Annotated in this window: 149 protein-coding genes, 1 tRNA gene, 2 rRNA genes and 1 pseudogene; 65 read left to right on the top strand and 88 right to left on the bottom strand. The window is 73.1% G+C overall.

Annotated elements, in window-relative coordinates; translation table 11 throughout:
• Positions 1-2,260 (bottom strand): homocysteine S-methyltransferase family protein (locus tag SRB5_RS17155; protein WP_194292947.1); only part of this gene is annotated, 2,260 nt, incomplete at its 3' end.
• Positions 2,261-2,553: 293 nt separating this feature from the next.
• On the opposite strand from SRB5_RS17155, the gene SRB5_RS17150 reads away from it, so the two are divergent.
• The 6 genes from SRB5_RS17150 (at position 2,554) to SRB5_RS17125 (ending at position 9,146) form a co-directional block, all read left to right on the top strand.
• Complete coding sequence (locus SRB5_RS17150) at positions 2,554-3,318, top strand: IclR family transcriptional regulator (protein ID WP_153452865.1); 765 nt, start codon at positions 2,554-2,556, stop codon at positions 3,316-3,318.
• A 353-nt stretch (positions 3,319-3,671) separates the two neighbouring features.
• Positions 3,672-4,451, top strand: a complete 780-nt coding sequence (locus tag SRB5_RS17145) for an MIP/aquaporin family protein (RefSeq protein WP_153452863.1) — start codon at positions 3,672-3,674, stop codon at positions 4,449-4,451.
• 62 nt (positions 4,452-4,513) lie between these two features.
• Positions 4,514-6,049 carry a glycerol kinase GlpK gene (gene glpK / locus SRB5_RS17140; protein ID WP_323378033.1) on the top strand — a complete coding sequence of 512 codons (1,536 nt, stop codon included), beginning with the start codon at positions 4,514-4,516 and terminating at the stop codon, positions 6,047-6,049.
• A 111-nt stretch (positions 6,050-6,160) separates the two neighbouring features.
• Positions 6,161-7,213 carry a glycoside hydrolase family 18 protein gene (locus SRB5_RS17135; protein WP_228390108.1) on the top strand — a complete coding sequence of 351 codons (1,053 nt, stop codon included), beginning with the start codon at positions 6,161-6,163 and terminating at the stop codon, positions 7,211-7,213.
• Between the two features lie 56 nt (positions 7,214-7,269).
• Positions 7,270-7,941 carry a FadR/GntR family transcriptional regulator gene (locus SRB5_RS17130; RefSeq protein ID WP_153452861.1) on the top strand — a complete coding sequence of 224 codons (672 nt, stop codon included), beginning with the start codon at positions 7,270-7,272 and terminating at the stop codon, positions 7,939-7,941.
• Positions 7,942-8,195: 254 nt separating this feature from the next.
• The gene (locus SRB5_RS17125) at positions 8,196-9,146 is read left to right on the top strand and encodes a PAC2 family protein (protein ID WP_407703932.1); all 951 of its coding nucleotides are present in this window, start codon (positions 8,196-8,198) and stop codon (positions 9,144-9,146) included.
• A 39-nt stretch (positions 9,147-9,185) separates the two neighbouring features.
• Here the strand turns inward: SRB5_RS17125 and SRB5_RS17120 are convergent, their stop codons facing one another.
• The 5 genes from SRB5_RS17120 to SRB5_RS17100 all read right to left on the bottom strand — a co-directional run bounded on the left by SRB5_RS17120 (position 9,186) and on the right by SRB5_RS17100 (position 13,728).
• On the bottom strand, positions 9,186-10,127 hold the full coding sequence (locus SRB5_RS17120) for an SMP-30/gluconolactonase/LRE family protein (RefSeq protein WP_153452859.1): 942 nt from the start codon (positions 10,125-10,127) through the stop codon (positions 9,186-9,188).
• Positions 10,128-10,296: 169 nt separating this feature from the next.
• On the bottom strand, positions 10,297-11,526 hold the full coding sequence (mshC, locus tag SRB5_RS17115) for a cysteine--1-D-myo-inosityl 2-amino-2-deoxy-alpha-D-glucopyranoside ligase (protein WP_153452857.1): 1,230 nt from the start codon (positions 11,524-11,526) through the stop codon (positions 10,297-10,299).
• 58 nt (positions 11,527-11,584) lie between these two features.
• Positions 11,585-12,415 (bottom strand): SCO1664 family protein, encoded by an 831-nt coding sequence (locus SRB5_RS17110; RefSeq protein WP_153452855.1) that lies wholly within the window; start codon positions 12,413-12,415, stop codon positions 11,585-11,587.
• A complete protein-coding gene (locus SRB5_RS17105) occupies positions 12,379-12,969 on the bottom strand; it encodes a DUF3090 domain-containing protein (protein ID WP_323378032.1) in 591 nt (196 codons plus the stop codon). The genes SRB5_RS17110 and SRB5_RS17105 overlap by 37 nt, the downstream gene beginning before the upstream one ends.
• Positions 12,970-13,041: 72 nt before the next feature.
• Positions 13,042-13,728: a histidine phosphatase family protein gene (locus SRB5_RS17100; protein WP_153452853.1), complete on the bottom strand. Its 687-nt coding sequence runs from the start codon at positions 13,726-13,728 to the stop codon at positions 13,042-13,044.
• 52 nt (positions 13,729-13,780) lie between these two features.
• Here SRB5_RS17100 and corA point away from each other — a divergent pair, with 52 nt between their 5' ends.
• Positions 13,781-14,764 (top strand): magnesium/cobalt transporter CorA, encoded by a 984-nt coding sequence (gene corA / locus SRB5_RS17095; RefSeq protein ID WP_323378031.1) that lies wholly within the window; start codon positions 13,781-13,783, stop codon positions 14,762-14,764.
• Between the two features lie 13 nt (positions 14,765-14,777).
• Here the strand turns inward: corA and SRB5_RS17090 are convergent, their stop codons facing one another.
• Positions 14,778-15,569: a ferritin-like domain-containing protein gene (locus SRB5_RS17090; protein WP_153452852.1), complete on the bottom strand. Its 792-nt coding sequence runs from the start codon at positions 15,567-15,569 to the stop codon at positions 14,778-14,780.
• Between the two features lie 163 nt (positions 15,570-15,732).
• Entirely contained in the window at positions 15,733-16,782 is a 1,050-nt protein-coding gene (locus SRB5_RS17085) for an LLM class F420-dependent oxidoreductase (RefSeq protein WP_153452851.1), read from the bottom strand.
• Positions 16,783-16,934: 152 nt separating this feature from the next.
• Here SRB5_RS17085 and SRB5_RS17080 point away from each other — a divergent pair, with 152 nt between their 5' ends.
• Together SRB5_RS17080 and SRB5_RS17075 are read left to right on the top strand one after the other, a co-directional pair.
• Positions 16,935-17,918 (top strand): aldo/keto reductase, encoded by a 984-nt coding sequence (locus SRB5_RS17080; RefSeq protein ID WP_153452850.1) that lies wholly within the window; start codon positions 16,935-16,937, stop codon positions 17,916-17,918.
• Positions 17,915-20,137, top strand: a complete 2,223-nt coding sequence (locus SRB5_RS17075) for a helix-hairpin-helix domain-containing protein (protein ID WP_323378030.1) — start codon at positions 17,915-17,917, stop codon at positions 20,135-20,137. Before SRB5_RS17080 ends, SRB5_RS17075 begins: the two co-directional genes overlap by 4 nt.
• A gap of 70 nt (positions 20,138-20,207) precedes the next feature.
• Here SRB5_RS17075 and SRB5_RS17070 read toward each other — a convergent pair whose 3' ends face one another.
• The gene (locus SRB5_RS17070) at positions 20,208-20,915 is read right to left on the bottom strand and encodes a hypothetical protein (protein ID WP_153452848.1); all 708 of its coding nucleotides are present in this window, start codon (positions 20,913-20,915) and stop codon (positions 20,208-20,210) included.
• 47 nt (positions 20,916-20,962) lie between these two features.
• Here SRB5_RS17070 and SRB5_RS17065 point away from each other — a divergent pair, with 47 nt between their 5' ends.
• The gene (locus tag SRB5_RS17065; protein ID WP_153452847.1) at positions 20,963-21,151 is read left to right on the top strand and encodes a DUF5703 family protein; all 189 of its coding nucleotides are present in this window, start codon (positions 20,963-20,965) and stop codon (positions 21,149-21,151) included.
• 177 nt (positions 21,152-21,328) lie between these two features.
• On the opposite strand, the gene SRB5_RS17060 is transcribed toward SRB5_RS17065, so the two are convergent.
• The 3 genes from SRB5_RS17060 to SRB5_RS17050 all read right to left on the bottom strand — a co-directional run bounded on the left by SRB5_RS17060 (position 21,329) and on the right by SRB5_RS17050 (position 23,971).
• Positions 21,329-22,063, bottom strand: coding sequence for a chaplin (locus tag SRB5_RS17060; protein WP_153452846.1), 735 nt, complete (start codon positions 22,061-22,063; stop codon positions 21,329-21,331).
• A 140-nt stretch (positions 22,064-22,203) separates the two neighbouring features.
• Complete coding sequence (locus SRB5_RS17055; RefSeq protein ID WP_153452845.1) at positions 22,204-22,437, bottom strand: chaplin; 234 nt, start codon at positions 22,435-22,437, stop codon at positions 22,204-22,206.
• A 172-nt stretch (positions 22,438-22,609) separates the two neighbouring features.
• The gene (locus SRB5_RS17050; RefSeq protein WP_153452925.1) at positions 22,610-23,971 is read right to left on the bottom strand and encodes a M20/M25/M40 family metallo-hydrolase; all 1,362 of its coding nucleotides are present in this window, start codon (positions 23,969-23,971) and stop codon (positions 22,610-22,612) included.
• A 107-nt stretch (positions 23,972-24,078) separates the two neighbouring features.
• Here SRB5_RS17050 and SRB5_RS17045 point away from each other — a divergent pair.
• Positions 24,079-24,163: transfer RNA gene (locus SRB5_RS17045), tRNA-Leu, on the top strand.
• A gap of 57 nt (positions 24,164-24,220) precedes the next feature.
• Here the strand turns inward: SRB5_RS17045 and SRB5_RS17040 are convergent.
• From SRB5_RS17040 to SRB5_RS17030, 3 genes are all read right to left on the bottom strand, one after another.
• Positions 24,221-26,056 (bottom strand): CocE/NonD family hydrolase, encoded by a 1,836-nt coding sequence (locus SRB5_RS17040; RefSeq protein ID WP_323378028.1) that lies wholly within the window; start codon positions 26,054-26,056, stop codon positions 24,221-24,223.
• A 253-nt stretch (positions 26,057-26,309) separates the two neighbouring features.
• Positions 26,310-27,197: an oxygenase MpaB family protein gene (locus SRB5_RS17035; RefSeq protein ID WP_323378027.1), complete on the bottom strand. Its 888-nt coding sequence runs from the start codon at positions 27,195-27,197 to the stop codon at positions 26,310-26,312.
• Between the two features lie 77 nt (positions 27,198-27,274).
• Positions 27,275-28,489, bottom strand: coding sequence for an outer membrane protein assembly factor BamB family protein (locus tag SRB5_RS17030; RefSeq protein WP_228390107.1), 1,215 nt, complete (start codon positions 28,487-28,489; stop codon positions 27,275-27,277).
• Between the two features lie 157 nt (positions 28,490-28,646).
• On the opposite strand from SRB5_RS17030, the gene SRB5_RS17025 reads away from it, so the two are divergent.
• A complete protein-coding gene (locus SRB5_RS17025) occupies positions 28,647-29,555 on the top strand; it encodes an MBL fold metallo-hydrolase (protein WP_323378026.1) in 909 nt (302 codons plus the stop codon).
• A 35-nt stretch (positions 29,556-29,590) separates the two neighbouring features.
• Here SRB5_RS17025 and SRB5_RS17020 read toward each other — a convergent pair whose 3' ends face one another.
• The 4 genes from SRB5_RS17020 to SRB5_RS17005 all read right to left on the bottom strand — a co-directional run bounded on the left by SRB5_RS17020 (position 29,591) and on the right by SRB5_RS17005 (position 35,514).
• On the bottom strand, positions 29,591-31,321 hold the full coding sequence (locus SRB5_RS17020) for an L-lactate permease (RefSeq protein WP_153452842.1): 1,731 nt from the start codon (positions 31,319-31,321) through the stop codon (positions 29,591-29,593).
• Positions 31,322-31,397: 76 nt separating this feature from the next.
• Positions 31,398-32,876 carry a (Fe-S)-binding protein gene (locus SRB5_RS17015; protein WP_228390106.1) on the bottom strand — a complete coding sequence of 493 codons (1,479 nt, stop codon included), beginning with the start codon at positions 32,874-32,876 and terminating at the stop codon, positions 31,398-31,400.
• On the bottom strand, positions 32,876-33,997 hold the full coding sequence (locus SRB5_RS17010; RefSeq protein WP_153452841.1) for an FAD-binding oxidoreductase: 1,122 nt from the start codon (positions 33,995-33,997) through the stop codon (positions 32,876-32,878). Before SRB5_RS17010 ends, SRB5_RS17015 begins: the two co-directional genes overlap by 1 nt.
• A gap of 2 nt (positions 33,998-33,999) precedes the next feature.
• On the bottom strand, positions 34,000-35,514 hold the full coding sequence (locus SRB5_RS17005; RefSeq protein WP_153452840.1) for an FAD-linked oxidase C-terminal domain-containing protein: 1,515 nt from the start codon (positions 35,512-35,514) through the stop codon (positions 34,000-34,002).
• Positions 35,515-35,751: 237 nt separating this feature from the next.
• On the opposite strand from SRB5_RS17005, the gene SRB5_RS17000 reads away from it, so the two are divergent.
• Entirely contained in the window at positions 35,752-37,962 is a 2,211-nt protein-coding gene (locus tag SRB5_RS17000) for a transketolase C-terminal domain-containing protein (RefSeq protein WP_323378025.1), read from the top strand.
• A gap of 3 nt (positions 37,963-37,965) precedes the next feature.
• On the opposite strand, the gene SRB5_RS16995 is transcribed toward SRB5_RS17000, so the two are convergent.
• A complete protein-coding gene (locus SRB5_RS16995) occupies positions 37,966-39,783 on the bottom strand; it encodes an ABC transporter ATP-binding protein (RefSeq protein WP_153452839.1) in 1,818 nt (605 codons plus the stop codon).
• 128 nt (positions 39,784-39,911) lie between these two features.
• Positions 39,912-40,871, bottom strand: a complete 960-nt coding sequence (locus tag SRB5_RS16990) for an EamA family transporter (protein WP_153452837.1) — start codon at positions 40,869-40,871, stop codon at positions 39,912-39,914.
• Positions 40,872-41,029: 158 nt separating this feature from the next.
• Between SRB5_RS16990 and SRB5_RS16985 the strand changes: the two genes are divergently transcribed.
• From SRB5_RS16985 to SRB5_RS16955, 7 genes are all read left to right on the top strand, one after another.
• Positions 41,030-43,804 (top strand): hypothetical protein, encoded by a 2,775-nt coding sequence (locus SRB5_RS16985; protein WP_153452836.1) that lies wholly within the window; start codon positions 41,030-41,032, stop codon positions 43,802-43,804.
• Between the two features lie 55 nt (positions 43,805-43,859).
• The gene (locus tag SRB5_RS16980; protein WP_153452834.1) at positions 43,860-44,786 is read left to right on the top strand and encodes an LLM class F420-dependent oxidoreductase; all 927 of its coding nucleotides are present in this window, start codon (positions 43,860-43,862) and stop codon (positions 44,784-44,786) included.
• A 43-nt stretch (positions 44,787-44,829) separates the two neighbouring features.
• Positions 44,830-45,519, top strand: coding sequence for a nucleotidyltransferase domain-containing protein (locus SRB5_RS16975; RefSeq protein WP_153452832.1), 690 nt, complete (start codon positions 44,830-44,832; stop codon positions 45,517-45,519).
• Positions 45,512-46,303 carry a nucleotidyltransferase domain-containing protein gene (locus tag SRB5_RS16970; RefSeq protein ID WP_153452830.1) on the top strand — a complete coding sequence of 264 codons (792 nt, stop codon included), beginning with the start codon at positions 45,512-45,514 and terminating at the stop codon, positions 46,301-46,303. The genes SRB5_RS16975 and SRB5_RS16970 overlap by 8 nt, the downstream gene beginning before the upstream one ends.
• Positions 46,304-46,370: 67 nt before the next feature.
• The gene (locus SRB5_RS16965) at positions 46,371-47,582 is read left to right on the top strand and encodes an MFS transporter (RefSeq protein WP_323378024.1); all 1,212 of its coding nucleotides are present in this window, start codon (positions 46,371-46,373) and stop codon (positions 47,580-47,582) included.
• Between the two features lie 37 nt (positions 47,583-47,619).
• A complete protein-coding gene (locus SRB5_RS16960) occupies positions 47,620-48,054 on the top strand; it encodes an ASCH domain-containing protein (protein ID WP_153452828.1) in 435 nt (144 codons plus the stop codon).
• On the top strand, positions 48,047-48,916 hold the full coding sequence (locus SRB5_RS16955) for an aminoglycoside phosphotransferase family protein (RefSeq protein ID WP_153452826.1): 870 nt from the start codon (positions 48,047-48,049) through the stop codon (positions 48,914-48,916). The genes SRB5_RS16960 and SRB5_RS16955 overlap by 8 nt, the downstream gene beginning before the upstream one ends.
• Before the next feature lie 5 nt (positions 48,917-48,921).
• Here SRB5_RS16955 and SRB5_RS16950 read toward each other — a convergent pair whose 3' ends face one another.
• The 3 genes from SRB5_RS16950 to SRB5_RS16940 all read right to left on the bottom strand — a co-directional run bounded on the left by SRB5_RS16950 (position 48,922) and on the right by SRB5_RS16940 (position 52,567).
• Positions 48,922-49,641, bottom strand: a complete 720-nt coding sequence (locus SRB5_RS16950) for a hypothetical protein (RefSeq protein WP_153452825.1) — start codon at positions 49,639-49,641, stop codon at positions 48,922-48,924.
• Positions 49,642-49,651: 10 nt separating this feature from the next.
• Positions 49,652-51,304, bottom strand: a complete 1,653-nt coding sequence (locus tag SRB5_RS16945) for an FAD-binding dehydrogenase (RefSeq protein WP_153452823.1) — start codon at positions 51,302-51,304, stop codon at positions 49,652-49,654.
• Between the two features lie 84 nt (positions 51,305-51,388).
• Positions 51,389-52,567: a thiolase family protein gene (locus SRB5_RS16940; RefSeq protein ID WP_153452821.1), complete on the bottom strand. Its 1,179-nt coding sequence runs from the start codon at positions 52,565-52,567 to the stop codon at positions 51,389-51,391.
• A gap of 35 nt (positions 52,568-52,602) precedes the next feature.
• Between SRB5_RS16940 and SRB5_RS16935 the strand changes: the two genes are divergently transcribed.
• From SRB5_RS16935 to SRB5_RS36535, 5 genes and pseudogenes are all read left to right on the top strand, one after another.
• Positions 52,603-53,139, top strand: a complete 537-nt coding sequence (locus tag SRB5_RS16935) for an NUDIX hydrolase (RefSeq protein WP_153452819.1) — start codon at positions 52,603-52,605, stop codon at positions 53,137-53,139.
• A 69-nt stretch (positions 53,140-53,208) separates the two neighbouring features.
• A complete protein-coding gene (locus tag SRB5_RS16930; RefSeq protein ID WP_153452913.1) occupies positions 53,209-53,556 on the top strand; it encodes a YidH family protein in 348 nt (115 codons plus the stop codon).
• On the top strand, positions 53,553-53,855 hold the full coding sequence (locus SRB5_RS16925) for a DUF202 domain-containing protein (protein WP_323378023.1): 303 nt from the start codon (positions 53,553-53,555) through the stop codon (positions 53,853-53,855). The genes SRB5_RS16930 and SRB5_RS16925 overlap by 4 nt, the downstream gene beginning before the upstream one ends.
• Positions 53,856-53,948: 93 nt before the next feature.
• Positions 53,949-54,377 (top strand): annotated as a pseudogene (locus tag SRB5_RS36540) (gluconokinase); the annotation flags it as partial.
• Between the two features lie 87 nt (positions 54,378-54,464).
• Complete coding sequence (locus SRB5_RS36535; protein WP_228390118.1) at positions 54,465-55,352, top strand: MBL fold metallo-hydrolase; 888 nt, start codon at positions 54,465-54,467, stop codon at positions 55,350-55,352.
• Between the two features lie 6 nt (positions 55,353-55,358).
• Here the strand turns inward: SRB5_RS36535 and SRB5_RS16915 are convergent, their stop codons facing one another.
• Complete coding sequence (locus SRB5_RS16915; RefSeq protein ID WP_153452817.1) at positions 55,359-56,657, bottom strand: enolase C-terminal domain-like protein; 1,299 nt, start codon at positions 56,655-56,657, stop codon at positions 55,359-55,361.
• 123 nt (positions 56,658-56,780) lie between these two features.
• Between SRB5_RS16915 and SRB5_RS16910 the strand changes: the two genes are divergently transcribed.
• Together SRB5_RS16910 and SRB5_RS16905 are read left to right on the top strand one after the other, a co-directional pair.
• Positions 56,781-57,803 carry a phosphotransferase family protein gene (locus SRB5_RS16910; RefSeq protein WP_153452815.1) on the top strand — a complete coding sequence of 341 codons (1,023 nt, stop codon included), beginning with the start codon at positions 56,781-56,783 and terminating at the stop codon, positions 57,801-57,803.
• Between the two features lie 5 nt (positions 57,804-57,808).
• A complete protein-coding gene (locus SRB5_RS16905) occupies positions 57,809-59,023 on the top strand; it encodes an acyl-CoA dehydrogenase family protein (protein WP_153452814.1) in 1,215 nt (404 codons plus the stop codon).
• Positions 59,024-59,044: 21 nt separating this feature from the next.
• Here the strand turns inward: SRB5_RS16905 and SRB5_RS16900 are convergent, their stop codons facing one another.
• The 3 genes from SRB5_RS16900 to SRB5_RS16890 are packed head-to-tail and all read right to left on the bottom strand — an operon-like array spanning position 59,045 to position 62,109.
• Positions 59,045-59,644, bottom strand: a complete 600-nt coding sequence (locus tag SRB5_RS16900) for a TetR/AcrR family transcriptional regulator (protein ID WP_153452813.1) — start codon at positions 59,642-59,644, stop codon at positions 59,045-59,047.
• 36 nt (positions 59,645-59,680) lie between these two features.
• Positions 59,681-61,336 carry an AMP-binding protein gene (locus SRB5_RS16895; protein ID WP_153452812.1) on the bottom strand — a complete coding sequence of 552 codons (1,656 nt, stop codon included), beginning with the start codon at positions 61,334-61,336 and terminating at the stop codon, positions 59,681-59,683.
• Complete coding sequence (locus SRB5_RS16890) at positions 61,333-62,109, bottom strand: SDR family oxidoreductase (protein WP_153452811.1); 777 nt, start codon at positions 62,107-62,109, stop codon at positions 61,333-61,335. The genes SRB5_RS16895 and SRB5_RS16890 overlap by 4 nt, the downstream gene beginning before the upstream one ends.
• A 171-nt stretch (positions 62,110-62,280) precedes the next feature.
• Here SRB5_RS16890 and SRB5_RS16885 point away from each other — a divergent pair, with 171 nt between their 5' ends.
• The 4 genes from SRB5_RS16885 to SRB5_RS16870 all read left to right on the top strand — a co-directional run bounded on the left by SRB5_RS16885 (position 62,281) and on the right by SRB5_RS16870 (position 67,017).
• A complete protein-coding gene (locus SRB5_RS16885; protein WP_153452810.1) occupies positions 62,281-63,540 on the top strand; it encodes an exo-beta-N-acetylmuramidase NamZ family protein in 1,260 nt (419 codons plus the stop codon).
• 73 nt (positions 63,541-63,613) lie between these two features.
• Positions 63,614-64,864, top strand: coding sequence for a serine-threonine protein kinase (locus SRB5_RS16880; protein ID WP_153452907.1), 1,251 nt, complete (start codon positions 63,614-63,616; stop codon positions 64,862-64,864).
• A gap of 128 nt (positions 64,865-64,992) precedes the next feature.
• Entirely contained in the window at positions 64,993-66,435 is a 1,443-nt protein-coding gene (locus tag SRB5_RS16875) for an amidase (RefSeq protein WP_153452809.1), read from the top strand.
• 120 nt (positions 66,436-66,555) lie between these two features.
• Positions 66,556-67,017, top strand: a complete 462-nt coding sequence (locus tag SRB5_RS16870) for a MaoC family dehydratase (protein WP_153452808.1) — start codon at positions 66,556-66,558, stop codon at positions 67,015-67,017.
• Between the two features lie 3 nt (positions 67,018-67,020).
• On the opposite strand, the gene SRB5_RS16865 is transcribed toward SRB5_RS16870, so the two are convergent.
• Positions 67,021-67,647 (bottom strand): TetR/AcrR family transcriptional regulator, encoded by a 627-nt coding sequence (locus tag SRB5_RS16865; protein ID WP_153452807.1) that lies wholly within the window; start codon positions 67,645-67,647, stop codon positions 67,021-67,023.
• Between the two features lie 67 nt (positions 67,648-67,714).
• Positions 67,715-68,866, bottom strand: a complete 1,152-nt coding sequence (locus SRB5_RS16860; protein ID WP_153452806.1) for an acyl-CoA dehydrogenase family protein — start codon at positions 68,864-68,866, stop codon at positions 67,715-67,717.
• Between the two features lie 94 nt (positions 68,867-68,960).
• On the opposite strand from SRB5_RS16860, the gene SRB5_RS16855 reads away from it, so the two are divergent.
• A complete protein-coding gene (locus tag SRB5_RS16855; RefSeq protein ID WP_153452805.1) occupies positions 68,961-69,596 on the top strand; it encodes a TetR/AcrR family transcriptional regulator in 636 nt (211 codons plus the stop codon).
• 9 nt (positions 69,597-69,605) lie between these two features.
• Positions 69,606-70,118 carry a DUF402 domain-containing protein gene (locus SRB5_RS16850; RefSeq protein ID WP_153452804.1) on the top strand — a complete coding sequence of 171 codons (513 nt, stop codon included), beginning with the start codon at positions 69,606-69,608 and terminating at the stop codon, positions 70,116-70,118.
• 7 nt (positions 70,119-70,125) lie between these two features.
• Here SRB5_RS16850 and SRB5_RS16845 read toward each other — a convergent pair whose 3' ends face one another.
• Positions 70,126-70,905 (bottom strand): hypothetical protein, encoded by a 780-nt coding sequence (locus SRB5_RS16845; RefSeq protein WP_323378022.1) that lies wholly within the window; start codon positions 70,903-70,905, stop codon positions 70,126-70,128.
• A gap of 126 nt (positions 70,906-71,031) precedes the next feature.
• Between SRB5_RS16845 and SRB5_RS16840 the strand changes: the two genes are divergently transcribed.
• Both SRB5_RS16840 and SRB5_RS16835 read left to right on the top strand, forming a co-directional pair.
• Positions 71,032-71,406, top strand: a complete 375-nt coding sequence (locus SRB5_RS16840; RefSeq protein WP_228390105.1) for a hypothetical protein — start codon at positions 71,032-71,034, stop codon at positions 71,404-71,406.
• Positions 71,403-72,542 carry a MalY/PatB family protein gene (locus tag SRB5_RS16835; protein ID WP_228390104.1) on the top strand — a complete coding sequence of 380 codons (1,140 nt, stop codon included), beginning with the start codon at positions 71,403-71,405 and terminating at the stop codon, positions 72,540-72,542. The genes SRB5_RS16840 and SRB5_RS16835 overlap by 4 nt, the downstream gene beginning before the upstream one ends.
• A 5-nt stretch (positions 72,543-72,547) precedes the next feature.
• Here the strand turns inward: SRB5_RS16835 and SRB5_RS16830 are convergent, their stop codons facing one another.
• The 3 genes from SRB5_RS16830 to SRB5_RS16820 all read right to left on the bottom strand — a co-directional run bounded on the left by SRB5_RS16830 (position 72,548) and on the right by SRB5_RS16820 (position 77,348).
• Positions 72,548-73,624 carry a zinc-binding dehydrogenase gene (locus SRB5_RS16830; RefSeq protein ID WP_153452803.1) on the bottom strand — a complete coding sequence of 359 codons (1,077 nt, stop codon included), beginning with the start codon at positions 73,622-73,624 and terminating at the stop codon, positions 72,548-72,550.
• A 37-nt stretch (positions 73,625-73,661) separates the two neighbouring features.
• Positions 73,662-75,062, bottom strand: coding sequence for an aldehyde dehydrogenase family protein (locus tag SRB5_RS16825; protein WP_153452802.1), 1,401 nt, complete (start codon positions 75,060-75,062; stop codon positions 73,662-73,664).
• Positions 75,063-75,152: 90 nt separating this feature from the next.
• Positions 75,153-77,348, bottom strand: coding sequence for a molybdopterin-dependent oxidoreductase (locus tag SRB5_RS16820; protein WP_153452801.1), 2,196 nt, complete (start codon positions 77,346-77,348; stop codon positions 75,153-75,155).
• Between the two features lie 167 nt (positions 77,349-77,515).
• Here SRB5_RS16820 and hmgA point away from each other — a divergent pair, with 167 nt between their 5' ends.
• From hmgA to SRB5_RS16805, 3 genes are read left to right on the top strand one after another with little or no spacing between them, the layout of a single operon-like run.
• Positions 77,516-78,835, top strand: coding sequence for a homogentisate 1,2-dioxygenase (hmgA, locus tag SRB5_RS16815; RefSeq protein WP_153452800.1), 1,320 nt, complete (start codon positions 77,516-77,518; stop codon positions 78,833-78,835).
• Entirely contained in the window at positions 78,832-79,581 is a 750-nt protein-coding gene (locus SRB5_RS16810) for a GntR family transcriptional regulator (RefSeq protein ID WP_153452799.1), read from the top strand. The genes hmgA and SRB5_RS16810 overlap by 4 nt, the downstream gene beginning before the upstream one ends.
• 29 nt (positions 79,582-79,610) lie before the next feature.
• Positions 79,611-80,819 (top strand): type ISP restriction/modification enzyme, encoded by a 1,209-nt coding sequence (locus SRB5_RS16805; RefSeq protein WP_153452798.1) that lies wholly within the window; start codon positions 79,611-79,613, stop codon positions 80,817-80,819.
• 6 nt (positions 80,820-80,825) lie between these two features.
• Here SRB5_RS16805 and SRB5_RS16800 read toward each other — a convergent pair whose 3' ends face one another.
• From SRB5_RS16800 to SRB5_RS16780, 5 genes are all read right to left on the bottom strand, one after another.
• On the bottom strand, positions 80,826-81,995 hold the full coding sequence (locus SRB5_RS16800) for a DUF5925 domain-containing protein (RefSeq protein ID WP_194292946.1): 1,170 nt from the start codon (positions 81,993-81,995) through the stop codon (positions 80,826-80,828).
• A gap of 63 nt (positions 81,996-82,058) precedes the next feature.
• Entirely contained in the window at positions 82,059-83,702 is a 1,644-nt protein-coding gene (locus SRB5_RS16795; protein WP_153452796.1) for a serine/threonine-protein kinase, read from the bottom strand.
• A gap of 133 nt (positions 83,703-83,835) precedes the next feature.
• A complete protein-coding gene (locus SRB5_RS16790; RefSeq protein ID WP_153452795.1) occupies positions 83,836-85,398 on the bottom strand; it encodes a sulfite exporter TauE/SafE family protein in 1,563 nt (520 codons plus the stop codon).
• On the bottom strand, positions 85,395-86,717 hold the full coding sequence (locus SRB5_RS16785; RefSeq protein ID WP_153452794.1) for a hypothetical protein: 1,323 nt from the start codon (positions 86,715-86,717) through the stop codon (positions 85,395-85,397). Before SRB5_RS16785 ends, SRB5_RS16790 begins: the two co-directional genes overlap by 4 nt.
• A 134-nt stretch (positions 86,718-86,851) precedes the next feature.
• Positions 86,852-88,375 (bottom strand): DUF4331 domain-containing protein, encoded by a 1,524-nt coding sequence (locus tag SRB5_RS16780; RefSeq protein ID WP_153452793.1) that lies wholly within the window; start codon positions 88,373-88,375, stop codon positions 86,852-86,854.
• A gap of 178 nt (positions 88,376-88,553) precedes the next feature.
• Here SRB5_RS16780 and sigK point away from each other — a divergent pair, with 178 nt between their 5' ends.
• The 3 genes from sigK to SRB5_RS16765 all read left to right on the top strand — a co-directional run bounded on the left by sigK (position 88,554) and on the right by SRB5_RS16765 (position 90,247).
• Positions 88,554-89,123: an ECF RNA polymerase sigma factor SigK gene (gene sigK / locus SRB5_RS16775; protein ID WP_407703933.1), complete on the top strand. Its 570-nt coding sequence runs from the start codon at positions 88,554-88,556 to the stop codon at positions 89,121-89,123.
• The gene (locus SRB5_RS16770; protein ID WP_153452791.1) at positions 89,120-89,851 is read left to right on the top strand and encodes an anti-sigma factor; all 732 of its coding nucleotides are present in this window, start codon (positions 89,120-89,122) and stop codon (positions 89,849-89,851) included. Before sigK ends, SRB5_RS16770 begins: the two co-directional genes overlap by 4 nt.
• A 126-nt stretch (positions 89,852-89,977) precedes the next feature.
• A complete protein-coding gene (locus SRB5_RS16765) occupies positions 89,978-90,247 on the top strand; it encodes a hypothetical protein (RefSeq protein WP_153452790.1) in 270 nt (89 codons plus the stop codon).
• Between the two features lie 116 nt (positions 90,248-90,363).
• On the opposite strand, the gene SRB5_RS16760 is transcribed toward SRB5_RS16765, so the two are convergent.
• The gene (locus tag SRB5_RS16760; RefSeq protein ID WP_153452789.1) at positions 90,364-91,167 is read right to left on the bottom strand and encodes an ABC transporter permease; all 804 of its coding nucleotides are present in this window, start codon (positions 91,165-91,167) and stop codon (positions 90,364-90,366) included.
• Complete coding sequence (locus SRB5_RS16755) at positions 91,164-92,111, bottom strand: ATP-binding cassette domain-containing protein (RefSeq protein WP_153452788.1); 948 nt, start codon at positions 92,109-92,111, stop codon at positions 91,164-91,166. The genes SRB5_RS16760 and SRB5_RS16755 overlap by 4 nt, the downstream gene beginning before the upstream one ends.
• A 77-nt stretch (positions 92,112-92,188) precedes the next feature.
• Here SRB5_RS16755 and SRB5_RS16750 point away from each other — a divergent pair, with 77 nt between their 5' ends.
• Positions 92,189-92,935 carry a TetR/AcrR family transcriptional regulator gene (locus SRB5_RS16750; RefSeq protein WP_153452787.1) on the top strand — a complete coding sequence of 249 codons (747 nt, stop codon included), beginning with the start codon at positions 92,189-92,191 and terminating at the stop codon, positions 92,933-92,935.
• Here the strand turns inward: SRB5_RS16750 and SRB5_RS16745 are convergent.
• On the bottom strand, positions 92,916-94,181 hold the full coding sequence (locus SRB5_RS16745) for a helix-turn-helix domain-containing protein (protein WP_323378019.1): 1,266 nt from the start codon (positions 94,179-94,181) through the stop codon (positions 92,916-92,918). The genes SRB5_RS16750 and SRB5_RS16745 overlap by 20 nt on opposite strands.
• A 163-nt stretch (positions 94,182-94,344) precedes the next feature.
• On the opposite strand from SRB5_RS16745, the gene SRB5_RS16740 reads away from it, so the two are divergent.
• The 3 genes from SRB5_RS16740 (at position 94,345) to SRB5_RS16730 (ending at position 96,452) form a co-directional block, all read left to right on the top strand.
• The gene (locus SRB5_RS16740; RefSeq protein ID WP_153452785.1) at positions 94,345-95,004 is read left to right on the top strand and encodes a hypothetical protein; all 660 of its coding nucleotides are present in this window, start codon (positions 94,345-94,347) and stop codon (positions 95,002-95,004) included.
• Positions 95,005-95,094: 90 nt separating this feature from the next.
• On the top strand, positions 95,095-95,472 hold the full coding sequence (locus tag SRB5_RS16735) for a GntR family transcriptional regulator (protein ID WP_153452784.1): 378 nt from the start codon (positions 95,095-95,097) through the stop codon (positions 95,470-95,472).
• Positions 95,473-95,537: 65 nt separating this feature from the next.
• Positions 95,538-96,452 carry a GNAT family N-acetyltransferase gene (locus SRB5_RS16730; protein ID WP_153452783.1) on the top strand — a complete coding sequence of 305 codons (915 nt, stop codon included), beginning with the start codon at positions 95,538-95,540 and terminating at the stop codon, positions 96,450-96,452.
• A 48-nt stretch (positions 96,453-96,500) separates the two neighbouring features.
• On the opposite strand, the gene SRB5_RS16725 is transcribed toward SRB5_RS16730, so the two are convergent.
• Both SRB5_RS16725 and SRB5_RS16720 read right to left on the bottom strand, forming a co-directional pair.
• Complete coding sequence (locus SRB5_RS16725) at positions 96,501-97,472, bottom strand: penicillin-insensitive murein endopeptidase (RefSeq protein ID WP_153452782.1); 972 nt, start codon at positions 97,470-97,472, stop codon at positions 96,501-96,503.
• 5 nt (positions 97,473-97,477) lie between these two features.
• Entirely contained in the window at positions 97,478-99,217 is a 1,740-nt protein-coding gene (locus tag SRB5_RS16720) for a glycoside hydrolase domain-containing protein (protein ID WP_153452781.1), read from the bottom strand.
• 220 nt (positions 99,218-99,437) lie between these two features.
• Here SRB5_RS16720 and SRB5_RS16715 point away from each other — a divergent pair, with 220 nt between their 5' ends.
• The gene (locus tag SRB5_RS16715) at positions 99,438-102,527 is read left to right on the top strand and encodes an AfsR/SARP family transcriptional regulator (protein ID WP_153452780.1); all 3,090 of its coding nucleotides are present in this window, start codon (positions 99,438-99,440) and stop codon (positions 102,525-102,527) included.
• Positions 102,528-102,558: 31 nt separating this feature from the next.
• On the opposite strand, the gene SRB5_RS16710 is transcribed toward SRB5_RS16715, so the two are convergent.
• Positions 102,559-103,506, bottom strand: coding sequence for a hypothetical protein (locus SRB5_RS16710; protein WP_153452779.1), 948 nt, complete (start codon positions 103,504-103,506; stop codon positions 102,559-102,561).
• A gap of 132 nt (positions 103,507-103,638) precedes the next feature.
• On the opposite strand from SRB5_RS16710, the gene SRB5_RS16705 reads away from it, so the two are divergent.
• Positions 103,639-104,271 (top strand): pyridoxamine 5'-phosphate oxidase family protein, encoded by a 633-nt coding sequence (locus SRB5_RS16705; RefSeq protein WP_153452778.1) that lies wholly within the window; start codon positions 103,639-103,641, stop codon positions 104,269-104,271.
• A gap of 7 nt (positions 104,272-104,278) precedes the next feature.
• Here SRB5_RS16705 and SRB5_RS16700 read toward each other — a convergent pair whose 3' ends face one another.
• Positions 104,279-104,809, bottom strand: a complete 531-nt coding sequence (locus SRB5_RS16700; protein WP_323378018.1) for a PadR family transcriptional regulator — start codon at positions 104,807-104,809, stop codon at positions 104,279-104,281.
• Between the two features lie 123 nt (positions 104,810-104,932).
• Between SRB5_RS16700 and SRB5_RS16695 the strand changes: the two genes are divergently transcribed.
• On the top strand, positions 104,933-105,709 hold the full coding sequence (locus SRB5_RS16695) for an alpha/beta fold hydrolase (RefSeq protein WP_153452776.1): 777 nt from the start codon (positions 104,933-104,935) through the stop codon (positions 105,707-105,709).
• A 104-nt stretch (positions 105,710-105,813) separates the two neighbouring features.
• On the opposite strand, the gene SRB5_RS16690 is transcribed toward SRB5_RS16695, so the two are convergent.
• The 5 genes from SRB5_RS16690 to SRB5_RS16670 all read right to left on the bottom strand — a co-directional run bounded on the left by SRB5_RS16690 (position 105,814) and on the right by SRB5_RS16670 (position 112,582).
• Positions 105,814-107,262: an MFS transporter gene (locus SRB5_RS16690; protein ID WP_153452775.1), complete on the bottom strand. Its 1,449-nt coding sequence runs from the start codon at positions 107,260-107,262 to the stop codon at positions 105,814-105,816.
• A gap of 115 nt (positions 107,263-107,377) precedes the next feature.
• Positions 107,378-107,623 carry a hypothetical protein gene (locus SRB5_RS16685; RefSeq protein WP_153452774.1) on the bottom strand — a complete coding sequence of 82 codons (246 nt, stop codon included), beginning with the start codon at positions 107,621-107,623 and terminating at the stop codon, positions 107,378-107,380.
• Between the two features lie 25 nt (positions 107,624-107,648).
• Entirely contained in the window at positions 107,649-108,071 is a 423-nt protein-coding gene (locus SRB5_RS16680; RefSeq protein WP_153452773.1) for a MarR family winged helix-turn-helix transcriptional regulator, read from the bottom strand.
• 66 nt (positions 108,072-108,137) lie between these two features.
• On the bottom strand, positions 108,138-109,145 hold the full coding sequence (locus SRB5_RS16675; RefSeq protein ID WP_153452772.1) for a DNA polymerase Y family protein: 1,008 nt from the start codon (positions 109,143-109,145) through the stop codon (positions 108,138-108,140).
• A complete protein-coding gene (locus SRB5_RS16670) occupies positions 109,142-112,582 on the bottom strand; it encodes a DNA polymerase III subunit alpha (protein ID WP_153452771.1) in 3,441 nt (1,146 codons plus the stop codon). Before SRB5_RS16670 ends, SRB5_RS16675 begins: the two co-directional genes overlap by 4 nt.
• A gap of 183 nt (positions 112,583-112,765) precedes the next feature.
• Between SRB5_RS16670 and SRB5_RS16665 the strand changes: the two genes are divergently transcribed.
• From SRB5_RS16665 to SRB5_RS16655, 3 genes are read left to right on the top strand one after another with little or no spacing between them, the layout of a single operon-like run.
• Positions 112,766-113,317 carry an ArsR/SmtB family transcription factor gene (locus SRB5_RS16665; protein WP_228390103.1) on the top strand — a complete coding sequence of 184 codons (552 nt, stop codon included), beginning with the start codon at positions 112,766-112,768 and terminating at the stop codon, positions 113,315-113,317.
• Positions 113,314-114,567, top strand: coding sequence for an MFS transporter (locus SRB5_RS16660; protein ID WP_323378017.1), 1,254 nt, complete (start codon positions 113,314-113,316; stop codon positions 114,565-114,567). Before SRB5_RS16665 ends, SRB5_RS16660 begins: the two co-directional genes overlap by 4 nt.
• A gap of 37 nt (positions 114,568-114,604) precedes the next feature.
• Entirely contained in the window at positions 114,605-115,372 is a 768-nt protein-coding gene (locus SRB5_RS16655) for a nucleotidyltransferase domain-containing protein (RefSeq protein ID WP_153452769.1), read from the top strand.
• Between the two features lie 45 nt (positions 115,373-115,417).
• Here SRB5_RS16655 and SRB5_RS16650 read toward each other — a convergent pair whose 3' ends face one another.
• Entirely contained in the window at positions 115,418-116,041 is a 624-nt protein-coding gene (locus SRB5_RS16650; RefSeq protein ID WP_153452768.1) for a mycothiol-dependent nitroreductase Rv2466c family protein, read from the bottom strand.
• Between the two features lie 88 nt (positions 116,042-116,129).
• Positions 116,130-116,867, bottom strand: a complete 738-nt coding sequence (locus SRB5_RS16645) for a metallophosphoesterase (RefSeq protein ID WP_153452767.1) — start codon at positions 116,865-116,867, stop codon at positions 116,130-116,132.
• A gap of 245 nt (positions 116,868-117,112) precedes the next feature.
• Between SRB5_RS16645 and SRB5_RS16640 the strand changes: the two genes are divergently transcribed.
• A complete protein-coding gene (locus SRB5_RS16640) occupies positions 117,113-117,850 on the top strand; it encodes a metallophosphoesterase family protein (RefSeq protein WP_153452766.1) in 738 nt (245 codons plus the stop codon).
• Here SRB5_RS16640 and SRB5_RS16635 read toward each other — a convergent pair.
• Positions 117,840-118,916, bottom strand: coding sequence for an inositol-3-phosphate synthase (locus SRB5_RS16635; RefSeq protein ID WP_153452765.1), 1,077 nt, complete (start codon positions 118,914-118,916; stop codon positions 117,840-117,842). The two genes, SRB5_RS16640 and SRB5_RS16635, sit on opposite strands and share 11 nt — an antisense overlap.
• 72 nt (positions 118,917-118,988) lie before the next feature.
• Between SRB5_RS16635 and SRB5_RS16630 the strand changes: the two genes are divergently transcribed.
• Complete coding sequence (locus SRB5_RS16630; protein ID WP_153452764.1) at positions 118,989-119,927, top strand: ornithine cyclodeaminase family protein; 939 nt, start codon at positions 118,989-118,991, stop codon at positions 119,925-119,927.
• Positions 119,928-120,064: 137 nt separating this feature from the next.
• On the opposite strand, the gene SRB5_RS16625 is transcribed toward SRB5_RS16630, so the two are convergent.
• The 4 genes from SRB5_RS16625 to SRB5_RS16610 all read right to left on the bottom strand — a co-directional run bounded on the left by SRB5_RS16625 (position 120,065) and on the right by SRB5_RS16610 (position 124,427).
• On the bottom strand, positions 120,065-120,973 hold the full coding sequence (locus SRB5_RS16625; RefSeq protein ID WP_153452763.1) for a slipin family protein: 909 nt from the start codon (positions 120,971-120,973) through the stop codon (positions 120,065-120,067).
• Positions 120,974-121,122: 149 nt separating this feature from the next.
• Positions 121,123-122,022 (bottom strand): S1 family peptidase, encoded by a 900-nt coding sequence (locus SRB5_RS16620; protein WP_323378016.1) that lies wholly within the window; start codon positions 122,020-122,022, stop codon positions 121,123-121,125.
• A gap of 228 nt (positions 122,023-122,250) precedes the next feature.
• Positions 122,251-123,090 (bottom strand): S1 family peptidase, encoded by an 840-nt coding sequence (locus SRB5_RS16615; protein WP_194292945.1) that lies wholly within the window; start codon positions 123,088-123,090, stop codon positions 122,251-122,253.
• Between the two features lie 137 nt (positions 123,091-123,227).
• Positions 123,228-124,427: a DUF5685 family protein gene (locus tag SRB5_RS16610; RefSeq protein WP_323378015.1), complete on the bottom strand. Its 1,200-nt coding sequence runs from the start codon at positions 124,425-124,427 to the stop codon at positions 123,228-123,230.
• Positions 124,428-124,683: 256 nt separating this feature from the next.
• Between SRB5_RS16610 and SRB5_RS16605 the strand changes: the two genes are divergently transcribed.
• Positions 124,684-125,130 carry a cell division protein SepF gene (locus SRB5_RS16605; protein WP_153452761.1) on the top strand — a complete coding sequence of 149 codons (447 nt, stop codon included), beginning with the start codon at positions 124,684-124,686 and terminating at the stop codon, positions 125,128-125,130.
• An 18-nt stretch (positions 125,131-125,148) separates the two neighbouring features.
• Here SRB5_RS16605 and SRB5_RS16600 read toward each other — a convergent pair whose 3' ends face one another.
• A complete protein-coding gene (locus tag SRB5_RS16600) occupies positions 125,149-126,840 on the bottom strand; it encodes an MFS transporter (protein WP_153452760.1) in 1,692 nt (563 codons plus the stop codon).
• 398 nt (positions 126,841-127,238) lie between these two features.
• Here SRB5_RS16600 and SRB5_RS16595 point away from each other — a divergent pair, with 398 nt between their 5' ends.
• Positions 127,239-128,249, top strand: a complete 1,011-nt coding sequence (locus tag SRB5_RS16595) for a phosphatase PAP2 family protein (RefSeq protein ID WP_407703931.1) — start codon at positions 127,239-127,241, stop codon at positions 128,247-128,249.
• Positions 128,250-128,270: 21 nt separating this feature from the next.
• On the opposite strand, the gene SRB5_RS16590 is transcribed toward SRB5_RS16595, so the two are convergent.
• Positions 128,271-128,486, bottom strand: a complete 216-nt coding sequence (locus SRB5_RS16590) for an I78 family peptidase inhibitor (protein ID WP_153452759.1) — start codon at positions 128,484-128,486, stop codon at positions 128,271-128,273.
• Between the two features lie 475 nt (positions 128,487-128,961).
• Here SRB5_RS16590 and ctaD point away from each other — a divergent pair, with 475 nt between their 5' ends.
• Entirely contained in the window at positions 128,962-130,665 is a 1,704-nt protein-coding gene (gene ctaD, locus SRB5_RS16585) for an aa3-type cytochrome oxidase subunit I (protein ID WP_153452758.1), read from the top strand.
• Between the two features lie 29 nt (positions 130,666-130,694).
• On the opposite strand, the gene SRB5_RS16580 is transcribed toward ctaD, so the two are convergent.
• The 4 genes from SRB5_RS16580 to SRB5_RS16565 form a co-directional block, all read right to left on the bottom strand.
• Positions 130,695-131,474, bottom strand: coding sequence for a hypothetical protein (locus SRB5_RS16580; RefSeq protein ID WP_323378013.1), 780 nt, complete (start codon positions 131,472-131,474; stop codon positions 130,695-130,697).
• Positions 131,462-132,685, bottom strand: a complete 1,224-nt coding sequence (locus tag SRB5_RS16575) for a glycosyltransferase (protein ID WP_323378012.1) — start codon at positions 132,683-132,685, stop codon at positions 131,462-131,464. The genes SRB5_RS16580 and SRB5_RS16575 overlap by 13 nt, the downstream gene beginning before the upstream one ends.
• Before the next feature lie 129 nt (positions 132,686-132,814).
• Positions 132,815-134,101 carry an ABC transporter substrate-binding protein gene (locus tag SRB5_RS16570; RefSeq protein ID WP_323378037.1) on the bottom strand — a complete coding sequence of 429 codons (1,287 nt, stop codon included), beginning with the start codon at positions 134,099-134,101 and terminating at the stop codon, positions 132,815-132,817.
• Positions 134,098-134,658 carry a hypothetical protein gene (locus tag SRB5_RS16565; RefSeq protein WP_153452757.1) on the bottom strand — a complete coding sequence of 187 codons (561 nt, stop codon included), beginning with the start codon at positions 134,656-134,658 and terminating at the stop codon, positions 134,098-134,100. Before SRB5_RS16565 ends, SRB5_RS16570 begins: the two co-directional genes overlap by 4 nt.
• Before the next feature lie 136 nt (positions 134,659-134,794).
• Here SRB5_RS16565 and SRB5_RS16560 point away from each other — a divergent pair, with 136 nt between their 5' ends.
• The 5 genes from SRB5_RS16560 to SRB5_RS16540 all read left to right on the top strand — a co-directional run bounded on the left by SRB5_RS16560 (position 134,795) and on the right by SRB5_RS16540 (position 139,994).
• Positions 134,795-135,244 (top strand): hypothetical protein, encoded by a 450-nt coding sequence (locus tag SRB5_RS16560; protein WP_228390101.1) that lies wholly within the window; start codon positions 134,795-134,797, stop codon positions 135,242-135,244.
• Between the two features lies 1 nt (position 135,245).
• Positions 135,246-137,900, top strand: a complete 2,655-nt coding sequence (locus tag SRB5_RS16555) for an ABC transporter permease subunit (RefSeq protein WP_153452756.1) — start codon at positions 135,246-135,248, stop codon at positions 137,898-137,900.
• A complete protein-coding gene (locus SRB5_RS16550) occupies positions 137,897-138,553 on the top strand; it encodes an ATP-binding cassette domain-containing protein (protein WP_153452755.1) in 657 nt (218 codons plus the stop codon). Before SRB5_RS16555 ends, SRB5_RS16550 begins: the two co-directional genes overlap by 4 nt.
• A gap of 291 nt (positions 138,554-138,844) precedes the next feature.
• Positions 138,845-139,687 carry a hypothetical protein gene (locus SRB5_RS16545; protein WP_323378011.1) on the top strand — a complete coding sequence of 281 codons (843 nt, stop codon included), beginning with the start codon at positions 138,845-138,847 and terminating at the stop codon, positions 139,685-139,687.
• Positions 139,688-139,787: 100 nt separating this feature from the next.
• On the top strand, positions 139,788-139,994 hold the full coding sequence (locus SRB5_RS16540) for a hypothetical protein (protein WP_153452754.1): 207 nt from the start codon (positions 139,788-139,790) through the stop codon (positions 139,992-139,994).
• 189 nt (positions 139,995-140,183) lie between these two features.
• Here the strand turns inward: SRB5_RS16540 and der are convergent, their stop codons facing one another.
• The 5 genes from der to SRB5_RS16515 all read right to left on the bottom strand — a co-directional run bounded on the left by der (position 140,184) and on the right by SRB5_RS16515 (position 144,865).
• Positions 140,184-141,659 (bottom strand): ribosome biogenesis GTPase Der, encoded by a 1,476-nt coding sequence (gene der / locus SRB5_RS16535; protein WP_153452753.1) that lies wholly within the window; start codon positions 141,657-141,659, stop codon positions 140,184-140,186.
• A gap of 93 nt (positions 141,660-141,752) precedes the next feature.
• Positions 141,753-142,469 carry a lysophospholipid acyltransferase family protein gene (locus tag SRB5_RS16530; protein ID WP_407703930.1) on the bottom strand — a complete coding sequence of 239 codons (717 nt, stop codon included), beginning with the start codon at positions 142,467-142,469 and terminating at the stop codon, positions 141,753-141,755.
• Positions 142,430-143,098 carry a (d)CMP kinase gene (gene cmk / locus SRB5_RS16525; RefSeq protein ID WP_153452752.1) on the bottom strand — a complete coding sequence of 223 codons (669 nt, stop codon included), beginning with the start codon at positions 143,096-143,098 and terminating at the stop codon, positions 142,430-142,432. The genes SRB5_RS16530 and cmk overlap by 40 nt, the downstream gene beginning before the upstream one ends.
• A 78-nt stretch (positions 143,099-143,176) precedes the next feature.
• Positions 143,177-144,262 (bottom strand): prephenate dehydrogenase, encoded by a 1,086-nt coding sequence (locus SRB5_RS16520; RefSeq protein ID WP_323378010.1) that lies wholly within the window; start codon positions 144,260-144,262, stop codon positions 143,177-143,179.
• A gap of 135 nt (positions 144,263-144,397) precedes the next feature.
• Positions 144,398-144,865, bottom strand: coding sequence for a YidB family protein (locus SRB5_RS16515; protein ID WP_153452751.1), 468 nt, complete (start codon positions 144,863-144,865; stop codon positions 144,398-144,400).
• Positions 144,866-145,051: 186 nt separating this feature from the next.
• On the opposite strand from SRB5_RS16515, the gene SRB5_RS16510 reads away from it, so the two are divergent.
• Entirely contained in the window at positions 145,052-145,390 is a 339-nt protein-coding gene (locus SRB5_RS16510) for a DUF952 domain-containing protein (protein ID WP_153452750.1), read from the top strand.
• An 11-nt stretch (positions 145,391-145,401) separates the two neighbouring features.
• On the opposite strand, the gene SRB5_RS16505 is transcribed toward SRB5_RS16510, so the two are convergent.
• From SRB5_RS16505 to SRB5_RS16465, 9 genes are all read right to left on the bottom strand, one after another.
• The gene (locus tag SRB5_RS16505; RefSeq protein ID WP_153452749.1) at positions 145,402-146,439 is read right to left on the bottom strand and encodes a pseudouridine synthase; all 1,038 of its coding nucleotides are present in this window, start codon (positions 146,437-146,439) and stop codon (positions 145,402-145,404) included.
• A gap of 14 nt (positions 146,440-146,453) precedes the next feature.
• A complete protein-coding gene (scpB, locus tag SRB5_RS16500) occupies positions 146,454-147,095 on the bottom strand; it encodes an SMC-Scp complex subunit ScpB (protein ID WP_323378009.1) in 642 nt (213 codons plus the stop codon).
• Positions 147,092-148,363: a segregation and condensation protein A gene (locus tag SRB5_RS16495; RefSeq protein ID WP_153452748.1), complete on the bottom strand. Its 1,272-nt coding sequence runs from the start codon at positions 148,361-148,363 to the stop codon at positions 147,092-147,094. The genes scpB and SRB5_RS16495 overlap by 4 nt, the downstream gene beginning before the upstream one ends.
• Before the next feature lie 76 nt (positions 148,364-148,439).
• Positions 148,440-149,000, bottom strand: a complete 561-nt coding sequence (locus tag SRB5_RS16490; protein WP_323378008.1) for a hypothetical protein — start codon at positions 148,998-149,000, stop codon at positions 148,440-148,442.
• On the bottom strand, positions 148,985-149,980 hold the full coding sequence (locus SRB5_RS16485) for a ParA family protein (protein ID WP_153452877.1): 996 nt from the start codon (positions 149,978-149,980) through the stop codon (positions 148,985-148,987). The genes SRB5_RS16490 and SRB5_RS16485 overlap by 16 nt, the downstream gene beginning before the upstream one ends.
• Positions 149,981-150,414: 434 nt before the next feature.
• Positions 150,415-151,530 (bottom strand): alanine dehydrogenase, encoded by a 1,116-nt coding sequence (gene ald, locus SRB5_RS16480; protein WP_323378007.1) that lies wholly within the window; start codon positions 151,528-151,530, stop codon positions 150,415-150,417.
• Between the two features lie 160 nt (positions 151,531-151,690).
• On the bottom strand, positions 151,691-153,685 hold the full coding sequence (locus SRB5_RS16475) for a tetratricopeptide repeat protein (RefSeq protein WP_323378006.1): 1,995 nt from the start codon (positions 153,683-153,685) through the stop codon (positions 151,691-151,693).
• Between the two features lie 102 nt (positions 153,686-153,787).
• Complete coding sequence (locus SRB5_RS16470) at positions 153,788-154,396, bottom strand: NUDIX domain-containing protein (RefSeq protein ID WP_153452873.1); 609 nt, start codon at positions 154,394-154,396, stop codon at positions 153,788-153,790.
• Positions 154,397-154,407: 11 nt separating this feature from the next.
• The gene (locus SRB5_RS16465; protein ID WP_153452747.1) at positions 154,408-156,078 is read right to left on the bottom strand and encodes a CTP synthase; all 1,671 of its coding nucleotides are present in this window, start codon (positions 156,076-156,078) and stop codon (positions 154,408-154,410) included.
• A 289-nt stretch (positions 156,079-156,367) separates the two neighbouring features.
• Here SRB5_RS16465 and SRB5_RS16460 point away from each other — a divergent pair, with 289 nt between their 5' ends.
• On the top strand, positions 156,368-158,173 hold the full coding sequence (locus SRB5_RS16460) for a glycoside hydrolase family 15 protein (RefSeq protein WP_153452746.1): 1,806 nt from the start codon (positions 156,368-156,370) through the stop codon (positions 158,171-158,173).
• A gap of 32 nt (positions 158,174-158,205) precedes the next feature.
• Here SRB5_RS16460 and SRB5_RS16455 read toward each other — a convergent pair whose 3' ends face one another.
• From SRB5_RS16455 to SRB5_RS16435, 5 genes are all read right to left on the bottom strand, one after another.
• Positions 158,206-159,348: a glycosyltransferase family 4 protein gene (locus SRB5_RS16455; protein WP_407703929.1), complete on the bottom strand. Its 1,143-nt coding sequence runs from the start codon at positions 159,346-159,348 to the stop codon at positions 158,206-158,208.
• A gap of 166 nt (positions 159,349-159,514) precedes the next feature.
• Positions 159,515-161,227: a DNA repair protein RecN gene (recN, locus tag SRB5_RS16450; RefSeq protein WP_194292944.1), complete on the bottom strand. Its 1,713-nt coding sequence runs from the start codon at positions 161,225-161,227 to the stop codon at positions 159,515-159,517.
• A 46-nt stretch (positions 161,228-161,273) separates the two neighbouring features.
• Positions 161,274-162,170 (bottom strand): NAD kinase, encoded by an 897-nt coding sequence (locus tag SRB5_RS16445; protein WP_153452745.1) that lies wholly within the window; start codon positions 162,168-162,170, stop codon positions 161,274-161,276.
• The gene (locus tag SRB5_RS16440) at positions 162,167-162,979 is read right to left on the bottom strand and encodes a TlyA family RNA methyltransferase (RefSeq protein ID WP_323378003.1); all 813 of its coding nucleotides are present in this window, start codon (positions 162,977-162,979) and stop codon (positions 162,167-162,169) included. Before SRB5_RS16440 ends, SRB5_RS16445 begins: the two co-directional genes overlap by 4 nt.
• A gap of 2 nt (positions 162,980-162,981) precedes the next feature.
• Positions 162,982-163,272: a hypothetical protein gene (locus tag SRB5_RS16435; RefSeq protein WP_153452743.1), complete on the bottom strand. Its 291-nt coding sequence runs from the start codon at positions 163,270-163,272 to the stop codon at positions 162,982-162,984.
• A 76-nt stretch (positions 163,273-163,348) separates the two neighbouring features.
• Between SRB5_RS16435 and SRB5_RS16430 the strand changes: the two genes are divergently transcribed.
• Complete coding sequence (locus SRB5_RS16430) at positions 163,349-163,696, top strand: SCP2 sterol-binding domain-containing protein (RefSeq protein WP_153452742.1); 348 nt, start codon at positions 163,349-163,351, stop codon at positions 163,694-163,696.
• Here the strand turns inward: SRB5_RS16430 and SRB5_RS16425 are convergent, their stop codons facing one another.
• Positions 163,697-164,716, bottom strand: coding sequence for an HAD hydrolase-like protein (locus SRB5_RS16425; protein ID WP_323378002.1), 1,020 nt, complete (start codon positions 164,714-164,716; stop codon positions 163,697-163,699). It abuts the gene before it with no gap.
• Positions 164,717-164,775: 59 nt separating this feature from the next.
• Between SRB5_RS16425 and SRB5_RS16420 the strand changes: the two genes are divergently transcribed.
• On the top strand, positions 164,776-166,023 hold the full coding sequence (locus tag SRB5_RS16420; RefSeq protein ID WP_153452740.1) for a DUF1015 family protein: 1,248 nt from the start codon (positions 164,776-164,778) through the stop codon (positions 166,021-166,023).
• Between the two features lie 70 nt (positions 166,024-166,093).
• Here the strand turns inward: SRB5_RS16420 and SRB5_RS16415 are convergent, their stop codons facing one another.
• From SRB5_RS16415 to SRB5_RS16400, 4 genes are all read right to left on the bottom strand, one after another.
• Entirely contained in the window at positions 166,094-166,951 is an 858-nt protein-coding gene (locus SRB5_RS16415) for a tetratricopeptide repeat protein (protein WP_323378034.1), read from the bottom strand.
• A gap of 50 nt (positions 166,952-167,001) precedes the next feature.
• Positions 167,002-168,039, bottom strand: a complete 1,038-nt coding sequence (locus tag SRB5_RS16410; RefSeq protein ID WP_153452739.1) for a hypothetical protein — start codon at positions 168,037-168,039, stop codon at positions 167,002-167,004.
• A gap of 137 nt (positions 168,040-168,176) precedes the next feature.
• A 5S ribosomal RNA gene (gene rrf, locus SRB5_RS16405) occupies positions 168,177-168,293 on the bottom strand.
• A gap of 112 nt (positions 168,294-168,405) precedes the next feature.
• A 23S ribosomal RNA gene (locus SRB5_RS16400) occupies positions 168,406-171,529 on the bottom strand.
• Between the last annotated feature and the right edge of the window lie 317 nt (positions 171,530-171,846).

Raw genomic sequence — 171,846 nt, 5'->3', positions numbered from 1 at the left:
CGATGTCGTGCACGTCCCCGCGCACCGTCGCCAGCACGATGGTGCCCTTGCCGGCCTCGTCGGTCTTCTCCATGTGCGGCTCCAGATAGGCCACCGCGTTCTTCATCACCTCGGCCGACTGCAGCACGAACGGCAACTGCATCTGCCCCGAACCGAACAACTCACCCACGGTCTTCATACCGTCCAGCAACGTCTCGTTGACGATGTCCAGGGCCGGACGGTCGGCGAGAGCGGCGTCGAGATCGGCCTCGAGGCCGTTCTTCTCGCCGTCGATGATGCGGGCCTTGAGCCGCTCCTCCAGCGGAAGGGCGGCGAGCTCCTCGGACTTCGAGGCGCGCAGGGATTTGGCGGTGGCGCCCTCGAAGAGTTCCAGCAGGCGCTGGAGGGGGTCGTAGCCCTCGCGGCGGCGGTCGTAGATCAGGTCGAGGGCGGTGGTGACCTGCTCCTCGTCGAGCCGGGCGATCGGGAGGATCTTCGCCGCGTGCACGATCGCCGAGTCCAGGCCGGCCTTCACGCACTCGTCGAGGAACACCGAGTTCAACACGATGCGGGCGGCCGGGTTCAGACCGAAGGAGATGTTCGACAGACCCAGGGTCGTCTGCACGTCGGGATGGCGGCGCTTGAGCTCGCGGATCGCCTCGATCGTGGCGATGCCGTCCTTGCGCGACTCCTCCTGACCCGTACAGATCGTGAAGGTCAGACAGTCGATCAGGATGTCGGACTCCTTCACCCCCCAGTTCCCCGTCAGATCCTCGATCAGCCGCTCGGCGATGGCCACCTTGTGCTCGGGCGTTCGCGCCTGGCCCTGCTCGTCGATCGTCAGCGCGATCAGGGCGGCGCCGTGCTCGACGGCCAGCTTCGTGATCTTCTGGAACCGGGACTCCGGCCCGTCACCGTCCTCGTAGTTCACCGAGTTCAGGACGGCCCGCCCGCCGAGCTTCTCCAACCCCGCCCGCAAAACGGCCGGCTCCGTGGAGTCCAGCACGATCGGCAGCGTCGAGGCGGTAGCGAAACGACCGGCCAGCTCCTCCATGTCCGCGACACCGTCACGGCCCACGTAATCCACGCACAGGTCGAGCATGTGCGCGCCCTCACGGATCTGCTCCCGCGCCAGCTCCACGCAGTCGTCCCAGCGCGCCTCCAGCATCGCCTCACGGAACTTCTTCGACCCGTTCGCGTTCGTCCGCTCACCGATCGCCAGATACGACACATCCTGCCGGAACGGAACGTGCTGGTAGAGGGACGCCGCCCCCGGTTCGGGCTGCGGGTGGCGCTCGGCGGGGGTGGTGTCGCGGACTCGCTCGACCAGCCGGCGCAGGTGCTCGGGGGTGGTGCCGCAGCAGCCGCCGACCAGGCTCAGGCCGTAGTCGCGGACGAAGGTCTCCTGGGCGTCGGCGAAGTCCTCGGGGCCGAGGGGGAAGTGCGCGCCGTCCTTCGTCAGCACCGGCAGGCCCGCGTTCGGCATGCAGGTCAGCGGGGTGGCCGAGTGGCGGGCGAGGTAGCGCAGGTGCTCGCTCATCTCCGCCGGGCCGGTGGAACAGTTCAGCCCGATCAGATCGATGCCCAGCGGCTCGAGGGCGGTCAGCGCGGCCCCGATCTCGGAGCCCAGCAGCATCGTGCCGGTCGTCTCGAACGCCAGCGAGCAGATCAGGGGCACGTCGGAGCCCAGGGCTTCCATGGCACGGCGGGCACCCAGCAGGGCGGCCTTGGTCTGCAGCAGGTCCTGCGTGGTCTCGACGATCAGCGCGTCCGCGCCGCCCTCGAGCAGGCCCTCCGCGTTCTGCTGGAAGCCGTCGCGGATCACCTCGTACGAGATGTGGCCGAGCGTCGGCAGCTTGGTGCCGGGGCCCATGGAGCCGAACACCCAGCGCTGCCGGCCGTCACCTGCGGTGTACGCGTCGGCGGCCTCGCGGGCGATCCGGGCACCGGCCGCGGACAGCTCGTGGATGCGGTCGGCGATCTCGTACTCGCCCATCGCGGAATGGTTGGCGCCAAAGGTGTTCGTCTCGACGCAGTCGACACCCGCGGCGAAGTATTCGTCGTGCACCGAGCGCACGATGTCGGGTCGGGTCACGTTCAGGACCTCGTTGCAGCCCTCGAGCTGCTCGAAGTCCTCCAGCGTCGGGTCCTGCGCCTGGAGCATGGTGCCCATCGCCCCGTCGGCGACCACCACGCGGGTGGCGAGCGCGTGCCGCAGGGCGGCGGCCCGGTCGGCGGGGGTGGCGGGGGCAGAGTTCTGCGAATGCGGCTGCGAGGCCATTGGAGGAGCTCCCTCGGATGCGACGGCTGTCGGCTATGCGTGCTCGCGTGAGCGGCGCACTCGGCCAGCCTAGCCTCCGGGGCGGCGAAGCACCCGGAGTGTCCAGGAGCCGGACGGGTGCCGCTCCCTTCGTATCACTGGCACACTCCCTGGTGACACGCATCGGACAGACCGCGCGCCCCTCCCGACGAGACACCCTCCCCGAAGGGGACGTGGCACAGCCATCGCGCGACAATGCCGGATAATGTTTGGCATCGTCGAACGACGTGGCTGTATTCCGGGAGGCCCCTTCGATGGCACGCAACATCCAGTCGCTGGAGCGCGCGGCTGCGGTGCTCCGGCTGCTCGCGGGCGGCGAGCGACGGCTCGGCCTGTCCGACATCGCCTCCGCGCTCGGGCTGGCCAAGGGCACGGCGCACGGCATTTTGCGCACGCTCCAGCTGGAGGGGTTCGTGGAGCAGGACGCCGCGTCGGGGCGCTATCAGCTGGGGGCGGAGCTGCTGCGGCTGGGCGGCAGCTATCTGGACGTGCACGAGCTGCGGGCGCGGGCGCTGCCGTGGACGGACGATCTGGCGCGGTCCAGCGGTGAGGCGGTCTATCTGGGGGTGCTGCATCAGCACGGGGTGCTGATCGTGCACCACGTGTTCCGGCCCGACGACTCGCGTCAGGTGCTGGAGATCGGGGCGATGCAGCCGCTGCACTCCTCGGCGGTGGGGAAGGTGCTGGCGGCGTTCGACCCGGTGGCTCGGGGGGAGCTGGCGGCGGCGCCCCGGGAGGCGCTGACGCCGTTCACGGTCACCTCGCTGGGGGAGCTGGACAAGGAGTTCGACGTCATCCGGGCGCGGGGGTGGGCGTCGGACGTCGAGGAGACGTGGGAGGGGGTCGCGGGGATCGCGGCCCCCGTCCACGACCGGCGGCGGATACCGGTGGGGGCGGTCGGGATAACGGGGGCGGTGGAGCGGGTGTGCGTCTCGGGGGAGCCTCGGGCGGAGCTGGTCGCCGCGGTCCGCGACTGCGCTCGCGCGGTGGCCCGCGACCTGGGGGCCCGCCCCTTCTGACCTCGCGGTCGGCCCCGGGTTCGGTGGGCCGCCGCCCCCGGCGGGGTCGGAGGACAACAGCGCGAAGGATGCAGTTCCAGCCCGCCCGGCGTTTGAGGGCGAGGCGCGCAGCGCCGAACCGCACGGCCGGCGGCCGAGAGCGCGCAAGGACGCGATTCCAGCCCGGCCGGCGTTTGAGGCCAAGCCGACGGGACCGCGTGAGCGGGGATGTGTCGGGGGCCTTGACGGTCGTGGGGGGTGCGGGAACACTACCGTTCGTCGGTCGGCATTGTCGAACACCTGACGACAAAAAGGTTAGGGTGACATCCGCGGACCGCTTCCCCACAAAGGAACACCGGACAAAGGAGTCCCCGTTGTCCAGCTCCGACATCTTCCTCGGCGAGATCATCGGGACCGCCGTACTGATCCTCCTCGGCGGCGGCGTCTGCGCCGCGGTCACGTTCAAGACCTCCAAGGCCCATCAAGCCGGCTGGGTGGCCATCGCCTTCGGCTGGGGCTTCGCGGTGATGACCGCCGTCTACATGACGAGCCACCTCTCCGGCGCCCACCTCAACCCCGCCGTCACGGTGGCCATCGCCATCACGGACGACCTCAGCGCCGCGGACCTGTTCACCTACATCGCGGGCCAGATGATCGGCGCGATACTGGGCGCCACCCTGGTCTGGCTGGCCTACTACGGCCAGTTCCACGCCCATCTGACGGACCGCGAGACCGTCGGCGGCCCGGGCACCCAGGACACGAGAACGGCCACCGGCCCGGGCCCGGTCCTCGGCATCTTCTCCACCGCGCCCGAGATCCGTCACACCTGGCAGAACCTCACCACCGAGATCATCGGCACCACGGTGCTGATCCTCGCCGTCCTCACCCAGGGCCTCAACGACGAGGGCAAGGGCCTCGGCCCCATAGGAGCCCTGATCACCGCGCTCGTCGTGGTCTCCATCGGCTTCTCGCTGGGCGGCCCCACGGGATACGCCATCAACCCGGCCCGCGACCTGGGCCCCCGGATCGCCCACTCCCTCCTGCCGATGCCGAACAAGGGCGGCTCGGACTGGTCGTACTCCTGGATCCCGGTCGTCGGCCCGCTCGTCGGCGCCGTGCTCGGCGGGGGAATCTACAACGCGGTCTTCGCCTGAGCACGCCGGAAGTCGCAGCATGAGCGCAGCATGAGCCCCAGCCACCCACCAATGGAGCGACTGTGACCGACGCACACACCGCAGGGCCGTTCATCGCGGCGATCGACCAGGGCACCACCTCCTCCCGCTGCATCGTCTTCGACACGGACGGGCGGATCGTCGCCGTCGACCAGAAGGAACACGAGCAGATCTTCCCCAGGCCCGGCTGGGTCGAGCACGACGCCACCGAGATCTGGACAAATGTCCAGGAGGTCGTGGACCGCGCCGTCGCCAAGGCGGGCATCACGTCCGCCGACGTCAAGGCCATCGGCATCACCAACCAGCGCGAGACGACCGTCCTGTGGGACAGGACCACCGGCGAGCCGGTGCACAACGCCATCGTCTGGCAGGACACCCGCACCGCCGAGCTCTGCCGCGAGCTGGGCCGCAACGTGGGCCAGGACCGCTTCCGCCGGGAGACCGGGCTGCCGCTGGCGTCGTACTTCGCCGGCCCCAAGGCCCGCTGGCTCCTCGACAACGTCGAGGGGCTGCGCGAACGGGCCGCGAACGGCGACATCCTCTTCGGCACGATGGACTCGTGGGTCATCTGGAACCTCACGGGCGGCGTGAACGGCGGCGTCCACGTCACGGACGTCACCAACGCGTCCCGCACCATGCTGATGAACCTGCACACCCTCGACTGGGACGACAAGCTCCTGCACTCCATCGGCGTCCCGCGCGCCATGCTCCCGGAGATCCGCTCCTCCGCCGAGGTGTACGGACAGGCCGCGTCCGGCGCGCTGCGGGGCATCCCCGTCGCCTCGGCGCTCGGTGACCAGCAGGCGGCGCTGTTCGGCCAGACCTGTTACGCCGAGGGGGAGGCGAAGTCGACGTACGGCACCGGCACGTTCCTGCTGATGAACACCGGTGACCAGATCGTCAACTCGTACAACGGGCTGCTGACCACCGTCGGCTACCGGATCGGCGACCAGACGCCGGTCTACGCCCTGGAGGGCTCGATCGCGGTCACCGGTTCGCTGGTGCAGTGGATGCGCGACCAGATGGGCCTGATCTCCACCGCCGCGGAGATCGAGACCCTCGCGCTGAGCGTGGAGGACAACGGCGGCGCGTACGTCGTGCCGGCCTTCTCCGGGCTGTTCGCCCCGTACTGGCGCGACGACGCCCGCGGGGTGATCGCCGGGCTGACGCGGTACGTGACGAAGGCGCATCTGGCGCGGGCCGTGCTGGAGGCCACCGCCTGGCAGACGCGGGAGATCTGCGACGCGATGACCAAGGACTCCGGGGTGGAGCTGGCCGCGCTGAAGGTGGACGGCGGGATGACGTCGAACAACCTGCTGATGCAGAGCCTCGCGGACTTCCTGGACGCGCCGGTGGTGCGTCCGCTGGTCGCCGAGACCACCTGTCTGGGCGCGGCGTACGCGGCCGGGCTCGCGGTCGGTTTCTGGCCGGACACCGACGCGCTGCGCGCCAACTGGCGGCGGGCGGCGGAGTGGACGCCGCGGATGGACGACGACAAGCGCAGGCGCGAGTACAAGAACTGGCTCAAGGCCGTGGAGCGGACCATGGGCTGGGTCGAGGAGGACGCCAAGGAGGACTGAGGTTCGCCGGCACCGGGGTGGGTGAGCCACCCCGGTGCCGCGCCCGTTTGTAGCCGGGCTGTTGCACAGGGCGCTCGCTCCGGCGCGGGCGCCCTCCGTAAGCTCCCCCGCATGGCCTTGATCTTCTCTCGGGGGGCGAGAGGCCGGCGGATCGTCGTGGCGCGCTGCGTCATCGTGCTCGCGCTCGTCGTCTCACTCCCCGGTCTCTCCGCCCTGATCGCCCTGCGCGTCGCGTACGCCGGCGAGCCCGCCGCCGACGCGGTGTCCCGGGGACGGGACGCGATCTGGCTGGGGCACGCCTGGGTCGACGGGCGGCGGGACGAGGGGGATCTGGCGCGGCTGAAGCGGCGGCTGGCGGGGACCGGGATCACCGAGCTGTACGTCCACTCCGGGCCGCTGGAGCACGACGGGACCCTGCCGGAGACCGCGTACCCGCGCGCCCGGTGGCTGCTGGACTCCGTGCGCCGGGAGCTGCCGGGGGTGCGGGTGCAGGCGTATCTCGGAGATGTCCTGGTGTACGACGCCGGCGATCGCGGCGGGCTGCGGCTGGCGGACGCCGGGACGCGGCGCGCGGTGCGGGCGAGCGCGCTGCAGGTGATGGACGCCGGGTTCGACGGGGTGCATCTGGACCTGGAGCCGATGCACTCCGGCAACGCGGACTTCCTGACGCTGCTCGACGACGTCCGCCCGGCGGTCCGGGCCCGCGGCGGGGTGCTGTCGGTCGCCGCGCACCAGATCGACCCGCTGCCGGGGCTGCACTCGGTCGCCGCGGCGCTGGCGGATCACCCCAAGTGGTGGTCGCAGGCGTTCTTCGGGCAGGTCGCCCGGCGGGTGGATCAGATCGCCGTGATGTCGTACGACACGAAGATGCCGGCGCGGAGCCTGTACGGCGGCTACGTGGCCCAGCAGACGAGGCTGGCGCTGGAGGTCACCCCGCGGGACACGGACCTCCTGATGGGGCTGCCGTTCTACCACGACGACACCTGGGGCCGTGATCCGCACTCCGAGACCGTCGCCGCGGCGGTCCGGGGCGTCCGGCTGGGGCTGACCCGGACCGATCCGGACCGGGAGCGCTTCGGCACGGCCGCGTACATCGATTTCGCGGCGACGGAGGCGGACTGGTCCGCGTACCGCAACGGTTGGGGAGCCCTCGGCAGACCATAATGGTGGGCCACCGAGAGATCGGATGTCTGGGGCACGGTGGGCAGGGAGGGTTGGACATGGCGGTCACCGACGAGGCGATCGAGAAAATCAAGGGGATGATCGTCTCCGGGGCGCTGCGGCCGGGTGACCGGCTGCCCAAGGAGAGCGAACTGGCGGCGGAGCTCGGCCTGTCGCGCAACTCGCTGCGCGAGGCGGTCCGGGCGCTGGCGCTGATCCGCATCCTGGACGTGCGCCAGGGGGACGGCACGTATGTGACGTCGCTGGACGCGCAGTTACTGCTGGAGGCGATGAGCTTCGTGGTGGACTTCCACCGCGACGACACGGTGCTGGAGCTGCTGGCGGTACGCCGGATCCTGGAGCCGGCCGCGACGGCGCTGGCCAGCGCCGCCATCGCGGAGGAGGAGCTCGACGCGCTGGACGCCGCCCTCGCGGCGCTCGGGGACTCGCCGTCGGTCGACGAACTCGTGCGGTGCGACCTGGACTTCCACCGGCGCATCGTGCGGGCGTCGGGGAACTCGGTGCTGGCGTCGCTGCTGGACGGGCTGTCCGGGCCCACCGCGCGGGCGCGGATCTGGCGGGGGCTGACGCAGCAGGACGCGGTGCGCCGCACGCTGCTCGAGCACCGGGCGATCCTCGGCGCGCTGCGGGCGCGGGACGCGGAGGCGGCGCGGTCGTGGTCGACGGTGCACATCTCGGGCGTGGAGCAGTGGCTGCGCGCGTCCGCGTGAGCCGCCCGGCAGCCCCGTCCGCGATCTTCCCGGACCCCCGCGGGCACCGCCCCGGAGAACATCGGATCTCTCTATTCGTCCGATGTATGGCGGTGCATGGTCGGTAACATCCAGGGGTAGGACGTCACTTGTTGCGACACCTCGGATGACTGTCCGGAGAATGGGCCGGGGTCCGGACGGCCGTCCGGCGCGCGCCGGGCACGACCACCCGGCGAAGGCCCTAGGCTGATCCTCGATACGGAAGGAGGCGCTGGGTGATCGAGCTGGAGGGGGTTCCCGAGCTGGTCGACCCGGTGATGATCTGTGCCTTCGAGGGCTGGAACGACGCCGGTGACGCCGCCTCGATGTCCGTGGCCCATCTGGACCGCGAGTGGAAGGGCGAGATCTTCGCCGAGCTGGACGCCGAGGAGTACTACGACTTCCAGGTGAACCGACCCACCGTGGCCCTGGACAGCGGTGTCCGCACGATCACCTGGCCGACCACCAGGCTGTCCTTCGTCCGGATCGCGGACTCGGACGGCAACGGCAGACCGCGGGACCTCGTGCTGGTCCACGGGATCGAGCCCAGCATGCGCTGGCGCTCGTACTGCAACGAGCTGCTCGGCTTCGCGCACGAGCTGGGCGTGGAGATGGTGGTGCTGCTGGGCGCGCTGCTCGGCGACACCCCGCACACCCGCCCGGTGCCGGTCAGCGGCGTCACGTCGGACCCGGACCTGGCGCAGTCGCTGGAGCTGGAGGAGTCCCGGTACGAGGGGCCCACGGGCATCGTCGGGGTGCTGCAGGAGGCCTGCACGCACGCGGGCGTGCCGACGGTCAGCCTGTGGGCGGCCGTCCCGCACTACGTCTCGCAGCCGCCGAACCCGAAGGCCGCCCTCGCCCTGCTGAACCGGCTGGAGGACCTGCTGCATCTGCGGATCCCCCTCGGCGAGCTGCCGGAGGACTCCCGGGCCTGGCAGGTGGGCGTGGACCAGCTCGCGTCGGAGGACAGCGAGGTCGCCGAGTACGTCCAGTCGCTGGAGGAGGCCCGCGACACGGCGGAGCTGCCGGAGGCCTCCGGCGAGGCGATCGCCAAGGAGTTCGAGCGCTATCTGCGCCGCCGCGACGGGCAGTCGCCGCCGCACTTCCGCGATGTCGCGGGGGGCGGCGGGAAGGACGAGGAAGAGGACGGCGACTCGGGCGAGGCGGAGGGCGACTCCGAGGAGTGACACGGGCCGGTCCGCGCGGACCGGCCCCCTCCCGGGCGGCTACAGCGGGATAGCCACGATCGTCGAGGACATCGCCGGGTCGGTCCAGTCGGAGTCGAAGCCGGCGTTCGTGACGTACAGCCGTCCGCCGGTCGCGGTAACGGTCGTCGGTTCGTCGAACCGCGGATCGGTGATCCGCCGGACGAAGTCGGCGCGGGTGCCGTCGGCGCTCAGCCGCAGGACGTCGATCGCGTACTCCCAGTTCTGCACCACGTAGAGGGTGCGGCCGCGGCGCAGCAGGCCGTCGCCGTTGTAGATGCCGTCGCTGCCGGAGAGCGCGAGGGCGGTGGCGTGCCCGGTGCGGGGGTTCACGCGGTAGAGCTTGCCGGTCCAGTGGTTGGAGAGGATGAACGCGCGGCCGTCGGGGGTGGTCTCGATGCCGTTGGCCGTCCAGCCGTTGTCCGGCGCCTGCTCCCATTCGCCGGTCAGCTCGATCCGCGTCAGGTCCGCGTCGGTGGGCGCCCAGCGGTCCAGGGACAGCCGGTAGAGGGAGCTCTGGAACGACTCGGTGATCCAGGCGGCCCCGAACGCCGGCTTCACGTCGTTGACGAAGCACGTACGGGTCTCGGCCCGCAGGGCGGCGAGTACGGTGCCGCGGCGGGCGTCAATGACCTTGACCAGTCCGCTGTCGCCGCCGGCGACGACCAGACGGCCGCCCGGTTCGTATGTGAGGCCGGCCGAGACCGTACCGCCGCCGTCACTGATGATCCGGCCGTGACCGGTGACGGGGTCGGCCCGGTAGATCGAGCCGTCGAGGAGCGAGCCGGTGTAGAGGGACGGGCCGGGGCCCAGCGCGATGCCCTCCGGCTGGAAGCCGGGCGGGGTGGCGAGGGTGTCGGGCCGGCGGGCGGGGCCGTGGGCCCGTGCCGTACCGGTGCCTAAGGCGACGGCACCGCCGAGGGCGGTGCCGAGGAATGCGCGACGTGCGAAGGACTGTGCCATGGACGTTCCTTCCGGCCGGGTGGATACGCGACCGGGTCATGCAAACATACGCTTGCCGGACTTATGTCCATGTTGACCGAACCGAGATGGAAGCTGACGACATACGGGCGGGCGTCCCTTTCGCAATGCCGAAAGGGACGCCCGCCCGCGGTGTCTCAGGAACGCGTGCTCAGAGGGCCACGCCCAGCAGCGCGTCCACGGCGCGGGAGATCACGCCGGGCGCGCCGGTGTCCGTGCCGCCCCCGGTCCGCTGCAGCGCCGCCCAGCGGTCGACCGCCGCGAGCGCCGCGGGAGCGTCGAGGTCGTCGGCGAGCGCGTCGCGGATCTCCTCGACGACGGACTCCGCCGCGGGGCCGTCGGGCCGGGAGACGGCCGCCCGCCAGTCGGCGAGGCGCCGCTGCGCCTCCTCGAGCACGGACGCGGTCCACTCCCAGTCGGCCCGGTAGTGGTGGGCCAGCAGCGCCAGCCGGATGGCGGCGGGGTCGACACCGTCGCGCCGCAGCTGCGAGACGAAGACCAGGTTGCCCTTGGACTTCGACATCTTCTCGCCGTCCAGCGCCACCATCCCGGCGTGCACGTACGCCTGGGCGAAGGGGAACTCGCCGGTGAGCACCTGGGCGTGCGAGGCGCCCATCTCGTGGTGCGGGAAGGCCAGATCGCTGCCGCCGCCCTGGACGTCGAAGCCCATGCCCAGGTGCTCCAGCGCGATGGCGACGCACTCGATGTGCCAGCCGGGCCGGCCGTCGCCGAGGGAGCCGCCGTCCCAGCTGGGCTCGCCCGGGCGGGCGGCCATCCACAGCATCGGGTCGAGGGGGTTCTTCTTGCCGGGGCGCTCGGGGTCACCGCCGCGCTCGGCGGACAGCAGCCGCATCGCCTCCGCGTCCAGGTTCGAGACCTGGCCGAAGTGGGCGTCGGACTCGACGGAGAAGTACCAGTCCCCCTCGAGCTCGTACGCGGCGCCGGCGTCACGCAGCCGCTCGATGAGGGGCACGATCCGCGGTATCGCCTCGACGGCGCCGATGTAGTGCTTCGGGGGAAGGATCCGCAGGGCGGTCATGTCCTCGCGGAAGAGGACGGTCTCGCGTTCGGCGAGCGCCACCCAGTCCTCGCCGTCGCGCACGGCGCGCTCGAGGAGGGGGTCGTCCACGTCGGTGACGTTCTGGACGTAGTGGACCTGCCGCTTGTTGTCCAGCCACACGCGCTGCACCAGGTCGAACGCGTTGTAGGTCGCCGCGTGCCCGATGTGGGTGGCGTCGTACGGGGTGATGCCGCAGACGTAGATACGGGCGGTCTCACCGGGCCGGAGCGTGAGCCGCTCTCCGGTGGCGGTGTCGTGGATCCGGAGGTCACGGCCGGTGCCGGGCAGGGCGGGGACCTCGGAAGCGGGCCAGGCATACATGCCATGAGCGTAACCGCCGCCGGTGCTGTTCACACCGGCGGGATGGCGATCACCGCGATCAGATCGGCGGCCAGGGAATGGGCGGCCAGTTCCCGCTCGGCTCCGGGTGCCGGCCGGCGGCCAGCAGGGCGGCGACCCGGTCCCGTACGGCCGCCAGCTCGGCGGGGGTGATCAGGGCCGTGAGCCGGTCCGCGAGGGGCTCGCCGGGGGCCAGGCGGGCGCCCAGGCCACGCAGGACGGTCAGCGCCTCGTCGGTGAGGGGGTCGCCGGCCCAGCCCCACAGGAGGGTGCGCAGCTTGTCGTCGGCGTTGAACGTGACGCCGTGGTCGATGGCGTACAGGCGGCCGTCCCCGGTGGGCAGCAGATGGCCGCCCTTGCGGTCGGCGTTGTTGATGACGGCGTCCAGGACCGCCAGCCGGCGCAGCCGCTCGTCGTCCGCGTGGACGAGCAGCGCCGTGCGCCCGCCGCCCACCTCCGCCCGTCCGACGGCCTTCCAGCCCGGCTCCGGCTCCTCCGCGTCGATCAGGGCGAGCAGCTCGGACCCCTCCGCGGGGTCGATCCACAGCTGGCACATCCCGGCCCCGTACGGGCCCTCCTCGCGCAGCACCGTCGGCGGGACGAGCCGCCAGCCGGTGGCCTCGGACACCTCGTACGCGGCGACCTCCCGCTGCGCGAGGGTGCCGTCGGGGAAGTCCCACAGGGGCCGCTCCCCCGCCACCGGCTTGTACACGCACCGCACACCCCCCGGGGCCTCGCACAGCAGCGCGGCGTTGGAGGACTCGCGGATGCGCCCGAGCACCGTCAGCTCGCCGTGGGCGAGCAGCCCGGGGACGTCGGCGGGGGACGGCGGGGTCACTCCCCGCGCCGGTATCCGTTCTGGCGCGGACATACGTGTCCCTCCGGGTCGAGCGGCAGGCTGCACAGCGGGCAGGGCGGACGTCCGGCGTTGACGACGTCCAGGGCGCGTTTGGCGAACGCCCGGGCCATCTGGCCGGTGAGCCGGACCCGCAGCATCGGCGGGCCGTTCTCGTCGTCCTGCAGCAGCGCCTCCTCGGCGGCCGCCAGATCGTCCTCCGAGTCGGCGTCCAGCTCGACCAGGGCCTGGGCCTCGACGACCATCCGCTCGGTGTCGCCGTCCCAGGCGAGCGCCATGGTCCCGACGCGGAACTCCTCCTCCACCGGCGCGTCCAGCGGCGCCGTGTCGGCGAGCTCGCTGGGGGCGACGGCGGGGACCGCGGTGGAGCCGCCGGTGCGGCGCACCACCTCGTCGAGGAGCTCGTCCATCCGCTGGGCCAGCGCCTCCACCTGTGTCTTCTCCAGCGCCACGCTGGTAGTCCGGCCGCCGCGGGACGCCTGCAGATAGAACGTCCGGCGCCCGGGCATACCTACCGTTCCGGCGATGAAGCGGTCCGGCGGGTCATAGAGGTACACCTCTCGAGGCACGTCCTGCTCCGATAGCTCGACTCGATTGCGGGTCAACCCTACTGCGGCGTCGCCGCCTGTCCCCGGAAAGGGTCACGACGCCCCCGCGCCGCCCCCCACGTCCGCGGCGCCCCGCGCACCGGAACCGGCGGGTGCCAGGCCCGCCAGCGTGCCGGTGTCGCCCAGCCGCAGCAGGAACGGGCGCTGCGGCGTCCAGCGGATCGCGGTGACCGAACAGGGGTCGGCGGTGATCCGCTGGAAGAGGTCCAGATGCAGGCCGAGGGCGTCCGCGACGATCGCCTTGATGATGTCGCCGTGCGAGCACATGGCGTACGCCGCGTCCTCGCCGTGCTCCCCGGCGATCCGGTCGTTCCAGTCCCGTACCGCGTCGACCGCCCGGGCCTGCATGGCGCGCATCGACTCGCCGCCCGGGAAGACCGCCGCGGAGGGGTGCGACTGGACGACGGCCATCAGCGGGTCGTCGGCGAGCTCCGCCAGCTTGCGCCCGGTCCACTGGCCGTAGTCGCACTCCGCGATCCGGTCCTCGGTGTGCACCGGCAGCTCGGGCCGGGCGGCGCGCAGCGGGCCGACGGTCTCCCGGCAGCGCTGCAGCGGACTCGTCACGACCGCGGCCAGTACGATGTCCGCCAGCCTGGCGGGCAGGCCGGCGGCCTGCTCCAGTCCGCGCTCGTCGAGGGCGACACCGGGGGTACGGCCGGCCAGGACGCCCGTGGTGTTCGCGGACGAGCGGCCGTGCCTGATCAACAGCAGGGTGGGCATACGAGCCAGCGTACGGGAGGACACCGGCTCCCCGATCGGAAAGAATGACAACGTGATCGTCGACTGCGCGCTGTACCGCGACGGGCTGCGGGAGAAGTCCCCGGCCGATTTCCCGGCCCTGCTGGCCGAGGCCCGCGAGAGCGAGCACGCCTTCGTCTGGATGGGCCTGTTCGAGCCGGACGAGGAGCAGATCGGGACGGTCACCGCGGAGCTCGGGCTGCACCCGCTGGCCGTGGAGGACGCCGTCAGCGCCCATCAGCGCCCCAAGCTCGAGATCTACCCGGGCATGCTGTTCCTGGTCCTCAAGCCGGTCCTGTACGAGGACGCCACCGACACCGTCACGCTGTCGGAGATCGCCGTGTTCGTCGGCGACTCGTTCGTGCTCACCGTCCGGCACGGCGCCGCCAATCCGCTCGGCACGGTCCGCGCCCGGCTGGAGCAGACCCCCGAGGTGCTCAAGCACGGGCCGACCGCCGTGATGTACGCCGTCTGCGACGCGGTCGTCGACCACTATCTGGAGGTCGCCGAGGAGCTGCACCTCGACCTCGAGGGCCTGGAGGCAGAGGTCTTCGACCCGCGCTCGGGCCGCTCCCGCGACACGGCGGCCCAGATCTACAACTTCAAGCGCCAGACCCTGGACTTCCGCCGGGCCACCAGCGCCCTCACCGACCCCATGCGGCGGCTGGCGGGCGCCGGCATACCCTTCGTCCACGAGGACTCCCGGCCCTTCTTCCGCGACGTCAGCGACCATCTCACCCGGGTCAACGAGCATGTGGACGGCATCGACCGGCTGCTCGGCGACATCCTCTCCGCGCAGCTCGCCCAGATGGGTGTCCAGCAGAACGACGACATGCGCCGGATCTCCGCGTACGCCGCGATGGCCGCCGTACCGACGGTGATCGGCGGCGTGTACGGGATGAACTTCGACCACATGCCGGAGCTGCACTGGATGTTCAGCTATCCGGTGGTGCTGACGGTGATGTTCACCGCGGTGTTCTCGCTGTACCGGTTCTTCAAACGGCGCGAATGGCTCTGACGCCGCGGCGGTCTCAGGCGGCGTGCACCGCCGGGGGCGGGGTGCCGCCGCCGAGGGCGTCGAGGCGTTCGGGCATCCGCAGGGTCACCATCCGGCGCCAGCCGAGGGTCCGTTCGTAGGCGTACACCCCGTTGATGCCGGCGGACAGCACCGCCGCCTTCTGCTTCGGCCACCGCAGGATGCGGCCCATGTGCTCCATCACCGCGTGGCTGACGTCCCGGTAGACGGCGATCTCGGCGAGCGCCGCCTCGCGCAGGATCTGCTGGATGGCGCGGCCGTGGCCGGCGCGGGCGAAGCGCAGCAGTTCCTCGTTGCAGTAGGCCAGATGGTTGTCCTCGTCGGCGGAGATCATCCGTGCCGCGCGGCCGACCTCGGGATGGTCGCCGAAGTACTTCAGCAGCAGCCCCATCTGCTCCGACGCCCGCTGCTCGGTGACCCGGCTGTGCGCCAGATAGACGATGACGTCCCGCTCGGCGAGCCGGTCCTCGCGGCGCAGCCGGTCGTGCGCCAGGCCGATGCCGATGCGCTCCAGGATCTTCGTGTAGTCCGTCTCCCGGGGGACGGGCACCGGCTCCAGCCCGCGCTTCCTCATCAGCGCGTTGAAGATCCGGCCGTGCTTGTCCTCGTCCGCGCCGTGCCGGGCCACCCTGGGCGCCAGCTCCTCGTACGACCGGGGCACCAGGGCGGCGATCCGGGCGTTCTCCCAGCCGCCCTGCGCCTCGCCCGCCGCGGCGATGGAGCAGAACAGCCGGAACGCGTCGTCGTCGTCCAGGATCTCCTGGTACAGGGCCTTTGCCGAGAGCATCGGGTCCACCTCCTGCGGGGCATCCACGCCCTTTCGAGTCAATTACGCGATGCGCCGGACCGCAACACATGCGTAACCGATCGGGGCGGGCGGCGTTAGGGAGATGACGGCCGTGGCGGGGAAGACCCCCGAGCCCCCACCACGGCCGCAGGGGCCGCTCCCGTTACGCCACGCCCGCCCGCTCCAGCGCCTCGATCCCGGCGCGCAGCCCGGCCAGCCGCTCCTCCAGGGTGAAGCCCGCCGGGGTGAGCGACAGCGTGGTCACGCCCGCCTCGGCGTAGGCCTGCATCCGGTCGGCGATGCGCTCGACGGGGCCGAGCAGCGAGGTGGAGTCGATCAGCTCGTGCGGGACGGCCGCCGCGGCGCCCGCCTTGTCGCCGGCCAGGTACTTCTCCTGGATCTCGGCGGCCTCCTTCTCGTAGCCCATGCGCTGCGCCAGCCGGTTGTAGAAGTTCTGCTTGCGGCTGCCCATCCCGCCCACGTACAGCGCGGTGTACGGGCGGAAGATGTCGGCGAGCGCCACCGGGTCGTCGCCGAGGGCCATCGGGACGGTGGGGACGACGTCGAAGCCGTCCAGGGTCTTGCCGCTCAGCGCCCGGCCCGTGCGCAGATGGCCGAGGGTGGTCTCCTCGGCGTGCTCGGGGGCAAAGAACAGCACCAGGGCGCCGTCGGCGATCTCGCCGGTCTGCTCGAGGTTCTTCGGGCCGATGGCCGCGATGTACAGCGGGATGCGCTCGCGCACGGGGTGCACCGTCAGCTTGAGCGGCTTGCCCGGGCCGTCGGGCAGCGGCAGCGTCCAGTGCGCGCCCTCGTGGCTGAGGCGCTCACGGGCGAGAGCCTTGTAGATGATCTCGGCGTACTCGCGGGTGCGGGCCAGCGGCTTGTCGAAGCGCACGCCGTACCAGCCCTCGGAGACCTGCGGCCCGGACACGCCGAGGCCGAGGCGGAAGCGGCCGCCGGTGAGGCTGTCGAGCGTGGCGGCGGTCATCGCCGTCATCGCCGGGGTGCGGGCGGGGATCTGGAAGATGGCGGAGCCGACGTCGATCCGCTCGGTCTGCGCGCCCACCCAGGCGAGCACCGTGGCGGCGTCGGAGCCGTACGCCTCGGCGGCCCAGCAGACGTCGTAGCCGAGCTTGTCGGCCTCGCGCGCGACGGCGAGATTGTCGGCGTCCATGCCGGCACCCCAGTAGCCGAGATTGATCCCGAGCCGCATAGCTGTCCCCTTACCGATGGGTAATGTCGTCCTGGGCGGACTCTAGCGGGCGGGCGGCGCGTACGGCAGTACGGCCTACCGGGCCCACCCCTCCCGCGCGTTGTCCACAGGGGGACGCGAACGCCCTCCCACGACCACTAATCTCACAGGCCATGGAGCTCAGGCATCTCGGCCGTACCGGCCTTCGCGTGTCCCGGATCGGTCTCGGCACCCTCATGTGGGGCCGCGACACGGGGGAGGGCGACGCCGCCGCACAGCTGAAGACGTTCTGGGAGGCGGGCGGCACGCTGATCGACACGGCCGACGTGTACGCGGACGGCGGGGCGGAGTATCTGCTGGGGCGGCTGCTGGGTGATCTGGTGCCGCGGCGGGACATGGTCGTCGCGACGAAGGCGGGCAGTGTGCCGGACCCGGACCGGCGCTTCGACGGCTCCCGGGGGCATCTGCTGGCGGCGCTGGACGCGTCCCTGGAGCGGCTGGGCACCGATCACGTCGATCTCTGGCAGGTGCACGCGTTCGATCCGGTGACGCCGCTGGAGGAGACGCTGCAGGCCCTGGACATCGCCGTGAGCAGCGGGCGGGCGCGGTATGCGGGGGTCAGCAACTTCTGCGGCTGGCAGCTGGCGAAGGCGGCCACCTGGCAGCTCGCGGGGCCGGGCGGGCGGACCCGGCTGGCCAGTACGCAGATGGAGTACTCGCTGCTCCAGCGCGGCATCGAGCGCGAGGTGCTGCCGGCGGTGCTGGACCTGGGGCTCGGGCTGCTGCCGTCGTCCCCGCTGGGGCGGGGCGTGCTCACGGGCAAGTACCGCGACGGGGCGCCGCCGGGATCGCGGGGGGCGCTGGACTACATGGTGCCGTTCGTCGCCCCGTATCTGGACGAGCCGGCGAGCCGCATCGTCGACGCCGTGACGACGGCGGCCGACGGCCTCGCGGTGACGCCGCTGGAGGTGGCGCTGGCGTGGGTACGGGACCGGCCGGGCGTGACGGCGCCGGTGGTCGGCGCGCGCACCGCCGAGCAACTGGCGGAGGCGTTGTCGGTGGAGGCGCTTACGCTTCCTGACGAGATCTGCCGGGCGCTGGACGATGTGTCGGCGCCGGTGCACCGATATCCGGATCATGACTGGAGCACGTTGTGAGTGACGCAGGCGGCCTCGCGGACAGCACGCCGGAGGCGGAGGAGGGCCTCGCTGCGGCGGCCGGGGGCGTTGAGTCGCCGGACGAGGCGGTGGTTGCGGCTTCGGACGGGGCCGGGGCGGAGCCGGCTGCCGAGGGCGTTGAGTCGCCGGAGGATGCGGCGAGCGCCGCTTCGGGCGGCGCGGAGGCGGAGGCGGTCGGTTCGGACGACGCGGTTACTCCGGACGGCGACGGCGCGGACGCGGAGACGGAACCCGTACGGCCCCCCACGGCGCCGGTCGACGCCGGGCGGGCGCTGAGCGGGGACGCCGCGCAGCTGCTCGCGGCCGTACGGGCGGTGGAGAAGGGTGAGCGGTCCGCCGCGTCCTTCTACGCCGAGCGGCCCGGGCCGGCGGCGCGCCCGGCGCCCGCCGCGCGCCCCTCCGTGCCCCAGCCCGCCGTCAGCCCCGAGTCCGGCCGGCCGCGCGAGCTCGACGGGGGTGCGCTGGCCGGGATCCGTGAGGTGCTCGCCGCGGGGGGCGCCCCCGAGGCGCTGGCGGAGCGCGTCGGGGAGGCCCTCGGCGAGGGCGCGGCCGACGTCCTGCGCGCCGACCCCTGGCAGCTGCTGGCGGTGCCCGGCGTCGCGCCCGCGCAGGCGGACGGCTTCGCCCGCGCGCTGCTCGGCGACGACTGCGGCCCCGGCGACCCGCGCCGCGCGCTGGCGCTGGTCGGGGTCCTGCTGGAGCAGGCCGCGCGCCGGGGGCACACGGCGCTGGAGAGCGGCGTCCTGGCCAAGGCCCTCGGGCAGCACGCGGTCCCGGACCCGGACGAGGCGGTGCGCACGGCGATCGCGGAGGGCGCGGTGCTGGTGTTCCACGAGCCGCTGGGCCCGCCCCCCACCGAGGAGGGCGAGGAGCAGCCGACCCGCGTCCTCCTGGGCCTGGACCGGTACGCCCTCGCGGAGGAGTCCCTGGCGGACGGCGTGGCCCGGCTCCGTACGACGTTCCGCCCCGGGGCCGACCCCACGGCCGGGGGCGCCGCGGCCTGGGAGGCCGTCGCCGTGGCCGCCCCCAGCCCCTCGGCGACCGAGCTGATCCGCGCCGCGGCGGAGCACGGCGTGGTGCTGCACACCGGCGGCGAGGCCGCCCGCGCCGAGCCGGCGGCCCTGGTCGCCGCCGCGCTGCGCCTGGGCCTGCGGGCGGGCCTCGCGGCCTGGACGGCGGCCGGCCGGCGCGCGGCGGCGGAGCAGCTGGCCGCGCTCGCCCCCGCGGCGGACGGCGGCCGGCCGCCCGCGTACACCGTCGCCGGGCTGCTCGACGGCACCGAGGGCGGCCCCGGGCGGGACGAGGAGGGGCTGCTCGCCCTCGACGTGCTCGCCGTGCTCGACGCCCCGCAGCTGGACGTGGAGGCCGCCGCGGCGCTCGTGGAGGCGCTGCCCGACGGGGCCAGGCTCGTCCTCGGCGGCGACCCGGCCGCCCTGCGGTCCACCGGCCCCGGGCAGGTGTTCGCCGACCTCGCCGCGGCGCGGATCTGCCCGCAGGTGGCGTCCCGTACGCCGGACCCGGGCCCCGTCGGCGAGCTGGTCTCCGGCGTGGGGATCGGCGAGCTGTCGCAGGTCGAGGCGCCGGGCAAGGAGGTCGTGATCGTCCCGGTGCGCGACGCCGGGGAGGCGGTGCTGCGTACGGTGCAGCTGGTCGCCGACTCCGTGCCGCGCGCCCTCGGCGTGCCGGCGGAGCAGACGCAGGTGATCGCCGTGGCCGCGGGCGGCGCGGTGGGCACCGCGGTGCTCAACAAGGCGCTGAAGGAGCGGCTCAACCCCGGCCCCGGCGCCTACGCCGGCTTCGACCCCGGCGACCGGGTGCTCTACGGCACGGGCCCCGGCCGTACGCTCCTGGCCCGCGTCCGCTCCGCCGACGCGCAGGGCCTCCTCCTCGACTGCGAGGACGGCAGCGCCCCCGTCGTCGGCCCGCGGCAGGTGCCCCGCACGATGCGCCACGCCTGGGCGCTCACGGCCGAGCAGAGCGCCGGCCGCCGCTGGCCGGCCGCCGTGGCCGTGGTCCCCGGCGACGCGGGCCGTGACCTCACCCGGGCGTGGGCGTACACGGCCTTCGGCCGGGGCGAGCGCCATCTGTCGGTGGTGCACGGCGCGGGGTCCGCCCTGGCGCAGGCCATCGCCGGCTCCCCGGCGAGGGAGCGGACGACGCGGCTGCGCACGCTGCTGGCGACGCCCTCCGACGGGTGATCCCGGACGTAAAAGGAGAGCGACCGGAGGGTGATCCCCTCCGGTCGCTGTCGGGTCGTGGATGCCCGGGTCAGGGGCGGTTGTCGATGGTCTCCAGCTCGTCGTCGTCCAGGAGATCGACCTCGTCGTCCTCGTCGTCGTCGCTGAGTTCGAGCTCCTCGTCGAACGCCGCACTCACGTCGAAGCGGCAGATCACCTGCTCCGGATCGGCCTGGTCGAAGGGCGCCGACAGCCACTCCCCCGGCTCCGAGGGCTCCTCCTCCGCCACGACCCACACCGTGGAGTCCCCCTCGGCGAGGCCGAACTCCAGATGCCGCGACGCGATCTCGTCCGGTTCGTATTCCCCGAACAGCACCCCGACCGCGGCGGTGAGACTGCTGCCCACCACCCCCGCCGGATCGTCCGTCGCGGCCCCGGTGTCCACGTCCGGGTCGAGCTCCGCGATCCGCTGGGCCTGGGCCAGCAGCCGGTGCGTGTCGACCACCGCGTAGTCGCGCCGGATGAGCACGCTCAGCCCGCGCGGTTCGTCGGGCCCGGCGTACGCCGGCAGCTGGTCGCTGCCCGGGATCTCGAAGGGCGTGACCTCGTCGTGGACGTCGTAGAGCACCTCGTCGTACGCCTCCGCTGCCGCGGCCAGAGCCTCGAAGGCGTCGGTGACCCGGGGGTCGTTCTCCCCGGACCGGCCTTCGACGGCCGTCAGATGACGGTCGATCGCGGCTTTCAGCGCCTCGGCGGCGGCGCGTACCTCGGCAGCGGCAGGCTGCACAGCATCAGACATAGTGCAGACGCTATCCGTACTCGGGCCGATTACGCACAATGGATGCGATGCCGGAATACGAGTTTCGTGATGTGTACGTGCCGCGCGGGGTTTCCCGGAACGCGGCGACCCGCCTGCTGACCGAGCACGCCGAGTACGGACACTGGGAGTTGCAGCGGCTGCGGCTGTTCCCCGACGGGAGCCGCAGGGTGCGGCTGAGACGCCGGATCATCCGCCAGGTCAGAGCGACCTGGTGAGAGCGGAACGGGGCGGTGCCGCGCTCGGCAGCCCGCCCCGTTCATCCGGTTCCATATATTCTGCACGGTTTTCGGCTGATCAGCGCTGCCTGGTCAGCGTTACGTGATCAGCCCTGCTCGGCCGGCGCCGCCCGATCGGCGCTGTCCGATCAGCTCGGCCTGCTCAGCCCGGCGTGCTCACGCTGCCGAGCGGGCGCGCCGGTAGAGAACCGTGCCGCCCAGCAGCAGTCCGCCGACGGCGGGCAGCGCCACACCGAGCGGCAGTCCGGAGCCGGTCTGCGCCAGCTGCTGCGTGGGCCCCTCGGGCACCGCCGGGGTGTCCGGGGTCCCGGGCGTCTCCGGGGTGCCCGGAGTCCCCGGCGGGGTCTCCGGGGTGCCCGGGGGGTTCTCCGGAGTGCCCGGCGGGTTCTCCGGGGTCCCCGGGGGGTTCTCGGGCGTCCCGGGAGGGTTCTCCGGGGTGCCCGGGGGCCTGCGGTGGCCGTGCGAGACGTTCTCGCAGCTGTTGCCGAGAGCCGCGTTGCCCGCGCCGACGACGTTCACCGAGTTGCCGCAGACGTTCACTGGAACGTCGACCGGCGCCTGGATGACGTTGCCGGAGCCGATGCCCGGCGAGTCCTTCGCCGAGCCCTCGGCGCTCGACCCGCCACCGGGGGCCGTCCGCGTCCCGCCGCCGCTGTTGGCGCAGTCGTTGCCGGACGCCGGATTGAGCAGCCCGATCACGTTCACGGTGTTGCCGCAGACGTTCACCGGGATGTGGATCGGCGCCTGCACGGCGTTGCCGGACACGATGCCCGGGGAGCCGTTCGCCGTACCGTCGGCGCCGGAGTCGGCGAACGCCGCTCCGCCCGTCACGGCCAGCACGCCGCCCGCGGCCGCCACCGTGAGCAGACTCTTCCTCGCGACATGTCGCATGGGTTGGTCCCTGCCTTACTTGCCTTTGCTGGACTGCGTCCGGACGACCGTCCGGACGCCGATCACCCAGCAGGCCCCGGGGCGCGACGCGCGCGCTCCGGGGCCTGCCAGGTCATACCCTCACGGGCACGGGCGCAACGTCACTTGTTGACGCAGGTGTTGCCGAAGGCGGGGTTCAGCAGCCCGATCACGTTCACGGTGTTGCCACACACGTTCACCGGGATGTGGATCGGCGCCTGCACGACATTGCCGGAGACGATGCCCGGGGAGTGCACGGCGGCACCCTGGGCTCCGGAGTCGGCGGCCGCAAGGCCCGCGCCCGCGAGCACCAGTCCACCGGTGGCGGCCACGGTAGCGACAACCTTCTTGATCATTGTTCCTCCTCGTTGACGGTGCAGTCCCAGCCGCGGACTGCACCCTGGAGCAACGAAGATGAAGCAATCAAGCTACGAGCCTATGGTGTCATTCACCCGTTCCAGCCCGTTTACGTACGAGCATCCGATTAGACGGGGCGGGAAACCGGCCACCCCGTCCCATCAGGGCCGTTCAGCAGGCGTCGATGAATCGGTCGAGCACCCGTACACCGAACTTCAGTCCATCGACCGGCACCCGCTCGTCCACCCCGTGGAACATCCCGGCGAAGTCCAGCTCCGGCGGCAGCTTCAGCGGCGCGAAGCCGAAGCAGCGGATGCCGAGGTCGTCGAAGGACTTGGCGTCGGTGCCGCCGGACAGGCAGTACGGCACGGCCCGCGCGATGGGGTCCTCCGCCCGCAGCGCCGTCTGCATGGCCTCGACGAGCGCCCCGTCGAAGCTGGTCTCGAGGGCCTTGTCGGCGTGCAGGCTCTCGCGCTTCACGCGCGGCCCCAGGACCCGGTCCAGATCCGCCAGGAACTCCTCCTCGTACCCCGGCAGGAACCGCCCGTCGATGTGCGCGGTGGCCTGCCCCGGGATGACGTTCACCTTGTAGCCGGCGCCGAGCATGGTGGGGGCGGCGGTGTTCCGGAGCGTGGCGCCGATGATCCGGGCGATGCCGCCCAGCTTGGCGAGCGTGGTGTCCATGTCCTCGGGGTCGAGCTCCACGCCGAGGGCGTCGCCGAGCTCGTCCAGGAAGCCGCGTACGGACTTGGTGAGCCGGACCGGGAACTCGTGCCGGCCGAGGCGGGCGACTGCCTCGCTGAGCTCGGTGATCGCGTTGTCGCGGTTGGTCATGGACCCGTGCCCGGCCGTCCCCTCGACGGTCAGCCGCATCCAGTTGATGCCCTTCTGGGCGGTCTCGACGAGATACAGCCGGACGTCCTCGCTGACGGTGAAGGAGAACCCGCCGACCTCGCCGATCGCCTCGCTGACGCCCTCGAAGAGATCCGGGTGGTTGTCGACGAGATACCGGGCGCCGTAGGTGCCGCCGGCCTCCTCGTCGGCCATGAAGGCGAGCACGATGTCGCGCGGCGGCTTGCGCCCGGAGCGCAGCCGGTCCCGTACGACGGCGAGGGTCATGGCGTCCATGTCCTTCATGTCGACGGCGCCGCGCCCCCACAGGCACCCGTCGGCGATCTCGCCGGAGAACGGGTCGTACGTCCAGTCGCTCGCGTTGGCGGGCACCACGTCGGTGTGCCCGTGGATGAGCAGCGCGGGCCGCGACGGGTCCTCGCCCTCGATCCGGGCCACGGTGGACGCCCGCCCCGGGTGCGACTCGAAAATCTGGGGCTCGAGCCCCACCTCGGCCAGCTTCTCGGCCACGTATTCGGCGGCGGTCCGCTCCCCCGGTCCGGAGTGATCGCCGTAGTTGCTGGTGTCGATCCTGATCAGATCGCGGCACAGGTCCACGACCTCGTCCTCGCCGCGCACGGCCGGGCCCGGCTCCGCCGACTGGCTCACACTGCCTCCTGGGATTCGCTGGTACGTCCCCATACTCCCCCGCGACCCGCGCGAGCCCAACATGCGGGTGATCGACACCCGCATTCCTTTGCTATGGTTTACCGCGTCGCACCGGGCCGCGGGCCCACGGCGACGACCCGGTCCGGGTGGCGGAATGGCAGACGCGCTAGCTTGAGGTGCTAGTGCCCTTTATCGGGCGTGGGGGTTCAAGTCCCCCCTCGGACACATCAAGGTCCCCACGGTTTTCCCGTGGGGACCTTTCCGCGTCTCCGGTCCTTCGGATCAGCCGAGACCGCCCGGGACCAGGACGAACGTCGGCGGGCCGGCGGGCAGGTCCACCGTGTTGCGGCTCAGGTAGCCGTCCAGGTACGGGGAGCGGGCGCCGGCGGTGGCGACGTCGTCGGCGGGGTCGTCCAGGGCGAGGGTCAGGTGCGCGCCCTCGACCTTGATCGGCCGGCCCGACGGGGTGTCGCGCCACGAGCCGGTCAGGATGGAGCCGATCTCCGCGGCCAGGACGTGCCCGGCGGGCAGGGTCCAGTCCGTGGCCTTGAGGTCGACGGTCAGCTGTCCCGTACGTACCAGGGAGACCTGCTCGTCGAACATCACGGCGGTGCCGTCGGGGGCGACGTCGTACAGCTTGAGCATGACATTGCCCTCGCCCTTGGCGCGGAAGGAGACCTGCGGCGTGCCGGTGAGCCGTACGGCCTGCTCCAGGGGCCTCGACCAGACGAAGAAGCTCGACGTGACCTTCCCGTCCTTCTGCAGTCCGGCCGCCTTCCCGGCCAGGCCGTTCGGGGCCGCGGGCTCGTGGCGGGGCGCGTTCTCCATGTCCCACCGGCCGTCCGGCGGTACGGGCCCGCCCGGCGCCGGCTCGCCCGTGCGGAGGGACGCGCCGCCGTCGTCCACGTACGTGCCGCTGCCGAGGGGTACGGTCACGGACCGCTCCACGACCGGCCAGGTGCTCTGGGCGCGCCAGGCGCCGGTGTTGTCCTCGACGGCGTACGCGGGGTGGTCGACGGTGGGCGGGGCGCCCTTGAGGTGGGCGTCGAAGAAGGCCCGCGTCTCGTCGTACCAGCCCTCACGGCCCATGGCCAGGCGCCCGTCCTGGACGCGGTCGCCGCCGCGGACGTGGTCCCACTGCCCGAGCCAGCCGCGTTCGACGCCCCGGTGGTTGCCGAGGTACTCCTCCATCTCCTCGGGCTTGGTGTTGGGCTCGGGGAAGCCCTGCGTGACGAACAGCGGGGTGTCGGTGCCCGCGGCCGCCTTCGCGAGGTCACGGGAGGTCCAGTACGGGTCCTGTTGGTCGGCTATTCGGAAGTCGGCCAGATTCTGTGCGAGGCACTCTGGGTTGGAGTCCTCCCACCGGGCGTTGGCCTGGTAGTGCGCGTCGTCGTCGGCCATCGGGGCGAAGGTGGAGATGTCGTTGTACGCGTCGGCGGTGCCGGTAACGTTCGGGCGCGGCACGCCGTTGGAGTAGATGTACTGGTACATGTCCCACACCGGCTCCTGGGCGACGACGGCCTTCAGGGCGTCCTGGCCGAGGTTGTTGCCGACGAGTCCGGTGACGGCGTCGTACGACTTGCCGTACAGCCCCACCGATCCGCTGGACCACGGCTGACCGGCCGCCCAGTCGACCGCGGCCTCGACGTCGGCCTGCTCACCGGGCCCGGACCAGTCGTGGCACCCGGTGGAGCCGCCGAAGCCGCGCAGATCGACCATGACGAAGGCGTACCCGGCGTCGAACACGCCGGCGCCCTCGATGAAGTCCTGGAACCGGGCGGAGGGTCCGGTGTGCGTCCAGCCCTCGGGCCCGGTCTGCCCGGCGTGCGAGAAGTACGGCCCGACGGACAGGATGACGGGCACCTTCGCGCCCTCGGCCAGCCCCTCGGGCAGCAGGACGTCGGCGTGCAGCTCGACGCCGGAGCCGTCCGCCGAGGGGAAGTAGTGCTGCGTCCACACCGAGCCCTCCGGGACCCGGTCGTTCTCGTCGTGGGTAACGGGACCGGCCGCGGCGGGCTCCGCCGGCGACGCGGCCGCGGGACCGGCCAGTGCGGCGGTCAGGGCAAGGGCGGTGACGGCTGATGACACGATCCGGGCAGCCGCGCGGGATCTCTTCACAAGCTCCTCCCAGGGGTGGCGGGTTCGGGGCTGTGCGTGTCGACACGGAGGGGGGTTCGGGCTCTGCCGTGTCAGTCAGGGATGGTAGGTGAAGCGGAGCCGCCTGAGGAGACGGCGTCCGCGTCTGCTGGATCCAACCGCCGTGGCAGGGACCGGGATCGCCGGTCAATCTGCGGGAGATCGTCCCTCTTGTTAGCGACGTGGAGAACGACCTCATGGCGAACTGACCGGGCTGGGGAACGGCCGGTGTCGGTCAGGAGCGGTGGGCCGGGCAGCCGCGGAGGCCTGGGGTGGGGAACGTGCCGAGTTCGGCGAGGTGGTAGCCGTCGGGGTAGCCCGGGTAGGACTTGATCTCGGGGTTCTGGCGGGCGTAGTGCGGGTGGCTGCGGGGTGGGAAGAGGCGTAGGGCGCGGGCTCGCAGGCGCAGGGTGGATCGGGTGAGGGCGCGGGCCACCGGTGAGGGGCGGGAGTAGCGGAAGGCTCGGCGCAGGGGGTCGTCCAGGAGGGCGAGGACGCCGGTGCGCAGGAGGGGGGCCAGGAAGCGCGGGTACCGGGACGTCATCAGGGTGATCGTGGCGTCCGAGACCCGGCGGGCGCCGGGGTCCCAGCCGAAGTGGGCGGACTCGTAGGAGTCGAGGAAGGTCTCGAACTCCGAGAAAGTCTCGGGGATCCGCTTGATGCCCATGTGGCGGCCCAGGACGCGGTAGTACGCGGCCGTGGCGCGGCGTTCGTGGTCGCTCAGCGGGCGCCAGCCGTAGGCGTCGAGCCAGCGGGCCGGCATCACGACGAACGTGCACAGCACGTAGCGCATGTCGTCGTCGGAGATGTCGTAGCTGTGGTGCATCCGGTTGATGCGGCGGATCGCGGTGCGGCCGGACTCGCTGTCGAAGCCGTGCTCGACGACCGCGTCGAGCAGGAGCGAGGTGTCGTCGTAGCGGCGCTGCGAGCGGTCGGTCAGCTCGGCGGTCTCGGCGAGGAGGCGGCCGATGGAGGGGACGGCGTAGGTGCGGTAGAGGGCCAGCTCCAGGGCTCGGGTGTAGTCCCAGGGGAATTCGTACGTCGCGCTGAGCCGGTAGATGGTGAGGAAGTCGCGTTCCGGGTCGAGCCGTCGGATCTCCGCGAGCCGGTCGTAGCGCTTCACACCCACCCACCCCCATGTGGTCCGTCCGTACATCGACTGTACGGGGCGGGAGCCGGAGCCGGCTCCCGCCCCGCCGGTCACGCCAGGGCGTGGAGCCGGTCGGCGTGCAGGGCGAAGACGTGGGTGCCGTCGCCGGCGACCCGCCAGGAGGCGGTGTCGCCCGACTTGTCGTTGAACGTCCACAGCAGCTTGCCGGTCTTGGCGTCGAAGGCGTGGACGCCGCCCTCGGGGTCCAGGTCCGTGCCGCCGTAGAGGGTGTCGCCGGCCCTGGTGAACTCGGTGGGCACCGCGCGGCTCGGCTCGACCAGGTCCTTCGACTGCCAGATCTTCTCGCCGGTGGCCGGGTCGACGGCCCACAGGACATGCGCGCTGTCCGCCACGTACAGGACGCCGTCGAGGACGGCCGGCACCTGGAAGGAGTCGAACTCCGTCGTCTTCACGGTCCACTTCACCGAGCCGTCCCCGACGGCGAACGCCTTGAGCTCGCGGCGCTGGGCGACGATGACGAGGTCCTCGTGGACGGCGAAGTTGTCGTAGTTGATCGAGTTCATCTTCTGGGTCCACACCTGCTGACCGGTCGCCGTGTCGCGGACCGTGAGGTTCTTCAGGAAGTCGGTGTAGATCAGGTGCTTGCCCTGCACGACGGCGTGCAGGCCGTTGTCCTCGGTGCCGATGTCGCGCTGCTCCTGCCACACCACGCGGCCGGAGGCGGTGTCGAGGGCGGCGACGACGTTCTTGCCGGTGCGCTCGTAGCCGTCGAGGATGACGGCGATGACGTAGAGCTGGGTGTCGTCGACGGCGATCGGCCGAGGGTCGTCGAACTTCTTGCCGAGGCGGCTGCGCCAGGTCTCCTTGCCGGTCGCGGGGTCGTAGCCGGCGACGGTGCCGTCGTACTCGTTGCTCGCCAGATAGAGGGTGTCGTTGCCGAGGAGCAGCGGGGCGCCGGGGACGGGGCCGGTGGCCATCGACCAGCGCTTGGCGCCGCTCTTGGCGTCCCAGGCGCTGGGCGGGTCGCCGATGGTGATCGCGGTGCCGTTCAGGGCGACGAGTTCGTTGGTCGACACGCCCTTCTGGACGGGGACGGTCTTGCTCCACAGCGGCTGCCCGGGTTTCGTCTTCCCCCCGGAGGTGTCGGACGACGGGCCGTCTCCCCCGCCCTTCACGTCGTCCTGCGCCGCGCCCTTGGGCTCGCAGGCGGCTGCCCCGCCGCCGAGGAGCGCCAACGCGGCGCCGCCGGAGGCGAGTCGGAGCATTCTGCGCCTGGAGGGGCTGGTGTGGGTCGCGTCGGTCATGGTCTTCCCCCAAGGAAATTCGTATCGGCGTTCGGTCAAGGGTCGTGCGACCTGCACGTTAGCGGGAGAAACCAGGGGAACGATCAGCTGAGATCCGAACCGGACAGTGTCGTGAACATCCCGAGACTTTGTTACGGGACGGCCGTAGGATCCCCGCGTGCCCTCTCCCCTCGGCCGTCCTTCCCTGGCCCCGTACGCCGCGTATCTGCAGCCCCCGTACGAGGGCGACGGGCTGCGGGTGACCTGGCTGGGGGTGTCCACGCTGCTGTTCGACGACGGTGAGGGCGCGATCCTGGTCGACGGTTTCTTCTCCCGCCCCGGGCTGCTGCGGTGTCTGGGGCGGATCGCTCCGGACGAGCGGGTCGTACGGGCCTGTCTGGCGCGCGCCGGGATCACCGGGCTCGAGGCCGTGGTCTGCGCGCACGCCCATTACGACCACGCCCTCGACGCGCCGCTGGTCTGCCGGCTCACCGGCGCCCGCCTCGTCGGGTCGGAGTCGACGGCCAACGTCGGCCGCGGCGGCGGGCTTCCGGAGGGGCGGCTGGTCACGCCGGCCACCGGGGAGCCGGTGGCGTTCGGGCCGTTCACGGTGACGCTGTACGAGTCCCCGCACAGCCCCGGCGACCGGTTCCCGGGGACCGTGGAGCGGCCGCTGGTGCCGCCGGCGCGGGTGCGGGCGTGGGCGACCGGGACCTCGTACTCGGTCCACGTCCGGCACCGGGAGCGGGGGGTGCTGGTGCACGCCAGCGCCAATCACACGCCGGGGGTGCTGGCGGGGGTCCGGGCGGAGACCGTGTATCTGGGGATCGGGGCGCTGGGGAAGCAGCGCGCCGGGTTCCGGTCGCGGTACTGGGAGGAGGTGGTCGCCGCGACGGGGGCGCGGCGGGTCGTGCCCGTGCACTGGGACGACTTCACGCGTCCGCTGGACCGGCCGCTCGTACCGCTGCCGCGGATCGCGGACGACTTCGGGGTGTCGATGGACTTCCTGCTGGACCGGGCGGAAGCCGAGGGGGTCGAGGTCGCGCTGCCGGTCGCGTGGCGGCGTACCAACCCCTTCGCCGGATAAGCCGCCGGCCCCGGAGGGGCCGACGGCCGCACCCGTTACTTCCCCACCACCATCCACTCCAGCACCGGTGTGCTCTGCAGATACACCAGCACGCACATGAAGGCCAGGAACACCACGCTCCAGCCGACGACCCGGCGGAAGAGGATGCCCTCCTTGCCCTGGAAGCCCACCGCCGACGCCGCGATGGCGAGGTTCTGCGGGGAGATCATCTTGCCCAGGACGCCGCCGGAGGAGTTGCCGGCCGCCATCAGGATCGGCGACAGGTCCGCCTTGGACGCGGCGGTGATCTGCAGCACGCCGAACAGGGAGTTCGACGAGGTGTCGGAGCCGGTGACGGCCACGCCCAGCCAGCCCAGGATCGGGGAGAGGAACGCGAACGCCGCGCCGGCGCCCGCCATCCACAGGCCGAGGGTGGTGGTCTGGCCGGACTCGTTCATGATGAAGCCCAGGGCGAGCACCAGCATGACGGTCAGGATCGCGGTCTTCAGCTGCTTGAGCGTCGCCCCGTACGCGCGGACCCCGGCGCCCGCCCCGACCTTGAGCACGGCCATGGTGATCAGGCCGGAGAGCAGCAGCAGGGTGCCCGCCGCGGAGAGGTAGTTGAGCTTGAACGTCGTCGCGACCGGGTCGCCCGCCGCGTTGAAGATGTGCAGCCCGGGCCAGTTGACGATCCGGGTGGCCGCCTCGAGGCCGGTGCCGGACTCGCCGACGCCCTTCGGGGGCTTGCCGGTGATCGCGGGGACGCGGGTGGCCAGGACGAAGACGACGATGATCGCCAGATACGGGGCGTACGCCCGGAAGACCTCGACCGGCGTGTCCCGGACCACGGGCTGCGTGTCGGTGGCGACCCGGGTGCCGCCGGTGCCTGCGGCGGGAGCCGGGCCGTCGTCGTCGGTGTCCGTCTCCACGTATCCCTCGGCCGCGTGCCAGAACCGGGTGAACACCAGGATCGCGAGCGCCGCCGCCAGCGCGCCGATGATGTCGGCGAGCGGGACGGACCAGTAGTTCGCCGACAGGTACTGGAAGGCGCCGAACACCACGCCCGCCACGACCGCCGGCGGCCAGGTCTGGCGCAGGCCGCGCTTGCCGTCGACGATGAACACCAGCGCCAGCGGCACGAACACGGACAGCACCGGCGTCTGCCGGCCCACCATGGCGCCCAGGTCGTTCACGGACTCGCCGGTGACCCCGGACAGCGTGGTGATCGGCACGGCGAGGGCGCCGAACGCCACCGGCGCGGTGTTCGCGACCAGGGCGACGGTCGCGGCCTTCAGCGGCTTGAAGCCCAGCGCGATGAGCATGACGGCGCTGATGGCCACGGGGGTGCCGAAGCCGGCCAGGGCCTCCATCAGGGCGCCGAAACAGAACGCGATGAGGATGGCCTGGACCCGCTGGTCGTCGCTGATCGAGGCGAAGGACCGGCGCAGCACGTCGAAGTGGCCGGTCTCCACGGTCAGGTTGTAGACCCAGATCGCGTTGATGACGATCCACATGATCGGGAAGAACCCGAACGCGGCGCCCAGCAGTCCGCTGTTGAGCGTGTCCGCGATCGACATGGAGTACACGCCGACGGCGATCACGACCGCCACGGCGAGGGATATCAGCGCGGCCTTCCAGGCGGTCATCCGCAGGGCGCCCAGCAGGATGAAGAGCACCACGAGCGGGAGGATCGCGACGAGGGAGGACAGGCCGAGCGAGTCGCCGAGGGGACTGTAGTCCTGGTGGTAGGTGGCGAGGGATACGTGAGGTGGTGCCGCGAGCAGCATGAAGCAGCTCCTTCGGTCAGGGCGTGACAGGGAGTGGTCGGCCGGATCCGGCCCGGGGGCGTGTGGGGGTTGTCCCTCAGGCGGGTGACCCTGGGGTGGCGCTGTTCCTCGGGCGGGCGGGGGCGGTCGAGGTCCCGGGACCGTCGAGCGCCCGCGCCAGCAGCTGGTCGGCGGGGACGCCCCGCAGGGAGGCGTCGAGGATCTGCACGGTGTGGGCGACCGCGATGCGTTCGCCCAGGCGGGCGAGGGTCGCGGACACCTGCATCCAGCAGCCGGGGTTGGCGGTGACCATCAGCTCGGCGCCGGTGGCGAGCACCGCGCGGGCCTTGCGTTCACCGAGTTCGGCGGCGGGTTCGGGGTGCAGCAGGTTGTACGTGCCGGCGCTGCCGCAGCACAGCTCCGGTTCGGCGATCTCCCGCAGCTCCACGCCGGGGACGCCGCGCAGCAGACGGCGGGGCTGGTCGCGTACGCCCTGGGCGTGGGCGAGATGGCAGGCGTCCTGGTAGGCGACGGTCACCGGCAGGGGGTGGCGTTCGGCGACCGGGCCCAGCTCGTCGAGGAGTTCGGCCACGTCGCGGACCTTGGTGGCCAGGGCCTCGGCGCGGGCGGCCCACCCGGGTTCGTCGCGCAGCTGGTGGCCGTACTCCTTGAGGTTGGAGCCGCAGCCGGCGGCGTTGACGACGATCGTGTCGACGTCCGCGGCCTCGAAGGTCTCGATGACCTGCTTGGCGAAGGCGAGGGCCTCGGGTTCGCGGCCGCCGTGCGCGGACAGGGCCCCGCAGCAGCTCTGCCGCCGCGGTACGACGACGTCGCAGCCCTCGGCCGCCAGGACGCGGACAGTGGCGGCGTTGACGTCGGGGAAGAAGGCGCCCTGGACGCAGCCGGTGAGCAGGCCGACGGTGGCGCGTTTCGTGCCGGCCGCGGGGGTGTGGGCCGGGATGTCGGGGACGGGGCCGAGTCTGGGGGCCAGGGACTCCATGGCCCGCAGGCCGGCGGGGAGTTTCCGGAGCAGTCCGGTACGGGCCAGCAGCCGGCCCAGGCGGCCCGCCTGGTAGGCGCGCAGGGGGCCGCGCAGGGCGCGCAGCCGGCGGGGGTAGGGGAAGAGGCCGTAGATCGCGGAGCGCAGGAGGCGCTGGGCGCGGGGGCGTTCGACGCGGCGCTCGAGCTGGGCGCGGGTGGCCTCGATGAGCTTGTCGTACTGGACGCCCGACGGGCAGGCCGTGACGCAGGACATGCAGCCCAGGCACTGGTCGAGGTGGCGGACGCTGGAGGCGTCGAAGGCGTCGCCCTCGAGGCCGCCCTTGATGATGTCGACGCGTCCGCGGGGGCTGTCCATCTCCTCGCCCCACAGCACGTAGGTGGGGCAGGTGGGGAGGCAGAAGCCGCAGTGGACGCAGTCGCCGACGAGGGCGGCGTCCGGCGGGTGGTGTCCGTCGAACGCGCCGTCCGCGGGCGGGCGCAGGGCGGGCATGCCGAGGCCGACGGTGGCGGCGGACGCGGTACGGGCGACGGGGCCGCCCTGGGGGGCGGGCGGGGCGGTGTTCTCTGCGGTCATCACAGCCCTCCGAGCAGTCGGCCGGGCGACAGGCGCCCGCGGGGGTCGAACTGGTCCTTGACCCGTTTCATCAGGCCGAAGGAGTCGGGTACGGGACCCCAGTGGTCCTCCGCCCGCAGCGCGCCGGGCGCCCGCAGGACCACGGCGGAGCCGTCGTACGGGGCGAGCGCGGCCCGCAGGGCGGCGAGGTCGGTGCCGGCGGGGACGGCGGCGTAGGCGACGCCCGTGCAGGCGGAGGCGGTGGTGACGGCGGGCGCGGGGAGGGCGTCGAGGACCCGCGGCAGCGCGAACGGCTCGTACGCCAGGCGCAGTACGAGGTCGCCGTCGCCCCCGGGCCGGCGGCCGAACCACTCCGGCACGTCGTCGGCGCACACGCCGCGCCCCAGCCGGGTGATCGCCGCCTGCGACTGGGCGGTCACGGAGGCCTCGATGCTCTCGAAGAGGACGACGAGTTCGCCGTGGCCCTCCGACCAGCGCAGTTCGACGGCGGTGGGCGTCAGCGTGGAGCGGGCGATACGGCTCGCCAGCTGCCCTGCCTCGGCGGCGCTCTCCACGGGAGCGACGACAGCGGTGCGGGCGGCCGGCAGCGCGTGCAGGCGCCAGCTGGTGGAGACGACGACGCCGAGCGCGCCGTGCGCCCCCGTGTAGAGCTTGCCCAGGTCGTAGCCGGCGACGTTCTTCACGACCTTCCCGCCCGCCTTCGCCACCGTGCCGTCCGCCAGCACGACGGTGACCCCGATGAGCAGGTCGCGCACCGTGCCGTAGCGCAGCCGGCGCGGGCCGGAGGCGTTGGCGCCGACGATGCCGCCCAGGGTGGCGTCCGGCTCCGGCGGGTCGAGCGCGAGCTGCTGCCCGTACGGGGCCAGCCGGCGCTGCAGTTCACCGAGCCGCACACCGGCCTCGGCGACGACGACGAGGTCGCCGGGCTCGTGCTCGGTGACCCGGTCCAGCCCGCCGGTGCGCAGCAGCACGTCGCACGAGGCGGGCGGCGCGGCCCAGCCGGTCTTCGTCCCGGAGCCCATGGGGACGACGCTGCCGGACGTGTCCCGCAGCAGCGCGGCGACCTCCCCGGCGGTGGCGGGGCTCACGGTCTCCTTGGGTTCGACGCCCGCGAAGGTCATCGTCAGAACACCTCGCCCAGCGCCGGATCGTGGGTGTCGGCGGCCGTCCGTACGCCGGGGCGCTCGCCGCACAGGCGGGGGGTGGGGAACTGCTTGCCCGGGTTGGCCAGGCCCGCCGGGTCGAAGGCGCAGCGCACGAGCTGCATGGTGTCGAGGTCGTCGGCGCTGAACTGCCGTGTCATCTTGCCCTTCTTCTCCAGGCCCACGCCGTGCTCGCCGGTGATGGAGCCGCCGGCGTCGACGCACAGGTCGAGGATCGCCATGCCGAGTTCCTCCGCGGCCTCGGCCGCGCCCGGCTGCTTGTCGTCGAAGAGGATGAGGGGGTGCAGATTGCCGTCGCCGGCGTGGAAGACGTTGGCGACGCGGACGCCCGCCTCGTCGGCGAGGCGGCCCATCTCGGTGAGGACGTCGGGCAGCCGGGTGCGCGGGATGACGCCGTCCTGCACGTAGTACGCGGGGCTGATCCGGCCCACCGCGGCGAACGCGGACTTGCGGCCGCGCCACATCAGGGCGCGCTCGGCGTCGTCGGCGGCGATGCGGATCTCGAAGGCGTGCCGCCGCCCGGCGATCTCCTCGACCTGCGTGAACAGGGCGTCCACCTCGACCCGCGGGCCGTCGAGTTCGACGACCAGCACCGCCCGGGCGCCCTCCGGGTAGCCGCACTGGACGGCGGCCTCGGCGGCCTCGACGGCGAGGGCGTCCATCATCTCGATGGCGGCGGGCAGGATGCCGGCGGCGATGATGTCGCTGACGGTCCCGGCGGCGTCCTCCACGGTGTGGAAGCCGACCAGCATGGTCCGTACGGTCTCGGGGGCCTGGATGGTGCGCACGGTGACCTCGGTGGTCACGCCCAGGGTGCCCTCGCTGCCGACGAACGCGCCGAGCAGGTCCAGCCCGGGGTGTTCGGGGGCGGTGCCGCCCAGGTGCACCACGTCGCCGTCGGGGAGGACGACCTCGGCGCCGGTGACGTGGTTGACGGTGAAGCCGTACTTGAGGCAGTGCGCGCCGCCGGCGTTCTCCGCGACGTTGCCGCCGATGGAGCACACCTGCTGCGACGACGGGTCGGGTGCGTAGGCCTGACCGTGCGGGGCGGCGTCGCGGGTGACCCAGAGGTTGATGACGCCCGGTTCGACCCGTACGCGGGCGTTGTCCGGATCGACGTCCAGGATGCGGCGCAGGCGGGACAGCACGATCAGCACCCCGTCGGCGACCGGGACGGCCCCGCCGGACAGCCCGGTCCCGGAGCCGCGGGCGACGAACGGCACGCCCTCCTCGGCGCAGATCCGCACCGTGCGCACCACGTCGTCGCGCTCCCCGGCGAGGACGGCGACGGCGGGGCGGACACGGTAGACGGCCAGCCCGTCGCACTCGTACGTACGCAACTGGGCCGGGTCGCTCAGCACTTTCCCGGGCCCCAGGGCGGCGCGCAGCCGGGCGGCGAGACGCTCGGCGCGGACCGGGTCGTGCACCGGACCGCCGGTGTCCGGCGGAACGGGGGCGTGCTGCTGCTGGTTCATCGTTGAACTGCCTCCCGGCCCCCGGGTGTGGTGTATGACGAACGTACTCCGCCAGGCGGTAGCGATCTACCGGATGGCGGAAAGGATCTAGCTACTCCGGGGTCATGTCAAGGGTTGTCGCGGACGTGTCCCCAACGCCTGCCCACGGCGGCCGCGTTCAAGACTTCGGCACGTCAGACGGCTTGCCAACGCCGCCCGCGGCAGTGATCTTGGTACCCGGAGAAAGGGGACAGCGGCGTGGGCGAGGCATGGCGGGACCTGGACGCGTACACCAGGGAGGCGCTCGGCGCGCTCCCTCCGCTTTCGGCGGACGGGGTGCTGCCGCCGGGGCTCGGCGGGACGCGGGCGCTGGAGCTGTTCGACGCCCAGGCCGGGTCGAGGCACCTGGACTTCGCCGCCCGGCAGCTGACGGCCGAGGGCGCCGGGTACTACAGCATCGGCTCGTCCGGGCACGAGGGCAACGCGGCCGTCGCGGCGGCGCTGCGGCCGACGGATCCGGCGCTGCTGCACTACCGCTCGGGCGGTTTCTTCCTGGAGCGTGCCCGGCAGGCGGGCGTGCCCCGGCCGCTGCGGGACGTACTGCTGGGGGTCGTCGCGGCGGCCGAGGACCCGATCTCGGGCGGACGGCACAAGGTCTTCGGCAACGCGGCCGCCGCGGTGCTGCCGCAGACCTCGACCATCGCCTCGCATCTGCCGCGCGCGATGGGGCTGGCGTTCGCGCTGGGCCGGGGCGCGGCGCTGGGGCGGGAGCTGCGGTGGCCGGCGGACTCGGTGGTCGTGTGCTCCTTCGGGGACGCCTCCGCCAACCACTCCACGGCCGCCGGGGCGATCGGGGCGGCGCTGCACAGCGCGTACCAGGGGCTCGACATGCCGCTGCTGCTGGTGTGCGAGGACAACGGGCTGGGGATCAGCGTGCCCACTCCCCCGGGCTGGATCGAGCAGGCGTACGGGCATCGGCCCGGGCTGCGGTACGTCGCCGCGGACGGGTGCGATCTGTTCGGCGCGTACGAGGCCGCCGTGGAGGCGGCGGAGTACGTGCGGTCGCGGCGGCGGCCGGCGTTCCTGCATCTGCGGACGGTGCGGCTGCTGGGGCACGCGGGGTCGGACGTGGAGTCCGCCTACCGGACGGCGGCGGACATCGGGGCGGATGTGGAGCGTGATCCGCTGGTCGCCACCGGACGGCTGCTCGCCGGGGCGGGGGTGGCCGGGCCCGGGGAGCTGGTGGCGCGGTACGAGCGGATCGGGCGGGAGGTCGCGGCGCTGGCCGGTGAGGTGCGGGGGGCGGCGACGCTGACGTCGGCGGTGGTCGTGACGGCGCCGATCGCGCCCCTGCGGGCCGGCGCGGTGGCGGCCGACGCGGCGCGGCCGGTCGGCGCCGGGGCACGGCGGCGGGCGTTCGGGGGGCGGCTGCCGGAGCGGGCGGGGGCGGTGACGCTGGCGCAGGCGGTGAACCGGACGCTCGCCGACCTGCTGGCGCGGGACGGTGACGTGCTGGTTTTTGGGGAGGACGTGGGGCGCAAGGGCGGGGTGTACGGGGTGACCCGGGGGCTGCGGCGGATGTTCGGGGCGCGGCGGGTGTTCGACACGCTGCTGGACGAGCAGAGCATCCTGGGCGCGGCGCTGGGGGCGGGGGTGGCGGGGTTCGTACCGGTGCCGGAGATCCAGTTCCTGGCGTATCTGCACAACGCCGCCGACCAGTTGCGCGGCGAGGCGGCGACGCTGTCGTTCTTCTCCGCCGGGCAGTACCGCAATCCCCTGGTCGTACGGATCCCCGCCTACGCGTACCAGAAGGGCTTCGGCGGCCACTTCCACAACGACAACTCCGTCGCCGCGCTGCGCGACATCCCCGGCCTGGTCATCGCCTCACCGGCGCGGGCGGACGACGCGGCGGCCATGCTGCGCACGTGTGTGTCGGCGGCGCGCACCGACGGCCGGGTCTGCGTGTTCCTCGAGCCGATCGCCCTCTACCACCGCCGTGACCTGCACCGGGCGGGGGACGACGGGTGGCTGGCGGAGTACGTGGAGCCGGCGGGGTGGGCCGGGGCGGACGTGCCGCTGGGGCGGGCGCGGGTGTACGGGGACGGGGCGGACCTGACGCTGGTCGGCTTCGCCAACGGGGTGCCCATGTGCCTGCGCGTCGCACGCCGGCTGGCGGCGGAGGGGATCCGGGCGCGGGTGCTGGACCTGCGCTGGCTGGCCCCGCTGCCGGCCGCCGACCTGCTGGCGGCGGCGCGGGCCACGGGGCGGGTGCTGGTCGCCGACGAGACGCGGCGTACCGGGGGCGTGTCGGAGGCGGTGTGCACGGCGCTGACCGACGCGGGCTTCCCGGGCCGGGTGGCCCGGGTCGCCGGCGCGGACAGCTTCGTGCCCCTCGGTCCCGCCACGGGGGCGGTGCTGCTCAGCGAGGAGCGGATCGAGGCGGCGGCGCGGGAGCTGATGGCGGGCTGACGGTCAGGAGAGGACCGCCGCCTTGGGGTCGTCGTCCAGGAAGCCCCCGGACTGGTGCTGCCAGAGCCTGGCGTACGGGCCTTCCCGCGCGAGGAGTTCCTGGTGCGTGCCCTGCTCCAGGATCCGCCCCCGGTCCAGGACGACGAGCCGGTCCATGCCGGCGACCGTGCTCAGCCGGTGCGCGACGACCAGCGCCGTACGGCCGGACATCAGCCCCCACAGCGCCTCCTGGACCAGGATCTCGCTCTCCGAGTCCAGCGCGCTCGTCGCCTCGTCGAGCAGCAGGATCGGCGCGTCGCGCAGGATCGCCCGGGCCAGGGCGACCCGCTGGCGCTGGCCGCCGGACAGCTTGATGCCCCGTTCGCCGACCATGGTGTCGAAGCCCTCCGGCAGTGTGTCGGCGAACTCCGTGACGTGCGCGGCCTCGGCCGCCCGGCGGATCTCCGCGTCGGTGGCGCCGGGGCGGGCGAACGCGATGTTCTCCCGCAGGGTGCGGTGGAACATCGCCGGGTCCTGCGGCACGTAACTGATCAGGCTCCGCAGATCCCGCTGGCGCAGCCGGTGGATCGGCTGGCCGCCGATGAGGATCCGCCCGCCGTCGATGTCCGTCATCCGCAGCAGCAGCCGGGTGAGCGTCGTCTTGCCGCCGCCCGACCTGCCGACGAGGCCGACCCTCTCGCCGTCGGCCACGTCCAGACAGAGCTCCTCAAAGAGCGGCTTCGCGCCGCCGTGCGCGAACGTCACCCGCTCGAAGCGCACATCGGCGGCGGCATCGGTCCGCAGCGGCTCCGGCTCCGGCGGGTCGAGCACGGTCGGCGGGGTCAGCAGCAGCTCGGTGAACTGCGCGGCCTCCGTCATCGAGCTCTCGAGCCGGCGGTAGATCTGGTTGAACTCGAACATGATCCGCGTCGCGTTGGTGTAGTACGTGAACGCCACGACGACCGCCTCCACCCCCAGCCCGCCGCCTCCCAGGGTGACCGCGAGCAGCAGCCCCAGGGCGTTGGTCAGGACGGACATGGGGGCGACGAGGGTGTCGATGCGCAGATTGCCGTAGTCCCACGACCGCAGCGACAGCCGCCGTGACTCCGCGACCCGGGAGCGGTGTTCGGCGGCCTCGCGCTCCTCGGCGGCGAAGGCGCGGACGGTGTCCATGTTCATCAGGCTGTCGGCGACATGGCCCGACACCCGGGCGATGGCCTCCTCGCGCCGGTCGACGAGCGCCTGCCGGCGGCGGATGAGGGGCGCCGTCCCGCACGCCGTCAGGACGATCATCGCCAGCAGGCCGACGACGAGCATCGGCTCGTACCGCCAGAGCACCACCGACCCGAACAGCAGCGGCACCAGGCTGCCCAGGACGCTGAAGGTGAGGGTGTCGACGAACTCCTCGAAGCGGGAGGCGAACGACAGCACCCGTTTGGTGAGCGAGCCGGCGAAGTTGTCGTGGAAGAAGGAGGCGTCCTTGGCGAACAGCTCGTCCATGCCGATGATGTAGAGCTGCTCGATACCGCGGGCGTCGAGACGGTTGAGGCAGTGCAGGCCCAGGCGCCACAGCAGCTCGGCGACCAGCAGGACGCCGGCGAAGCCCAGGACGTACGGCAGGGCGTCGCCGGCGGTCATCGACGCGTCGTCGGCGAGCCGGCCGATGAGCTTGGCGACGACGAGCGGGGCGACGTAGCTGATGCCCATGTTGCCGAACGCCGGGAGGAGCATTCCGGGCAGGGCGAGCAGCCGGAGACGGGCCATCTCCCGGCCGTAGTAGCGCAGGGCGAGGAGGACGGGGCCTTTTCGGGGAGGGTGTTTTCGTGCGTCGTGCGTTTTCATCCCACACCTGTTTGAGGTCATGCCACGGTGGCACAGCGCGTCGCCGTGCGCACACATGGGGTAACGGGAAAGCCCGCAGTCTCTCGCGCCCGGGGCTCCCGCGTCCAAGCCTTTTCCGGTGTCCCGGCCTATTCCGGCCGCCGTTCCGCGCTGACGACGACGCACACCCCGGACACGACCACCGCGCCCCCGAGGACGATGGGCCAGCTGACGCTCTCGCCCAGGATCAGCGCGCCGAGCAGCACCGCGACCACCGGGTTGACGTACGCGTAGGTGGCGACCAGGGACAGCGGGGCGGTGTGCAGCAGCCAGACGTACGCGGTGAAGGCGACCAGCGAGCCGAACACCACCAGATAGGCGAGGGCCACCCACGAGCGGCCGGATATCTCACCGATGTCGAGCGCCCCGTACTCGCCGCGGGCGAATCCGAGGGCGAGGCAGCCCAGTCCGCCGGCGAGCATCTCGTACGCGCTGGCCGCCAGCGGGTCCGCCGGCATGGGCAGCCGGCCGGAGGAGAAGGAGCCGACGGCCCACAGCAGCGTCCCCACCACGACCGTGAGCACCCCGCCCAGCTGCACGTCGCCGCTGAGCCCCGGCAGCGTCAGCACCACCAGGCCCGCCATCCCCAGCCCGACACCGCCGTACATGGCCGGGGCCGGCCGGTCGCCGGTCACCCGGCGCAGCAGCACGATCCACACCGGCACGCTCGCGACGAGCAGCGCGGCCAGCCCGGACGGGATGTCCGTCTCCGCGAGCACGACCAGCCCGTTGCCGCCGAGCAGCAGCAACAGGCCGACCAGCGCGGACGAGGCGAGCTGCCGCCCGGTGAGCCGCAGGACGGCCGGCCCGCGGCGCCAAGCGAGGAACGCCGCGAGCAGGAGTCCGGCGACGACGAAGCGGGCGCCGGCGGAGAGGAACGGCGGGATCGTCTCGACGGTGACGCGGATGGCCAGATAGGTCGAGCCCCAGACCACGTACACGGCGGCGAGGGCCAGCCATACGGCGGTGCCGGTGGTGCGCCGGGGCGGGGTGGCGGCGGGAGTGGCACGCGGTGTGGTGTCGCGGGTGACGGACGGCCGAGACGTCATGTGACCTTGCCTTCTGCTCGTGCTGGGGGTATTGCGCAGGCTGATCGTAGGAACAACGGGCGTCCGTGCCAAGAAATTTGCCCGGTATCGGGCACACTCCCGCCTTGTGCCGAAAATCCGTTGGCTCACCGGGGGCCGGCGGCTCATCATGCTGGGCGATGAGACGTGAACTTGCGGATGGTGTGACGGTGGCCGGCCGGCGGGCCTGGGTCGCCGGGGCGGCCGGCCCGGTGGCGCTGGCCGACGACGAGGGGGAGCCCGGGGCGGCCGTGGCGCTGGGGCCCGCGGACGCGGACGAGGTACGGGCGCGGGGGGCCGTGACCCAGCTGCGGCGGCTGGTCGCCGCCGGCGGTGTGGAGGCGGCGGGGGCCGGCGTCGATCTGGGCGGGGGGTTCCGGTCGGCGCGGCTGGCGGGGGCGCGCGGGGATCACCGGGACGCGGTGCTGGCGGCGCTGCGGGCCGTGGGGCCCGAGGACGCGGAGCGGGTGGGGGAACGGGGGGCGGTGCTGGTCGCGTTGTTCGGGCCCGAGGCCACCAAGCGGGTCGGGGCGGCGGCGACGCGGGCGGTCGGGGAGGGGCGCTGGGCGGCGGTGCGGCTGGCGTCGGCGGCCAGCGATCTGCTGGGGCCGGAGCAGCTGGAGCGGGTCCTCGCGCTGGAGGCGCCGGAGGGCGTCGATCCGGTGGGGGGCGGGGCGGCGTCGGAGCTGGCGGGGCAGCTGCGGCAGGTGCTGGAGCCGGTGCCGGGGGCGCGGCGGCTCGGGCTGGTGGTGGATCTGTGGGGGCGGGCGCTGGGGGTTCATGCGGCTGCCGCCCGGCGGCGAAGGCTGCTGGGGTCGCAGGGGAAGCAGGACCGGACGGAGGCGCTGCGGGAGCGGCGGGAGCATCACGAGGACGAGCGGTTCCTGCAGTCGTTCGAGCTGAACCGCGCCCCGGGGCAGCCCACCACCCCCGGCGCCCTGGCCCGTTGGATACCGCCGGAGCACCTCCGGCGCGACGTGCTCAACCGTCTGCTGGCCGACGCGTACGCGGCCACCGCCCTCCTGCACGCGGCCGTCGCCGTCTGCGACCACGGCGCCGTGGAGGGGCTGGCACGGGTCGAGCCGCTCCTCGCGGCGGCCGGCGAGTGGACCAGCGACGGCTGGCTGTTTCTGGCCACGCAACGGGTGCCGGGCCTCACCGGACTGCCGGCCCGCCCCGGGGTGCGGGTGCGGGAGCTCCTCCATCTGTACGCGTCCGACGGGCCCCGGGACGACGTCTTCGCGGACCGGGTACGGGAGTATCTGGCCCATGCCCGTGACTACGCCCTGGTGATCGCCGACGAGGTCGTGGCGCTGGGAGACGTCGGCTGCTCGGACCCCGATCCCCTGCTGTGCGACTGGGCCCGGCTGCCCATGGCTGCCTGGCGCGAGCGGTCGGGGCTCGCCGTGACGGACCGGCCACCGGCCCCGGAGTGGGTCCAAAGCCGCTTCGGGCTCACGGCGGACCGCCCCGACGGCGACGAGATCGTGGGCGAACTGCGGTGGTACGCCGACCTGATGGACGCCCTGGCCCGGCTGTACGGACACGACGCGGCCGGCCGGCCCTGGCACGGCGACCGGCGGTTCTTCGACCACGACCCGGAACCCGAACCCGACCCCCTCACCCCGCGCCTCGACTCCGTCGCCCTCGCCGTGTCGGGCGCCGCCCAGCTCGTCGCCCTCGGGGCCCGGCCCGCGAAGGCCGCCGACTGGCCTGCGTTCACCGCCGCGCTGCTCGCCGGGGTGGACGTCAGCGCGGCGCTGAGCGGCGAGTTCCCCGTGCCGCCGCCGCTGGCCGCGGTGGACGGGAGCGTCGTCCCGGGCACCGCCGCCCGGTTCCGGGTGGCGCGCAGCGCGCGGACCCTGGCGGTGTGGGCGGCGTACATGGGCAACTGCATCGCGGGCTCCCTCTACACGGAGGGGGCCGCCGCCGGGCGGTCCGTGCTGGGCGCCCTGTGCGACGAGCGGGGCACCGTACTGGCCAACGTCGAGCTGCTGCACCAGCGTCCCGCCCACCGTGGCTGGCGGATCAGCGAGATCGCCGGGCGCTTCAACGCCACACCCGACCCCGAGCTGGAGCGTCGCTTCCGGGCCTGGGTCACCACGCTGCCCGGCGTACGCCCCCCGGAGCCCGAACCCCGTGACGAGCGGGACGCCGCCGGGCGCCCGGCACGGCGCAAGGTGCCCCCGGTCCACGAGGCCGCCGGCCCCGCGCTCGCCGCCCTCCTCACCCCGCACCCGTACGCCGGGGTGTTCACCGCCCTGGCCGGGACCGCGCCGGACGCCGCCCTCACCCACCTCCGCCGCCTGGACCAGGACTCCCTCGTACGAGCCCGCCGCCGCGTCATGGCGGACACCGACGGCCTCCGCACCCTCTGGGCCGCCACCGCCGCCCGCCCCCTCACCGACGCCGTCGCCCGCCTCGACCCCGCCCTGCGCGAGCGGTACTCGGCGCTCGCCCTGCTCACCGAGGACACCCCCCTCCCCCGCTCCCTGCGCCACCTCGTCCGGCTCCCGGCGCTCGCCCCCGCGTACTCCGCGGAGCTCGTCTCCCGCCGGATCCGCACCGCCCTCGGCCGGCTGGTGTCCGACGACGACCCGGCGCTCGCCCGCGCCCTCTCCCGCCGTCCCACCGTCCCCCTGCTGTGCGCCCTGACGGTGACCGCGCTGCTGCGCCCGCCGGCGACGGCGCTGGTCCAGGTGGCGCCCCCGCGCAAGATCACCGTCCCCGGCTACCCGGCGTCGAGCCTCGCCGACGAGGACGGCCCCTGGCGGCGCGCCCTGCCGGTGGTGGCGGAACTCGGCGTGGACACCGGGCCCTTCTGGGACCGCGTCGCGGCGGACGGACTGCGTGTCCCCCGCTCCTGGCTGACCGCCGGCGGCTGGCCGGTGCTGTGGGGGCGCGCCCACGGGTGACGGCCCGGCGGGGCACGGTGTCCTCCGGTCCCGGTCAGGGCGCAGAATGACCCGCATGGATCTGCGTATCTTCACCGAACCCCAGCAGGGCGCCACCTACGACACCCTCCTCACCGTCGCGAAGGCCACCGAGGACCTCGGCTGCTTCAGCGCGTTCTTCCGCTCCGACCACTATCTGCACATGGGCGACGTCACCGGCGAGCCCGGCCCCACCGACGCCTGGATCACCCTGGCCGGCCTCGCGCGCGAGACGAAGCGGATCCGGCTCGGCACGCTGATGACGGCGGCCACGTTCCGGCTGCCCGGGGTGCTCGCGATCCAGGTCGCGCAGGTCGACCGGATGTCCGGGGGCCGGGTGGAGTTCGGGCTGGGCGCCGGCTGGTACGACGCCGAGCACACCGCGTACGGCATTCCCTTCCCCAAGGCCCGGTTCGGGCTGCTGGAGGAGCAGCTCGCGGTGATCACGGGGCTGTGGGAGACGCCGGAGGGCGAGACGTTCGACTTCAAGGGGACGCACTATCGGCTGACGGACTCCCCGGCCCGCCCGAAGCCCGCGCAGGCGCACATTCCCGTGCTGGTCGGCGGGCACGGCGCGAAGCGCACGCCGGCGCTGGCGGCGCGGTACGCGGACGAGTTCAACATGCCGTTCTCCTCGATGGACGACACGAAGAAGCAGTTCGCCCGGGTCCGCGAGGCCGTGGCCGAGGCCGGGCGCGATCCCGGTGACCTCGTCTACTCCAACGCGCTCGTCGCCTGTATCGGCAAGGACGACGCGGAGGTGGCGCGGCGCGCGGCGGCCATCGGGCGGGAGGTCGACGAGCTGAAGGCCAACGGCATCGCGGGAACCCCGGCGGAGGTCGTGGAGCGGATCGGGCAGTGGCGCGAGGCCGGCACGGAGCGGATCTATCTGCAGATCCTGGACCTCGGCGACCTCGACCATCTGGAGCTGGTCGCGTCGGCGGTGGCGCCGCAGCTCGGCTGAAACCGGTGGCCGGATGTCGTACCCACCCGGGAGCATGCCCCTCATGTCGTACGAACATCTGCTGGTCGAGAAGCACACGATCCTGTCCGTCGTGGCGGGCTCGCGCTCCTTCGGCCTGGCGACCGAGGCCTCGGACACCGACCGCCGGGGCGTCTTCGTGGCGCCCACGGCGGACTTCTGGCGGCTGACGAAGCCGCCGACGCATGTGGAGGGGCCGCTGCCGGAGCAGTTCAGCTGGGAGGTGGAGCGGTTCTGCGAGCTGGCGCTGGCGGGCAACCCGAACCTCCTGGAGGTGCTGCACTCCCCGGTCGTGGAGCGGTGCACCGGGTGGGGCGAGGAGCTGCGGGCGCTGGCGCCGGCGTTCCTGTCCCGCCGGGTGCACCGCACCTTCGGCCGGTACGCCGACCGGCAGCTGGCGAAGGCCGACAACCGGCGGGCGCGGGACGGGGTGCCGAGGTGGAAGCACGTGCTGCATATGCTGCGGCTGCTGATCAGCGCCGAGGGGCTGCTGCGCACCGGCCGCATGGTGATCGATGTCGGCCCGTACCGGGAGCGGCTGCTGGCGGTGGGGCGGGGCGAGACGCCGTGGGAGGAGATCCTGGCGTGGCGCGCCGAGCTGGTGGCCGGGCTCGACGCGGCGCTCGAGGGCAGTCCGCTGCCGGCGGAGCCGGACACGGGGCGGGTGGAGGCGTGGCTGGTCTCCGTACGGGAGAGAGGGCTGGGGCATGCGTGACACGCTGCGGGACGCCGGGTTGCCGCCCGGGCTGGACGAGGTCGTCGAGGAGTACGAGCATCAGGTCGTCTTCGCGACGGTCTCCGGCGCGCATCTGTACGGCTTCCCGTCCGCCGACTCCGACGTGGATCTGCGCGGGTGCCATCTGCTGCCGCTGCGGGAGGTCGTCGGGCTGCGGGCGCCGCGCGAGACGGTGAGCCGGATGTGGGACCAAGGCGGGGTGGAGATGGACCTCGTCACCCATGATCTGGCGAAGTTCGCGCGGCTGCTGCTCAAGCGCAACGGCTATGTGCTGGAGCAGCTGCTGTCGCCCCTGGTGGTCCGGTCGTCGCCGGCGCACGAGACGATGGCCGCGCTGGCCCCCCGGCTCGTCACCCGGCATCACGCGCACCACTACCGGGGGTTCGCGAACACCCAGTGGGGGCTGTTCACCCGCTCCGGGGAGCTGAAGCCGCTGCTGTACACGCTGCGGGTGCTGCTGACGGGGATCCATCTGATGCGGTCGGGCGAGGTCGTCGCCCATCTGCCGACGCTGGCGGAGCTCGTACCGGAGGCGCCGTCGTACGTGGCCGAGCTGATCGCGGCGAAGGCGTCGGCGGAACACGGGGCGTTGGGGGTACGGGACGGGCTGCCGTCGGGCGAGCGGCCGGCGGCCGACGTGGCGGCGCTGCACGCCGTGCTGGAGGCGGCGCGGGACTCCAGCGCGCTGCCGGACACGGCGGACGGGCGGGACGAACTGGACGCGGTGGTGGTGGAGACGCGGCTGGCTTTGTTCCGCGTGTGAGCAATACCCCCGTGACAGATCACCGGTCGTGGGTCAGGGTGGTGGTCCAGACCTGGGAGGAAAACACGTGAGTACGGACGACGTCGCCATACGGCGGTCCCGAGTGGCGGTCGCGGCGGTGTTCGCGCTGCACGGCGCGGTGACGGGCAGCTTCGCGACCCGGGTGCCGTGGGTGCAGGAGCACACGGGCATCAGCGCCGGACAGCTCGGGCTCGCGCTGTGCTTCCCCGCGCTCGGCGCCGCGGCGGCCATGCCGCTCGCCGGGCGGATCACGCACCGCTTCGGCGCCCGGCCGGCGCTGCGGGCGCTGATGGTGCTGTGGTGTCTGGCGCTGCTGCTGCCGGCGTTCGCCCCGAGCGGGCTCGCGCTGGGACCGGCGCTGTTCGTGTTCGGTGCGACGGCCGGTACCGCCGACGTGGCGATGAACGCCCTCGGGGTGGAGATCGAGTCCCGGCTGGGCCGGCCCATCATGTCGGGGCTGCACGGTATGTGGAGCGTCGGCACCCTCACCGGCTCCGCGGCCGGTACGGTCGCCGCCCACACGGACCTCGACGCCCGGGCGCACTTCGCCGTCGCGGCCGTCGTCCTCGCGGCGGGTGCGCTGGTCGCCTGCCACCGGGTGCTGGACCTGCGCTCCACACCGGACGAGGAGCCGCCGCCGCACTTCGCGTTCCCGCCGAAGGCGGCGCTGGTCATCGGCGCGGTGGGCTTCTGCGCGGTGTTCGCGGAGGGCGCGAGCCTGGACTGGTCGGCGGTGTATCTGCGCGACGTGATGGAGTCCTCCCCGGGTCTGGCGGCGGCGTGCACCACGGGCTTCGCGCTGACGATGGCGGTGGCCCGGCTGCTGGGTGACCGGGTGGTGGAACGCTTCGGGCCCGTACGGTCGGTGCGGGTGAGCGGGGTGGTCGGGGTGCTCGGCGGGGTGCTGGTCGTCACCGCGGGGAACGCGGCGCAGGCGATGGCCGGGTTCGGGCTGCTGGGTATCGGGATGGCGCTGGTCGTGCCGCTGGCGTTCGGCGCCGCCGCGCGGCGGGGGCCGGCGCCGGCGCAGGCGATCGCGGGGGTGGCGACCATCACGTACAGCTCGAGTCTGATCGCCCCGGCGGCGATCGGCGCGATCGCGGACGCCTCGTCGCTGACGGTGTCGTTCACGGTGGTCACCGTGCTGGCGACGGGCCTGGTGGTGGGCGCGGGCGTGCTGCGGACGGACTCCGGCTCCGGCGGGAAGGCGGTGGCGTCGGGGACGCCGGCGGCGACGGAGAACCTGTCGGGCAAATGACGTGCGGCCGGGTCCCGGCCCGGCCTACGGTGGGGCGATGATCGATGATCCCGCGCTGCCCGAGGCCGAGTTCGCCTTCCCGGGACCCCTGCGCGACCGGCTGGTCGCCGCCGTGCTGTCCGGTGCCAAGACGTCGACGACGGGACTGCGGGCGGAGTACGACCTGCCGTCCTGCGACGAGGAGCTGCCTGTGGTCGGGCAGCGCTCGGCCGTCGTCGACTCGGCCGGGCGGCGGGTCGCGGTGCTGGAGATCACGGCGGTGGAGGTGCTGCGCCTCGCGGACGTCGGCTGGGAGCACGCGCGCGACGAGGGCGAGGGCTACACCACGGTGGCCGGCTGGCGCGCGGCGCACGTGGCGTTCTGGGAGGGGCCGGAGGTCCGGGAGGCGATGGGTGACCCGGACTTCACGGTGGACGACGACACGCCGGTGGTCGCGGAGCGGTTCCGGATGGTGGAGCGGCGGGATGGCTGACGCCGCGCTGGTACGGAGGCTGCTGGCGGCGCGGTTCCCCGCGTGGGCGGGGCTGTCGCTGCGGGAGGCGCCGGACGCGGGGTCGGACCACGTGATCTTCCGGCTCGGGGACGACATGGCGGTCCGGCTGCCCCGGGACTGGGCGGCGCACCAGGCGTCGAAGGACGAGCGCTGGCTGCCGCTGCTGGCTCCTCATCTCCCCCTGCCGGTGCCCGTCCCGCTGGCGGTGGGTGAGCCGGGGTTCGGGTTCCCGCACCGCTGGTCGGTGGTGCGGTGGCTGCCCGGGACGGTGGCGACGGCTTCGGGCCTGGCCTCGCGCCCGGAGGCGGCGACGGAACTCGCGGGATTCCTGCGGGCGCTGCGCGAGGTGCCGCCGCCCGCGGCGCTGGGCGCCGGGTCGACGTCGGACCTGTCGGCGTGGGCCCTGGCCGACCGGGACGCCCGTACGCGGGAGGCGATCGCGGCGGTCGAGGGGGTCTTCGACACGGCGGCGCTGACCCGGGTCTGGGAGGACGCCCTGGCCGCGGACCCCTGGAGCGGCCCGCCGGTGTGGTTCCACGGCGACTTCCACGTGGGCAATCTGCTGACCCTGAACGGCCGCCTCTCCGCGGTGATCGACTTCGGCGGCCTGGGCCTCGGCGACCCGGCCTGCGACCTGATGGCGGCCTGGACGGCCCTGACCCCCGCGTCCCGCCGGGAGTTCCGCGCGGCCCTGGAGGTGGACGACGCGACGTGGGCCCGGGGCCTGGGGTGGGCGGCGGCGACGGGGCTGAACGCGTACGTGTCCTACGCGGCCACGCATCCCCGGGTGGCGAAGGCGACGACGTACCAGCTCACGCAGGTCCTGGCGGACGCCTCCTGACGGGTTCAGCGTCCGGCGCGGGCCCGTACCAGAGCGTGGACCTCGGCCACCTGGTCCGCGGTGAGCCGCCGCATCTCCCAGAGCAGCTCGGCGTACGCGCCGGTCATCGGCGCCCGCGCGGGCAGCGGATCGGGCACCGGAAAGCCGGTCAGGGCGGCCAGGCAGCCGGGGTCGAGGTCCACGACGGCGGCGAAGTCCGCCACCCAGCCGGGGCGCAGCTCCGCCCGGCCGGCGCCGATCATGGCGTACGTGGAGACGGACAGATAGGTCGGGGTCAGGGAGGCGAGCGTGCGGGCCATGCCGATCTGGTCCAGGTTCCGGTTGCGCAGCAGACGGACCAGCACCCCGCCGAGGGTGGGCCGGATCGGGCGGTCCGCCGGAGGGAACCCGTCCCGAGGGGTTCGCGGATGCTGCGGCAGGGACCGGGCGAAGGCAAGCGCGTCCGCCACGGACGCCTCTGTCGCGTCCCGGACCAGCTCGCGCATCGTCCGGGCCGCCCCGGCATCCAGCGGCGTCAGCTCCTCCGGGACCTCCGTCCACAACACCGCGTGCAGATCCGCCGTGTGCAGTCCCACCACCGGCGCCAGCCGGGCGACCAGCGCCGGATCGGGCTCCACGCCGTCCAGCACCGCCCGTACGTCCGCCGTGTCCGCGTCGAGTCCCCGGTACGAGAGCAGTCGCGTCAGCATCACGGCCCTGCCCGGGTACGGGCCGAACTCGTCCACCGTAAAACCCCTACAGCGCCTTCGCCGCCGCCCGCCCCGCCGTCCGCCCCGAGAAGAGGCACCCGCCGAGGAACGTGCCCTCCAGGGAGCGGTAGCCGTGGACGCCGCCGCCGCCGAAGCCCGCCGTCTCGCCGGCCGCGTAGACGCCCGGCAGCGGGTCGCCGGTCTCCGTCAGGACGCGCGAGGACAGGTCCGTCTCCAGGCCGCCCAGGGTCTTGCGCGTCATGATGTTGAGGCGGACGGCGATCAGGGGGCCCGCCTTGGGGTCGAGGATGGGGTGGGGGGCGACCGTGCGGATCAGCTTGTCGCCCAGGTAGGCGCGGGCGCCGTGGATCGCCGTGATCTGGAGGTCCTTCGTGAAGGGGTTCGCCGTTTCGCGGTCGCGGGCCTCCACCAGGCGGCGGAGGTCCGCCTCGTCGATCAGGGGCTCCTCCGTCAGCGCGTTCATGCCGCGGACCAGCGCGGACAGGTTGTTCTCGACGACGAAGTCCGCGCCCTTGTCCATGAACGCCTTCACCGGGCCGGGCACCGGCTGGCGGCCGCGCTGGAGGACGTCGCGGACCGACTTGCCCGTCAGGTCCGGGTTCTGCTCCGAGCCGGAGAGGGCGAACTCCTTGCCGATGATGCGCTGGTTCAGCACGAACCACGTGTACTCGTGGCCCGACCTCATGATGTGCTCGAGCGTCCCCAGCGTGTCGTACCCCGGCCACAGCGGCGCCGGGAGCCGCCGGCCGCGGGCGTCGAGCCAGAGGGACGAGGGGCCGGGCAGGATCCGGATGGCGTGCTTGGGCCAGATCGGGTTCCAGTTGTCGATGCCCTCGGTGTAGTGCCACATCCGGTCCCGGTTGATCAGCCGCGCGCCGGCGTCCTCCGCGACGCCCAGCATCAGGCCGTCCACATGCGCGGGGACGCCGGAGAGCATCTTCTCGGGGGCCTTGCCCAGCCGCTTCGGCCAGTTCCGGCGTACGAGGTCGTGGTTGCCGCCGATCCCCCCGGAGGTGATGATCACCGCCTGGGCGCGCAGCTCGAACTCCCCGGCGACCTCCCGGCTGCTGGGCGTACCGCGCTCGGCCTCGCTGGGGACCAGGATCTCCCCCGTCACGGTGTCCACGGACCCGGCACTGCGGCCCAGTCCGGTCACCCGGTGCCGGAAGCGCAGGTCGACCAGGCCGTTCGCGGCGGCCTGGCGCACCCGGCGCTCGAACGGGGCGACCAGGCCGGGGCCGGTGCCCCAGGTGATGTGGAAGCGCGGCACCGAGTTGCCGTGGCCCTGCGCGTCGTACCCGCCGCGCTCCGCCCAGCCGACGACGGGGAAGAACCGCACGCCCATGTCGTGCAGCCACGCCCGCTTCTCACCGGCGGCGAAGTCGACGTACGCCTCGGCCCACTTGCGCGGCCAGTGGTCCTCCTCGCGGTCGAACGCGGCGGTGCCCATCCAGTCCTGCAGCGCCAGCGCGTGGCTGTCCTTCACCCGCATCCGCCGCTGCTCGGGGGAGTCGACGAAGAACAGTCCGCCGAACGACCAGTGCGCCTGGCCGCCGAGGTTCTGCTCCGGTTCCTGGTCCAGGAGGATCACCTTGCGGCCGGCGTCGGCCAGCTCGGCGGCGGCGGCGAGGCCGGCGAGGCCCGCTCCGATCACGATGACGTCGGCGTCGTACGCCATGGGCTCCGCCCCCTCTTTGGTTACCGGTGGGTTAGATCTTGATGACCGGAGTGTCCGCCGTCAACCGCTGGGGAGGCGTAGGAATTAATCCCGTTCCAGAACCAGTGCCAGCCCCTGCCCCACCCCGATGCACAGCGACGCCAGCCCCGTCCCGGAGCCGGCCGCCGCCAGCTGATGGGCCACCGCGCCCGCCAGCCGCGCCCCCGACGCGCCCAGCGGATGCCCGAGCGCCAGCGCGCCCCCGCGCGGGTTGAGGACCGCGGGGTCCAGGTCCTTCCACTGCCGTACACACGCCAGCGCCTGCGCGGCGAACGCCTCGTTCAGCTCGACGACCCCGAGGTCACCGAACCCCCGCCCGGCCCGCTCCAGCGCCCGCTCGGCGGCCTGCACCGGCCCCAGACCGTAGAACTGCGGCTCGATCCCGGTGACCGCGCTCGCCCCGATCCGCGCCAGGGGTTCGCGGCCGAGCTCCGCCAGCCCCGCCTCGTCGCACAGCAGCAGCGCCGCCGCGCCGTCGTTCAGCGGCGAGGAGTTGCCGGCGGTGACCGTACCGCCGTCGGCGCGGAAGACCGGCTTCAGCCTGCCCAGCGCCTCCAGCGTGCTGCCGGGACGGACGCACTCGTCGCGCGTGAGGCCCGCGACCGGGACGACCTCCCCGTCGTACAGCCCCGCGTCCCAGGCCGCCGCGGCCTTCTGATGGCTGGCCAGGGCGAAGGCGTCCTGGTCGGCGCGCGAGATCCCGTACCGGTCGGCGAGCAGCTCCGCCCCCTCGCCGAGGGCGACCGTCCACTCGTCGGGCATCGCGGGGTTCACCATCCGCCAGCCGAGCGTGGTGGAGTGCATGGTCTGCGGCCCGGCGGGGAAGGCGCGTTCGGGCTTGGGCAGCACCCACGGCGCCCGCGTCATCGACTCGACGCCGCCGGCGATCGCGATGGACGCGTCGCCCGCGGCGATCGCCCGCGCGGCCTGGATGACGGCCTCGAGCCCGGAGCCGCACAGCCGGTTGACGGTCACGCCGGGGACGGTCACCGGGAGGCCCGCCAGGAGTACGGCCATCCGGGCGACGTCGCGGTTCTCCTCGCCCGCGCCGTTGGCGTTGCCGAAGTACACGTCGTCGATCCGCGCCGGGTCGAGCTCCGGGCTGCGGCCGGCGAGCTCCCGCACGACGTGCGCGGCGAGATCGTCGGGGCGGGTGCCGGCGAGGGCTCCGGCGTACTTCCCGATCGGGGTGCGGACAGCGTCGACGATGTACACAGCGGCCATGGCGGTGACTCTAGGCGACGATGTTGGATGGGGCTATGACGGAAGAGACAGCTCACAGCATCCTCTCGGCCGACGAAATCCTTGACATCGTCGACGAGAACGACTCGGTGACCGGACAGGCGCGACGCGCCGAGGTCTACGCGAAGAACCTGCGCCACCGGTGCGTGTTCGTCATGGCGCGCGACCCGCGCGGGCGGATCTTCGTCCACCGGCGCACCGCCGACAAGCTCTTGTTCCCCTCGCTGTACGACATGTTCGTCGGCGGCGTCGTCGGCGCGGGCGAGTCGTACGAGACGGCGGCGCTGCGCGAGGCGGAGGAGGAGCTGGGGGTGAGCGGACTGCCCGCGCCGCGGGAGCTGTTCGCGCTCCTGTACGAGACGGAGGACATCAAGGAGTGGGCCCGGGTGTACGAGGTCACGCTGCCCTCCGACCAGGTCGCCCCGCAGCCGGAGGAGGTCGCCTGGTGGACGTTCCTCGACGACGCGGAGCTGGGGCGGCGGCTGGCGGTGTGGCCGTGGGTGCCGGACGGGCTGGCGGCGTACACGCACCTCACGGAGTACCGCGAGGTGTAGCGGGCGGCACGTAAGGTCGGGGGCGTGGCCCGTCCCTCCTCGCTCCGTCTGTGGTTCTCCCCCGCCCGTATGCGGGCCGAGGGCACCACTCCCGACTACCGTTTCTCCCTCGCGAACGAGCGGACGTTCCTGGCCTGGATCCGCACCGCGCTGGCCCTGGTCGGCGGCGGACTGGCGGCGGACCAGTTCCTGACGGAGATGAGCAGCCCGGCCCGGACGACGATCGCGGCGGTGCTGGTGGCGGGCGGCGCGCTGTGCGCGGTGCGGGCGGTGAACCACTGGGTGCGGTGCGAGCGCGCGATGCGCCGGGGCGAGGATCTGCCGCCGTCGCGCTTCCCGGCGACGCTGGCCGTGGCCACGGTGCTGGCGGCGCTGGTGGTGCTGGGCGTGGTGGTGTTCGGCGGCCCGGTCCGGTGACGCGCGATCCCGCCGCCCAGCCCGAGCGCACCCGGATGGCGTGGCGCCGCACCACGCTGGCGTTCGCGGCCGTGGCGGTCCTCGGGGTGCGCTCCGCGCTGCACGGCCGGACGTCGGAGACGGCGTACGCGGCGGGGGCGCTGGTCGCGCTGAGCTGGGTGGCGTTCCTGGTGGTGGCGCAGCTGCGGATCCGGGCGCTGGCGCCGAGCCGGCCGCGGGAGGTGGCCCCGGCGGGGATGTGGGGGGCGGCCGGGTGTGTGGTGGGCGCGGCGGCGTGCGCCGTGGTCGTGCTGCGGTGAGCGGCGCGCCGGTGAATTCGCGTACCTCTCGAGCCGCTTCGCCGGCCGCCCCGGTAAGTTCGGGTCGTTGTGCCGTGTGTACGGGGAGGGGACATGCCGATGGCCGCGAACGGGCCGCTTGTCGTGGTGACGGGTGTCAGCGGGTCGGGGAAGAGGACCGTCGGGCAGGCGCTGGCCGAACGGCTCAACCTGCCCTTCACCGACGGCGACGGCTTCCATCCGCGTGACAACGTGGAGAAGCTGGCCGGCGGCACCCCGCTCACCGACGCGGACCGGGAGCCGTGGCTGGACGCGATCGCGCGCTGGCTGGCCGCGCGGACGGGCAGCGGGGGCATCGTGACCTGCTCGGCGCTGCGCCGCGGCTGGCGCGACCGGCTCGCGGCGGCGGTGCACGGGGTGGTGTTCCTGCAGCTGGACGCCTCGCCGGAGCTGGTCGCCGAGCGGCTGGCGGGGCGCAAGGACCACGTGATGCCCCGTGATCTGGTGCGCTCGCAGTTCGCGGAGCTGGAGCCGCTGCACCCGGACGAGAACGGCGCGGTGCTGCCCGCCGCCGGTCCGCCGCCGGGGATCGTGGACCTGGCGGTGGACGCGCTGCGCGCCCCGTACGTGATGGAGCTGACCTCGGGGGTGCACGCCTACGTCCAGCCGGACGGGGGCTGGTGCCTGAACAACGCGGGGTTCGTCAGCGACGGCCTCGCCACCCTGCTGATCGACACCGCCGCCACCGAGGCCCGCGCCCGTCAGCTGCGCGCGGCGGTGCTGGCCAGCGGGGCGCCGCTGCCGACGACCGTGGTCAACACCCACTACCACGGCGATCACACGTACGGGAACGGCGTGTTCGCGTCCGGCGCCTCGATCGTCGGCCACACCGAGTGCCGGGCGGAGATGCTGGCGACGGGCCGGCATCTGGACCTGCTGTGGCCGGACGTGGAGTACGGGGACGTCGAGATCACGCCGCCGAACATCACGTACCGCGAGCGGCTCACCGCGCATGTCGGCGGCAGCGAGGTCCAGCTGATCCACCCGGGTCCGGCGCACACCACCGGCGACACGATCGTCTGGCTGCCGCAGCAGCGCATCGTGTTCACCGGCGACCTGATCTTCCACGGCGGCACGCCGTTCGTGCCGATGGGCTCGCTGACGGGGTCGCTGCGGGCGCTGGAGACGCTGCGCTCGCTGGGCGCCCGCACGGTGGTCCCGGGCCACGGGCCGGTCACCGACCCGTCGGTGTACGACACGGTGGAGCGCTATCTGCGGTACGTCGCGGCGCTGGCGGAGACCTCGCGCGCCGCGGGACTGACGCCGCTGGAGGCGGCGCGGGGGGCGGATCCCGGCGAGTTCGCCGGGCTGCGGGAGAGCGTCCGGCTGGTCGCCAATCTGCACCGCGCGTACGCCGAGCTCGAGGGGCGGCCGCTCGGCGCGCCCCTCGACCCGTTCGCGGCGTTCGGCGACATGGCAGTGCTCAACGGCGGCGTGATGGTGCCCTGTCACGCCTGACGGGGCTCACCAGCGGGGCATGACCGGCAGCTCCCAGCCGGGGTCCGCCACCCGCATGGCGGCCACGTCGTCGCGGTCGCGCATCCGCCCGTCGTCGTCCAGCCACCGCTTGTGCAGCGTGGACAGCGCCTCGCGGTCCAGCTCGACGCCGAGTCCGGGGGCGTCGGAGACGGGCAGCGCGCCGGCCTCGAAGACGGGCGGAGCGACGACCACGTCGTCGGTCTGCCAGGGGTAGTGGGTGTCGCAGGCGTAGTCGAGGTTGGGCACCACGGACGCGACGTGGGTCATCGCGGCGAGGCTGATGCCGAGGTGGGTGTTGGAGTGCATGGACAGCCCGATGCCGAACGTCCGGCACAGGGCGGCGAGTTCGACGGTCCGGCGCAGCCCGCCCCAGTAGTGGTGGTCGGTGAGCAGCACCTGGATCGCGCCGCGTGCGACGGCCTCGGGGATCTCGGCGGCCGTCGTCACGCACATGTTGGTCGCCAGGGGCACCCCGCCGGCCTGCGCGGCGACGGCGGCCATCCGCCCGGTGCCGGTGGTGGGGTCCTCCAGGTACTCGAGGACGTCGTGCAGCTCGCGGGCCACCCGTACGGACGTCTCCACCGACCACCCCCCGTTGGGGTCCAGGCGCAGCGGCGTACCGGGGAAGGCGTCGGCGAGGGCGCGCACCGCCGCGATCTCCTCGTCGGGGTGGAAGACGCCGCCCTTCAGCTTGACCGAGCCAAAGCCGTAGCGGTCGCAAAACCGCCGCGCCTGGTCGACGATCCCGGCGGGGTCCAGGGCGGCGCCCCAGTCGTCGCGGGGGGCGGCGGGGTCGGGGTGGTGGTCCCAGCGGTAGAAGAGGTAGGCGCTGTAGTCGACGCGGTCGCGGACCCGGCCGCCCAGCAGGGCGTGCACGGGCAGCCCGGTGGCCCGGCCGAGGGCGTCGAGGCAGGCGACCTCGAACGCGGACAGGACGGAGAGCAGCAGCTTGTCGGCGCTGAGGGCGCCACGCAGCCCGCCGACGTCGGGCCCGAGCCGCTCGGGCGCGGGCGGTCCGCAGACCTCGGCGGCGAGGCGGAAGATCCCGTTCACGTCGGTGATCGAGTGGCCGGGGAGCGCGGCGGCCAGGGTGCGGGCGGGGGCGAGATAGGTGGCGTCGCCGTACGTCTCGCCCAGTCCCGTCGTACCGCCCTCGGTGACGAGCTCGACGATCAGACGGGGGGTGTACGGCTGGTGGACGCCGGTGACGTTGAGCAGCGGGGGGTCCGCGATCAGGATGGGGGTGAGCCGTACCTCGGCGATGCGGAGCTCAGCAGTATCCATACGTGAACTGTATTCACGTGACGGACCCGGACGCCAGATCCTCCGCCCCGCCCACTGGACTGCATACCGACTGGTCGGCATCATGGTCGGTGATCGACCCGGACGACTCCCGAGGGGAACCGCATGAGCGACGAGCACCCGCCAGGGCTGGCACCGCAGGCCCTGCGCCGGCATCTGGACGCCGCGCGCCCCGGACTGGCGCGGGGGCCGCTCTCCGCCACGCTGATCGAGGGCGGCAGGTCCAATCTGACGTACGTGGTGACCGACGGCACGACCCGCTGGGTGGTCCGCCGGCCGCCGCTCGGCCACGTGCTGGCCACCGCGCACGACATGGTGCGCGAGTTCCGGGTGATCAGCGCCCTGCACGAGACCTCGGTCCCGGTGCCGGAGGCGCTGCTGCTGTGCGAGGACCCGGAGGTCCTGGGGGCGCCGTTCTACGTGATGGAGCACGTCACGGGCACCTGTTTCCGTACCGCGGGGCAGCTCGGCGAGATCGGCCCCGAGCGCACCCGGGACGTGGTCGACGGCCTGGTCGACACGCTGGTGGAGCTGCACGCCGTGGACCCGGCGTCGGTGGGGCTGGCGGACTTCGGCCGGCCGGAGGGCTATCTGGAGCGTCAGCTGCGCCGCTGGAGCAAGCAGCTCGCGGCCTCCCGCAGTCGCGACCTGCCGGGGTTCGACGAGCTGCTGGACCGGCTGGCGAAGGGGCTGCCCGCCTCCCCCGCGCCGACGGTCGTACACGGCGACTACAAGCTGGACAACGTGCTGATCGGCGCCGACGACAGGATCGCGGCGGTGCTCGACTGGGAGATGTCCACCCTCGGCGATCCGCTCAGCGACCTCGGGCTGCTGGCCATGTACAGCGCCCGCGAGGCCGGTCCCGGGGCGGCGATCTCCAACACCGGGCAGGCGCCCGGGCATCCGGCGGTCGCCGACATGATCGAGCGCTACGCCGCGCGCTCCGGGCGGGACGTCTCCTCGATCGCCTGGTACTGCGCCTTCGCCTACTTCAAGCTCGCGGTGATCGCCGAGGGCATCCACTACCGCTTCACGCTCGGCCAGACCGTCGGCGCCGGCTTCGCCGGTATCGGCGCGATGGTCCCGCTGCTGATCGAGCGGGGCCTCACGACTCTCCAGGAAGGCTGACCGTCATGGATTTCGCATTCGACGCCCGGACCGAGGAGCTGCGCGAGGCCCTGCTCGCGTTCATGACGGAACGGGTGTACCCGGCCGAGGAGATCGCGCACGAGCAGCTCGCCGCCCAGGACAGCCCCTGGGTGCACCCGCCGATCGTGCACGAGCTGCGCGCGGAGGCACGGGAGCGGGGGCTGTGGAACTTCTTCCTCCCCGACGCGGAGTACGGGGCGGGGCTGACGAACCTGCAGTACGCGCCGCTGGCGGAGATCACCGGCCGCAGCCCGCATCTGGCGCCGCTGGCGCTGAACTGCAATGCGCCCGACACCGGCAACATGGAGGTGCTGTACCAGTTCGCCACGGACGAGCAGAAGAAGCGGTGGCTCGAGCCGCTGCTCGCCGGTGAGATCCACTCCGCGTTCGCGATGACGGAGCCGGCGGTGGCCTCCTCCGACGCGACGAACGTCGAGACGCGCATCCGCCGCGAGGGCGACGAGTACGTCATCAGCGGCCACAAGTGGTACATCTCCGGGGCGATGAACCCCGACTGCGCGATCTTCATCGTGATGGGCAAGACCGACCCGGACCACGAGGACATCCGCCGCCAGCAGTCGATGATCCTGGTCCCCCGCGACACCCCGGGGCTGATGGTGAAGCGGGCCATGACGGTGTACGGGTTCGAGGACCATCTGCACGGCGGGCACGCGGAGGTCTTCTTCGACGACGTGCGGGTGCCGGTGACGAACCTGATCGGCGAGGAGGGCGGCGGCTTCGCCATCGCGCAGGCACGGCTGGGGCCGGGGCGCATCCACCACTGCATGCGGCTGATCGGGATGGCGGAGAAGACGATCGAGCTGATGTGCCGCCGGGCGGTGTCCCGTACGGCCTTCGGCAAGGCGCTCGCCCAGCAGGGCGTGGTCCAGAACTGGATCGCCGACGCGCGGGTGCAGGTGGAGCAGCTGCGGCTGCTGGTCCTGAAGACGGCGTGGCTGATGGACACGGTCGGCAACCGGGGCGCGCACACGGAGATCCAGGCCATCAAGATCGCGGTGCCGCGCGCGGTGGTCGCGATCATCGACCGGGCGATCCAGCTGCACGGCGCGGCGGGCGTCAGCCAGGACACCCCGCTGACGGACCTGTACGCCTCGGCCCGCTCGCTGCAGCTCGCGGACGGACCCGACGAGGTCCACCAGCGGTCGCTGGCCCGGCGGGAGCTGAAGAAATACCTGTAGGACCCGGGTGCGGGTGCCGCGCTACGGCCGCAGCACCCGCATCAGCATCTCCGCGAAGTTCTCCGCGACCTGCTCCTTGGTCAGCGGGCCGTCCTTCTTGTACCAGCTGCTCAGATGGTGCACCGCGCCGAAGTGGTAGTCGACGACCAGCCCGGCCGGGGTCCCGGCGTCGAAGACGCCCGTCGCCTGGCCCTCCTCGATCAGCGCGCGGAAGCGGTCGTGGTAGCGGCGGCGGTCGGCGCGGACCTCCTTCTGCTTCTCGGGGCCGAGCAGATGCATGGAGCGGAAGAAGATCGACGCGTCGTCGGCGTTCTCGATGGTGGTGACGATGACGTCGGCCGCGGCCTGCCGCAGCCGCTGCTCCACCGGGGCGTCGAGGGCGGCGAAGTGGTCCAGGCGCTCCTGCTGGAGGCGCAGCAGCCGGGCGTAGATCTCGTGCAGCAGATCGTCCTTGGAGCCGAAGTAGTGGTAGAGGGCACCCTTGGTGACGCCCGCCGCCTCCACGATCTCCTGCACCGACGTACGGTCGAAGCCACGGTCGGCGAAGAGCCGGGTGGCCACGGCGAGCAGCCGTTCCGGGACCGTCATCGTGCTGTTGGACCCGCCTGCCGCTCTGGCCATGGCCACACCCTTCTCGTTCTCGTGTTCGTGCCGTCGTTACGTGCGGGAACGCAGTTCCCGCCGCAGGATCTTCCCCGTCGCCGTCTTCGGCAGCTCGGGCAGGATCTCCACCTCGCGCGGGTATTTATACGCGGCCAGCCGGTCCTTGCAGTACCCGGCCAGCTCAGCGGGTTCCACGGAGCTCCCGGGCCGCAGGGAGACGTACGCCTTCACGGTCTCCCCGCGGTAGGAGTCGGGCACCCCGACCACCGCCGCCTCACGCACCGCGCCATGCGTGTACAGGACATCCTCCACCTCCCGGGGCCAGACCTTGAAACCGGCCGCGTTGATCATGTCCTTCTTGCGGTCGACGACGTACAGCCAGCCGTCCTCGTCCATGAACCCGATGTCCCCGGTGCGCAGCTCACCGTCCGGCAGCCCCTCGGCCGTGGCCGCGGGCAGCCCCCAGTAGCCGGGGACGACCTGCGGGCCGCGGACGGCTATCTCGCCGGTCGTACGGAACGGCACCTCGGCGCCGTCCTCGTCCAGGATCCGTACGACGGACGCCGGGTCCGGCACGCCCACCGCGAGGGTCCCGGACTCGGGGTCGACGGGCGCCCGCCTGCCGGGCGGGACGGCGGCGCAGGGGGCGGCGCATTCGGTGAGGCCGTAGCCGTTGAGGATGTAGTGGCCGAAGCGCTGCTCGATGCCGTCGACGAGGGCCGGGGGCATGGGGGCGCCGCCGGTGGAGATGACGGCGAACGACGCGAAGTGTCCGGGGCTCACGTCCGGGTGGGCGCCCAGGGCCATGAACGCGGTGGCGGGGCCGACGGTGTAGGCGGGCCTGTGCTCGAGGAAGGCGTCCAGCACCACGCCGGACTCGAAGCGGTACGCCAGGGCCAGGGTGCCACCGCCGACGATGCTCGCGGCGAGCTGGCAGACCATGCCGGTGATGTGGAAGAGCGGCGCGAGGGCGAAGATCGTGGCGCCGTCGGGCAGTTCGTGGCCGGCGCGCTGGCGCTCCGCGTTGTGGCAGATGTTGCGGTGGGTGACCGTGGCGCCCTTGGGGCGGCCGCTGGTGCCGGAGGTGTAGCCGATCAGCGCGATGTCGTCCGGCGCGAACTCCCGGCCGGCCGGTGCCACCCCGCCCGCGCGGGCGACGGTGAGCAGGTCGGCGGCGTCCTCGGCCTGCGGCAGACGTTCGAAGTCCAACACACGCCGGTCGTCGCGGGTCTGCAGGTCCCGCTCGCAGGCGGTCAGCACGATCTGTACGGGCAGGTCGGCGGCCGTCTCCCGCAGGAAGCCGGCCCAGGCCCGGTCGGAGCAGACGACGGCCGTGACACCGGCGTCGGCGAGGATGTGGCCGACCTCGTACGCCTTGTACATCGGGTTCAGCGGGACGACGACCGCGCCCGCCTTCCAGGCGCCGAGCAGGGCGATCACGAAGTGCGGGGTGTTCTGCAGCATCAGGGCGAGCCGGTCGCCCTTCGCCAGCCCGCGCGCCGCGAGGTACGCGGCCACCGCGTCGGACAGCTCGTCCGCCTCGCGGTAGCCGATCCGGCCGTCGAAGTAGGCCAGCGCGGTGCGCTCCGGCACCCGGGCCACGGCGTCGCGGAAGGCGTGCGGGACGGAGACCGGCGGGTGCACCTCGGCCTTCTGCGCCTCGGTGAGCTGGCCCAGCCACGGCTTCGCGGCGTAGATGGAGCTGGTCATCGCGGTCCTGCCTCCTGGCTGTCGGTCTCATTCTCGAGGGCGCGCTGCAGCTTGTTCATGCCGCGTACCCAGCGCTCGGGTTCACCGGCGCGGGTGGCGTACATCCCGGCCACCTCCGGATGCGGGAGGATCAGGAAGCGGTCCTCGGCGATCCCGGCGAGCAGCGCGTCGGCGACGGCCTCCGGCTCGATGGCGCCGGGCCGCAGCACCAGGTCACCGGCCTTGCCGGTGGCGTCGAGCATGTCGGTGCGCACGCCCTGCGGGCAGATCGCGTGCACCTGGACGCCCCGGTGGCGGTACGTCAGCGACAGCCACTCGGCGAAGGCGTACGCCCCGTGCTTGGTGACGCTGTACGGGGCCGCGCCGATCATCGTCAGCAGCCCGGCCGCGGACACGGTGGAGACGAAGCGGCCGCTCCCGCGCTCCAGCCACTCCGGCAGCAGCGCACGGGCCGCCCGGACGTGCGCCATGACGTTCACGTCCCACGCCAGCTCCCACGCCTCGTCCGGCGCCTCGGGTCCGCCGCCGGTGCCGACGCCGGCGTTGGCGCAGTACACGTCGATCGTCCCGCCGAGCGCCTCCCGGGCGGCGGGGACGATGCCGGAGGCGTCACCCGGCACCGCGGTCGCGCCGATCTCACCGGCGACGGCCTTCGCCTTGTCCGGGTCCAGGTCGTTGACCACGACCCTGGCGCCCTCGGCGGCGAATCTGCGGGCCAGGGCGGCCCCGATACCGCCGCCGGCCCCGGTGACCACGACTGCTGCGTCCCGCATGCTGTGTCCTCCCGGATCGATGCGGGCAGACTAACCGGTCGGTATGTGATCCGGAAGGGGCGCGCCGCACGCTGTCCGTCCGCACAACGGCGACGGCGCCACTGGTCTGGTCCCATGACACCCCCGCACGCGCATTCCGCCCGGCGGGCGCGGGCACTACGTTCCTCGGTCATGAGCCTTTCGCGCAGATCCCTGCTGGCAGCGGGCGCCGTCACCGCCGCCGCGTCCGCGTCCCTCACCACCCCCGCCGCCGCCTCGTCCGGTGCCCACGGCAGGCGCGTACAGACCGGCTTCTCCCGGCTGGCCGCCGACGGCTACGCCCTGCTCGCCGGGCAGAAGGTGGGCGTCGTCACCAACCCGACGGGCATCACCGACGACGTGGAGCACATCGTCGACGTGATGCACGCCGACGCACGTATCGAGCTGACGGCCGTCTTCGGTCCGGAGCACGGCTTCCGCGGCACCGCGCAGGCGGGCGGCTCCGAGGGGTTCTACACCGACCCGGCGACCGGACTGCCGGTGTACGACACGTACTTGAGCAGCGGTCAGGCGCTGGCGGACATCTTCGTCCGGTCCGGCGTCGACACGATCGTGTTTGACATCCAGGACGCGGGCGCGCGCTTCTACACGTACATCTGGACCCTCTACGACTGCATGGCCGCCGCGGCCCTGGCCGGCAAGAGCTTCGTCGTCCTGGACCGGCCGAACCCGGCGTCGGGCCGCGCCGCCAACGGCCCCGTCATGCATCCGGAGTTCGCCACGTTCGTGGGCCGCAAGGCGATCAGCCAGCAGCACGGGATGACCGTGGCGGAGCTCGCGGGGCTGTACAACGCGGAGTTCGTGCCGGCGGACGCGGGGCGGCAGGTGGAGCTGACCGTGGTGCCGATGAAAGGCTGGAAGCGCACCCAGTTCTTCGACTCCACCGGTCTGCCCTGGGTGCTGCCGAGCCCCAACATGCCGACGCCGGACACGGCGCTCGTCTACTCGGGCACCTGTCTGTTCGAGGGTACGAACCTCTCCGAGGGCCGGGGGACGACGCGGCCGTTCGAGCTGCTCGGCGCGGAGGGCCTGGGCCGGGAGTGGGCGGCGGCGGTGCAGGAGCTCGGGCTGCCGGGGGTGCGGCTGCGGGAGGCGTACTTCTCGCCGACGTTCTCCAAGTTCCAGGGCAAGACCTGCGGTGGCGTACAGCTGCACGTGTCCGACGCGGCGGCGTTCGACCCGGTGCGGACCGGCATCGCGCTGCTGGTGACCGCCAAGCAGGCGTGGAGCGGGTTCGCCTGGCGCTCGGACAACTGGATCGACAAGCTCACCGGCTCCACCCAGGTCCGCACGATGATCGACGCCGGGGCGTCGACGGACGAGGTCGTGGCGGGCTGGCAGGAGGAGCTGGCGGCGTTCCGGGCGGTGCGCGAGCAGCACCTGCTGTACTGACACGCGCCATGAGGGTGATCCGGCCTCTTCCGTGCGGGGGGCCGGATTTGCCACGCTGGCCGGTGTGGCTGAGATGAGCGTGTCACCGTACTGGGAGCTGACCTTCGACGCCGAGGGCGACGTGAACCCGGCCCAGCGGCGCCGTCTGACGGAGCAGGCCGCCGGGCGGGGGATCACGGATCTGGTGGTCTTCGCGCACGGCTGGAACAACGACCGGTCCATCGCCTCGCGGATGTACAGCCGGTTCTTCGCGCCGTTCCCCGGGCTGGTGGGGGACGGGGTACGGCTGGGCTTCGCCGGGGTGGTGTGGCCGTCGATGCGGTTCACGGACGAGCCGGTCCCCGACTTCGAGCCGTCCGTCGCCGCCGGTCAGCCGCCGCCGTGGTTCGGCCCGGTGACCCAGCGGGTCGTCGGGGCGCAGTTCCCCGGGCGCGACCGGGCGGTGGAGCGGATCGGCGAGCTGCTGGCGGAGCGGCCGGACGACGCGGAGCATCCGGCGGAGTTCCTGCGGCTCGTACGGCATCTGATCACCCCGGCGCCCGGCAGTGCGGCGGCGGCCTTCGGCGCGGACACCGACGACGAGCGGGCGGCGGACGTCCCGCTGATGCTGGAGCAGGATCCCCGGACGCTGTTCGAGGAGTTCGCGGAGGTCCAGGACCCCCCGGGACTCCTGTGGGACGGAGGGAAGGAGATCCTCCGGCAGGCCACGTACTACGCGATGAAGCGGCGCGCCGGGGTGGTCGGCGAGCGGGGGCTGGGGCCCGCGCTGGGGCGGCTGGCGAAGGAGGCGCCGCGCACCCGGGTGCATCTGGTCGGCCACAGCTTCGGCGCCCGGCTGGTGTCCTTCGCCGTGAAGGGGCTGCCGGCGGGGGTCACGGCGGTCGGATCCGTGACGCTGCTGCAGGGGGCGTTCTCCCACTACGCGTTCAGTGACAGGCTGCCGCACGACAAGGACCGCGGCGGCGCGCTGCGCGGTGTGCAGCGCAGGGTGCGGGGGCCGGTGGTCGCCTCGTACTCCTCGCACGACGGCGCGCTGCGCACCTTCTACCCCCTGGCGTCCCGGATGGCCCGCGACTCCGCGGGGCTGCTGCCCGGCGGCGAACGCTGGGTCGCCCTGGGGTACGACGGCTTCCGGGCCGTCCCGGGGGGCCGCCGGCTGACGCTGGCGGACGCGCTGGACGGCGCCTTCCCGGCGAAGGGCTGCGTAAGCGTCGACTCGTCCGCGGTGGTGTGCCACGGCGGCGGGGCGACGGGCGCGCACAACGACGTCTGCCACCCCGAACTCGCCCGGCTGGTACTGCGGGCGGGTCGCGTCGGGGCCTGAGGGGGCGTACGGGAGCGGGCGCCGGAGCGCGGGCGGCCGGCCCGCGCAGGCGGTCTGGTCGCTACCGGAGGGTAGTGACAGGATGCGGCGTGAAGGCCGCACGGTCCGACGGGGAGAGGACACACACGATGGCCCAGCTGCACGATCTCACCGCACTGGAGCAGGCAGAGGAGATCCGGACCGGCCGGGTCTCGCCCGTCGAGCTCACCGAGCACTATCTGGAGCGGATCGACCGGCTCAACGACACGCTCGGCGCGTTCGTGACGCTCACTCCGGAGATCGCCCGCAAGCAGGCCGCCGACGCCGAGAGCGAGGCCCTGGCCGCCCGCCGCGAGGAGCGCTGGCTGTCGCCGCTGCACGGGGTGCCCGTGCCCATCAAGGACCTCACCTTCGTCGCGGGCGTGCGCTGCACGCTGGGTTCGGTGCCGTACGGGGAACACGTGCCCGACACCGACGACCACGTCGTCACCCGGCTGCGCCAGGCCGGCACGGTGATGCTGGGCAAGACCAACACCCCGGAGTTCGGGCTGCCCTGCTACACGGAGAGCCTGCTGGCGCCCCCGGCCCGCACGCCCTGGGACCTGGACCGCTCGGCCGGCGGGTCCAGCGGCGGCGCGGCGGCGGCCGTCGCGGCGGGGCTGGCGCCGGTGGCCCAGGGCAGCGACGGCGGCGGCTCGATCCGGATACCGGCCGCCGCGTGCGGACTCTTCGGCATCAAGCCGAGCCGGGGTCTGGTCGGCGGCGGCCCCGTGCAGCACGACGTGAGCGGGCTGAGCACCAACGGCCCGCTGGCCCGTACGGTGGCCGACGCGGCGGCCCTGCTGGACATCATGTCGGGCCCCGGCACGGGCGACCCGTTCGGGGCGTGGGGGCTGCCGCCCGGCTCGTATCTCTCGGACTACGTGGGCGCCGACCCGGGCCGGATGCGGATCCTGAGCCTCACCGACACGCCGGTGCCGGGCGCCGAGGTACATCCGGACTGCCGGGCGGCGGCGGAGTTCACCACCGGGCTGCTGCGGGACCTGGGCCACGAGGTGGACGAGGTGGCGCTGCCCCAGGACGGCTCGCTGCTCAAGGCGTTCACCCAGGTGTGGGCGGTGATGGCCACCGTCTGGCCGGTGCCGCCGGAGCAGGAGGAGCAGCTGATGCCGCTCACCCGCCATCTGCGCAGCCTGGGCCGCAAGGTGAGCGGGCTGGAGTTCGCGACGGGCCTGTACGCGTTCCGGGCGCTGGGCGAGATGCTGGGGTCGTCGCTGCTGACGCCGGACACGGGCTACGACATGATCCTCACTCCGACGCTGGCGCAGCCGCCGGCGCTGGTGGGCGGGCTGCGTTCGGACGGCGACCCGGCGGCGGAGTTCGCGGCGATGTCGCGGTTCACGCCGTTCACGGCGATGTACAACGCGACGGGTCAGCCGGCGGTGAGCCTGCCCCTGTGCTGGACGACGGAGGAGCTGCCGATCGGGATCATGCTGGCCGGCCGGTACGGGGCGGACGCCGAGCTGATCGCCCTGTCCGCGCAGCTGGAGGAGGCCTGCCCGTGGGCGGACCGGACGCCCGCGATGTGGTGACGCCCCGCGGTGAGCCGCCATTGACAGGGATCCGCGCCACCGAGCATGCTAAGCAGTCGCTTAGTTCAGCGTTCGGGCAGCGTCAGGGCGCCCGCGAAAGCCACTGGGAGGCGTACGGACATGGCAGAGCCCCGGATCTTCACGTCGGCGGACGAACTGAAGGCCGCGGTCGGCGAGCAGCTCGGTCACACCGACTGGCTGGAGATCGACCAGCGGCGGATCGACCTGTTCGCGGAGGCGACCGGCGACCACCAGTGGATCCACGTCGACCCGGAGAAGGCGGCGGCCGGCCCGTTCGGCACGACGATCGCGCACGGCTATCTGACGCTGTCCCTGCTGCCCCTGTTCGGGCCGCAGCTGATGTCCGTCGAGGGCGTCAGGATGGGCGTCAACTACGGCACCAACAAGGTCCGCTTCCCGGCCCCGGTGCCGGTGGGCTCGCGGCTGCGCGCGACGGCGCGGATCTCCGAGGTCACGGACGTGCCGGGCGGGGTGCAGATCGCGGTGGCGTACACCGTCGAGCGCGAGGGCGGCGAGAAGCCGGTGTGCGCGGCCGAGTCGGTGTCGCGGTTCTACTTCTGAGCGTTACGCGCGCCCCGGCGCCGTCACCATCCGCCCGACGAGATCGGCGTACAGCAGGCCGAGCTCGTCGGGCGTCCTGCTGCCCGCGGCGCTGAACCAGCGCGCCACGTCCACGCAGAGCGACAGCACCGCCAGCGCCGTGCCCGGGATGTCGTCGACGGCGAAGTCGCCGGCCCGTACGCCGTCCTCGATGATCCCCCGCAGCAGCGAGTCGATGTCCCGGCGCAGGGTGACGATCTCGGCGTAGTGCTCCTCGCCCAGCGCCTGCAGCTCGTACTGCACGACCCGCGCGGTGGTGTGCCGCTCGGCGTGCCAGCGGGAGAAGTCGCGCACCGCCCGGTCCAGCCGCTCGCGCGGGGTGCCGTCGGACCCGGCGGCACCGGCGATGATGCCGCGGGCGCGTTCGTGGCCGACCTTGCTGATCCGGAAGAGCAGCTCTTCCTTGGTCTTGAAGTGGATGTACAGCGCGGCGGGGCTCATCCCGGCCCGCCCGGCGATGTCCCGGGTGGTGGTGGCGTGGTAGCCGCGCTCGGCGAAGGCCTCCACACCGGCGGAGAGCAGCCGCCGGGCGGCCTCCGGTTCGACACCGTCCCAGGCCGATGGGCCGGGTTCCGTGTGTGCCTGCTGCATAGCGCACCCCGCTCGGTCGTTGTGTGGCGGGATCACCTTACCCCGAACCTGAGCAAGCGCTTAGCGATCAGAAGGCACTGACCCCGGTCAGGGCGCGGCCGATCAGCAGCTTGTGGATCTGGCTCGTGCCCTCGTACAGCGTCATCACCCGGGCGTCGCGCAGCAGCTTGCCCACCGGGTACTCGTCGATGTAGCCGTAGCCGCCGAAGACCTGCAGCGCGGCGTTGGCGCACCGGACGGCCGCCTCGCTCGCGTACAGCTTCGCCACCGAGCTCTCCGTGGCGAACGGCAGCCCGCGGTCGATGTGGTCGGCGACCCGCCAGGTCAGCAGCCGGGCCGCGTCGACGTCCACCGCCATGTCGGAGATCAGCTCCTGGACCAGCTGATGGCGGGCGATGGGGCCGCCGAACTGCTCCCGCTCCCCCGCGTACGCGACCGCCGCGTCCAGCGCCGCCTGCGCGATGCCCACACACCCGGCGGCGACCGACATCCGCCCCTTGGCCAGCGCGGACATGGCGACCGAGAAGCCCTTCCCCTCCGGCGCCACCATCGCCGACGCCGGCACCCGCACCCCCTCCAGCACCAGCTCCGCCGTGGCCTGGCCGCGCAGGCCGAGCTTGCCGTGCACCTCGCGGCGGGTGAGACCGGGCGCGTCGGCGGGGACCAGGAAGGCGCTGACGCCCTTGTGGCCGGGGGTGTCGTTCGTACGGGCGAAGAGCAGGACGACGTCCGCCCAGGTGCCGTTCGTGATGAACATCTTGGCGCCGTCGATGACCCAGTCGCCGCCATCGCGGACCGCGCGGGTGGTGAGGTTCGCGGCGTCCGAGCCGGTGCCGGGCTCGGTGAGGCCGAAGCAGCCGACGGCCTCGCCGGACGTCAGCCGCGGCAGCCAGTGGCGCTTCTGATCCTCGCTGCCCCAGGCGGCGATCGACTTGGCGACCAGCCCGAGGGAGACCGAGACGATGCCGCGCACCGACGAGTCGCCCCGGCCCAGCTCCTCGGTGACCAGGACGTACGTCAGATGGTCGCCGGCCGAGCCGCCGTACTCCTCGGGGACCGTCAGGCCCAGGAAGCCGGTCTCGCCGAGCTTGCGGACGATGCCGCGGTCGACGGCCTCCGCCCGGTCCCATTCCGTGGCGTACGGGGCGACCTCGCGCTCCACGAAGTCCCTGGCCAGCCGGCGGGCGGCGGACTGCTCCGGGGAGAGTTCGAGATCCATGGGACGGGCCCCTTCGCGGACGTACCGGCTCCTTGCGGAGGGCCGATAAATTAGCAGTGCTAGTTTCCTGGTGGCGGCCTCTACTATGAGCCGCATGGCCCGCCCCCGCAAGCCCCTGCTGAGCCGTGAGCGCATCGTCACGGCGGCGCTGACGCTCGTCGACGCCGACGGGCTCGCGGCGGTCTCGACCCGGCGGCTCGCGGCCGAACTCGGGGTGAGCGGGCCCTCCCTGTACAACCACTTCACGACGAAGGACGAGATCCTCGGCGCGGTCGCCGACCTCGTGGTCTCCGAGGTCGACCTGTCGATGTTCGAGGACGGCAGCGACTGGCCCGACGCGCTGCTGGCCTGGGCCCGCTCGTACCGGGCGGCGCTGCGGGCGCATCCGAAGCTGGTGCCGTACCTGGCGCAGGGGCCTGGGCGGCGGCCGGCCGGGCTGCGGATGGCCGACGCGGTGTTCGGCGGCATGGTGACGGCCGGCTGGCCGCCCGCGCAGGCCACGCACATCGGGGCGCTCATGCGGTACTTCGTCACCGGCTCGGCGCTGGGGTCCTTCGCGGGGGGTTTCGTCGCCGATCCGGAGGCCTACGATCCGGCGGACTATCCCCATCTGGGGCAGGCACATCTGCTGGCGGTCCGTCAGCGCGAGGTGGACGAAGGCGCGTTCGAGACGGGATTGCGGGCACTGGTGGCGGGATTGGTCCTGCGGTTCCGGGAGTCGCACCCCTAAGATCACGCCATGACAGACCTGGTACGGGTGATCTACCGGAAGTTCGACGGCAGTCTGCACTGGAATCTCACCATGCGCCGGCTCGGTGAGGACCGCCACGGGGTGTGGCTGGGGGCGCCGGCCTTCACGCCCCTGTCGAAGGGGCATCAGCCGATCGATCCGCTGCCGCACGCGTACGTGTGTCTGGTTCCGGCCGATCCGGAGGCGTGGTGGGCGGCGACCTTCAACGCGGAACCCAGGTCGACGGAGATCTATGTCGACGTGACGACGCCGATGCGGTGGAACTCGGCGGCCGAGGCGACCTGTGTGGACCTCGACCTCGACGTCGTGCGCAAGCGGGGCGAGACCGAGGCAAGGCTGCTGGACGAGGACGAGTTCGCCGAGCACGGGAAGCTCTTCGGCTATCCGCCGGACGTCGTCGCACGGGCGTCCGGCGCGGCGCGGTGGCTGATGACGGCGGTGGCCGCGGGGACGGAGCCGTTCGGTACGGCGTATCTGCCGTGGCTGGCGATGGTGGCCTGAGGCGCGCTCAGGACGGGCGGGCGGCCAGGCCGTCGAGGGCGGTGAGCAGCGCGGGCAGCTTCTCGCCGCGGGTCACCGGGATGACCTCGCCGGGGGCGTCGTCGAGGAGGACGAAGGCCAGGTCGTCGGTGCGGGCGACCAGGGACCAGCCGGGACCGTCGGCGCGCAGCGTGCGGGCGTCGTCGGTGGCGAAGGTGGAGCGGATACGGCCGGGGGGCGGGGGGTTGTCGACGTAGTCGCGGAGGTCTGCCAGGACGCGCCGGACCCCAGGGTCTTCCGCGTCCTTCTCCGCGTCTTTTTCGTCGCCCTCCTCGACCGCCGTCATCCGGTCCCTCCAGTCCCGCCAGTGCAGCGCGATCTCGTCCGCCCCCAGCCGGCGCTGCGCCGGGCCCCACTCCCCCGTGTCCGGCGGGGTGAGCGGCGGGCGGTCGGCGTCGGTGGGGTCGTGCGGGTCGGGGATGCCGGGCGCCGCGACGGCCAGGGCGAGGGGCCAGCCGGGGATGGTGTCGATGATGTCGCGGTCGGCGGGGCTGAGCTCGTGCTCCATGCCGACGTCCCAGGTGGCGAGGGCCACGGCGACCAGGGAGGCGTCGTCCACGACGACCGTCCAGCGGGCGCCGGTCCCGTCCTGGCCGAAGATCAGCCCGTATCCGGCCGGATGCGGCAGCAGACCGAGCGCCGCGCACACCGCGGGGTAGTCGTCGCCGAGGACCGCGGGGAACTTCGGCGGCGTCAGCAGCGCCGCGGTGAGCACGAAGAACTCGTCTTCGTCGGCTGCTCCGGCCACGTCGGATTCCCCTCGGATGTGTTGTCGGTCGGCGCAGATTAACCGGCGGGTAACCCCGCCGTCGAGGGGCTTCGCGCCGTGATTTCCTCTATGGATCGGTAGGGGCTGCCGCTTACGATGCGTCCCATGGGGATAGCCAACTCTCATTTCGTCTGTCTGCCCTGCCGGTTGTCCGTGAAGAGGGGCCACGGCGCCGGCGGCGTCTGCTCCCGGTGCGGCGGGGAACTGATCGACGCCGGGTCGGGGCTGGCCGCGCCGAAGCGCCGGGACGAGCGGGGGTGGCGGGCGCTGGCGGCCGTGCTGAACGCCGGGCTCGACTTCCGGCCCGAGTGCTGCTGCGGTTACGCCGGCCACCGGCCCCGCACCCCGCGCGAGGTCCGCGAGGGGCTGGCCCTCGCCGGGCGCACCGGGATGTCCCCGGCGCGGGCGCTGGCGGTGTCCGACCCCGCCGCGCACACCGACCGCCGGCGCCGGCCGGGCCGCGGGGCGTGGGAGCGTTGAGCGCCCCGGTGGAGAATCCGCTGGCCCGGCTCACCCTCCCGGAGCTGCGGCGCCGCACCAGCATGAAGTGGCGGGCGTACGACCCGGACGTGCTGCCCCTGTGGGTCGCCGAGATGGACGTACCTCTGGCGGAGCCCGTCGCCGAGGCGCTGCACACGGCGGTCGACCTGGGCGACACCGGGTATCCGGCGGGGCAGGAGTACGCCGAGGCGCTGGCCTGGTTCGCCAAGGAGCGGTGGGCGTGGGAGCCGGCCCCGGAGCGGACGGCGATCGTGCCGGACGTGATGCTGGGCGTCGTCGAGATGCTGAAGCTGGTGACCGCGCCCGGTGACACCGTGGTGGTGAACTCCCCGGTGTATCCGCCGTTCTACGCCTTCGTGGAGCACATGGACCGGCGGATCGCCGAGGCCCCGCTGGGGGCGGACCGCCGGATCGACTTCACGGCGCTCGCGGAGGCCTTCCGCGCCGGCGCGCGCGCCTATCTCCTCTGCAACCCGCACAACCCCACCGGGACCGTGCACACCGCCGCCGAGCTCGCGGAGGTCGCGCGGCTGGCGGAGGAGTACGGGGTACGGGTCGTGGCGGACGAGATCCACGCCCCGCTGGTGCCGGACGGCGCCGTGTTCACGCCCAATCTGTCGGTGCCGGGCGCCGAGCGGGGCCTGTCGCTGCTGTCGGCGTCCAAGGCGTGGAACCTCGCCGGGCTGAAGGCGGCGCTCGCCGTCGCCGGGCCGGGGTCGGCGGACGAGCTGGCCGCGATGCCGGAGGAGGTCGGGCACGGCCCGAGCCATCTGGGCGTCATGGCGCACACGGCGGCGCTGCGGCACGGCGGGCCGTGGCTGGACGCGCTGCTCGCGGGGCTGGCGCACAACCGTGAGCTGCTGTCCGTACTGCTCGCCGAGCATCTTCCGGCGGTCCGTTACCGGCCGCCGGAGGGCACGTATCTGGCGTGGCTGGACTGCCGGGAGCTGGGGCTGGGCGACGATCCCGCCGCCGTGTTCCTGGAGCGGGGGCGGGTCGCGCTGTCCGGCGGGCTGCCGTTCGGCTCCGGCGGGGCGGGGCACGTACGGCTGAATCTGGCCGCCTCCCCGGAGGTGCTTCGGGAGGCGGTACGGCGGATGGCAACTTCCCTCTAGAACCCTTAGAAGACGACCAGGGACCGGCCGCCCCGGCCCGCCTGCATCTGCTCGAACGCCGCCGGGATGCCGTCCAGACCGATCCGGTCGGTGACCAGCGCGCCGAGGTCGAAGCGGCCGGCGCGGACGTGTTCGGCGATGACGGGGATGTCCGCGGCCGGGTCGCTGTTGCCGTACACGCAGCCGGAGAGCGTGCGGCCGAAGTAGAAGATCTCCAGCGCGGAGAAGGCGACCTGCTGGTCCTGGCCGCCGATGCCGACGACCGTGGTGCGGCCGCCGCGCCGGGTCGAGGACCAGGCGGAGCGGATGGCGTCGGCGCGGCCCACGCACTCGACGGCGACGTCCGTGCCGATGCCGCCGGTGAGCCCGCGGATCCGCTTGGCGGTGTCGGGGCCGGCGAGGAGGAAGTCCGTCGCGCCCGCGGCCCGGGCCAGCTCCTCCTTCGCCGGGGAGACGTCCACGGCGACGATCGGGCCGGCGCCCGCGATCCGTGCGGCCTGGAGGACGGCGAGGCCCACGCCGCCGACGCCGAAGACGGCGACGGACTCGCCGGGGCGCACCCGGGCGGCGTTGTGCACGGCGCCCCAGCCGGTGAGGACGGCGCACCCGAGGAGGGCGCCGTCGGTGAGGGCGATGCCGGCGGGCAGCGGGAGCGCGGCGTGCGCGGGGACGACGGTCTCCTCGGCGAAGGCGGCGGTACCCAGGCCGGGGTAGAGGTCGGTGCCGTTACGGCGGGCGTACGGGGCGTTCGCGGCGGCGCCCGCGTTCGCGCAGAGCCACACCTCGCCGAGGCCGCAGAAGTGGCAGGCGCCGCAGGACGGCGCCCAGTTGAGGACCACCTCGTCGCCGGGCGCGACGGTGGTGACGTCGGGGCCGACGGCGGTGACCGTGCCGGCGCCCTCGTGGCCGAGGACGGCGGGGACGGGCTGCTTGAGGGTGCCGTTGGAGAGGGACAGGTCGGAGTGGCAGACGCCGGCGGCGGCGAGCCGGACGCGGATCCGCCCGGGGCCGGGGGCCGGCAGGTCGATGTCGGTGAGCTCCAGCGGGGAGCCCACGGCGGGCAGGACGGCGGCGCGGACCATCAGGGGGTGCTCGCTTTCGGGGCGTGGTCGGGGGAGGTCAGAACTGGAGCGACTTCGTCTGCAGATACTCCGCCAGCCCGTGCCTGCCCAGCTCCCGGCCGACGCCGGACTGCTTGTACCCGCCGAACGGCGCGAGGGGGTTGAAGCGCCCGCCGTTGATGTCGACCTGCCCCGTCTCCAGCTTGCGTGCGAAGGCCTCCGCCTCGGCCGGCTCGGCGGCCCAGACGGCGCCCGCGAGGCCGTAGACCGTGCCGTTGGCGATGCGCAGGGCGTCGGCCTCGTCCTCGTAGCGCAGGAGGGAGAGCACCGGGCCGAAAATCTCCTCCTGGGCGATCGTCATGTCCGGGGTGACGTCGGCGAAAACGGTCGGCTGGACGTAGTAGCCCGTTTCCGCGTACGAAGGTGCGTCCGCCCCGCCGGCGACCAATCGCGCTCCCTCCCGCACGCCCTGTTCGATATAGCCGCGGACACGCTCGCGCTGCCGGGCGTTGACCAACGGGCCCATCCGGTCGGCGGAGGCGTACTTGGCGGCGGCGGTCGCGGCGAGGGCGACAGCCTCGTCGTACTGGTCGGTGTGCACCAGCATCCGGGTCCAGGCGCTGCACGTCTGGCCGGAGTTGGACATCACGTTGCCCACGCCGACGTTGATGGCCTTCGCCAGATCGGCGCTCGGGAGGATGACGTTCGCGGACTTGCCGCCGAGTTCGAGGGCGACGCGCTTGACGGCGGCGCCGGCCGCGGCGCCGACCTGCCGGCCGACGGCGGTGGAGCCGGTGAACGACAGCAGATCGACGCCGGGGTGCTCGACGAGGGCCTGGCCGGCGACCGGTCCGAGGCCGGTGACCAGGTTGAACACGCCGTCGGGGAGGCCGGCCGCCGCGACGCACTCGGCGAACAGCTGGGCGACGAGGGGGGTGTCCTCGGCGGGCTTGAGGACGACGGTGCAGCCGGCGGCGAGCGCGGGCACGACCTTCGCGGTGATCTGGTGGAGGGGGTAGTTCCAGGGGGTGATCGCGCCGACGACGCCGACCGGCTCGTGCAGGACGGTGGAGTTGCCGATCGTCTCCTCGAAGGGGTACGAGGCGGCTAGCTCGGCGAAGGTGCCGGTGACCGCGACCGGCAGCCCGGCGTGCACCTTCTGCGCGAACACCGGCGGCGCCCCGAGCTCGGCGGTGACCGTCTCGGCGATCTCCTCGGCGCGGTCGGCGAGCCGGTCGCGCAGGGCGGCGAGGAGGGCGGAGCGCTCGGCGGGCGGGGTGGCGGCCCAGCCGGGGAAGGCGGCGCGGGCGGCGCGTACGGCGGTGTCGACGTCCGTCGCGTCGCCGGCCGGGACGGTGCCGATGACCTGTTCGTCCACGGGGTTCACGACCTCGATGGAGCCGCTGCCGGCGGCCTCCCGCCAGGCTCCCGCGATGAACAGGGCGTCATGGGCCTTCATGTCACGTCCTCCCGATCGGACTGCTGCCGTGCGCCACCCAAACTAGCGCTGATAGTTTTACGCGGACAGCCCTCCGCCCCGTGCCGTGGGTCACGCGGGCCCGATCTGCACGGGGAAGCCGTTGAGCACCGCGGTGCCGGACAGGGGATCCAGTCGCGAGCCGTCCAGCAGCTGGTTGACGTTCGCGCCGGGGGCGGCCGCCGCGACGGACAGCCGGGTGCCGGGGCGGTCGTGGCCCCAGCCGTGCGGGAGGCTGACGACGCCGGGGCGCAGGGCGTCGGCGAGCTCGACCTCGGCGGTGATCTCGCCGCCGTCGCCCTTGACGCGGGCGGTGGCGCCGTCGGTGAGGCCGAGGCGGTGGGCGTCGTCGGGGTGGACCTGGAGGGTGCAGCGGTTGCTGCCGCCGGTGAGGGCGGGGACGTTGTGCAGCCAGCTGTTGTTGGAGCGTGTCTGACGGCGGCCGATCAGCACCAGGTCGTCCGGCCGCCGGTCCAGGGCGGCGCGCAGCCGGGGGAGGTCGGCGGCGATCGGTTCGGGGCACAGCTCGATGCGGCCGGAGGGCGTCCGCAGCACCTCCGGCAGACGCGGGCGCAGGGGGCCCAGGTCGATGCCGTGGGGGTGGTCGAGGAGGCGGGCGAGGGTGAGGCCGTCGGGGTCGGCGCCGAAGCGGTCGCCGTAGGGGCCGAGGCGCAGCATCAGGTCGAGCCGCCGTTCGGGACCCGTGTCGCCGGTGAGCCCGGCCGCGAGCTCGGCGGGGTCTTGGCCCTGCAGCGGGGAGTGCGCGGCGGTGACGGCGCGGCGGAGGGTCGCGTCGATCACCTGGGCGTCGACGGCCGCGGGGTCGGTGTCGTACGGGAATCCGCCGGCGATCGCGGTGAGGCGGGCGAGGATCTCGCACTCGTCCGGGGTGCCGTCGGGGAGGGGGACGGCGGGGCGGCTGTAGCGGACGTTGTTGCGGACGGAGAGGGCGCCGAAGAGGAAGTCGAAGTGGGCGCCGTGCGCGGGCCGGGGCGGCGGCAGGATGACGTCCGCGTGCCGGGTGGTCTCGTTCAGATACGGGTCGACGCTCACCATGAACTCGCACTCCGCCAGCGCGCGTTCCAATCGCCGTCCGTCCGGCGCGGAGAGCACCGGGTTGGTGCCGACGGTGAGCACGGCGCGCAACCGCCCCTCCCCCGGGGTGTCCAGCTCCTCCGCCAGCGCGGCGAGGGGGAACTCCGCCATCACCTCCGGGTGGCCGGAGACCCGGCTCGTCCAGCGGCCGGTGCGGAAGCCCCTCCCGGGGCCCGGCGGGCGGACGGTCGCGGTGGCGGCGAGGGGGAACATCGCGCCGCCCGGGCGGTCGAGGTTGCCGGTGAGGATGTTCAGGACGTCGACCGCCCAGCTGGTGAGCGTGCCGAACTCGACGGCCGTCGTGCCGAGGCGGCCGTAGACGGCGGCGGTCGGGGCGGCGGCCAGTTCGCGGGCGAGTTCGCGTACGACGTCCGCGTCGACGTCGCAGTACGGGGCGACGGCCTCCGGCGTGAAGGGGGCGATCAGTTCACCGAGCTCCGCCACGCCGTCGGCGTGCTCGACGGGGGTGGTCAGGCCCTCCGCGTACAGGGTCTGCGCCACGGCGAGCAGCAGGGCGGCGTCCGTGCCGGGACGGGGAGCGATGTGGCGGTCGGCGACGCGGGCGGTGCGGGTGCGGGCGGGGTCGACGACGACGAGGCGACCGCCGCGGGCGCGCAGGGCCTTCAGCCTGCCGGGGAAGTCGGCGGCGGTGGCGAGGGAGCCGTTGGAGACCAGGGGGTTGGCGCCGATCAGCAGCAGGTGGTCGGTGCGGTCCAGGTCCGGGACGGGGAACGCGAGCGGATCGCCGTACAGATGGCCGCAGGCGACCTGTTTGGGCATCTGGTCGACGGTGCTGGCGGAGTAGACCTGCCGGTCCTCGAGCGCGCGGACGATCAGCGCCGGATAGAGGGCGCCGGCCATGGTGTGGACGTTGGGGTTGCCGAGCACGACGGCGACCCCGGTGCGGCCGAGCCGCTTCGCGACCTCCCGGAACGCCTCGTCCCAGGTGGCTTCGCGCAGCTCCCCGTCGCGCCGGACGAGCGGGGCGGTCAGCCGGTCGGGGTCGCCGTCCAGCTCGCCGAAGGACGCTCCCTTGGGGCAGATGAACCCGGCGCTGAACACGTCGTCGCGGTCGCCGCGGGCGCCGGTGACGCGGCCGGCGTCGTCGATGGTCAGGGTCAGTCCGCAGGTGGCTTCGCAGAGCGGGCAGATACGCAGGGCGGTACGGGTCATCGGGGCCCCCTCGGCCGTCGGCATACCGCACGGTATCCCGACGGGCGGACGGGTGACAGGTGGCGCCACCACCAGGCAGCCGGGGCGGACGCTCCATTGACGGGGTGCGCCGGCGATTCCTATGGTCTTACATAGGAATCAAACGCGAAGGGCAGGGCGACGCCGCCATGAGCACCGTCGAGACCGCACGCAAGACCGCCGGGGACCTCACCCACTCCCCCGGCTTCGGCAACGAGCACCAGAGCGAGGCCGTCCCCGGCGCGCTCCCCGCCGGACGCAACTCCCCCCAGCGCGCGCCCCTGGGCCTGTACGCGGAGCAGCTGTCGGGATCCGCCTTCACCGAGCCCCGGGCCCGTAACCGCCGCTCCTGGCTCTACCGGATCCGGCCGTCCGCCGCCCACCCGCGCTTCACCCGCGCCGGCAACGGCACGATCCGCTCCGCGCCCTTCACGGAGACCGTGCCCGACCCCAACCGGCTGCGCTGGAACCCGCTGCCGGAGCCCGCGGCGGGCACCGACTTCGTCGCCGGGCTGTGGACCCTCGGCGGCAACGGGGACGTCACGCGGCGCGCCGGCATGGCGATCCACCTGTACCACGCGAACACCCCCATGACGGACAAGGTGTTCAGCGACTCCGATGGCGAGCTGCTGATCGTCCCCGAGCGCGGCGGGCTGCTGCTGCGCACCGAGTTCGGGCTGCTCGCCGTGGAGCCGGGACACGTGGCGCTGATCCCGCGGGGAGTGCGGTTCCGGGTCGAGCTGCTCGACGAGACGGTCCGCGGTTACGTGTGCGAGAACTACGGCGCCCCGTTCGTCCTCCCGGACCTCGGCCCGATCGGGGCCAACGGGCTGGCGAACGCACGTGACTTCCTGGCCCCGGTCGCCGCGTACGAGGACGTGCGGCGGCCCACGACGGTCGTCAACAAGTTCTGCGGCAACCTCTGGACCGCGACGTACGACCACTCCCCGCTGGACGTCGTCGCCTGGCACGGCAACCACGTGCCGTACGTCTACGACCTGCGGCGGTTCAACGTCATCGGCTCCATCAGCTACGACCACCCGGACCCGTCGGTCTTCACGGTGCTGACGTCCCCGTCGGACACGCCGGGGCAGGCGGGGGTGGACTTCGTGGTGTTCGCGCCGCGGTGGCTGGTCGGAGAGGACACGTTCCGGCCGCCATACTTCCACCGCAATGTGATGAGCGAGTACATGGGGCTGCTCGAGGGGGCGTACGACGCGAAAGCCGAGGGCTTCGTGCCCGGCGGCGGGTCGCTGCACAACATGATGTCCGCCCACGGACCCGACCGGGAGACGTTCGACCGGGCGAGCGCCGCCGAGCTGGTGCCGCAGAAGATCGACGACGGGCTCGCGTTCATGTTCGAGACGCGCTGGCCGGTGACGGCGACCGCCCAGGCCGCGGGGGCCGGGCATCTGCAGGGTGGATACGACGACGTGTGGCAGGGGCTGGAGAGTAACTTCCGGGTATGAACACTTTCGCGCCCGATTCGATCGAGCTCAATCGCAAACTGCCGCTCTGGTATCAGATATCGCAGTCCCTGCGGGCCTCGATCCTCGGGCGGTCCCCCGACGCCCCGCTGCGGCTGCCCACGGAGGAGCAGCTGGCGGAGCACTACGGCGTCAGCGTGCTCACTCTGCGCCAGGCGCTGAAGGAGCTCGAGGAGGAGGGCCTGATCAGCAGGCACCGCCGGCGGGGGACGTTCATCGAGCGGACGGCGCGGCGCGGCGCGCCGGTGCGGCTGCTGGGCTCGGTCGACGCGATCGTGGCCCAGCAGTCGGGCGACGCGGCGGCCGTCCTCGGACACGGGACGGGCCCCGTACCGGCCGAGCTGGCGGAGTACTTCCCGGGGCTGACGGAGGTCGGGGTCTACCGCCGGCTGCGCAGCGACGAGGAGTCGGGGGAGCCGGTGAACTGGGCGGAGAACTTCGTCCGTCCGGAGCTCGCGGCGCGCATCGATCCGGCGGATCTGGAGCGCTGGCCGATGACGCGGGTGCTGCGGGACGCGGTGGGGGTGCGGATCTCGCGGATCACGGACACGGTCGAGGCGCGGCTGGCGGATCCGGAGACGGCGCGGCTGCTGCGGGTGCCGCTGGTGAGTCCGGTGCTGTTCTACACGGGGGTGTCGTACGACGAGGCGGGCACGGTGGTGGACGTGGCCCGGATCCGCTACCGCGGGGACCGGTTCTCGTTCTCCGTGACGGTGGAGGTGCGGTAGTACGTCCTGCGTCGGTGGGCGCCCGTACGATGCGGTGGAGGGCGGCGACGGGAGGACGGCGCGTGGCGGTGGGCGGGACGGTGACGCTCGGGGAGCTGATGCCCTGGGGCGTCGCCCCGATACGGCTGGGACGGGGCTGGGTCATGGCCCCCGATCCGGCGACCCTGCGCGCCCGCTGGGACCGGCTGATGGCCGCCGAGGGCCGGCGGCGCGCCGAGCTGTTCCACCCGACCCGCTCCCGTACGCCCGCCCGCAGCGTCGGCCAGCTCCCCGGCCAGCGGACCGGCACCGGGGCGCTCGCCCGCGAGCACGCCCCCTGCCCCGATCCGGTGCCCGTGCTGCACGGCGCGTTCGACCGGCAGTGGCTCATCCCCGACCACCGGCTCATCGACCAGGCCCGCCCGGAGCTGTGGCGGGTCGCCGACGACCGGCAGCTGTACGCCGTCGAGCTGGGCCGGGCCGGCGGCGGGCCGGCGCTCGTCGCCTCCGCCCTGCTGCCCGACGGCCGCTCCCCCGCCGGCCGCCCGGGCCGCATACGCCCGCTGTTCCGCCGTCCGGGGGGACGCGAGCCCAACCTCGCGCCGGGGCTGACGGCCCATCTGCGCCGCCGGTTGCGGGTGCCCGTCGCCGCGGAGGACGTGCTGGCGTGGGCGCTGGCCGTGGCCCGGCCCGGGGCGGACGGCTGCGAGGTGCCGCTGACCGCCGACCCCGCGGAGTGGGCGGCGGGGCTGGAGCGCGGACACCGGCTGCTGGACCTCCAGCTGCGCGGTGCCCGCAGCGGGGACCGGCCCCGGCAGCCGGGCGGACGGCGGCCGTACGTCCGGGCGCCGATCCCCGCGCGTCCGGCGGAGATCGGGTACGCGGAAGAGGACGAGACGCTGCTCGTCGGCGAGGGGCGGGTCTCCCCCGTACCGAAGGAGGCGTGGGAGTTCGAGGCCGGGGGTGTACGGGTGCTGGAGCTGTGGTTCGAGCGGCGCACGGCCGCGGCGGAGCCCGGTTCGCTGGAGGCGGTGCGGCCGCGGGAGTGGCCACAGGCGTGGACGTCGGAGCTGCTGGAGCTGGTCACCGTACTGGCGCTGAGCGCCGCCGCGCCGCCCGCGCCGGAGATCGCGGCGCCCGTCACCGCGGCCGAGCTGCGGCAGGCGGGCGTGCTGCCGGTACCCGCGGGAGCGCGGCGGCCCGCGTCCGTGTTCGACCATCACGAGGAGGGCCCGAACGGGCAATTCGCGCTGGTCTGAGCCCGTTTACAGATACATCCCGGCGCCGTCCCGGCCCGGCTGCTCCGGCAGCCCCACCGGCGCGGTGCCGCGGCGCAGCGCGAACAGCTCGGCGAGCGTGGCGCCGTCGCGGCCGATCGCGTGCTCCCGTCCGTCGGCGTCGTCGCCGAGCCAGTCGACCGCCTCGCGCCGGCTGAGCGGGCCGACCTCGATCCGGGCCAGACAGCGGCCGGGGCGCACCACGGCCGGATGCAGGCGCTCCAGGTCCTCGTTCGTCGTGACGCCGATGAGTACGTTGCGGCCCTGGCCGAGCAGGCCGTCGGTGAGGTTGAGGAGCCGGGAGAGGGCCTGGCCGGCGGCGTGCTTGGCCTCGCCGCGGATCAGCTCGTCGCAGTCCTCGAGCAGCAGCAGCCGCCACCGGCCGCCGTTCGCGCCGTCGTCCTCGCCGATGGCGATGTCCATCAGATAGCCGACGTCGTTGAAGAGCCGCTCCGGGTCCAGCACGCAGTCGACCCGGCACCAGTCCTTCCAGGACCGGGCGAGCGTCCGCAGGGCGGAGGTCTTGCCCGTACCGGGCGGCCCGTGCAGCAGAAGCAGCCGGCCCGTGACGTCGTCCGGGGTCATCCCCATCAGATCCGCCATGGAACCGGCCACCGGCGCCGTGTAGTTGCCGCGGATCTCGTCCCAGGACGGGGCGCTGATCTTCCGGGTGGTGCGGCGCGGCCCGCGCTGCGTGGACAGGTACCAGAAACCCATCGGCACCTGGTCGGGCTGGGGTTCGGGCTCGTCGGCGGCGCCGTCCGTCGCCTGGCTGAGGATCTGCTCGGCGAGCTCGTCGCTGACCGCCGTGACGGTGACGTCGGCGCCGCGCTGCCAGCGGCTGACCAGCACCGTCCAGCCGGGGCCCTCGGCGAGCACCGAGCCGCCGCGGCCGCGGTCCTTGGCCGAGCGGATCACACAGGCGTCCGGCGGCAGCAGCGTGGCACCGGACTTGACCTTGTCGATGGAGTGCGTACGCGACCACGGCTGCTCCCCGCTCGCGAACCGCCCCAGGAACAGGGCATCCACGACGTCGCCCGGTGAATCGCTGTCCTCCAGGGCGAGCCGCAACGGCAGGATGTCCTCGACCGCACCGGCCGGATCGTCGTCGACGGGCAGCAGAATCCTCCTGGGCTCGTCGGCCCGCTCAGCGCTCATGTGGTTCATCGTGCGACAACCCGCCCTCTCGCGCACACAGGTTTTCCGGCGCGGCGCGGGACGTCATCCGCCCGCCTCCGGACTCACGGTCGGCCGGTCCGTCTCGCAGGTGGTGCTGAACAGCACGTACTCCGACGTCGCGGCGGGGCTCTTCACCTGCAGGGCGATCTCGTCCTGATAGGCACCGCCCTCGGTGTACGCCGTGACGACCGCCTCGGGGTTCACCTCGTACAGGCCGCTGTCGAACGAGGCCGTCTTCCAGTCGGAGCCTCCCTTCCCGCTCTTCGTGACCCAGCGGTACGTGACCTGCGCCGGGATCCGGTTGACCTCGATGCTGCCGGTGAACGCGGGTGCCTGGTTCTCGGGCGGCGGGCAGACGCCGGAGTACTCGGCGCGCACGGCCGTCACCGAGACGTGCACGACGAGGGCCGGCGGCTTGGTCGTGGTCTGTCCGGCGGCCTCCTGCGAGACGCTCGGCGAGGGGCTGGTGCTCGGTTCCTCCGTCGGGTCGTCCGTCGGCGTGTCCTGGGTGCCGCCCGCGGAGGCGCCGGCGTCGCCGCCCGTGGTGGCGCCCTGGTAGCCGCCGTTGTCGCTGCCGTTGCCGTCGCCGTCGTGCAGCAGCGCCCAGGCGATGCCCCCGGCGCCGAGGGCGAGGGCGAGCGCGCCGACGGCGAGCACGAGGCCGGCGCGGCGGCCGCGGGCGTCGTCGGCTCCGGCGGCTCCCGCGGACAACGGGGTGGTGGCCGTCGTGCCGGGGCCGTACGGCGCGGTGGGCGGATACGCGCCGGCCGCGGGGCCGGACGACGGGGTGGCGGCGGGGCGGTCGGCGACGGTCGTCGGGCCGCGGCCCGCTCCCCGGGTGTCCGGGCGGGGCTCGCCGCCCGCGGCGACGATCCGCAGCTGCCGTTCGGCCTCCTCGGCGGTGGTCCGCCCGTCGGGGTCCTTCCGCAGCAGGCCGTCGATCACGCCGGTCAGCGCGCCGGCCCGCGCCGGGGGCCGCAACTCCTCGTCCACCACCGCCCGCAGGGTGGACAGCGCGGTGTCCCGGCGGAACGGCGAGATGCCCTCCACCGCCGCGTACAGCGTCACGCCCAGCGACCACAGGTCGGACGGCGGGCCGGGCGTGCGGCCCAGCGCGCGCTCGGGGGCGAGGAACTCCGGGGAGCCGATCACCTCGCCGGTGACGGTGAGCGCGGAGCCGCCCTCGATCATCGCGATGCCGAAGTCCGTGAGGACGACGCGGCCGTCGTTGCCGATCAGGATGTTGCCGGGCTTGACGTCCCGGTGCAGCACCCCCGCCTCGTGGGCGCTGCGCAGCGCCGCCAGCACCTCGGCGCCGATCCGCGCGGCGCGCGCGGGCGGCAACGGGCCCCCGGCCTCCAGCACATCGGCCAGCGACAGGCCCTTGACCAGCTCCATCACGATCCACGGCCGGCCGTCGTGGGTGGCCACGTCGTACACCGTCACCACGTTGCGGTGGGAGATCCGGGCGGCGGCCCAGCCCTCGCGCTCCAGCCGGGTGTAGAGGCGCTGCACCTCGCGGTCGTCGAGATGGCGCGGGGCGCGGACCTCCTTGACGGCGACCTCGCGGTTCAGCGATTCGTCGTACGCCCGCCAGACCACCCCCATGCCGCCCTGTCCGAGGGCGTTGAGGAGCCGGTATCTGCCCGCGATCAGCACCGGATCCTTGTTCGCATCTCCGCTCATTCGTGTTCCCCCAACCCCAGAGGTGCGATTCCTACCAAAGGTAGCGCTTCAGTCCGCACCACCGCTGCGCGTAGGAGGGTGCTGTTTCCGCGCGGTGACAACGCGCGGACCGGTACGCCGGGTTCGGGCCGTCTCACGCCAGGGCCGCCGCCGTTCCCTTGAGCACGAGCCCGCAGCCGAGCGCCAGGACGACCGCCGCGCTGCCGAACGGCGCCGCCCGCAGCCAGCGGGCGGCGGCACGTCTGCGGCTCGCCGCCGCCCGCGCCCGGTGGCCGAGTTTGACGACCAGGAAGCCGGCGGCCGTGAGGGTGAGCGCCAGCCCGGCGCCGTAGCCGACGACCAGGAGCGCGCCGAACCAGGGGCGGCCGAGGGCGGTCGCGCCGACGAGGACGACGACGGCGGAGGGGCTGGGGACGAGGCCGCCGGCGAAGCCGAGGAGGAGGGTGCGCGGGGGTTTTCGGGGGTGTTTCCCGGCGTGGGTGTGGGTGTGGGTGTGTCCGTGCGTGTGATCGTGCCCGTGGCTGTGGTCGTGCGCGTGCCCGTCGCTGTGGTCGTGCCCGTGGCTGTGCCCGTGCGCCTCCCCCCGCCACGCCCGCCGCAGCAGTGCCGCGCCGGCGACCAGCACCACCGCGCCGCTCACGATCCCCAGCCAGGTGACCACGGCCGGTGTCGCCGACGAGCCGGCGATGACCATCGCGCCCAGCACGAACACCCCCAGCGTGTGGGTCACCGTGACCGACGCCCCCAGGACCACGATGTCGCGCGGCGAACCGCGGCCGCTCGCCGCCGCGGCGGCCATCAGCGTCTTGCCGTGTCCCGGCGCCAGCGCGTGCAGCGCGCCGAGCGCCGTGGCGATCGCCAGCGCCAGCGCCCCGAAGCCGAGGCTCAGTTCGTGCCGGGCGACCAGTCCGCTCAGCGCCTCGGTCCAGCGGTCCGCCCCGCGCGGCAGCGCCCCGGCGCCGAACGGCGTCGGGCCGGCGGCCAGCGCGGGCCCGCCGGGGACGGCGGTGAACGCGGCGGAGGCCCGCTGGGGCGGCGACGACAGCAGATCGGCGGGGTAGCGGGTGAGCCGCCGGGACACGGACTCCTCCGGTACGTCCGTGCCGCGCGGCGTCATCCGGTCCCCCGCCACCGTGATCTCCCGCCAGCCCTTCGCGGTGGCGGCGTCGGCGGGCCGGTAGCCGACGCGGTGCCCCCCGGCCGCGACCGGCGCGCGCAGCGCGCACTCGACGCGCAGGGTGACGAGTCCCGCCTGCCCCGGGCGCACCCGCGCCCCCGCGGACGTCACCTCCACCGGGACGGCCGTCCCGTCGACGACCGCCCGCGCCCGCCCGGCGGCGGTGGCGCACCGTCCGCGCGCCCACGCGGCGAGCTCCCCGGCGGCCAGGGTGTCGTCGCCGTCGCGGTCGATCGCGCCCCGTACCTGCCGCGCGGGGATCTCCGCCAGGTCCTCCACATGGTCCACCCGCAGCGCACGGGGGGCGACGACGATCCCGTCGTACTGGTTGACGCTGAAGTTGCCCAGCGGATGCGCGGACGCCTGCGGGGCGAACGCCACACCCAGCGTGAGGAGAGCCGCGGCCACGGCGAGGACGCGTCCGCAGCGCGCGGCCGGGGTGGGGCGGCGCCCCCGCACCGGGGAGGCCGGACGGGCATCGGCCTTCCGCGACGCCGGTACGGCCGGGTGCGCCCTCATCGCAGGGCCTCCCTCGCCGCCCGGGCCCCGAGGGGCGAGAAGCCGGGGTTGAGCGCGAGCGCCGCGCGCAGGTCCGCGCGTCCGGCGGACGTCTTCCCCAGCGCCAGCAGGATCATGCCCCGGTGACAGCGGAGTTCGGCGCCGCGCAGCCCGACGCCGACGGCGAACCGCGCGTACGGCAGCGCCTCCCGTGAGCGGCCGGAGCGGTGCAGGGCCCAGGCGAGGGCGTCGGCCGTGTGCACCGTGCGCCGGCGTGCGTACTCGGCGCGTGCCGCGCGCAGTGCTTCGGCCGGTGAACCGTGGTCCGCCGCGACGAGCGCCGTGTCGAGGTCCACCGTCACGCCGTTGGCGCGGGCCAGCGCCGCCCAGGCGGTGACGAGGGCGTACTGTTCGCGGGCCTTCGCCCGTCGGCCGGTCACCTCGTACAGCTCGCCGAGGGCGGCCAGCGGTCCGGGCAGCGGCTGACGGCGGACGACGTCCTCGAGGTCGCGGATCGCGCCCCGTTCGTCACCGCGGGCGGCCCGGGTGCGCGCCCTTCCCTCGAGCGCCGGGAGGTACGAACCGTCGGCCGCCAGGGCGGCCGCGAAGTAGCGTCCGGCGGCGGTGTACTCGCCCTGCGTCCACTCCAGCCGGCCGGCCTGCGTCGCCACGTACGCCCGGTCGCCGGGGGCGACGGCGCTGTCGAGGGCCCGGCCGAGGACGCGGCGGGCGGCGCTCACTTCGCCGCGCAGTTCGAGGACGTAGGCGTACCTGGTGAACACGGGTATGCCAGGTCGCCGGGAGTCGGCCGTGCGGGCGGCGCGCAGGGCGTCGGGGTAGCGGCCGAGTTCGACGAGGGCGTCGATGCGGGAGGACAGGGCGCGTTCGCTGTACGGGTTCACCCGCAGGGCGGCGTCCGCGAGGCGGAGCGCGCCGTGGAAGTCGTGGCGGGCGGCGGCCAGGGCGGCCTGTCCGGCGAGCGCGGTGTCGTTGTCCGGCCGCAGCTCCAGCGACGTGGCCAGGGCCTTCCCGGCGAGCGGGTAGCGGGTGGGGTCGCCGCTGGTGCGGGCTTGTTCGACGTACGCGGCGCCCAGGCCCGCCCAGCCCGCGGCGTCCTTGGGCTGGGTCCGCAGATGTGTCTGCAGGGCGGTGACGCCCCGGTCGAGGTCGTCCCCCGCCAGCCGTTCGAAGGGCACCCCGGCTGCCGGGGCGGGTGGTGCGCCGGGTGGTCCGGCGGAGGTGCCGCCGGCGACGAGGGCGGCTCCGGTGAGGAGCAGCGCCAGCGCGGTGGCCGCGGCCAGGGCGCGGGGGCGCGGCAGCCGGGTCCTGGACTTCGTCATCGTGCCCACCTCGTGTCTGGGGAGTGTCGCGGGGATGCGCCCGCCGGGGGTGTCCCCCGGCGGGCGGGTGTGCGGGTGGGCGCGGCCGCCGGGGGGATCGGACGAAGCGGCCGCGCCCGGTCTCATCGCGGGCGTCAGATCGCCGCGGTCCGGCGCCGGCTCCGCATCCGCCACCAGGCGAGCCCCAGCCCGACCAGCAGCGCGCCGCCCACACCGGAGGCCGCGGAGGCGACCAGCAGCGGCGAGTCGTCGTCCCCGCCGGACGCGGCGGCCTGCGTGGCCCCGCCCTCGATCGCGGTACGGCTCTTGCCGGCCTGCGTGCCGGCGTCGGCGGGTGTGTCCGACCCGGAGGTGGGAAGGGCCACGTACGGGAAGGACGTGCCGAACGCCCGGTCGTTGGCGTCCACGGCGTCGCCGAGGTCGTTCGGGCTGCCGACCAGTTCGCCCTCGACGACCTGCAGTTCGATGTCGATGACGTCGTCGGCGAGCCGCCGCCCGTTGGGGAACCCGGCCTTGTCGCCGTCCAGCACACCGAGGCGCTTGGGCGACGCGGTGGGCGGGACGGCGGTGTTCAGGCGCAGCATCTCCGCGGGGCGGACGTTCGGCGGCTTGTTGAGGCCGTCGACGCCGGTGAGGAAGGCGGAGACCAGGTCGTTGCGCGGGGTCTTCGGCGCCTTGATGCCGTAGACCTTCTCGATGAGCTTGGGCAGTTCGGGGTTGGTGACGTAGTTCAGGAACTGGGTGTCGTTCCACGGCGCGGACGCGTTGAACCTGTCCTTGTCCTTGACGGGGACGACCACCTCGTTGACCAGCGGGCTGCCGAGGCGGGAGACCTGGGTCCAGGCGCCGGCGGCGTTGCGCCGCTGGGTCGTCGACCAGATCCCGACGACGGGCTGCTGCGCGGACTTGCGGATGGAGGCGGTGGGCACCTGGAGGGCGACGGTGTTCACGTTGTAGCCCTTGAGGGTGTCGTTGCCGACCTCCGACAGGTCGCCGCCGTACAGCAGGTCGAAGACGCGCAGGTCGAGGAAGAACGGGTCGTCGGCCTGGCCGACGTAGGACTTCCCGCCGCCGCGGACCGTCTTGACGGCCTCGTCGCGCAGCTTCCTGTAGTCCGGCATCGACGCCTTGCCGACGTTCGACGGTGCGATCGGCAGATCGTCGGCGATCTTCGTCGTCGAGACGATCCGCTGCTTGTCCAGCTTGATCAGGTCGATGTCGTACGTCTGGCGGAAGTTGAGGTCCGGGTCGTTCAGGCCGGTGACCGGGCCGGTGTTGTACAGGAACGTGTTGCCGTTGCGCGTCCTGTTCCGGAACGTCCACCGGTACAGCAGGTCGCCCTGTGAGTCGCCGTCGCTGTCGATGTGGATGTCGTACTGCGCGTCCGTCGGGAAGCGGTAGAAGTTGGGGCCGCCCGCGGGCTCCTCGAAGGGCACCCAGTTGGCGATCAGGGTCGTGGTGTCGGGCCGGTCGGGGCTGACGAACGCGTACACGTCCGTGTTGTCGTACTCGGGCTGGCCGGAGATCAGCGGTGCCTCGCGGTGACTCGAGGCGGCCGCGTCCCGGGGCCCGAGTACGGTGACGCCGCCGGCGGCGAGCCCCCCGGCCGCCAGGGCACCGCAGGTCAGTGCGGCGATTGTCTTGATCCGTGTGGACATCGCGTCCGTCCTTCGATCGGAAAAGCGGTTTGGCACGGGGTCATTCGGGGCGGAGCCGGGGGCGGATTGGTGGATGTCCGGAAGAAGTCCGGGAACCTCGCTCCCCCGCGCACCAATCCGCTCGCGCCCCCGTCGCGAAGGAGGGGTGACAGGACGGACGGCCGCGGCCGGGGACGGGGTGAGGGGAGTGGGCGTGGCCCATGATCTGGAGGGAAAGCTGCTGACGCTGGTCGCGGAGGGCGACCAGGGTGCTTTCGAGGAGCTGTACGGCCTGGTCTCCGGGCCCGTGTACGGGCTGGTGCGCCGCGTGCTGCGCGATCCCGCCCAGTCGGAGGAGGTGGCCCAGGAAGTGCTGCTGGAACTGTGGCGCGGCGCCCCCCGCTTCGACGCGGCGAAGGGCAGCGGGATGGCGTGGACGCTCACCCTGGCCCACCGGCGCGCGGTCGACCGGGTGCGCTCGGCGCGCGCCGCGCGTGAGCGTGAGGAGCGGGCCGGCCGGCGCGCGGAGGGGCCCGCCTTCGACCAGGTGGTGGAGACGGTGGAGGGCCGGCTGGAGCGCGAGTGGGTACGGCGCTGTCTGGACGCGCTGACGGAGCTGCAGCGGCAGTCGGTGACCCTCGCGTACTACGAGGGCTTCACCTACCGGGAGGTGGCGAGGCGGCTGTCGCTGCCGCTGGGCACCGTCAAGACCCGGATGCGCGACGGTCTGCTGCGGATGCGCGCCTGTCTGGACGGAGGCGCGGCATGAGCCCGGACCGGCACACGCTCGCCGCCCCGTACGCGCTGTCCGCCCTCCCCCCGCGCGAGGAGCGGCGCTTCGCGCGCCACCTCGGCCGGTGCGCTGTCTGCGCCGGGGAGGTGCGCGCGCTGCGCGAGGACGCCGTCCGGCTGGCCCGGGCGGTGGCCGTACCGGCGCCGGAGGGGATGCGCGAGCGGGTGCTGGCCGCGATCCGTACCGTCGAGCAGGACCGTCCGGCTCCCGTCCCCGGGCGGCGGACCGTCACCGTGGCCCCGCGGCGGACGTGGGGTGTGCGGCTGGCCGCCGCCGGTGCGGCGTTCGCCGTCGCGGCGGCCGTCCTCCTCGGGGTGCTGTGGACGCGGGCGGAGCGGGATCTGGACGGCCGGCGGGCGGAGGCGGCGGCGGTGACGGAGGTGCTGGCGGCGCCCGACGCCGCCGCGCTGTCCGCGCGCGGTGGGGGCGGCGGGCTGAACGCCGTGGTGTCGCGGGAGCTGGGGCGGGCCGTGGTCACGCTGTCGGGACTGCCGCGTCCGGCGCGGGGCCGCACGTATCAGCTGTGGGCGATGGACGAGCAGCCGGGAACGATCCGCTCCGCCGGTCTGCCGGAACCCGCCGAGCCGTTCGTCGCGTCCCTCGGACCGACGGTCCGCACGCTCGCCGTGACGGAGGAACCGGAGGGCGGTTCCCGGCGGCCGACGGGTGATCCGCTGCTGCAACTCCCCCTGGGCGGAACCTAATTGACCGTTGCCCGTCAACGGCCTTGATTCCGCGGTGAATCCGCTCCGGGGGATGCGCGTGTGCCGCTGGGGGACGGTAGGGTTACCCTGCCCGAGCCGGGTGCCCTCGTACGGGTGGGGAGTGACATGGATCAGATAACTATGCGAAGCAGGGCTCGTGTCCCTGCGATCGACTGCAACAACAGCGCGTCCCGCGCGCGCGTCGACCGCCATCTGGCGGTCCTGGCCGGCCCCGCCGTGCCCGCGGCGGAAGCGGAGGGCGCGACCCTGCTGATGCAGGAGCTCACGTCCCGCTCGCCGGAGCGCGGCCGGTCGACGGCCAAGGCGGAGCGCGTGTCGCTCTTCGCACCGCTGAAGCGACTGCGGCGCACGTTGTTCGGTAACAGACAGCACTGACCCCCGAAGGTCATTCGGGCGGACACGCCGAACCCGGCATCGGCGTGTCCGCCCGCTCTTTTTCCCGGCCCACAAGTCGACAAAGTGATCTTCCTCGGGCGGGTGGGTTTGTCTGTTCAGCGCGCTGTCGTCCGCGCGTAACGGCGTACGGCCAGCGGCACGAACACCGCGAGCAGCACCGCGGACCACAGCAGTGACGCGGCGACCGGATGGGTCATCGGCCAGGCGGCGCCCGCCGCGTCGTCCAGCCCTGGGACGGCGGAGCCGAACAGCTCGCGGGTGGCGGTGGTGTACGCGCTGAGCGGGTTCCATTCGACGACCGTCCGCAGCCAGCCCGGCAGTCCGGCGGCCGGCACATAGGCGTTGGAGAGCAGCTGCAGCACGAAGGTGGTGCTGGCGAGCTGTCCGGCGGCCTCCTCCGAACCGACGGCCATGCCCAGGTGGAAGCCGATCCACGCGGTGGTGAAGCGCAGGAGCAGCAGCAGCCCGGCCGCGGCGAGCGCAAAGGCGGCGCCCGCCTCGATCCGCCAGCCGACGGCGTATCCCACGGCGAGCAGCGGCACCAGGCCCACCGCCGTGAGCAGCACGTCCGCGCAGGCCTGTCCGAGCGGCACCGCCGTCCGGCTCATCGGCAGTGACCGCAGCCGCTCCAGCACCCCCCGCCGCGAGTCGGCCGCGGCGGTCAGCATGCCGGTGACCAGACCGCCGGCGGCGGTCACGGCGAACAGGCCGGGAACGATGTACGTGCGGTAGTCGGCGCCGCCGGGCAGCGCGACGGTGCTGCCGAAGACGTAGCCGAAGAACAGCAGCAGCATCAGGGGCATCGCCTGGGTGACGGCGATCAGCCCGGGGTTGCGGCGGGCGCGGCGGAGCTGGCGGCCGGCCATGGCGCGGCTGTCGAGGAGGAAGTCGGTGCTCATACGGCGGGCTCCCGGTCGGTGAGGGCGAGGAAGACCTCGTCGAGGGTGGGCGGGCGCAGGGCGGCGTCGACGACGGGCACGCCGGCCGCGTCGAGTTCGCGGACGATACGGGGCAGGGTGAGCGCCGGGTCGGCGGCCACCGCGCCGACGGCGAGCCGGGACTCGTCCAGTACGGGCTCGGCGCCGGTGAGGGGGCCGAGGACCACGGCGGCGCCCGCGAGGGCGGCACGGTCGGCGACGACGACCTCGGCGTACGAGCCGATCCTGGCCTTCAGCTCGGCGGGGGTGCCGGTGTGGGCGGCGCGGCCGTGGTCGATCAGCACGATGTCGTCGGCCAGCTGGTCGGCCTCCTCCAGATACTGGGTGGTGAGCAGCACGGTCGTGCCCTCGGCGGCCGCCTTGCGGATCGTCTCCCAGACGCGGCCGCGGGCGGCGGGGTCGAGTCCGGTGCTCGGCTCGTCGAGGAAGAGCACCTCGGGACGGGCGAGCAGACAGGCGGCGAGGTCCAGCCGGCGCCGCATGCCGCCGGAGTAGGTCCGTACGGGCCGGTCGGCGGCGTCCTCCAGGCCGAACTCCCCCAGCGCCTCGTCCGCCCGCGCCCGCCCCGCTCCCCCGCGCAGCCGCCGCAGGGCGGCGAAGAGGCGCAGATTCTCCCGTCCGGAGAGGTCCTCGTCGAGGGACGTCCGCTGGCCGGTGACGCCGATCACCCGGCGCACCTCGGCGGCCTCCCGTACGACGTCCCGCCCGGCGACCCGGGCGTGGCCGGCGTCCGGCTCCAGGAGGGTGGTCAGGACCCGGACGGCGGTGGTCTTCCCGGCGCCGTTGGGCCCGAGGACGCCGCAGACGGTGCCCCGCGGGACGGCGAGGTCGAGCCCCCGCAGGGCGTGGATGTCGCCGAAGCGTTTCTCGATCCGCTCACTAAGTACAGCGTACGTAGTATCCATGCCCCCACGGTAGCACGTACTCCGTACGGCGTACGGTGAAGCCGGGTGTCCGTAGCATGGCCCGTGGAGGTGGCCCCATGCCCGACGTCGAGCCCGGTGTGATCTGGACGCGCCCGCAGCGGACGGGACGCGGTCCGCGGCCGGCCCACTCCCGCGAGGAGATCGCCGCGGCCGCGGTACGGGTCGCCGACGCCGACGGACTGGACGCCGTCTCGATGCGCCGGATCGCGGCGGAGATCGGCGCCGGCACGATGTCGCTCTACAACTACGTGCCGCGCAAGGAGGACCTGCACGAGCTGATGGTCGACGCGGTCAGCGCCGAGTACGACCTCACCGCCGAACCGGGCGACGACTGGCGGGCGAACGTGCTGCGGCTGGCGGCGGACAGCCGGGATCTGATGCGCCGCCACCCCTGGCTGCTGCGGCTGGTGGACAGCACCGCGTACGGCTTCACCCCGAACGCGATGCGCTGGATCGACCACTTCCTGGCGGGGCTCGAGCCGCTGCGGGTGCCCCCCGGCACCAAGATGGAGCTGCTCGCGACGGTCAACGCCACGGTGACGGCGTACGTGACGAACGAACTGGCCACCGCCGAACACGCCCGCAGCCTGCCCTGGACCCCCGAGCAGGAGCAGGCGGTGCGCGCCGCGTATCTCACCGACCGGCTGGCCACCGGCGCCTACCCGCATCTGGCCGCGGTGCTGGCCGCCGCCTCCGCCGAACCGGTCGACTACGAGGCCTTCTTCGCCCGGGCGATCGGCCGCGTGCTCGACGCCTTCGCGCTGGAGGAGCCCCCGGAGCCGGCTAGTCGGACGGAGGCTTGATCCATCCCGCGTCTCCGGCGAACCGGTAGAGAGGCCGCCCCTCGTATCCGCTCGTGCGGAACGGAGTGCCGTTGTCGTCGATCCGGGTGACGCCCGTCGCGTCGCCGCGGCTCCACTCGACCTCGAGGTACCACCGCGTGTCGTAGGACTCGGTGTTCGCCTCGACGCGCAGCGCCAGCGGATCGTCGTCGGCGATGCGGTACGGCAGCTTCGCCAGCGGCAGCGTGTGCTCGCCGTCGAAGCCGTCCTGGGGGTGGGGGACGGGCCGTTCGACGTCCAGGTCCACGGTGTACGTCGCCTCGGACAGCGCGCCCCCGCAGCCGTCGGACATGTCGTACGCGTTCCAGGCCACCGGCGCCGTACGGCCGGCGATCCGTACGTGCACGTCGGTGATGACCACCGGCTGCCCGTCACGCGGGCTCAGCACCGCCTCGACGATCGTCTGGCCGCCGTGCACGGCGCCCTGGGTGCGCGCCCACGTATCGGCGTGCTGCTGCACCGGGGGCGGCGGGACGCCGGCGGGGTCCTTGCCGATCAGGTACGTGTGCCCGCAGCCCGCGTACCAGAGGTGGGAGCGGACGGTCCAGCCGACGGGGTCGGCCGCCGTCCGCCCGTCGCCCCGCTTGTCGCTCTTCGCCGCGGCCGAACGGCCGCCACCGCCGGGACTCTTGTCCGTCTTCCCGTGCGAGGGGGACGGCGACGCCGGGCGGGCGGACGCCGTCGGGGCGGGGGCGGCGGACCGGTCCGGGCGCGGGCTCTGTCCGGCCGCGAGGTTCGTGCCGTCGCCGCGGTGGCGGGCGGCGGGGGTGTCGTCCCGGTTCACCGCGGAGGCGGCGAGCAGCAGGACGAGGGAGGCGCCCAGGGCGCCGGGCAGCAGCAGCCGGCGGCGGAACCGCGCGAAACGGGAGGCCGGTTGCGGCCCGGGCTCCTCGACGGGTGCCGGTTCGGGTTCGGGGGCCGCCGGCGGCTGCGGGGGCGCGGCGGACAGCTTGCGGGTCGCGTCGGCGCGCAGCCAGCGGCGGTGGAGCTCGAGGAGTTCCTCGGGGCTCGCCCCGCAGAGCCGGGCGAGCTGCTCCACGGGGGCGTAGGCGGTGGGGACCGCGTCCCCGTTGCAGTAGCGGTGCAGGGTGGACGTGCTCACGTGCAGCCGGGCGGCGAGCGCTCCGTAGCTGCGGCCGGAGCGGGTCTTGAGTTCGCGCAACAAGGCCGCGAACTCCTCCCTGCTGGTGCCCCTCACGTGTGCCACCCCTCTTCCCCGTCCCGGGAGAGCATTCCATGGGACGGGAGTTCCCGCTGGTGGGGCAGCCGTATCCGTTCCACTTTCCCGTATCGACGCCCCGCCCTTGCGATCGGTTCCGGAGGGTCCGCAGGGTGAAGACCGGCAACACCTCGAGCGAACGGGGACGATCATGTACAGCGGTAAGCGGCTCGGCCGGGCGGTGGTGGCCGTGGTGGCCGTCGCCGCCACGGCGTTCGCCGTGGGAGTGACACAACAGGACGCCGCCGCGCAGCCCTCGGCGGCGGCGCACGGGCATCACCTCCGGACGGGCGCGCCGGTCTTCCTGGAGCCGGGCGAACTGCCGCCGCATCCGGCGTCCGCCTGGTCCGCGGGTCCGGTGACGGCGGGGCTGCCCGACTACCCGGCGTTCTGTCTGGAGGACGGCGTGCTGCCGGAGCGGGGGGCCTCGTACCGGGAGTTCTGGACGGAGCTCGACACGACGGCGCGCCAGCTCGCGTTCGAGGCGCGCGGCACCGGGGAGGCGAAGCGGCTGGCGGCGAGGCTGTCGGCGTCGGTGCGCGACTGCGCCGCGGACTTCCGGGAGCGGTTCCCCGGCGCGTGGGCCGACTGGCGGGACTACGGCACGGTGTCCGCGGCGGACGGCGCGCGGGTGTACGGCGTGGCGACGGCGCCGCCCGAGTCGGAGTACGGCATCGCGCTGTTCGGCGTCGGCCGCAGCGGGCGGACGGTCACCGTCGTGGAGTGGAGCCAGATGGGCGGCTTCGCGGACGCCCCGGTGCCGGCGTTCGAGGCGACCACCGCGACCGCGCTGGCCAAGCTCCGTCCCTGAACCGGTGGTGCCGGGCCGGGTACGGGGGTCCCGGCCCGGCAGTGCCGCGCGATGCGACGGAGCCCGTGAGACAGAGGGGACAATGGCCGTATGAGCCTGAAGATCCACGTGGACGGCACCGCCCCGGAGGCGCCGTTCGAGCAAGTACGCGCCCAGATCGCCCAGGCCGCGCTCAGCGGTGTCCTGCCCGCGGGACACAAGCTGCCGACGGTACGGGGGCTCGCGGAGCAGCTGCGGCTGGCCGCGAACACGGTCGCGAAGGCCTACCGGGCGCTGGAGGCGGACGGCGTCATCGAGACCCGCGGCCGCAACGGCACGTTCGTCGCCGCGGCCGGTGACGCGGCGGCGAAGGAGGCGGCCGCGGCCGCGCAGGCGTTCGCCCAGCGGGCCCGCCGGCTCGGCCTGGACGAGGCGGAAGCCCTGCGCACGGCCCAGGACGCGGTACGGGCGGCCTACGAGCGGCGCTGAACGGGACCGGGGCCCGCCGGTTATCCGGATGCGGCCCGGTCCCGCCGGACGTATCGTGCCGCCCCATGCCTCTGATCATCCGTGATTTCCGCCCCGGGGACGCCCCGGCCGTGATGGCGGTGCGGCGCGCCGCCGTGCCGTTCCTGGTCCAGACGCCCGAGGCCCTGGCCGAGTCCGTGGCGGGCGCGCCCGCCGCCCAGCGGCTGCGGCTGCTGGTCGCCGAGGCCGACGGCGTCGTCGTGGGTGCCGGTCAGACCGGGCTGCAGCACGACACGTCCGAGCCCGGACAGGCGTTCGCCAACCCGCAGGTGCATCCGGACCACCGCCGCGCGGGTGCGGGCGGCGCGCTGCTGGCCGAGGCCGAGCGGTACGTACGCGGCTTCGGCGTGGTGCGGATGCACAGCTGGGTCATGGACGAGGAGCCCTCCCGGTCGTTCGCCGAGCACCGCGGCTACGCCTCCTCCCGCGTCGCACACGTCCTGCGCCTCGATCTGGCGCACGCCCCGCTCCCGCCGGCCGCGCCGCCGTCCGGCACACAGCTGCGTCCGCTGGGCTCCTTCCGCGGCGATCCGCGGCCGCTGTTCGCCCTGGAGTGCCAGACGGTGGAGGACGAGCCGGGGGATGTGGCCAGTGACGCCATGGACTTCGACGACTGGTTCGCGGACACCTTCGTCCACGGCGGCATCGACCAGGAGCTGAGCACCGTCGTGGTCGTGGACGGGGTGCCGGCAGCGCACTCGTACGTCGAGACGGACGGCCGCACCCGGCTGGCCTCACGGGGCACGGGAACGGGCCGCGCGTACCGGGGGCGCGGGCTGGCGACCCTCGCCAAGATCGACTCCCTGGGCCGGGCGCGGGCCGCCGGGATCACGGACGCCTTCACGGGGAACGACGATTCGAACGCGCCGATGCTGGCGGTCAACAGGCGGCTGGGCTATCGGCGGTTCGCCGGGGAGCGGCGCTACGTCCGGGATCTGTGAGACATGCCGAGGGGGCCGGTGCGCACACCGGCCCCCTCGGTTGCCTTGTCAGCAGTCGTACAGCGAGCTGGGATGGACCTTCTCGCAGTAGCGGATGTGCAGATGGTTGTCGTGGTTCGCGTACTGCGTCGTCAGTCCCTCCGCGATCAGCTGCGGATCGTTGAAGAAAACGAGCTTCACGTGCCCGGGGGCCGCCGCCCGGATCGCCTGCAGCAGCTGCCGGGTTCCCGCCCGGTCGTACGTGGACGACTGCCACGTGATCCGTCCGGCGGTGCACTGCGCGGAGTCCGTACGGACCGGCCACACGTCGAAGTCCATCCCGACGTCGTGGCTGGCGTGCCCGGGTATGGTCCCGCCGTGCTCGAACCCGCTGTCGCCCGCGGGGACAGCGCCGTTGCCCGTCCCCGCGAAGGCCGCCGCGGCGGCCTCCAGCTGGGCGACCCCGGCCGCCGTCCCCCAGTGGGCACCGGCGTTGCCGTCGGGGCTCTGGGCGCACAGGGCGCCGCCGGCGAAGGAGACGTTCTCGTAGTGCCAGAGGAGGTTCTTCCACGTCGTCGGGCCGACGATCCCGTCGGCGCCGATCCCGGCGTGCGACTGGAAGGTCCGTACCGCCGACTCGGTCGCCGGACCGAACGCCCCGTCGACCGCGAGACCGGAGCCCCGTTTGGCGTTGAGGAGCGACTGCACGGCCTTCACCGCGGAGCCGTTGTCACCCTGGCGGACGGTGACCGCCAGCGCGCCCCAGGTCGCCGGGCCGACGATGCCGTCGACCCCGAGCCCCCGCGCCGTCTGGAAGGCCCGCACCGCCGTCGTCGTACCGGAGCCGAAGACGCCGTCCGTCCCGACGGACTGCCCGGCCTGGTTGAGGAGGTGCTGCAGGGCCACGACGTCCGAACCGCGGTTACCACCGCTCTGCGTGGGGAAGAACGCCTGCCCGTACGCGCTCGCCGTGCTCCCCTGGCCGAAGAGCAGCAGCACGGCGGCCGCCAGCAGCGCCCCGAGCCGCAGCAGACGCTTCATCCCGGTCACCGTCCGGCCTGCAGCGCGCCCCAGGAGGCCGCACCGACGACACCGTCGACGGCGAGCCCGCGGGACGACTGGTAGTCGCGCACCGCCGCGTCCGTGGCCGGGCCGAAGGAGCCGTCGATCGCGATCGTCCGGCCGAGCGCCGCCGTCAGCGCCCGCTGCAGCCGCTGGACGGGCTCACCGGTTGCGCCGCTCTTGATGACCGGGGTGGTGCCGCGCGACAGCAGCGCCGTCCACGACTTCGGACCGATGACCCCGTCCGCGGTCAGGCCCCGGCTGGCCTGGAAACTGACGGTGGCGGCGGTGGTGTTGGGGCCGAAGCTCCCGTCCGGCGTGCCCGGGTCGTAGCCGGCGGCCTTCAGCAGGCACTGGGCGGCCGTGACGAGGCTGCCGGACGATCCGCTCTTGATGGTGCCGTACGCGGTGAAGTCGATGTTCACGCCGGTGCAGGTGGGTGTGGGCGGGGTGGTGCCGGTGCCCAGGTCCAGCTGGTCGCGGTCGATGTTGATCGAGTAGCCGCCGTACGACTCGGTGACCTCACCCGCGTACTGGTGGATCCGCTGGTGGTTCGCCCAGTAGGTGGAGGGCACGTACGAGCCGGTGTTGGTGTCGGCGACACCGTTCCACCAGGCGTAGTAGAGGTGGTCGACGCGGGTGTAGGCGGTGTTGTTGTACTCGGCGGCGGCGTCGCGGATGCCGGAGGAGGCGCTGGAGTAGAAGCCCGACAGATAGCCGCTCTGGTGCAGCCGCTGCGTCCAGCCGCTGAGGTACGACAGGACGGACGCCTTGCAGGAGGCCGTCGAGGCGTAGCCCTCGATGTCGCTGTAGATCGCGCTGCCGGCCGGGATGCCGAGGTTCGCCGCGGCGGTGATGGCGGCGGCCGCGGCGGTGACGCCCTGCGACTTGGCGGTGGCCGGGTCGGTGGACATCTTCAGCGAGAAGGACGTGCAGGGCGCCTGGCGGCCGACGTCGATGGGGAACAGCCGCCAGCCGTTGTTGGTCTGGCTGGTCACCCAGCTCGCCGTCAGGTTGGGCTGCGAGCAGCCGCGGAAGGAGCCGCTGATGTAGACGCCGACGGCGCTGTACGGGGAGCTCGCCTGCCAGGCGTTCATGGCGGCGGTGGACGGCGCGGCGCAGGCGTCGAAGCCCCTGCCGTTGTAGGCGCCCGGCTGCGGACCGGCCGCCGCCAGCGTGCTCGTCTCCGGGGCGGGGGCGGGCAGTGCGGTCCGCACGGCGCCCTTGTCGAGCTTCGCGGTGGTCAGGACGCCGCGTACCAGGCCCTCGGACTGCGGGGTGTGGGCGGCGGTCACCAGGACGCCGGCGTCCTCGACGGCGACCTGGATGGTGTCGTTGCTGGAGGCGGCCCCCGGCGCGTGTGCCTTGCCGCGCGCGGCGTGGGCGGTGGCCCGGCCGGCGTGGCGGGCGGAGCGGGCGTCGATCGGCTCGACGACGACTCCGGCGGTACGGCCGACGAGGTGTGCCGGGCAGTCGTTGTCCTCGCCCGGCGCGCCGAGGTAGACGGCGGGCCGGTCGAACCGTACGCAGGCGCGCGGGTTCGCGGTCAGATCGACCACCCGCCAGTCGTCCGGGACGGTGATCCGGTAACCGTGGTAGGCCACGGTCCGGGTGCCGTCGGACGCGGGCGCCGCGGCGGCCGCGGGCGGGCCGGCGAGGGCCGCCAGGCCGGCCAGGGCGGCCGCCCAGGCGGCACCGCGGCGCAGTGGGGTGCGCAGTCGCATCGGGGTGGGCTCCTACTCGTCATTCGTCAGGAGAAAAGACAGCGGGTGAGGCCCTGTGTACGGCAGTCGCGAAGCGGTTCGGTTGCGTACCGGTTGCGCGGCTGGTGAGTCGGGCGCCGTGTGAGGTTCTTGACATGTACGGCGGGGCGCCAGATGGTTGCTCTCAATGGACCGGGCAGGGTCCGGAGTTCGTGACGACCGTGACCCCCCTGGCGGTGTGATGCGCTTTCGGATCCTTGGACGCCTCGACGTCTTCGACGGCACGCGGTGGCTGCAGCTCAGCGCCGCCAAACAACGGGCCCTGCTGGCCCGGCTGATCGTGAACAACGGCCGGTTCGTCTCCAGCGACGCGCTGATCTCCGAGCTGTGGGGCGAGCAGGTCCCCGACTCGGCGGCCAAGTCGCTGCAGGTGTACGTGCACCGGCTGCGCCGCGGTCTGGGCGACGCGGGCGTGGGCCTGCGCACCCGGCCCGGCGGTTACGAACTGGACGTGGCGCCCGGCGACACGGACGCCGACCGGTTCCGCACGCTGGCCGAGAGCGGCCGCGCCGCGCTGGAGGAGGGACGGGCGGAACGGGCCGTCGGGCTGCTCGCCCAGGCGCTGTCGCTGTGGCGCGGCCCGGCGCTGTGCGACGTACCGCCGGGGCCGGTGATCCGCACCGAGGCGGCCCGGCTCGCGGAGTGCCGGCTGACGGTGTGGGAGGGCCTGGCGGACGCGAAGCTGGCCGCCGGGCGCAGCGCCGAACTGGCCACCGAACTGGGCGCGCTGGTCGCCGAACATCCGCTGCGCGAACCGCTGTGGGCCCGGCTGATGCTGGCGCTGCACCGGTCGGGACGGCGCTCGGACGCGCTGCAGGCGTATGTGCGCGCCCGGCGGGTCCTGGTGACGGAGCTGGGCGTCGAGCCCGGCGAGGAGCTGCAGCGGGTGCACGCGCAGGTGCTGGGCACCTCGCGGACGGCCCGCCGGGCGGCGCCCTGTCAGCTGCCCGCCGGGGTACCGGACTTCGTGGGCCGGCGCGAGCCGCTGGCCGCGGTGCAGCAGGCGCTGACGGCGGAGACCCGGGTGCCGCGTGTCGTCGTGGTGACGGGTGTCGCGGGCGCGGGCAAGTCCGCGTTCGCCGTCCACGCGGCGCATCTGCTGCGCGCGGCGTTCCCCGACGGACAGCTGCACACGGATCTGCGCACCGGCGACAACCGGGCGGCCGATCCCTGCGACGCGCTGGCGTCCCTGCTGAAGTCCCTGGGGACGACGGCCACGGCGATCCCGGACGGGCTGCACGAACGCGCCCGCCGCTACCGCGCCGAACTCGCCGACCGCCGCACCCTCGTCCTGCTCGACAACGCGCGGGGCGAACGGCAGGTGCGCCCCCTGCTCCCCGGCACGGGCGGCAGCGCGGTCATCGTCACCAGCCGCGCGGGGCTGGCCGGCCTGGAGGGCGCCGTCCGCATCGACCTGGGGCTGCTGGGCGACGGCGAGGCGCTGGAGCTGCTGGCGCGGGCCGTCGGCGACGACCGGCCGCGGCGCGATCCGGCGGCCGCCGCACGGATCGCCGCGCGGTGCGGCAACCTGCCGCTGGCGCTGCGGATCGCTGGCGCCCGGCTCGCCACCCGCCGCCATCTGTCCCTGCCGCGGCTGGCGGACGCCCTGGACGACGAACACCGGCGGCTGGACGAACTGGTGGCCGGTGACCTCGAGGTGCGCGCCAGCGTGTCGCAGAGCTACGAGACGCTGGACGACGGCGCCCGGCGCGCCCTGCGGCTGCTCGGGCTGCTGGACACCCCGGCGGTGCCCGGATGGGTCGCGGGCGCGCTGCTGGACCGGCCGTCGCCGCGGGCGGAGCGGGCCCTGGACACGCTGGTGGACGCCCATCTGGTGGAGGTCACCGGGCCCGGCTCACCGGACGGCGAGCCGCGCTACCGGCTGCACGACCTCGTCCGGCTGTTCGCGCGCGAACGGGCGGCCGCCGAGGAGTCCGCGGAGGAACGCCGGGCCGCCGTGGGCCGGGTGTACGCGGCGTATCTGGACCTGGCCCGGTCGGCGGAGGCGGCGCTGGGCTCCGGCCTCGGTTCGCCCGCGCACCTGCCGCAGCCCCGCCCGTGGCGCGCGGGGGACGACCGCTTCGCCTCGCCGACGGGTCCGCTGCAGTGGCTGGAGGCCGAGCGTGCGACCCTCTGCGCACTGGTGCGGCAGGCGTCCGCCGCGGGCGACGGGCAGGACGCGGCGGTCGCCTGGCGGCTGGCGTCGTCCCTCGCGGGATACTTCGAGACCGCCGCGCACTTCGACGACTGGCGCGACACCCACGAGACGGCGCTGGCGGCCGCCCGTTCGGCGAAGGACACCCTGGGCACGGCGGTGCTCCACCGGACGCTGGGTGAACTCAACACCGTGCAGGACCGGTACGCCGACGCGGTGACGTCCTTCCGGCAGTCCCTCGCCGCGTACGGACGGCTCCCGTCGCCCCGCGGCGGGCGGCGGCCGGATCCCGGCGAGGCGGCCGCGGCGGCAGGTCTGGGCATGCTGCTGCGGGTACGCGGGCAGTACGGGGCGGCGGTGTCGTGTCTGCGGCGCGCGGTCGGGACCGCGACGGCGGCGGGGCACACCCGGGCGGAGGCGTACGCCCGGTGCGGGCTCGGCAGCCTCCAGCTGGAGCGGGGTGAGCCGGAGGCCGCGCGCAAGGAGTTCGAGCGGGCGCTGGCGCTCTCCCGCAAGGACGGGCATCCGCGCGGCGTCGCCACCGCCGAGCGCTATCTGGGCCTCGTCGCGCTCGCCGAGGGGCGGCTCGACACGGCCCGGGAGCGGGTGGTGCGCAGCCGTGAGCTGTGCGCGGAGTACGGCAACCGGATCGGCGAGGTCCACGCGCTGCACTGGCTCGGCCACATCCTCGACGCGCAGGGCGAGTCGGCCGCCGGGGAGCGGATGATCGACGAATCGCTCGCCGCCTACCGCCGGTTCGGCGAGCACTTCGGGGAGGCCCTGGCGCTGCGTTCGCGGGCGGATCTGCTGCTGCACACGGGACGGGCGGACGCCGCGCTGGAGGCGGTACGGCAGGCGCTGGCCGTGTGGAGCCGGCTGGCGAGCCCGTACTGGACGTCGCGGACCTTCGACCTGCTGGCCCAGGTGCAGGCCGCCTCCGGCGATCTGCGGGGCAAGCACGCCGCCGCGCGGGCCCAGCGCCGTGCGGTCGCGCTACGCGCGTCCGCCGGGCTGTCCCCGGGGCTGGCGGCGTCGCGGACGCCGGAGGGGCGGTCGCTGGGCGGGCATCTGACGCTGGCGGCGGCGGAGGTCAGGCGGGTGCCGGTGCGGACGTAGGCCCCTTTCGGGGTTTGGGGGTTTCAGCGTTTCAGTGGGAGTGGCCGGCGTCGTCGTGGCTGTCGCCGGCCTGCGGCGCCGTGCCCGTACGGACCGTGAAGGCCGCCGTGCGGACCTCGCCCTCGTGCTTGAAGTCGAGGTACAGCCGGTACGTTCCGTCGCTCGGCGCGGTCGCCGCGAAGGAGACCTCCGGGCCGGGCTTCGTGGCGCCGTCGCCGGGCTCGCCGTTCGGGTGGACGTGCAGATAGGCGAGGTCGCCGGTGCGCAGGGCGACGAGATGGCCGTACGCCCCGAGGTAGGGCTGCAGGTCCGTGACGGGCCGGCCGCTCTTCTCGACGTGGAACTTCAGGTCCCGGCCGGCGCCCGCGGCCAGACCGCCGTCGAGGGTGACGGTGTAGCCGTCGACGGTCGCGGTCGTGTCCGGCTCCGGCAGCTTTGCCGGGTTGTACGCGCCCGCCACCGCGAGGTCCGCGCCCAGCGTGAGCGCCTTCGCGCCTTTCGCGGCGGGCTTGAAGTCGGCGAAGACCCGGTAGTCGCCGGCCGTCGGCAGGTTCACGTCGATGCTCCAGGTGCCGTCGGCCGCGCGGACCGGGTGCACATGGCGGAACGTCGACAGGTCGCGGGCGGCGAGGATGAGGTGGAGCTCCTTCTCGTGCTCCTCCTCGTACGCCGTGACGGGCTTGCCGTGCGCGTCGAGGATCGTGAAGGCCAGCTCGCTCTCGCGGTCGGCCCGCAGCCGGCTGGTCCGCAGGTCGAGGGTGTAACCGCCCTCGGACACCTGGAGCCCGCCGGGCACCTCGCCGGCCTCCGCGTGCCCGCCGTGGCCGGTCGCGGTCTCCTCCTCCCCCGCGTGCTCCCCGTGGGCGGCCGGCTCCGCCCCGGCGTCCTCCGGGCCGATCACCCCGCCCACCCCGTACGCCCCGCCGAAGACGACGGCGAGACCGCCGGCGAAGATCCCCGCCTTGACCGCTGTGTTCATGACTCTCTCCCTCTCTCAACAGGACACAGCATACCCCCAGGGGGTATGAAGTCAAGCACTCTCGCCGCCTACGGGGGCCGATCCGTATGATGAACGGGAATCGATCAAGTCATCGAGGTCAGGGGGCCGTACATGGACACCGCCGCATTCGTCGAGGTCACGAGCGAGGACGAACTCCGTTCGCTGCTGGGCGCCCCCATGCCGCAGGCCCTGGCCAAGGAGCGCGACCACCTCACGGAATTCGACCGCGCCTGGCTCGCCCACTCGCCCCTGGCGTTCGTGGCCACGGCGGACGCCGACGGCGCGTGCGACGCCTCCCCGAAGGGGGACCCCGCCGGCTTCACGGTGGTCCTGGACGACCGCACCATCGCCCTCCCGGAACGGCCCGGCAACCGGCGCGCCGACGGCTACCGGAACATCCTGGCCAACCCGCACGTGGGCCTGCTCTTCGTACTCCCCGGCCGGCCGGACACCCTGCGCGTCAACGGACGCGCACGGATCGTGCGGGACGCGCCGTTCTTCGACGACATGACCGTCAAGGGGCACCGGCCCCGACTCGCCCTGGTCGTGGAGATCGAGCAGGTCTTCCACCACTGCCCGAAGGCATTCCTGCGTTCGGGCGCCTGGAAGCCGGAGACCTGGAACCCGGAGGCGGTGCCGAGCCGCGCGCGGCTCGTCAAGGCGCTCGAGGCGGCGGAGCGGTCGCTGGAGGAGCTCGAGGAGTACTACGGCGACTCCTACGCGGAGCGCCTGTACCAGCAGTGACCGGGCGTCAACCGCCCTCCTCCAGTTGCCCGATGACCTCGCGCAGCCACGCCCTCTCCTCCCGCCCGGCGGCCCGGGCCACCCGCAGCATGCCCTGCCGGAACGGGTCGCCGGCGTCCTCCATCCGTACGGGCACGCCGTCCTCGTAGAAGAAGCTGGTCGGCTCCTCGAGGAGTGCCAGCCGCCGCTTCAGCACCGCGGCCTGCGCGGCGGGGTCCTCGAGATGGCGCAGGAACGCCAGCACCACGGTGAAGCGCTGGGTGTCGCTGATCTCGACCGGCTTGGGTGAGCGCAGCCGCTCGCGGAGTCTGGCCCTGCCCTTGTCCATGAGCGACAGCATCCGCCGGGGCGCCGCGCCCGCGCCCGGCTCGGAGTACTCGGCCACCAGACCGGCGCCGACCAGGCGGTTGATCGCCGGGTAGAGCGAGCCGTCGCTGACCGGGCGGACGTGGCCGCTCAGGCCCCTGATCCGTTCCTTGAGCTCATAGCCGTGCAGCGGTCCTTCGTGGAGGAATCCGAGGATCGAGAGCTCCAGCACGTTTTCCACACCCTCTTGCGTCCGGTTGCTCGGGCATGCCATGGTACCTCGTATCGAGATACCTCGAATCGATGTATGAATGTTCCGCGACACGGGATCGCGGACCAGGAGGGGAGCGATCTCATGCGTGACGCCGTGGTGACCGAGGCCGGGGACCGGATCCGGTGGGCGGAGCTGGCCGGGGAGGGGCCCGCCCGGGTCTATCTCTCGGGGCTCGGGGCGACGGCCCCGGCGTACTGGGCGGGGTCGGCGGCGCATCCGCTGCTCGCCGGGCGGCGTTCGCTGCTCGTCGACATGCTGGGATTCGGGGTGAGCGACCGGCCGGCGGACTTCGACTACAGCCTGGAGTCCCACGCGGACGCGGTGGCCGCGGCGCTGCGGTCCGCGGGGGTGTCCGGCGCGGAGGTGATCGGGCACAGCATGGGCGGCGCGGTGGCGATCGTACTGGCCGCGCGGCATCCGGAGCTGGTCGCCCGGCTGCTGGTGGTGGACGGCAACCTCGACGCGCTGGTCCCGACGCGGTCGTCGGCGGGGAGCCGGGGGATCGCCTCGTACGCGGAGGAGGAGTTCGTGCACGGGGGCGGCTGGGAGGCGTTCGGCCGGCTGGCGGGGGCGCACTGGTGGGCGACGATACGGCTGTGCGGGCGGCGGGCGCTGTATCGCAGCGCGGTGGGGCTGACCCGGGGCAGCGCTCCGGTGATGCGCGAGCTGCTGCTCGGGCTGGAAATCCCGCGGACGTTCCTGTGGCCGGAGGAGAACGGCCCGTTCCAGGGGGCCGCCGAACTGGAGGCGGCGGGAGTGCGGATGGTGCCGGTGGCGGACTGCGGGCACAACATCATGCTGGACAACCCCGACGGGTTCGCCCGGGCGGCCCGCGACGCCCTGGGGGTGGCGCCATGAACCGGAGCGGGTTCAGGACATCCGGGGTATCCCGGACCGACACCGACGGCGGCGGCCACCGTCCGCCGGTGGCCGCCGCCGTCTCCCGGTGGCGTGGAGGCGGTTCAGCCGATCGTCTCCCGCCGCCGCTCCTCCGCGGACTCCGCGGACTCCGCAGCCTGCTCGCCGCCGCGCTGTCCGCGCCCCATCAGCAGCGCCGTGAGGACCGCGCCGACGGCGGCCACCCCGGCCGCGCCCAGGAACGCCGCGCTGAAGCCGGAGGTCAGCTCCGGCAGGTTGCCCGGCGAGCCCGCGCCCTGCGAGGTGGCCACGGCGGTCAGGGCTGCCAGCCCCAGCGCCGAGCCGACCTGGTAGGTGGTGTTGACGATGCCCGAGGCCAGACCCACCTGCTCCGGCGGGGCGCCGGCCATCGCCGACATCAGACCGGGGATGTACGCGAGGCTCATCCCGGCCGCCGCGACGAGCGACGCCGGCAGCACGTCCACCACGAAGGTGCCCGTGGACTCCACCGCCGAGAGCCACACCAGTCCGGCCGCCAGGACCAGCAGCCCGCCGACGATCATCTTCTTCGGTCCGAAGCGGCCCATCAGCCGGGCGGTGAGAGTGGTCATGAAGACCATCAGCAGCACGGTCATCGGCAGCAGCGCGGCGCCGCTGGCGAAGGCCCCGTAGCCGAGCACCTGCTGGAGGTAGAGGTTGAGGAAGTACCACATCGGGATCCAGGCGGCGCCCAGCAGCATCATCGCCGCGTTCGCCGGGGCCAGACCCGGGGTGCGCCAGATGCCCAGCGGCATCAGCGGCGCGCGGACGACACGCTGGAGGACCACGAAGGCTCCCAGCAGCGCGGCCGCCCCGGCCAGTTGCACGACGGTGGACGTCGCGCCCCAGCCGGCCTCGGGCGCCCGCACCACGGCGAACACGGCCAGCGCCAGACCCGCGGTGACGGCGACGGCGCCGAGCACGTCCACTCCGCCGCGCCGGGACCCGACGGCGGGGAGCACCTTGGTCGCGGCGAGGGTCGCCAGACCGATCGGCACATAGATGACGAAGACCCAGGGCCAGCTCAGCCATTCGGTGAAGACTCCCCCGAGGAACACCCCCGCGGTGCCTCCGGCCGGAGCGGCGGCCCCGTACAGGGCGAGGGCCTTGCCGAGTTCCTTCGGGTCGTGACTGAAGAGGATCATCAGCAGGGTCATCGCGGCCGGCGCGATCAGCGCCCCGCCGACGCCCTGCACCGCACGGCCGACGATCTCCGCCCAGGCGGTCGTCGCCGCCGCGGCGACGACCGAGCCGGCGATCAGCACGGCCCACCCCGCGGTGAACACCCGCCGGGCGCCGAGCAGATCGGAGAGCCGGCCGCCGAGGAGCAGCAGCCCGCCGAAGGCGACGACGTACGCGTTGAAGACCCACTGCAGGTCGCCCTGCGAGAAGCCCAGATCCCGCTGCATCTCGGGGAGCGCGACCCCGATGATCGAGGTGTCCATGATGACCATGAACTGTGCGGCGGCGAGGACGACCAGCGCCCACCAACGCCGCGGATTGACAGCCGACATGACGGTTTCCCTTCCCGTGAGAGATACCCCCAGGGGGTATCTACGAGAGAAGGTATAACATACCTCCGGGGGGTAGGCAAGAACGATGGAGCGAAGCCGGGCGGACACACGGCGGTCAGCACGTCGGCCAACTGCTCCTCCTCGCGGTCGAGATGCGCCTCCGCCGGGCCAGGGATTCGGCCGGTTCCGGATGGCGGGCCTCGACGGCCGGAAAGACGCCGCGGTCCTCACCGGTGTGGTGGAACTCCAGACCGTGGCAGAACGCGAGGCAGTCGACCCGCAGCAGAACCATCAGGGTGGCTGCCCCGCCGGCGGCGGCCGCGGCCACCTCCGCGCGCAGCAGCGCCGGCTCCTGCCGCATGGCCCCGTGGATCGCCTTGAGCGCCTCAGCGGGGCATGAGCGCCTTCGCGAGCATCGCCGTCAGCCGGCGCCGTTCGTCCTCGTCGAGCACCGCGAACGGGGACCGTGCGGCCACCAGGGCCAGCAGCCGGCGGCGGGCGTCGGCGCCGCGTTCGGTGAGGACGAGGGTCCGTACCCGGCCGTCGCCCGGATACGGCCGCCGCTCCGCCAGGCCCTTCTCCTCCAGCTGGGCGCAGAGCAGCGTGACGTTCGACGGGTCGCAGTGCAGCCGCGCGGCAAGCCTGCCCAGCGGGACGGCGGCGGTGGCGGGGTCGACGACCCACAGCAGGTTGGCCTGCGGCACGGTGAGGCCGAACCCCTCCAGGGCCTCCTGCATGACGCCGGCCACCCATCCGGCCAGGCGCGTCAACTGATCCAGCAGGACCGCCTCTAACTCGTTCGCCGCCACGTGCGCAGCCTACGTCGGTCCCTTACACAAAAGGAGACAGTTATTCGAATAATTCAAGCGAACCCGTCACGCGGCACCAGGCCGCGCGGCCCCCGCCGGATGCGCCGCCCCCGCCCCGAAACGGTCCCGGGCGCGATCGGTGGCGGCCTCGATCCGGCGGGCCCGGGCGTCGGCGGGGTCGAAGGTGAGCTGGTGGGCGGCGAGTTCGGCGGCCGTCAGCTCCTCCGCGCGCAGGGCCACCGACCGGACCCGGGCGCGCTGCAGGCCGAGGCGGTCGTGCAGGTCGTAGGCCAGGGCGGTCAGGGCCTGGGTGTGGGCGGTGGGTTCGGGGAGCTTACGGGTGCGGGTGGTCGTCGAGCGGTCGGCGTAGCGGACGGTGAGGGTCAGGGCGCGGGCCACCTGCCGCTCCGCCCGCAGCCGCAGCCCGAGCCGGTCGGTGAGCGCGAGCAGGGCGGCGCGCCGGCGGTCGTGGTCCAGCTCGTCGTGGCCGAAGCGGTGTTCGGCGCCCAGTGAGCGGGGCGGGGCGGCGGGGGTCACCGGGGTCGGGTCGACGCCGTGGGCGGCGTCGTACAGCCGGCGGCCCGCCGCGGCGCCGAGGATGCGCTGCAGGGTGCCGAGCGGGGTGCCGGCGATCCGGCCGACACTGTCCAGCCCGTACGAGGCCAGGGTGCGGGCCGTCTTGGGGCCGACGCCGTGCAGTGCGGCGGCGGGCTTCGCCGCGAGGAAGGCGGTGACGGCGTCCATGTCGTCGGGGAGGACGCGTACCGCCGAGGGCGGGCCGTCGGCGGCGACCATCCGGGCCAGCAGCGGGTTCGCCGCGATGCCGGCCGTCGAGCGCAGCCCGTACAGCCCCCCGGTGCGCGCCCGGATCCGCTCGGCCAGGGCGACGGCGTCCACCCCGAAGTAGCGCAGGCTCCCGGTGACGTCGGCCAGCGCGGCGTCCGGCGGCAGCGCCTGCACCACCGGGGTGAACTCGGCGAGCAGGGCGAGCAGCCGGTCGTACAGCTCCTGGCCGATAGCGGAGCCGCCGGAGCCGGCGGACGAGCCGTGGAAGTGGATGTACAGCACGCTCATCCCGCGCTCCCCGGGCTCTGGTGCCACAGCTTGCGGCTGTTGCGCACGGACTCGCCGGGGGGCCGGAGATCCGCCCAGGGATGCAGCTCGTACCCCGTCTCCAGCTCGATGCTGCGCCCGTCCGCCACGGTGGCCGAGGGCGCGGGGCCGAGCTCCGTCAGCCGTTCGGTGACCGCGGGCAGTCCGCCGGTGCGGCGCAGTTCGGCGAGCTCTGCCAGGTCCCAGGCGGCGGAGCCGACGACGGAGAGCGCCTTGCCGTTGCCGCCGCCGCGGCGCTGCACGACGCCCCGTACGAGCAGCAGCCAGGAATGGAAGACGGTGTGCGCGCAGGCGTCGTGGCTGTCCTCAAAGAACGCGCAGTCCACCAGCCCGGCCGTGTCGTCGAGGGTGGTGAAGATGACGCGCTTGCCGGAGCGGACCGGCGGCGTCTGCGTCGCCCCCTTGGCCCCCGCCACCAGCACGATCTGCCCGTGCTTCGCCTCCCGCAGCTGCTTCGCGGAGACCACGCCGAGCTCCTGGAGCAGCTCCCGGTGATCGCTCATCAGATGCCGGGAGGCGTCCATGCCGAGCACGCCCAGCTCGGCGCCGAGCCGCTCCGCGTCGTTCAGGTCGGGCAGCTGCGCGGGCGCCACCGTGTCCGGTTCCCCCGCGCCCAGCGTCAGCTGCTCGGGCGAGGTCTTCCCCCGGCCGCGCTGCAGTTCGGCGATGTGCAGCAGCAGGTCACGCCGGTTTTGGCCGAAGCGGTCCAGCGCGCCGACCCGCGCGAGGCGTTCGGCGACGGGACGCGACGGGCGGGCGCGGGCGACGAAGTCCTGCAGCGAGGCGTACGGCCGCCCGGCCACGATCCGCGCCGCCTCCGCCTCGCTCATCCCGTGCACGTCGCACAGGGCGAGCCGGATGCCGTATATACCAGACACCAGTTCGATTCTATAGGCGGAATCCGACACGTTCACGTCCAGCGGAAGGATCGGCACCCCCCACCGCCGCGCGTCCGCGAGCAGCAGCCGCTTCGGGTACATCCCCGGGTCGTGCGTGAACAGCCCGGCGTAGAAGGCCGCCGGATGGTGCGCCTTGAGCCACGCCGACTGGTACGACGGCACGGCGAACGCCACCGCGTGCGCCTTGCAGAACCCGTACGCGCCGAACGCCTCGACGATCTCCCAGGTCCGCGCGATCACCTCGGGCTCGTAGCCGCGCCGCAGCGCCCGCTCCTCGAACCACGCCTTCACCCGCGGCACCTGGTCGGCGCTCGACAGCGCCCGCCGGGCGTAGTCGCCGAAGGCGTAACCGCAGCCGGTCAGTTCGTCGAAGATCCGGATGAGCTGCTCGTGGAAGACCACCACCCCGTACGTCTCCCGCAGCGCGCCCTCCAGCCTCGGATGCGGATAGCGGGGCGCCTGCCGGCCGTGACGCGCCTTGATGAACGGGTCGACCATGTTCGCGGCGACCGGCCCCGGGCGGAAGAGGGAGATGTCGACGACCAGGTCGTGGAAGGTCTCGGGCTGCAGCCGGGCGATCAGATCGCGCTGGCCGGGGGACTCGGTCTGGAAGAGGCCGAGGGTCTGGGACGCCTTGATCAGCTGGTACGCGGCCGGGTCGTCCACCGGCATCGCGTCCAGGTCCAGCCGCTCGCCGGTGGTCCGCTCGATCTCGGTCACGGCGTGCGCGATGGCGGACTGCATCCGCACCCCCAGCACGTCGAGCTTGAGCAGGCCCATGTCCTCGACGTCCTCCTTGTCGAACTGCGACATCGGGAAGCCCTCGCCGCTCGTCGGTACGACGGGGGTGCGGCGCAGCAGGGTGTCGTCGGAGAGCAGGACGCCGCAGGGGTGCATGGCGATCCCGCGCGGCAGCGCGTCCAGGGCCTCGACCAGGTCCCACATCCGCGGGCCGTACGCCTGGGGGTCGATGCCGCGCAGCTCGGGAAGCTCGGTCAGGGCCGCGCGGGCGTCGCGGGCGCGGATGTGCGGGAAGGACTTGGCGAGCCGGTCCACCTCGTCCGGGTCCAGGCCGAGCGCCAGCCCGACGTCCCGGACGGCGTGCCGGACGCGGTAGGTCTCGGGCATGGAGACGGTCGCCACCCGTTCGGGGCCGAAGCGGTCCAGGATCGCGCGGTAGACCTCCAGCCGGCGGGCGGACTCCACGTCGATGTCGATGTCGGGCAGCTCGGCGCGCTGGTCGGAGAGGAACCGCTCCATCAGCAGGTCGTGCTCCACCGGGTCGGCGGTGGCGATGCCCAGGAGGTGGTTGACCAGGGAACCGGCGCCGGAGCCGCGGGCGGACACCCGGATGCCCAGCGCCCGGGTGTCCTCGACGACCTGCGCGACGGTGAGGAAGTACGAGGCGAAGCCCTTGCGCTCGATCAGCCGCAGCTCGTCCTCCAGCCGCAGCCGGCGCCGGCGGTCGTCGTAACGCCGCAGGACCATCGCGGCGTCGCACTTGGAGCGCAGCACCCGCTCCGGGGTCCGGCGCCCGGCGCCGACCAGCCGCGGCTCGGGGAAGTGGACGTGGCCCAGCCGCAGGTCGTCCTCCGGGTCCACCACGCAGGCGGCGGCGGTCTCGGCGGTGACCTCCAGCAGCCGGCGGGCGGCGGCGCGGTCGTAGCCGGCGGCCTCGGCGACCCGTTCGGCGACCTCGGCCATCGCGGCGGCGGGTTTGAGCCAGCGTTCGCCGTTGTCGCGTTCGCCGTGGGCGTCGATGGGGACCAGCCGGCGCGCGGAGTCCAGGACGTCCGCGACCGCGCCCATGCCGGGGTCGGCGTAGCGGACGGCGTTGGTCAGTACGGGCCCGACGCCCTGGTCGGCGGCGAAGCCGAGGGTACGGGCGGCCAGCCGCAGCGACCCGGGACCGGTGCCGGTGCGGCCGTGGCCGACGACCTCCAGGCGCAGGGCGTCGCCGTACCGCTCCCGCCAGGGCGCGAGCAGCCGGGCGGCACGGTCCGGGCGTCCGGCGGCCAGCGCCCGGCCGACGTCGGAGGCGGGGCCGAGCAGCACGGTGACACCCTCGCCGCCGAGGGCCTCCCAGGGCAGCAGGGGCTTGGCGCCGGGGGCCTGGCCGGCGCCGGTCGACGCGTGCGCGACGGTGACCAGCCGGCACAGCTCCGCCCAGCCGCGGGCCCCGTCCCGGGCGAGGATGACGACACGCTGCGCCGATTCGTCGACAAAGGCACCGCCGCGCACGGGGGTGCGCCGGCGCTCGGTACGGCCGGCCGCCTCGGGCCGCTCCGCCACCGCCAGGTCCACGCCGAACAGCGGCCGCACGCCCGCCCCGCCGGCGGCCTTGGCGAAGCGGACGGCGCCGCCCAGAGTGTCCCGGTCGGTCAGCGCCACGGCGTCCATGCCCCGCTCGGCGGCACGCTCGGCGAGCGCCCGGGGGTGGGAGGCGCCATAGCGGGTCGAGTAGCCGGAGGCGGCGTGCAGATGCGTAAATCCGCGCATCCGCACCGCCTCGCCATCGCGCCCGCACCTCCGGGTTTCCGCTGCTCACCCGATGTTTTCGGGGAGCGTGGGACCCACGATAAACCAATTCGCACTGCTGTGCGATTTGCCGCGCCGGGGGCATGTTGATTGGACTGCAAACAGCTCTTTGCAAACAACTCTTTGTGGTCTATGGTGGGCCGTATGACCGATGACGTGGTTCTAGACGCCAAGGGCCTGCGGGCCCTCGCGCACCCGGTGCGCGTCAAGATGCTCTCCCTGCTGCGCAAGCACGGACCGTCCACCGCCACCCGGATCGGCGAGCGGCTCGGCATCAACTCCGGTGCCGCCAGCTATCACCTCCGCCAGCTCGCCGCCGCCGGTTTCGTCGCCGAGGACACCGGCCGCGGCAACGCGCGCGAGCGGTGGTGGCGCGCGATGCACGAGCGGACCCGGTTCGACTACGTGGAGCTGGCCCAGCGGGAGCCCGAGGCGGCGCTCGGCTATCTGCAGTCGGTGGTCTCCGGGTACAACCTGCGCGTCCAGCAGACCCTGGGCGAGGTCCCGACGATGCCCGTGGCCTGGCAGGAGGTCGTGGACATGAGCAACTGGGAGCTGCGGCTGACCCCGGAGCAGGCGGAGCGGATGAAGGGGGAGATGGCCGGCGTCATCGCCCGCTATCAGCGGGAGGGCGGCGACGGCGGGGAGCCGGTCACGCTCATCTCGTACGTGCTGCCCTCCCCGGAGCAGTCGTGATACGCCGCCGGCCGCTGACGGGGTTACTCGCCGCCGTCACGGTCTCCCTCACCGGCTCCACGGTCGCCGCGCTCGCCCTGCCGTGGTTCGTCTGGTCCACGACCGGCAGCGCGACCCGGATGGGCGTCGTCGCCTTCGCCGAGGCGACGCCCTATGTCCTGGTGAAGGCCCTGGGCGGGCCGTTCGTGGACCGGTACGGGCCGCGCCGGATCTCCTGGGTCAGTGATCTGGCGAGCGCCGCGGCCATGGCGGCGGTGCCCGTGCTGCACGCACTGGGGGTGCTGTCGTTCGGCGTGCTGCTCGGTCTCGTCGCCCTGATCGGGGCGGCGCGCGGGCCGGGGGACACGGCGAAGGAGGTGATGGTGCCGGAGGCCGCGCGGCGCGGCGCGGTGCCGCTGGAGCGGGCGACGGGGCTGCTGGGCGGGGTGGAGCGGCTGTCCGGCACGCTGGGGCCGGTGGCGGGCGGTGCGCTGGTGGCGCTGGCCGGGGAGATGGCGGCGCTGGGGGTGAACGCGGCGCTGTTCGTGCTGGGTTCGCTGCTCGTCGCGGGGGCGCTGCCGCGCGGGATGGGCGGGGCGGCGCCGGCGTCGGACGGCGGGTATCTGCGGCGGCTGGGCGAGGGGCTGGCGCTGCTGCGCGGCGACCCGCTGCTGCTGACGCTGGTCGTGATGCTGGCGGTGACCAATCTGCTGGACGCGGCGACGATGGTGCTGGTGCCGCTGTGGGTGTACGGGGCGGGGCACTCCCCCGCGGCGCTGGGGACGCTGCTGGCGGTGTGGAGCGGCGCGGCACTGGCGGGCAGCCTGCTGGCGGCGGGGGTGGCGCACCGGCTGCCGCGGCGGGTGGTGTTCTTCGCGGGGTTCGTGCTGGGGAGCGTGCCGAAGTACCTGGTGCTGCTGCTGGACGCGCCGCTGTGGGCGGTGGCGGGGGTGTTCGTCGTGGGCGGTTTCGGCGTGGGGTTCGTCAATCCGGTGATCGGCGCGGTGATGTTCGAGCGGATCCCCGGTCCGCTGCTGGGCCGTGCCCAGGCCCTGGGCGGGGCGCTGTCCTTCGCCGGCATCCCCCTGGGGCGGCTGCTGGGCGGCGCGGGCGCGGGTCTGCTGGGGCTGGCGCCGGTGCTGGCGCTGGTGGGCCTGGTGTACGCCGCGACGATCGCGGTGTCGGGGCTGCGGCCGGAGTGGCGGTCGATGGACCGGGGGCAGGAGCGGGAGCGGGAGAAAATCCCGGGCGTCCCGGCGGAGATCACCTAGGCTCGACGGACCCGAACCCCCGTGAAGGAGCCATCCCTTGCTCGTCCAGGAAGAGCTCATCGCCCGCACCCGCCGGCTCTGCGCCACCGACGGGCGGCTGGACGCGGCGCTCATGTACGGGTCGTTCGCCGCCGGTGAGGGGGACGCGTACAGCGACATCGAGTTCTGGCTGTTCTTTGACCCCGCGCGGCTGGCGGAGGTCGATCCGCGGGAGTGGTGCGAGCGCGTCGCGCCGGTGCGGCATCTCGTGCTGAACGAGGTCGGGACGTACGTGGCCTTCTTCCCGGGGCTCGTCCGCGGCGAGTTCCACTTCGTCGCCACGGACGCCATCGCCGGGGTCGCCCACTGGCCGGCGCGCGGGGCGGCGGTGGAGCGGATGGTCGTCAAGGACCGCACCGGGGAGCTGACGCCCGTACTGGAGGGGCTGCCGGACTCCGCGGAGGAGGGGGACGCCGAGGCGCTGTGCGGGCGGTTCGCCAACTGGCTGCTGCTCGCGCATCATGTCGCCGCGCGCGGCGAGCTGCTGCGGGCGTGGGACGCGCTGGGCGCCGTACAGCGGCATCTGCTGTGGCTGACCCGGCTGCACGAGGGCGCCGTCCGGCACTGGCTGACCCCGTCGCGCGGCGCGGAGGGGGAGCTGTCCGGCCCCGCGTACACGGCGCTGGCCGAGGCCACGGCGGGCGCCGCGGACGTCGACCGGGCGCTGGCCGCCGCCTGGCGGACGGGGCGCGCGCTGTGGCGGGAGCTGGGGGTGCCGGTGCCGGAGGAGCTGTTCGGCGAGCTGGACCGGGCGCTCGGGCAATAGGACCCGTGCCGGGCTCCCCCGCGGGAACCCGGCTCGGGGCGGACGTCAGTCGAAGCTCAGGCCACCCGTCCGGGTGCGCTTGAGCTCAAAGAACTGCGGGTAGCTCGCCAGCGCCAGCGCGCCGTCGAAGATCTTCACGGCCACCTCGCCGCGCGGGATCGCGCTGAGCACCGGGCCGAAGAAGGCGACGCCGTCGATGTGGATCGTGGGCGTGCCCACCTCCTCGCCGACCGGGTCCATGCCCTCGTGGTGGCTCTTGCGCAGGGCCTCGTCGTACGCGTCCGAATCGGCGGCCGCCGCGAGCTCCGCCGGCAGACCGACCTCCGCGAGGGCCTCGGCGATCACCGCGGGGTAGTCCTTGTTGCCCTGGTTGTGTATCCGGGTGCCCATCGCCGTGTACAGATCACGGAGCACCTCCTCGCCGCGCTCCTGGGCGGCGGCGATCGCGACGCGGACCGGGCCCCAGGCCTTGTCCAGCAGCGTGCGGTAGTCCTCCGGGAGGTCACGGCCGTCGTTGAGCACGGACAGGCTCATCACCCGGAACCGCAGGTCTATGTCACGCTGCTTCTCGACCTCGAGGATCCACCGGGAGGTGATCCAGGCGAACGGGCAGACCGGGTCGAAGTAGAAGTCGACCTTGGGCTTGGCGGTCTCGGCGGCAGCCGTCATCGGGGTGTCTCCCTGGTGGTGTCAGCAGTCAATCATCCGTGTCCAACAACACGTGACGCCGATCTCATTCCGCCCGGACGCCACGAATTCACGGCACGACGCGGAAGTGCGTCATCAGCCGCCGGTCGTCGCCCAGGACGTGGAACGCCACCCCGGGCGGCGCCGCGAGGTCCGCGAACGTGTCGCCCGGCTCCCACGGCAGCCGGATGGTGTTGACGACGCCGGGGCCCGTCACCACCGGCCGGCCCGCGAACAACGAGGCGCCGGCGCTGTGCACATGGCCGGTGATCACGGCGGCCACCTCGGGCCGGGACGCGAGGACGGCGGCCAGCTCCCGCGGCCGCTGCAGCCCCATGGTGTCGGCGACCGGGTGGTGGATGTCGACGGGCGGCTGGTGGAAGGCGAGGAGCGCCGGTACGGAGCCGCCGAGCTCGTCGAGGGTGGCCCCGATCCAGGCGGCGGTCTCCGGGGAGAGGACGCCCTCGTCGCGGCCGGGGACGGTCACGTCGGCCATCAGGATCGCGGTGCCGGCGACGTGGTGCAGCCGGTTGACGGGCTCCTCGGAGGGGGACTCGCCGAGCAGCGCCTTGCGGTACGCGGCGCGCCGGTCGTGGTTGCCGGGGCAGGTGAGTACGGGGAAGGGCGCCCGCAGCAGCTCCGCGGCCTCCTCGTACTCGGCCTGGGCCCCGTGGTCGGCGATGTCGCCGGTGACGAGGAGGGCGTCCAGCGGGAGGGCGCGGAGGTAGTCCATGACCCGGGCGGCGCGCTCGTGGGCGCGCTCCCCTCCGTCGAGATGCAGATCGCTGATCTGGGCGAGCAGAACCATGAACACAACCCCCTAATGGATTGACTCCCCACAACCATTAGGACCCTATCAGCGGTGGCTCGTCCGCCGCGAGACCCCCGCCCGCGCCGACCGTCAGTCCGAGGTGACGCCGCTCGCGGTGGTCAGCGCGTACGCCCACCGCACGACGCGGAGCCGCCCGCCCGGGGACAACCCCCGACCCCCCGGCACTATGCCCGCAGCTAAGCGCCTTCCCCCGCCGCCTCCCCGGCCGTCACCCTGGAGGCATGATCATCGCCGTTCTCTCCGACATCCACGGTGTGCTCCCCGCCCTCGAGGCGGTCCTCGCCGAGCCCGACGTCCACCGCGCCGATCTGATCGCCCTCACGGGGGACATCGCCTCCGGACCGCTCCCCGTCGAGACCCTCGACGTCCTCACCGCGCTCGGCGAACGGGCGCTGTGGATCTCGGGGAACGGCGAACGGGAGGTGGTCGGGCACCGGCGGGGCGAACCCGCCACCGATCCCGTCACGGCGTGGTCGGCGGAGCAACTGCGCCCCGACCAGGTGGACCTGCTCGCCGGGCTGCCGAAGACGGCGGCCGTCGGCGGCACCCTGTTCTGTCACGCCACCCCCCGCGACGACGTGGAGACGGTCCTCGTCGACTCCTCCTCCGCCCGCTGGTCCGACGTCCTCGCCGGGGTGGCGGCGGACGTCGACACGATCGTCTGCGGCCACACCCACGTACCGTTCGTCCGCCTCGCCCACGGCCGGCTCGTCGTCAACCCGGGCAGCATCGGCATGCCGTACGGCCGCAGCGGCGCGCACTGGGCGCTGCTGTCGCCGGACGGCGGTGTGACGCTGCGGCGCACGGAGTACGACTACGCCGCCGCCTGCGCCCGCATCACCGCCGCCTCGGGCTATCCGGACGCCGCCGCCTGGGCCGACGAGTACGTGTACGCCCGCAACTCGGCGGAGGACGCCCTCGAGGCCTTCGGTCCGCTGGACGGACGGATCACTCCGTGAGCGAGGTGGGCGAGGTGAGCGCCGCCAGCCCCCGGCCGATCTCGTCGTCCGCCAGCGGTGTCGGCGGAGCCTTCATCAGCTCCGCCGACACCGGGTCGACGACACCGCCCAGACCGCGGTCCATCGCCAGCCGCAGATAGCGCACGGCGTCGAGCACCTTCCCCGCGGCGCTCGGGGAGTCCTCGACCTTCATCCGTACGTCGATCTCGAACGGCGTGCCGCCGAACGCCTCGGCGTCGACACGGATATGAGCGATCTTGCTGTCCTCGAGATACGGGATGTAGTCCGCGCCGACGTGCCCGGACGCGGCCCCCATCCCCTGCGCCTTGGTCGCCTTCTTGCTCAGCATCCGCTCGGGGTCCTGCATGTTGAGGAAGTCCATGTTGCCGCCGGCGAGCAGCTGGTACGTCGACCGCAGCCGCACCCCGTTGCGGGCGAGTACGTCGAGCAGCGCGCGGTGCACGGCCGTCGCGCCGAACTGGCTCTTCAGATCGTCGCCGGCGAGCGGCAGCCCGGCGGCGGCGAAGCGCTCCGCCCACCGCGGGGAGCGGGCGATGACGGCGGGCATGCAGTTGACGTACGCGCAGCCGGCGCGCAGGGCGGCCTCCGCGTAGGCCTCGGCGGCGCGCTGGGCGCCGACGGGGAGGAAGTTGACCAGTACGTGCGTACCGGTGTCCCGCAGCCGCCCGGCGATGTCGTCGACGCCGGCCTCGCCCCGGGCGTCGACGTGGCCGGCGGTGGACTCCCCCACGCCGTCCTCCAGCACACCGTCCGCGACCTCGACGCCGAGCGGCGGCACGTCGGCGAACCGCAGCGCGTTGTTGGGCTCCGCCCCTATCGCGTCCGCCAGATCCCGGCCGACCTTGCCGGCGTGCACGTCGAAGGCGGCGGTGAAGCGGACGTCGCCGACGGCGTAGCCGCCGAGGACCGGATGCTGCAGCCCGGGCGCGCCGGCCTCCGCGTCCGCGTAGTACCGCACGCCCTGCACCAGCGACGACGCGCAGTTGCCGACCCCGACAAGACCCACGTTGACCGTACCGGCCCCGTCCGCCCGGACTTCCGCCATGACCGCTCCCCTTCGCCGATGTGGATCATCGAAGCGTAACCTGCGGGAGATCACCGCCGAAGGGACGCCGCCATGACCCTGCTGCTGTCCGCCTCCGCACTGCGCCGGGTGCTCGACACGGACACGTGCCTGACGGCCCTGCGCGACGGTTTCACCGCGGCGCCCTCCGGCATCGCCCCGCAGCGCGTCCGTACGCCCCTCCCCGCCCCGGGGACGGCGACGGCGCTGATTCCCGGTCTGGTGCCGGGCGTCCCGGCGTACACGGTGAAGGTCAACGCCAAGTTCCCCGGCGCGGATCCGGCGCTGCGCGGGGTGGTGTGCCTGCACGACCTGGCGTCCGGCGAACTGCTGGCGCTGCTCGACTCGGCGACGGTCACGGCGTGGCGCACGGGCCTCGCGGCGGCCCTCGGCACCCACGCCCTGGCCCGCCCCGACGCGTCGTCGGTGACCGTGATCGGCGCGGGAGCGCAGGCGGAGCTGGTGCTACGGGGCCTCGCGGCGCTGCGCCCACTGGGCCGGCTGACGGTGGTGGACCTGGACCCGGCGAGGGCGGAGGCGTTCGCGGCCCGCCACGGCCGGGCCCTGTCCGTCGAAGCGACGACGGACGGGGACCCGTCCCGGGCGGCCCGCACGGCGGACATCACGATCACGGCGACCTGGTCCCGCCGCCCCTTCCTGGACACCGCGGACATCCCCCCGGGCGCCCACGTCACGGCCCTGGGCGCGGACGAACCGGGAAAGGCGGAACTGACCCCGGGCCTGCTCGGCACGGCATACGTGGTGGTGGACGACCCCAGCCTGGCGTCGGCGTCAGGAGCCCTGCGGAACACGGACGTCACCCCCGCCACCACCCTCACAAAGGCCCTCCGCACCCCACCACCCCGCGCCCCCGGGGCGATCACGGTCTACGCCCCCGTGGGCCTCCCCTGGCAGGACCTGGCCCTGTCCTGGCCGGCGTACGAACGCGCCCTCGAACAGGGCGAGGGCACGCACTTCGACTTCCTGACCTGACGAGGACAAGGGCGCGAGCGGACAGTCAGGCAAGATGACGCGGAACTTGATGCGAAGCGATGCGAAACAGAACGCCCCCATCCCAGCCCGCCCATTCCAGCCCGTCCGGCGTTTGAGGACAAGGCGCGAAGCGCCGATTACCCCTGCTGCGGCGGAGCCGAATCCTCGTCCCCGGACTCCGGCACCAGCCCCTCCAACTCCGGCAACGGATCCGCCGCCCGCAAGGGCTCCACCGGCTCCTCGACGGTAACGGGAGAAACGTCGGAAGAGGGGGCAGGGGCGGGAGCCCCAGGAGCCCGCTCAAGGAACCGAAGCAACTCAACCGGAATGGGCAGCACCAACGTGGAGTTCTTCTCGGCAGCCACCGCCATCACGGTCTGCAGCAACCGGAGCTGCAGAGCGGACGGCGTGTCGGACATCTGCTGCGCCGCCTGCGCCAGCTTCTTCGACGCCTGCAGCTCCGCGTCCGCGTTGATGACCCGGGCCCGCCGCTCACGGTCCGCCTCGGCCTGCCGGGCCATCGACCGCTTCATCGTCTCCGGCAGCGACACGTCCTTGATCTCGACCCGGTCGATCGTCACGCCCCACTCGACGGCCGGACTGTCGATCATCAACTCCAGCCCCTGGTTGAGCTTCTCCCGGTTGGACAGCAGATCGTCCAGCTCGCTCTTGCCGATGATCGACCGCAGCGACGTCTGCGCCATCTGCGACACCGCGAACCGGTAGTCCTCCACCCGCACGATCGCGTCCGTGGCCTTGACGACCTGGAAGTAGACGACCGCGTCCACCCGCACCGTCACGTTGTCCCGTGTGATGCCCTCCTGGGCCGGGATCGGCAGCGTGACGATCTGCAGATTGACCTTCCGCATCCGGTCGACGAACGGCAGGATCATGGTGAACCCGGGCTGCTTCTCCTGTGGCCTCAGCCTGCCCAGCCGGAAGACCACGCCCCGCTCGTACTGCTTGACCACCTTCCCGGCGGCCATCACATACACCGCTGCGGCAGCCGCGAGGGCCACCACCCCGATAATCAGCGCCTCGAGCATCGTCGCCCCCTGGCGTGCGCGGAATGTCTCCCTTTACGGCAATGGTAACGCCGCCACCACCACGGCCGACAGGCCCGGGAGCCGCGCAAAAAGGAGCCGCGCAACGGGGGCCCGCGGGGGAAGGCGCCCCCCGCGGGCCCCGGTGACCGTCAGAACACGCTCACGCCGTACGCGGTGAGCGCCTCCCGTACCGGCTGGAAGAAGGTCGTACCGCCGGACGAGCAGTTGCCGCTGCCGCCCGACGTCAGCCCGAGGGCCGTCGACCCGGCGAAGAGCGAGCCGCCGGAGTCGCCGGGCTCCGCACACACGTTCGTCCGGATCAGACCGCCGACGATGTCGCCGCCGCCGTAGTTGACCGTGTAGTTGAGACCCGTCACGGACCCGCTGCGCACACCCGTGGTCGAGCCGCTGCGCTGTACGGTCTGCCCGACACTGGCGTCACCCGCGGCGGTGATGTCCCGGGAGGTTCCGTTGTACAGGTTGACCGTGCCGGGGTGGGCGAGCGCCGTATTGCTGTAGCGCACGAGACCGTAGTCGTTGCCGGGGAAGCTGGAGCCGGCCGTGGGGCCGATGACCGTGGTGTGGGCGGAGTTGGTGTACCAGGTGCCGGCGCCGTCCGTGCAGTGACCGGCGGTGACGAAGAAGTACTGGCCGGCGCTGTTGCGGACGTTGAAGCCCAGCGAGCAGCGCCAGTTCGACGCGTAGATCGCCTGGCCGCCGTCGATGTAGCTGCGCAGGGTGCCCTTGATGCGCTCGACCTTCACGGCGTCGGTTCCCGCGGCCTTCTTCAGCCCGGCGATCTGGGCGGACGAGACGTTCTGGTCGACGGCGACGACGAGCGTGCCGGTCGAGGCGTCGACGCTCCAGGCGGTGCCGGCGACGTTCGCGTCCAGCAGGCCGGCGCTCGCCCTGGCGAGGGTGCTCGCCGAGGCGGTCGGCGCGGGGTCCGCGGTGGCCGCGGGCAGTGCGGCGACGGACGCCAGGACGGCGGCGGACGCGACGGCGAACAGCTTGATCCTGCGGTGGGGGGATTGGCGCTTCATCCTCACTCTCTCCTCCGAGTCGACTCGGGGACCCGTCGTTCCCGGGTCCGTGAGGCGCAGCCGGGAAACAGCACTTTCGCCGTGCCCCTGACAAGCGCTAGGGGGGAGTATGCGCGCGTAGAACCACGGGCACAAGGGCTTGCTCCGCTTCCCCGGGCGCACGCCCCCGGCACGCGCGAAGCCTCCCGGAGGCACGGAATTCCGCGCCTCCGGGAGGCTTCGTACCGCTGTTCGTCAGTAGATGGTCACCCCGTACGCGGAGGCCGCCTCCCGCACCGGCTGGAAGAACGTCGTACCGCCGGACGAGCAGTTGCCGCTGCCGCCGGACGTCAGCCCGAGCGCCTTGGTCCCGTCGTACAGCGCGCCGCCCGAGTCACCGGGCTCGGCGCAGACCGTGGTCTGGATCAGACCGCGGACGGTGCCGTCGCCCTGGTAGCGCACCGTCACGTTGAGCGCGGTGACCTTGCCGGTCTTCGTGCCGGTGGTGGAGCCGCGGCGGGTCACGGACTCACCGACGACCGGGTCGGCGACGGTGAAGCCGCCGGGGTGGGCGAGCGAGGTGTTGTCGTAGCGCACCAGCGCGTAGTCGTTGCCGGGGAAGCTGGAGCCCTGGGTGGCGCCGATCAGCGTGGTCTGACCGGAGTTGGCGTACCAGGTGCCGACCACGTCGCCGCAGTGTCCGGCGGTGAGGAAGTAGTAGACGCCGCCCTTGACGACGTTGAAGCCGAGCGAACAGCGGTAGCCGTTGCCGTAGATGGCGTCACCGGCGGCGAGCAGCGGTTTGAACTCACCGGTCGTCCGGTGGACGGTCACGGCGTCACCGTACTTCGCCGTGGTGTTCTTCACCCGGGCGAGCTCGGCGGCGGAGACGGTGCTGTCGACGGTGACCTGGAGTGCGCCGTCGGCACCCTTGCCCCAGGCCATACCCCCGATCCCGGTGGCGTCGACCGCAGCGGCGGCGCCCGCGGCCCGCTCGGCCTTGTTCGGTGCCGCGTGTGCCGCGGGCAGCACCGACCCGGCGGTGAGCAGCGCGGAAGCTATCGCGGCGGCGACGGTGATGCGCTTGAGCCTCAACTCGGCCTCCTCAGGCGTAGGCGAGCCAGAGGCAATCTAGACGTGCCCCTGACAAACGCTGAGGGGAGTATCACCCTCCGCCCGGACGCACACAAGACCACCGGCCGGGGACCGATTCCCCGGCCGGCGACCCTCGTTCAGCAGCTGCAGTCGCAGCAATCGCACCCGTCGCAGCAGTCACAGCAGTTGCAGCAGTCACCGCACCCCGAGCAGTCGCAGTCGCACTTGTGACACGCGCCCTCGCGCCGCTGCCCGGTCCACGGATCGTTGAACTCGCCGGCACAGCACACCTGGCACGAACACATCAGCCCCGCGAAGACCAGACACCCCATCAGCAGCCCGCGTCCGCGCGGCGGCTCCGGCGGCGGCATCCCCGGTCCGCCGGGACCGCCGGGCGGATTCGCGTACGGATTGTCCCCGGGCGGCGCGTACGGATTGTGGGGCGGCGGCGCGTACGGACCGGAGGCCCGCGGATGCGCGTACGCCGGTCCGAACACCCGGTCCACCGAGTGCGGCAGCTCGTGCACCAGCAGCCGGTGCGCCAGCGCGCCGTCCTCGAACTCGACCTCCGCGAGCGCCAGCCGGATGCCGTGCAGCGCGTCGCCGCACAGCCGGCGCACCTCGGTGAGCTCGGTGCCCGTCGCCGCGATCGGGTTCCACGCCCCGCTCGCCGCGTCCGCGTGCAGGTCCTCGGCGGCGTCCAGCAGATGGGCGAGCCGGCCGAAGAGCCGTCCGGCCTCGGCGAGCGGCGCCCGGTTGCCCGGCCGTCCGGCGAGCACGGCGGTGTGCGCGAAGGCGGCGGCCGTCGCGGTCTCCGTGGGCTCGGTGACGGCGAGCAGCGGCGTACCCACCACGGCCAGGCGCTCGAGCTCCGGCTGGCGCGCCACGGCGTCGAGGAGTACGGCGGTGTCGAAGCCGAGTTCGCCGCCCGTACGGGCACCGCCCCGGTCCCAGGTCTGCGCGACACGCCCGGCGAGCGCGGCGATCCGCGGACGGGCCAGCAGCCCGTCGCGGTCGGCGACATGGTCGCGGACCTTGGCGGAGGCCAGCACCAGCGAGACGGCCGCGGCGAGCCGCGCGCCCTCGCCCCGCGCCACGTCCGCGGTGCGCATACCGCGCAGCGGGCAGGGGCCCGCCTTGCGGCGCTGCTTGCTCTCCGGCGGGGTCTGAGCCTCCGTCAGCACGCTGATGACCAGGCCGTCGTAGTTGGTCGCGACACGCGCGAACTGCCCGTGATCACTCCGGAGCGCGAGACACAACCCACACAGATGAGCCACCCACGACGTGTGCAGTTTCTCCGAAAGCCGGTGTCTGCACGGCCGAATGATTCCGAACACAGTCCCCCCGCCAGTTCAAAGCCGCTAAAGGCTTCACCCGTTCGCCACACCCTCACCCGGTCGGCCCAGGATAGAGTAATCGACGCACCGTCAGCCGTGTTGATCAGCAAAGACTCTTACCTGACGGCATCCGAACTGCACCAGGTCTGTCACGAATCGCCCGCCAGGTAACAATACGATTGACGCATCATCTGCATCATGGATGACCATAGGTGCGCGGACGGAAGGTCGGCCCCACAGGAGAGGAGGCGTCCCCATGGGATCGGTGCGCAGGGCGAGCGCTTGGCTCGGACTCGTCGACGACAACGATGACGAGCGGTACTACGACGACGACTACGCGGAGACCGGTGACCAGCAGCCCGCCAAGGGCGCCTGGGTCACGGACCCCCGGGTGCGGGTCGCGTCGGACGCCGCGCAGGAGCAGGGGCACCGGATCGCGACGATCACCCCGGACGGCTTCCGCGACGCGCGCGGCATCGGCGAGCTGTTCCGCGAGGGCGTCCCGGTGATCGTCAACCTCTCGGGGATGGACGGCGCCGACGCCAAGCGCGTCGTCGACTTCGCGGCCGGCCTGACCTTCGGGCTGCGCGGCACCATCGAGCGGGTGGCCACCCGGGTCTTCCTGCTGACGCCGGCGACCTACGAGATCGTCCCCGGCGAGTCGGCGCGGGCGAACAACGGCGGGTTCTTCAACCAGAGCTGACGCGGACCACGACCACGGCTAGGCGCGGGGCCCGGGCACCGGGCCCCGCGCCCGCTGGGCCGGTACGGGCGCGGGGGTCACGGCACGGAAGTCCCCGGCGTCCAGCCGGCCCGCCCGGTCGTCCGCCGCCTCGTGCCGGGGGCCGCATTCCATCGCGCGCGGCAGCCGCAGCGCCGCCAGCGCGCCCAGCAGCAGCAGACCGGCGCTCACCACGAGCGTGACGTGCATCCCGTGCACGAACGCCTCGCGGGCGGCGGTCCGCAGCGCCGCACCGCGCGGGCCGCCGAGCTCGTGCGCCACCTCGTACGCCTCGCCCAGCGAGTTGCCCGCCGCCCGCGCGGCCCCCGCGGGCACCCCGGGGACGTCCGTGACGCCGGGCCGGTAGAAGGCGTTCATCACACTGCCCAGCAGCGCGATGCCGATACCGGCGCCGAGCTGGTACGAGGTCTCGCCGATGGCCGCGGCGCCGCCGGCCTGTTCCACGGGCGCCTCGCTGAGCATCGACTCGTACGAGCCGAACAGCGTCGTCTCCAGCCCGAAGCCCAGCAGCACGAACCCGGCGTTGAGGATCACCGGCTGGTCGTGCTGCCCCATCGCGACCAGCCCGAGCACCGCGACGGCGGTCAGCACGAAGCCGAGGGCCACCATCAGCCGCGGGCCGAAGCGGGCCAGCATCCGCGCGCCCAGCAGCCCCGCCGCGATGGCGGCGAAGGTGAGCGGGATCAGCCGGACCCCGGCCTGCAGCGGGGTGAAGCCGAGGACGAGCTGCAGATACTGCACGGCGATGAGCTGCAGCCCGACGAGCGCCAGCATCGCCAGCACGATGCACCCGACGGCCGTCCCGAACGCCCGCCGCCGGATCACCCGGATGTCGACCAGCGGATGCGTACGGCGCCGCTGCCGGCGGACGAACAGGGCGAGCAGCAGGATCCCGGCGAGCGCCGGCCCGAACACCGACACCCGCAGCGGCCCCCCGCCCGCGCCGGTCTGCTGCACGGCGTACACGAGGCCGAACAGGCCGCTCGCCGCCATCAGCGCGCCCAGCACGTCCCAGGGGCCCGAGCGGCCCTCGACGGACTCGGGGAGCAGCCAGCGCCCGACCGGCACCGCGACGATCATCAGCGGGATGTTGACCAGGAAGACCGAACCCCACCAGTAGTGCTCGACCAGGAAGCCGCCGAGCAGCGGACCGATCGCCGCGCCGACGGCGGCGGTGGCGCTCCAGATGCCGATGGCCAGCGCCCGTTCGCGCCGGTCGGGGAAGACGTGCCGGAGTATCGACAGGGTCGCCGGCATGATCATCGCTCCGCCGACGCCGAGCAGCGCGCGGGCGGCGATGAGGACACCGGGGTTGTGCGCCGAGGCGGCGAGCGCCGAGGCGACGCCGAAGAGCGCGTAGCCGAGCAGCAGCACCCGGCGGCGGCCCACGCGGTCGCCCAGGGTGCCGAAGAGGATGAGGAGCGAGGCCGCGACCAGGGGGTAGGCGTCGACGATCCAGAGCAGATCGGTGGAGCTGGGCCGCAGGTCCTCCGTCAGGGAGGGGACGGCCACATGCAGCACCGTCGCGTCGAGGGCGACCAGCAGCAGGCTCGAGCAGAGCACGATCAGCACGGTCCAGCGACCCGCACCGCCACGCCGGCCGACCCGCCTGGCGTGCCGTCCCGCAGACACGCGCCCCGGCTGAACAGCGGCCGTGGTCGTCCCTGCCATCAAACGCACCTCCAAGGCGGAACCAGCCCTTCGCGAGCAGTCAGAGTACGCGAGAGTGCGCCGTCACCGGGTGGTGCGGTCCGAGTTGAGGCGAAGCCCGCACCGTCCGTGACGGAACGCGGACCTCCCGTGACCGGACCGCGACCCCGTCCACCTGATCCTCCGAACGCCCGGCGGCGAACTCCGCGCGGCACGACGGCGAATACCGGATTAACGCCGGTGTCGCGTCAAAATGCGTACGGGTGAAGCGTCGCATGTGTATTCACGGGAATGACGTGAACAAGGTCCCGAAACTCCCGGGCCACAGGTCCTGATTGAGACCGACTCCACATCACATAGGCATTACAAGTCGGGCTCTCGTGCCAATCCGGCCGCCGCATACCTGTAGCGTCGATTCCGTGCGTACCCAAGACAAGCCCACCGCAGTGGAGGAGCAGACGGCCCGCAGGGGGCACAGTCCGCTCCCCCCGCGGATGACCCGCGCCCGTGTGTGGCTCCTCGGGTCGACCGCGGCGGTGTACGCGGCGATCGTCGTCGGCGTGCTCACGACCTCGTGGCTGGTCCGGCTGGACTGGCAGCTGATGATGTTCCGGCCGTACAAGCAGTGGCCCGAGGTGCACGCCTTCCTGGACTACTTCGTGGTGCTGGGCCAGCGCGGCCCGACCGCCCTGGCCGTGCTGTGCTGGCTCGGCTACTGCGCGTGGCGGGGCCGGACCCTGCGGCCGGTGCTGGTGCTCGGCACCTCCCTGCTGCTGCTGAACATCTCGGTCGGAGCCGCGAAGATCGGCATGGGCCGGCTGGGCCCCCACTACGCGACCCGGATCGGTGCGCACGAGATGTGGCTGGGCGGCGATATATTCCCTTCCGGTCACACCGCCAACGCCGTGGTGACCTGGGGCGTTCTGGCCTATATGGCCACCACGCCGTTCGCCCGGCGGGTCGCGTCGCTGATCTCCGCCGTGGTGTCGCTGAGCGTCGGTCTCACCACGGTCTATCTGGGCACGCACTGGATCAGCGACGTGCTGCTGGGCTGGGCCGCGGGGCTGCTGGTCCTGCTGGCGCTGCCGTGGTTCGAGCCGCTGATGACCCGCGCCGAGGTGCGGCTGCTGGCGCTCTACCGCCGGCTGCGCTCCGGTACGGAGGCGTCGGCGGCGCCCCAGCCGGTCGCCGCCCGGGTCGCGATCATCTCGCAGCGCGCCGTCCCGGCGCAGCCGGGCACCCCGGTGCCGGAGATGGCCGGGGTGGGGGCCCGCCCCGACGGCTGGCCGCACGCCCTGCCGCGCCCGCACACCGCGCGGCACGAGCGCACCCCGGTCACCCCGACGGGCAGCCGCCGTCCGCCCCAGGTCGCGCACACGGACCGTACGGCGCGCGACCGGACCCGTACGACCGGCGGCACGGCGTCCTGACCCGACCCCTCTCCAGGGGGCTCAGCCCTTCCAGCAGCGCCGCACCAGGCCGTGCTCGACCTCGAAGTTGAGCCTGCCGCTCAGGTACTCCATCGTGATGACCGTGCCGGGCGGCAGGGAGCGGACCGGCGACCAGCCGTGCTCGCGGGCCCGGCGCTCGGCGTCCGGCGCGGCCAGTCCGACGTAGGCCGCGAGGTCGTCCGCGGGTTCTCCGGGCGGGTTCGGTACGGGTGTCATACGGCCACGCTAGACCGCGTCCGGCGCGGCCGACAGCGGGCCGCGGTCATACGGTCGTGCCGGAGCCGTCCCGTCCGCGTCACGCTTGTGTCACAACTTCCCCCGGCTGATTGACGTATACGTGATCAACGCAATCCGGACATCCGGCAACACCCCCGGAAATGCGCGGCCGTTCACGTCCGGCGGCCGTGCAGTTCATCGGAATTACCCCCGGAATTTCCACCCCCGTGCGACCCGTACAACCCTCGGAATATCAGCCGTACGCAGGCCGGATAATCATTTCCCGGCGCGTCGCATTCCCTGTGGGCTCACCGGATCCTCACAATAACCGCACAACTGAACGGGCAACCTCGGCGCGGAACCCGCCGCCGCACCCTCGCGCACCGGGGGGCGACGCGAGCATCATGGCGGGTGCGACGCAGCACACGGCCCGGACCGCGAAGACGGCCGGATACGGCTGAGAGGGGCGCACGGGATGGGGACCACGCACGCGACACCGGTGGCCGTGACCGCACCGCGGCCGCACCGGCAGGGCCGGGCCCTGGTGGACTGGCTCACCACGACCGACCACAAGAAGATCGGCCACCTCTATCTGATCGCGTCGTTCGTCTTCTTCCTCTTCGGCGGGGTGCTGGCGCTGCTCATGCGCGCCGAGCTGGCCCGGCCGGGGCTGCAGATGATGACCAGCGACCAGTTCAACCAGACGTTCACCATGCACGGCACGATCATGCTGCTGCTCTTCGCGACGCCGACCTTCGCCGGGTTCGCCAACGAGATCATGCCGCTGCAGATCGGCTCGCCCGACGTCGCCTTCCCCCGGCTGAACATGCTGTCGTTCTGGCTGTTCCTGTTCGGCGGGCTGATCGTCTCGGTGAGCTATCTGGTCCCGGGAGGTCCGGCGGCGTTCGGCTGGTTCGCGTACGCGCCGCTCAACGGGCAGCTGCGCTCGCCGGGCATCGGCCCCGATCTGTGGATCATGGGGCTGGCGCTGGCCGGCTTCGGCACCATCCTGGGCGCGGTGAACTTCCTGACGACGATCATCGGGATGCGGGCGCCGGGCATGACGATGTTCCGGATGCCGATCTTCACCTGGAACACGCTCTTCACGTCGATCCTCATCCTGATGGCGTTCCCGGTGCTGGCGGCGGCACTGCTGTGCCTGGAGGCCGACCGGACCTTCGGCTCGCACGTCTTCGACGCCGCGAACGGCGGCGCGCTGCTGTGGCAGCACCTGTTCTGGTTCTTCGGCCATCCCGAGGTCTACATCATCGCGCTGCCGTTCTTCGGCATCGTCAGCGAGATCCTCCCGGTGTTCTCCCGCAAGCCCATCTTCGGTTACGTGATGCTGGTGGGCGCCACGATGGCCATCACGGCGCTGTCGGTGATGGTGTGGGCGCACCACATGTTCGCCACCGGGGCGGTGCTGCTGCCGTTCTTCTCGTTCATGTCGTTCCTGATCGCGGTGCCCACGGGGGTGAAGTTCTTCAACTGGATCGGGACCATGATGAAGGGCGCGCTGTCCTTCGAGACGCCGATGCTGTGGTCGGTCGGGTTTCTGGTCACGTTCCTCTTCGGCGGGCTGACGGGGGTACTGCTGGCCTCGCCGCCGCTGGACTTCCATGTCTCCGACACATACTTCGTCGTGGCCCACTTCCACTACGTGGTATTCGGCACGGTGGTCTTCGCGACGTTCGCCGGGTTCTACTTCTGGTGGCCGAAGTTCACCGGGAAGATGCTGGACGAGCGGCTGGGGAAGGTCCACTTCTGGACCCTGTTCACCGGCTTCCACACCACGTTCCTCGTCCAGCACTGGCTGGGCGCCGAGGGCATGCCCCGGCGGTACGCCGACTATCTGGCGGCGGACGGCTTCACGGCGCTGAACACGGTGTCGTCCGTCGGGGCGTTCCTGCTCGGGATGTCGACGCTGCCGTTCCTGTACAACGTGTGGAAGACCGCCAAGGAGGGGAAGCCGGTCGGCGTCGACGATCCGTGGGGGTACGGGCGGTCGCTGGAGTGGGCGACGTCGTGTCCGCCGCCGCGGCACAACTTCGTCACCCTGCCGAAGATCCGCTCCGAGTCCCCGGCGTTCGACCTGCACCACCCGTACGCGGCGCACGACGACACGGCCGGGCCGCGGCCGGCCCTCGAGACGGAGGCCGCTGAGAGCGAACCGGCCTGACGTTCACCGGGGCGGGCGCCCGCGCCGGGTCAGGTGATCCGCAGGGCGAGCTCGTTCGCCGGGGTGTAGCCGATGCGGAGGCGGGAGGGGCCCAGCGGCAGGGCCGGATAGACGAAGACCTGTTCCTTCCGCGCGATGTCGTCCAGCAGCCGGGCGACCCGGACCGGTTCGGCGTCCGGTGCCGGCCGCAGCCCCAGCGTCGCCGGAAGGGTCTCGGAGACGGCCGCCGGGACGGCCGACGTGTGCCAGGTGGCCGTGAAGCAGGTGCCGTTGACGTACGCGGGGCACAGCGCGTACCAGGTGTCCGTACGGGCCTCCAGCGTGGCGGACGCCGACAGCCGGGCCCCGTAGAGACGGCCGGCCACCGTGATCCGGCCGCCCTGCACGGTGACCTCGCCGGCCTCCGCGTGCGGCGAGCGGTGCCAGACCGCCAGGGAGAGGGCCGAGCGAGTGGTGGCGTACGGGATCCGCACGGTCACCGGCGCGTCCGGGTCGGGGACGCGGTCCACCAGCCCCCGCAGATCGCACAGCCCCGGCGTCAGCCGCTCCCGGACGCCGTCCGCCGGCTCCGCGTAGGCGTCCCAGCGGCCCTCCGCCAGCGCGGCCGTCACCGGCAGCACGGCCGTCGGCCCCGACACCGGCAGCCGGACCTCCGTACCGCTCCCCCGCAGCCGCAGCACCAGCGCCGCCGCGGGGTCGCCGAGGGTGAACCGCAGCTCCCCCGACGCCGACGCCACACAGTCCGCCCGCCGCTCCGCCACGGCGCCCTTGCCCCCGCCCCCCGGCCCCGGCCCCGTCACGGCGTCCACGCCCTCAGCCGCCGTCCCGCCATCGTCGCCGCGTACACCCCGCCCAGCGCGGGGCCGACCAGCCGTCCGTGCCGCCGGGCCCTCAGCCCGGTGAGCAGCGCGTCGTACCGCCCGGCGATCCGCTCCGGGTCGAACCGGGCGACGTTCTCCACCGCCCGCCGCCCCATCCGGACCCGCAGGTCGTCGTCCTCGACGAGCCGCAGCAGCCGCGCCGCCAGCCCGTCCAGATCGCCGTTGCGGGCCAGCAGTCCGTCCTCGCCGTCGGTGATGATCTCCCCCGGCCCGTACGGGCAGTCGGCGGCGACGACCGGCAGTCCGCAGCGCATGGACTCGGCGATGCTCAGCCCGAACGACTCCAGCTGCGCCGTCGACAGCGAGACCGACCCCTTCACCCACTCGGCGTCGAGCGGATGCGCCGCCCCCATCAGATGGACGTGGTTGTACAGCCCGAGCTTCTCGATCTGGACGTGCAGCCGGTCCCGCCACGGCCCGTCCCCGTACAGCCGCAGCTGCCAGTCGGGCCGCACGCGCACGACCCGCTCGAAGACCCGGAGCATCCGGTCGTAGCGCTTGACCCAGGCCAGCCGTCCCGCGGCGATCACGATCCGGGAGCTGCCGTCCGCCGGCGGCAGCTGCGGCGCCGGCACCGCGTTGGGGATCGCGCCGAGCCACACCCCGGGCAGCCGCAGCCGGCGCGCGTACACCGCCGCGTCCGCCTCGGTCACCGTCACCACGGCGTCCATCAGCGGGTAGTGGGCGCTCAGCGCCAGCTTGAGCGGCCAGGGGTGGGAGAGGAACGTCGCGTGCTCCTGCGCCACCCGGACCACCCCGGGGCGGGCGTCGCGGGCGATGTGCACGTTCAGCCCCGGCCGGGTGCCGATCACGGCGTCGGTGTCCGCGCCGCGCAGCCATCCGGCGATCCGCCGGTCGGTGAGCGCGCTGTACTGGCCGCGCCGGCTCTCGCCGCGCGGGAAGAGCCGGGACGGCCGGTCGAGGTCGGGGTGCCCGTGGTCCGCGCCGCCGGCGCGCAGGTCCAGCAGGGGACGCAGGGTCACGCCCGGCGGGAGGTCGAACACGGGCTCGTCGCGGTGGCGGAAGACCGAGACGATCTCCACCTCGTGCTGCTCGGCGAGCATCCGGGCCAGGGTGAACACGGTCCGGATGGTGCCGCCGATCCCGTACCCGTAGTGCAGCAGGAAACTGATCCGCACGGTATCCCCAGGGCTTCCCGCCGGACACCGCGGCAGGCGCCCGTTTGCTGTGAAGACATCTCAAGGCGATGAAAGGTTGTACCGATTACCGCATAAAGTCACGATACGGCAGAAACATCCCGGCGGCATTCAGGGCCGGTAGGCCAGCTGCGGCACCGTGAAGCAGTTCTCGTTCATGTCCCCCTGCGTGACCCAGCCGTGCGCGTCGTCCCGCCAGCGGGCGACGGACAGACACGTCCGCCGGGTCTGAGGCGGCTCGGGCAGCCGCTCGAACCGGACGGGCAGCAGCAGCCCGTCCGCGTCGTACGGCTCGGTCCGCCCCATGAAGCGCTCCACGCACGCCCGGGTCACGTCGTCCCCGCAGGAGGCGGCGGCGTCGGCGAACCACATCGCCGCCGCCCAGCCCTCCAGCTGCCACTGCGAGCGGACCTTCGTCGCCGCGTACCGGTCCATGCCCTCCAGGAACGCGGCGACCGCCGGATGGTCCCGGTCGGCGTAGTCGCGGCTGGAGCCCGTCACCCACAGGCTGCCGCGGCAGCCGGGGACGTCCCGGTAGTCGTCCGGCACCTGCGACGACCAGTTCTGCACGTTCGTGACCTTCGCGGCCACCCGGACGTCCGCCGCCTCCATCGCCTCGCACAGCTGTACGTTGCCGTGGGTGTCCAGCGCGTCGAACACGAGGTCCGCGCCGCGGGCCCCGATGTCGGCGGCCACCGCCCGGAAGTTGGGCAGCGCGAAGTCCACCTGCTCGACGGCGACCCGGTAGCCCTCCGCCCGCAGCCCCTCGGTGACCAGCCGGGCGTAGGCGGCGGAGGACGCCTGGTTGTACGAGACGACCGCGGCCGTCCGGGCGCCGTGCTCCTCCCTGAAGTAGCGGTAGACCTCGGTCCCGCCGTACAGCCGCCCGTCCCAGCCGGGGGTGCCGTCGCGGGGCGCGAGGCTGCCGTAAATCGAGTAGAGGTGCGGGTACGTGTCGTACTGGGCGCCGATCGGCTGTCCGCCGATGTCGGGGACACCGGCCCGGCTCACCAGCGGCGCGCCCGCGTAGTCCAGGGAGGTCCCGGCGACGAGGGCGAAGACCTTCTCCTTCGTCAGGAGCCGGCGCACGCAGTCGCTGTTGCCGATGCCCGCCCCCTGGTCGTCGCAGGTGACGACGCGCACCGGGCGGCCGCCCACCCCGCCGTGGTCGTTGAGCCGGGCGAAGTACGCCCGCGCCCCGTCCCGCGGACCGGTGAAGGCGGTGGCGCCGATGGGGCTGGTGGCGCTGGTGATGATGCCCACCGTCAGCGGCCGGCGTCCGGTGGCGGCGGTCGTGGGGCGGTGGTCGAAGTCGCGCTCCGGCAGTCTGCTGCCGCAGGCCGTGCCCAGCAGGAGCACGGCCGCGGCGAGCAGGGCCGGCGCGGCCCGCCGGGTCACGAACAGCCCGGCCCCGCGGTGCCGCTGATGCCGACGAGACCGCACAGGGTCTCCTTGGACACCTTCCACGTGGAGCCGTCCAGGACGGCGGTGCCCGCGCCGTTGGGCAGCACCGTGGCGCCGGAGACCGTCATCGCGTAGCTGACGGCGGCCTCCGTCGGCGAGGAGAACGACACGCCGGTCACCTTCACCGCGACGCCCCTGGCCTGGTCGCTGCCGCTGAACGCCCGCATGAGCGGCTCCAGCCTGTCGCCGTCCTCCAGCAGCTCCGCCTTCTTGTCCAGCGGGGTCTTCGGGTCGAAGAACGCCTCGAAGTTCTTCTTGATCTGCGCCTCGGCCGCGGCCGGATCCGCCGGCTCCTGACCCTCACCGGCGGTCTCCGTCGCGCTCGCCGTGTCCGTCGGCTCCGGTGCGGCGGTGGGCGTGCCGGCGGTCGGGGACGGGCTCTTCGTACCGCCCCCGCCGCCGTCGTCCGAGCAGCCGGCCGCCCCGAGTCCGATGGCCAGCACCAGCACCGCCACCGGCGCGGCCGCCCGCGCCCTTCGTCCGTGGGGCATCCGCCTCACCTCTCGCGTCGACTTGTCGCGTTCGTCAAGCTATACACGGCATAGTGCATCCCGCAGGCCGACATTCCCAGGCACGACGCACGTCCCGGAATGCGGCGTCTTCGACCGGCGACTCCCAGGGGGCACCATGGCGCGCGTGAGGTTCGGGGAGAGCTCCGCCGGGCGGGCGCTCGTCCTGCGGTGGGGTGGTCCGGTGGCGCTCGCCGCCGGCGCGGTGCTGTGCGTCATCGGCTGGTACGGGGTCTCCGGCGAGAGCGTCGCCGAGCGGCAGCTGCCCTATCTGGCCTCGTCGACGATCCCGGGCGCCGCCCTGGTCGTGGCGGGGGCGGTGCTTCTGACGCGCGGCGAGCAGGGCCGGGTGGAGGAGCTGTACGCCCTGCTGACGGCCGCGGAGGACGACCCCGCCGACGCGGAGCGCCCGCTCCCGGCCGCCGGGGGGCCGTATCTCGCCGTCCCCGGCGGCACGCTCTACCACCGTGCCGACTGTCCGCTCGTCAGCGGTAAGGCCGACGCCCGCCCGGTCAACGGGGACGGCGGGGAGCTGACGGCCTGTCCGGTGTGCGAGCCGGCGCCCTGACATGGCGTCCCTCACGTACGACCTCACGCTGGCCGGGCTGGCGGTGGGGAGCGCGGCGGCGCTCACCGGGATCGGGCTGATCGTCACCTACCGGGCGACGGGGGTGCTCAACTTCGCGCACGGCGCGGTCGCGATGGTGACCGCGTACGCGCTGTGGCAGCTGCGCGTCGGCTGGGGCTGGCCGCTGTGGGCCGCGGCGGCGCTCTGTCTGGTGGTCGTCGCGCCGGGGATCGGGCTGCTGCTGGGGCGGTTCGTGTTCCGTCCGCTGTCGGTGCTCCAGGGGCGCGGCGGGGCGCACTCCCTCGTCGTGTCGCTGGGGGTGTTCGTGCTGCTCGTCGGGGGCGCGGGGCTGGTGTGGGGGACGGGGGCGAAGACGGACGTACCGCGAATCCTGCCCGACGACCCGTGGATTCGGCTCTCCGTGGTCGTGGTGCTCGCCGCGGCCGTCTCGGGCGTCACCCGGTTCACCCGGGTCGGGCGGGAGTTGCGGGCGGTGGTCGACGACCGGCGGCTGGCGGCGCTGAGCGGGATCGACGCCGACCGGGTGGCCGACACGGGGTGGGCGTTCGGCACGTTCACGGCGGGGCTGACGGGGCTGCTGCTGGCCCCGTACGTGCGCCTCGACCCGTACGGGCTGCCGCTGCTCGTGACGGCGGTGCTGGGCGTCGCGGTGGCCGCGGGGCTGCGGTCGCTGCCGGTGGCCGTCGGCGTCGCGCTGGCGATCGGGGTGGCGCAGAGCCAGCTCACCCGGCTGCACCCGGGCGGCGGGTGGGAGCAGGTGACGCAGGCGCTGGGGGCGAATCTGTTCGCGGTAGCGCTGCTCGTGGCGGCTCTGGCGGTGCCCCGGTTGGGGGAGGAGGCGGACCGGGAGGGTTTCTTCCGGGTGCCGCCGGCGCCCGCGGCGGGAGGCGGGGCGGTGGGGGTGCTCGCGGGGGTGCTGTTCCTGCTGCCGCTGGGGTTCGCGGGGGCGGATCTGACGACGGCCGTGCAGGTGCCGGGGCTGGCGGTGGTGCTGCTGTCGCTGGTCGTCGTCACCGGGCGGGGCGGGCAGGTGTCGCTGGGGCAGGCGGGGTACGCGGGGCTGGGCGCGCTGTTCACGGCGCTGCTGGCCGCCGGGCGGTTCCCCGGAGTCGGGCCGCTGCCCGAGGCGGCGGCGCTGGGCTTCTGCGTGCTGCTCGTCGCGCCGCTGGGGCTGCTCACCGGGTATCCGGCGATCCGCCGGCGGGGGCTGGCCCTGGCGCTGACGACGCTGGCCTTCGGGGTCGGGGTGAGCGCCTTCGTCCTGACGCAGCCGTACGCCGCCGCGGGGCTGTCGCCGGCGCGGCCGGCCGGGTTCACGGGGGATCGGGCGTACTACGCGCTGGAACTCGCGCTGCTCGCGGGCGCGGTGCTCGTCGTGTGGCTGCTGCGGCGGGGGCGCACGGGGCGGGCGCTCGCCGCGCTGCGTGATCACGAGGAGGGGGCCTCGGCGGCGGGGGTGGCGGTGCCGGCGCTCACCGTGGGGGCGTTCGTGGCCGGGGCGGCGCTGGCCGCGCTGGGGGGCGGGATGCTCGTCATGGGGGTCCAGGCATTCTCGCCGGGGATGTTCGACCCGGTGCGGGGACTGCTCTGGTTCGCGGCGGTCGTCGTGCTGGGGGCGGACTCCGTGCCGGGTGCGCTGGCGGCGGCGGCCCTGCTGGTCGGGCTGGACGCGGGGGCGCGCGGCGGGACGGCGGCGGCGGTGATCGGTGTACTCGCGGTGCTGCTCGGGCGGTTCCCCGGCGGGGTGTACGACGCGCTGCGCGCGGGCCTGGCGCGGGTGCGGGGGCCGGGGGTGCGGCTGTCGGGGGCGGGGAGGCGGGTGCGGGGGCGGCTGGGACGTACGACGGTCGAACCGCGATCCGCCGCAACGCGCGTCCCCCCGGGCCGAACCGAACCGCGCATCCCTCCGGGCGAAACCCGGCCGAGCCCCCTCCCGCCGCCCGCCCCTCCGGCCCGGCCCGAATCGTCGCCCCCCGCCCGCCTCACCGCCCGCGGTGTGCGCGTCGCGTACGGCGACTACCTGGCCCTCGACGGCGTCGACCTGACCGTCGCCCCCGGCCGGATCACCGCCCTCACCGGCCCCAACGGCGCCGGAAAATCCACCCTCTTCCACTGCCTCGCCGGCACCCTCACCCCCGGCGGCGGCCGGATCCTCCTCGACGGGACGGACGTCACCCGCGAACCGGCCCACCGCCGCACCCGCCGCGGCATCGCCCGCACCTTCCAGCGGCTCGCCGTCTTCCCGAGCCTCACCGTCGGGGAGAACGTCCGTATCGGCGCCGAACAGGGCCGCCTCCACGACCCCGCCGCCACGGACCGCGCCCTCGCCCTCCTCGGCCTCACCCCCGTCCGCGACCGCCCCGCCGCCGGCCTCCCCACCGGCACCCTGCGCCGGGTCGAACTCGCCCGCGCCCTCGCCGGCGGCCCCCGCGTCCTGCTGCTCGACGAACCGGCCGCCGGCCTGGACACCGCCGAGACGGCCGCCCTCGCCCGCCTCCTGCGCGCCCTCGCCGCCGACGGCATGGCCCTCCTGGTCGTCGAACACGACCCCGACCTGGTCGCCGGACTGGCCGCCACCGTGTACGAGATGGAGGCCGGCCGGATCACCGCCGTCCGCGAGGGGGCCGCGCGATGACCGTCGAGATCCGGCTGGCGGGCGCCCGCGTCCGCTACGGCCCCCTGGAGGCCCTGCACGGCGTCGACCTGCCCGTCCCCGCCGGCCGCCTCACCGTGCTGACCGGCCGCAACGGCTCCGGCCGCAGCACCGCCCTGCGCGCCCTGGCCGGCACCGTCACGCTGTCCGCCGGCCGCGTCCTGTGGCGCGGCACGGACGTCACCCGGCTGCCCGCCTACGCCCGTGCCCGCCGGGGGATGTGCCTCACCCCCGACACCGGGGCGGTGTTCGCCTCCCTCACCGTCGCCGAGAACCTCGCCCTCGCGGGCGGCGACCCCTCCCCCGCCCTGACCGCGTACCCGGCGCTGGCCCGGCTGCTGCCGCGACGGGCCGGCACCCTCTCCGGCGGCGAACAGCGGATGCTCGCCGTCTCCCGCGCCCTGCTCAGCCCCGCCCGGCTGCTGCTGTTCGACGAACCGGCGCAGGGCATGAGCGCCGACGTCGCGGCCCGCACCCACGCCCTGCTGGGCGAACTGGCCCGCGCGGGCCGCACGGTGGTGGTCGCGGAGCAGTCGCTGCCGCCGAAGCTGGCCGCCGCCGCGTCGGTGGTGCACGAACTGCGCCGGGGCACGGTCGTCTTCAGCGGGGAGCCGCAGGAGCTGCGCGGGGCCTAGGGTTACCGCCGGTATCGTCAATTTTCGGCCGCCTTCCATCTCGGTTGAAAACCGAACTTATCGGCCTGTCCGCGATACGCGAATCCACCCGCTTCACCGGGGCAACACGGCGGATCACCAGGTCAGTTGGACGATCACGGCCCCTTTCGCCGGATATCTCACCGGCCGCACCCGCCCGTACCGTCAATCGGCGCGGAGGGCGTTACCCCTGGACCAGGTCACCCGTTGGGAACAGTGACCGAACGACCGCACCAGGGCGAAAGACCGACCCGCAATCCCGAGGAGCCACCCGTGACTCGCATGCTCGACGTGAGCGAGGACGTACGCGCCGAGATCGGCGACGAAGAAGCAGAACGGCTGCTGTCCGGCGACGGCGCCCCCGGCTCGTACGACTGCACGTCGTGCCGCACGCCGGGCGACTCCCGCAGCGAGCGCACCTCCACCGTGCTGTTCGTCGGGGGCGAGACGGCCGTGCTGGCCTTCGCCCACGCCGGCTGTGTGCCGTCGCAGGTCGTGGCGGTGGCGGAGGAGCAGCTCCGGGGCGCCGTCGCGTCCATCACCGCGACGGACGGCGAGCCGGAGGCCCGTCCGGAGGCGCCCGCCCCCACGCCCCCCACGCCCCCCGCGGTCCTCGCCCCGGACCCCGTCGCCGAGGCGCCGCGGCAGGCCGTGCTCGGCGTGACGTGCGGGCTGGTGCTGTGCGGCGACGACCTGAAGGCCGCGCTGGTCGTCGAGCCGACCGGCCCGGTCACCCGACCGGGATCGGCCGGGATGGGCGACGACTTCCTGCCGCTCCTCATCGAGCAGGGGTTCCTGCCGGTGCTGGACGTGGACCGGCCGCCGGCCACGGTGCCCGGCTGGTCGGTGCTGCTGGTCTCCGGCCGGCTGCACGCCGTGATGCAGCCGGGACGGGGCGGCGAGGGCGCGACGGCGTGGTGGCAGGCGCATCAGCCGCTCCAGGTGACGGACGGCTGGCGGCAGGTCGCCGTCGCGTCCCGCGAGGTGCTGGTGTTCGCGGCGCCGGTGGGCTCCGTCGGCCGGCAGCCGCGCGAGGACCTGCTGCGGGACGCGCTGGAGCTGGCCGCGTCGCGCGGACTGCTGGTCGGGAGCACCATGCCGCTGACCGGCGCCTGAGAAGTTCACCCGAACGGACCACGGGCACCCGCATCCCCCGGGGCCACGCGATCGTTGCGGGGGTGTGCACTCCTCGTATCCCCACACCCAGATCCCCGCCATGCGTCCCGCCCACGAGTCCGGTGAGCGGGCCGAGGGGACGCCGATCTACGACGAGTTGTGCGCCGAGTACCGCAGGCTCTTCCGCGCGCTGCCCGGGGACCGGACGGGCGAGGAGAAGCTCCGCTTCGACGCCATCGGGGGCCTCGCCTTCGGCCGCCGCGGCCGCCGCCACGCCGCCGACCGTGAGCTGGGCCCGGGGCTCTGACGGCGCGTAAAGCAGCCCGTACCAGCGGCCGGGGCGCCGACGCCCCGGCCGGACCTACTTCTTCCGCCCGCGCTTCTCCCGCACCCGCACCGAAATCTGCAGCGGCGACCCCTCGAACCCGAACTCCTCCCGCAGCCGCCGCTCGATACTGCATCATTCCGGGGGCAACCCCCGAACCCCCGGCCGGACCTACTTCTTCCGCCCGCGCTTCTCCCGCACCCGCACCGAAATCTGCAGCGGCGACCCCTCGAACCCGAACTCCTCCCGCAGCCGCCGCTCGATGAAGCGCCGGTAGCCCGCCTCGATGAAGCCCGAGGCGAAGAGCACGAAGCGCGGCGGCTTGGTGCCCGCCTGCGTGCCGAAGAGGATGCGCGGCTGCTTCCCGCCCCGGATCGGGTGCGGATGGGCGGCCACCAGCTCGCCGAGGAACGCGTTCAGCTTGCCCGTCGGCACCCGGGTCTCCCAGGACGCGAGCGCCGTCTCGATCGCCGGCACCAGCTTCTCCATGTGCCGCCCGGTGAGCGCCGAGACGTTCACCCGGGGCGCCCACTGCAGCTGCACCAGATCGCGCTCGATCTCCCGCTCCAGGTAGAAGCGCCGCTCCTCGTCGAGCTGGTCCCACTTGTTGTACGCGATGACCAGCGCCCGCCCGGCCTCGACGGCCATGGTGAGGATCCGCATGTCCTGCACGGAGATCGACTCGGTGACGTCGATGAGGACGACCGCGCACTCGGCCTTCTCCACAGCGGCGGCGGTACGCAGGGAGGCGTAGTAGTCGGCGCCCTCCTGCATGTGCACCTTCTTGCGGATGCCGGCCGTGTCGACGAACTTCCACGTCGTGCCGCCGAGCTCGATCAGCTCGTCGACGGGGTCGCGGGTGGTGCCGGCCATCTCGTTGACGACGACCCGCTCCTCCCCCGCCACCTTGTTCAGCAGCGACGACTTGCCGACGTTCGGCCGCCCGATGAGCGCGATCCGGCGCGGGCCGCCGACGAACTCGCCGAAGGTCTGCGCGGGCGCCTCGGGCAGCACGTCGAGCACCGCGTCGAGCAGATCGCCCGTACCGCGGCCGTGCAGGGAGGACACCGGGTGCGGCTCGCCGAGGCCCAGGTTCCAGAGCATCGCGGCGTCGGCCTCGCCGGAGGGGCCGTCGACCTTGTTGGCGGCCAGCACGACAGGCTTGCCGGCCCGGCGCAGCAGCTTCACCACGGCCTCGTCGGTGTCGGTGGCGCCGACCTTGGAGTCCACCACAAAGATCACCGCGTCGGCGGCGTCGATGGCGAACTCGGCCTGCGCGGCCACGGACGCGTCGATGCCGAGGACGTCCTGCTCCCAGCCGCCGGTGTCGACGATCTTGAAGCGCCGGCCCGCCCAGTGGGCCTCGTACGTGACCCGGTCGCGGGTGACGCCCGGCTTGTCCTCGACGACGGCCTCGCGGCGGCCGATGATGCGGTTCACCAGGGTCGACTTGCCGACGTTGGGCCGGCCGACGACGGCCAGCACCGGCAGCGGTCCGTGCCCCGCCTCGGCCAGGTCGCCCTCGACCTCCTCGAGGTCGAAGCCCTCCTGCTGGGCGAGCTCCATGAACTCCGCGTACTCGGCCCCGGAGAGCTCGCCGTGCTCGTCGCCGTGCTGCTCGCCGGTCGAGCGGTCCTCGCTGGTCATGAAGTCTTCGTCCTCGTCACGTCTGGTGCCGCCCCGGTCGTACGACCGTGGGGCGGCGGGTTGGTCGGTGGGCGCGGCAGCACCCAGTGTCGTCTATCGGCCCGCGGTGTGCCTGGCGTCCGCCAGGTGCGCGGTGAGGCGCTTCTGGATCCGCTCGGTGGCCGCGTCGAGCGCCGCCCGCGTACGCCGCCCGCTGCCGTCGCCGGCCTGGAACGGCTCGCCGAAGACCAGGTCCACGCGGCTGCGCAGGGCCGGCAGCCCCGGTATGAGCCGGCTGCGGCGCTCGGCGGAGCCCAGCACCGCGACCGGCACGATGGGCGCCCCGGACCGGACGGCGAAGTACGCCAGCCCCGCCCGCAGCTCGGCGAAGTCGCCATCGCCCCGGGTGCCCTCCGGGAAGATACCCAGCACGCCGCCGTGCTCGAGCACGCCCAGCGCCCGGGTGATCGCCGTACGGTCGGCGGTGGTGCGGTCCACCTCCACCTGGCCGATGGCCCGCAGGAACGTGCCGAGCGGGCCGACGTACGCCTCCTTCTTGATCAGGAAGTGCACGGGGCGCGGCGCGGTGCCCATCAGCATCGGGCCGTCGATCATATGGGAGTGGTTGACCGCCAGGATGACCGCACCCTCGGCGGGCAGCCGGTGGGCACCCAGCACCCGGGGCCGCCACAGTCCGCGCATCAGCCCGATGCCGATGCGCCGGCCGACGGCGGCGCCGCGGGCCGAGGGGAGGCCCGCCGTACGGCCGGCGGGCCGCCTGGTGTGCTCGGTCACCGTCCCCGCTTCTCCTCGATCAGGGTGACGACGCACTCGATGACCTGGTCGAGCGTGAGCTCGGTGGTGTCGACCTCGACGGCGTCGCCGGCCTTGGCCAGCGGGGAGGTCTTGCGGCCGGAGTCGGCGGCGTCCCGCTTGACCAGGGCCTCGCGGGTGGCCTCGAGGCTCTGCGCGTCCTTGCCCTTGAGCTCGCCGGAGCGGCGGGCGGCGCGGGCCTCCTCGGAGGCCGTCAGGAAGATCTTCACGTCCGCGTCGGGCAGCACGGTGGTGCCGATGTCGCGGCCCTCGACCACGATGCCGCCGGCGGCCTCGCGGGCGATGGTGCGCTGCAGCTCCGTGATCCGGGCCCGGACCTCCGGGACGGCGCTCACGGCGCTCACCGCGGCCGTGACCTCCTTGCCGCGGATCGGGGCGGCGACGTCGGTGCCGTCGACGGTGATGGCCGGGGCGGCCGGGTCCGTGCCGGAGACGATCGTGGGCTTGCCGGAGGCGGCGGCGACGGCGGAGGCGTCGTTGACGTCGATGCCGTTGTCGAGCATCCACCAGGTGATCGCGCGGTACTGGGCGCCCGTGTCGAGGTAGCGCAGGCCGAGTTTGACGGCCACGGCCTTGGACGTGCTCGACTTGCCCGTACCGGAGGGGCCGTCGATTCCGACGATCATGAATGGGGACCTTTCTCGAACACGGGCGCTTTTACTCTCGTCACAGGGTACTGGCTGCGCCGGGACGCCCTCACCGCGCTACTGGCGCAGCGCCCAGCCCCGCTCGTGCAGCGCCGCGGTGAGCGTGGGCGCCGCCTGCGGGACGACCACGAGCTCGACGCGTCCCGCCTGCTGACCGGTGGCGTGTTCGATCCGGACGTCCTCGATGTTGATCCCGGCCGACCCGGCGTCCGCGAAGACCCGCGCCAGCTCGCCGGGCGAATCGGAGATGAGGACGGTGACGACCTCGTACACGGCGGGCGCCGCCCCGTGCTTGCCCGGGACCCGTACCCGGCCGGCGTTGCCGCGGCGCAGGACGTCCTCGATCCCGGCCACACCGGAGCGCCGTTTGTCCTCGTCGGCGGCCTGCAGCGACCGCAGCGCCTCGACGGTCTCCTGGAGGTCCCCGGCGAGCTCGGCGAGGACGTCCGCGACGGGGCCGGGGTTCGCGGAGAGGATGTCGACCCACAGCGCGGGGTCGGAGGCGGCGATCCGGGTGACGTCCCGGATGCCCTGGCCGCACAGCCGTACGGCCGCCTCGTCGGCGCCCTCCAGCCGCGCGGCGACCATGCTGGACACCAGCTGCGGGGTGTGCGACACGAGGGCGACGGCGCGGTCGTGGGCGTCGGCGTCCATCACGACCGGGACGGCCCGGCACAGGGCCACCAGCTCCAGCGCCAGGTTCAGCACCTCCGTGTCCGTGACGGACGTGGGGCTGAGCACCCAGGGCCGGCCCTCGAAGAGGTCGGCGGTGGCGGCCAGGGGGCCGCTGCGCTCGCTGCCGGCCATCGGATGCGTGCCGATGTACGAGGTGAGGTCGAAGCCGGCGGCCTCGAGCTCGCGGCGGGGGCCGCCCTTGACGCTGGCCACGTCGAGGTAGCCGCGGGCCAGTCCCTTGGCCTGCGCGTCGGCGAGGGTGCGGGCCACGTGCGCCGGGGGGACGGCCACCACGGCCAGGTCCACGGGGGACTGCGGGGTCTCGTCCGTACCGGCTCCGAGGGCGGCGGCGGTGCGCGCGCGGCCGGGGTCCTCGTCGCTGAGGTAGACCCGCACGCCGCGCCCGGTCAGGGCGATCGCCGCTGAGGTGCCGATGAGGCCGGTGCCGATGACGAGTGCGGTTCTCACGGGTTCAGGGTAGTCAGCGGATCGGTGTGCCGCCGCCGCGCCCGTCCCTTGAGACACCGGGCGGCGGACGGCGGGCACGCCTCCGGCGCGGGTACGGACGTGTTCCGTCCCGCGCCGGAGGGTGTGCGTATGCCGTCAGGCGGCCTTCTGCCCGCCGCCGTAGCCCTGGAGGCGGTCGACGACGGAGTCGAAGTCCTGGACCGAACCGTTCGGGGTGGCCTCGTTCACGACCTCGGGGATCGAGCGGGAGAGCTGGTTCAGCGCCTGGTCGTCCGAGAGCCCGTGGGCCTGGGCCGCCTCGTGGACGGCGTCGTTGGGCAGGACCTTCGACAGCTGGTCGGCCGTGACGGACTTGTTCTCGCCGGTCGACACCCAGGACTTTGCGGCTTCCTTGACCTCCGGCTGGGCCTTGTCGCCGGAGATCATGTCGAACAGCTGGCCGAGCGGGTTACCGCCGCCGCCCTGGGCCGACTTGCCGGCCCCACCGCCGCCGCCGAGGCCGCCGAGGATGGAGCCGAGCATGCCGCCGCCTCCGCCTCCGCCTCCGGACTTGCTGCCGCCGAGTATCGAGCCGAGAAGTTCACCGAGGGGGTTACCGGACATGTCGCGCCTTTCTCGTACGCGGGCCGGGGGCCGTCGGAAGAACACCCCGGCTGGACACCGCCCAATTTCCCCCAAACCGGACAGCAGCGCGAGTCGATCAAGACCTCGCCCGGCACGTTCGTACGGCTCGGACGAGCCGGTCCCGCATACGCCGCGTACCGGCGGCTCATCCGGTACAAAAAGGGCATGATCTACCACGTGGTCCCGCTGGACGACTGGCTGCTGGCCCCGGACCGCCCCTACGCCCCGGCCTCGCTGGCCGAGGAGGGGTTCGTCCACTGCTCCCCCGACGAGCCGACCGCCCTGGCCGTGGCCGACGAGCGCTTCCGGGACACGGTGGGCCCGCTGATGGTGCTCATCGTCGACGAGGCGGAGCTGACCGCCCGGATCCGCTGGGAGGACGCCGCGGACGGCCGTACGTACCCGCATGTGTACGGCAGGATCAACCGCACCGCCGTGACGGGGATGCTGGAGGTGGAGCGGGACGCGGAGGGCCGCGCCCGCTCCCTGGCGGCGTGGTCGTAACGAGGCGGCCCCTACAGGCCGACCTCCTTCATCAGCATGCCGACCTCGGTGTTCGTCAGCCGCCGCAGCCAGCCGGACTTCTGGTCGCCCAGCGAGATCGGCCCGAACCTCACCCGCACCAGCTTGTCCACCGGGAACCCGGCCTCCGCCAGCATCCGCCGCACGATGTGCTTGCGGCCCTCGTGCAGCGTGACCTCGACCAGGTAGTTCTTGCCGGTCTGCTGGACGACCCGGAAGTGGTCGGCGCGGGCGTAGCCGTCGTCCAGCTGGATGCCGTCCTTCAGCTTCTTGCCGATCTCCCGCGGCAGCGGCCCGGTGATCGCGGCGAGGTAGGTCTTCTGCACGCCGTAGCGGGGGTGGGTCAGCCGGTGGGCCAGCTCGCCGTGGTTGGTGAGCAGGATCAGGCCCTCGGTCTCGGTGTCGAGCCGTCCCACGTGGAAGAGCCGGGTCTCCCGGTTGGTGACGTAGTCGCCCAGGCACTGCCGGCCCTCGGGGTCCTCCATCGAGGACACGACGCCGGCGGGCTTGTTCAGCGCGAAGAACAGGTACGACTGGGTGGCCACCGTCAGCCCGTCGACCTTGATCTCGTCCTTCTCCGGGTCGACCCGGAGCCCCTGCTCGGTGACGATCCGCCCGTTGACCTCGACCCTGGCCTGCTCGATCAGCTCCTCGCAGGCGCGCCGCGAGCCCATGCCGGCCCGGGCGAGGACCTTCTGCAGCCGCTCGCCCTCGGGCTCGCCGAAGGTCTTGGGGGTCTTGATCGCCGGTTTGTTGTGCCGGGCCCGGTTGCGCTCCTCGATCTGCGCGTCCAGCTCGCGGGGGCGCGCGGGGGCGGTGCGGCGCTTGGGGCCGCCGCCCTGCGGGACGCCGCTCTTCTCGTACCGCCGCTCCTCGGGCCGCGGCCGGCCCGACCGCTGCTGCCTGTCGTCGCGCTGGTTGCCCGCGCCCCGGTAGTTGCCCCTCCCGGCACCCGCGCCGCCGCTCCTCCCGCCGCCCTGTCCGCCGCGGGATCCGCCGCTACCGCTGTTCCTGCCGCCGCTGCTTCGCATCAAACGTCCGTAAGTCAGTCACTGTCGCTGTGGTCGTCCACATCGAACGACGGCACACCCTCCTGGGATTCCCCCTCGACCGCGTCCGCCTCGGGGAGGAAGGGTGCGAGCTCCGGGAGCTCGTCCAGGCCGCGCAGGCCCATCCGCTCCAGAAAGTAGTTCGTCGTCCTGTACAGGATCGCACCTGTTTCGGGTTCCGTCCCCGCTTCCTCCAGCAGCCCGCGCTGCAGCAGCGTGCGCATCACGCCGTCGCAGTTGACGCCGCGCACCGCGGAGACCCGTGAGCGGCTCACCGGCTGGCGGTACGCGACCACGGCCAGGGTCTCCAGCGCGGCCTGGGTGAGCCGGGCCTGCTGGCCGTCCAGGACGAAGCCCTCGACGGCCGGGGCGAACTCGGCGCGGGTGTAGAACCGCCAGCCGCCGGCGACCAGCCGCAGGTCGAAGCCGCGGCCCTGGGCGGTGTACTCGTCGGCCAGCTCGGCCAGCGCGTCGGAGATCTCGCGCGGGCGCCGGTGCAGGACCCGGGCCAGATGGTCGGCGGTGGCGGGCTCGTCGACGACCATGAGCACGGCCTCGAGCGCGGGCTTGAGGTCCAGCTCAGCGACGGGGTCGGGGGCGACCTCCGCCTCCGCCGCCGTCTCGTCCGTGACCGTCACTTGGCCTTCTCCTTCTCCTCGGTCGGCGCCACGTCGAACTCGTCCGTGACGAGCGGATCCGCGCCCGCCTCGCCGGTCCACCGCACCACCAGCTCGCCCAGCGCCTCCTCCTGGTCGAGGGAGACCGCGCGCTCACGATAGAGCTCCAGCAGCGACAGGAAGCGGGCGACCACGGTCAGCCCGTCCGGGGCGTCGGCGACGAGCTCCTGGAAGGTGGCGCTGCCGGTCTCCCGCAGCCGCTCGATCACCAGCGCCGCCTGCTCGCGCACGCTGACCAGCGGGGCGTGGATGTGGTCGACGTAGACCTGCGGCTTGGGCTTGGGCTGCATCGCCTTCACGGCGAGCCGGGCGAAGCCCTCCGCGCCGATGCTGATGACGACCTCGGGCAGCAGGTCGGCGTGGTGCGGCTCCAGGCCGACGGTGCGCGGGTGCAGCTTGGACTCGGCGGCCAGCCGGTCCCCGAAGATCGCCGCTATCTGCTTGTACGCGCGGTACTGCAGCAGCCGGGCGAAGAGCAGGTCGCGGGCCTCGAGCAGCGCCAGGTCGCCCTCGTCCTCCACCTCGGCGGCGGGCAGCAGCCGGGCGGCCTTGAGGTCGAGCAGGGTGGCGGCGACGACCAGGAACTCCGTCGTCTGGTCCAGGTCCCAGTCGGGGCCCATGGCGCGGATGTGCGCCATGAACTCGTCGGTGACCTTGGACAGGGCGACCTCGGTGACGTCCAGCTTGTGCTTGGAGATCAGCTGGAGGAGCAGGTCGAAGGGGCCCTCGAAGTTCGCGAGCCGGACGGTGAACTTCCCGTCGCCGGGGGTTTCCGCGTCCGGCTTCCCGCCGTCCGGGGTCTCCCCGTCCGGCGTCTCCCCGCCGGGGCCGGCCGGTCCGGGCTGCGGCTCCGGTGCCGGATCGGGCTGCGGGAGCGGCTGGGGGCCGGGCTGGGGCTCCGGCTTCGGCATGGGGCCCGGGTCGGGGTCGGGCAGCGGACGGGGCTCCGGTACGGGTCCGGGGGCGGGCCGCGGTTCGGGGACCGGGGGCGGCGGCACCGGCTCCGGCTCGGGGAACGGCGGGGGCTTCGGTGGCTCGGGGACGGGGTCCGGATCCGGGTTCGGGCGGCGGCCCGGCAGCGGCTGGGGGTGCGGTCCCGGTACGGGCGGCGCGGGCTCGGTGGGGCGCACGGGGGTGGTGGGGGTGATCGGCCCCGCGCCGGGCGCGGCGGTGCCGGGGCCTCGCCCCAGCGTGCGGCGGCCCTTGCGCTGATCGTCGTGCGTGTCCATCGTCCGGCAGCGTATCGCCTGCGTCCGGCGCCGGCCCGTGCGCTGGGCCGGGTGGCCGAACGGCGGACGCGGGGACTCAGCGTCCGCGCAGCCGCCGTACCAGAATGCTCGCCTCGCCCCGCGACTCCAGGTCCGCGAGGACCACGGCGACGGCCTCGCGGACGATCCGCCCGCGGTCGACCGCCAGCCCGTGCTCGCCGCGCAGTACGAGGCGGGCCTGCTCGAGGTCGATCAGCTCCTCGGCGGAGACGTACACGGTGATCTTCTCGTCGTGCCGTTCGCGCCCGGAGGGCCGTCGCCCCCCGCCGCGTCCGCGCCGCCGGGTCTGGCCGGCGGCCGCCGCCGCCCGGGGCTCCCCGGGCGGGGCCGAGCGCTGGGCCGGTGGCGACGTCCGGTCGGCGGGCGGTGCCTCGGAGCGCCGGCCGCTGTGCTCGGGCTCGTCGGAGCGGCCCGTCTTCTTCGCCGGGACGGACGGTTCCCCGTCCGCCTCCCCCGCGGTCGTGCCCTGCGCCCCGTCGCCCCCGGCCGCCGGGCGGGCGGCCGCGGCCGCTCCCCCGGGCGTCGAGGACTGGAGCGCCATCCCCCCGGTCGTACGGAACAGTTCGTCGGCGCCGGGCAGACTCACTCGGCGTGACACCGGGCGAGCACCTCCCTGGCGAGCTGACGGTAGGCGGCGGCACCCACGGAGTTGGAGGCGTACGAGGTGATCGGCTCACCGGCGACCGTGGTCTCCGGGAAGCGCACGGTCCGGCCGATCACCGTGTGGTAGACGTGGTCGTCGAAGGCCTCGACGACGCGGGCGAGGACCTCGCGGGAGTGCACGGTCCGCGAGTCGTACATCGTCGCGAGGATGCCGTCGAGCTCCAGGTCGGGGTTGAGCCGCTCCTGGACCTTCTCGATCGTCTCCGTCAGCAGCGCCACCCCGCGCAGCGCGAAGAACTCGCACTCCAGCGGGACGATGACCTTCTGCGCGGCGGTCAGCGCGTTGACGGTCAGCAGACCGAGCGACGGCTGGCAGTCGATGACGATGTAGTCGTAGTCCGGCATCAGGGGCTTGAGCGCCCGCTGCAGCGTCTGCTCGCGCGCGACCTCGGAGACCAGCTGCACCTCGGCGGCCGACAGGTCGATGTTCGACGGCAGCAGGTCCATGTTGGGCACGGCCGTCTTGAGCAGCACCTCGTCGGCCGACATGCCCCGCTCCATGAGCAGGTTGTAGACCGTGAGGTCGAGCTCCATCGGGTTGACCCCGAGGCCCACGGACAGCGCGCCCTGCGGGTCGAAGTCGACGAGCAGCACCCGGCGGCCGTACTCGGCGAGCGCCGCGCCCAGGTTGATGGTCGAGGTGGTCTTGCCGACGCCGCCCTTCTGGTTGCACATCGCGATGACCGTGGCGGGACCGTGGTCGGTCACCGGGCCCGGGATCGGGAAGTACGGCAGGGGGCGTCCGGTCGGGCCGATGCGCTCGCGGCGCTGGCGGGCCGCGTCCGGCGCGAGCGTGGCCGCGTACTCCGGATCGGGCTCGTAATCGGCGTCCGGGTCATAGAAATGACCTTCGGACAGATCGTCGTAGTCGGCGAGGCGCGTGGGATCGTCCCCGCCGCTCTGGCCGCCGGCCATGGCGTTCACGTGATGATCGTTCCTGCTGGTCGTGGTGTAGCCCTGGTGCGAGGCGAAGGTGTGGACGGCGACGGAGCCGACGGGAACCCCGGCTCCCGAGTGGGCCTGACCCCGTACCGGCGCTCCTGGTTGACCACCCCCGGGAGTAAATGTCGACTCATTCACAAGTCGTCCTACCTCCTTGGGTGACCAGGAAACTTTATCGATAGGTCAGCGTGGCATCTTGCCGACGATTGGCGACTCTATGGCGTGTCAGGGGGTCCCAGCAACACAATCAGCCGTACCCGGCACGATGTGTCGGCGGTCGAACACGCTTCTGCAACTGTCCCGATGGTGTACGGCACCGGCCGAACCCCAGGTGACAAGGTTCGGCCGGCGGGCAGCAGTTGGCTGATTGGCGCCTTGTGCGGGCGCCGTTCCTGCGATTGTGACTTTCACCCCAGAACGCGGCTCAGTTCGGTCACCGGAAGACCGTGCGCCTCTGCGACGGGGCCGTAAACAACCTGTCCCTCATGCGTGTTGAGGCCCTTCGCAAGGGCTTCGTCGCGGCGCAGCGCCTCCTGCCAGCCGAGGTTCGCGACCTTCACGATGTAGGGCAGCGTGGCGTTGGTGAGCGCGTGGGTGGAGGTGTTGGGCACCGCGCCCGGCATGTTCGCCACGCAGTAGAAGACCGAGTCGTGGACCCGGAAGACGGGCTCGGCGTGGGTCGTCGGACGGGAGTCCTCGAAGCAGCCGCCCTGATCGATTGCAATGTCGACAAGTACACTTCCGGGCTTCATTCGGGCGACGAGCTCGTTGGTGACCAGCTTCGGGGCCTTCGCTCCGGGGATCAGCACGGCGCCGACGACGAGGTCCGCCTCGAGGACGGCCTTCTCCAGGTTGTACGCGTTGGACATGACGGTACGGACCCGGGTGCCGAAGATCTTGTCGGCCTCGCGGAGCTTGCGCACATCGGTGTCGAGCAGCGTGACGCGGAAGCCCATGCCGACGGCGATCTGCGCGGCGGACCAGCCGGACACGCCGCCGCCGACGACGACGGCCTCGGCCGGGGCGACGCCCGGCACGCCGCCGGGGAGCACCCCGCGCCCGCCCTGGGAGCGCATCAGGTGGTACGCGCCGACCTGCGGGGCGAGCCGGCCGGCGACCTCGGACATCGGGGCGAGCAGCGGCAGCTGGCGGTCGGCGGTCTCGACCGTCTCGTACGCGATGGCGGTGATGCCGGACTCGAGCAGCGCGTCCGTGCACTCGCGGGAGGCGGCGAGGTGGAGGTACGTGAAGAGCGTCTGGTCCTTGCGCAGCCGGTGGTACTCCTCGGCGATCGGCTCCTTGACCTTCAGCACCAGGTCGGCGGTCTGCCAGACCTCGTCCGCGGTGCCCACGATGGTCGCGCCGGCGGCCGTGTACTCCTCGTCGGGGATGGACGAGCCGACGCCCGCCTCCCGCTCGACGTAGACCTGATGGCCGTGCCGCGTCAGCTCATGGACGCCGGCGGGGGTGATGGCCACCCGGAACTCGTTGTTCTTGACCTCGCGGGGGATACCGACCTTCACGACAGATCACGGTCCTTGGATCACAGGGAACGAATGGTGACGCAGGCGTACGGGCACAGAGGAACGCCTGGCGCAACTGCGGTACGGCCAGTGTAATGAAGGACGTCACACTGTCTAGCCTTCCAATGCAAAAAGATTTCCCGGTAAACGACTGTGTTTCTTAGGTACCACCAGTGACGACGGAGGACGTCTCCGTGACCTCCCCGGCGCTCTGGTCACCGGCGGCCAGCACCCGCCGCGCGGCCCCCCGGTGGACCTCGGCGGCCACCGGGTCGCCGAGCCGGTCCAGGGTGTCGGCGAGCCGCAGCTGCACCGCCGCCCGCAGCCGGTCGTCGCCGGCCAGCCGGGCGCTCTCCATCGCCTCCTCACAGGTGCGCCGGCAGTCGTCCGGATGCCCGGCGTACTCCTGTACCCGGGCCGTCTCGCTCAGCGCTCGGGCATGGCCCGCGAGGTCCTTGAGCCGCCGGTACGCCGCGGCCGCCGCCCGCCATTCGCGCAGCGCCTGCCCGTACGCCGCCGCATGCGTGTACACGGCGCCCAGCCGGGACCGCAGCCGCGCCTCGTCGGCCGACCGCCCGCCGCTCTGCCGCAGGTCCAGGGCGCGCCCGTACCAGTCGGCGGCCCGCTCGTAGTCCCCGAGCTCCTGGTACGTGCACCCCAGCGACTCCAGCGCCCGCCCCGTCAGCGGCGCCTGACCGGCCTCCCGCGCGGCGGTCAGCGCCCGGCGGTAGCGCTCCAGCGCGGCCTCCGTGCGCCCGGCGCCGGCGTCGAGGTCGCCCAGGTGCAGCAGCGCCGCCGCCCGCTCGGGGTGCAGGGCGCGGCGTTCGGCCACGGCCAGGACCGTCTCGTGCAGCCCGTACAGCTCGGGGGCGGCGTCCTCGGCGCCCCGGTGGGCGGTGAGCGCCTGGGAGAGGGCGGCGACGAAGCGCCGGGCGAGGGTGTCGAGCTCGCCGTCCGCCGCGGCCGAGCGGGCGGCGGCCAGCAGCGCGGGCAGCCGGGTACGCAGCCACCCGGCGGCCTCCCCGGCGCCGGCGAACCGCAGCGGGCGGGGGACGCCCTCGAGCGCCCTGTGCACCGGGGAGCCGTCGGGCTCCGTCACGGCGTGGCACACCCCCAGCAGCGTGACCTCGCGCTCCAGCATCCGGGCCCGGGCCAGCAGCACCTCCTCCGGCGGGTCCCGGTCGGTGAGCAGCTCCGCCAGCAGCGGCCGCAGACAGCCGGGCACCTCGTACAGTCCCTCCGCCCCGGCCACCGGACGCACCAGCCCCTGGGCGGCGAAGCCGGCGAGATGCTCCTGGGCGGCGGCCAGCGTGCAGCCGCCGAGCGCGGCGCCGATCCGGGCGTCCATCAGGCCCGCGGGCGCCACCGCGAGCAGCCGCAGCAGCTCCGCGGCGGATTCCGGCTGCCCGTCGTGGGCGAGCCGCAGCGCCCGGGCCAGGGGGGTGTCCCCGGCGGCGGCGCGGAGGTTCTTCAGCCCGTGCGCGACGGAGGCGTCCGGCCGCGCGGCCAGCCAGCCGCCGGCGAGCGTGAGGGCGCCGGGATGTCCCGCGCACTCCTCCGCGAGGAGCTGCGCCGCCTCCGGGTCGCAGGCCACCCGGGTCTCCCCCGCGTACCCGGCCAGCAGCCGTGCCCCGTCGGCCGGCTCCAGCCCGCCGAGGGTGCAGGGGCGGACGTCGGGGATGTCCTTGAGGGGGCCCTCGGCGACGGCGACGACCAGGCAGCCGTGGTTGTCGGGCAGCAGCGAGGCCAGCAGCTCGGGGTCGGAGTCGGCCCGGTCCAGCAGCACGACCACCCGGCGCTCCTGCAGCGCCTCGCGCGCGGACTGCGCCAGCTCCTCGGGGTCGGCGCCGGGCAGGGCCGTCTCGCCGAGGGCGCCGAGCAGCGCGCGGGGGGCGTCCGGGCCGAGCTCGGCGCGCAGCACGCCGTCGGGGTAGTCGCCGGCGATGTGCCGCAGCAGCTCCTCGGCGACCGCGGTGCGGCCGGAGCCGGGACGGCCGGCGATCAGCAGGACCCGGCTGCGGGCGGCGGGCCGCCCGGAGAGCGTGTCCAGCCCGGCGCGCTCGATGTCGTCCCGCAGGGTCTCGAGCTCCCGGGTACGCCCGTGGAAGGCCGGGGCGCCGTTGCCGGCCGGCCGGTCGGTGTCCGCATCTGTCACGTTTTCGAGCCTAGTTCACCCTGCGTACGGCCGCGGATACGGCACAGCCCCGCCCGGACGGCGGGCGGGGCTGATTCACCGGTACGGGTCAGGCGCGGCGCTTCAGTACGGCCGCGCCGGCCAGTCTGCGTCCGCCGGGCGCAGCGCGTCCAGCCCGCCGGCCTGCGCCTGCGCCGCCTGCAGCGCCAGCACGCCGGTGACCAGGCAGGTGTTGTGCAGCTCGCCGGCGAGCACCCCGCGCACCAGCTCGGCGACCGGCACGGACTCCAGCGTCATGTCGGCCTCCTCGTCGGTGACCGCGTAGCGCTCGCCCTCGACCGAGGCCAGACCGCGGGCCAGGAACACCCGCACCGCCTCGTCGGAGCCGCCGGGCGAGGGATAGAGGTCGACCAGCACCCGCCAGTCCTCGGCCTTGGCGTGCGCCTCCTCGTACAGCTCCCGCTGCGCGGCGAGCAGCGGGTTCTCCCCCGGTACGTCGAGCAGCCCGGCCGGGATCTCCCAGAGCTTGTGGCGTACGGGATGGCGGTACTGCCGCAGCACCAGCACCCGTCCCTCGTCGTCCAGGGCGAGGACCGCCACGGACCCGGGGTGCACCTGGTAGTCGCGCCGCGCGGTGCTCCCGCCCGGCATCACGACGTCGTCCGACCGCACGGCGGTCTTCGCGCCCCGGAAGGGCGTCCGGGAGAGGACGACCTCCCAGGACTCGGGCATGTCCTCGACGGTCACGCCGTGGCCTCCTGCTTCGCGCCCCTCGCGCTCTCCTGGATCTCCACGGCGGCCTTCACCAGCCCGGCGAACAGCGGGTGCGGCCGCGTGGGCCGGGAGCGCAGCTCGGGGTGGGCCTGGGTGGCGACGAGATACGGGTGGGTCTCACGGGGATATTCGACGTACTCGACGAGCTTGTTGTCGGGCGACGTCCCGGAGAACACGATCCCGGCCTTCTTCTCGAGTTCACCGCGGTAGGAGTTGTTCACCTCGTACCGATGACGGTGTCGCTCCTCGACGTACGGCTGGTCCCCGTACGTCTCCCGTACGACGGAGCCCTCCGCGAGTTTGGCGGGATACATACCGAGCCGCATCGTACCGCCCATGTCGCCCTCGCCGGCGACGATGTCGAGCTGCTCGGCCATAGTGGAGATGACGGGGTGGGCGGTGGCGGCGTCGAACTCCGTGGAGTTGGCCTCCGGGATCCCGGCGAGGTTGCGCGCGGCCTCGATCACGATGCACTGCAGACCCAGGCAGATGCCCAGCAGCGGCACCCGGTTCTCCCGGGCCCAGCGGATCGCCTGCACCTTGCCCTCGACGCCGCGTTCGCCGAAGCCGCCGGGGATGACGATCGCGTCGGCGTCGGCGAGGGCCTGCTGCGCGCCGGCCGGGGTGCGGCAGTCGTCGGACGTGACCCACTTGATCTTCGCGCGGGCGTTGTTGGCGAAGCCGCCGGCGCGGATGGCCTCGGTGACCGACAGATAGGCGTCGGGCAGGTCGATGTACTTGCCGACCAGGGCGACCGTCACCTCGTGGGCCGGCTCGTGCACCCGGCGCAGCAGGTCGTTCCACTGCGACCAGTTCACGTCGCGGAACGGCAGGTCGAGCTTGCGCACGACATAGGCGTCCAGGCCCTCGTTGTGCAGCACCTTGGGGATGTCGTAGATCGACTTGGCGTCGATGGCAGCGACCACGGCGGCCTCGTCGACGTCGCACATCAGCGAGATCTTGCGCTTGATGGAGACCGGCACCTCACGGTCGGCGCGCAGCACGATGGCGTCCGGCTGGATGCCGATGTTGCGCAGCGCGGCCACCGAGTGCTGGGTGGGCTTGGTCTTCAGCTCGCCGGAGGGGCCGATGTACGGGAGCAGCGAGATGTGCACGACGAAGACGTTGTCGCGGCCGACCTCGTGGCGTACCTGGCGGACGGACTCCAGGAAGGGCAGCGACTCGATGTCGCCGACGGTGCCGCCGACCTCGGTGATCACCACGTCGACGTCGTCGGTCGCCATCCGGCGGATCCGGGACTTGATCTCGTTGGTGATGTGCGGGATGACCTGCACGGTGTCGCCGAGGTACTCGCCGCGCCGCTCCTTGGCGATGACGGTGGAGTAGACCTGGCCGGTGGTGACGTTGGCGGAGCCGTCGAGGTCGACGTCGAGGAACCGCTCGTAGTGCCCGACGTCCAGGTCGGTCTCGGCGCCGTCGTTGGTGACGAACACCTCACCGTGCTGGAAGGGGTTCATGGTGCCCGGGTCCACGTTCAGATACGGGTCGAGCTTCTGCATCGTCACCCGCAGGCCGCGGGCCTTGAGCAGGGCACCGAGGCTGGAGGCGGTGAGGCCCTTGCCCAGTGAGGAGGCGACACCCCCGGTGACGAAGATGTGCTTGGTCGTCGTGGATGGCATGGCCAATGGGGGCTCCCGTGGTCGCTGGTTGGAAGTACCCCCTGCTCGTAGAGCCCGGGGGAGCGTTGCGGGAGGTGCCTGAACGGGCGGGCAAAACTTCCGCTCCACGGGCTACCAGGGTATCAGCGCCTCGGCCCCGACGCGTCCCGGCGGGCGGGGCGCGGGCCGGGAACCCCACCAAAACCCCAGGCCCACCCCGGTCCCGCAACGGATCTGTGTGCGCACTCTGTGCTTTCCATCACCACGTCGTATCCTGCTCGGACGCACTTTTTGTGAGCGGAGAGACACGTTGGCCGGGCGCATTGAGGACTACGCACTCATCGGGGACATGCAGACCGCCGCGTTGGTCGGGCGGGACGGCACAGTGGACTGGCTCTGCCTGCCCCGTTTCGACTCCCACGCGGTCTTCGCGGCCCTTCTGGGCAACGAGGACCACGGCTTCTGGCGGCTGGGGCCCACACACGGCTCCCAGCAGCGTCCGCCGGTCGCCGACCGCCGCCGCTACCGCGGCGACTCCCTCGTGCTCGAGTCCGAGTGGGACACCCCACGGGGCACGGTAAGGGTGATCGACTTCATGCCGCGGCGCAACAGCGCGGCCCCGCAGCTCGTCCGTATCGTCGAGGGCGTCAGCGGCCGGGTGCAGATGAGCTCCGCGCTGCGGATGCGCTTCTCGTACGGCCGGATCGTCCCGTGGGTGCACAAGGTCGACGGCCGCACGGTGGCCGTCGCCGGGCCCGACTCGGTGTGGCTGGACACCGATACCGAGACGTACGGCAAGGAACTGACGACGTACTCGGACTTCACCGTCTCGCCCGGTGAGCGGATCGCGTTCACCATCAGCTGGCAGCCCTCGCACCTGCAGCCGCCGGCGCTGCCGGACCCGGAGGGCGCGCTGGCGTCCACCGAGCGGTTCTGGCGCGAGTGGACCGACCAGTGCACGTACCACGGCCCGTACCGGGACGCGGTGATGCGCTCGCTGATCACCCTCAAGGCGCTGACGTACGAGCCGACCGGCGGCATCGTCGCCGCGCCGACGACGTCGCTGCCGGAGGACATCGGCGGCGTGCGCAACTGGGACTACCGCTTCACCTGGCTGCGGGACGCGGCGATCACCCTGTCGTCGCTGCTGCGCACCGGCTACCGCGACGAGGCCGGCGCGTGGCGCGAGTGGCTGCTGCGCGCGGTCGCGGGCGACCCGGAGAACCTGCAGATCATGTACGGCATCGCCGGGGAGCGCGAGCTCGGCGAGATCGAGCTGGAGTGGCTGCCGGGGTACGAGGGCTCCCGCCCGGTGCGCGCGGGCAACGGCGCGGCGGGCCAGCTGCAGCTCGACGTCTACGGCGAGGTGGCCGAGGCGCTGCATCTGGGCCATATGACGGGGCTGGCGCGCAGCGACTACGCCTCGGTGCTCCAGCTGAAGATGATCCACTGGATCGAGGCGAACTGGGACCGCCCGGACGAGGGCCTGTGGGAGGTGCGCGGCCCGCGCCGGCACTTCGTGCACTCCAAGGTCATGCTGTGGGTGGCCGTGGACCGCATGATCAAGCTGATCGAGGCCGGGGAGGCCGACGGCCCGCTGGACCGCTGGCGCGAGCTGCGCGACGACATCCACCGGGACGTCTGCGAGAAGGGCTACGACAAGGAACGCAACACGTTCACGCAGTCCTACGGCTCGCGTGAGCTGGACGCGTCGCTGCTCCTCATCCCGCAGATGGGCTTCCTCCCGCCGGACGACAAGCGGGTGATCGGCACCATCGAGGCGATCCAGCGGGAGCTGTCCACCCCGGACGGCTTCATCCTGCGGTACCCGACGTCCGGTACGGAGCACGGGCTGGACGGGCTGCCGGGTGACGAGGGCGCGTTCCTGGCGTGCTCGTTCTGGATGGCGGACGACCTGGCGATGATCGGGCGGGTCGGGGAGGCGCGCAAGCTCTTCGAGAAGCTCCTCGCCCTGCGCAACGACCTGGGTCTGCTCGCGGAGGAGTGGGACCCGCGGCTGCAGCGCCAGGTGGGCAACTTCCCCCAGGCGTTCAGCCATGTGCCCCTGATCGACACGGCGCTGCGGCTGAGCGCGTCGGGGGCGTACGGGGGCTGATGTTCCGGGCCGGCGCCCTCGTGCGGCGCCGGTCAGCGCAGGGCGTCCGCCAGCTCGTCGTACACCGCGAGGACCTGGGCCACGGTGTCGTCCTCCGTCGGCCAGCCCGCCGCCTGCCGGCGGCCCATCGCCGCGAGCCGGTGGCGGCGCTCGGGCGAGGCGAGCAGCTCGCTCACGGCCTCCGCCAGCGCGTCCGCGTCGCCGGCCGGCACCAGCTCCGCGGCCTCCCCGACGAGTTCGGCGACCCCCTCGACGGCCGCGGCCACCAGCGGGGCGCCCGCGTGCAGTGCCTCCTGCGCGAGCAGCGGGCGGGCCTCCCAGGCACCGGCGAGGACCGCGACGTCGGCGGCCGACAGCAGCTCCGGCAGATCGTCGCGCCGCCCGAGGAGGCGTACGGGCAGCCGCTCGTCGTCGATGCGCCGCTGCAGGGCGGCCCGCTGCGACCCCTCGCCGGCGATGGCCAGCAGCGGCGGCGGGCTGAGGGAGCGCCAGCGCCGGGCGGCGTCCAGCAGCGCGCCGTGCCCGTGGTCGGGCTCCAGCCGCGCGGCGGCCAGCAGCAGCGGGCGGTCCACGGCGCCGAGCTCCGCCCGCGCCTTCTGCCGGGCGCGCTCGTCGGGCTGGGCGGGGATCCGCGGCGCCGGGACGGCGATCGGGGAGAGGCGGGCGTCCCGCGCCCCGCGGCGGCGGGCCCGGTCGACGAGATCCGTGGACGCCCCGAGGACGATGCGCGAGGCCCGTACGACGCTGCGCTCGAGGACGGGCATGACGCGGGCCCGTACGCCCTCGTCCTCGCCCTTGGTGTGCCAGGTGAACACCAGCGGGGTCGCCCGCCGCGCCAGCACCGCCTGCGCCAGCATCCCGGACCGCAGCCCGTGGGCGTGCACCAGGTCCGACCCGGCGCAGGCGGCCCGCAGCACGGCCAGCGTGCGCACTTCGCCGCCGCGTCCGACGGGCAGCCGGGCGACCTGCGCCCCGGCGTCGGTGAAGCCGTACAGCCGCTCGGCCCGGGGGGTGGCGACGACCGTCACCCGCACCCCCCGGGCGACCAGTCCCGCCGCCAGCGACCGCACGTGGGGCCCGGTGCCGTACCCGCCGCCGCCGACGATCTGCACGGCGTGCAGCCCGGCGCCGTACGGCGGGGTGCCGCCGTACGCCGGGGCCGATGCGCTGATCACCCGTGCGGCGCTCCCGTCTCGTCGTGAGGGCCGTGGGTCGTCGTACCGGCCGCCCGCCAGCATGCCACTCGCGCCGGGGCGCGCGGCACCGGATCGCGCGCCGTCGCGTGCCCGCCGCTGCCGCGCGCCGGTCAGCCCCGCGGGGTCCGGGCGGGCCGCCGGGCGGTCAGGGCGTCGCGTCGACACGGGCGGCGGCCAGGAGTTCTTCGGCGTGCGCCCGGGCCGTGGAGGAGTCCTCCTGGCCGGCGAGCATCCGGGACAGCTCCCGCACCCGCGCCTCGCCCTCCAGCACGGTGACACCGCTGCGGGTGACGGAGCCGTCGTTCGTCTTCTCGACCAGCAGCTGCCGGTCGGCGAAGGCGGCGACCTGCGGCAGATGGGTCACGACGACGACCTGCGCGGACCGCGCCAGCTTCGCCAGCCGCCGGCCGACCTCGACGGCCGCCTTGCCGCCGACACCGGCGTCGACCTCGTCGAAGAGGTACGTCGGCACGGGGTCGGAGCCGGCGAACACGACCTCCACCGCGAGCATCACCCGCGACAGCTCGCCGCCGGAGGCGCCCTTGGCGATGGGCCGCGCCTGCGCGCCGGGATGCGGCGCCAGATACAGCTCGACCTCGTCCACACCCGTCGGCCCGAACTCCGCGAGCGGCCGCAGCTGTACGGACACCCGCGCGTGCGGCATGGCGAGCTCCGCGAGCTCGGCGGTGACCGCGGCGGCGAACCGTTCCGCCGCCTCGCGCCGCGCCCCGGTGAGCACCGCGCCGAGCTCCGTCAGCTCGGCGACGAGGGCGTCGCGTTCGGCGGTCAGCTCGTCGGTCCGGGTGTCGTCGCCCTCGAGCTCGGTGAGCCGGGCGGCGCCCTCCTCCGCCCAGGCGAGCACCGCGTTGATGTCGTCGCCGTACTTGCGCGTCAGCTGGGACAGCGCCGCGCGCCGCTCCTCGACGGCGGCCAGCCGCAGCGGGTCGGCGTCGACGCCGTCGGCGTACGCGGCGAGTTCCTGCGCCACGTCGGCGACCAGGATGCCGATCTCCGCGAGCCGGTCCGACAGCCCCGCGAGGGCCGCGTCGTGCGACCGTACGGCGTCCAGCGCCCGCTGGGCGCCCGAGACGAGCAGCCCGGCGTCCACGCCCTCCGGGTCCTCCGGATTGCCCGCGAGGGCGCCGTGCGCGGCGTTCGCGGCGGCGGTCAGCGCCTCGGCGTGCCCCAGCCGCTCGGCCTCGGCCGCCAGCTCGGTGTCCTCGCCGGGCCGCGGCTCGACGCCGGCGACCTCGGTCAGCCCGAAGCGCAGCAGATCGGCCTCCTGCGCCCGCTCCCGGGCCCGGGTGGTGATCTCCTCGAGCTCCGCGGCGACGGCCCGGTGCCGGCGGTAGGCGGCGGCGTACTCCGCCAGCGGCCCGGCGACGGCGTCGCCCGCGTACCGGTCGAGCGCCTCGCGCTGGCGGGCGGGCTTCAGCAGCCCCTGCTGGTCGGTCTGCCCGTGCACGGCGACGAGGTCGTCGGCCAGCTCCCCGAGCAGCCCGACGGGCACCCCGCGCCCGCCGACGTACGCCCGCGAGCGGCCCTCCGCCGACACGGTGCGGCTCAGCAGCAGCGCCCCGTCGTCGAGCTCCGCCCCGGCCTCCGCCGCGCGCACCGCGGCAGCCGCGTCCGGGGGCACGATCACCCGCCCCTCGACGGTGGCGCCCTTGGCGCCGATGCGGACCAGACCCGCGTCCGCCCGTCCGCCGAGCAGCAGCCCGAGGCTGGTGACGACCATGGTCTTGCCCGCGCCTGTCTCGCCCGTGACCGCGGTGAAGCCGGGCGACAGCTCGACGACCGCGTCGTCGATCACGCCCAGGGACCGGATCCGCATCTCCTCCAACACGGGTACGACCATACGAGGTTTCCGGCCACCGAAGCCATCGGCCATCCGTCACACCGCCCTAATGGGGAGCACCGCGCCAGCCCGCAACGGGCAAAGCGAACTTAGCGACCAGCCGGTCGGTGAACAACGCGTGATGCAGCCGCGCCAGCCGTACGGGCACCTGACCGCGCCGCACCTCCACCCGCGCGCCGGCGGGCAGCTCGACCGTCCGCCGCCCGTCGCACCACAGCACTCCGTGCTGGCCGGCGCCGTCCTGCACCTCGACGGCGAGCACCGACGACGGCGCGGTGACGAGCGGCTTGGCGAACAGGGCGTGCGCGCTGATCGGCACCATCAGCAGCGCCGCGACCTCCGGCCAGACGACCGGCCCGCCGGCCGAGAAGGCGTACGCCGTCGACCCGGTCGGTGTGGCGCACACCACTCCGTCGCAGCCGAAGCGTGAGACGGGCCGCCCGTCGACCTCGGTGACGACCTCGAGCATCCGCTCGCGCGCCGCCTTCTCCACGCTCGCCTCGTTGAGCGCCCAGTCGCGGTGGACGACCTCCCCGTTCGTACGGACGACGACGTCGATCGTCATCCGCTCCTCGACCTCGTACGCGCGCGAGACGACCCGGTCGACGACCTTGTCCAGATCGTCCCGTTCGGCCTCCGCGAGGAAGCCCACCCGGCCGAGGTTGACCCCGAGCATCGGCACCCCGCCGGCGCGGGCGATCTCCGCGCCGCGCAGCAGCGTCCCGTCACCGCCGAGCACGATGAGCAGTTCGACGCCCTCGACGGCCTCCGGCTCGGCGCTGGTCGTCTCCACGCCCGACGGCAGCGGTACGTCGGCGGCCTCCGTGGCCAGCACCCGTACGCCGATGCCGCTGCGCAGCAGTCCCTGGACGACGAGTTCGGCACTGCGGATGGCCGCCGGACGGCCGGTGTGGACAAGCAGCAGGACGGTGCGTTCTGTCATCGGGGCCCCTCCGCAACGGCACGGTCGACATCGGCCGGGTCCAGTGGCGGGGCACCGGCACGCAGCCACAGAAAGTACTCGACGTTCCCCGACGGCCCCGGCAGGGGGCTCGCCGTCACGCCCAGCACGCCGAGCCCCAGCCCGGCGGCCTGTCCGGCGACCGTCTTCACGGCCTCCGCGCGCAGTTCGGGACTGCGCACCACTCCCCCGCTGCCGAGGCGCTCCTTGCCCACCTCGAACTGCGGCTTCACCATGAGCACCAGATCCGCGCCGGGCGCCGTGCACCGCACGAGGGCGGGCAGGACGAGCCCGAGCGGGATGAACGACAGATCGCCGACGACCACATCGACGGGCTTGTCGTCGAGCTGCTCGAGCGTCAGCTCCCGCACATTCGTACGGTCCTTGACGGTCACCCGCTCGTCGCTCTGCAGCGACCAGGCGAGCTGCCCGTAACCAACATCCACCGCGACGACATGGGCCACGCCCGCGCGCAGCAGCACGTCGGTGAAGCCCCCCGTCGACGCCCCCGCGTCCAGGGCCCGCCGGCCTTCCACGGTCAGCCCCTCGGGCCCGAACGCGGCGAGGGCCCCGGCGAGTTTGTGCCCGCCGCGCGAGACGTACTGCGGGTCGCTGTCGTCCTTCGTGACGACGACGGCCGCGCTGGTCTCCACCTGTGTGGCCGCCTTGCTCGCGGTCGCACCGCCCACGGTGACCCGCCCGTCGGCGATGAGCTGCTGGGCCTGCTCGCGCGAACGCGCCAGACCGCGGCGGACGAGTTCGGCGTCCAGCCGTTTGCGCTGTACGGCCACGCTCAGCCCCTGTACGCGCCGGCGACAGGCGCGGGCGGCCCGGGGCGCTCGTCCAGGGCCTCGAGGGCGGCGCGGATCTGCCGGTGCGCGTCCTCGTACACCTCGACGTGTCCGTCGGTGGGCAGCTCGTCGGTGTCCGCGAGCCGCTCGAGGGCGGCGTCCACGTCCGCGTTGCCGGTCGGGGTCCTGGGCACGCCGAGCGGCTGCGGCGCGGGCTCCCGGGGCGCCGCCACGGCTTGTGGGGGCGCCTCGGGCTGCTCCGGTGCGGCAGTCTCGGACGTCGTTTCGCTCATGCCCCAGACGCTACCCTGCCCGGCCCGCGTTCCGGCGCCGGGCGGTGGGCCGTACGGGCCGGTAGCGTCGGGTGCGATGCGTACGACCGAGGAATGCCGCGCGGCGCTGGAGCGCCTGTCCGAGAGCATGGGCGGTGCCGAGGGGAACGTCCGCCGGGTCGCCGCCCTGGACCGCTCGCTGAGCTGCCGGATCACCGACCTGGACACCACGTTCACGGGCAGGCTGCGCGGCGGCCGGATCCAGGACGTGACAGCGGTGGCCGGGGAGCCGCCGGGGAAGGCGCAGATCCGGCTCACCATGTCGAGCGACGATCTGGTCGCCCTGGTGGACGGCGGGCTGAACTTCGCGAAGGCGTGGGGGTCGGGCCGGGTGAAGGTCCACGCGAGCGTGCCGGACCTGCTCCGGCTGCGGTCGCTGCTGTAGTCACAGCCCCAGCCGGGCCAGCGCCTTCCCCGCGTCCAGCTCGCCGCGCCCGCGCCCCGCGTGGGTCCACGCGGCGGCGCACAGCGCCCGCAGCCCGTCCAGGGCCGTGCCCTCCCCGTCCAGCTCCAGCGCGCCGCCCCGCACGGACGCCGTCCATCCGCCGCACTCCCCCGCCGGGCCGACGTCCGGTGCTCCGGTGAGCAGCCCGCGCAGATCGGCGGCCACGTACGTCGGCCGGTGCTCGGGCGCGGCGGCGAGCAGCTGGGCGGCGTCCGTCACCCCGGTGAGCACCAGCAGGGAGTCGACGCCGCCGTTGTACGCGCCCTCGATGTCCGTGTCGAGCCGGTCACCGACCACCAGCGGCCGTTCGGCGCCGGTACGGATGATGCTCTCGCGGTGCATCGGCGGCAGCGGCTTCCCCGCGACCTGCGGCTCGGCCCCGGTGGCGATCCGCACGACCTCGACGGCCGCCCCGTTGCCGGGGGCGATGCCGCGGCCGCTGGGGATCGTCCGGTCGGTGTTGGACGCGAACCAGGGCACCCCCCGCGCCACCGCGTACGACGCCTCCGCGAACCGCCCCCATGTCATGCCCGGTCCGCCGTATCCCTGCGCGACGGCCGCCGGATCGTCGTCCGCCGACTCGACGGGGGTGAGCCCCCGCTCGCGCAGCGCCTCGTACAGCCCCTCGCCGCCGATCGTGAGCACCCGCGCCCCGGCGGGCACCTGTTCGGCGATCAGCCGGGCGACGGCCTGCGCGGAGGTGATGACGTCGCGCGGATCGGCCGGCACCCCGAGCTCCGTCAGATGCGCGGCGACCGTCTCGGGCGTACGGGAGGCGTTGTTGGTCACGTACGCCAGCCGCATCCCCGCGAACCGCGCGGTGCCGAGGGACTCCACGGCGTGCGCGACGGCCTCCCCGCCGGCGTACACGACACCGTCGAGGTCGAGGAGGGCCGTGTCGTAGGCCTCGAGCAGCGGGACACCGCTGCCGTCGGGGCGGGTCCTGGGAGCGTGGGTCACGGGTGACTCCTTTCTCCCCCGATCATCCCTCACCCGCCGCGCGGCATACGATCCGGACCATGCCCACTTCGCCAGGTCTCCAGCTCCGCCCGTTCCGGGGCCTCCGTTACGCCCCCTCCCGGGTACGCAGCCTGGCCGCGGTGACGTCTCCCCCGTACGACGTGGTGGTCCGCCCGGAGGGACAGCACTATCTGGAGACGGCCGACCCCCACAACATCGTCCGCCTCATCCTCCCCCCGAGCCCCGCGGCGGCCGCGGAGCTGCTCGACCGCTGGCTGCGCGAGGGCGTCCTGGTCCCCGACGAGCGCCCCGCGATCTACGTCTACGAGCAGCACAAGGACGACACCTTCCAGCGCGGTCTGATCGGCGCCCTGAAGCTCTCGGAGCCCGCCGAGGGCATCGTGCTGCCGCACGAGGGCGTGATGGAGCACATCGTCCTCGAACGCGCCGCCCTGATGCGCGCCACGGCCGCCAACCCGGAGCCCCTGCTGCTCTCGTACGCCGGCGACGGCAACTCGACGGGCGCCACCGCCGTCATCGAACGCGCCGCGGAACAGACGCCGCTGCTGGCGACCACCACGGAGGACGGGGTGGAGCACCGTCTGTGGGCGGTCACGGACCCCGCCGAACTGGCCGCGATCGACGCCGACCTGTCCACCCGTCAGGCGCTGATCGCCGACGGCCACCACCGCTGGGCGACGTATCTGCGCCTGCGCGACGAACTCCCCGACCCCGGCCCCTGGAACTACGGCCTCGTCCTCCTCGTGGACACCGCCCGCTACCCCCTTCAGGTCAAGGGCATCCACCGCGTCCTGAACCAGCTCCCCCCAGCCACCGCCCTCACCGCCCTGGACGGCCTGCTGCGGGTACGCGAGATCAACGGCCCCGTCGAGCACGCCCTCGACGCGCTGTCCGCGGCCCCGGCGGACGTCCCCGCCTTCGTCCTGACGGACGGCGCCACGTACCACCTGATCGACCGCCCGGACCCGGCCCTGCTGTCCCGCACGATCCCCGCGGACCGCCCCGCCGCCTGGCGCGGCCTGGACGCCACCGTCCTCCACTCCACGCTCCTCGACCACGTCTGGAAGGTCCCGGACGAACCGGCGCACGTCGGCTATCTGCACGACGCCGAGGCGGCCGTGGCCCAGGTGCAACGCCACGGCGGCACGGCGATCCTGATGCGCCCGGTGCCCGAGGAGGTCGTACGCGACCTCGCCCGCGCCGGGGTCACGATGCCCCGCAAGTCGACGTCCTTCGGCCCCAAACCGGCGACGGGTCTGGTCCTGCGCTCCCTGCCGCTGGGCTGACCCCGCGTACGCCGAAGCCCCCGCCCCGCGTCCCTCGTTCGGGGGACACGCGACGGGGGCTTCGCGACGGTCAGTCGTCCGTGGCGTCCACGTCGGGCTCGGCGACGTCCTTCTTCACCGGTTCCCCGGCTCCGTCGGACTCCCCGTCCTCGGACTCCTCGTACTCCTCGTCGTCCTCGTCGTAGTACTCCTCACCGCCGAACGCGGCCGGCACGGAGTCCTCGTCGACGTCGCCGTCCTGGAACTCCGGACCCTCGTCCTCGCCCTGGAACTCCATCTCTTCCTCGGCCTCCTCGTCGAGCGCGTCGGTGAACTCGATGCCGTCCAGCCGCGCCAGCCGGTCGGAGGCGTCCGTCGTACCGTCGTGGTCCGCCTCGAGCGCCTTGGCGAACCAGTCCCGCGCCTCCGCCTCCCGCCCGACGTCCAGCAGCGCGTCCGCGTAGGCGTACCGCAGCCGCGCGGTCCACGGGTGCACGGCGCTGGAGCCCAGCTCCGGGCTCTGCAGGGTGACGACGGCCGCCTCGGCCTGCCCCATGTCCCGCCGCGCCCCGGCGGCGACGAGGCGCATCTCGACCTGGCCGGCCTTGTCCAGCCGCTGCACCTCGGGCGCCCCGGCCATCTCCAGGGCCCGCTCCGGCCGGCCCATCCCGCGCTCGCAGTCGGCCATGATCGGCCACAGCTCGTGCGTCCCGGTCATCCGCCGCGCGGCCCGGAACTCGGCCAGCGCCTCCTGGTACCGCCCGGTCGCGTACGCGGCGAACCCGGCGGCCTCCCGCACGGCACCGACGCGGGACGCGAGCCGCAGCGCGACCTTGGCGTGCCCGTACGCGGTCTCGGGGTCCTCGTCGAGCAGCCGGGCGATCATCACGAGGTTCCGCGCGACATCCTCGGCCAGCGTCTTGGGCAGGCTCAGCAGCTCCTGCCGCACGGACTTGTCGATCTCGTTCCCGGTCACGTCATCGGGGATGGGCAGCCGCTTCACGGGCGGCCGATCGTTGTCACGCCGGAACCCCCCACGCTCGTCGTCCCGCCCATGCCCACGCTCGAACCGCCGGGGCCCACGGTCATCCCGCCGATACCCACCCCGGTCGTCATCCCGCCGGAAGCCACCACCACGCCGATCGTCGTCCCGACGAGGGCCGCGATCGTCCCGGCGAAAGCCACCACCACGCCGGTCATCGTCCCGACGGGGACCACGATCATCGCGACGGAAACCCCCACGGTCATCATCCCGACGGGGGCCACGATCATCCCGACGGAAACCCCCACGGTCATCATCCCGACGCGGGCCGCGGTCGTCCCGCCGGAAGCCACCACCACGCCGGTCATCATCTCGACGCGGACCGCGATCGTCCCGCCGGAAGCCACCACCACGCCGGTCATCGTCCCGACGGGGACCACGATCATCCCGACGGAAACCACCACGGTCATCATCCCGACGCGGGCCACGATCATCCCGACGGAAACCTCCGCGATCGTCATCTCGACGCGGGCCGCGGTCATCGCGACGGAAACCGCCACCACGCCGGTCATCATCTCGACGCGGACCGCGATCGTCCCGACGGAATCCGCCCCGATCGTCGTCCCGACGAGGACCACGGTCATCGCGGCGGAAGCCCCCACGGTCATCGTCCCGACGAGGACCACGGTCGTCCCGACGGAAGCCCCCACGGTCATCATCCCGACGAGGACCACGGTCGTCCCGACGGAAGCCCCCACGGTCATCATCCCGACGAGGACCACGGTCATCGCGACGGAAACCACCACGGTCATCATCCCGACGAGGACCACGATCGTCCCGGCGGAAACCACCACGCTCGTCATCCCGACGCGGACCACGAGGACGGTCGCCGCCGTACGGTCGGCGCTCACCGCCCGGGCCGCCGCCACGACGGTCGTCATCGCGGCGGGGCCCGCGATCGTCACGCCGGAAGCTGCCACCCCCGCCGCCCTCGCGACGAGGACCACGGGGCCGATCGTCCCGCCGGCCATCTCCTCGGCGGAAGTCTCCACCACTCGCAGACATCGTGTCTCCTGTCATCGGGTACCGCAGTTCATTCTCACGCAGCAAGCACAGCCACGCGCTTCGAGCAAAACAAAAAGGACCTGTGGTCCCAGCGCTTACGCTGGGACCACAGGTCCTCATAAAGATTGTTCGGCGGCGACCTACTCTCCCACAGGGTCCCCCCTGCAGTACCATCGGCGCGGAAAGGCTTAGCTTCCGGGTTCGGAATGTAACCGGGCGTTTCCCAATCGCTATAACCACCGAAACCCTAATGGGTTCAGCGAACAAGCACACTCTTCAATTGAATGCAAGCCAGTTCAACCAACCGACTACGATTGTTCGTAGCCTGGGAACTGCACAGTGGACGCGAAGCAACTATGGACAAGCCCTCGGCCTATTAGTACCAGTCAACTCCACCCGTTACCAGGCTTCCATATCTGGCCTATCAACCCAGTCGTCTACTGGGAGCCTTACCCCATCAAGTGGGTGGGAGTCCTCATCTCGAAGCAGGCTTCCCGCTTAGATGCTTTCAGCGGTTATCCCTCCCGAACGTAGCCAACCAGCCATGCCCTTGGCAGAACAACTGGCACACCAGAGGTTCGTCCGTCCCGGTCCTCTCGTACTAGGGACAGCCCTTCTCAAGACTCCTACGCGCACAGCGGATAGGGACCGAACTGTCTCACGACGTTCTAAACCCAGCTCGCGTACCGCTTTAATGGGCGAACAGCCCAACCCTTGGGACCGACTCCAGCCCCAGGATGCGACGAGCCGACATCGAGGTGCCAAACCATCCCGTCGATATGGACTCTTGGGGAAGATCAGCCTGTTATCCCCGGGGTACCTTTTATCCGTTGAGCGACGGCGCTTCCACAAGCCACCGCCGGATCACTAGTCCCGACTTTCGTCCCTGCTCGACCCGTCAGTCTCACAGTCAAGCTCCCTTGTGCACTTACACTCACCACCTGATTACCAACCAGGCTGAGGGAACCTTTGGGCGCCTCCGTTACCCTTTGGGAGGCAACCGCCCCAGTTAAACTACCCACCAGACACTGTCCCTGATCCGGATCACGGACCGAGGTTAGACATCCAGCACGACCAGAGTGGTATTTCAACGACGACTCCCCCTGAACTGGCGTCCAGAGTTCAAAGTCTCCCACCTATCCTACACAAGCCGAACCGAACACCAATATCAAGCTATAGTAAAGGTCCCGGGGTCTTTCCGTCCTGCTGCGCGAAACGAGCATCTTTACTCGTAGTGCAATTTCACCGGGCCTATGGTTGAGACAGTCGAGAAGTCGTTACGCCATTCGTGCAGGTCGGAACTTACCCGACAAGGAATTTCGCTACCTTAGGATGGTTATAGTTACCACCGCCGTTTACTGGCGCTTAAGTTCTCAGCTTCGACACCCCGAAGAGTATCTAACCGGTCCCCTTAACGTTCCAGCACCGGGCAGGCGTCAGTCCGTATACATCGCCTTACAGCTTCGCACGGACCTGTGTTTTTAGTAAACAGTCGCTTCTCGCTGGTCTCTGCGGCCACCCCCAGCTCACCGTGTAAAACAGATCACCGGGTGTGGCCCCCCTTCTCCCGAAGTTACGGGGGCATTTTGCCGAGTTCCTTAACCATAGTTCACCCGAACGCCTCGGTATTCTCTACCTGACCACCTGAGTCGGTTTAGGGTACGGGCCGCCATGAAACTCGCTAGAGGCTTTTCTCGACAGCATAGGATCATCCACTTCACCACAATCGGCTCGGCATCAGGTCTCAGCCACAAGGTGTGCGGATTTACCTACACACCGGCCTACACCCTTACCCCGGGACAACCACCGCCCGGGCTGGACTACCTTCCTGCGTCACCCCATCACTCACCTAATACAAGTCTGGTCCGTCGGCTCCACCACTCCCCATCACCCCGAAGGGATCAAAGGCGGCTTCACGGACTTAGCATCGCCTGCCTCGATGTTTGGCGCTTCAAAGCGGGTACCGGAATATCAACCGGTTGTCCATCGACTACGCCTGTCGGCCTCGCCTTAGGTCCCGACTTACCCTGGGCAGATCAGCTTGACCCAGGAACCCTTAGTCAATCGGCGCCAGAGTTTCTCACTCTGGAATCGCTACTCATGCCTGCATTCTCACTCGTGAACCGTCCACAACTCGCTTCCACGGCTGCTTCACCCGGCACACGACGCTCCCCTACCCATCACAGCCCCCGTTAGGAGTAATGCTGCAATGACACGACTTCGGCGGTACGCTTGAGCCCCGCTACATTGTCGGCGCGGAATCACTTGACCAGTGAGCTATTACGCACTCTTTCAAGGGTGGCTGCTTCTAAGCCAACCTCCTGGTTGTCTCTGCGACTCCACATCCTTTCCCACTTAGCGTACGCTTAGGGGCCTTAGTCGATGCTCTGGGCTGTTTCCCTCTCGACCATGGAGCTTATCCCCCACAGTCTCACTGCCGCGCTCTCACTTACCGGCATTCGGAGTTTGGCTAAGGTCAGTAACCCGGTAGGGCCCATCGCCTATCCAGTGCTCTACCTCCGGCAAGAAACACACGACGCTGCACCTAAATGCATTTCGGGGAGAACCAGCTATCACGGAGTTTGATTGGCCTTTCACCCCTAACCACAGGTCATCCCCCAGGTTTTCAACCCTGGTGGGTTCGGTCCTCCACGACCTCTTACAGCCGCTTCAACCTGCCCATGGCTAGATCACTCCGCTTCGGGTCTAGAGCGTGCAACTCAGTCGCCCTATTCGGACTCGCTTTCGCTACGGCTACCCCACACGGGTTAACCTCGCTACACACCGCTAACTCGCAGGCTCATTCTTCAAAAGGCACGCAGTCACGACTGAAGTTCCGAAGAACAACAGCGACGCTCCCACGGCTTGTAGGCACACGGTTTCAGGTACTATTTCACTCCGCTCCCGCGGTACTTTTCACCATTCCCTCACGGTACTATCCGCTATCGGTCACCAGGGAATATTTAGGCTTAGCGGGTGGTCCCGCCAGATTCACACAGGATTTCTCGGGCCCCGTGCTACTTGGGTGTCTCTCAAACGAGCCGTACATGTTTCAGCTACGGGGGTCTTACCCTCTACGCCGGACCTTTCGCATGTCCTTCGCCTACACATACGGTTTCTGACTCGTCCCACGGCCGGCAGACCGTAGAAAAGAGATCCCACAACCCCGCACACGCAACCCCTGCCGGGTATCACACGCATACGGTTTGGCCTCATCCGGTTTCGCTCGCCACTACTCCCGGAATCACGGTTGTTTTCTCTTCCTGCGGGTACTGAGATGTTTCACTTCCCCGCGTTCCCTCCACACCGCCTATATATTCAGCGGTGGGTGACAGCCCATGACGACTGCCGGGTTTCCCCATTCGGACACCCCCGGATCACAGCTCGGTTGACAGCTCCCCGGGGCCTATCGCGGCCTCCCACGTCCTTCATCGGTTCCTGGTGCCAAGGCATCCACCGTGCGCCCTTAAAAACTTGGCCACAGATGCTCGCGTCCACTGTCCAGTTCTCAAACAACGACCAACCACCCACCACCCACATACCGTCGATGCATGTTCACTGGGGCCGGCGTAGAAGGACGAGCAGTGCTCGTGCCCTCAGACACCCAACAGCGTGCCCGACAAGTCCTCGTCCTCCACTGCGTTCCACGCCGAAGCAGTACTAACAGGAAGATCCGTGGCCTTGCCGAGTAGTCAACGTTCCACCCATGAGCTTCCAGCATCGGACGTTCGCCGATGTACTGGTCTCTGCCCGAACCTAGAGGTTCGGGAGAAGTGCTCCTTAGAAAGGAGGTGATC

Origin of the sequence: Streptomyces smaragdinus (assembly GCF_009604385.1) — a bacterium.
In the GTDB taxonomy this organism is placed as follows: domain Bacteria; phylum Actinomycetota; class Actinomycetes; order Streptomycetales; family Streptomycetaceae; genus Streptomyces; species Streptomyces smaragdinus.
This window is presented reverse-complemented; position numbering and strand designations above follow the sequence as displayed.

Bases quoted from the DNA above. Each gene is read 5' to 3' on its own strand.
- SRB5_RS17150 (WP_153452865.1), top strand. From the start codon at position 2,554: ATGGCACGCAACATCCAGTCGCTGGAGCGCGCGGCTGCGGTGCTCCGG.
- SRB5_RS17135 (WP_228390108.1), top strand. From the start codon at position 6,161: ATGGCCTTGATCTTCTCTCGGGGGGCGAGAGGCCGGCGGATCGTCGTG.
- SRB5_RS17130 (WP_153452861.1), top strand. From the start codon at position 7,270: ATGGCGGTCACCGACGAGGCGATCGAGAAAATCAAGGGGATGATCGTC.
- SRB5_RS17120 (WP_153452859.1), bottom strand. From the start codon at position 10,127: ATGGCACAGTCCTTCGCACGTCGCGCATTCCTCGGCACCGCCCTCGGC.
- mshC (WP_153452857.1), bottom strand. From the start codon at position 11,526: ATGTATGCCTGGCCCGCTTCCGAGGTCCCCGCCCTGCCCGGCACCGGC.
- SRB5_RS17110 (WP_153452855.1), bottom strand. From the start codon at position 12,415: ATGTCCGCGCCAGAACGGATACCGGCGCGGGGAGTGACCCCGCCGTCC.
- SRB5_RS17100 (WP_153452853.1), bottom strand. From the start codon at position 13,728: ATGCCCACCCTGCTGTTGATCAGGCACGGCCGCTCGTCCGCGAACACC.
- SRB5_RS17090 (WP_153452852.1), bottom strand. From the start codon at position 15,569: ATGCTCTCGGCAAAGGCCCTGTACCAGGAGATCCTGGACGACGACGAC.
- SRB5_RS17085 (WP_153452851.1), bottom strand. From the start codon at position 16,782: ATGCGGCTCGGGATCAATCTCGGCTACTGGGGTGCCGGCATGGACGCC.
- SRB5_RS17080 (WP_153452850.1), top strand. From the start codon at position 16,935: ATGGAGCTCAGGCATCTCGGCCGTACCGGCCTTCGCGTGTCCCGGATC.
- SRB5_RS17070 (WP_153452848.1), bottom strand. From the start codon at position 20,915: ATGTCTGATGCTGTGCAGCCTGCCGCTGCCGAGGTACGCGCCGCCGCC.
- SRB5_RS17065 (WP_153452847.1), top strand. From the start codon at position 20,963: ATGCCGGAATACGAGTTTCGTGATGTGTACGTGCCGCGCGGGGTTTCC.
- SRB5_RS17060 (WP_153452846.1), bottom strand. From the start codon at position 22,063: ATGCGACATGTCGCGAGGAAGAGTCTGCTCACGGTGGCGGCCGCGGGC.
- SRB5_RS17055 (WP_153452845.1), bottom strand. From the start codon at position 22,437: ATGATCAAGAAGGTTGTCGCTACCGTGGCCGCCACCGGTGGACTGGTG.
- SRB5_RS17050 (WP_153452925.1), bottom strand. From the start codon at position 23,971: ATGGGGACGTACCAGCGAATCCCAGGAGGCAGTGTGAGCCAGTCGGCG.
- SRB5_RS17030 (WP_228390107.1), bottom strand. From the start codon at position 28,489: ATGACCGACGCGACCCACACCAGCCCCTCCAGGCGCAGAATGCTCCGA.
- SRB5_RS17020 (WP_153452842.1), bottom strand. From the start codon at position 31,321: ATGCTGCTCGCGGCACCACCTCACGTATCCCTCGCCACCTACCACCAG.
- SRB5_RS17015 (WP_228390106.1), bottom strand. From the start codon at position 32,876: ATGACCGCAGAGAACACCGCCCCGCCCGCCCCCCAGGGCGGCCCCGTC.
- SRB5_RS17010 (WP_153452841.1), bottom strand. From the start codon at position 33,997: ATGACCTTCGCGGGCGTCGAACCCAAGGAGACCGTGAGCCCCGCCACC.
- SRB5_RS17005 (WP_153452840.1), bottom strand. From the start codon at position 35,514: ATGAACCAGCAGCAGCACGCCCCCGTTCCGCCGGACACCGGCGGTCCG.
- SRB5_RS16995 (WP_153452839.1), bottom strand. From the start codon at position 39,783: ATGAAAACGCACGACGCACGAAAACACCCTCCCCGAAAAGGCCCCGTC.
- SRB5_RS16990 (WP_153452837.1), bottom strand. From the start codon at position 40,871: ATGACGTCTCGGCCGTCCGTCACCCGCGACACCACACCGCGTGCCACT.
- SRB5_RS16985 (WP_153452836.1), top strand. From the start codon at position 41,030: ATGAGACGTGAACTTGCGGATGGTGTGACGGTGGCCGGCCGGCGGGCC.
- SRB5_RS16980 (WP_153452834.1), top strand. From the start codon at position 43,860: ATGGATCTGCGTATCTTCACCGAACCCCAGCAGGGCGCCACCTACGAC.
- SRB5_RS16975 (WP_153452832.1), top strand. From the start codon at position 44,830: ATGTCGTACGAACATCTGCTGGTCGAGAAGCACACGATCCTGTCCGTC.
- SRB5_RS16970 (WP_153452830.1), top strand. From the start codon at position 45,512: ATGCGTGACACGCTGCGGGACGCCGGGTTGCCGCCCGGGCTGGACGAG.
- SRB5_RS16960 (WP_153452828.1), top strand. From the start codon at position 47,620: ATGATCGATGATCCCGCGCTGCCCGAGGCCGAGTTCGCCTTCCCGGGA.
- SRB5_RS16955 (WP_153452826.1), top strand. From the start codon at position 48,047: ATGGCTGACGCCGCGCTGGTACGGAGGCTGCTGGCGGCGCGGTTCCCC.
- SRB5_RS16945 (WP_153452823.1), bottom strand. From the start codon at position 51,304: ATGGCGTACGACGCCGACGTCATCGTGATCGGAGCGGGCCTCGCCGGC.
- SRB5_RS16940 (WP_153452821.1), bottom strand. From the start codon at position 52,567: ATGGCCGCTGTGTACATCGTCGACGCTGTCCGCACCCCGATCGGGAAG.
- SRB5_RS16935 (WP_153452819.1), top strand. From the start codon at position 52,603: ATGACGGAAGAGACAGCTCACAGCATCCTCTCGGCCGACGAAATCCTT.
- SRB5_RS16930 (WP_153452913.1), top strand. From the start codon at position 53,209: ATGCGGGCCGAGGGCACCACTCCCGACTACCGTTTCTCCCTCGCGAAC.
- SRB5_RS36535 (WP_228390118.1), top strand. From the start codon at position 54,465: ATGGAGCTGACCTCGGGGGTGCACGCCTACGTCCAGCCGGACGGGGGC.
- SRB5_RS16915 (WP_153452817.1), bottom strand. From the start codon at position 56,657: ATGGATACTGCTGAGCTCCGCATCGCCGAGGTACGGCTCACCCCCATC.
- SRB5_RS16910 (WP_153452815.1), top strand. From the start codon at position 56,781: ATGAGCGACGAGCACCCGCCAGGGCTGGCACCGCAGGCCCTGCGCCGG.
- SRB5_RS16905 (WP_153452814.1), top strand. From the start codon at position 57,809: ATGGATTTCGCATTCGACGCCCGGACCGAGGAGCTGCGCGAGGCCCTG.
- SRB5_RS16900 (WP_153452813.1), bottom strand. From the start codon at position 59,644: ATGGCCAGAGCGGCAGGCGGGTCCAACAGCACGATGACGGTCCCGGAA.
- SRB5_RS16895 (WP_153452812.1), bottom strand. From the start codon at position 61,336: ATGACCAGCTCCATCTACGCCGCGAAGCCGTGGCTGGGCCAGCTCACC.
- SRB5_RS16890 (WP_153452811.1), bottom strand. From the start codon at position 62,109: ATGCGGGACGCAGCAGTCGTGGTCACCGGGGCCGGCGGCGGTATCGGG.
- SRB5_RS16885 (WP_153452810.1), top strand. From the start codon at position 62,281: ATGAGCCTTTCGCGCAGATCCCTGCTGGCAGCGGGCGCCGTCACCGCC.
- SRB5_RS16880 (WP_153452907.1), top strand. From the start codon at position 63,614: ATGAGCGTGTCACCGTACTGGGAGCTGACCTTCGACGCCGAGGGCGAC.
- SRB5_RS16875 (WP_153452809.1), top strand. From the start codon at position 64,993: ATGGCCCAGCTGCACGATCTCACCGCACTGGAGCAGGCAGAGGAGATC.
- SRB5_RS16870 (WP_153452808.1), top strand. From the start codon at position 66,556: ATGGCAGAGCCCCGGATCTTCACGTCGGCGGACGAACTGAAGGCCGCG.
- SRB5_RS16865 (WP_153452807.1), bottom strand. From the start codon at position 67,647: ATGCAGCAGGCACACACGGAACCCGGCCCATCGGCCTGGGACGGTGTC.
- SRB5_RS16860 (WP_153452806.1), bottom strand. From the start codon at position 68,866: ATGGATCTCGAACTCTCCCCGGAGCAGTCCGCCGCCCGCCGGCTGGCC.
- SRB5_RS16855 (WP_153452805.1), top strand. From the start codon at position 68,961: ATGGCCCGCCCCCGCAAGCCCCTGCTGAGCCGTGAGCGCATCGTCACG.
- SRB5_RS16850 (WP_153452804.1), top strand. From the start codon at position 69,606: ATGACAGACCTGGTACGGGTGATCTACCGGAAGTTCGACGGCAGTCTG.
- SRB5_RS16840 (WP_228390105.1), top strand. From the start codon at position 71,032: ATGGGGATAGCCAACTCTCATTTCGTCTGTCTGCCCTGCCGGTTGTCC.
- SRB5_RS16830 (WP_153452803.1), bottom strand. From the start codon at position 73,624: ATGGTCCGCGCCGCCGTCCTGCCCGCCGTGGGCTCCCCGCTGGAGCTC.
- SRB5_RS16825 (WP_153452802.1), bottom strand. From the start codon at position 75,062: ATGAAGGCCCATGACGCCCTGTTCATCGCGGGAGCCTGGCGGGAGGCC.
- SRB5_RS16820 (WP_153452801.1), bottom strand. From the start codon at position 77,348: ATGACCCGTACCGCCCTGCGTATCTGCCCGCTCTGCGAAGCCACCTGC.
- hmgA (WP_153452800.1), top strand. From the start codon at position 77,516: ATGAGCACCGTCGAGACCGCACGCAAGACCGCCGGGGACCTCACCCAC.
- SRB5_RS16810 (WP_153452799.1), top strand. From the start codon at position 78,832: ATGAACACTTTCGCGCCCGATTCGATCGAGCTCAATCGCAAACTGCCG.
- SRB5_RS16805 (WP_153452798.1), top strand. From the start codon at position 79,611: ATGCGGTGGAGGGCGGCGACGGGAGGACGGCGCGTGGCGGTGGGCGGG.
- SRB5_RS16800 (WP_194292946.1), bottom strand. From the start codon at position 81,995: ATGAGCGCTGAGCGGGCCGACGAGCCCAGGAGGATTCTGCTGCCCGTC.
- SRB5_RS16795 (WP_153452796.1), bottom strand. From the start codon at position 83,702: ATGAGCGGAGATGCGAACAAGGATCCGGTGCTGATCGCGGGCAGATAC.
- SRB5_RS16790 (WP_153452795.1), bottom strand. From the start codon at position 85,398: ATGAGGGCGCACCCGGCCGTACCGGCGTCGCGGAAGGCCGATGCCCGT.
- SRB5_RS16785 (WP_153452794.1), bottom strand. From the start codon at position 86,717: ATGACGAAGTCCAGGACCCGGCTGCCGCGCCCCCGCGCCCTGGCCGCG.
- SRB5_RS16780 (WP_153452793.1), bottom strand. From the start codon at position 88,375: ATGTCCACACGGATCAAGACAATCGCCGCACTGACCTGCGGTGCCCTG.
- SRB5_RS16770 (WP_153452791.1), top strand. From the start codon at position 89,120: ATGAGCCCGGACCGGCACACGCTCGCCGCCCCGTACGCGCTGTCCGCC.
- SRB5_RS16765 (WP_153452790.1), top strand. From the start codon at position 89,978: ATGGATCAGATAACTATGCGAAGCAGGGCTCGTGTCCCTGCGATCGAC.
- SRB5_RS16760 (WP_153452789.1), bottom strand. From the start codon at position 91,167: ATGAGCACCGACTTCCTCCTCGACAGCCGCGCCATGGCCGGCCGCCAG.
- SRB5_RS16755 (WP_153452788.1), bottom strand. From the start codon at position 92,111: ATGGATACTACGTACGCTGTACTTAGTGAGCGGATCGAGAAACGCTTC.
- SRB5_RS16750 (WP_153452787.1), top strand. From the start codon at position 92,189: ATGCCCGACGTCGAGCCCGGTGTGATCTGGACGCGCCCGCAGCGGACG.
- SRB5_RS16740 (WP_153452785.1), top strand. From the start codon at position 94,345: ATGTACAGCGGTAAGCGGCTCGGCCGGGCGGTGGTGGCCGTGGTGGCC.
- SRB5_RS16735 (WP_153452784.1), top strand. From the start codon at position 95,095: ATGAGCCTGAAGATCCACGTGGACGGCACCGCCCCGGAGGCGCCGTTC.
- SRB5_RS16730 (WP_153452783.1), top strand. From the start codon at position 95,538: ATGCCTCTGATCATCCGTGATTTCCGCCCCGGGGACGCCCCGGCCGTG.
- SRB5_RS16725 (WP_153452782.1), bottom strand. From the start codon at position 97,472: ATGAAGCGTCTGCTGCGGCTCGGGGCGCTGCTGGCGGCCGCCGTGCTG.
- SRB5_RS16720 (WP_153452781.1), bottom strand. From the start codon at position 99,217: ATGCGACTGCGCACCCCACTGCGCCGCGGTGCCGCCTGGGCGGCCGCC.
- SRB5_RS16715 (WP_153452780.1), top strand. From the start codon at position 99,438: ATGCGCTTTCGGATCCTTGGACGCCTCGACGTCTTCGACGGCACGCGG.
- SRB5_RS16710 (WP_153452779.1), bottom strand. From the start codon at position 103,506: ATGAACACAGCGGTCAAGGCGGGGATCTTCGCCGGCGGTCTCGCCGTC.
- SRB5_RS16705 (WP_153452778.1), top strand. From the start codon at position 103,639: ATGGACACCGCCGCATTCGTCGAGGTCACGAGCGAGGACGAACTCCGT.
- SRB5_RS16695 (WP_153452776.1), top strand. From the start codon at position 104,933: ATGCGTGACGCCGTGGTGACCGAGGCCGGGGACCGGATCCGGTGGGCG.
- SRB5_RS16690 (WP_153452775.1), bottom strand. From the start codon at position 107,262: ATGTCGGCTGTCAATCCGCGGCGTTGGTGGGCGCTGGTCGTCCTCGCC.
- SRB5_RS16685 (WP_153452774.1), bottom strand. From the start codon at position 107,623: ATGCGGCAGGAGCCGGCGCTGCTGCGCGCGGAGGTGGCCGCGGCCGCC.
- SRB5_RS16675 (WP_153452772.1), bottom strand. From the start codon at position 109,145: ATGAGCGTGCTGTACATCCACTTCCACGGCTCGTCCGCCGGCTCCGGC.
- SRB5_RS16670 (WP_153452771.1), bottom strand. From the start codon at position 112,582: ATGCGCGGATTTACGCATCTGCACGCCGCCTCCGGCTACTCGACCCGC.
- SRB5_RS16665 (WP_228390103.1), top strand. From the start codon at position 112,766: ATGACCGATGACGTGGTTCTAGACGCCAAGGGCCTGCGGGCCCTCGCG.
- SRB5_RS16650 (WP_153452768.1), bottom strand. From the start codon at position 116,041: ATGACGGCTGCCGCCGAGACCGCCAAGCCCAAGGTCGACTTCTACTTC.
- SRB5_RS16645 (WP_153452767.1), bottom strand. From the start codon at position 116,867: ATGGTTCTGCTCGCCCAGATCAGCGATCTGCATCTCGACGGAGGGGAG.
- SRB5_RS16640 (WP_153452766.1), top strand. From the start codon at position 117,113: ATGATCATCGCCGTTCTCTCCGACATCCACGGTGTGCTCCCCGCCCTC.
- SRB5_RS16635 (WP_153452765.1), bottom strand. From the start codon at position 118,916: ATGGCGGAAGTCCGGGCGGACGGGGCCGGTACGGTCAACGTGGGTCTT.
- SRB5_RS16630 (WP_153452764.1), top strand. From the start codon at position 118,989: ATGACCCTGCTGCTGTCCGCCTCCGCACTGCGCCGGGTGCTCGACACG.
- SRB5_RS16625 (WP_153452763.1), bottom strand. From the start codon at position 120,973: ATGCTCGAGGCGCTGATTATCGGGGTGGTGGCCCTCGCGGCTGCCGCA.
- SRB5_RS16605 (WP_153452761.1), top strand. From the start codon at position 124,684: ATGGGATCGGTGCGCAGGGCGAGCGCTTGGCTCGGACTCGTCGACGAC.
- SRB5_RS16600 (WP_153452760.1), bottom strand. From the start codon at position 126,840: ATGGCAGGGACGACCACGGCCGCTGTTCAGCCGGGGCGCGTGTCTGCG.
- SRB5_RS16590 (WP_153452759.1), bottom strand. From the start codon at position 128,486: ATGACACCCGTACCGAACCCGCCCGGAGAACCCGCGGACGACCTCGCG.
- ctaD (WP_153452758.1), top strand. From the start codon at position 128,962: ATGGGGACCACGCACGCGACACCGGTGGCCGTGACCGCACCGCGGCCG.
- SRB5_RS16565 (WP_153452757.1), bottom strand. From the start codon at position 134,658: ATGCCCCACGGACGAAGGGCGCGGGCGGCCGCGCCGGTGGCGGTGCTG.
- SRB5_RS16560 (WP_228390101.1), top strand. From the start codon at position 134,795: ATGGCGCGCGTGAGGTTCGGGGAGAGCTCCGCCGGGCGGGCGCTCGTC.
- SRB5_RS16555 (WP_153452756.1), top strand. From the start codon at position 135,246: ATGGCGTCCCTCACGTACGACCTCACGCTGGCCGGGCTGGCGGTGGGG.
- SRB5_RS16550 (WP_153452755.1), top strand. From the start codon at position 137,897: ATGACCGTCGAGATCCGGCTGGCGGGCGCCCGCGTCCGCTACGGCCCC.
- SRB5_RS16540 (WP_153452754.1), top strand. From the start codon at position 139,788: ATGCGTCCCGCCCACGAGTCCGGTGAGCGGGCCGAGGGGACGCCGATC.
- der (WP_153452753.1), bottom strand. From the start codon at position 141,659: ATGACCAGCGAGGACCGCTCGACCGGCGAGCAGCACGGCGACGAGCAC.
- cmk (WP_153452752.1), bottom strand. From the start codon at position 143,098: ATGATCGTCGGAATCGACGGCCCCTCCGGTACGGGCAAGTCGAGCACG.
- SRB5_RS16515 (WP_153452751.1), bottom strand. From the start codon at position 144,865: ATGTCCGGTAACCCCCTCGGTGAACTTCTCGGCTCGATACTCGGCGGC.
- SRB5_RS16510 (WP_153452750.1), top strand. From the start codon at position 145,052: ATGATCTACCACGTGGTCCCGCTGGACGACTGGCTGCTGGCCCCGGAC.
- SRB5_RS16505 (WP_153452749.1), bottom strand. From the start codon at position 146,439: ATGCGAAGCAGCGGCGGCAGGAACAGCGGTAGCGGCGGATCCCGCGGC.
- SRB5_RS16495 (WP_153452748.1), bottom strand. From the start codon at position 148,363: ATGGACACGCACGACGATCAGCGCAAGGGCCGCCGCACGCTGGGGCGA.
- SRB5_RS16485 (WP_153452877.1), bottom strand. From the start codon at position 149,980: ATGGCCGGCGGCCAGAGCGGCGGGGACGATCCCACGCGCCTCGCCGAC.
- SRB5_RS16470 (WP_153452873.1), bottom strand. From the start codon at position 154,396: ATGCCCGAGTCCTGGGAGGTCGTCCTCTCCCGGACGCCCTTCCGGGGC.
- SRB5_RS16465 (WP_153452747.1), bottom strand. From the start codon at position 156,078: ATGCCATCCACGACGACCAAGCACATCTTCGTCACCGGGGGTGTCGCC.
- recN (WP_194292944.1), bottom strand. From the start codon at position 161,227: ATGGTCGTACCCGTGTTGGAGGAGATGCGGATCCGGTCCCTGGGCGTG.
- SRB5_RS16445 (WP_153452745.1), bottom strand. From the start codon at position 162,170: ATGACAGAACGCACCGTCCTGCTGCTTGTCCACACCGGCCGTCCGGCG.
- SRB5_RS16435 (WP_153452743.1), bottom strand. From the start codon at position 163,272: ATGAGCGAAACGACGTCCGAGACTGCCGCACCGGAGCAGCCCGAGGCG.
- SRB5_RS16430 (WP_153452742.1), top strand. From the start codon at position 163,349: ATGCGTACGACCGAGGAATGCCGCGCGGCGCTGGAGCGCCTGTCCGAG.
- SRB5_RS16420 (WP_153452740.1), top strand. From the start codon at position 164,776: ATGCCCACTTCGCCAGGTCTCCAGCTCCGCCCGTTCCGGGGCCTCCGT.